Raw genomic sequence first — 230,686 nt, 5'->3', positions numbered from 1 at the left:
CGAGGAACCAAGGAATCCACGCATGCTCCTGATCCTGGACATAGTCATACATATCTGTCCATCGCGGAATTGACGGACCGTCGGACGCGCTCCGCCGAACCGGTGGCGCGCTCGGGCCGTGCCGCGCGGCGTCCCCGCGTACGCTTGCGCGCGTGAAAGCCACCGACCGCACCCCTGCCGACCTGCTGCGATCCGCGCTCTCCGAGGACCCCGCCCGTCCTCTGGTGACCTTCTACGACGACGCGACGGGCGAACGGGTCGAACTGTCCGTGGCCACCTTCGCCAATTGGGTGGCCAAGACCGCCAATCTGCTCCAGGGCGAGATGTCCGCCAAGCCGGGCGAGCGGGTCGCGCTGCTGCTGCCCGCGCACTGGCAGACGGCGGTGTGGCTGCTCGCCTGCTCCTCGGTGGGCGTCGTCGCGGATCTCGGCGGTGACCCGGCGGCGGCCGACCACGTCGTCGCGGGGCCCGGCCGGTTCGAGGACGGGCTGGCCTGTTCCGGTGAGCGCATCGCCCTCTCGCTCGCCCCGCTCGGCCGCCGGTTCCCCGCGCCGCCCTCGGGATACGCCGACTACGCCGTCGAGGTGCCGAGCCAGGGCGACCGCTTCGCGCCGTACGCGCCGGTCGACCCGGAGGCGCGGGCGCTGATCGTCGCCGGGGCCGCGTACACGGGCGCGGAGGTGGTGGAGCAGGCCCGCTCCGACGCCCCCGGGCTGGATCTGACGGGCCCCGGCTCGCGCATCCTGTCGGGGCTCTCGTACGACACCTGGGAGGGCGTGGCCGCCGGTCTGTACGCCCCGCTCGCCTCCGGCGGGTCCGTGGTGCTGTGCCGCAACCTCGGCGACCTGGACGAGGACGCGCTCGCCCGGCGGATCGAGTCCGAGCGGGTGACGGCGACGGCGCGCTGACGGCCGCCCGCCGGGGCACCCTCACCGCCGCGGCGTCTCCCCCGTTCGGCCCATCACCGGCCCCCCTCGGCCGCCGCGCCGGGACATGGTCGTAGGAGCAGTCCCAGACGCTCGTACGCCATGAGGGGTGGTGGTCCCGACGTGAGCGACACCGCGGGCGCCCCCTCCGGTAGCCCCAAGGAGCCGGGGCGGGGCGCGTCACCCACGGGGGCCGGGCGGGTGCGCCGGCGGCGGCGGTGGCTGCGCTGGACGGCGACCGGGGTGAGCGTGCTGGTCCTGGGCGCCGTCGCGGCCGGCTGGGCCGCGTACGAGAAGCTGAACGGGAACATCACGGCCGACAACGACGCGGCGGCCGAGCTGGCCCGGTACGAACGGGAGCGGCCCACCGCGCTGGTGCGCGACGCGCAGAACATCCTGCTGATCGGTTCCGACTCGCGCTCGGGGGCCGGGAACCGGAAGTACGGCCGTGACTCGGGCACGGAGCGGTCCGACACCACGATTCTGCTGCACCTCTCGGCGAACCGGCGCAGCGCGACCGCGGTGTCGCTGCCCCGCGACCTGATGGTGCACGTGCCGGGCTGCCGGCGGCCGGACGGCAGCCGCACCGACCCGATGTTCGCGATGTTCAACTACGCCTTCGAGGTGGGCGGTTCGGCCTGCACGATCCGGACGGTCGAGAAGCTCACGGACATCCGCGTCGACCATCACATGGTGGTGGACTTCCACGGTTTCAAGGACATGGTCGACGCGGTGGACGGGGTCGAGGTGTGCCTGCCCCGGCCGATCGACGACAAGGCGGCGAAGCTGCGGCTACCCGCGGGCAAGGTCGTGCTCGACGGCGAGCAGGCGCTCGGCTACGTGCGCGCCCGCAAGAGCATCGGCAACGGCAGCGACACCGACCGGATGGACCGCCAGCAGAAGTTCCTCGGCGCCCTGATCGGCAAGGTGCGCAGCGACGACGTCCTGTTCAACCCGGCGAAGCTGTATCCGGTGCTGGACGCGGCCACCTCGTCGCTGACCACCGACCCGGGGCTGGCGAGCCTGCGCGGTCTGTACGACCTGGCCCGCGGCATGCGTGACATCCCCACGGAGAACATCCAGTTCCTGACGGTGCCCCGCAGGTCCTACGTCCTGAACGCCAACCGCGACCAGCTCGTGGAGCCCGCGGCGGCCCGGCTCTTCGCGCGGCTGCGCGCCGACAGACCGCTCGTGATCGCGAAGGAACCGCCGCAGGGGCCGGGCGGCCATCTGTCACCCCGTTCCGCGAGCCCGTACGGAAACTCCGCCCGCGACTACGAAGAGGAACCGGGCGGCGACGGAATGTCGACGTCAATCGGGGTGTCCCTTCTCTCGGGCACACCCGATCCGGATCCGACTTTCCGCGGCAGCACGGCGGCACAGGACGCCTGCGGGTAAAGCGTGCGCCAAGGCGGGGAACAGCCGAGCTAAGAAGTCTCTGAAAATAGGGCGGATTGCCCGGTTGTAGGAACGTCGAATTTGTCACGGCCGTCGCTGGACGCTGAACTGGGCGGATAGTGTGAGCGATCCGGTGCACCCGGCCACGAGGTCCGTCCTGGGGGTCGCGCACTGCATGACCGAGACCCGAGCGCCTTTTAGGGGGAAAGGGCGCCGCGTGGCCCCGACGGAGGATTCAGACAACCGTGGACGCGCAAGGCCGTGGGCGGGCGGACGACATCGACCCCGCAGACCAGTGGGTGCTCAACCCGAACACCGGTGAATACGAACTGCGACTGCCCCCTTCCGGAGCGCAATCGGGCGTGCCGCGACCGCGGAGGGGCGCACCCTCGACGGCGACGCGCACCCGCAGCGCGCCGGGCCGGGACCGCGCGGCACCGGGCCGGGACCGTGACGTGCCGGGCAGGGACCGTGACGCCGGCACCGATCTTCCTGGGCCGCGCCGCCGGCGCGCCGAGCCCCTTCCGGGGCGCAGGCGCGGGCGCACCAAGCCCCCGAAGAAGTCGAAGGCGAAGAAGGTCCTGCTGTGGACCGGCGGCACGATGGCGCTGGTCCTGGTGGCCGTCTCCGGCGCCGCGTACGCCTACCTCAAGCATCTCGAGGGCAACGTCCACACCGAGGACGTCGGCGGTTCCGCCAAGGACGGCTTCAGCAAGGACGAGGCCTTCAACATCCTCATCATCGGCACCGACAAGCGCACCGGTGCGGGCAACGCGGGCTACGGCGACAAGAACAGCGTCGGGCACGCGGACACGAACATCCTGCTGCACGTGTCGAAGGACCGGACGAACGCGACGGCGATGAGCATCCCGCGCGACCTGATCGTCGACATCCCCGAGTGCAGGTCCAAGCAGGACGACGGCACCGAGAAGATCATCCGACCCTCGCAGAACGTCCGGTTCAACACGAGCCTGGGCCAGGAGGGCCGCAACCCCGGCTGCACGATGGACACCGTCAAGGCGGTCACCGGCATCACGGTCGACCACTTCATGATGGCCGACTTCAACGCCGTCAAGACGCTGACCACCGCGGTCGGCGGGGTCGACGTGTGTCTCGCGAAGGACGTCAACGACGCCGACTCGCACCTCAAGCTCTCCGCCGGCAAGCACACCATCGAGGGCGAGCAGGCCCTCGCCTTCGTGCGCACCCGGCACAGCTTCGGCAACCAGGGCGACCTCGACCGCATCAAGGTGCAGCAGCAGTTCGTGGGCTCCCTGATGCGCAAGATGAGCTCCAGCGACACCCTCACCAGCCCCACCAAGCTGTACAAACTGGCTGAGGCCGCCACCAAGGCGCTCACCGTCGACACCGGCATCGGCAACGTCAGCACGCTCAAGGACATGGCCCTGGAGCTGAAGAAGGTGCCGCCGAAGAACATCACCTTCACCACCGTCCCGGTGATCGACAACCCGGCCGAGAAGGTCCACGCCACGGTCGTGGTGAACCCGAACACGGCTCCGGCGGTCTTCGAAGCGATCAAGGACGACGTCTCCTTCACCGCCGTGAAGCAGAAGGAGAAGAAGGAGAAGGCCGCGGTGGCCGCCCGGCTCAAGGGCTCCCGTTCCGCCGCGTCCGACATCCGCGTCGACATCTACAACGGCGGGGCCCAGGCCGGCTCCGCACAGGAAACTCTTAACTGGCTGCAGAATGATGAGGGCGTGCTCAAGTCCAGCCAGCTGGGCAACGCCGACGCACCGTTGAGCAGGACCACCCTGGAGTACTCTCCCGACCAGGCCGATCAGGCACGCAAGCTGGCGGATCTCATGGGGCTGTCCGGCTCGGCGATGAAGCCCGGCAAGAGCGAGAAGAACTCACAGGGGCTGCCCGCGATCGTGCTGACCCTGGGCAAGGACTTCAAGGGCGCCGGAGTGCCTTTGACCGCTCCGACGAAGGCGCCGGACGTGGAGAAGTCCACGGCGGACAAAACGGTGTGCGCGAAGTGATCTGACGGGTCCCTCAGGCGCCCTGCGGGGCGCGGGCGACGAGCGGCCGGGCGTGGATGCGCCCGGCCGCACGCTCGACGGACCCGTCTGTCGGCGCAGGGTGGGAAAGGCTGGGAGATGGCGCCAAGCAGTGTGCGCGGGGAGGGAGCACGGCCACGTGTCCCGCACGCCGGTGAACTGGGCTGGGACGACAGCATGTACGACGAGGGCGGCGAGTCCGTCCGGACCGCGGACGGCCCGCGCCCCCGGCCCGACGGCGACCGCGCGGACGGCACCGTGCCGCTCCGCACCCGGGAACAGGGCCCGCACGGCGGGGACGACGACGGACGGCACGGGACCACCGGCCGCCCGCGGCGCAGACGCCGGATACTGCGCTGGTCGGCGATGGTGCTGTCGGTCCTGATACTCGGCACCGCCGGCGCGGGCTATCTCTACTACCGGCATCTGAACAGCAACCTGAAGAAGGACGACCTCAACATCGGCGACGCGAAGGACCGCGCCGCGAAGTCGAAACCGAACGCGGCGGGCCAGACCCCGCTGAACATCCTGCTGATCGGCTCGGACGCCCGGAACTCCACGGCGAACCAGAAGCTCGGCGGCGCGAAGGACACCTTCGACACCCCGCCCCGCGCCGACGTCCAGATGCTGCTCCACCTGTCCGCGGACCGCACCAACATGTCCGTGGTGAGCATGCCGCGCGACACCCTGCTCCAGATACCCAAGTGCACCGACCCGAAGACCGGGAAGACCTACGCCGCGAGCACCTCGCTGACGATGACGAACGACTCCCTGGGCCGCGGCGGTCCCGGCTGCACGGTCGCCACCTGGGAGAAGCTGACCGACATCCACATCGACCACTTCGTCATGGTCGACTTCGCGGGCGTGGTGTCGATGGCCGACGCGATCGGCGGTGTCCCCGTCTGTGTGGACGCCAATATCTACTCGCACACCTCCACCGGTCACGGCTCCGGTCTGAAGCTGGAGAAGGGCACGACATCCGTCAAGGGCAAGCAGGCCCTGCAGTGGCTGCGCACCCGGTACGGCTTCGAGGACGGCAGCGACATCGGCCGGACCAAGGCCCAGCATCAGTACATGAACTCGATGGTGCGCCAGCTGCGGGAGAACGCCACGCTGAGCAACCCTGGCAAGCTGCGCGGGCTCGCGGAGACCGCCACCAGCGCCCTGACCGTCGACCAGAGCCTCGGCACCGTCGGCGATCTCTACGACCTGAGCAAAGAGCTCAAGAAGGTCCCCACCAAGCGCATCACCATGACGACCATGCCGTGGGTGTACTCCAGCGACGGCAACCGGGTGCTGCCCAAGCCGACGGACGCGGACAAGGTCTGGCGGCTGCTGCGCGAGGACATCGCGCTGGACGGCAAGGACAAGAAGAAGACCGCGGAGAAGACCTCCTCCGATCCGGCCGCCGCGGACGACAAGATCGCGGTGCAGGTGCAGAACGGGACGCGGACCAGCGCGCTGGCGCCGGTGCCCGGACGCGCGAGCGCGGTGACCGAGCTGCTCGTCGGCAAGGGATTCACCCGGGCGAAGGCCGACGCGTCGGCCGCGCCCGTCGAGGACACGACGCTGATCCGCTACCCGAGCGCCGACCTGGAGGGTGACGCCCTGCGGCTGGCCAAGGCCCTCGGGATCTCCTCCCACGCGGTGGAGAAGTCGACGGACGTCTCCGGGGTCACGCTCGTCGTCGGCGCCGACTGGCGGGAGGGCACGACCTACAAGGCCCCCGAGGACGACGACTCGACGCCCGCCTCCGCCAAGCTCGACAAGGGCTCGGACACCGGCGCCTGCATGCACGTCAACCCGGACTACACCTGGTAGGACCGGCCGGTGCCGCAACGCAGGTCGGGCCCCTCTCGATGTATCGAGAGGGGCCCGACCTGCGTTGCGGCTGAGATCAGTTGGCGCCGCTGAGGACCGCGGGACGCCGGGACGCGATGACCTTCCTGGCCAGCGCCTTCGGGCTGGTGAGGAAGCCCCAGCCCCACGACATGTGCATCGTCGCCAGGGCCACGGGGATCTGCAGCCGGGCCTTCGCCGGCAGCCCCTTGCCCGCGGGCAGCGAGCCGAGCCCGATGGCCGCGAGGTAGCCGGCCGGGACGACGAGACCCCAGGGCGTCAGCGCCGCGCCGACGACCAGGCCCGCCGCGATCGCGCAGACGGCGGTCGGCGGGGCGAGGTAGCGCAGGTTGATGGAGCCCTCGTGGTAGCGGGCGACGACGTGCCGCCAGCGGCCGTAGTCCTTGTACTGCTTGGCCAGCGCCCGGACGGACGGCCGCGGCCGGTACGACACCTTCAGCTCGGGCGAGAACCAGATCAGCCCGCCGGCCTCACGGATACGGAAGTTCAGCTCCCAGTCCTGGGCGCGGATGAACTCCTCGTTGTAGCCGCCCTGCTGCTCCAGCGCCTCGCGCCGGAACACGCCGAGGTACACGGTCTCGGCCGGGCCCGCCTCACCGCCGGTGTGGAAGGCCGCGTTGCCCACGCCGATCTTCGACGTCATGGCCGCCGCGACGGCGTGCTCCCAGTCGTTCTCGCCCTCGGCGTGCATGATGCCGCCGACGTTCTGCGCGCCGGTCTCCTCCAGGAGCCGCACCGCGGTGGCGATGTAGTTCGGGGAGAGCATGCCGTGCCCGTCGACGCGCACGACGACGGGATGCCGGGACGCCTTGATCGCGGCGTTCAGCGCCGCGGGCGTCCGGCCGGTGGGGTTCGGCACGGTGTGGACCCTCGGGTCCTCACGGACGAGTTCGGCGGCGATCTCGTCGGTCCGGTCCGTGGAGGGACCGATCGCGATCACGACCTCCATCTCGCCCTCGTACTCCTGCGCCAGGATCGCCTGGACGGCGCCGCGCAGATGCCGCTCCTCGTTGAGGACGGGCATGATCACAGATACGGCGGGGGACCGCACGTCAGGCTTCTCGCTCATCGGCGCTCACGTTACCGCGAACGGGGGACACGGTCGCGCGCCGCCCGGCGTAAGGGCCGGGGCCGCAGATCGTATGGGCCTACGGTGCTCACGGATCCCCCTGCCAGCGGAACGCGGCTCCGTCCGGCCCGCGGAACGCTTCCCTCCCCCGTCCAGCCTCGCGGAGGTGTTCCCCTTGCCCACGCCGCCCCGCTCCCCCGTCCGCCCTCAGCGCCCCCCGCAGCCGTCTCCCGCGCGGCGGCCCGCCCGGCGCTCCGGCGGACGGCCCGTGCGCCCCGTACGGCGCAGGAGGCCGCGCTGGGCCATGCGGGCACTGACCACCCTCTCCGTGGTGGTCCTCGCCTCGGCGGGCATCGGACACGCGGTGCTGAACAGCCTGGACGCGGACATCGCCCGGGTCGACCCGTTCAAGGACATGAAGAACCGGCCCGAGGCAGGTCACGGCATGAACCTGCTGCTGGTCGGCACCGACGGCCGGGAGAAGATCACCGAGGCCGAGCGGCGCAGGTACCGGCTCGGCGGCGCGCCCTGCCACTGCACCGACACGGTGATGATCGTGCACATCTCGGAGGACCGGGACCGCGCCAGCATCGTCAGCCTGCCGCGCGACTCCTACGCCGAGGTGCCCGAGCACACCGACGCCGTCACCGGCCGGCGGCACGCCCCCCATCCCCTCAAGCTGAACGCGGCGTACGCGGAGGGCGGCCCGACCCTGACCGTGCGGACGGTCGAGAACATGACCCATGTGAAGATCGACCACTATCTCGAGGTCGACTTCACCAGCTTCATGAAGACGGTCGACGTCCTCGGCGGGGTGCGCATCTGTACCGTCCAGCCGCTGAAGGACCGCTACACGGGCCTGGACCTGGCGGCCGGCACCCATGTGCTCGGCGGCGGGCAGGCGCTCCAGTACGTACGGTCCCGGCACACCGACGGCTCCTCCGACCTCGGCCGGATGAAGCGCCAGCAGCGCTTCCTGGCGGCGCTCGTCTCCCGGGCCACGTCCTCGGGGGTGCTGCTGAACCCGATGAAGTTCCGGGACGTGACCCGGGCGGTGCTCGGCTCGGTGCGGGCCGACAAGGAGTTCGGGACGGACGAGCTGCTGGACCTCGGCCGGGCGATGCGGAACTTCTCCCCGTCCTCGTCGGAGTTCACCACGGTGCCGATCGGACAGATGGCCTACGTGGTCAAGGGCGTCGGCTCGACCCTGAAGTGGGACGAGCCGAAGGCCCGGGCGCTGTTCGAGGCGCTGCGCGACGACAGGCCGCTCGCGGCGCCGCACGCCCCGCGCCCCCAGGCCGTCCGGGTCGCGGTGGCCCCGCAGCAGATCCGGGTCCAGATCGAGAACGGGACCGCCACGACGGGTCTCGGCAAGAAGGTCGACGGCGCGCTCGCGGCCACCGGGTTCCGGACGACGGGCCGGCCCACGACGGCCCCGGACTCCTCGGTCCGGCGCACCGTCGTCGCGTACGACCCCCGCTGGGACCGTTCGGCGAAGTCCCTCGCGGCCGCGCTGCCCGGTTCCGAGCTGCGCGCGGTCCCCGGGCAGGGTCCGCTGCTGAAGGTGATCGCCGGTGCCGACTTCCGGCAGGTGACCCGGGTGCGCGCGGACGATCCGGCCCAGGGCGAGAACGGCGTGGTGACCGGGGACCAGGTGGTGTGTCCCTGAGGGGGTGTGCCCCTGACTCCCGGTCCGGCGGACCAGGGCTCCCGGTCCGCTGCCGGTGCTCAGTCGTCGAGGCCCTCCGCCGCGCGCTTCTCGCGGAGTTCCATGATCGCGCGCCGACGGGCCAGGCGGTGGGTGCGGCGGATCTGCGCCTCCTGGAAACGGCGCTCGTCCCGCTCGGTCTCGGTGACGACCGGCGGCACCCGGCGCGGCTTGCCGTCGGCGTCGACGGCGGCGAAGACGAGGTAGGCCGAACCGACCTGCTGCGGCGGGGTGGACTCGTTCCAGCGCTCGGCCAGGACCCGCACGCCGACCTCCATCGAGGTCCGTCCGGTCCAGTTGACCTGTGCCTTCACATGCACCAGGTCACCGACGCGGACCGGTTCGAGGAAGGCCATCTCGTCCATCGAGGCGGTGACGGCGGGCCCGCCCGAGTGCCGTCCCGCCACCGCTCCCGCCGCGTCGTCGACGAGTTTCATGATCACGCCACCGTGCACCGACCCCAGAAGGTTCGTGTCGTTGTGGGTCATGATGTGACTGAGGGTGGTGCGGGACGCCGATGTCGGCTTGCCCGGGATGTCGTTTTCCGGGGTGGGGGCCTGGTCTGTCATGTCCTCCACCTTGTGCCGGGCGCGCGGCGGTCTCTTTGCATCAGCTCTGCAACAGGCGTGACCCAGATCTCCCCGCTGTCTTGTAAGACACCTGGTGGGGGGCGGCACACTGGTCCGCATGAATGATTGGCCCGACGGGTGGTCCGACGACAACCGCAGCAACCGCTACGGACGCGGCAGCGCAGGCGCGACGCCTGAGAGCGCCCGCGTCATGCGACAGGTCCGCCGCGGGCCGGCCGCTCCGGGCCAGGGCGCGCCGCCGTACGGCGCCGGGGTGCCCCGGCAGCCGTCGTACGTCGACGGCCAGGGCTACGACGAGGGCCAGGGTTACGACAACGGCTACGACTCGGGCTACAACACCGGCCAGGTCTACGGGAACGCGCCCGGCGGTCCGCAGGGCCCCGGCGGTGACGGCACGTACCCGCGGCGCCCCGCGCCGAACTGGCGGCGCCGGATCAAGTGGACCGCGATCACGCTGGTCACCACGCTGATCGTGGTCTCCGTCGGCACGTACTTCTGGGCGGACTCCAAGCTCCACCGTGACGTCGATCTCTCCAAGGTCATAGACCGGCCGGAGACCGGCGAGGGAACGAACTACCTGATCGTCGGTTCCGACAGCCGTGCCGGCATGTCCGCCGAGGAGAAGAAGAAGCTGCACACCGGCTCCGCCGAGGGCAAGCGGACCGACTCGATGATGATCCTGCACACCGGCAGCAACGGCTCCACGCTGCTGTCGCTGCCGCGTGACTCGGACGTCACGATCCCGAAGTTCCAGGGCTCCGAGTCCGGCAAGATCTACCCCGCCTCGAGCCAGCACGTGAAGCTGAACGCGGCGTACGCCAAGGACGGGCCGACCCTGCTGGTCCGCACGATCGAGGCCAAGACCGGTCTGCACATCGACCACTACGTGGAGATCGGCTTCGCCGGCTTCGCCGGCATCGTCGACGCGGTCGGCGGTGTCGAGATGACGCTCGACCAGGGCTTCAAGGACAAGTACTCGGGCGCCGACTTCAAGGCCGGCAAGCAGACGCTGAACGGCGAGCAGGCCCTCGCCTTCGTCCGTACCCGGCACGCGTTCGCGGCCTCGGACCTCCAGCGCACCAAGAACCAGCAGAAGTTCCTGTCCGCCCTGGCCCACCAGGTCGCGACCCCCTCGACGGTCCTGAACCCGTTCAAGCTCTACCCGACCCTGGGCGCGGGCCTGGACTCGCTGGTCGTCGACAAGGACATGAGCCTGTGGGACCTGGCCGACATGTTCTGGGCCATGAAGGGTGTCACCAGCGGTGACGGCAAGTCCATGAACATGCCGATCTCCGGTTCCTCCGGCGGCAACCTGGTCTGGGACGACGCCAAGATGAAAACGCTGGTGAACGAGCTCAAGAACGACGAGACGGTCACCGTCTCCGGCAATTAGCGCCGGCGGCGGCGCACGCGAGCAGTTCTCATGGGGAAGGGCCGGCGGCCCTTCCCCATCCGCGTTTTCCACCCCCGCCCGGGGCCCCTGCCCCGGCCCTCGCATGCCCCCGTCGGGCCCCCGCGGCGGTTCCCTCACCCCCCGCCAACCTCGCGCACAACCGTTCGGGCCTTTGGCTCGTCAGTACGACAGCCGGGTTTTCACGGCGGACGGTCGACGAGGTCCGTGCGTCCGGTGACCTCGGGGATCGAATCCGCGTCTCACTGGGCGGGGAAGCGCGGCCACGCCACACCTGACACGCCGTGGCCGGGACGTGAGAGAAAGCCGCGGTGGGCACGCCGGGGGCGGGAGGGGGCAGACACATGGCACGAAGCGGTGCGCGCGAAGACGAAGAGGTTCTGCCGCGCGATCGGACGGGCGGGGAGGCCGCGCCGGACGCGGAGCCGGCGCACGGCGTGGACGGCGGTCCGCGCGGGAAGGCCGCGCCGGAGCCCTCCGGCGGCCACGGGGACCACGGGAGCGACAGCGGCGGGCCCGGTCCGGCGCCGGGGCGCCGGCGCCCGAAGCGCCGCATACTGCGCTGGTCCGCACTGACGCTGGCCGTGGTGATACTGGGGACCGCCGGCGCGGGATACCTCTACTACGAGCACCTCAACAGCAACATCCGCAAGGACAAGCTGAACCTCGGCGACGACGCCGTGCCGAGGGCGACCGCGAACCCCGCGGGCCAGACGCCGCTGAACATCCTGATGATCGGCTCGGACAGCCGGAACACCGCCGAGGACCTCAAGCTGGGCGGGTCCAGGAGCGACGTGGGCCGGCCGCCGCTCGCCGACGTGCAGATGCTGGTGCACGTCTCGGCCGACCGCACCAACATGTCCGTGGTCAGCCTCCCGCGCGACACCATGATCCCGATCCCCCGGTGCACCGACGCGCACACCGGCAAGGTGTACGGGGCGCTGTCCCTGGCGATGGCGAACGAGTCGCTGGGCCGCGGCGGACCGGGCTGCACGGTCGCCACCTGGGAGAAGCTCACCCGCATCCACATCGACCACTTCATGGTGGTCGACTTCTCCGGTGTCGTGTCGATGGCGGACGCGATCGGCGGCGTCCCGGTCTGCGTACGGCAGAACGTCTACTCGCACACATACGACGGCCATGGATCCGGTCTGAAGCTGAAGGCGGGCACGACGCCGGTCAAGGGGCGGCAGGCCCTGCAGTGGCTGCGCACCCGCTACGGCTTCGAGGACGGCACCGACACCGGCCGCACCCACGCCCAGCACATGTACATGAACTCGATGGTGCGGCAGCTGCGGCAGAACGCGACGCTGAGCAACCCCGACGAGATGCGCAGACTCGCGGAGACCGCGACGAAGGCGCTCACCGTCGACGAGGACCTCGGCACCGTCAAGAAGCTGTACGACCTGTCCGAGGAGTTCAAGAAGGTGCCCACCAAGGGCATCACGATGACCACCCTGCCCACCGTGCAGTGGCCTCAGGACCGCAACCGGCTGGTGCCCCTGGACAAGGACGCCGACCAGCTCATCTCCATGGTCCGCGACGACACTCCGCTGGACGGGCACGGCGCGAAGAAGAAGGCCGAGCGTCCCTCCGACGACCCGGCCGCGCCGGACGCGCAGATCGCGGTGCTGGTCCGCAACGGCACCGGTATGGACGGCGGGGCGCCGGAGCCCCGGCGGGCCCTCACGGTCGCCCGGGTGCTGCGGGACAAGGGGTTCGCCCAGGCCGCCGAGGACACCACGCTCACCCCGCGGGCGAAGACCACCGTCCTCTACCCCAGCGCCGATCTGGAGGGTGACGCCCAGGCCGCCGCCAAGGCGCTCGGGGTGCCGTTCACGTCGGTGCTGAGGTCGACCGACGTCTCGGGGGTCACGCTGATCGTGGGCTCGGACTGGCGTACCGGGGACAGCTATCCGGGGTCCGCGAAGCCGACGAAGGCACCCGAGTCCTCGGCGGCGCTCAACGGCGACAAGGACGACGCGTGCATGGAGGTCCAGAAGGGCTTCACCTGGGGGTGAGCCGGGCCGGGCGGTGCGCCGCGGGGCCGGGCCGGGCGGTGCGCCGCGAGGCCGGGCCGGGCGGTGCGCCGCGAGGCCGGGCGGTGCGCCCTCCCTGTCTCCGTCCCCCCACGCACATCGCCCTCCGTCCACGGGGGACGGAGGGCGACAAGGTACGTCCGGAAGGCCGGCGCGCCGGGGCGCCGGCCTTCCGGCGGGGTTACGGCAGGTTCCGCGCCATGACGATGCGCTGGACCTGGTTCGTGCCCTCGTAGATCTGCGTGATCTTCGCGTCGCGCATCATGCGCTCGACCGGGTAGTCGCGGGTGTAGCCGTAGCCGCCGAGGAGCTGGACGGCGTCGGTGGTGACCTCCATGGCCACGTCCGAGGCGAAGCACTTGGCGGCGGCGCCCTGGAAGGTGAGGTCCTTGTCGCCGCGCTCCGACTTGGCGGCGGCCGCGTACGTGAGCTGGCGGGCGGCCTCGATCTTCATGGCCATGTCGGCGAGCATGAACTGGATGCCCTGGAAGTCGGCGATCGCCTTGCCGAACTGCTTGCGCTCCTGGACGTAGCCCTTGGCGTAGTCGAGGGCGCCCTGGGCGACACCGAGGGCCTGGGCCGCGATGGTGATGCGGGTGTGGTCCAGCGTCTTCATCGCCGTGGCGAAGCCGGTGCCCTCCTCGCCGATCATGCGGTCGGCGGGGATGCGGACGTTGTCGAGGTAGACCTCGCGCGTCGGGCTGCCCTTGATGCCGAGCTTCTTCTCGGGGGCGCCGAAGGACACGCCCTCGTCGGACTTCTCGACGACGAACGCGCTGATGCCCTTGGAGCGCTTCGTCGGGTCGGTCACCGCCATGACCGTGTAGTACTCGGAGACGCCCGCGTTGGTGATCCAGCGCTTCACGCCGTTGAGCACCCAGTGGTCGCCGTCGCGGACGGCGCGCGTCTTCATGCCGGCCGCGTCCGAACCGGCGTCCGGCTCGGAGAGGCAGTACGAGAACATGCCGTCGCCCTTGGCGAGCGGGCCCAGGTACTTCTTCTTCAGCTCCTCGGAGCCGGAGAGGATCACCGGGAGCGAGCCCAGCTTGTTCACCGCGGGGATCAGGGAGGAGGACACGCAGACGCGGGCCACCTCCTCGATCACGATGACCGTCGCGAGGGCGTCGGCGCCGGCGCCGCCGTACTCCTCGGGGACGTGCACGGCGTGCAGGTCGTTCGCGACCAGGGCGTCCAGCGCCTCCTGCGGGAAGCGGGCTTCCTCGTCCACCGCGGCGGCGTACGGCGCGATCTTCGCCTCGGCCAGCGAACGGATCGCGTCCCGGAGCATGTCGTGCTCCTCGGACGGGCGGTACAGGTCGAAATCAGCCGATCCGGCCAAGGTCTCTCACGCTCCAAGGGGTGCTGTGCTGGCGGCGCTAACTACCGTTAAGTAACACAATTTTAGAGTCCCTTCCCGCGGGACGGATACGTGAGCTTGGCGACAGGGGGAAAACTGCCCGTGAAAGCGCTCCCCGAAGCCCCGACTATGCTCAGGCGCGCACCTCCGCGCCGCACACCTCTGGAGCACCCATGGCCCTCAAGATCACCGTGATCGGCACCGGCTACCTCGGCGCCACCCACGCCGCGGCCATGGCCGAGCTCGGCTTCGAGGTCCTCGGGCTCGACGTGGTGCCGGAGAAGATCGAGATGCTCCAGCGGGGCGAGGTCCCGATGTTCGAGCCCGGTCTCGAGGAGCTGCTGCGCAAGCACGTGGCCGGGATCGAGGGCTCCACGGGCCGGCTCCGTTTCACCATGGACTGGGCCGAGGTCGGCGCCTTCGGAGACGTCCACTTCGTCTGTGTGAACACGCCGCAGAAGCACGGCGAGTACGCCTGCGACATGTCCTACGTCGACGCGGCCTTCGAGGCGCTGGCGCCCCATCTGCACGGCCCCGCCCTGGTCGTCGGCAAGTCCACCGTGCCGGTCGGCTCGGCGGAGCGGCTGGCCGCGCGGCTCGCCGAGCTGTCGCCCGCGGGCGCGGACGCAGAGCTGGCCTGGAACCCGGAGTTCCTGCGCGAGGGCTTCGCGGTGAACGACACCCTGCACCCCGACCGGATCGTGGTCGGCGTGCGCAGCGAGCGCTCCGAGAAGCTGCTGCGCGAGGTCTACCTGACGCCGGTCGCCGAGGGCACGCCGTTCGTCGTGACCGACTTCCCGACCGCCGAGCTGGTGAAGACGTCCGCGAACTCCTTCCTCGCCACCAAGATCTCCTTCATCAACGCGATGGCGGAGGTCTGCGAGGCCGCGGGCGGCGATGTCGCCATGCTGGCCGAGGCCATAGGACACGACGAGCGGATCGGGAAGAAGTTCCTGCGGGCCGGGATCGGCTTCGGCGGCGGCTGCCTGCCCAAGGACATCCGCGCCTTCATGGCGCGCGCGGGCGAGCTCGGCGCCGACCAGGCGCTGACCTTCCTGCGCGAGATCGACTCCATCAACATGCGGCGCCGCGGTCAGATGGTGGAGATGGCCCGCGACGCGCTCGGTGGCGGCTCGTTCCTCGGCAAGCGGGTGGCCGTGCTCGGCGCGACCTTCAAGCCGGACTCGGACGACGTGCGCGACTCCCCGGCACTGAACGTCGCCGGGCAGATCCACCTCCAGGGCGGCCAGGTCACCGTCTACGACCCCAAGGGCATGGAGAACGCCCGGCGGCTCTTCCCGACCCTCGGGTACGCCGGCTCGGCCGCGGAGGCAGTGCGGGGCGCCGACGTCGTCCTGCACCTGACGGAGTGGCGCGAGTTCCGCGAGCTGGACCCGGCGGTGCTGGGCGAGGCCGTCACGTCCCGGGTGCTGCTCGACGGGCGGAACGCCCTGGACCCGGAGCTGTGGCGCCGGGCGGGCTGGACGTACCGCGCGATGGGCCGCCCGACCGCCTGATCCCACCCCCGGCGGGGCCCGGAGCACCCTCTTCGCCCCGCCCCGGGTTCCGGCCGGAACGGCGGATCACGGCAGGGCGCGGCGGAGGACGCCGGTCCGGCCGAGGCTCAGTCGGCCGGACCGGCGCCGGTTGCATTCTGCACCACTTCGCTGTGCGGTGACCGGAGACCACCGGACTCCGTCCCGTCCCGGGCCCCGTCGCCCGCAGGATCTGCGGCGTCCGGGCGGCTACTTGGCGCGGTAGCGGCGCATCTTGGCGCGCGCCCCGCACACCGACATCGAGCACCAGCGGCCCCGGCCCGCGGGCGAGCGGTCGTAGTACGCCCAGTGGCAGGTCGGGGCCTCACAGGCCTTCAGCCGGGGCCAGGTGCCCTCGACCAGCGCCTCGGCGATCGCGGCGGCGACACGGAAGTCCAGCGGTGCGGGCGTCCCGACCGCGGGGACCAGGTGTGCGGTGCCTCCGGCCGGGTCGAGTGCCACCCGTAGGGGCGCGTGGGCGAGGAGGTCCCCGAGCGGGGTCACCTCCCGGTGCGCCGGATGGCCCGCGTGCGCCAGGCACACCGCCCGCAGCGACTCGCGCAGTTCGCGGGCCCCCTCCGCCCCGCCCGCCGCGAGGCCGAACCGCGCCAGCCCCTCGGGCGTGTCCAGCGCGTCGGCGCCCGACTCGATGTCCAGGGTGTTCACCAGCGCCTGGACCAGGGCCAGACCGCCGGGCGCGGGCGCTCTGTCATTCATGGTTGCGACGTTACCTCCGATGGGGGACCATGAGGTAACCGTTACTCCTTGAAGCGCCTTACCGGTAACCGGGACACCGACGGGCAGCCCGTCGGTGTCGCCGGAGATCCCACGGAGGAAGTCATGGCACTCGCCACCCTGGACGTCGTCGTCCTGGACTGTCCCGACCCGCGCGCGCTGGCCGAGTTCTACGCGGGGGTGCTGGGCGGCACGATCACGGAGGAGTCCGACTGGGTCGACCTGGACCTGCCCGGCGGCCGGAAGCTGGCCTTCCAGGCCTCGCCCGGGTACGTACCGCCGCGCTGGCCCTCGTCCGACGGCTCGCAGCAGCTGCACCTGGACCTGAACGTCGAGGACCTGGACGTGGCGGAGAAGGGCGTGCTGGAGCTCGGCGCGACCCCGCTGGACACCGAGGACAGGTCGCGTTCGTTCCGGGTGTACGCCGACCCGGCCGGGCATCCGTTCTGTCTCTGCGCCGGCTGACCGCACCCGGCCGGAACGCGTGAGCGGCTCATGACGAAGGCGCCCGGGCGATGTGCCCGGGCGCCTTCGCGCGCCCCGGAGTCCGGGGCCGGTGATTCGATGAGCCGTCGGCCGTCCGCCGTCAGTCGCCGGCGGTCGGCCGTCAGCCGTCCAGCTGCTCCAGCGTCGCGTTCGACGGCCCCCGGCGGGAGCGGAGGTCGCGGGACACGTCCTCCGCCGCGCCCAGCACGCGCACCGCGTTCTGCCAGGTCAGCTTGGTCACGTCCGAGGAGGACCAGCCGCGGTCGAGGAGCTCGGCGATCAGGTTCGGATAGCCGGAGACGTCGTCGAGGCCGGCCGGGGTGAACGCCGTGCCGTCGTAGTCGCCGCCGATGCCGAGGTGGTCGATGCCGGCGACCTCGCGCATGTGGTCGAGGTGGTCGGCGACCGTCGAGACCGTCGCGATCGGACGCGGGTTCTCCTCCTCGAAGGCGCGGTGCACCTTCATGGCCTCGGCCGTGGTGTCGAGGTGGTGGAAGCCGTTCGCGCGCATGTTCTCGTCGGCCGAGGCGGTCCAGTCGACCGCCGCCTGGAGGACGAACTTCGGCACGAACGTCACCATCGCCACACCGCCGTTGGCGGGCAGCCGCTCCAGCACGTCGTCCGGGATGTTGCGCGGGTGGTCGCACACGGCACGGGCCGAGGAGTGCGAGAAGATCACCGGCGCGACGGAGGTGTCGAGCGCGTCGCGCATGGTCGTCGCGGCCACGTGCGAGAGGTCGACGAGCATGCCCTCGCGGTTCATCTCCCGGACGACCTCGCGGCCGAACGCGGACAGGCCGCCCACCGCGGGGACGTCCGTCGCCGAGTCGGCCCAGGCGATGTTGTCGTTGTGGGTGAGGGTCATGTACCGGACGCCGAGCGCGTACAGCGCGCGCAGGGCGGCCAGGGAGCCGTCGATCGAGTGGCCGCCCTCGGCGCCCATGAGCGAGGCGATCCGGCCCTCGGCTCGGGCCGCCTCCATGTCGGCGGCGGTCAGCGCGGCCCGCAGGTCCGCCGGGTAGCGGTCGATCAGCTGCCGTACGCAGTCGATCTGCTCCAGCGTGGCCGTCAGCGCGCCCGGCAGGTCCGAGCGGACGTACACCGACCAGTACTGGGCGCCGACGCCGCCCGCGCGCAGCCGGGCCAGGTCCGTGTGCAGATGGGCGCTCTGGTCGGTGGCGATGTCACGGGCACCGAGGTCGTAGCGGACCTGCTCCCGCAGGGCGTACGGCAGGTCGTTGTGCCCGTCGACGACCGGGAACTCGTCGAGCAGGGCCCGGGCGCGGTCGATCGACGGCAGGGAGGACGACGTCATCCGCGTCACTTCCCGAAGCCGAAGCCGCCGGCGGCACCCTCGGCCTTGGCACGCAGCCGCTTGCCCTTCTCGGTGGCCTGGTCGTTCAGCTCCTGCTGGAACTCCCGCATCCGGCCGAGCAGTTCCTCGTCGTGGGCGGCGAGCATCCGGGCGGCCAGCAGACCGGCGTTGCGGGCGCCGCCCACGGAGACGGTCGCCACGGGCACACCGGCCGGCATCTGCACGATGGACAGCAGCGAGTCCATGCCGTCGAGGTACTTGAGCGGGACCGGCACACCGATGACGGGCAGCGGGGTGACGGACGCCAGCATCCCGGGCAGGTGGGCCGCGCCGCCGGCACCCGCGATGATCGCCTTGAGCCCGCGCTCCGCGGCCTGCTCGCCGTAAGCGATCATCTCGCGGGGCATGCGGTGCGCGGAGACGACGTCCACCTCGTAGGGGATCTCGAACTCGTCCAGCGCCTGGGCGGCGGCCTCCATGACGGGCCAGTCGGAGTCCGACCCCATGACGATGCCTACAACGGGGCTCATTCGGTGATCGTGCCTCTCAGGTAGCCGGCTGCGTGCCGGGCGCGCTCAAGGACGTCGTCCAGGTCGTCGCCGTAGGTGTTGACATGGCCGACCTTACGACCGGGCTTCACGTCCTTGCCGTACATGTGGATCTTCAGCTGCGGGTCGCGGGCCATGCAGTGCAGGTACGCGGAGTACATGTCGGGGAAGTCGCCGCCGAGGACGTTCGCCATGACCGTCCACCGGGCACGCGGGCGCGGGTCGCCGAGCGGGAGGTCGAGGACCGCGCGGACGTGGTTGGCGAACTGGGAGGTGACCGCGCCGTCCTGGGTCCAGTGGCCCGAGTTGTGCGGGCGCATGGCCAGTTCGTTGACGAGGATGCGTCCGTCGCGGGTCTCGAAGAGCTCGACCGCCAGGTGCCCGACGACACCGAGCTCCTTCGCGATGCGCAGCGCCAGTTCCTGGGCCTCCAGGGCCAGCTCCTCGGCGATGCCGGGCGCCGGGGCGATCACGGTGTCGCAGACGCCGCCGACCTGCTGGGACTCGACGACCGGGTAGGCGACGGCCTGGCCGTGCGGGGAGCGGACGACGTTCGCGGCGAGCTCGCGCGCGAAGTCGACCTTCTCCTCGGCGAGGACGGGAACGCCGGCGCGGAAGGGCTCGGCCGCCTCCTCGGGGGAACGGACGAACCACACCCCCTTGCCGTCGTAGCCGCCGCGGACGGTCTTGAGGATGACCGGGAAACCGTCACCCTCCTCCCCCGCGGCGAGTCCCTCCGCGGCGAACGCGGCCACGTCCGCCACGTCGGTCACGATGCGGTGCCGCGGGCACGGCACGCCGATCGCGTCGAGCTTGGCGCGCATCACACCCTTGTCCTGGGCGTGCACGAGCGCGTCGGGGCCCGGACGGACGGGGATGCCGTCCGCCTCCAGGGCCCGCAGGTGCTCGGTCGGGACGTGCTCGTGATCGAAGGTGATCACGTCGCAGCCCCGCGCGAAGTCACGCAGCGTGTCGAGGTCGCGATAGTCGCCGACGACGACCTCGCCGACGACCTGCGCCGCGGAATCCTGTGGGGTGTCACTGAGGAGCTTGAACTTGATGCCGAGCGGGATGCCCGCCTCGTGTGTCATACGAGCGAGCTGACCGCCGCCGACCATGCCGACTACCGGGAACGTCACGCTCCAAGAGTATCGGCCGCGCCACGGTGGCCGGTTTCCGCGGTGATACGCCCGATTTTCCCTGCCGGTGACCGCCTCTTTTCTTACCTGTGAGCACATGCACAGGCATCGCGAGAGGGCGCTGGTTAGCATGGGCTGGTTGGCGTATTCACGCTCGCGCTCACCCGCGCGGCAGACGACACGACCCACCGACAGGGGCTGGCGACACCATGGGCAGTGCCACACCGGGGCCTTCTACGAGGCCTCGCAGCGCGGTTCGGCGCCGCTTCGACCTGCTCTTCCGGGAGGTCGCCAAGTTCGGCGCGGTGGGCGGTGCGGGGCTGCTCGTCAATCTGCTCGTGTTCAACCTCGTACGCCACCTCACCGGCCTGCAGGTCGTACGGGCCAGCGTCATCGCCACGGTCGTGTCGATCGTCTTCAACTACATCGGGTTCCGCTACTTCACGTACCGGGACCGCGACAAGGGCGGGCGCACCAAGGAGCTGACGCTGTTCCTGCTGTTCAGCGCGGTGGGCCTGGTCATCGAGAACGGCGTGCTGTACGCGGCGACGTACGGCTTCGGCTGGGACAGCCCGCTGCAGAGCAACGTCTTCAAGTTCCTCGGCATCGGCGTCGCGACGCTCTTCCGCTTCTGGTCCTACCGCACCTGGGTGTTCCGGGCGCTCCCGGCCCGGGAGGCGGTGGCCAGCGCCGAGGCGTTCCTGGACGAGGTACCCGACGCCCGCCGCACGCGGGCCCGTGTGAACTAGGGCCTGTCCGGGCCCACGCCCCTCCGGCCGGTCCTCCCCGCCCGCTCTTTCCTCCCCCGCCCGGCCCGGGCGGCCCCCGCTACCTGACCGTGCGCTCCTCGTCGTCCTCCGGGAGCCGGGGCGGGCGCTTGAGCGGTGTGCGGGACAGGAACATGCCGAAGACCGGCGGCTGGGCCTGGAGCATCTCCAGACGGCCCCCGTCGGCCTCCGCGAGGTCGCGGGCGACGGCGAGGCCGATGCCGGTGGAGTTGCGGCCGCTGATGGTGCGCTCGAAGATGCGGGCGCCGAGGTCGGTGGGGACACCGGGGCCCTCGTCGGTGACCTCGATGACGGCCTGGTTGCCGGTCACCCGGGTGCGCAGCGCGACGGTGCCGCCGCCGTGCATGAGGGAGTTCTCGATCAGTGCCGCGAGGACCTGGGCGACCGCGCCCGGGGTGCCCACCGCCTGCAGATGGCGTTTGCCGGAGCTGACGATCGCGCGGCCGGCGCTGCGGTAGGCCGGGCGCCATTCCTCCAGCTGCTGCTTGATGACCTCGTCGAGGTCGAAGGAGACAGCGGAGCCGGTCCGCGGGTCGCGGGCGTTGGTCAGCAGGCGCTCGACCACGTCCGTGAGGCGCTCCACCTGCGTCAGCGCGATCGTCGCCTCCTCCTTCACCGTGTCGGGGTCGTCGGTGAGGGTGATCTCCTCCAGGCGCATGGAGAGCGCCGTCAGCGGGGTCCGCAGCTGGTGGGAGGCGTCGGCGGCGAGACGGCGCTCGGCGGTGAGCATCCGGCCGATCCGCTCGGCGCTGCCGTCCAGCACGTCGGCGACCCGGTCCAGCTCGGGCACGCCGTAGCGCTTGTGCCGGGGGCGGGGATCGCCCGAGCCCAGCCGCTCCGCCGTCTCGGCGAGGTCGGTGAGCGGGGAGGCGAGGCGGTTGGCCTGGCGTACGGCGAGGAGGACGGCGGCGATGATCGCCAGCAGCGCGACGGCGCCGATGACCAGGAGCGTGCGGCCGACCTCCTTGGTCACCGAGGAGCGCGGCTCCTGGACGGTGACGGTCTCGCCGGACTCGCCCTTGGCGGTGTACTGGATGACGTCGCCGGCGGGCTGGCTGCCGACCTCGATGGGATCGCGGCCCGGGATCCTGATCACGGCGTAGCGCCGGTCGGTGACCTGGTTCCGGAAGGTCTCGGCGCTGATGTTCTCGTCGCCGAGGATGCGGCTGTCCACGATGCTGGCCAGGCGCAGCGCCTCGGAGTCCACCCGTTCCTGGGCGCTGTTGCTGATCGTGCGGGTCTCGACGATGACGAGGGAGACGCCGAAGACGGCGATCACCACGAGGACGACGGCGAGGGTGGACTGGATCAGACGGCGACGCACGGGGCCCTCCGGGCAGATGGCTGTACGGGGACCAGTGTGCACGCTCGCCGCGCCGGCCCGGGCCGTGCGCGGTCCGGGCGGCGCGGGTTTCCCCCCGCCGCCCGGTCCGGACGGGCCTCAGGTGTTCCCGGAGGGCGTCAGCTCTTCTCGAAGCGGAAGCCGACGCCGCGGACCGTCGCGATGTAGCGGGGGTTCGCCGCGTCGTCGCCGAGCTTCTTGCGCAGCCAGGAGATGTGCATGTCGAGCGTCTTTGTGGAGGACCACCAGGTGGTGTCCCAGACCTCGCGCATGAGCTGGTCGCGGGTGACGACCCGGCCCGCGTCCCGGACGAGGACCCGCAGGAGGTCGAACTCCTTGGCCGTGAGCTGGAGTTCCTCGTCGCCCATCCAGGCGCGGTGCGACTCGACGTCGATGCGCACACCGTGGGTGGCGGGCGGCTGCTGGGGCTCGGCGGAACCGCGCCGGAGCAGCGCCCGTACCCGGGCGAGGAGTTCCGCGAGCCGGAACGGCTTGGTGACGTAGTCGTCGGCGCCGGCGTCGAGGCCGACGACGGTGTCCACCTCGTCGGCGCGCGCGGTGAGGATGAGGATGGGCACGGTGTGGCCCTCGGCGCGGAGCCTGCGGGCGACTTCCAGTCCGTCCATGCCGGGCAGTCCGAGGTCCAGGACGACCAGGTCGACGCCGCCCTGCATTCCGGCGTCGAGCGCGGTGGGTCCGTCCTCGCGGACTTCGACCTCGTAACCCTCCCGGCGCAGGGCACGGGCCAGCGGCTCCGAGATGGACGCGTCGTCCTCGGCGAGCAGTACACGGGTCATGGGGTGATGGTAGTCCGCCGCGCCGTACGCCCGGGCAGTGATCCGCCTTGGGGATTCACACCCTCCGTCCGGGTGTTTCTTACCTGTGTGTTCGGGATGAGATCATGGATAACACCTTCGAATGATCGTCCGCGGTTCCAGGATCGCCTGTGATCCATATCTCAAGTCCTTCCATATGGGGCATTGTGATGTCGTATGGTGACCGAACGCCTGATGCACCACCTCGGGACCTTTGGCTCGAACATGATGCTGAAGGTCTCTTCTGTGTGCGGGCTGGTGTCAGCCAGCCTTTGAAGGAAAGACCTGTGGCCGGGCCCGGACGCGCTGACGCGTGCCGGGCGTGGATCCCGGTGGTCGCCGTCCGCCCGTTCCGGCAATCCGGAGCGGACTCCCCGTGGGCGTGGGGACGGACGCCGGACCCCGCCGGTGCCGGCCGCCCCCCATGGGCGCGTAATTCCCCCGGGTTCTCGGTTCGCCGTGAACGCGGGGACCCCCCAACAGCGCGTCCCGACCAGCAAGGATCGACATGGCGTCCAGCCTGACGAAGGACTCGGTGTCGCCGGGAATCTCCGGCTCCGAGAAGACCTTCTTCGGCCACCCCCGCGGACTGGCCACTCTCTTCATGACCGAGATGTGGGAGCGTTTCTCCTACTACGGGATGAAGGCACTGCTCCCGCTGTACCTCGTGGCACCGGGCGGTCTCCACCTGAGCGCGGCCACCGCGACCGCCATCTACTCGGTGTACCTCTCCCTGGTGTACCTGCTCGCCCTGCCCGGCGGCTGGTTCGCCGACCGCGTTCTCGGCCCCCGCAAGACGGTCGCCGTCGCGGGTCTGATCATCATGCTGGGCCACCTCACGCTGGCTCTGCCCTCCTCCGGCACCTTCTTCGCCGGCCTCGGCCTCGTCGCGATCGGTTCCGGTCTGCTCAAGGCCAACATCTCCACGATGGTCGGCCACCTCTACGAGGGTCCGGACGACCCCCGCCGTGACGGTGGCTTCACGCTGTTCTACGTCGGCATCAACCTCGGTGCCTTCGCCGCCCCGCTGATCATCGGCACCGTCGGCGAGAACGTGAACTGGCACCTGGGCTTCGCCCTCGCCGCGCTCGGCATGGCGCTGGGTCTGGCCCAGTACCTGCTCGGCGGCCGCCACCTCAGCGCCCGCTCGCACGAGGTCCCCACGCCTCTGTCGGCCGAGGAGAAGTCCTCGACGCTGCGCAAGTCCGCGATGTGGGCCGCTGTCGCCGTCGTCTTCTACTCGATCGTCGGCTTCTCGGGCCACTACACCCTGAACTGGCTGCTGGTCCCGATCACGATCGCCGGTCTGGTCATTCCGGTCATGGTCATCGGGCGCATCAGGCGCGACAAGTCCCTGGACCGCGCCGACCAGTCGAAGATGTCCGCGTACGTCTGGTTCTTCGTGGCCGCTGCCGTCTTCTGGATGATCTACGACCAGGGCGGCTCGACGATGTCGATCTTCGCTGACGAGTCGGCGAAGAACACGATCTTCGGCTGGGAGTTCCCGGTCTCCTGGTACCAGTCGGTCAACCCGGTCATGATCATGGCGCTGGCCCCGGTCTTCGCCTGGGCGTGGCTGTGGCTGAACAAGCGCGGCAAGGAGCCGAGCACGGCGACGAAGTTCGCCTCGGGTCTCATCCTGATCGGCGCGTCGTTCTTCCTCTTCCTGGCCCCGCTGACGATCGCCGAGGGCGGTCACAAGGCGGCCGCGATGTGGCTGGTGGCGATCTACTTCGTCCAGACCGTCGGTGAGCTGCTGCTCTCCCCGGTCGGCCTCTCCGTCACCACGAAGATGGCCCCGGCGAAGTACGCCTCCCAGATGATGGGTGTCTGGTTCCTGGCCGTCACCGCCGGTGACGCCACGACCGGTCTGCTCTCCATCGCCAACGTCGACCTGAACAAGACGGGCATCGTCGCCCTGGAGGCCACGCTCGCCGTGGTCGCCGGTGTCGCGGTGTGGATGTACCGCAAGAAGGTCAAGGCGCTCATGGGCGACGTCCACTGACGTCGGCTCCGGCACCCGCGAAGGGCCGTCGCACCGTTCGGTGCGGCGGCCCTTCGCCGTTCCCGCGGCCGGCCGGGCCGGGGCGGGGACCTGATGGGGCGCCATGGCGGTCAGCGCGTGCCGGTCACCGGGTCCGGCGCCGTCCCGGCATGAAGGTGAAGACCGCGCCGCCCAGCAGGACGACCGTGCCCGCCACCAGTCCGAGCGCCTGAAGGGCCGCGTGGCTGCCGGAGCCCGTCTCCGCCAGACCGCCACTGGAGGACGTGCCGGCCGAACCGGAGCCGGACGAGGAGGATCCGCCGCCCGAGGCGCCGCTCGCCTGCTCCGAGGTGTCCAGGGTCAGCGAGACCACGGACTTGGCGGGGGTGCAGGTCGTCGTCGTGCCGAGGGCCATCACCGTCAGCACGCCCGGGGACAGGGTCGAACTGCCGGTCGCGCCCGGCTTGTAGGTGCCCTTCAGATCGGGGATCTCGATGGGGTCGCCCGACTTGATGGGCGCGGAGTTCGTGGGCCCCTCCACATGCACCGTGCCCTTGTCGGCGCCACCCAGGACGACCTCCATCGACGGCTTCACGGAGTCCGCGGGGATGTCCGCCGGACTGTCCATCACCGACGCCTTGAACTGCACGGTGAGGTCGAAACTCCCGCCGTTCTTCTTCGCGTTGATCTGGACGGCCGAGGTGGCGTTCTTGTCGCCGATCGGCGTCTTGCACGCGTAGGGGACGGAGACCTCCTTGCCCGTGAAATCGGTCTGCCCGCTCCCGGAGCCGCCGGTGTCGGTCCCGCTGCCGCTGGGCGACGGGGTGGCCGACCCGCTCGGCGTCGGGGTGGGAGTGGGCGTGGGGGTGGGAGTGGGCGTGGGGGTGGGCGTGCCGCCCGTCCCGCCGCTCGTCACCTTGATGGTCGCCGAGGGGTTCACCGCCTCCTTGGGGGTGCACTTGGTGTCGGTGGAGATCGGCTTGCTGACGTTGATGTTGTACGCGCCCGGCGTGAGCGTGACGTCCCCCGCCGTCGTCAGTTTCAGTTTGCCCGTCATGTCGGACAGCTTCATGTCGCTGTTCTTGGGGATGGCGGGGTTCTCGCGCGGTCCCTCCATCGCGATGTCCGCGCTCTGCGCGCCGCCCGCCTTCAGCGTCCCGGTGGGCTTGACGGTGTTCGCGTCGAGATCGAGGACGTCGGGGTTCTTCGAGGCGGCCTGGACGAACTTCCAGGTGATGGTGACCTCGTCGCCCACCTTCGCCTCGGCGGGCGCGGTGATCTCGACCTTCGTGGTGCCCTCCACGGCGGGCAGCCCGGAGATGGCGGGCGGAATGCACTCCGTGCTGTACGACACCTCGGCGGCCTGCGCCGGAACCGCGGCCACTCCCAGCAGGATGCCCGCACCGCCGAGCATCAGCGCGACCCCGGCCGCGCCCGCTCGGCGGCCTCCGGCCGGTACCACTCTCCGTAGCGTGCTCACGTGTGCCCCTTTCTCGTCTGCGTCGTCGGACCGTTCTCGTGCGGTGCGGAGAGCCGGCCGTGCACCCCGGCCCCCGGATCGCCGTCCGGGGTGAACCAGGGCAGGAGCGGGGAGGCCGGGGCGTCCGCCGGCGTCCGGGAGGCGGGGTCCGCCCGGGGCAGGCGGGGGGTGCGCGCGGCCGGCCACAGGGCCCGGTGGCGGCCGGCCCGTCCGGTGGACCTGCGGGGACGCACGCGGTCCACCACGGCCATGCCGATCCGGAACACCGCGGCCGGGACGACCACGCAGAGCAGGATCCAGAAGAGGGTGACGCCCCAGGGGCGGCCGACGCCCCAGGGCTGTTCGGCGAGCACCTTCCCGCCGTACTTCAGCGAGATCGTGTAGTCGCCGTGCGCCCCGGCCGACAGCTCGACCGGGATCCTGATCTGCGCCTTGCGGCCCGGCGCGACGGTGCCGCGCCACTGCTGCTCCTCCCACTGCGGGGCGAACACGCCGTGGGCGGTGCCGACCTGGAAGACCGGGTCCTTCACGGGGGCGGTGCCGACGTTGCCGACGGTGAGGACGAGGGTGCGCGAGGGGGGCGAGCCGAACCAGGTCAGCAGACCGCTCGACCCGTCGAGCCGGGTGTCGGTCAGCACCGCGATCCGGCCGCCGCCCTCCTCCTTGGGCAACGGCTCGACCGCGTGGCCCGCCACCATGAAGATCGCGTCGGCCTCGGCCTTCTCCCCGGTGACGGTGGCGACGTGCACCACGCAGGGGCACGGCTCGGGCGGCTCGGCCACCGGCAGCTTCTTGCTGAAACCGCCCTGCTCGTCGGTGGTGACGGCCCGCCCGTCGGCGTTGGCACAGGAGTTGGTGCCGCCGATCACCCCGCGCGAGGGCACGGACTGTCCGCAGATCAGCATCATCAGCAGCGTCCCGGGCCGCCATCCACGGCCGGTCACGACGACCGAACCGCCGGTCCCGGCCTCGGACTTGGACAGCGTGACGCTCGGCCTGCCCGCGGCGGAGGCCGGTGCCGCCGCGGAGGCCTGTGCCCCCGCGGAGACCGGTATCGCCGCGGAGGCCGGTATCGCCGCGGCCGCCGTCACCGCCGGGACCAGCACGAGGGCCAGCACCGCCCCCAGCGCCGCCGTCCGTATCCTGCCGCCCAGGACCCTCACACCACCGCTCCCGTCAACTCGACCTCTGTGCCGGGCCGTTCACCGGCCCCGCCGTCGGGCGCCCGGCCCGCGCCGCGTCCCGGCCCCCGCGTCCCGGCCCGCCGCCGTCGCCACAGGGCGAACACCGCGCCGAGCAGCGCCGCCAGGGCGCCTCCCGCCCCGGCCACCGCCGTCCAGGACACGAACCGGACCTCCGCGGTCGCCGTCGAGCGCACGCCGCCCGCCGCCGTCACCGTCAGCCGCACCCTGGCCGAATCGAGCGCCGGCGGGTCGGCCCACACCTCGTGGAGGGTGACCCGGCGGCCCGGCCGGAGCTCGACGGGCAGGGCCCGCGGGCCCCGGTCGAGGAGCGGGCCGAGGACCCCGTCGGCGTGCACGGCCAGGGACGGCCGAAGGACCGTGGTACCGCGGTTGACCAGCTCGTACGAGATCCGGCCCCCGCCCACCCGGACGTGCTCGACGGTCAGCGCCGGCAGCGCCGGTCCCGGCACCCGGAGCCGGACCCGGACCGCCTCGGTGCGGCCGCCGCCGCTGGCGAGGACCGCGCCGGGGTGATCGCCCGGCGCCGCCCCCGCCGGGACGGCGATCGTGAACGGCACGTCGGCCCGGGTGTGCGCCGGCACCCGCACCGACAGCTCGCGCACCGCCGTCCTGCGGCCGTCCGCGTGCCCGGCGAAGGCGATCCACGCACCCGCGTCCACGGGCCGGTCCCGCCCGGCGGGGGCGCTGCCCAAGGTGCCGTCCGCGGCGCCGCGCAGCCGGACGGTGAGGGGCCGGGCTCCCGGGTTGAGCAGGGACACCGCGTCCTGCAGGACCGTGCCGGGCGCGCCCTCCGCGTAGACGGCGGGCCGCCCGTCGGCCGCGCCGTCCGCGGCCGGCACGACGGACCAGCCCTCGGCGGCCCGGGCCGTCGGTGCCGCGCCCAGCAGCACCAGGGTCAGGCCCAGCGCGCGGGCGGCGGGGAGTGCGTACGGCATGCGGCGGCTCCAGGTCGTCGTGCGGGAAGGTCAGCGGCGTACCGCCTGGTGCCTGCGCGTCAGCCACAGCACGCCCGCCGCGCCCGCGAGCAGGACCGTGCCGCCGAGGGTGCCGAGCGCGATCACGGAGTCCTCGGGACCGGTCTGCGGCAGGGAGCCGCCGGAGTCGGAGCCGCTCTGGGACCCGCTGGAGCCGGAGGAACCCGAGGCCGACGAGCCCGACGTCGACGAGCCGGAGCCGCCGGCCGCCGTCACGTCGAGGGTCAGCGAGGGCCCCGGGTTGTTCGAGGGGGTGCAGGTGGTCGTGGTGCCGAGGGCCTTGATGGTGAGGACACCCGCGGTGAAGGTGACCTTGCCGGACTTCTTCGGCGTGTACGTCCCGCTCAAGTCACTGATCTTTATAGGGGTGTTGGCGGGGATGGCGGCCGCGTTGGCGGGACCGCTGACCGCGACCGTGCCGCTGTCCGCGCCGCCCACCTTGATGACGGCGCTCGGCGACATCGCGCCCTTGCCGAGTTCGACCGGGCTGGAGGAGACGCCCTTCTGCCAGGACATGGTGAGCTTGTAGGAGCCGCCGCTCTTGACGCCCTTGATGTCGATGGGCGAGACGGCGCTCTTGTCGCCGATCGGCGTCTTGCACTGGTAGTTGACGTCCACCACATTCGCCCGGGCAGCGGGGGCGGCCGTCAGCACCGCCGAGCCGGCCAGGGCCGCGGCGAACGCGAGCGCGGCGGTTCGTTTCTGGTACGTCCGGTACGACACGGGCCTGCCCCTCGTTTCTGACGGAACATCAGATCGGCCGTCAAGGTACGCCCGGGGACTTGAGGAGGGAAGACACAGCGCGCGCCGGATCCGTGAGGATCCGGCGCGCGCCGGGTGTTGCTCTTGAGTTGTCGGACGGCTCCTGCGGCCGGGCGGACGCGAATGGTCGGACAGACCCTAGGCCGGGGCTCCCAGTTCGGCCCAGACCGTCTTGCCCGCGACCCCGGGCGCGCGGACGACGCCCCAGTCCAGGCAGAGCCGCTGCACGATGAACATGCCGTGGCCGCCGGGACGGCCCGCGCGGTGCGGGGTCCGCGGGGCGGGCTGGCCCGCACCCCGGTCGGAGACCTCGATGCGCAGCACCTTGTTGTCGCAGGAGATCCGGAGCTCGTCCGGGCCCTCGGCGTGCAGGCAGGCGTTGGTGACCAGCTCGGAGACGACCAGCAGGACGTCCTCGGCGGCCGCGCGCCGGTCGGCGCTCGCCGCGGGCAGCCAGCCCCACGCGTACAGCGCCTGCCGGGCGAAGTCGCGGGCGAGCGGCACGACGCCGCTCTCGCCCTCGAGGCGCAGCGCCCGGATCTGACGGCCCACGGCCGCGGGGGCCGCGCCGGCCGGGGAGGCGACGTCCACGGGCGTCGCCCCGGCAGACGGGGCGACGTCGACGGGCGTCGCGCCGTCCACGGGCGCCACGCCGGGCGCGGACACCGCGGAAGCGCCGCCGTCGCCCGACTCGGGGCCGCGGTCGCCCGGCGAGCAAGGCCGGGTGGTGCTCATCAGCGCTTCACCTCACCGATTCACCGGTTCACGATTCAAGACTCAGTACGCAGTACTCAGTACGGATGGATCAACGGCTTTCGCCGCTGGTGGATCAACATCTTCCGCCACGCCCGCCGTCCGCCCCCGGACCACCGGCGCGTCCAGGATCTCTCCTGCCCGACGGAACGGCCCGAACACCCACTTATTCGGCACGGCCCCTGTGGCGACGGTGACACGCCGGTCACTCAGGGGTACCGGGGGTGCGTGAGGCGACATGGCGAGGGACCCCCGGATCAGGCGGACAGGGCCGCTTCGAGCGTGTCGTGGACGGTGAAGACGGCCTCCGCCCCGGTGATCTCGAAGACCCGGGCGACCACCGGCTGCATCGCGGCCAGATGTACCCCGCCGCCCGCGGCCTCGGCCTTCAGCCGGGCCCCGAGCAGCACGTTCAGCCCGGTGGAGTCACAGAACTCCAGCCGGGAACAGTCGATGACCAGTCGCGCGTACCCCTTTTCGAGGCATCCCTCGAGTGGTTCACGCAACAGATCAGCCGTGTGGTGATCGAGCTCACCCGCGGGGGTCACGACAGCACTCGTGCCCTCTTCCCGCACCTCGACAAGAAGCCGGCCAGACTGTGCGCTGCCGACCGTCCCGCGGTCCATGCCGTCTCTCTCCCGAGTGTCGCGACTACTGACGTACGCACTCGAACACTACGCCTTCTCTACGTCACCCGACACCCGAACAACCCCCCGAAAATGGACATTTCACCGCACATGACACTTGCGGTGAGTTCAGGAAAGCGGGTAGGGCTAGAAGAGACACCTATCCGACCCGGCCGGCTTTGGAGGCGCCGCACACCGCAGTGCACGTATGGGCATCGGCAGCCATATGCCGAGAACGATGGAGGGCACATGTCACCCCGGCTCGACGCATCGCAGAACCTGACGGCGACGTCGGCTCCTTCTCCGGATTCCCCGGAGCACGTCGACCACACCGGAACCGACGGAGTCGACGCACTCACCGGACTCGCCGGACTCCCGGAGATCCCCCCGTTCGACGAGGTGGGGCCGGTGGACGCACGGGCTCTGTCCAAGACACTCTTCGCACGGCTGCAGTCCCTCGAGGAGGGCACGCACGACCACGCGTACGTCCGCAACACGCTCGTCGAACTCAACCTCGCGCTGGTGAAGTTCGCCGCCTCCCGCTTCCGCTCCCGCAGCGAGCCGATGGAGGACATCATCCAGGTCGGCACCATCGGCCTGATCAAGGCGATCGACCGGTTCGAGCTGAGCCGCGGGGTCGAGTTCCCGACCTTCGCGATGCCGACCATCATCGGCGAGATCAAGCGCTTCTTCCGCGACACCTCCTGGTCCGTCCGGGTCCCGCGCAGGCTCCAGGAACTCCGGCTCGACCTGGCCAAGGCCGGTGACGAGCTGGCCCAGCGCCTGGACCGCGCCCCGACCGTGGACGAGCTCGCGGAGCGGCTCGGCATCACCCGCGAGGAAGTCGTCGAGGGCATGGCCGCGTCCAACGCGTACACGGCCAGCTCGCTGGACGCCCAGCCGGAGGAGGACGACTCCGAGGGCGCGCTCGCGGACCGCATCGGCTACGAGGACCACGGGCTCGAGGGCATCGAGTACGTCGAGTCGCTCAAGCCGCTGATCGCCGAACTCCCGCACCGCGACCGGCAGATCCTCTCGCTGCGGTTCGTGGCGAACATGACCCAGTCCGAGATCGGCGACGAACTCGGCATCTCCCAGATGCATGTCTCCCGGCTGCTGTCGCGCACCCTCGTGCGGCTGCGCAAGGGTCTGACCGTCGAGGAGTGACAGGCTTCGCGGTCCGCGAGACCGCGCGCACACGGAACGGCCCGGCGCGAAAGCGCCGGGCCGTTCCGTCTTTCCGGCTCCCGCCCGGGAACGGATCCGCGCAGCTCAGACAACTCACGCACCGCTCAGGGATGTTGAGAGCGCTCCCACGGAATCGTTGTCGAAACAACTCTTTTCCCGGGAGACCGATCCCGTCACTATGGGCATCCCAAACTGGCCGGTACGTCAGGACCGGACGAGCACGCACCAGGTGCGGGGAGGCGGACGAACATGGCACAGGGCGACCCGGCCGACAGAGACACCGCGGCCGAGGGCGACGGACAGGCCACGGGAGCGTCCGACGCCCGGCTGACCGAGCTGCTGCGCGGCGGCACCTCGACGGCGTACGCGGCCCTCCGGGAACTCCGCGGACGCCACCGCCCCTCGGTCCTCGCCTACGCCCGGCTGTGCACCACCGGCGAGTCCGGGGCCACACAGCTCACCGCCCAGACCTTCACCCTCGCGGCCCGCGAGACGGCCCGCGGCATCGACCCGAACGTCCCCTGGCGGCACCAGCTCCTGCTGCTGGCGGGACGCGTGGCCGCCTCCTGGGCCCGGGACCAGCGGGCGGCGGGCCTCGACCCGGGGCTGCTCCTCGTCCTCAGCACGGCGGGCCCCTCCGGGCCCGTCCCCTCCCTGCTCCCCGCCTTCCAGTCGCTCCCGTCCCGCACCCAGGGCCTCATCTGGTACGCGACCGTGGAGCGCGAACCCACGCCGCGGACGGCGGTCCTGCTCGGCCTCACCCCCGAGGACGTCACCTACGGCGGCGAGCAGGCGCTCCAGTCGCTGGCCCACGCCTGTCTGCGGTACCGGCTGGCCGCCTCGGACGATCCGCGCTGCGGGGACTTCCGCCGGCTGATCGAGGAGTCGGTGCGGCCCGACAACCCCCGCACCAGCACCGACCTCAACACCCACATGGCGCACTGCGCGCACTGCTCGGCCGCGTACGAGGAACTGTCCGCCCTGCGCGACCATCCGCGCTCCGCCCTGGCCGAGGGCCTGTTGCCGTGGGCGGGCACGGCGTACGTCACGAACGACGTGCCGCCGGGCCCCGTACCGCCCGTGCCGCCGGCCGGTCCGCGGGGGGCGGCACCGCCATGGCGGCCGTCCCGCCGGGTCGTGCTCACCTCGGCCGCGGCCCTCGGTGTGGCCCTGGCGCCGGTGCTCTACCTGCTGCTGGCCCCGGGCACCACGCCCGCCACGGACACGGCCGGCTCGGTCGCCGCGCCGTCCGGCCCGCCCGCGGTGACCGTCACGGCCACGGTCCCGGTCTCCCCGTCGGCCTCCGCCGCCTCGCCCTCGTCCTCGCCGTCCCCGTCGGCCACCTCCGCGTCGCCCTCCCCGTCCCGCACTTCGGCGCCGCCGAGGTCACCGAGCCCGAGGCCGAGCCCCACCGCCGTCCTCAGGCCGCCCGGCGGCTCCTTCACCCAGGTGGTGAACGTGGCCTCGGGGCTGTGCCTGGACATCCGCGACGGCGACATGGAGAAGGGCACAGACGTCGTCACGGCGCCCTGCTCGTCCTCCGACACCCAGCGCTGGCGGGTCTCCGACGGTTCCCTCCGGTCGGCCGCCGACGACGACTTCTGTCTGGACAGCCGCGGCTCCGTCGACCGCGGCGTGGGCATCTGGGAGTGCTCCTCGCTCGACGGCGACCACGGCGACAACCTCCGGTTCACCGTCGACGGGGACGGGGTGATCCGCCCGGCCGTCGCCATCGAGACGGCGGTGACGCCGGACGGCGACGGCGGGCTGTCCCTGGTGCCGCTGACCGGGGGCACGGGCCAGCGCTGGCGCGCGGGCAGCGCCTGAGGGCCCCCGCCGGGGCCCCGTCGGCGCTCAGATCTCGCGGACTCCACGCCGCCAGACGCCGGTGACCAGCGGGACGCCCGGGCGGTAGGCGAGGTGGACGTGGCTGGGAGCGTCCAGCAGGGTCAGGTCCGCGTAGGCACCCGGCGCGATGCGGCCGACGTCGTCCCGGCACAGGGCGCGCGCACCGCCCGCCGTCGCCGACCACACGGCCTCGTCCGGGGTCATCCGCATGTCCCGTACCGCGAGCGCGATGCAGAAGGGAACGGACGAGGTGAACGACGAACCGGGGTTGCAGTCGGTGGACAGCGCCACCGTGACACCGGCGTCGATCAGCCGGCGGGCGTTCGGCCACTCGGCGCGGGTGGAGAACTCCGCGCCGGGCAGCAGGGTCGCCACGGTGTCGCCGCTCGCGAGGGCGTCGACGTCGGCATCCGTCAGATGGGTGCAGTGGTCGGCGCTCGCCGCGTCCAGCTCGACGGCGAGCTGCACACCGGGCCCGTAGGAGAGCTGGTTGGCGTGCACGCGCGGGTGCAGGCCCCTGGCCTTGCCGGCCGTCAGGATCGCCCGCGCCTGGTCGCCGTCGAAGGCGCCCTTCTCGCAGAAGACGTCCACCCAACGGGCGTACGGGGCGCAGGCGTCGAGCATCTCGCCGGTGACCAGGGCGACATAGCCGGCCGGGTCGTCGGCGTAGTCCGGCGAGACGATGTGCGCGCCGAGGTAGGTGACCTCGTCCGTGTGCGAGGCGGCGATGCGCAGGGCGCGGGCCTCGTCGTGGACGGTCAGGCCGTAGCCCGACTTGGTCTCGAAGGTCGTGGTGCCCTGGCGGAGCGCCTCGCGCAGGTACCGCGTGAGGTTGCGCTCCAGTTCCTCGTCGGAGGCGGCGCGGGTGGCGGCGACGGTGGTGCGGATGCCGCCCGCGCTGTACGAGCGTCCGGACATGCGGGCGTTGAACTCCTGGGTGCGGTCGCCCGCGAAGACCAGGTGCGAGTGGGAGTCCACGAAGCCGGGGATCACCGCGCGCCCGCCGGCGTCGACCCGGTGGTCGGTGGCGGGTGCCTTGCCGGCCTCACCGGTCCACGCGACCCGGTCGCCCTCGATGACGACGGCCGCGTCCTGGATCAGACCGAGGGGGGAACCGTCGCCGAGGGAGGGGTCGTTGGTGACGAGGCCGGGCGGGCGGGTTCCCCCGCCCGCCCGGGGGTCAGGAGCGGAGCGCCTGGACGGCGTCCGCGAGCGCTGTCGCCACGTCCGGTACGAGCGTGTGCGCGCCGTCGCGCACGACGTGCCGGCCCGCCACGACCGTGTGCCGGACGTCGGCGGCCGTGGCCGCGAAGACGGCCGTCTCGGCGCCGAGGCGCGGCACCGGTCCCGCCGTCCTGACGGAGTCGAGGGCGATCGTCGTGAAGTCGGCGAGGGCGCCCGTCTCGATGCTGCCCGCGCCGTCCCAGCCGAGGGCCGCGTGGCCGTCGGCGGAGGCGGCGCGCAGCAGGGCGGCGGCCGTCCAGTGACCGCGGGTGCGGGTGCGCAGCCGTTCGTTCAGCTCCATGGCGCGGGCCTCTTCGAGCAGGTCGATGACGGCGTGGCTGTCGGAGCCGAGCGAGAGGGGCGAGCCGGCGGCCTGGAGGGCGACGGCGGGGCCGATGCCGTCGGCGAGGTCGCGTTCGGTGGTGGGGCACATGCAGGTGCCGGTGCCGGAGCCGCCGAGCAGGGCGATGTCCTCGTCGGTGAGGTGCGTGTTGTGGACGCCCGTGGTGCGCGGTCCGAGGACGCCGTGGTCGGCGAGCAGCCGGGTGGGGGTGCGTCCGTGGGCGGCGAGGCAGGCCTCGTTCTCCGCGGTCTGCTCGGACAGGTGCACATGGAGCGGGGCGCGCCGCTCCTCGGCCCAGCGCGCCACGGTGGCGAGTTCTCCGGCGGGCACGGCCCGTACGGAGTGGATCGCCGCGCCGATCCGTGCGTGGTCCCGGTCCTTGAGGAGGGAACAGCGTTCCGCCCAGGCCTCGGCGGTGCCGTCGGAGAAGCGCCGCTGGTGCTGGTTGGGCGGCTGTCCGAAACCGGAGGAGAGATAGGCGGTGTCGAGCAGGGTGATGCGGATGCCGGCGTCGGCCGCGGCGGCGATGAGCGCCTCGCCCATGGCGTTGGGGTCGGCGTAGGGGGTGCCGTCGTGGGCGTGGTGGACGTAGTGGAACTCGCCGACGGCGGTGACTCCGGCGAGGGCCATCTCCGCGTACGCCGCGCGGGCCAGCGCGTGGTAGGTCTCCGGGGTCAGCCGGTCCGCGAAGGAGTACATGATCTCGCGCCAGGTCCAGAAGGTGCCGGAGCCGACCTGGACGGTGCCCCGCAGGGCGCGGTGGAAGGCGTGGGAGTGGGCGTTGGCGAGGCCGGGGAGGGTGAGGCCGCGCAGGATCTCGGCGCCCGGCGGCGGGGTGTCGACTCCGGTGCGGACGTCGGTGACGCGGCCGTCGGCACCGGCTCCGGAGCCGCCGGCCGACACGGTCACGGCGACGCCCGGCTCGACGTGGGTGTCGAGCCAGGCGTGTTCCAGCCAGTACGTCTTGGTCACCTGCAGGCCAGCCCTTCGAGTACGTCGGCGAGTGCGGTCACCCCGGCCACGCAGTCGTCCTCGGCGGCGTACTCGGCCGGGGAGTGCGAGACGCCCGTGGGGTTGCGTACGAACAGCATGGCGGTCGGGACGGTGCCGGAGAGGATTCCGGCGTCGTGTCCGGCGCCGGTCCCGAGGACGGGCACGGTCAGGGCGGCGTCGCGTTCCTTGCCCAGGATGCGGGCGAGTTCCTCGCGCAGGGCGTGCCCGAACTCGACGACGGGGGTGAACGACTCGCGGACGACGTCGAGTTCGACGCCCTGGGCCTCGGCGTACTCGCGGGCCGCCTTCTCGACGCCGCCGACGACGGTGTCGAGGGTCGCCTGGTCGGCGGCGCGGGAGTCGAGCCAGCCGCGCACCAGGGAGGGGATGGCGTTCACGCCGTTGGGCTCGACGGCGATCTTGCCGAAGGTGGCGACGGCGCCCGCGAGCCGGGCCTCGCGGCGGGCGGCGAGGACGGTCTCGGCGTACGGCAGCATCGGGTCGTGGCGGTCCACGAGCCGGGTGGTGCCGGCGTGGTTGGCCTCGCCGCGGAAGTCGAAGCGCCAGCGGCCGTGCGGCCAGATGGCGCTGGCGATACCGACCTGGTCGCCGCTCAGGTCGAGGGCGCGGCCCTGCTCGACGTGGAGTTCGACGAACGCGCCGATCCGGCCGAGGCGTTCGGGGTCGGGTCCGATGGCGGCGGGGTCGTACCCGGCGCGCTCCATGGCCTGCGGCAGGGTGACGCCGTCGGCGTCGGTGAGCCGGTGCGCCTGTTCCACGGTGAGCTGTCCGGCGGCCAGCCGGGAGCCGACGCAGGCGAGGCCGAACCGGGCGCCCTCCTCGTCGCCGAAGTTGACGATGGCGAGGGGCTTGGTGAAGCGGACGCCCCGGGCGCGCAGTTCGTCGAGGGCGGCGAAGGAGGAGACGACGCCGAGGGGGCCGTCGAAGGCGCCGCCGTCGGGCACGGAGTCCAGGTGGGAACCGGTGACGACGGCGTCCCCCTCGGCGGGGTCGCCGAGCCAGGCCCACTGGTTGCCGTTGCGGTCGAGTTCGTAGGTGAGCCCGCGGGACTCGGCCTGCTGCCGGAACCAGGCGCGGCACTCGGTGTCGGCCCCGGTCCAGGCGAACCGGCGGTAGCCGCCGGAGGCGGAGCTGCGGCCGACCGGCAGCAGCTCCGCCCACATGCTGTGGAACGTCACGCGTCGCCGCCCTCGCGCATCGGGATGCGCACACCGCGCTCGTCCGCGACGGACTCGGCGATGTCGTAGCCGGCGTCGACGTGGCGGATGACGCCCATGCCGGGGTCGTTCGTCAGCACGCGGCGGATCTTCTCGCCCGCGAGCCTGGTGCCGTCGGCCACGGAGACCTGGCCCGCGTGGATGGAGCGGCCCATGCCGACGCCGCCGCCGTGGTGGATGGAGACCCAGGAGGCGCCGGAGGCGACGTTCACCATGGCGTTCAGCAGCGGCCAGTCGGCGATCGCGTCGGAGCCGTCGAGCATGGCCTCGGTCTCCCGGTACGGGGAGGCGACGGAGCCGCAGTCGAGGTGGTCGCGGCCGATGGCGAGCGGGGCGGCGAGCTCGCCGGAGGCCACCATGTCGTTGAAGCGCTCGCCGGCCTTGTCGCGCTCGCCGTAGCCGAGCCAGCAGATGCGGGCGGGCAGGCCCTGGAAGTGGACACGCTCGCCGGCCAGCTTGATCCAGCGGTGCAGGGACTCGTTCTCCGGGAAGAGGTCGAGGATCGCCTTGTCCGTCTTGTGGATGTCGGAGGCCTCGCCGGACAGGGCCGCCCAGCGGAAGGGGCCCTTGCCCTCGGAGAAGAGCGGGCGGATGTAGGCGGGGACGAAGCCGGGGAAGGCGAAGGCGCGGTCGTAGCCCGCGAGCTGGGCCTCGCCTCGGATGGAGTTGCCGTAGTCGAAGACCTCGGCACCGGCGTCCATGAAGCCGACCATCGCCTCGACGTGCTTGGCCATGGACTCACGGGCGCGGGTGGTGAAGCCGGCCGGGTCCTTGGCGGCCGCGTCGGCCATGTCGTCGAAGTCGACGCCGACGGGGAGGTAGGCGAGCGGGTCGTGGGCCGAGGTCTGGTCGGTCACGATGTCGATGGGCGCGCCCTCGGCGAGCATGCGCGGCAGCAGCTCCGCCGCGTTGCCGAGCAGGCCGATGGAGAGCGGCTTGCGCTGGTCACGGGCCTCGACGGCGAGCTGGAGGGCGTGCTCCAGGGAGTCGGCGCGTACGTCCAGGTAGCGGTGCTCGATGCGGCGCTCGATGGCGCGGGGGTCGACGTCGATGCAGATCGCGACGCCGTCGTTCATCGTGACGGCCAGCGGCTGGGCGCCGCCCATGCCGCCGAGGCCGGCGGTGAGGGTGATCGTGCCCGCGAGGGTGCCGCCGAACTTCTTCGCGGCGACGGCGGCGAAGGTCTCGTAGGTGCCCTGGAGGATGCCCTGGGTGCCGATGTAGATCCAGGAACCTGCGGTCATCTGGCCGTACATGGTCAGACCCAGCTGCTCCAGGCGCCGGAACTCCTCCCAGTTGGCCCAGTCGCCGACCAGGTTGGAGTTGGCGATGAGGACGCGCGGGGCCCACTCGTGGGTCTGCATGACACCGACGGGACGGCCGGACTGGACGAGCATCGTCTCGTCCTGCTTGAGGGTCCGCAGCGTGCGGACCATGGCGTCGTAGGAGCGCCAGTCACGGGCGGCCTTGCCGGTGCCGCCGTAGACGACGAGCTTGTCGGGGTGCTCGGCGACCTCGGGGTCCAGGTTGTTCTGCAGCATCCGCAGGGCGGCTTCCTGCTGCCATCCCAGGGCGCTCAGTTCCGTACCGCGCGGCGCTCGGACGGGGCGGGGTCCTGACATGGTCTGCCTCCTAGCGGACTGTTGCTGTAGATATTCACATCCTGACTTCTTGAATAGAGCTAGTCAATAGGCGCGCGGCCCGGCGCGCGCTCCGGCCGGATGTTTGGCTGGGACGCATGGGCGCAGACATGGACAGGGCAGGGGACCGGACGGACGGCGACGGGGCGGACGGGGCGGCGATGTCTTCGGCGGAGCACGCGGACACGGCACGGGTGGCACGGCGGGACGACGCCGTACGGGCCGCGGTGGAACAGGGGCTCGTCACCCCGGACCATCCCATCGCCGCGCTCCTCGACGTGCGGGGCATCCGGGCCTCGGCCGCCGCGCTGCACGCCGCGTTCGCCGCGGTGACCGCTCCCGGCACCCCGGTCCTGCACGCCTTCGCGGTGAAGGCGACACCCCTCGTGCCCGTCCTGCGGCTGCTGGGCGAGGAGGGCATCGGCGCGGAGGTGGCGAGCCCCGGGGAACTCGCGCTCGCCACGGCGGCCGGGATCCCGCCGGAGCGGACCGTGCTCGACTCCCCCGCCAAGACACCCGCCGAACTGCGCCAGGCCCTCGCCCTGGGCGTCGCGGTCAACGCGGACAGCCCGCAGGAACTGGAGCGCCTCGACGCGCAGGTCCGCTCCGCGCCCACCGGCTCGCCCCTCGGGATCCGGGTCAACCCGCAGATCGGCGGGGGGTCGATCGAGGCGCTGTCCACGGCCACGGCGACCTCCAAGTTCGGGGTCGCGCTCCGGGACGAGGGCGCCCGCGCCTGGATCGTACGGGCCTACGCCGACCGCCCCTGGCTGACCCGGCTGCACACGCACTCGGGTTCGCAGGGCATGCCGCTGGAGCTGATGGCGCGGGGCGTGGCGGAGACGTACGCGCTCGCGGAGGAGATCAACCGGCACGTCGGCAGGCATCAGGTCGACACGGTCGACATCGGCGGCGGACTGCCGGTCGACTTCGGCTCGGACTCCATGGCACCGACGTACGCGCAGTACGCGCGGCTGCTCCGGGAGGCGGCGCCGGGACTGTTCGACGGGCGGTACGGACTGGTCACCGAGTTCGGGCGGTCCCTGCTGGCCAAGCACGGCACGGTGCTGGCCCGGGTCGAGTACGCGAAGTCCGCCGGGGGCCGGGCGGTCGCGGTCACCCACGCCGGGGTGCAGATCGCGACCCGCACCGTCTACGCGCCGGGGTCGTGGCCGCTGCGGATCGCCGCGTACGACGCCAAGGGCCGGCCGAAGACGGGGCCGGACGTCGTCCAGGACGTCGCGGGCCCGGCCTGCTTCGCGGGCGACCTGCTCGCCGAGGGCCGCCCGCTGCCGCTGCTGGAACAGGGCGACCACGTGGCCGCGCTGGACACCGGCGCGTACTACTTCGCCCACCACTACGCGTACAACTCGCTGGCCCGCCCCGGCGTCTACGGCTTCGTGCCCGCCGGGGACACCCCCCGCTTCGCGGTCGTGCGGGAGCCGCAGACCCTGGCGGAGATCGTCGAGGAGTCGGGCGGCGCCCGGGCGGACTCCCTGACGGACCTGTAGCGACCCGGGGCGGCGGGACGTAACCGCGAGGGACCCGACAGGCTCACCGGCACCCCGGCGCGCCCTCGAACCGAGGAGCGCCCGCTCGCACCCATGTGCGCCCCCTCGGCCCCGTCCCGGGGCAGCACAAACCGACCCCAGGGGGTTTGGGCGCGCCCGAGAATGTGGTCAGCCGACCCACCTTAGTCACCGCAGGCATTTTCCACAGGAAAATGCCGGATCACTCCCTTCCCGTGGGCACAGTGCGTAACTTCTTCGTCACTCGGCCGAACCCTTTGGCGGGAGGGAGACACGGTGCCCGGTATCGACGAGTGCCTGCTGGAGGCCATGACACTGCCCGGGGCCCGGGGCGCCTCGGTGGTCGACTGGACCAGCGGTCTGGCCCTGGGCACGGTCGGCGACGCTCCGGGCGACGACCACGAGACGACCGCGGCGGAGGCCGCCGAGCTGGCCCGGCTCGCCGCGGAGAACCGCTCGTTCGCCCCCAAGGGCGGCTCCGACTGGTCGGAGTGGTCCGACCAGGAGACCCCGATCGAAGACCTGATCATCAGCAACCGCGACAGCTACCACGTGCTGCGGTTCGTCCGGACCGCCTTCGACAGCAGCGTGTTCCTGCATCTGTGGCTGGCCCGCTCGGACGGCAATCTCGCCCTGGCCCGCATCCGGCTGGGCGAGATGGCCGGACGGCTGGTGCTCGTATGACGACCGTCAGGACGCCTCCCCCGCCCCGGCTCCCGATACGGGACACGGCACCCGGCGCCGCCGGCGGCGCCTCTCCGATGCTCAGCCGGCTCGCCGACGAACGGGCCACCGGCGTCCTCATCCGCGAACGCGGCACCCTCTACCTCGCCGACGGCGAGGTGGTGCACGCCGAGAGCCCGGCCACCCCCGGTCTCGACGTGCTGTTCTCCGTCCACGGCGTCCTCGCCCCCGAGGTGTGGCGGGAGGCCGTCGCCACCGCCGGCGCGCGCCGCCGGGTCGGCCGCTTCCTGATCGACAGCGGCCGGATCGCCGAGGGCGCGCTGGAACTGTGCCACCTCGGCTCCCTGTACGACGCCGCGTACTTCGTCCTCGGCCCGAGCAGCACCCCGAGCCGCTTCCGGTACGGCGCCGCGCACTGGTTCGGCCCGCTGCGCCCCGTCCCGGTCGCCGCGGTCGAGCGCGAGACGGTGCGCCGGCGCGAACTCCTGCACCGGATCTGGCCGGACCCCGCCACCGACACCGCGCCGCTGCGGCGCGCCCCGCTCGCCGCGGGGCCGTCCGTGCCGCAGCGTCAGGAGGCCGTCCTCGGCCGGGTGGACGGCGTCCGCACGGCGGCGGACGTGTCCCTCGCGCTGGGGCGCCCCGCCTTCCACACGCTCGTCGACCTGCGCCGGCTCGCCGCCGCCGGGCTCGTGACGGCGGCGCCCGTACCGCAGCCGCTCCCCCCGCCCGGCGTGCTCACCCAGACCTCCGCCGATCCCGACGTCGCGCTGCTGCGACGGCTCAGAGACGCGCTGGAGGCCTTGTGAGTCCCAACCCCGCGGGAGGCCTTGTGATCCGCGCGCTACGACAGCGTGCCGAGAGGAGACTGCTGATGGCCGCGGAGGCCGAAGTCCTGGACGAACTCCATCGGCTCCGGGCCCGGGTCCCCCAGCTCACCGGAGCCCTCGCGGCCAGTGCCGACGGTCTCGTCCTCGCCCACGACACGCCCGGCGTCGAGCCGGACGGCCTGGCCGCCCTCACCGCGGCCGCCCTGGGAGTCGCCATCCGCATGGCCGAGTCCACCGGCCACGGCGACCTGCGCGAACTGCTGGTCCGCGGCGTGCACGGCTATGTCGCGACGTACGCGGCGGGCGGCTCCGCCGTGCTGACGCTGCTCGCCCAGGACCGGGTCAACGTCGGCCGGCTGCACCTGGAGGGGCGGCGCTCCGGCACCCGGATCGGCGAGCTCGTCGACGCCGCCACGGCGCGCGGCGAGCCGGCCGCCGAACCGCCGGCCAAGACCTCCGCGAAGGCCCCCCTGCGCACGCGCACCCCACGCGGGACCACCCCGCGTTCCACGTCCACTCCTGCCACCAACCACCCGAGAACATCAGAGAGCTGAAGGAGCACCACACCATGTCGAACACCGAGACCGCCCTCAAAGAAGCCCTGGCATCCATCGAGGGCGCGACCGGAGCCGCGCTCGTCGACTACACCAGCGGGATGGCGCTGGGCACCATCGGCGGCAGCAAGAGTTTCGACCTCACCGTCGCGGCCGCCGGCAACACCGACGTCGTCCGCGCCAAGCTGCGCACGATGGAACACCTGGGCCTGAAGGGCGACATCGAGGACATCCTGATCACGCTGTCCGACCAGTACCACCTGATCCGGCTGATGAAGGGCCGCGGCGGGAACGGTCTGTTCCTGTACCTGGTCCTCGACCAGAAGCGGGCCAACCTGGCGATGGCCCGGCACCAGTTGAAGCGGATCGAGGCCGATCTGGAGATCTAGTTCGCCACCGGGTCCGGTTCCCTTCCGGTCAGTGACGCCGCGCCCCACCGGGCGCGGCGTCACCCGCCGCCACCCCCGTGGCCCGGACGGCCCGGACCGGCTTCCCGACGGGGGCACCCGCGCGCGGGCCGAGCCAGTCGACGCGCACCCAGATCAGCGCCCCTCCGGCGCGCTCCAGCCGCCCGAGCCGGGCGGCCTTCCACCACAGCCCGACGCCCGCGCCGGCGAGCAGCATGCCGCCCGCGGCGGGCACGGCGAACCCGCTGCCGAACGCGACGGCGAAGGCGAGCAGCAGCCACCAGCGGTGTCCCCGGCGCCAGTTGCGCACGGTCACGGCGCGGTCCTGGAGCACGTCGTGCTTGCTCGCACGGGCGGCCGCGCGGACCAGGGAGTCGTACCGTTTCCTGCGCCAGTACGCCACCACGACCGCCGTGACGAGGAACAGCGCGGTCCCGGCCAGGACGCCGATCCTGCGCCCGGTCAGCCCGGGGAGCAGCAGCCCGATCCCGGCGGCCAGTACTCCGCACCACCACAGCGGCGCGGCTCCCGCCCGCACCACGACGGCCACCCGGGCCAGTCCCTGTCCTCCGCGCGCCACGATCCGCCTCCCGCCTCGACGCCTGCACGGCGCGGGCACACCGTCGTCCGCCGTCCCGCCCGTGCGTCTCTGGGCGCGCAGGCTAGCCAGGGAACGTGAGACGCGTCTGAGAAACGCCCGCATCGTCGCCGGGCACCGGAGAGAAGACCCGGTTCCCGGGAGCGGCCCACCCGACTCCGCCGACAGCCCGTGCAGGGCGGACCGCTCCACTCCCGCCGACAGCCCGTGCAGGGCGGACCGCTCTACTCCACGAACAGCCCGCGCGTGGCGGCCCGCGCGTCGAACTGCTCGAGGCGCGCCTGGGCGTCCGGCAGGTCGTCGCACATGGCCTCCAGCAGAACGCGGCCGAGCAGCATCGGGGCGCACGCCGTGTCGAACGCGAGGCCGGTGCCGACGGCGGCGGGGAGCAGCAGGTCGGACACCTTCGCCACCGGCGCGAACGCCGAGTCGGCGACCGTGACGACCGTCAGCCCGGCCTCCTTGGCGTAGCCGAGGGCGTCGACGACCTCGCGGGGGTGGCGGGGCAGCGCGAAGCACAGCAGTGCGGTGGCCCCGGCACGGACGGCCGCGTCGACGCGGTCCTGGAGCATCGTGCCGCCCTCGTGCAGCAGCCGGACGTCGGGGTGCACCTTGGCGGCGAAGTAGGCGAAGCCGTAGGCCTGGGAGGCGGCGGCGCGCAGGCCGAGGACGGGCAGCGGGCGGGACGCGGCGAGCAGCCGCCCCGCCCGGGCGACCGGACGCGGGTCGGCGAGCACGGCGGCGAGGTGCCGCAGGTTCTCGATCTCGGCCTCGACGGCCTGCTGGTACTCGTTGTACGAGGCCGTGTCGGCGGCCGGTTCGGCGGGCGTGACCTCGCGCAGGTGCCTGCGCAGCGCCGGGTATCCGTCGAAGCCGAGCGCGACCGCGAAGCGGGTGACGGAGGGTTGGCTGACCCCGGCGAGTTCGGCGAGCTCGACGCTGGACAGGAACGGCACGTCGGCGGCGCTGCGCACCATGCTGTGGGCGATGCGCCGCTGGGTCGGGGTGAGCCGGCGTCCCTCGAAGAGGGTCTGGAGCCGTCCGGCGGGGCTGTCGCTCACACTCGTGTCGCTCTCCACGCCGCTGTCACCCATCACCTTGCGGACCCCCATCGCCCTGCCGACCCCGGTCACCTTGCCGACCCCGCCCTCGTCGCCGCCGCCCTCGCCGCCGTCGTCGGACCTGTCGCCGCCCCGCGTGCCGGTACGGGCGATGACCGCCTGTACCCGGACGCCCCGGGAGAGTACAGCGTCGTGCCCGGGCGAGCCGGACGGGTCGACGGCCTGGGCATCACACGCACACCCTTCTATTCAGGTATCGACAACTCTGCATGACGATATGCAGACCGGGCAAGGGGTGCCGGACGCCTCCCGGGGGCCGGCCCGGCCGCAAGAGGGGGGCTATCCCCAGTGCCCCGAGCGGCCCGGCTGCCTACCGTGAGGGACATGACCGGTATGAACGCCCGCCATGACGACGCGGAGCTGAAGAAGGAACTCGACGCCACCCTGCACGCACGCAGGGAACTCGGCGAAGAGTACGAGTCCGCGCTGGTCGACTCCTTCCTGGAGAAGGTCGAGCAGCGCCTCGACGGGGCGGTCGACCGCCGGGTGCGCCGTCGGCTCGCGGAGCAGCAGATGTTGGTGGCGCGCGGGGCGCGGTCGCCGCAGTCGGCCGACTCCTGGGGTGAGCGTTTCGGTTTCGGGATCGTCTCGCTGGTCCTCGCGATCCCGCTGTCCGCGATCGGCGCGACACAGGCGAACCTGCCGGGGCTGCTGGTCGCCTGGGGCGGGATCGTCGGGGTGAACGTGGTCCAGGCGGCGCGCACGTCCCCCGGCCTCTTCGCCCGCCGCGGGAACCGGCAGGAGTCGGACTGGGAGGAGTAGCCCCCGGACGAGCGGCCCACGGGGACGGCCCCTCGCCCGGACGGTCCCTGGCCGTGACGGTCCGCCGCCGGGACGGTCCGCCGCCGGGACGGTGCGCCGCCGTGCGGGTGCGTCAGAGCACGGCGAGGCGGTCCACCAGCAGGTCCACCCGCTGCTCCGTGTCCTCCGGCAGCAGCCGCCCCGCCCGGGTCAGGGTCACGATCCCGTGCAGGGACGCCCAGAACACCTCGGTGAACATCCCCGGGGGAACAGCGTCCCCGGCGACCTCGCCGAGGCATTCCAGCAGGGCGGCGAAGGCGTCCTTGAGGGGCCCCGGGGTGTCCTCCCGTGCGTATCTCAGGCCCCCGTCGAGCTGGAACAGGGCGTCGTAGACCGCCGGATTGCGCTCGGCGAAGTCGAGATAGCCGTGGGCGAGGGCGGCGACCCGGGCACGGGGACCGTCCGCGGCGGCGGTCGCGGCCCGCAGCGCGACGGCCATCTCGGAGGCGCCCTGGAGGGCGACCGCGCCGATGATCTCGCGCTTGCCGCGGAAGTGGCTGTAGAGGACGGGCTGGCTGTACTCGATGCGCTCGGCGAGCCGGCGCGTGGTGACCGCGTCCCAGCCCTGCTGCTCCGCGAGTTCGCGGGCCGTCGCCACGATGAGGCGCTCGCGGCCCGCCCGCTCACGCTCCTTGCGTTCCTGTACCGACATACCTCGATGCTAGCACTGCTAGACAATAGAGCGGCAGCAGCGCTAGCGTGGCTTCAACAGCTAGCAGCGCTAGAAATCTGGAGGGACCGTCATGCTCAACGCACTCGAGGTCGTCACCACCGTGCTCGTCGGTCTGATGGTGGGGGTGGAGCTCTGCGTCGCCTTCGTCGTCAACCGGATCCTCGGCGCCCTCCCCGCCGACTACGACCAGCTCGGCCGGGCCCACGGCGGCCGGATGCTCGGCGCCCTGATGCCCTTCTGGTACATCGGCTCGCTCGTCCTCGCCGCGGTCTGGGCCGTCGCCGGATGGCACCACGACGGCACCGGGCTCGTCGTCACCGCCGCCGGACTGCTGATCCTCAGCGTGGTCATGTCGCTCCTGCTGCTGGTCCCGATCAACAACCAGGGCAAGACGTGGACCCCCGAGAACCGCCCGGAGGACTGGAAGGAGCAGATGAACCGCTGGGACCGCTGGCACTACGTCCGGGTCGCGGTCATCGTCGCCGCCTTCACCCTGCTCGTCACCGCGCTCGTCTGACACCGCCCCGTCCGACGCCGCCCCGCCGGCGAGGACCCGGAGGACGGCGGCCGCTCCGGCGGCACGCGCCCCGCGGCCGTGGGCCACGGCTGCATACGAAAGGGCCCGGCACTCGGAGCGAGTGCCGGGCCCTTCGACGTTATGCGCGGGGACCGCCGCACCCCCGGTGAAGGGGGGCGGGACGACGGCGGTCCCCGCGAGGGACGCGGGCCGGGTCAGGACCGGGCTGGCGCGTCCTAGGCGTCCATGGAGGTCCGGGAGCCGCTCCGGAGGTCCTTGGCGCCGTATGCCGCCGGCCTGGGCGGGGAGCCGCTCCCGCCCTGCCGACACCCCCTAATGTGCCGGACCCGTGTTAAGCGGGTGCTGCGCGGACGTGACGCGCTCGTACCACTTCCGCGAAGTTCGTCCCGGCCGGCGGCCCAAGATCCGCACGGATCCGGCACTTCGCACGAAATCCCTGCTCAGGCCACGGACGGTCAGGCCTTCGTGCCGCCCTTGGCCAGGAAGGACAGCAGGTCCTGGCGGCTGACGACGCCGGTGGGCTTGCCCTCGACGAGGACGATCGCCGCGTCGGCGCTGCCGAGCACCGTCATCAGGTCGCCGACCGGCTCGCCGGAACCGACCTGGGGCAGCGGCGCGGACATGTGCTTCTCCAGCGGGTCGCCCAGCGAGGCCCGCTGGGTGAACAGCGCGTCCAGCAGCTCGCGCTCCACGACCGAGCCGATGACCTCGGCAGCCATCACGTCGGGGTGACCGGCGCCCGGCTTGACGATCGGCATCTGCGAGACGCCGTACTCGCGCAGCACCTCGATGGCCTCGCCGACGGTCTCCTCCGGGTGCATGTGGACGAGGGACGGGATGGAGCCGCCCGCCTTGTCGTTCAGCACGTCGGCGACCCGGGCGCTGGGGCCCTCGTCCTCCAGGAAGCCGTAGTCGGCCATCCACTCGTCGTTGAAGATCTTGCTGAGGTAACCGCGGCCGCTGTCGGGGAGCAGCACGACCACGACGTCGTCCGGGCCGAGGCGCTCGGCGACGCGCAGCGCGGCGACGACGGCCATGCCGCAGGAGCCGCCGACGAGCAGCCCCTCCTCCTTGGCCAGCCGGCGCGTCATCTGGAAGGAGTCCTTGTCGGACACCGCGACGATCTCGTCGGCGACCGTACGGTCGTAGGCGGTCGGCCAGAAGTCCTCACCGACGCCCTCGACGAGGTAGGGCCGGCCGGAGCCGCCGGAGTACACGGACCCCTCGGGGTCGGCGCCCACGACCTGCACCTTGCCGTCGCTGGCGTCCTTCAGATAGCGGCCGGTGCCGGAGATCGTGCCGCCGGTGCCCACGCCCGCGACGAAGTGCGTGATCTTCCCCTCGGTCTGCTCCCACAGCTCGGGGCCGGTCGAGTGATAGTGCGAGAGGGGGTTGTTCGGGTTGGAGTACTGGTCCGGCTTCCAGGCGCCCGGGGTCTCGCGCACCAGCCGGTCGGAGACGTTGTAGTACGAGTCCGGGTGCTCCGGGTCGACCGCGGTGGGGCAGACCACGACCTCGGCCCCGTACGCGCGCAGCACGTTGATCTTGTCGGTGGAGACCTTGTCGGGGCACACGAAGATGCACTTGTACCCCTTCTGCTGCGCCACGATGGCGAGGCCCACACCGGTGTTTCCACTGGTCGGCTCGACGATCGTGCCGCCGGGCTTGAGCGCGCCGCTCTCCTCCGCGGCCTCGATCATGCGCAGGGCGATGCGGTCCTTCACGGATCCGCCGGGGTTGAAGTATTCGACCTTCGCCAGGACGGTCGCCTGGATGCCCGCGGTCACGTTGTTGAGTCTCACCAGCGGGGTGTTGCCGACGAGACTGATCATCGAGTCGTGGAATTGCACCGTTGTCTCCGGAGCTGCGTTTTCAACAGGAATGGTCTCGCCAGCCTACGGCCCTGGGCAGCCGTTCACCCGCGGTTGAGATTGACCCACCCGCCCTTCGGGGCAAGCAGTGGTTGTACGGCTACAGGAGGTGGCGGCGACGGATGTCGAGCATGTCGAGGGCGAGGGTGGCCCGGCGGATCGCCGCGGGCGCGGCGTACGGCGGGGGCGGGGTCGGCCTGGTGGGGGCGGCGGCCGTCGGTCTGGTGCTGGCCGAGGTCCAGCTGGCGAAGCGGCATTTGGGCAACGGACACGCTCCCTACGCCCCGCGCGCCGAGGGTCTCTACGGCTACGACTACACCGGCGCCCCGGTCGGCGAGCCCCCGCTGCGGCTGACGATGCTCGGTGACTCGACGGCGGCGGGCCAGGGGGTGCGCAGGGCCCGGCAGACTCCGGGCGCGCTGCTGTCCTCGGGGCTCGCGGCGGTGGCCGAGCGGCCGGTCGAGCTGTGCAACGTGGCCCTTCCCGGCGCCCAGTCGGACGACCTGGACCGCCAGGTCGCGCTCGCCCTCACGGACACCTCCCGGCTCCCGGACGTCTGCGTGATCATGATCGGCGCGAACGACGTGACGCACCGGATGCCGCCCACCCGCTCCGTGCGTCATCTGTCCGCGGCGGTACGGCGGCTGCGGACCGCCGGTGCGGAGGTGGTCGTCGGCACGTGTCCCGACCTGGGCACGGTCGAGCAGGTCCAGCAGCCGCTGCGGTGGCTGGCGCGGCGGGCGTCCCGCCAGCTGGCCGCCGCGCAGACGATCGGGACGGTCGAGCAGGGCGGGCGCACGGTGTCGCTGGGCGACCTGCTGGGCCCCGAGTTCGCGGCGAACCCGCGGGAGCTGTTCGGGCCGGACAACTACCACCCCTCGGCCGAGGGGTACGCCACCGCGGCCATGGCGATCCTGCCCACGGTGTGCGCGGCGCTGGGTCTGTGGCCGGCCGAGGAGGAGCGGCCGGACGTGTCGCGTCACGAGGGGTTCCTGCCGGTCGCCCGTGCGGCGGCGGAGGCGGCGTCCGAGCCGGGTACGGAGGTCACTGCCGCGATGCCCACCGGGCCCCGCGGACCCTGGGCCCTGCTCAAGCGGCGCCGCCGCCAACGCCTCCCTGCGACGGACCCGGCCCCGACCCCGTCGAACTGACCCCTCCGGGGGGAGACCCAGGCCCGTACCCGGCCGCGGGCCCGCCGTGGCCAATCGCGCAGTTCCCCGCGCCCCTGGGCCCTTCGCCCGACCCGGCAGCGAAAGCCCTGCCCGGGCCGGGCCTGCCCGTACTCGGCTGCGGGACCGCTGTGGCCGGTCGCGCAGTTCCCCGCGCCCCTGACCCCGTCACCCCCGACCGGCGCCAACGGTCCAGCCCCGACCGGACCCAGCCCGTACCCGGCCGCGGGCCCGCGCGGGCTGATCGCGCCGTTCCCCGCGCCCCTGACTCCGTCGCCCGACCCGGCGGCGAAAGCCCTGCCCGGGCCGGGCTTGCCCGTACTCGGCTGCGGGACCGCTGTGGCCGGTCGCGCAGTTCCTCGCGCCCCTGGGTTGCTCACCCGAGCGGGCGGAATCAGGTGGGCCCCGGGGAAATTCAGCCCCTCCGGCGTTTGAGGAGCGGGGTCCGGGGCGGAGCCCCGTGGGGGCGGCTGAGCAGCGGGGCCGGGGCGGAGCCTCGGGGGGCCGGCGGAGGGTTCCGGACAGCCTCGACGGGGGAAAACACCCCAAAAGGCGCCCCCGCCCGAAAAAAGCAAGCGCTTAGAAAAGTGCGGCCGGTGTCACACCTCCGCACCGGTGACCTCGACGGTACGTACGGGTAACTTCCCAATCAGCCCTGCACACTTCCCGTACGCCAATGGAGCCGTGATGCCCGAAGCCGTGATCGTCTCAGCCGCCCGCTCCCCGATCGGCCGCGCCTTCAAGGGCTCCCTGAAGGACGTGCGCCCCGACGACCTGACCGCCACGATCATCCAGGCCGCCCTCGCCAAGGTCCCCGAGCTGGACCCGAAGCTCATCGACGACCTGATGCTCGGCTGCGGCCTCCCCGGCGGCGAGCAGGGCCACAACCTCGCCCGCATCGTGTCCGTGCAGATGGGCATGGACCACCTCCCGGGCTGCACCATCACCCGTTACTGCTCCTCCTCGCTCCAGACCTCCCGCATGGCCCTGCACGCCATCAAGGCCGGCGAGGGCGACGTCTTCATCTCGGCCGGCGTCGAGATGGTGTCGCGCTCCGTCAAGGGCACCTCCGACGGGATCCCGGACACCCACAACCCGCTGTTCGCCGACGCCGAGGCCCGTACGGTCGACGTCGCGCAGTCGGAGGGCTCGACCTGGCACGACCCGCGCGAGGACGGCCTGGTCCCGGACGCGTACATCGCGATGGGCCAGACCGCCGAGAACCTGGCCCGCCTCAAGGGCGTCACCCGCCAGGACATGGACGAGTTCGGCGTCCGCTCGCAGAACCTCGCCGAGGAAGCCATCAAGAACGGCTTCTGGGAGCGCGAGATCACCCCGATCACCACCCCGGACGGCACGGTCGTCAGCAAGGACGACGGCCCCCGGGCGGGCGTGACGCTGGAGGCCGTCCAGGGCCTCAAGCCGGTCTTCCGCCCCGACGGCCTGGTCACCGCCGGCAACTGCTGCCCGCTGAACGACGGCGCCGCCGCCCTGGTGATCATGTCCGACACGAAGGCCCGCGAGCTCGGCCTGACCCCGCTCGCCCGCATCGTCTCGACCGGCGTCACCGGCCTGTCCCCCGAGATCATGGGCCTCGGCCCGGTGGAGGCCAGCAAGCAGGCGCTCGGCCGCGCCGGCCTCACCGTCGACGACATCGACCTGTTCGAGATCAACGAGGCCTTCGCCGCCCAGGTGATCCCGAGCGCCCGCGACCTGAACATCCCGCTGGACAAGCTGAACGTGAACGGCGGCGCCATCGCCATCGGCCACCCCTTCGGCATGACCGGCGCCCGCATCACCGGCACGCTGATCAACAGCCTCCAGTTCCACGACAAGCAGTTCGGCCTGGAGACGATGTGCGTCGGCGGCGGCCAGGGCATGGCGATGGTCATCGAGCGCCTCAGCTGACCACGCATACCCGTTCCCGTGACGGGTTTTGAACCCAGCGTGAACGAATCGGCCCAGAAGCCCGGAACCACCGGGCCTCTGGGCCGATTTGTGATCCAATCCCTTCCAAGATGTGACCTATGTCCCCTCGGACGGGTATTCCCGCAGGTCAGATGCGTGCGCGACTAAACCTGGGGCACAAAGTCCTGTCCTATTCGTGACGTTACGCACTGACAGTTTGATGGTTCGCCCTTCAAGCTGATGTAGGAAGTCGGGGGCCGACTTTGAACCGGGAGTACGTCAGTGAGCGCCATGCCGATTGCTCTGCTGCTCACCACCGCCGCCGGCGCGGCCGTGGGCGTCGCCGTTCTGCGCACCCTGCGGGGCGTGCGTCGGCAGGTCGCAGCCCTGCACAGCGAACTCGTCGCGAGCCGTATCAGTACGGCCCGGGCCCTCGTGCCCGCCGCCCGTGGATCCGCCGACGCGGACGAGATACGCACGGCCGTCGCCGAGGCGCTGGCCGAGGAACGGGAGCGGGAGCTCGCCGAGGCGCGGGCGTTCTGGGCCGCCCAGGAGGCGCGTGACGCCTCCGACGCGCCCTCGCTGCTCGGACTGCCGGACAGCGAACTGTTCCTGCCGCGTCACTCCGACTTCGCGGGCCTCGACCACCTGGAGCCGGTGGCCGAGACCAGCACGGACCTGGAGGAGTTCCTCCAGACCGGCACGGCGGGCGACTCCCCCGAACTCGCCGCGGCACGCCGCCGTCACCCCTCGCACCCGGACTTCGTCCCGGTGCAGTCGCCCGTGGTCAGCGACCACGAACGCACGGTGACCCGCCTCGAGGAGCTCGCCGCGTCCGGCACGGAGCTGACGGACGTCCGCCCCGGCCCGCTCGGCACCCTCGACGTCTACGTCTTCGCCGACGGCACGACGCTGTGCATGACCCCCGGTCACCGCGAGACCGCGCAGCGGCTCGCCGCCGCCCTGACGGCGGGCCAGAGTCCGGTCCTGCTCGGCGGTTCGGGCGTCTCGGGCGCGTACGCCCTGACCTTCTCCTTCGGCGAGGAGAACATCTACATCCTGGCGGACCGCGTCATAGCGTCCCTGTGAGGGTCCGCCCCCGGCAGGGGGCGGCCGCACCACCGCGCGCCGGAGTCGACCGAGAGGTCAGACCCCGGCGCGTTTCTGTGCCTCGGCCACGAGCGTGACGGCTTCGGCCACTTCCTCCTCGTTCTTCAGTACGAGGGCCAAGTCGTGCGCGGCGACCGTGATTTGGTCGGCGGCGGCGAACATCCCGGCGTCGGGCATCTCCCGGGGCTCGCCCGACGGGTCCTCGACCCGCTGGGCGCGCAGCGCGAACTCCCTGGCCAGGCCCAGTGCCTCGGCCGCGGCGCTGCGTTGCAGGCGGCTCTGCGGGGCGGCCCGCAACCGGTCGGCGAAGTGGTCCACGGCTCGGGTCAACGGCGTCGTATCCAGCACGCCGCGAGACTACGCGCAGCGGCGGGACTGTTGCCAACAACCCAACCCTCAGGCACGGTGGCGTGAAGGACCGGCTTACATCCCCTTTGCGTTCGGAGGCGCCGATGTCCCAAGTCTTCTCCGAGGAGACCCATCGCAACCTGCTCGCCCGCATCCCCCGCTGCACCGGTCGTGAGATCTCCGACTGGCTACGCACCGTCGACGAAGGACCTGCCCTCTTCCGCTTCGAGGAGAAGGTCAGCTGGCTCCGCGCCGAACACGACCTCGCGTACGGCCACGCCAAAGCGATCATTCACGAGTACGACCTGAGGAGGGCCGCGCGCAAACTGCTGTGAGCGCGCACCACCGAGAAGACAGGTGTCCGACGACCCGTACGTGACGACGCGCGCCCCGTGACGGAACGCGCATCCCATGACGAAGGGCCCGCGAACTGGTGGTTCGCGGGCCCTTCTCCGAGCTCGTCCGGCGGCCGGTGCGGCCGCCGGTGCCGGCTAGTCCCTGCCGCTGAAGATGGCGACCAGCCGCAGCATCTCGATGTAGATCCACACGAGGGTCATGGTCAGGCCGAACGCGGCCAGCCAGGCCTCTTCCTTCGGCGCACCGTAGGTGATGCCGTCCTCGATCTGCTTGAAGTCGAGGGTCAGGAAGAACGCGCCGATCAGGATCGCCAGGATGCCGACGACCGCGCCGAGCGGGCCGCTGCTGCGCAGTCCGCCGTCCGGCGCGATGCCGAAGGCGACCAGCAGCAGGTTCACCGCCATGACGGCGATGAACGCGATGGCGATGGTCAGACCGATGCGCGCGTACCGGGCGGTGACCCGGATCCAGCCCGCCTTGTAGACGAGCAGGGTGGCGCCGGTGACGGCCATCGTGCCGAGCACGGCCTGGAAGGGCGCGCCGTGCCACACCGAGTTGTACATCTCGCTGATGACACCGAGGAAGATGCCCTCGAAGGCGGCGTACCCGATGATCAGCGCGGGCGAGGCGGCGCGCTTGAAGGACTGCACCATGGCGAGCACGAAGGCGACCAGGCCGGAGCCGATGGCCAGGCCGTAGCTCGTGCTGGAGACCGGCAGCAGCGCCCAGGCCAGGATGGCGCCGACGACCACGGTGCCGAGCGTCATGGACGAGCGGACGACGACGTCGTCCATCGTCATGCGGCCGGTGGTGGCCGGGGCCTGCGGCGGGGCGCCGTAGGGAAGGCCCTGCTGTGCGTACGGGTTCTGCGCGTAGGGGTTGCCGCCCTGCTGGGCGTACGGGTTCCCCTGCGTGCCGACTGCGGGTCCCCCGGCCTGCGGCGCCGCGTTGAAGCCCGCGTAGCCGTTGTCGCGGCTGAACCCCCGTCGCGAGAAGACCGGGTTACTGCTCCTCATTTCACTCCTCCATGGCCACCTGCGTGGCCTTGGGCTCAAGAGTAATAGGTAGGCAAAGGAATGACCCTAGTGCTTGGGGAGGATCTTTCCCTCGTTGTGCCACCGTACGCGTGTGTGATCTCCCACGCCCGCACTGGTACTAAGCCGTGACACCGGCCCCCGGGGAATCGGTCCCGCCGCGCTCGCACGTCCTCTCCAGCCGCCCGCCGTCCCCCTCTATTCCCCCGGTCGCGGCCCCGGGCCGAGGGGGAAGCCCGTGTAGCCCTCCGCCAGGTCCGTCGCGGCCGCCCGCGAGGACGCGATCCGTTCCAGACGGGCCAGCTGGACCCGGTCCTCGAAGGGGGTCGCGGCGGGGTCGCGGTGCAGCAGGGTGGTCATGTCGTACGAGAACCGCTCGGCCTGCCAGACCCGGCTCAGACAGGTCCCGGAATAGGCGTCGAGCCGATCCGCCGATCCGGTGTCCCGGAAGTGGATCAGGGCGTCGGCGAAGGTGACGACGTCGCCGACGGCGAGGTTGAGGCCCTTGGCCCCGGTCGGCGGCACGATGTGGGCGGCGTCGCCGGCGAGGAAGAGCCGGCCGTGCCGCATCGGCTCGTGGACGTAACTCCTCATCGGGGTGACGGACTTGGAGGTGATGGGGCCGCGTTCGAGCTTCCAGTCGTCCGCGGTCTCCAGCCGGCGCTCCAGCTCGTCCCAGATCTCCTCGTCGCTCCACGCGCCGGCGTCCGTCCCCTCGGGCACCTGGAGGTAGAGGCGGGAGACGGTGGGCGAGCGCATGCTGAGCAGGGCGAAGCCGCGCTCGTGGCGGGCGTAGACGAGTTCGTCGTGCGAGGGCGGGACGTCGGCGAGGACGCCGAGCCAGCCGAAGGGGTACGAGCGCTCGAAGGTCCGGGAGAGCGCGGCGGGCACGGCCCGGCGGGCGACGCCCCAGAAGCCGTCGCACCCGACGACGTAGTCGCACTCCAGCACGTCCTCGCGCCCCTCGTGCCGGAACCGGACGCGGGGCCGGTCGCCCTCGGCCCCCTCGACGGCCAGCGCCTCGGCCTCGAACAGCAGGGGGCCGCCCTCCGCGAGCTGCAGCGCGATCAGGTCCTTGCACACCTCGGTCTGCGCGTACACCATCACCGAGCGCCCGCCGGTGAGCGCCGGGAAGTCGACGCGCCGCCGCTTCCCCTCGTACCGCAGCTCGATCCCCTCGTGCGGCAGGCCCTCCCGGTCCATGCGCTCCCCGGCCCCGGCGGCGCGCAGCACGTCCACGGTCCCCTGCTCCAGGATCCCGGCGCGCTGCCGCTGCTCCACATAGGCGCGGTCGCGGCTCTCCAGCACCACGGACGCGATCCCGGCGCGGTGCAGCAGCCGGGCCAGCAGCAACCCGGCGGGCCCGGCCCCCACGATCCCCACGGTGGTGCGCATCTGCCCACCCTCCCTCTCGCCTGTTCGCTCGTTCGTCCAGTGAAATTTCCTTCACCTGTTTCGGCGAGTCTCCGCCGCCGGGTTGAGGACTGTCAACGGGTGAAGGCGACGCACGCGGCACCGGGCCGCGGCGGGACTGCGAGGAGGATGCGGCCGGCGGGCCACCCCCGGAGTGTTCCGGCTGTGGCCCGCACCCTGCGCCGCAGGGGCGGGAAGTGCCCGGAACCGGACTTGAACCGGTACGCCCGCGAGGGGCAGCGAGGTTTAAGCTCGCCGTGTCTGCATTCCACCATCCGGGCAGACCATGGGCTCCGCATCGAGGTTCCGAGCCTATCGGGGCGCGTCCCCCGAACAGCGGGCGTGCGGACCGATGTTGTCTTATTTTATTGACGTCTGAGGGTGCATCAGCACGCCGCACAGGCCGTCAGCACTTGCCAACAGCCTCCCGGACGCGCCGGGCCCGCGTACGGGGATTGACGGAATTTCACCGTCCGAGCGCGATCACGGCGGGCCGCGCGGCGGACGCCCGGCTCCGGCGGGAACGCCGGGTGTCCTCGACGGCGCCCGACCCGGAGGGCTCTCGGGGAGTTCCGTCATCCCCAGGTATGACACGGCCGCTCCCCGTCCGACCCGAGGCTGCCCCCGGAACCGGAACAGCGGGTGACGACATCGCGCTCGCCGGCGCCGACGATGGAACACGTCGCCATCACCGTCGTCGTCCCGACAGGAGCACCCTTCCGTGACCACCACCCACCCCGCCGGCACAAGCACCGCGGTCGCAGCCCGCGCCACGGAACTGTCGAAGGTCTACGGGCAGGGCGAGACCCAGGTGGTCGCGCTCGACCGCGTCACCGTCGACTTCCGGGGGGCCGAGTTCACCGCGATCATGGGCCCCTCGGGGTCCGGCAAGTCCACGCTGATGCACTGCGTGGCGGGACTGGACACCTTCTCCTCCGGCTCGGTGCGCATCGGCGACACCGAACTGGGCTCCCTGAAGGACAAGCAGCTCACCAAGCTGCGCCGGGACAAGATCGGCTTCATCTTCCAGGCGTTCAACCTGCTGCCGACCCTGAGCGCCCTGGAGAACATCACGCTCCCCATGGACATCGCGGGCCGCAAGCCCGACAAGGAGTGGCTGGACCGCGTCATCAAGATGATCGGCCTCGCGGACCGGCTGAGCCACCGCCCCTCGCAGCTCTCCGGCGGCCAGCAGCAGCGCGTCGCCGTCGCCCGCGCCCTCGCCTCCCGGCCCGACATCATCTTCGGCGACGAGCCGACCGGAAACCTCGACTCGCGCTCGGGCGCCGAGGTCCTCGGCTTCCTGCGCAACTCGGTGCGGGAGCTGGGGCAGACGGTGGTGATGGTGACGCACGACCCGGTGGCCGCCGCCTACGCGGACCGGGTCGTCTTCCTCGCCGACGGACGGATCGTGGACGAGGTGTACGAGCCCACCGCCGACTCCGTCCTGGACCGGATGAAGCAGTTCGACGGCAAGGGCCGCACCAGCTGATCCGCCGCCGGACCGGCACCGCCCCCGGCACCTCGGCCACCGGCCGTCGAGCACCGAGCAACGAGCACCCCAAGCCACCGGCCGGACCGGCGAACCCCCGCACCGGGGTCACCATGCCGGCCGCCGCACCGGATCGTTCCCCGGCCCGCCCGGTGCTCCGGCCTCCCGCACCGCGGTGCCCGCTCCGGCGTGCCCGCCCGGCCGCCCGCGCTCTGCACGCGCCGGCCCACGGACCTCCGCGCCCTCCGCGCCCCTCCCGCGACCTCCTGGACTGAGAAGACCCATGTTCCGTACCGCCTTGCGCAACGTCTTCGCGCACAAGGCCAGGCTCCTGATGACCGTGCTCGCCGTCCTGCTCGGCGTCGCCTTCGTCTCGGGGACCCTGGTCTTCACCAACACCATCTCGGACGCCTACCAGAAGAGCTCCGCCAAGGGCTTCGACCAGGTCGACGTCGCCATCCGCGCGAAGAGCGCGGAGGACACCGGCGACACCGTCGGCCGGACGCACAAGCTGACCCGGCCCCTGCTCGACAAGGCGGCCGGCGTGCCCGGCGCCGCCTCCGCGATCGGCGTCGTCGACGGCTTCACCGCCATCGCCGACAAGCACGGCAAGCTCATCGGCGGCGGCTTCCAGTCGCAGGGCGGCAACTACTGGGGCGACAAGGACCCCCGTTACCCCCTGACGGCCGGCCACGCGCCGCACGGCGCCGGTGAGATCGCCATCGACGCCGAGACCGCGAAGCGGGCCGGATACAAGGTCGGCGACACCGTCCGCATGTCGGTCGACGGCCCCGTCCTGGAGCCCGTCGTCGCCGGCGTCTTCAGCACCGACGACGGCAACGTGGCCGCGGGCGGCAGCCTCGCCCTGTTCGACACGGCGACCGCGCAGCGGCTGTTCCACTCGGTCGGCGCGTACGACGAGATCGACGTGAAGGCCGCCCCCGGCACCAGCCAGAGCGCGCTGCGCGCGGCGATCGACGCCGCGCTGCCGAAGGACAGGGTCTCCACGACCACCGGCCAGAAGCTCGCCGACGACCAGGCCGAGCAGATCTCCGCCGCGATGAGCGGGATGAAGACGGGCCTGCTGGTCTTCGCCGGGATCGCGCTGTTCGTCGGCACGTTCATCATCGCCAACACCTTCACCATGCTGGTCGCCCAGCGCACCAAGGAACTGGCCCTGCTGCGCGCCGTCGGCGCCTCCCGCCGCCAGGTCACCCGGTCGGTGCTGATCGAGGCGTTCGTGGTCGGCGCCGTCGCGGCCGTCGGCGGGCTCGCCGCGGGCGTCGGCATCGGCGCCGCGATGCGCTCCCTGATGGGCACGCTCGGCGCCACGGTGCCCGACGGCCCGCTGGTCGTCTCCCCCGGCACCGTCGGCACGGCCCTGCTGGTCGGCGTCCTCGTCACGATGCTGGCCGCCTGGCTGCCCGGCCGCCGCGCCGCCAAGATCCCGCCGGTCGCCGCGATGAGCAGCGTCCACGCGAAGGCGACGACGAAGTCCCTGGTCCTGCGGAACACGATCGGCGCCCTGTTCGCGGCCGCGGGTGTCGCCGTGGTCCTCTACGCCACGACGATGGACGGCTCGGACGGCCAGGCCCCGATGGGGCTCGGCGCGGTGCTGCTCATCCTCGGCGTCTTCGTCCTCACCCCGCTGCTGTCCCGCCCGCTGATCGCCGCGGCGGCCCCCGTCCTGCGGGTCTTCGGGATCTCCGGCAAGCTGGCCCGGCAGAACTCGGTGCGCAACCCGCGCCGTACCGCCGCCACCGCCTCGGCGCTGATGATCGGCCTCACGCTGATCACCGGTATGACGGTGATGGCGGGCAGCCTGCAGAAGTCGATCGACAAGATGGCCACCTCGGCGATCCGGGCGGACTACCTGGTGTCGATGGCGAACGGCAACTCCCTCTCCCCGGACGTCGAGAAGAAGCTCGCCGCCGTCGACGGGGTCACCGGCATCAGCCCGCTGCGCAACGCCCCGTCCCGCATCGACCGGCAGACCGAGTTCCTGACCGGCGTCAACGGCGCGGCGATCGGCGAGCTCACCGACCTCCCCGTCACCGACGGCTCCTTCGAGGTCCGCGGCACCCGGGTCGTGGTGGACTCCGAGACCGCGAAGTCCCACGGCTGGAAGGCCGGTTCACGGTTCCGGGTCTCCTACGAGGACGGCGCCAGGCAGAACCTGACCGTCACCGGGGTGTACAAGGCCAACGAGGTGATGCGGGGCATCATGCTCGACAACGCGACGCTCGCCCCGCACCAGCGGGACGCCTCCGACATGCAGGTCATGGTGAAGACGGCCGGCGGGGCCTCGGACGGCACCAAGGACCGGCTGGAGAAGGCCCTCGGCGACAACCCGGCCATCAAGGTCCAGGACAAGCAGGACTTCTCCGACAGCATCGCGCAGATGTTCACGCTGATGCTGAACATGCTCTACGGCCTGCTGGCGATGGCGGTGATCGTCGCCGTCCTCGGTGTCATCAACACCCTCGCGATGTCGGTCTTCGAGCGCTCGCAGGAGATCGGGATGCTCCGCGCGATCGGCCTGGACCGCAAGGGCATCAAGCGGATGGTCCGCCTGGAGTCGCTGGTCATCTCGCTCTTCGGCGGCGTCCTCGGCATCGGTCTCGGCGTGTTCTTCGGCTGGGCGGCCGGTGAGCTGCTGGGCAGCAGGATGTCGACGTACGAACTGGTGCTGCCCTGGGGCCGGATGGCGCTCTTCCTGCTGCTCGCGGCGACGGTGGGCGTCCTGGCGGCGCTCTGGCCGGCCCGCCGGGCGGCGCGTCTGAACATGCTGACGGCGATCAAGTCCGAGTAGCCGCAGCACGGGGCCGGCCGACGGCCCCGAAGCCGGGAAGGGGTCCCGTTCCGTCCGGAACGGGACCCCTTCCCCGTGCGCCGCGCCGTCGCGTGCCCGTCAGTTCCAGGTTCTCGCCCGCAGCGGCATCCCGGAGGCGCCGCTGTCGTCCGGGGTCTTCACCGCCAGGACCTGGTTGACGCCGATCTGGTTGCGTTCGAAGGCGACCGCGCTGGCCGCCATGTACAGGCGCCAGACGCGCGCCCGGCCGCCGCCGGCGATGCGGACGGCCCGCGGCCATCCGGACTCCAGGTTGGCCACCCAGCGGCGCAGGGTGAGCGCGTAGTGCTCGCGCAGGACCTCGACGTCCCGCACCTCGAAACCGGCCCGCTCCAGCTGGGTCACGGTCGTCCCGATCGGCGCGAGTTCACCGTCGGGGAAGACGTAGGCGTCGATGAACGCGTCGACGGCGTAGGAGGACTCGTCGCGCTGCGGGCGCCGCCCGATCTGGTGGTTGAGCAGCCGTCCGCCGGGGGCGAGGAGGCGTCCGAGCACCTCGGCGTACTCCAGGTAGCGGTCGGCACCGACGTGTTCGGCCATCCCGATGGAGGAGATGGCGTCGTAGGGCCCGTCGGTGACGTCCCGGTAGTCCTGGACCCTGATCTCCACCCGGTCGGCCAGGCCCTCCTCCGCGACCCGTTTACGGGCGTACGTGGCCTGTTCCTGCGACAGCGTCACCCCGACCACGTACGCGCCGTGGTCGCGGGCGGCGTGCACGGCCATCGAGCCCCAGCCGCAGCCGACGTCCAGGAGCCGCTGACCCGGCTTCAGGTCGAGCTTGCGGCAGACGAGTTCGAGCTTGTCGCGCTGGGCCTCCTCCAGCGTGCCGCCCTCCTGCCAGTAGGCGCACGAGTAGACCATGGACGGGCCGAGGACGAGTTCGTAGAAGTCGTTGCCGACGTCGTAGTGGTGGCTGATGGCGCTGCGGTCGGTGCGCCGGGTGTGCAGATGGCGGTGGCGGCGCACCTCCTCGGGGGGCGGGGCGGGCGGCAGCGGCAGCCCGGACATCCGCACCAGCCCCCGGACCGCGGCCCGCACCTCGGGGTCGCGCAGCGCCGCCCCGAGTCCGCGCGCGTCCTGTCCGCGCTCCCAGATGAGCCCGGACAGCAGGTCCAGGGCGGCGTACAGGTCGCCCTCGATGGTCAGGTCCCCGGCGACCCAGGCGCGGGCGAGCCCCAACTCGCCCGGTTTCCACAGCAGACGGCGCAGGGCCCGCCGGTTGCGGACGACGAGCACCGGGGCGGCCGGCGGACCCGCCTCCGAACCGTCCCAGGCGCGGATGCGCAAGGGGAGCGGGGCTCCCAGCAACTGTTCGACAAGGCTCCTGAGCCGCGGCGCGGCGTCCTGCATGGCGTACACCTCCGAGACAGCACTCCCGAACGCTCCGACACCCGGTAAACATCTACCCGCTCGGCGCGCAGTCCCGCTCCCGCGACACAGATTCGCAAAATATGTGTACCCGCCAAGCTTTGGGGCGGGTGGTCCGCGGGGCCGCGGGAGGGGGCGGGAGAACGCCGAAGGGGCCGCCCGCACCACGGATGGCGGGCGGCCCCTTCGGGGCGTTCGGTGACCGGAGGGTCAGGAGGCCTTGGCCTTCTCCTCGGTCTTCACGGGCGCCGGGGCGGCCGGAGCCGGCTTGGCGGCCTCGTAGAACTCCTCGCGCGGAGTCTCCATGGCACCCAGGGAGACGACCTCGCGCTTGAGGAACATGCCGAGGGTCCAGTCCGCGAAGACGCGGATCTTGCGGTTCCAGGTCGGCATGGCCAGACCGTGGTAGCCACGGTGCATGTACCAGGCGAGACGGCCCTTGAGCTTGATCTTCATCTTGCCCATGACGATCATCGCGACGCCCTTGTGCAGACCGAGACCGGCCACGGCGCCCTTGTTGGCGTGCGCGTACTCCTTCTGCGGGAAGCCCCGCATGCCGGAGATCACGTTGTCGCCGAGGATCTTGGCCTGACGCAGCGCGTGCTGCGCGTTCGGCGGGCACCAGGCGTTCTCGACACCGGCCTTGCGGGCGGCGACGTCCGGCACCTGGGCGTTGTCGCCCGCGGCCCAGATGTAGTCCGTGCCCTGCACCTGGAGCGTGGTCTGGGTGTCCACGTGGCCACGCGGGCCGAGCGGCAGACCGAAGCGGGAGAGAACGGGGTTCGGCTTGACGCCGGCCGTCCAGACGATCGTGTTGGAATCGACCTCGAGGCCGTTCTTCAGCACGACGTGACCGTCGACGCAGGAGTCCATCGAGGTGGAGAGGTAGATCTCCACACCGCGGCTCTCCAGGTGCTCCTTGCCGTACTGGCCGAGCTTGGGGCCGACCTCGGGAAGGATCTTGTCCGCGGCGTCGACGAGGATGAAGCGCATGTCCTCGCGGGACACGCTGCTGTAGTACTTGGCCGCGTCGCGGGCCATGTCCTCGACTTCACCGATCGTCTCGGCGCCGGCGAAGCCGCCGCCCACGAAGACGAAGGTCAGCGCCTTGCGGCGGACCTCCTCGTCCGTGGTGGAGTCGGCCTTGTCCAGCTGCTCGAGGACGTGGTTGCGCAGGCCGATGGCCTCCTCGATGCCCTTCATGCCGATGCCCTGCTCGGCGAGGCCGGGGATCGGGAAGGTACGGGAGACCGCGCCCATCGCGATGACGAGGTAGTCGAAAGGCAGCTCGTACGCCTCGCCCACGAGGGGGGCGACCGTGGCGACCTTGCGGTCCTGGTCGATGGTGGTGACCCGGCCGGTGAGGACCTCCGCCTTGGGAAGTACACGCCGCAGCGGGACGACGACGTGCCGCGGGGAGATGCTGCCGGCGGCTGCTTCGGGGAGGAAGGGCTGGTAGGTCATGTACGACCGGGGGTCGACGACCGTGACGGTCGCCTCTCCGTAGCGCATCTGCTTGAGGATGCGCCGAGCTGCGTACAGGCCTACGTACCCACCGCCTACTACGAGGATCCTGGGACGCTCCGTGGTGCTCATGCCATCGAGTATCCACCTGCTTCAGGGGGGTCGCTCGTGCGCCCCTTCACAAGCTCGGGCAGGGGCTCTGCTACACTCCGCCGCCCCCTCGGCGGGGGCCATGGCGGCAGGGGTGGACCGCCGGGTGGTTCGTACCGTTGTCAACACCGTGTGAGCTGCGGCCCAACCCGTTCGGCCCAGCGGACCACACCCGCGTTTCACCGCCCCGAAACACGGTCGCAACGCTTCACCGAGCATGCTGCCGGACCGTCCGGGCCCCGCGAAAGGGCCCAACCGGCCCCTTCGTCGCCCAGCAGGGGCTTTTTCCTTGTGAAGAACTTCACGAAGTTTCTCGACGAGGTCGCTCCGGAGGGGTTCCGCACCCCCCTCCGGCACGCTCATACGCTATCCGCTCCGCTCAGCCGAGGCTACTGATCGGTAGCAAACGAGACCGGCGCCACGCACCTGCCGGGGCCCGGGAACGGGCGCCTCGGGCCGTGTCCGGGGGCCCGGGAGCGGCGAGGGCCCCGGCCCCCGGGAAAGGGGGGGCCGGGGCCCTCTCACGCCCGTTCTCGGCGCTTCGGCACGCCCGCCGACGGTCCCTGCCGGCCGGGTGCGGCCCTCCTGGCGGTGCGTGCCGACCGGAGCGGCGGTTCAGTCGCCCCGCTCGGCCGGGTGCGGCGGTTCAGGCGCCCCGCCGGGCGTCCTCGGCCTCCTCGGCCACCTTGAAGGCGATGCCGTCGAGGATGTCGTGCTCGCTGACCACGACCTCCTCCGCTCCGGTCCGCTCCATGATCGAGAGCAGCACGAGAGCCCCGGCCCCGATCACGTCGACCCGGCCCGGGTGCATCGAGCCGATCGCGGCCCGCTCGGCGTGGGTGGAGCGCAGCAGCCACTCGGTGATCTCGCGCACGCGCGCGAGGGAGACCCGGGAGTGGTGGATCCGCTCGGAGTCGTACTCCTCGAGGTCCAGCGCGATCGCCGCGATGGTGGTGACCGAGCCGGCCAGCCCCACCAGGGTGCGCGCCTCGCGCAGCGGGACGCTCTCCTCGGCAAGGTCGAGGGCGGCCTCGATGTCGGCGCGCATGGCCGCGACCTGCTCCGCGGTGGGCGGGTCGGTGACGACGCCGTCGCGCACGAGGTGACGTTCCGTCATCCGTACGCAGCCGATGTCCACGGAGCGTGCCGCGCGCACCCGGTCGGAGCCGACGACGAACTCGGTGGAACCGCCGCCGATGTCCACGACCAGGTAGGGCGTGGCCAGGTCGTCGCGGCCGGCCAGCTCCTTGGTCGCGCCGGTGAAGGAGAACTCGGCCTCCTGGTCGCCGGTGATGACCTCCGGCTCGACGCCGAGGATGTCGAGCACCCCGCGCACGAACTCGTCCCGGTTCTCCGCGTCACGGGAGGCGGAGGTGGCGACGAAGCGCAGCCGCTCGGCGCCGTGCTCCTTGATGGCCCCGGCGTAGGCGCGGCAGGCGTCGAAGGTCCGCTCCAGGGCCTCGGGGGCCAGCCGGCCGGTGCGGTCCACGCCCTGGCCCAGCCGGACGATGGTCATCCGCCGGTCCAGGTCGGTGAGTTCGCCGGTGTGCGGGTCCGCGTCGGCCACCAGGAGCCGGATGGAGTTGGTACCGCAGTCGACGGCGGCGACGCGGGTCACCGGCCGTCCTCGGCGGACTCCGCGGACGCGCCGGACTCGGCGCCCTCCTCGGACGTCACGGCGGCGGGCGCGTCAGGGGCCGGCGTTCCGGGCAGGGTCACGCAGGCGCCCTTGCGCCACCACTCGGGCAGCATCGCGATGGCCTCGTCGCCGAGCGGGTTGACGCCGGGACCGGCGGCCAGCGAGTGGGCCACCAGGACGTGCAGGCACTTCACCCGGTCCGGCATGCCGCCCGCACTCGGGAAGCCCTCCAGGACCTCGATGGCGTCACGGCGCGCGATGTAGTCCTCGTGGGCGGCGCGGTAGGCGGCCGCCAGCTCGGGGTCGGCGGCGAGCCGTTCGGTCATCTCCTTCATGACCCCGTTGGCCTCCAGCGTCCCGATCGCGGACGCGGCCCGCGGGCACGTCAGGTAGTACGTCGTCGGGAACGGCGTGCCGTCGGGGAGGCGGGGCGCCGTCTCCACCACGTCGGGCTGGCCGCAGGGGCAGCGGTGCACGATCGCGCGCAGTCCGCGCGGCGGCCGGCCGAGCTGCTGCTTGAAGGCCTCGACGTCAAGGTCGGTGGGCTCGGTGCGCGGGGTGGTGGGCGGTGGCGTTTCCATGCCGTGAGTCACGTGTCTTTCCGGTTCGGTTCATGGGTCGTCAGTGGTCGGCGGCGTCGGATCGGTCCACGCCGTCCCAGACGTTGGTGTACCAGGGGCGGTCGGAGGTGCCCCGTTCGGCGCGGGCCTGCTTCGCGGCGTCCGGGTCGATCACGACGTAGGCGGTCTCGCCCGGCATCACATAGTGCAGCCGCTGCCTGATCTGCTGCTTGGCGTACGCGTCGTCCTGCCAGCGCGCCTTGAGGTCGCGCAGCTGCTCGACCCGCTGCCGGGCCTGGTCCCGCTGCCGTTCCAGGTCGCTGATCTGGGCGCGCTGGGAGACGTACTGCCGCATCGGGTACGCGAGGGCGACGATCAGGGAGCACAGGACCATGGCCAGCAGCGCGGCCCGGCCGGTCAGCCGGGAGCGGCGCGCCTGCCGTTTGGTCTGGGAGCGGTAGACCCGGGCCGCCGTCTGCTCGCCGAGCAGCTTCAGCCTGGTCGAGGTGGAGAACCGGTCCCGGTCCTTCACGGCCATGAGTCCCGCCTCCCCAAACCGGGCCCGCCGCGCGGGCCCGTCACGTGCGTACGTCCCCGCACACGGTACGGGACCGGGTACGGGGACGTACGGAGGACGCTTCCTGAGCCGCGCGGGCTCAGCCCTGGAGCGGGAGCCGCGGGATCGGCCCTCGGGCGGGAGCCGCGTGGGCTCAGCCCTTGAAGCGGGGGAACGCCGAGCGGCCGGCGTAGACCGCGGCGTCGTCGAGGATCTCCTCGATGCGCAGCAGCTGGTTGTACTTGGCGACACGGTCCGAGCGGGCCGGGGCGCCGGTCTTGATCTGACCGCAGTTCACGGCGACCGCGAGGTCGGCGATGGTGACGTCCTCGGTCTCGCCGGAACGGTGGGACATCATGCACTTGAAGCCGTTGCGCTGGGCCAGCTCGACGGCGTCCAGGGTCTCGGTCAGCGAACCGATCTGGTTGACCTTCACGAGCAGGGCGTTGGCGGAGCCCTCCTCGATGCCGCGGGCCAGACGCTCCGGGTTGGTGACGAAGAGGTCGTCGCCGACGATCTGGACCTTGTCGCCCAGCTTGTCGGTGATGACCTTCCAGCCGGCCCAGTCGTCCTCGTACAGCGGGTCCTCGATGGAGACCAGCGGGTACGCGGAGACGAGCTCCTCGTAGTACTCGGTCATCTCGGCGGCCGAGCGGGACTTGCCCTCGAACTCGTACTTGCCGTCCTTGTAGAACTCGGACGCGGCGACGTCGAGCGCGAGCGCGATCTGCTCACCGGGGACATAACCGGCCTGCTTGATGGCCTCGACGATGAGGTCGAGGGCGGCGCGGTTGGACTCCAGGTTCGGGGCGAAGCCGCCCTCGTCGCCGAGGCCGGTGGACAGGCCCTTGGTCTTCAGCACCTTCTTGAGGGTGTGGTAGACCTCGGCGCCCCAGCGCAGGGCCTCGGAGAAGGACTCCGCGCCGATCGGCGCGATCATGAACTCCTGGATGTCCACGTTGGAGTCGGCGTGCGAGCCGCCGTTCAGGATGTTCATCATCGGAACGGGCAGCAGGTGCGCGTTCGGGCCGCCGAGGTAGCGGAAGAGCGGCAGGTCGGACGCCTCGGAGGCGGCGTGCGCGACGGCGAGCGAGACACCGAGGATGGCGTTGGCGCCGAGCGAGCCCTTGTTGTCGGTGGCGTCCAGGTCGAACATCGCCTGGTCGATCAGGCGCTGCTCGGTGGCGTCGTAGCCGACGAGCTCCGGGCCGATCTGCTCGATGACGGCGAGGACGGCCTTCTCGACACCCTTGCCCTGGTAGCGGTTGGGGTCACCGTCGCGGAGCTCGATGGCCTCGAAGGCTCCGGTGGAGGCGCCGGACGGAACGGCGGCACGACCCGTGCTGCCGTCGTCGAGGCCGACCTCGACCTCGACCGTGGGGTTGCCTCGGGAGTCCAGGATTTCCCGGGCTACGACGACGTCGATGGACGGCACGAGCATCTCCTTATGGGATGTGACGCGGTACGCGGGGCTCGGCAGCCCCGCGGGATGAGCCTAACCGGCTCACGGGGATCGGCCAGCGAGCGACCACCCCTTGAGCGGAACTGAGCGTACATATTGTTCCTGAACGGAACAAAAAAAGAAATGAAAAACCCCGCTCCGGCGCGTGCGGGGGAACACGCACCGGAGCGGGGAGCCCGTGGGGACGGGGGACCTCGGCGGGCCTCCGATCAGGGAGGCACCACGAGGGAGCTGCGCCGCGGCCGGGAAGACACCACGAGGGGACTTCGCCACGGCCGGGCGACGCGGCACGGCGCCGGGACCACGGCCGCCCTCCGCCGAAGGCGGCCGGTCCGGCCGGCGTGCCGCACCGCGTCAGCTCAGGTGCAGCTGCTGGCCCGGGTAGATGACGTCGGCGTCGGCGACGATGTCCTTGTTCAGCTTGAACAGCTTCTGCCAGCCGCCCTTGACGTGCTTCTTCTCGGCGATCGAGCTGAGGCTGTCACCCTTGACGACCTTGTACTCGCCGTCGCCCTTCTTGACCTTCTTGCCGGTCGGCGTGGTGACGGTCTTCTGCACGGCGGGGCGCTCCGCGGAACGGGCGGCGTGCTGCTCCGTCGTCCGGGTGGCGGGGGCGCTCTGCGAGGCGCTCGACGAGGACGACGAGGAGGAAGAGGAGGTGGACGGGGCCGCCGGGGCCGAGCCGCCGTTCGGGGTGCTCGACAGACCGACACCGCAGGTCGGCCAGGCGCCCTTGCCCTGCGCCGCGAGGACCTTCTCGCCGATGGCGATCTGCTGCGCCTTCGAGGCCTGGTCGGCGGTCGATGCGTAGGCGGTGCCGCCGTACGCGGCCCAGGTGGAGGACGAGAACTGCAGGCCGCCGTAGTAGCCGTTGCCGGTGTTGATCGACCAGTTGCCGCCGGACTCGCACTGGGCGACGGCGTCCCACTCGGAGGTGGTGGCGGCGGAGGCGTTGCCGGCCGCCATCAGCGGGGCGGCGATGGCGACACCGGTGACGCCGGCGAGCGTGGCGACGCGGGTGGCCTTGTTGGGACGGCGGTGCTTGCCCTTGCCGGAAAACAGCATGGAGTGATCCCCTCACCGACGCCTGCGAGGTGAGCTGTCGGGTTCGGGCCGGTTGAGTTGCCCGGCCGCGCGTCCTTGGTCCCGTCTCCGGGACGTCCGGTGCGCGGCTTCACCCCTAGCCGTTCCCGGGCTGTCTCTCGACTCCCGGTCCCGGCGCCTACCTTGGGTCCCCCGCTCCTGCCGACGGCGCATGACGCGACGACTGTTCCCGTACGGCCGTTGGCAGGATTCGGCGTTGCGACCGTCGGGGCCCGCTGTGGCGAGCGGTCACGACCGTAAGCAGTCGATCGACGGAAATTCAAAGACGATCAGGGCTTCTGAGACCCATCTCTCACTTGCGCCAAATGGGACATTCCACAGCGAACCGGGGCGCGAACTCCCCTTACTGCTGCGCCTCTTCGGCGACGACCACAATGCTCCGACCAGGCACGACGAGGCCCGGGCCGCTGTCCGCCTGCGGCGCCGTCGCGGTGTCGTCGTCGGAGTTGTCCCAGAGGCTGCCCAGGACCTGTGCGGCGTACGAGTCGTCGACGTCCGCGCTCGGGGTGCTCGCGGCGTGCCGGCCGGTGGAGTTGTCGACGCCGCCCTTGCCCGCGTTCTCCGTGGCCTCCCCGCCGCGGTGCCGCCCCGTACCGGAGCTCGGCGTGGCGGAAGGGCTCGAAGAGTCGTCCTTCTTGCCGGACTTGGCCGACTTGTCGCTCTTGTCCTTCGCCGCACCGGTGGCGTCCGAGCTCTGCGAGGGGCTGGGCGTCGCGCTGCTGCCGGCGTCCGAGGAATCGCTCGAAGCGCTCGAACCGGAGGAATCACTCGAAGCGGACGAACTGGGCGAAGTGGCCAGGCCGGAGGAGACGTAGGAATCGGAGTCGTCGGAGTTCGCGTCACCGGCCACGCCGGTGTCGACGCTGACCTCGCCGGAGCCCTTGCTGAGCCCGGAGAGCGGCCCGCAGGTCGGCCAGGCCTTGAGACCCTGGTCCGCGAGCACCTTCTCGGCGACGGCTATCTGCTGCGAGCGGCTGGCCTGGTCGGCGCTCGCGGCGTACTCCAGACCGCCGTGCGCCTCCCAGTTGTCCTGATCGAGCTGCAGGCCGCCGTAGTAGCCGTTGCCCTCGTTGGCGCTCCACGCGCCACCGCTCTCACACTGCGCCACCCGGTCCCAGGTGGTCCCGTCGGCCGCGCTGGCGCTCGCTGCGGCGAGCAACGGGATGGCGATCGCCGATCCGGTCACTCCTGCCGCGACGATGAGCGCCGGGGCCTGACGAGGGCGACGGTGACGGCCGTTCCCGGAGAGCATGCGAAAGCCTTTCGAGCGACAGCGGGGGAGCATCACGGCTCCCGCCAAGCGAGAGGCGGGGGTGCCGCGTTGATGGGTGAAGGTAGTCGCAGTCGATCGCTGGTTACAAGTCGATGCAGTACAGATCACGCGAAGATCACGGACTTGACGGACCGTCACGTTCCGGTGGTCGCGGAGGCGGCGTTTCCGGCATGCGGAAGGAGTCGTTCAGCCGGAGTGCCGAAGGGTCGCCGATGAACCGATCAAGGCCTATTTGACCGGGGTGAATTCGACCGGAAGCGTTCTCAATCCGCGCATAATGAGCCCTCCGCGCCATCGCAAATCGGCCGAATCCACGGCGAGTCGGAGGTCGGGGAGGCGCTGGAGGAGTGTGCCGAGCGCGGCCTGTCCCTCCAGCCGGGCGAGCGGTGCGCCCAGGCAGTAGTGGATGCCGTGGCCGTATCCCAAGTGCTGAAGGTCACGTCGCGAGAGGTCCAGGGTGTCCGGTTCCTCGAAGCGCTCGGGGTCACGGTCCGCGGCGGCGAGGACCACGAGGACCGGGTCGCCGGCCGCGATGTCCTGTCCGCCGATCCGTACGTCCTCGGTCGCGAAGCGCCAGGTGGCCAGTTCCACGGGCCCGTCGTAGCGCAGGAGTTCCTCGACCCCCGTCTCCAGCAGCCCGCTCTCCCCGGCCGCGAGGGAGTCCTGGAGAAGCGCCCGCTGCCCGGGGTGGGTGAGGAGGGCGTGCATGCCGTTCCCGATGAGGTTGACCGTCGTCTCGAAGCCGGCGAAGAGCAGGATGAAGGCCATCGCCGCGGCCTCGTTCTCGGTGAGGTGCTCGCCGTGGTCGGAGGCGCGGATGAGCCCGGAGATGAGGTCCTCGCCCGGTTCGGGCTCCGCGGTCAGCGCCTCGCGCTTGCGGTGGATGAGCTCGGCCAGATAGCCGCGCATCTTCTTCACGGACCGGGCGACCCCGCCCCGCGGCCCGCCGCCGTGCCGGATCATCATGCCCGCCCAGTCCCGGAAGTCGTCCTGGTCCTCGCGCGGGACGCCGAGCAGGTCGCAGATGGCGTAGATGGGGAGCGGGAAGGCGAACTCGTGGATGAGGTCGGCGGAACCCCGGTCCGCGAACCCGTCGATCAGCCGGTCCGTCAGCTCGTGTACCCGCGGGGCGAATTCGGCCACCCGCCGGGGGGTGAACGCCTTGCTGACGAGCCGCCGCAGCCGGGTGTGGTCCGGCGGGTCGATGTTCAGCAGATGCGTCATCAGGTCGGCCTTGCGCTCCCCGGGAATCCCGGTCCGGCCCTTCGCGTGCGCGGGTTCGTCGTGATGGGCCGGGTTCTTGGACAGCCGCTGGTCGGCGAGCGTCTGCCGGGCGTCGGCGTACCGCGTGACGAGCCAGGCCTCGACCCCGCTGGGCAGCCGGGTGCGGTGCACCGGCGCGTTCTCCCTGAGCCAGGCGTAGGCGGGGTAGGGGTCGGTGGCGAACTCCCAGGTGAAGAGCTCGGGTGCCTCGGCGGGGAGTGCGTGCCCGGTCACGGTGCTACGCCCTCCGCCCCGCGGATCGCGTCCCGGTAGGTGCGGGCCGCCGCGCGCAGGGCCGCCTCGGGATCGACGCCCTGGGCCTCGGCTCGGACGGCCAGCGCCAGCAGTTCGTACCCGACGCCCTCCCCCGTGGGCAGCGGGACGTCGAGTCCCGCCGTACGCGCCCGGGACGACAGCTTGGCCGACAGGGCGAGACCCGCCTGGCCGAGCGGGACGCCCTCGGTGACGGAGGTGCGCCGCTTCTCCTCGGCCTTGGTGCGCAGCCAGTGCTCCTTGACCTCCTCGGGCGTGGTGGCCGTCTCGTCGCCGAAGACATGGGGGTGCCGGTGGATCAGCTTGGCGACGATCCCGCCGGCCACGTCGTCGATGGAGAACGGGGCCTCGGGATCGTCCTCGGCGATCCGGGAGTGGAACACCACCTGGAGCAGGACGTCACCGAGCTCCTCCCGCAGCTCGTCCCGGTCCCCCTCCTCGATGGCCTCGACGAGTTCGTACGCCTCCTCCAGGCCGTACTTCGCGAGGCCCTCGTGCGTCTGCCGGGAGGACCAGGGGCACTCGGCACGGATGCGGTCCATCACCTGGACGAGGTCGAGCAGGCGGGCGCCCGGCAGGTCGTACGAGGCGGGGAGCAGCTCCAGGTCCGGCATCCGTATGCGGCCGGATCCCGCCAGGCGGGCCAGCCCGTCGGTGAGCAGCGGTTCGCCCTCGCCGGTGGCGACGACGACCACCGTGCGGCCGCCGGCGCAGGCGTCGACCAGCTCCCGCGCGCTCGGGGACTCCTCGTCGACCCGGACGCCGGCCTCGCGCAGATACGGCACCTGGGGGTGCGCGCCGTCCGAGCACAGCACCCGGTCGGCGCCGTGCAGCGCCTGCCACGCCCCCCAGGACAGCAGGCCGGGGGCGACGCGGTGGCTGGTGGTGAGCAGCACGATCCGGCCGGAACCGGCGTCGCCCGCGCCCTCGGCGGCGTCGGCACCGGCCCCTTCGACGGCCTGTCGGGCGGCGGTGCCGCTCTCCGCGGTCGGGTCGGCCACGGTCGGGTCGGCCGCGGTCACGTTGCCTGCGGTCACGTCGGCCGCGGTCCGCTCACGGTCCTGCCCGGACCCCGTCGGTTCACTGGTTGCGTTCACCCCTCGAACGTAACCCACGCGACCGACGCCCCCGGAGTTGTCCACAGGCCGGGGAAGAGGCCGGTCCGCCGCATTGTCCACAGGCTCCCGGGAGGCGGCCGGTGCGCCGCCCCCGCCGCCGGACTACGCGGGCTGCTGACCTGCCGCCGTGGAGACCTCGCGCACCCACGGCGTCTTCGCGTCGACCCGGCTGCTCTTCTGCACGTCCCAGGTGCCGTAGCGCGGGTTCAGGTCGACGTGCAGTTCCTTGGACGCGGCGGACATCGCCTTCCAGAAGGCGGCCTTGCCGGCGGTGGTGTTCATGTCGATGCCGAGCTCACTGGCGAGCTTGCGGGCCTCGATCTCGGTGCGCAGGCTGTCGTCGAGACGCTTGGGCGCCACGCCGTAGTTCGACAGCCAGGCCGTCTCCAGCGCCTTCGGGCCGCCCGCCTGCTGTTCGAGAGCCGCACGCATCTCCTGGGTGTCCTTGCGGGTGACCTTCACCCCGGCGTTCCTGGCCGCCCGGTCCAGGACCCGGTCCAGGACCAGACCGTGCAGCGTGTCCCGGGTGAGGGTGCCGGTGCTCGCGACCACCTGCGCGTACTGGGCGTCGTCCTTGGTGGCGGCCCGCTGCGCCGAGCGCACCTCGTCCACCCGGCCCTGGAGCTCCGCGACGGTGATCCGGCTGCCGCCGACGACGGCCGCCGCCCCCGGATGGGCATCGCTGCCACAGCCGGTGAGCAGGGGGGCCGCGGCGACGATCGCGGCGGAGAGGACGAGCGCGGTGCGACGACGGCGGTGCAAGGAAGCCTCCCGAGGAGATTGTGCGACGGTGCACAAAGTCTTGCGGTGATCGATGGTAGGCAGTGGCCCGCCTCTCGGCCAGCCATTCGACCAACGATTCACGACGACTTCGGGCACCGCCGGACGAGGTCCGCCTCGCACGACGGCCGCGGTCCGCCCTTACGGGTGACCCCGGCCGCTCGATCGTCCGCCGCTGCCGCTCCGGCGGCCGCCCGCGTCAGCCGGTGATCGCGACCGGGGCGTCCCAGGCGTCGCGGTCCACCGTGATGGTCACGCCGCCGATGGTCTCCTTGCTGTTGACCATGTACTGGTGGGCGCGGCTGTGGTCGGTGAACTGGGTGGCGCCCCAGGGCCAGTCGCCGGTCGTGGTGTTCGACTTGTCCCACAGGGCGTACCAGAGGTTGCCCGGCAGGTCGGTCTTGTCCGTCGCGGTCGCGACGGCCTTGGCGCTGGAGCTGGTGAAGCCGTAGTACCCGGAGCGGTACGTCTTGGCGCGCAGGGCCTTGTCGAAGGAGCGCACGTACGTGAGCACGGCGTCGTTGCACGCCTTGTTCGTGATGTCGTACGACTCCATGTCGAGATAGACCGGGCTGCCGGCCTTCATGCCGAGGGCGGAGGCCTTGGCGACCGCGTCCGCTCCGTCGGCCGCGCCGAGCGAGGCGGCGGTGGCGGCGGTGATCTTCTCGGGGCTGCTTCCGGTCTGGCACGAGGGCTGGGCGCCGACGTACAGGGGGATGAGCTTCCAGCCCAGCGTGCTGACGGACTTCACCCAGGACGCGGTGAGGTTGGGCTGGCTGCATCCGCGGTTCTTGCCGCCGATGTACACGGCCGCGGCGCCGTAGAAGCCGGTGTGCCAGGCCTTCATCGCGGTGAGCGAGGGCGCGGCGCAGGTGTCGAAGGCGCGGCCCGTGAAGGTCTTCTGGGCGGGCCAGGTCGTGGCGGCCATGGAGGTCTGCGCGGCGACACCGGCACCGGCGACGACGGCGACCCCGGCCACGCCCCACGTGATGTACCGGCGCTTCCTCGACTGACGATGGTCGGACATGTGAACCCACCCCTGGTTGTGCCGGTGGTACCGGCCGGTTGTGCGATGACGGCGCACGTGGCTCGCGGCGGGACGCGCACGGCACGAAACAGCGCAACTTAACCGACCGGGCATGCCTGTTCGGGAAAGAGGACCCCTGGAAAGGCACAAGATCCTCCCAGGGAACGGCAAAGACTAGCGGCGCACCTGCCCCAGCCATTGCAGTGTCCGCCGGAGCTCGTCCGCGAGCGGGTGTCCGGGGCCGTACAGCCGCTCCACCTCGTGCAGCAGCCGGACCAGCGTGTCGCCCGCGGCGGCGCGGTCGCCGAGTGCCAGCAGCAGGTGACCGATGCGGCGGCGGATGTCGAAGGCGACGTCCGGGTCGCCGGCCGCGTACTGGTTCTCGTAGTGCGGCAGCAGCGCGCGGTACTCGGCGAGCGCCGCCGACGGGTCGCCCAACTGCTCCAGGCACTGGGCGGATTCGTAGCGGTGGCGCAGGGACTGGGGGTCGGCGGTGCCGGCTTCGGCGGCGCGTTCCTCGGCGAGGCGGCGCAGTTCGGGCAGCGCGCGCCGGTACTGGCCGTCGTCCATGAGCGTGGCCGCGTACTGCTTGCGCAGGGTGCGTACGACCGGGGAGTGCTCGCCGTGCTGCTGTGCGGCGGCGGGCAGGATCGCGCCGAGGATGTCGACGGCCTGGGTGATGCGGCCCTCGCCGAGAAGGCGCTTCACCTCGTCGACGGCACCTGCGACATCGGCCGTCCCGGCGGCCGGCGCGACCGGGGCGGGCGGGGGCGCGGGCGGGCGCGCACGGTCGGGCCAGGGGGCGAACGGGCGTAGGAAGGGACGCGTGGGGTCGAGTGGCGCCCCGGTGGGGGTTCCGCGTGCGGGCAGGAGCGGCACCAGGTGCTCGTACACCTCCTGCGCGGAGGCGGGCCGGTGCTGTGGGTCCTTCGCGAGCAGGCGCAGGACCAGGCTCTCCAGCGCCTCCGGGATCTCGGGGCGGAGCCGGCGCACGGGCAGCGGCGGCTCGTACAGGTGCCGGTGCAGCACGCCGAGCGCCGTCGAGCCGGTGAACGGCACGTCGCCGCTGAGGAGTTCGTGCATCAGCACACCGAGCGCGTACAGGTCGGTGTAGGGACCGACCGCGCCGCCCATCGCCTGCTCGGGCGCCATGTAGGCGGGCGAGCCGATGGGAGAGCCGGTGTGCGTGAGGCGCGTCGTGTCGGTGTCCATGACGGAGGCGACGCCGAGGTCGAGGACGGTCACGGTGCCGTCCGGTCTCACCATCACGTTGCGCGGCTTGAGGTCGCGGTGGACGATCGGCACGGAGTGCACGGCGCTCAGCACGGCGCACAGCTGCGCCGCGACCGCGACCGCCCACTGCCACGGGTAGGGGTCGTGTTCGGCCAGGTGATCGGAGAGGTCGGCGCCGTCCACGTACTGCATCACGAGGAACAGCTCCTCGCCCTCGCTCCCCGCGTCGTGCACGGTGACCAGGCCGGGGTGGTCGACCTGGGCGGTCACCCTGCACTCGCGCGCGAAGCGGCGGCGCAGTTCGTCGGTCTCCTGGCCGGCGACCTTGTCGGGACGCAGCAGCTTCACCGCGACGCGCCGGTCGAGCCGCTGGTCGTAGGCCGTCCAGACCTGGCCCATGCCTCCCTGGCCTATGAGCGTGGCCAGTTCGTACCGTCCGGCGACGACGCGCCCGGCCTCCGCGCTCACCGTCCGCCCTCGCGGTCGCCGTCGTGCCGGTCCCCGTGCTGGCGCAGATAGTCGCTGAGCTCGTCGAGTTCGGCACGCACCTGGTCGATACGGCCGGCCGGTGCGACGCGCTGCGACGGCGGCCGGGGCACCGGCGCCCCCGGCAGGTACGCCTGCGGTACGGGCGGCTGGGGCTGCGGGTGCGGCGGCTGCTGGGCCTGCGGGTGCTGCGGCTGCGGGTGCTGCGGGTGCTGATGCTGCGGTGCGAGGACGCCCGGGTACGGCGCGGCGGGCGGCACGGGGTGCGGAGATCCGTAGGACCCCGGGGCGGTCTGCGCGTGGGGCGGTGCGTGGCCCGCGGACCGCCGCCCCGCCTCGTGGAGGCGGATGTCGTGGACGAGGTGGTACGCGACGCTGCCGACGCCGAGGATCAGTGCGACGGCCAGCGCGATGTCGCCCCTGCGGTCGTTCTCCGGCACCGTGCCGACGATCACGAGCGCGGCGACGGACACCGGCAGCGACACCCAGGCCGCCACCCAGTCGAACCACCGTCCGCGCTGGAGCGCGACCCGGAACAGCGGAGCACAGGCGAACAGACCGCACGTCAGGAGCGCGGCCGCGGCGAACAGCACGCGCAGCGTGATGACGGTTCCCGTGCTGCGGGAGGGCGGCGCCCCGTCGTGGCCGTACATGACTGCTCCCGGGCCTGGGTCTCGGTGTCGGAGTCCGAGCGTATAGGCCGACCCGGATGGCCGGTCCCGGGTTGTACGGAACGTTGTCCGGCCGGTCACCTCGTACGACGTCGCAGGTGGCGCCCGGGTCCGGGCCCCACGACGGCCGGGGTGACGGGCGCGGCGCACGGGGCGCGCGGGGCTCAGCCCGGGGGCACGGTCCCGTCCGTCAGACCGTCGTACATGCCGCGCACGAACAGGTCGCCCAGCCTGCCCGCGTGCCGCAGCGCTCGCTCGAACTCGTCGAGCGCGTGGAAACGGGCGCCGTAGCGCCGCTGTTCGTCCAGCGGGAGCCGGGGCAGTTGCAGCCGGCGCACGTCGAGGCGGGTGGCGGTGGATGCGTAGCTGCTGGCCTGGCGGTTGTTGGCGGAGCCCCGCAGGAACCCGGCGAGGAACCACGGGTCGAGCGCCGCGGGATCGGGACGCAGCAGGACGAGGTTGCGTCCGAGGACGGCGCCGGCCGTCGTGCCGTCGACCACCCGGACCACCGAGCCGCCGCCGAGCACCGGCACGACCACGTCGCCCGTCTCCGTCAGCACGGCCTCCTCGTCGCTCTCGGGCAGGGTCCCGGTGGGACCGGTGCCGGCGAGCACGTCGTGGTCGGTGAGGACGGGTGCCCGCGTAGGGCCGCCGTTCCCGCCCGTACGCATCACCAGGGCGCTGCCGCGGGCGAGTTCGCCGACGGTGGTGAACGTCCAGCGGCCGGGCTGCGCCGTGACGGCGGGAGCGGGGGTGAGACCGGCGGTCAGGCGCAGCGTCCCGTCGAGGCACGCGCGCACGGCCGCGAGCTGCTCGGCGCCGTCGACCGCCGCCGGGGGCGGGAGGTGACGGGCCGGGGCGAGGTCGACGTCGTCGTCGAGGAGTTCGATGACGGGCAGGGAGCGCGCCAGACCGGGCCGCTCCTGGATCGTGCCGTCCCGGTCGTGGGCCCGCCAGGCGTCGAGCACGACGTCCCTGACGGCGCCCCAGTCCGGACCGCCGCGCCCCTCGCCGGCGAACTGCCCGGCGTCGGCGAGCAGTACCTCGGGCCGGCCGGGCGCCTTCTCCGGCCGGCGCAGCACCCACAGGTGCAGGGGGATGTTGTACGGGGCCGCGGCGCCGACCGGCAGCGCGACGACGGCCCGCAGCGCGCCGCGGCGCAGCAGGTCGGCGCGGATGCGGCGGCCGGAGCGGCGGGAGGCGGTGGCGGGCGGCATGAGCAGGACGGCGGTGCCGCCGTCCCGCAGCCGGGCCAACGCGTGCTGCACCCAGGCCAGTTCGGACTCGGCACGGGCCGGGAAGCCGTACTCCCAGCGGGGGTCGTAGGCCAGTTCGTCATGGCCCCAGTTGCGTTCGTTGAACGGGGGGTGGCACAGGACGGCGTCGGCGCGCAGGTGCGCAAACGCGTCGGCGCGCAGGGTGTCGCCGGTGGCCGCGCTCACGGTGGCCCTCCCGTGCAGGGCGAGCCGCAGCGCGGTGAGCACGGCGAGCTCGGGGGCGCTGTCCTGGGCGTGGAACTCCTGGCCCGGGCGGACGTCGCAGGCGAGCAGCAGGGCTCCGGTGCCGCAGGCCGGGTCGAGGACGGCGCGGGCGGGTCCGGCCACCTCGGCCATGAGGCGGGCGAGTTCGGCGGGGGTGGGCGTGTACTGGCGCGGGTTGGCGTCGAGGTGGCGCCCGAGCAGGAACTCGAAGGTCTGGGGGGCACCCGACTCGGCGGCGAGTTCGGCCACGCCGCGGAGGAGGGGAACGGAGGCGAGCAGCCGGGGCGTCCGGTCGAACGGCGGGGTGTCCGTCTGTTCCAGCGCGGTCGGCAGCAGGGCGGCGAGGCGCTCGTCGGAGCCTGCGCTCGCTTCCCGCCAGGCCGTCGGCCGGTCCTGGACGAGCAGCAGCACACGGCCGGCGTGGGCGAGTGCGGTGGCGGGACCTTCCGGGTGGCCGACGAGGTGCTGCCAGACGCGTTCCCGCAGGGGCACTTCGGCGAGTTTCCCCTGCCGGCGGAGCCATGCCTCGACCTCGGCGAGGGCGAACGACGGGCTGGTCTCGGTGCCTCCGACGGGCTTGGGGAAGTCGGCGTGCCGACGGCGCCAGTTGCTCACGGCCGCACGGCCGACGCCGGCCAGCCGTGCGATTCCGGCGGCGGTCACCTCGGTCGCGTTGTCCTGCACTCGCCCCGCTCCTCTTGTCGGCACCCGTGCCTGTGTGGCGTCGAGCATACCGACGCAGCCACGATTCGCCCGTTCACACCGTGCACTCAACTGAGTATGTGAACCGTGTTGACTCGATTCACAGGCTCTGCTGTGATGGACCCAGCCAAAGAGCGGCCGCCGTCGGGGCGTTCGCGGGAGGGGAAGAGTCGTGGGCATGATCGGCAGGGCCGCACTGAGTGCCACCGTGGGCCTCGTCGTCATCGGTGTCGTCTCGGCGAACGCCGACGGCCACGGCCGCGCGGGTGACGGCGGAGGCGGAGGCGGAGGCTCCTCGGCGTCCGCGGCTCCCCGGCCCGGCCCCCGGGAACACGCCGGCGGGGACGAGCGGGCGAAGGCCGCGTTCGCGGGGACCGGCGTCTTCCGGGTCCACCGGGACATCGCCCCCGGTACCTATCGCACCACCGGCAACACCGACGGCTCCTGCCACTGGGAACGCACCGGGGACACCGGCCCCGGCGCGGACCCGCGCATCGCGCGAGGCGACGTCACCGGCACGGCCGTCGTCACGATCGGCGCGAAGGACACCTACTTCAGGACGTCCGGCTGCACGGACTGGAAGAAGACCGGCTGACCGGCCGCCGCACACCCGGCCCGGCAGCACCGCCGCCGCACACCCGGCCCCGCGGCACCGCCGCCGCCGCTCCCGCAACCGAAAGCACCGCACGAACGGGCGTCCGGCCCGTTCCCACCTCACCTTCGAAGGACAGATCCAGATGCGTCATCCCTCCCGCGCGGCCAGGACACTTCTCGCCGCGGCCGTGCTCCCGCTGGCCCTGACGGCCTGTTCCTCGGCGACCGGCACCTCGTCCTCCTCCGCCACGGCGAGCAAGCCGTCCAAGGACCCCGACGCCGGCCTGCTGACCGGCGCGCAGCTCAAGAAGGCACTCGCGCCCGCCTCCTTCTTCGCCTCCGGCTTCGCGGTCGACCCGAAGGGCGAGCGGGACTCGGGCACCACGTACACCGAACAGAGCGCCGCCCCCGCGGCGAAGCCCGACTGCACCCTGCTCGGCGGCACCAGCTGGATAGCGATCACCGGCGACTCGGGCGTCTCCTTCGCCCAGAACGACTACGTCAGCAAGGACACGTCCGAGGACATCGCCCAGGAGATCGACACCTTCCGCGGCACGACGGCGGCGAAGGTGATGGCCGGCCTGAAGAAGGCCGTCGCCGCCTGCGCGTCCTACACGGACTCCGACACGCACACCAAGGTCAAGGTCACCGGTGCCGACACCACCGGTCTCGGCGACGCGGCCTACACCATCACGCTGACCGACAGCGCCTGGCAGAACGGCTCGACCCTGATCGCCGCGCAGTCCGGCACGGACGTCGTCACGGTCATGTCCACGGACGGCCACGACAACGGCGCGGCCACCGCGAAGAAGCTGGCCACCCGGATCGTGACCTCCCTGAAGGACGAACACGCGCACGCGTGAGCCGTCGAATGGGACCATGACGCCCCCGGGTGGTCTTCCTCGGGAACCCGGGGATGCTCCCGGGGGGTACATGGGGTCATCGGGGGTGTGATGGACAAGCGCTTGGAAGCCGGCTGGTTCCAGCGGCTGGTGTGGGCGGTCGTGGCGGTCGGATCGGTCGGTCTGCTGGTCTGGCTGCCGTTCCTCTACGTGGCGATCCGCCGCGGACGGGGGTCCGACTGGGGCGCGTTCATCGCGTTCGCGCTGTACGAGGTGGGGTCGGTGTCGTTGGCGAACGTCCCGGCCGACAAGGGGAACGCGGCCCTGGGCCTCGTCGCCATCGCCACCCTGGGCATCGCCGTGTGGCTGCTGGTGGGCCCGCTGTTCGACAAGCCCACGCCGCGCACCGGCGCGGGCCGGCTGCCCGGCGACCCCTGGGGGGCCGCCCAGACGCCCGGCAACCCGTACCTGCGCTGACGCCCGGGGCCGTCGCCCGCGGGCTCTCATCCCTTCCGGGTGCCGCGCGCGACCCTGACGGCGGGCCAGGCCAGCAGCCCGCCGACGCACCACAGGAAGAGGGCGAGCGCCGCCCACTCCCCCGTGGTGGTCTCCGGGTCGGAGAAGCCGAAGACGGTGTACATCAGGGCCAGCAGCGACCAGAGCCCGGCGAGGGTCCCGAAGATGACGAGGACGGCCTTCTGGCCCACGGTCCGCCGCGTCCGCTCGTCCGGCCGGCGGCCGGCGGCGGACCCGGGACCTCGGCCCTCGCCCGGGCCCGCGCTCTCCCGGGCGACGGGCTCGGGCCGCCGCTGTCTGGGCGGCAGCTGCACGGCCGTGCCCGCGGGCAGCGCCGCGTCGATCGTCGCCATGGTGTGCGCGTCGATCCCGTACTCCCCGGGCTCCACCTCCACGCAGATCCCGTCGGTGCCGATGAGCCGGCGTCCGCCGTCGGGGAAGCTCAGCACGGCCGCGCAGGCGCGGTAGGGAACGGTGACCGCGTCGCCGCCCGCCGTGAGGCTCACTCCCTCCGAGCCGACGACCAGGGCCGTCCCGTCCTTGCGGACGGACGCGAACCGCTTGCCCGTTACGGCGTACGACGACTTGGTGGGAGCGGCCGTGTAGCCGGCCCAGTCGGCCGTGTGTCCCGCGGGCGCCTGGAGCAGCGCGGTCCCTTCGGCCTCCAGCGCGACGGCGTGCACCTGCCCCGGGGTCACCGCCCACAGTTCGCCGCGCAGTTCGTCGAGCGTGCGTGGCCGCCGGTGGGCGAGCAGGTCCTCGGCCGCGCCGGGCAGCCGTCGTACGGCCGCGTCGGGCGCGGTCAGCGTCGCGTCGCTGCGTCCGCGTACGGCGTCGAGGTCGGCCTGGGCGATCCGGCCGGCCCGGAGCCCGGCGAGGACGTCGACGAATCCGCCGAGGACCGCGTCCTGCTTGGCGGGCAGGGCGTCCGCGAAGGCGGTGACGGTCGCGAAGCCGTCCCGCCGGGGGGCGTAGTCGCTCGCCGCCGTGTACGAGTAGCCGCCCTCCTGGCGCAGCGAGCGGGAGAGCTCGCGCTCCAGGACGCCCGCGTACAGCCGGGCGGCGGTGGTGTCGGCGACGACGGCGTCGAGCAGGACTCCGCCCGTGCCGTCGGAGAAGTAGGCGGGAGCGGCCGGAAGGGCGGAGGTGACCTGCGGCATCGGACGGCGCCGGCCGCCGGGCAGTGTCAGCGAGAGCCCGGCGGGCAGCCGCTCCCCCGCGACCCACAGCACGGCGTTGTCCCGGGTGAACCACGTCTGCGCCCAGCGCCGTACGTCCTCCGGCCGCGCCTGCCGCACGCCCCACTCGGGATAGCTGCTCAGGCCGTAGCCCTGTGCCCCGTACCGCCACAGCGGGAGCCGGCCCGTCTCGCGCCGGGCCTCCTCGGTCCGCAGGATCTCCTTCTCGGTCTCCAGCCGCTCCATGGGCAGGTCGGCGAGGGAGGCGCACACGCCGTGCAGGTAGGCGACGACCTCGTGCTCGGCGCCCTCCACATGGAAGTGGGTGAACGCCGCCTTGGTCGCCCCGTTGAAGTGATAGTCCGCCAGACCCTGGCGGTGCAGTGCCAGATGCTCGACGAGATGCGTGATCCCCGCCCCGGCGAGGGTCTCGTCGGCGACACCGACGCGGAAGACGAGTCCGGCCCGCACGGGCCCGGTGGCGTACGCGAAGAGGGTCGGTATGCCGTCGGTCTCGGTGTGATGGATGGCCTGGCTCATCGTCCGTCTCTGTCTCTGTCGCTGCCCGTGCGTCTGCCGCTGTCCGTGTCCGTGTGTGTGCCCGTGGCCGCCGTGTCCGGCATCGGCTCAGCCCCTTCCGGAGCGGCCGAGGGCGGCGGCGCGGTGGCGTACGTACTGCTCCCTGGCGTCGCCGAGATAGCCCCACGGGTACTCGGAGGCCAGATTGCCGAGCGCGCGGAAGTGCGGGGCCGCCCGGGCGGTGTCCCCGACGAGTGAGAAGAAGGCGGCGAACTCGCCCTGCACGCTGACCCAGCCGTAGCCCGGCCGGTGGTCCGGGTGCAGGACGGACCGTTCGGCGGCCTCGACGACCTCGGCGTGGACGTGGGGCTGCCGCAGGTACGCGGCGCGCGCGTTGCCGTCCGCGGGCAGGTCGAGCCAGTGCTCCATGTGCGCCTCGGCCACCAGTCCCCCGCTCAGCGCCCCCGCGGGCGCCGAGAGCAGGCACGCGCGGGCGAAGCCGTGCGCCGCCTCCCAGCTTCCGCCCCATTTCGGGCACAGCTGCTGGAGGAGCCGGGCCTGGCCGGTGAAGTGGTGCGGATGATGGGCGGCCAGCCGGTCGTACCTGCGCCGGGCCTCGTTCTGCCCGAGCTGGAGGCCCCGGGCCGTGTTCAGGCGCTCGGCCCAGGCCGAGTGGAAGGACGGGTCCAGGGCCGTCGCACGGATCAGCGCCTGTTCGCCCACCCGCAGGTGTTCGTGCATCTGCCGGAACTGGTCCCGGCTGACGTGCTCGGCCCGCGCGGCCGTGCGGATCGACCAGCCGATCGCCACTTCCCGGCTTCCGAGCATCGTCAGGGCCAGTACGTCGTCGGGTACGGCGGCGACGACCTCCCGCAGGAAGTCCTCGACGCCGGGCACGTCGGCGACCGCGCGGATCAGGACGGACCGGTCGGTCTCGTAGGGCAGCTTGTCGAAGTACGTCCGGATCGCCGCCCAGTCCCGTGCTTCGGCGGCCTGCCGCAGCCAGCCCGTCTCGGGGTAGGCGGAGGCGAGCTCGAAGTCGGGTGGCAAAAGGGTGGCGTCGGTCGGCATGGAGCGGATGGTAGGCCGAGGATCAGGTGCGATTTCCGCCGAGGCCGGAGGCACCCGAGGGGACAGAAAACTCAAATGCTGCATACAGGCTTCTGCTTGACCTCCCCATGAATGATCTTGACTTTCCCATGGGCCGAACTTGATGTCGTCTTGCGGGAAGTGACCGTTCGGCCTTTCCCTGGCTTGAAACACTCCTCGGGCAAGTGAGGGGAGTCGGGCCAGGACCGACGGGCGGGGGACCGAAGGCGGCCATGACGGCGGCCGGCGCGACCGGACCCGACGCCCCGCTCGTCCCCACCCGTCATCAGGAGTCCCTCCATGGCCATGAGCGCCCGCCGCAACAGACAACTGCTGGAGACCACCGCCCCCTTGCTCCTCCCGGGCGAGCAGGTCGAACTCACCAGCCTCGCCTCCATCGGCACGGTCTCGGTGCGCAAGCAGGCGCTGACCACGATCGTGGTCGCCGTGCTCACCCTGGGCATGGTGATGGCGACGGTCCGGCCGCGCGCGGCCTACGTCGTCCTGACGAACCAGCGGATCCTGTTCTTCGACGCCAACCAGGGCGGCAGGCCGGGCAAGCTGCTGATGAACATGGCCCGCCCGTACGTCACCGCGACCGCGGCCAGGAAGGCGTTCCTCGGCCTGAAGACGGTCACCCACCTGAGCGTCGAGGGCCAGGAGGGCACGCTGAAGGTCGACTTCCCGGTCCAGACCCGCGCGGACGGCCATGTCTTCGCGGGGGCGCTGCCGGTCACGCGCTGACGCGGCCGGCCGGGGTCGCCGCGGGCGGCGGCCCCAGCTCGCACCACAGCACCTTGCCGTTCCGGCCGAACAGGTCGTCGCCGAGCGGGTGGCCGCCCCAGGCGTCCGCGTAGTGACGCACGAGGAAGAGGCCGCGCCCGCCGGCCGCACCGGCCGGCACGGGACCGAGCACGCCGTACCGCCGGTCGAACGGGGGCGGGATGTGCGGGTCGGTGTCCCAGACGCTGATCCGCAGCCGGCTCCAGCCGAGGGCCCGGAGCCGCAGCGTCGCGGGCCCGCCGGAGTGCCGGTAGGCGTTGGTGACGAGCTCCGAGGCGAGCAGTTCGGCGGCGTCGACGATGCCGGACATCCCGTGCCCGCGGAGAACCGTCCTGAGGGTGACCCGGGCGACGCGGGGCGCGAGCGGATCGTACGGAAGCTGGAGGGCGTACGCCCAAGAGGGGGACGCATCGGACTTCTGCGGGGATACGGTGACCATGAACGCCTCCTGCGGTGGGGGTATTCGGGTTCGCTCTACCGGCCCGGCCGGGCGGTGGCATGCCGCGGGGGGTACGCCGCTGCGCGCATGACGTCGTACGGGGGTGCGGGGCACTTCCGGCTTATGGGCGGGGCGAGTTGAGCGACTCGGACTCCATGACCGTAGGGCCAATAGTGATAGCCCTGCTACCTTCCCAGTGATAATCCAGGCGGATTCACTCGTGCGAGGGACCGCAGCCGATCCGTCGTGCGACGAGAGGAACGGCAGTGCCGCCCACCAACACCCCGACCCTGCGGCAACGCCGTCTCGGCATCGAACTGCGCAAACTCCGCGAGAACGCCGGCCTCACCTCCACCGAGGCGGCGAGCAGCCTCGGCTTGCAGCAGTCGCGGCTGAGCATGATCGAGGCAGGCCGCTACCCGGTCGGCGCGGACCGCGTCCGCGCCATCGCGCGTACCTACGACTGCGCAAACGAATCCCTGCTCGACGCCCTCACGTCGATGACCGGCCGACGCACCCGCGGATGGTGGGACGAGTACCGGGACCAGCTTCCCGCGGATCTGGTCGACCTCGCCGAACTCGAGCACCACTCGTCCGAGTTGAGGGTGTCGCTCACCATCCACATTCCGGCCCTGCTGCAGACTCCCGATCACACGCGGGCCATGCTTCGAGAAGCCGTCCCCGCCTTCCGCGCCTACGAGATCGAGCACCGGCTCTCGCACCGCATCAAGCGTCAGACCGTCCTGCACCGCACCAGTCCCCCGCCGTACACCGCGCTGCTCCACGAGGCGGCCCTGCGTATCCGGTACGGCGGGACGGCCACCTCCCGGGCCCAGTTGGCCCACCTGCTCACACTCAGCGAGGAGGACCACATCACGCTCCGGGTGATCCCCTACGCCTGCGGCGGCTTCCCCGGAAACGGGCAGTCGATCAACTACGTGCACGGCTCCGATCCGCACCTCGACACCGTGCAGCTGGACACCCACCACGGCTGCGACTTCCTCGACGCACAAGCCCAGTTGGAGAAGTACCGAACTATCCTCGACCGCATGGAAACCGTCGCGCTCAAGCCCGCCCCCACCCGCGACCTCGTCAACGACATCCTCCGGAGCCTGTGAGCGGTGCCCCCCATAACCCCGTACGCCTGGCAGAAGTCCTCGTTCAGCCCGGATGGTTCGGACTGCGTCTACGTCGCCACCACCCCCACCGGAACGATCCTCCTCCGCGAGAGCGACGAGCCGGAGACCGTCCTCGCCACCGGGCCGCGCCAGCTCGGTGCGCTGATAGCCGCCCTGCGTGACTAGAGCAAGTGCTCTTGTGCGTCGCGGCCGAGGTGGCGCCGCAGATCACGTGAATGCGCTGCACACACGTGCCGTGCCTCACTATCGAGGCCGCGGGACAACCTTTCCGGCGCTGAACTCTTCTCTTCGGGATGAAGATCTTGAAGAGGCGACCTCGCCTACTCATACTCCTGACCCTGGCCGTCGTGGCGGCCGTGACAGCAACTGTCGTCATGGTCATCCAGGCGAACAGGATGCCGACGCTCTCCCCGCGCGAGGAACGTGACCGGGCCGCGTCCGGAGCGAGCGTCCCCAAGGGGCAGGCGGACTGCCGGAAGGCCAAGTGCATTGCGCTCACCTTCGACGGAAATCCGGGCGAACCCACCGACCGGCTGATGGACATCCTGAGGGAGTACGGGGCGCCGTCGACGTTCTTCCTCGAGGGCCGACGCATCCACAAGTTCCCGGATGTGGTGCGACGGATCGCCGAGGAAGGCCACGAGATCGGCGACCACACCTGGACGCACGCGGTGCTGACCGATGTCTCCGATGCACAGATCCGTGACGAGCTGCGCCGCACGGCACGTGCCGTCGCCGGCATCACCGGCACTGAGCCGACGCTGATGCGCCCGCCCCAGGGCCGCACCGACGACCGCGTCTCCAAGGTCTCGAAAGAACTGGGGATGGCGCAGGTGTTATGGACGGTGACCGCGAAGGACTACGAGACGGACGACACCGCGCTCATCACCAGGCGCGTGCTCGCGGGCGCCGGCCGCGACGGGATCATCCTGCTCCACCCGCTGCACAAGGGCACCGTGCCGGCCATGCCTTCCATCCTGAAGACGCTCAGCGAACAGGGCTACACCTTCGTGACCGTCTCCCAACTGCTCGCTCCGGCCAAGGCGGAGCCCGGCAAGATCTACAGGTGACCGACGCGCGAAGCGTCCGCGTCCTGGCCCCTCGGGCGTTGTCGGAGGCGGTCGGTAGGGTCGGCGCAGCCGATCAGCGGAGGAGCGTGCGCATGAGATCTCCGGCCGAGCTGGACGACGTCCGGTGGTCCCGGCTGGGCAACGCCCTCGGCCCCGCCGAGGACGTACCGAAGCTGATCAGGGTGCTCTACGGGGACGACGAGGAAGCCGCCGACGAGGCGCTCCACGATCTGTTCGACTACCTCCACCACCAGGGCGCGATCAGCCGGGCGTCGGGCCCCGCCGTCCCCTTCCTCGCGCACGCCGCCCTGCACGCGCCGGGCAGGCGGGACAAGGTGCTGGTGCTGCTCGCGGTCCTCGCCGGCCACGACCCCGGCGCCCTCGCACCGCCGCGCCGGCCCCGAATCGGCAGCGCCGCGGCCTTCGCGGAACTCCGCGCGGAACTCCGAGCCGTGCTGCCGGAGTTGCTGCCCTGCCTCGGGGATCCCGACCGTGGGGTGCGCAGGGCCGCGCTCCGGACCGTGGCGGCCGTGGCCGACCTGGTCCGGGACGAGCTGCGGAGCCTGGTCGTCGAGCGGGTGGAGGCGCTGTACGCCGACGACCCCGTCCCGGCGGTACGGGCGGACGCGCTGGTGCTCCTGGACCGGTTCGGTCGGGCGCCGGAGTCCCTGGACAGCCCGCTGCCTCAGGTGCGGCTCGCCGCCGCCCAGCTGGCCGCCGAACGGTCCGGACCCCCGTACGCGGCCGAACTCGTCGCGGTCTTCACCGAGGACGGTGCCGAACCCGACTTCGGCGAGGACGACCACCCGTGGTCGGGCACCGCCACCCAGGAGCAGCGGATCACCGCCCTGCTCGCCGGGGACCCGGACGCCGGCCTCGGCGTGGCGTCCCGCTGGATAGCGGCCGGGGACATCGGCTCCCGCGGCTCCCGGCTGGCCGGAAAGGTCGCCGAGAAGTGGCGCGACCGCGAACGTGAGGTCCTGGAGCTGTCGCTGGCCGCGCTGCCGCACACGAGCCAGCCGGCCTCCCTGCTCCGTACGATCGCCTACTGGGTCGAGTGCCTGCCCGAGCTGGACGCGACCCTCCGGGACGGACTCCACCGGTACGCCACCACCGCCGACGACAAGACGGCCGAACACGCGCTCCACGCCCTGGTGAACGCGCGCGACCCCCGTGCTCTGGACCTGGTGCTGAGCCGGCCCGCCGCCCGCCTGATCGCGGCGGCGGCCCGGTGCTTCCCCGAGGCGGGTGACCGGCTCGTCCCGCTGATCCGCCGCAAGCTGGCCGCGGGCGCCGGCGACGGCACGGCCCTGATCCAGGCCCTGGCGCCGCTCGGCGCGGCGGCCCGCGCGGCCCTGCCCGAAGTGGTCGACTGCCTCAGGACCGGCCGCGCGGCCGTCGCCGCCGCCCGCCGGCTCGGCGTCGACGGCGAGAACACCCCGGAGATCACCGGCCTGCTGCTCGACGCCACGCGCAGCGGCAGAGCCCTGCCGAGGACGGTCGCGGCCGTGGCCCACTTCCGGCTGACCGGTGACCCGGAGGCGGCACTGCTCACCTACCAGGACGTGCTGTCGTCCGGAGGCAGCCAGCCCTACCACCACCTGATCGATCTAGAGCCGATGGGCGCGTACGCCGCTCCGCTGCTGCCCCTTGTCGAGTTCCTGCTGGAGAGGGGCGGCCGCGCGACGCGCGAGGGCGCCGCCGAGGCACACCTCTGGATCACCGGTTCCCCGGACCGCGCGGTCCCCGCCCTCACCGCCCTGGCCGACACCACCGGGGTCGGCCTGAACGCACTGAAGGCCCTGGCGGCGGTGGGCTGTTCGCCGAAGGAACTCCACCCCGCCCTGCGCTCCTACGCGTCCTCCCCGGAACGCCTCATGCCGGACTCCCCGCGCACGGGCCTGAAGCACGGCGACGACGAACTCCGCACGGTGTCCCGCCGGCTGCTGGCGATGGGCTGACGCCGATGACCTCGGCTCCGGGCGGCGCCCCTCCCGCGACCCGGCTCGAACGCACACTCGCCCATGGGAACACTCCGTAACAGCTCGGCCACACAGGCACACCACGGTCCTCTGGGCACCAGCATCGCGGACATGTACAGAACCACCTCTGCCGCCGCCTCGGCCGTCGCGCCCGTCGTCGCGCTCCTGACCCTCCTGACCGCATGCGGGAACGCGCCCGCGAAGACATCGGCCGACGCGCACGAACCCGCGAAGGCGAGCACCCGCGCGGCCGGCCCGGTCACCGCGCGAGACGCGTTCCGGGTCATGTCCGCGCGGGTGCGGACGGCGACGCTCACCGGAACCGTCACGGCGGAGAACGACCCGAACCATCTGCTCGGCCGCCCGGGCGAGTACACGTCCAAGGTCACCTTCTCGGACAGCTGGGTGCAGGCGTCCCAGGTGACGGGCGCGGACCCGGGAGCCGTCGAACGCGGTGGCGCGGTCGAGGCGTTCGCGAGCGCGTCGGACGCCGAGGCGCGCGCCGTGTACATCCGCGACATCGCCAAGTCCTCACCGGCCCTGACCGAGTACGACTACGTCCGCGGCTCGGTCCTCGTACGCGTCTCCCGCTACCTCACCCCGAAGCAGGCGGCGGCGTACGCCACGGCCGCGGAGCAGCTGGGCTGAGGGGCCGGGCGGTCATCGGGGCCCGGCGCCCGAACGGCGGCGGACCCACCGGGCAGAACAACGCCCCGCGCGCCTCGGCCACTTGGCACATGGCCCCCGGAACCCGGTGTTCGCCCGATGGGCGCGGACCCGTCGGCGCACCGGCCTTGGGGTCCGCTCCTGTCACTTCGCGTGGAACCTGCCCGGCGCCTGGGTCGGGTTGCCGCCCGACGGGAGCTTCTGGCCGGGGCAACTGCCCAGGACCTTCTTCATCGCGGCCTTCTCGGCACCGGTGACCCAGAGTCCGTACTTCTTCTTCACCGCCACCTGCGCGGCCACGTACGTGCAGCGGTACGCCTTGTTCGGCGGGAGCCAGGTCGCGGTGTCTCCGTCGCCCTTGCTGCGGTTGGCGCTCGCGCCGACGGCCCGGAGGTTGAGCGGGTCGTTGGCCAGCGCTATCCGCTTGCTCGCGTCCCAGTACTTGGCACCCGTCTGCCAGGCGTCGGAGAGCGCGACGAGGTGATCGATGTCGACCAGGCTGCGCCCGCGGACGAACGTGACGTCCTTGCCGCCGTAGGGGTCGGGTTCGAGGACACCGCCGGACACCCTGCACTTGCCGTCGCTGAACTTCACGTTCTTCAGGTCCCGCTTGAGGATGTCGTCGCGGGTGTCGCACCGGTTGGCGTCGGTGTCCGCCCAGGCCGTGCCGAACCGCTCCCTGCTGTACCCGGTCTTGGGCGCGCGCCCCTTCACGGCCAGCGAGTCCACGGCGGAGAGCGCGGGCCCGCCGCCACCGCCGGCGGCCGTCTCCTGCGGCCCCTCCGAGCCCAGCGCGTCCTTCTTGCAGCCGCTGAGTCCGGCACCCATGACCAGCACCACCAGCGCGGCGGCAGCCGCCCCACCCCTCACACGCAGCACGACGCCCCTCCCCTTCGCCTCCCCGGACCCGTCCCGATCGGACGTGATTCCCGTCTGCCCAAGGTAATGGGCGCCATGCCCCTGCCATACCGGGCATCAATGGGCAAGAGGCGCACGCCGGGCGTATCGTCGGTCGTGAGTCACCCCGGAAGGAGCTCTGGATGGGCATCTTCGACAAGTTCAAGCACAACAAGGCGGCGCAGGACAAGGCAGCTGACATGTCCGATGCCGCTGAGAAGCAGGTCAACCAGAGGACCGGCGACAAGTACACGGACAAGGTCGACGAAGCACAGCAGAAGGCCGAGGGCGCGATGGGCATGGACCGTAATCGCGACCGGCCCCCACAGTCGTAACCGGAGAGATTCGGAAAATCACCCCCTCGAGCCCCACCACGGCATGCCCGCCGGGTGGGGCCGCGGCTGTCGCCCCGCCCCACACCTCGCCCGCATTCCGCCGGGTGCCCCCACATTCCGCCGGACCGCACATCCCCGGCTTCGCGCCCGACCCTCCGGACGAGGCCGCACCGCCGACCCGTTTCAGACCTTCCCGATCCCCAGGGTCGTCTCCGACGGGAGCAGTCCCGAGCCCAGTACCGCGACCCAGAACTCGCCGAGCAGATCGGCGAGGCGGCCCGTCGCGTCCGGGCCGAGCGCCCGCCAGGGGGCCGCGGCCAGACGGTCGGTGTGCTCCTCGACCCGGCGCCGCAGTTCCCGTCCGGCCTCCGTGGCGGTGCCGTCGGCGCCGATCAGCCCCCGCGCGGCCAGGCGGTCCCCGGCTGCGGCCCACTCCCCGGGGGTCCAGCCGCGGCTCTCGAAACGCTCCACGGAGGCCGCGCCTATCGCCGCGAAGGACACCAGCGATTCGACCGGGTCCAGCCCCTCGACCAGCAGCGCGGCGATATGGCCGTCCCCGCGGTGCTCGCGCAGGATCGTCGCCGCGTGCCAGAGCCGGAGGTGCTGGGCCTCGGGCCAGGGCAACTCCGCGTTGGCCGCGGCGAGCTGACGGCCGGCGGTGTCCGCCGCCTCGGCGGCCCTGCGGGCCAGGGTCGCCGCCTCGGCCAGCTCGGGACTGTCGATCCGGTCGCCGAGGATCGCGCGGTAGGCCCGGTCCACGGCCCGCTCCCGCGCCGCGAGCACCTGCCCCGGACTCGCCGTCCGCCAGGCCGTGCCGATGTGTTCGTCCACCATGCGCGGGCTGAAGCTGTGGAAGGCCGAGGCCACCCGCCTGCCGCCGGCCGCACCCAGTGGCGCCGCGCGACAGGGGAAGTAGCTGGGCCAGCGCTCCTCGATTCCGTACCCGAGCGCGGCCGCCTCCTCGAAGGCCTCCGGCGCGTAGTACAGCACGGCATGCAGGGGCTCCAGCAGATGCCAGAGCTGGCGCACCTTCCCGAGATCGACGTCCGCCGCCTCGACGGTCCCGCTCGTCCCGCTCACGTTCCCGGACATGACTCCACCCCTCGTCACGTATCGACACGCTCCACAACTTGACACTGACAAGATTGCCCCAGTCGCCCGAACTTGTCAACGACTAGATTCGGCGTAGGCTGCTGTCATGCAACCCGCGAAGGCCGACCCGGCTCCCGCCAAGGCCGACGGTGCGGCTCCCGAGAAGACCGGCGACCCGGCTCCCGCACGGACCGACGGACCGGTTTCCGAGAAAGCCGACAGCCCCGCTCCCGTACGGACCGGCAAAGGCGCTTCCGAGAAGGCCGACCGTCCGGCTCCCGCCGAAACCGGCGGCCCGGCTCCCGCCAAGGCCGGCGCTCCCGCCCCCGAGAAGACCGGCACCCCGGCCCGCCCGTACCACCACGGCGATCTGCGCCGCGCGATCCTCGGCGCCGCCCTCGACGTCATCGCCGCCGAGGGACCCGCCGCCGTGAGCCTGCGCGACCTGGCCCGCCGTGCGGGCGTCTCGCACGCCGCCCCGGCCCATCACTTCAAGGACCGCGTCGGTCTGCTCACGGCCATCGCGGCGGAGGGCTTCGGCCTGCTGGCCACCGCGCTCGACGACGCCGGGGACCTGCGCGAAGCGGGCGTCCGCTACGTGCGCTTCGCGCGCGAGCACCCCGCCCACTTCCAGGTCATGTTCGCCCCGGAACTGCTCCGCTCGGACGACCTGGAGCTGACGACGGCCCGGACGCTCGCCGGAGCACGGCTTCGGGCCGCGGTGTCAGCGCTCCCCGCGGAGGGCCGGGGCGCCGACACCCGCCTCGCGGGCATCGCGGCCTGGTCCCTCGCCCACGGCTTCGCGACCCTCGTGATCAGCCACAACCTGGACGGCCCGCTGGGCGACCAGGACCCCGACGAGGCCTTCCACGCCCTGACGGGCATGCTGTTCCGCCCCCAGGAGCCCTGACCGGCCCCTCCCGAACGCGCGAGGGGAGCCGGGCCGCCGCACCATCCGGCGGCCCGGCTCCCCACCACACCACGCACCAGGCGCCGCGCACCAGGCGAGGCGCAGCGCCCCGCGTCCGCACCCTGCGCTGCGGCGTCCGACGTCCGAGGTCCGACATCCGGCGCCCGCACCCTGCGCTGCGGCGCCCGCACCCCGGCTCCCAGCGCCAAGGCGCCCCGCGCTAGGACCCCAGCACCGAAGCCAGGAACTCCCCCGTCCAGCCCAGCAGTTCGCGTCCCACCAGCGGCCTTCCGCCGACCTTCGCGGTCTTCGGGCGCGGGACCAGAATCTGGTGGGCCGTCGGCTTGATGACGGTGCCCGGGTACAGGCGCTTGAGGCGCAGCTCCTGGGACTCCCTCAACTCCACCGGCGCGAAGCGGACGTTGTTGCCCTGGAGGACGATCTCACCGACCCCGCAGGCACGCGCCAGCATCCGCAGCCCCGCCACCAGGAGCAGGTTCTCGACCGGCTCCGGAAGCTTGCCGTAGCGGTCGACGAGTTCCTCGCGGACCGCCTTGACGTCCTCCTCCGTGTTCGCGGAGGCGATGGACCGGTACGCCTGGAGGCGCAGCCGCTCGCCCGGCGCGTACTCGTGCGGGACGTGCGCGTCGACCGGAAGCTCGATCTTGACCTCCAGCGGCGGCTCCTCCTCCACACCGCCCTCCAGGGAGGCGCGGTAGTCCGCGACCGCCTCGCCCACCATGCGCACGTACAGGTCGAAGCCGACGCCCGCGATGTGGCCCGACTGCTCGCCGCCGAGCAGGTTGCCCGCACCGCGGATCTCCAGGTCCTTCATCGCCACGTACATGCCCGCGCCCATCTCGGTGTGCTGGGCGATCGTCGCGAGGCGTTCGTGGGCCGTCTCCGTGAGGGGCTTCTCCGGCGGGTACAGGAAGTAGGCGTAGCCGCGTTCCCGGCCGCGGCCGACCCGGCCGCGCAGCTGGTGCAGCTGCGACAGGCCGAAGTTGTCGCCGCGCTCCACGATCAGCGTGTTGGCGTTCGAGATGTCGATGCCCGACTCGACGATCGTCGTGGAGACCAGCACGTCGAACTTCTTCTCCCAGAAGTCGACGACCACCTGCTCCAGCGCCTGCTCCGACATCTGGCCGTGGGCCGTGGCGATCCGCGCCTCCGGGACGATCTCGCGGAGGCGGGCGGCCGCCCGGTCGATGGACTCGACCCGGTTGTGGATGTAGAAGACCTGGCCCTCGCGCAGCAGTTCGCGGCGGATGGCCGCACCGATCTGCTTCTCCTCGTACGGGCCGACGAAGGTCAGCACGGGGTGCCGCTCCTCCGGCGGGGTGGTGATCGTGGACATCTCACGGATGCCCGTCACCGCCATTTCGAGCGTACGGGGGATGGGGGTGGCGGACATCGTCAGGACGTCGACGTTGGCGCGGAGCTTCTTCAGCTGCTCCTTGTGCTCGACGCCGAAGCGCTGCTCCTCGTCGACGATGACCAGGCCGAGGTCCTTGAACTTCGTCTCCGAGGAGAACAGCCGGTGGGTGCCGATGACGAGGTCGACCGCTCCGTCGCGCAGCCCCTCCAGGACCGCCTTGGCCTCGGTCTCCGTCTGGAAGCGGGACAGGGCACGGACGTTCACCGGGAACTGCGAGTAGCGCTCGGAGAACGTGCCGAAGTGCTGCTGCACGAGCAGGGTCGTCGGGACCAGGACCGCGACCTGCTTGCCGTCCTGGACCGCCTTGAACGCGGCCCGGACCGCGATCTCCGTCTTGCCGTAGCCGACGTCGCCGCAGATCAGACGGTCCATCGGAACCGTCTTCTCCATGTCCTCCTTGACCTCGGCGATCGTCGTCAGCTGGTCGGGGGTCTCCGCGTAGGGGAACGCGTCCTCCAGCTCGCGCTGCCAGGGCGTGTCCGCCCCGAAGGCGTGGCCGGGGGCCGCCATGCGCGCCGAGTACAGCTTGATGAGGTCAGCGGCGATCTCCTTGACCGCCTTCTTGGCGCGCGCCTTGGTCTTGGTCCAGTCGGCTCCGCCGAGGCGGTGCAGCGTGGGCGCCTCGCCGCCGACGTACTTGGTGATCTGCTCCAGCTGGTCGGTGGGGATGTAGAGGCGGTCCCCGGGCTGGCCTCGCTTGGCGGGGGCGTACTCGACGACGAGGTACTCGCGGGTCGCGGACTGGACGGTGCGCTGCACCATCTCGATGTAGCGGCCGACACCGTGCTGCTCGTGCACGATGTAGTCGCCGGTCTCCAGGGTCAGCGGGTCGATCGTCTTGCGACGGCGGGCCGGCATCCGGGCGCCGTCCTTGCCGGCCGCCTTCTGGCCGGAGAGGTCGGTCTCGGTCAGGACGGCCAGCCGGAGTGCCGGGTCGACGAAGCCGTAGTCGATGGAGCCGCAGGCCACGTGGACGACGGAGGGGCCGATCTCGGTGAGGTCGGTGTCCAGGCGGGCGGCGATGCCCTCGCCGCCGAGCACCTCGACGGTGCGGGCGGCGGGACCGTGCGCCTCGGTGACGAAGACGGTGTGCCAGCCGTCGGCCAGCCAGCCCTTGGTGTCGGCGAGGGCGCGGGCGGTGTCGCCGCGGTAGGTCTCGGGGGCGTGCATGCCCAGCTTGAGGGTGTCCCCCACCCCTCCGGCGAAGGAGTCGGTGAGTTCCCCGTCGGCGGCGAACGGCGACACCGACCACCACATCATGTCCAGCTCGCGCGCCCGGTCCCGTACGTCCGCGATGGACCACAGGGAGGCCGCGCCGACGTCGATGGGTGCCTCGCCGCCCCCGGCGGTCGCCGCCCAGGACGCCTGGAGGAACTCCTGCGAGGTGGCGACGAGGTCGGCGGCCCGGGTCCGTACCCGCTCGGGGTCGCACACGACCGTCATCGCGCCCTCGGGCAGGACGTCCAGAAGGAGCTCCATGTCGTCGACGAGGACCGGGGCGAGGGACTCCATGCCCTCGACGGCGATGCCCTCGGCGATCTTGCCGAGGAGTTCGGCCAGCTCCGGATGGGCCTCGGCGAGGGCCTCGGCCCGGGCCCGTACGTCCTCGGTGAGCAGCAGTTCGCGGCAGGGCGGGGCCCACAGGCCGTGCTCGGCGACCTCCAGCGAGCGCTGGTCGGCGATCTTGAAGTAGCGGATCTCCTCGACGTCGTCGCCCCAGAACTCCACCCGCAGCGGGTGCTCCTCGGTGGGCGGGAAGACGTCCAGGATGCCGCCGCGGACGGCGAACTCGCCGCGCTTCTCGACGAGTTCGACGCGGGAGTACGCGGCTGCCGCGAGCGCCTCGACGGTCTCCCCGAGATCGGCGCTCACGCCGGTGCGCAGGACGACGGGCTCCAGGTCGCCCAGGCCCTTGACCTGCGGCTGCAGGACCGAGCGGATGGGGGCGACGACGACGGACACGGGGCCGGTCTCGGGGTCGTCGGGGCGAGGGTGGGCCAGACGCCGCAGGACCGCGAGGCGGCGGCCGACGGTGTCGGAGCGGGGCGAGAGCCGCTCGTGGGGCAGCGTCTCCCACGAGGGGTACTCGGCGACGCCGTCCGGCGGGAGCAGGGAACGCAGGGCGGCGGCCAGGTCCTCGGCCTCACGGCCGGTGGCGGTCACCGCGAGCACCGTGCGGCCGGTCTGACGGGCGAGCGCGGCGACGGCGAAGGGGCGGGCGGCCGGGGGGCCGACCAGGTCGACATGCCTCCGGTTGCCGTCGGCGGCGGCCTTCACCGCCTCCGTGAGGGCGGCGTCCTTGACGACGGCGTCGAGCAGACCGTGCAGGCTCATGAAGGGCTTCCATCCCGGGGAGTGGGCAACGCGAGACGCCCGACACGTGGGACGGGCCGGGGGCATCCAGCCTACGACTCCGCGCCTGTCCGCGCGTGACCATAACCGGGGGCCGGGCCCCCGGGGCCCGAGCGCCCGGCCCGCCACCAGCCCCCACGCGCCGAAGGCCCGGGACCGGGCCGGCCCCGCCCGCGCCACGGATCGAGGACGACGACGGACCCGCCCACTCCCCGGGCCCGAACGCACCGCGGCCCGCACCCGCCACCCCCACTCCCCTCCCCTCCCGCACCACTGCCAGGACCCGCCCCCACCCACTCCCCGCACAAACCGGCCCCCTCCCACGCCAAAGACCCGGCCCCGAGGAATGACTCCTCGGGGCCGGGCCCGTCCCCCGCAACCCCCGTACGCGGTGGCTCGGTCCGACCGTCCGCCGGGTGCGGCGGGCGGCGGCTGGTCTAGTCGGTGGCGATCGCGTTCAGCACGTTCATCCGGCCCGCCCGGAACGCCGGGATCAGGGCGGCGAACAGGCCCACGAAGGCCGAGCCGACGAAGACCGCGATGATGGTCGGCCAGGGGATCTCCAGGACGTTCAGTCCCTCCAGGGCGAGGAGCTGCTGGGCGGTGGCGCCCCAGCCCATGCCCAGGCCGAGGCCGAGCAGCGCGCCGAAGAGGGCGATGACCACCGACTCCATCCGGATCATGCGGCGCAGCTGGCGGCGCGAGAGGCCGATGGCCCGCATGAGGCCGATCTCCCGGGTGCGCTCGACCACCGACAGGGCCAGGGTGTTCACCACACCGAGCACCGCGACGATGATCGCGAGGGCCAGCAGGCCGTAGATCAGGTTCAGGAGCTGCCCGATCTGGTCCTTCATGGCCTTCTTGTAGTCGGTCTGGTCACGGACCTGGTACTGCGGGTAGTCGTGCAGGGAGGACTTCAGGGCCTTGTACGCGCTGTCCTGCTGCCCGTCCTTCGCCGAGGCGAAGACCATCTCGTCCAGCGGCATCTTGTCGGCCGGCACGTACTTGGCGAGCGTGGCGATGGAGGTGTACTTCGAGCCCTTGTCGATGACGGCGTCGCTGCTGGTGATGGCGCGGACCGTCAGGTTCGCGGTGGCACCGCCCTTGAAGGCGACCTTGATCTTGGACCCGAGGTGGATGCCGTGGTCCTTGGCGAACTTGTCGTGCACGGACATCGAGTCGGGCCGGTAGGCGTCCTTCAGGTCGCCGGCGACGGTCTTGGTCCGCAGGTCGGTGGCGTACGTCGGGTCGGCCGCGGTGATGTCCGTGTTCTTGAGCGTCTTGCCGTCGGGGGTGGTGTAGTCGGCCTCCGCGATCCGGTACTCGGTGACCCGGGCCAGCCCCGGGGTCTTCTTCACGGCCTGCACGGCCTGCGGGGTGATCTGCTGGCCACCGTCGTTCTGGATGATGAAGTCGGTGCCGACGGTCTTGTCGAGCTCGTCGGTCGCGGAGGCGACCATGGAGGAGCCGACGACCGACAGGCAGGCGACCAGCGCGAGGCCGATCATGAGGGCGGCGCCGGTGGCGCCGGTGCGGCGCGGGTTGCGCAGGGCGTTGCGCTCGGCCATGCGTCCCACCGGACCGAACATCCGCAGCAGGACCGCGCCGAGGACGCGCACCACACCGCTCGCGAGCAGCGGGCCGATCACCACGAACCCGAGCAGGCTGAGCACCACGCCGAGCCCGAGCCACAGCGAGCCCTCGCTCGCCTTGCTCGCGTCGGCGGCGAGGTAGAGGCCGAGGCCTCCGGCTCCGGTGAGGGCCAGGCCGAGCACGGCCCGTACGACTCCGGCCTTGGCGTCGGCGGGAGCGCCGGCGTCGCGCAGGGCGGCCATCGGGGAGACCTTGCCGGCGCGGCGGGCGGGCAGGTAGGCCGCCAGGACCGTGACGACGATGCCCAGCACCATGCCGACCACCGGCGTCGTCCAGGCCACCGTCAGATCGTCGGTGGACAGGTTCATGCCGGTCATGCTCATGAGCTTCATCAGGCCGACGGCGATGCCGATGCCCGCGCCGACGCCGAGGACGGAGCCGAACGTGCCGAGGAGCAGTGCCTCGACCAGGACCGAGCGGTTGACCTGCTTGCGGCTGGAGCCGATGGCCCGCATCAGACCGATCTCGCGGGTGCGCTGGGCGACCAGCATCGAGAAGGTGTTGATGATCAGGAAGATGCCGACCAGGAAGGCGATCCCGGCGAAGCCGAGCATCGCGTACTTCATGACGTCCAGGAAGCTGCCCACGTCCTTGCGGTTGGCGTCGGCGGTCTCCTTGGCGGTCTGCACCTTGTAGTGGCCGCCGGTGGCGGCCTTCACGTCCTGCTTGAGCCGGGCGTCGCTGACGCCGGCCGCGGCGGTGACGTTGACGTTGGTGTAGACGCCGCTCTGCCCGACGAGCGTCTTCTGGGCGGTCGGCGTGTCCAGGTAGAAGATGGCCGCGCCGGGGTTGGTGACGGTGAAGGTGGCGATCCCGGAGATCTTCGCGGTGTGGGTGCCGACCGCGCTGATCACGCCGATCTCGTCGCCGAGCTTGAGGTGGTGCTTGTCGGCGGTGTCCGCGTCGACCATCACCTGGCCGGAGCCCTTGGGCGCCGCGCCGGAGGTCACCTTCATGGTGCGGGCCTCGTTGGCGTTCCAGCTGCCGACGATGGTGGGCGCGCCGCTGGAGGGCGACAGGCTGTCCTTGTCCGCGTCGACGACGGTGACGGCGCTGGAGAAGACGGCGCCCTCGGCCGACTTCACGCCGGGCGTGGACCGCACCTGGGCGAGGACGGAGGCGGGCATGACCGGGGGCTTGCCGTTGCCGGACGTCGTCTCGCCGGTGTCCGAGGCGCTCTTGGCGCTCACGGTCACGTCGGAGGAGGTCGCCGCGAACAGCTTGTCGAACGTCGTGTTCATCGTGTCGCTGAACACGAGCGTCCCGCAGACGAAGGCCACCGACAGCAGGACGGCGACGGCCGACAGGGCCATGCGTCCCTTGTGCGCGAAGAAGTTGCGCATCGAGGTCTTGAGGACGGTCATGACGTCCGCCCGCGGGAGTCGAAGTCCTTCATGCGGTCGAGGACCTGATCGGCCGTCGGCTGGTGCATCTCGTCGACGATCCTGCCGTCCGCGAGGTACAGCACGCGGTCCGCGTACGAGGCGGCGACCGGGTCGTGGGTGACCATCACGATGGTCTGGCCGAGCTCGTCCACCGAGCGCCGCAGGAAGCCCAGCACCTCGGCGCCGGCCCGGGAGTCGAGGTTTCCGGTCGGCTCGTCACCGAAGATGATCTCGGGTCGGGCCGCGAGCGCCCGGGCCACGGCGACACGCTGCTGCTGGCCGCCGGAGAGCTGGGTCGGGCGGTGCTTGAGGCGGTCCTTGAGTCCGACGGTCTCCACGACCTGGTTCAGCCAGGCCCGGTCGGGCTTGCGGCCCGCGATGTCCATCGGGAGCGTGATGTTCTCGAGGGCGTTGAGCGTCGGCAGCAGGTTGAAAGCCTGGAAGATGAAGCCGATCCGGTCCCGGCGCAGCTGCGTCAGCTTCTTGTCCTTGAGGCCGGTGATCTCGGTCTCGTCGAGGAAGATCTGGCCGGAGGTGACGGTGTCGAGCCCGGCGAGGCAGTGCATCAGGGTGGACTTGCCGGACCCGGAGGGGCCCATGATCGCGGTGAACCGGCCCCGCGCGATGTCCACGTCGACCTGGTCGAGGGCGACGACGCGGGTCTCCCCGGACCCGTACGCCTTGACGACCTGTCGCGCCCGCGCGGCGACGGCCGTACGCCCTCCAGTGCCCTCGTGCCTGGGAATGCTTACAGCCGATGTCACGGTATGTCTCCTAAGTCGGCCGGCAGGGGGACCTGCCGGGCTGCGAAAGTCTGCGAGCGGGTGCGACGGACCACGAGGTCCACGCCGTTGCGGCGCGGTGTCCCGGCCACGTCCTCAAGTCTTGTGCCGCGAGGGGGTGGGACGCGCTGGTGCACGGCCCCGTCTTCTGCTGGGGAAAACCCCACCCCCGTGGGTGCGGTCCGTACGACCCGAACGCGCTCCCGACGACGTAAGACCAGGTTAAGAACGGCTTCGGCCCGTCTCCTCCTCCGACGGGACGAACCCTCCCCGACCCCTGGTGCGGAGATCCCCCTAGGGGTTCTCCACCCACCGGTGGACCGGCACTCGGGGTCGAGTCCACCCCCAGGCCCGCTCAGCCTGCGCCCTCCCCCCACGTGAGGCTCAAGTGGGAAGCTGGTCCCGGCGGATAGGTGCAGGGGGAAGGAATTCCGTGGGCGAGGGGGACACCGGGACTCCGGTCGTACAGCAGCACGCCGTCCGCCCGGACCGGGCCGAGACCCGGCGGCGGCGCGCGGTCGTGGCCTCGCTGATGCTGGCGATGGCGCTCGCCGCGCTCGACTCCACCGTCGTGTCCACCGCGGTCCCGCAGATCGTCGGCGACCTGGGCGGGTTCTCCGTCTTCTCCTGGCTGTTCTCGGGCTATCTGCTGGCCGTCACGGTCACGCTCCCCGTGTACGGCAAGCTCTCCGACACCTTCGGCCGCAAGCCGGTCCTCGTGGCGGGCGCCGCGCTCTTCCTCCTCGGCTCGCTGCTCTGCGCCACCGCCTGGAACATGGCCGCGCTCATCGCCTTCCGCGTCGTCCAGGGCCTGGGCGGCGGCGCGCTCCAGGGCACCGTGCAGACCCTGGCCGCCGATCTGTACCCGCTCAGGGAACGCCCGAAGATCCAGGCCAAGCTGTCCACCGTGTGGGCGACCTCGGCCGTCGCGGGTCCCGCTCTGGGCGGAGTCCTCGCGGCGTACGCGAACTGGCGGTGGATCTTCCTCGTCAACCTTCCGGTGGGCGCCCTCGCGCTGTGGCTGATCGCCCGTCATCTGCGCGAGCCCGAGCGGGCCGCACCGGACCGGCGGCCCCGGATCGACTGGGCGGGCGCCCTCGCGATCTTCGCCTGCGGCGGTGTCCTGCTGACCGCGCTGGTGCAGGGCGGTGTGGCCTGGGACTGGCTCTCGGCCCCCTCGGTCGCCCTGTTCGCCACGGGGGCGTGCCTGGTCGCGGTCGTCATAGCCGTGGAGCGGCGGGCGGCCGAACCGGTCATCCCGGGCTGGGTGTGGCGCCGCCGGACCATCGCCGCGGTGAACCTGGCGCTCGGGGCCCTCGGGCTGCTCATGGTCGCGCCGACGGTCTTCCTGCCCACCTACGCACAGGCGGTCCTGGGCCTCGCCCCGGTCGCCGCCGGATTCGTGCTCTCCGTCTGGACGTTGAGCTGGCCGCTGTCCGCGGCCCTCAGCCAGCACGTCTACCGCCGCATCGGCTTCCGGAACACCGCCCTGCTCGGCATCGGCACCGCGGCCCTGCTCCTGCTCGCCTTCCCGTTCCTGCCCGTCCCGGGCCAAGCGTGGCAGCCCGCCCTCCTCATGCTGCTGCTGGGCGGCGCGCTCGGACTGTTCCAGCTCCCCCTGATCATCGGCGTGCAGTCCACGGTCGGCTGGGCCGAGCGCGGGACGACCACCGCCTCCGTCCTGTTCTGCCGCCAGACCGGCCAGACCCTGGGAGCCGCCCTGTTCGGCGCGGTCGCCAACGGGGTGCTGGCGGCTCGCCTGGGCGGAGCCGGGGACCTCGACGCGGTGACCCGCGCCCTGAACTCGGGCGCTCCGGCCGGCCAGTTGCGAGGCGCGGTGGCCGACGCGGTACACGCCGTCTACCTGGGCGCCTCCTTCGCGGCAGCCCTGGCCTTCCTGGTCCTGCTGTTCCTCGCCCCGCGCCGCTTCCCGGTACTGGAGGACCGCACCGACTGAGTCACGCGCGTGACGGACCCCGAACCACGCGCGGGCCGGACCGCACCCAAGCGACCGGGCACCCGCACCCGGGATCCAACGTGAGGGGGTGGGACCCAGCAACCACGATTCACCGGCACCCGGCGACGCACGCGAGGGGCTGACCCTCAGCCACGATCTACCGGCACCCGGGATCCGGCGCGAGGGGCCGTGCCGGTACATCGATGCCCGTCGCCACCAACGTCCACATCTCCGTCCAACGGCGACGGGCTGATGCACCGGCACGGCCCCGACCCACCACCGACCCCGCCCGGCCCTCCGACGGGCACCCGCACCCCACGCGAAATCCGAAGAACCTTCAGGGCTGCTCCAGGGAAACTCCACAGGTAAACGCGGGTAACACCCCAGGTCACAGAAGTAAGCGCATACCGACCGCCCAGTTCGGCGAAACGGTCGCGCGAGCCCGCTACCTACGAGTAGCGTGCGCGCTGCTCACCCCCCGCTCCCTGCGGTCCCGCCCCGGACCCGAGCCACGCAAGGAGAACCGGGATGCCCGACGCGTTCTCGTCCCCCGAGCACCCCCGGCCACGCCGGCAACAACCGCCCCAACATCCGTACGCACCGCCTCCGTACACCCCGCCCTCGTCCCCCCGGGCCCCGCTCCCCCAGCCGTACCCGCCCCACCAGAACGACCCCGACGACTACGACGACCACGACCCCACCCACTACGCCCCCGACCCCACCCAGCTGACCTATCCCTGGCAGCCCCGCCCCCGCCCCGCAGAGCCCCCGCAGCCTCGGATGCCGCGCCACCGGCCCCTGGGGCAGCACAGCGACATCAGGCTCCTGCGCGGCGCCTACCGCCGCCAGCGCCGGGTGGCGACCCTCACCGCCCTCGGCTACTTCACCCTGTTCCTGCTCCTGTCGGCGTTCGCCCCCTCACTGATGACGGGCACGGTGTCCGGCGGCCTGTCGACCGGCCTGCTGCTCGGCCTGCTCCAGGTCCCCGTCACCTGCCTCGCCATCGCCGTGTACGAGTACTCCGCGCGCAGGCGCCTCGACCCGATCGCGGACCGCATCCGCAGACAGAGCGAACTCGACGCCCGACGGGAGGCGGCACGATGACGGGGTTCACCAGTTCCGCGCAGACCATGTCGCTCGTGGCGTTCACCGCCGTCGCCACGATCACCCTGCTGCTGTGCGTGATGACCGGCCCGGACCGCGACGACCTCGACGAGTTCTACACCGGGTACGGCTCGCTCTCCCCGATGCGCAACGGCCTCGCCATCGCGGGGGACTACATCTCCGCGGCGAGCGTGCTCGGCACCGGCGGGGTCATCGCCCTGGCCGGCTACGACGGCGTGGTCCTCGCCCTGAGCACCGCCCTGTCGCTGATGCTGCTGATGTTCCTGCTGGCCGAACCGCTGCGCAACGCGGGCCGGTTCACCATGGGCGACGCGCTGGCCCGCCGAACACCGGGCCGCGCCGTCCGCAACACGGCCTGCGCGGTGACCATCGTGGCGCTGCTGCCTCTGATGCTGGTCCAGCTCGCGGGCGCGGGCGACCTCCTGGCGTTCATCCTCGGCTTCTCCAACGACTCCCTCAAGACCGGCTGCGTCATCGGCCTCGGCGGGCTGATGATCAGCTACGCGGCGATCGGCGGCATGAAGGGAACCGCCCTCATCCAGATCCTGAAGATCGTGATGCTGCTCGGCTCGGGCCTGGTGGTCGCGATCCTCGTGCTCCACCGCTTCGACTGGAACCCCGGCACCCTGCTGACCGCCGCGGCCGGCAACAGCGGGGTGGGCGACGCGTTCCTGCGCTCCGGACTCCAGTTCGCGGGCGGCGCCAGCCCCCGCCTGGACATGATCACCTCGGAGCTCACGGTCGTCCTCGGCGGCGCCTGCCTCCCCCACATCACCATGCGCATGTACACCGCCGACAGCGCCCGCCAGGTGCGCAGGTCGCTGTCCTGGGCGGTGCCGTGCGTGGCCCTGTTCGTGCTGATCGTCGGCGTCATCGGCTTCGGCGCCACGGCCCTCGTCGGCCGTGAGGCGATCGCCGCCGCCGACCCGCAGGGCAACACGGCCTATCTGCTGGGCTCCCGGGCGGCCTTCGGCACCTCCGTCTCCACCGCCGAGACCCTCCTGTTCACCACCGTGACGACGGCGATCTTCCTGACGCTGCTCGCCTCCGTCGCCGGGATGATCCTGGCCTGCGCCAACTCCCTCGCCCACGACGTGTTCGCGCACAGCCGCCTCTTCCGCGGCCGGCGCCGGGGCGACGAACTCTCCCCGCGCCGCGAGATGCTGCTCGCCCGCATCTCCGCGCTGGCGGTGGGGATCCCGGCCATCCTGCTGTCCACCCTCGCCCAGCACCACAGCCTGCAGCCGCTGGTCACCCTGTCGTTCTGCATCGGCGCCTCCGCGATCGCGCCCGCGCTGGTCTACAGCCTGTTCTGGCGCCGCTACACCCGCGCGGGACTGCTCGCCACCCTGATCGGAGGCACCCTCACCGTCCTGCTCCTCATGCCCGGCACCAACCTCGTCTCCGGCTCCCCCGCCGCCGCGTTCCCGGACGCGGACTTCAACTGGTTCCCGTTCACCACGACCGGCATCGTGTCGATCCCGCTGGGGTTCGTCTACGGCTGGCTGGGCACGGTCGCCTCGGGCCGGCGCAAGGCGGAGGAACAGCGCCGGCAGTACGAGGCGGTGGAGGGCTGGATCCTGGCGGGGGCGATCCGCAAGGGGCGCTGAGGACGAGGCGGGCGCCAGGGAGACCCCCGCGGGACGGCGGAGCGGCTACTCCGCAGGGGCCCGCCCGGTGAGCGAGGTGAGACTGCTGCGTACGTGGTCCATGTGGGCCCGTACGTCGTCCCACCGCTCCCCGTGCTCCCGCAGCACCCGGTCCGTCTCCCGGGCGATCCGCTCCTCGCTGATCCGCGCCTCCGCGACCAGCCCGGCCGCTCGCGCCGCCGCGTCCTCCTGCTGGTGCCGGTCCCACTCCCTCGCCTCCGCGAGGGCCCGCTCGGCCCGGGCCAGCGTCTCCCCGGCGCCCGCCTCGCGTTCGAGCGAGACCGCCTCGGCCGCGGCCGCGCGCTCGGCGACGGTGTGCTCGAACTCCGCCTCCCCGGCGGCCTGCTCGGCCTCCTGGGCGGCGGTCAGGGCCTCCGCCCGCCCCCGTACCTCACGCAGCGCCGCCAGCACCTCGCCGCGGCTCTCCTTCACCTCGCGCCGGGCGGAGACACGTACCTCGTCCGCCTCGGCGCGCGCCTCCCGCAGCCGCCGCAGGGCCCATTCCTCCGCCTCCTCGCGGACCTCGACGGCGTACGCCTGCGCGGCCTCCCGCACGTCACGGCCCACCGCCTCGGCGGCCTCGGCCTCCGCCCGGGCCTCCCCGCGGGCCTCCCCGCGCAGGAACTCGGCCTCCTCCCGCCCGAGCTCGAAGATCCGCCGCGCCCGTTCGCCGAGCTCCTCGTACGTCTGCGGGGCGAGCCGGGTGACCGCGTCCCGCAGCCGTTCCGCCTCGGCCTCCATGTCCTTCGCCAGCACGGTGAGCCGGGCCGCCCGTTCCCAGGCCGCGTCACGGTCCCGGGAGAGCGCCGCGGCGTACGCGTCGACCTGTTCGGGACGGTAGCCGCGCCCCCGTACGGCCACGAAGCCGTGCGGCGACACCGGTGTGCTGCTCATCCTTGGACCCCTCTCCGCCCGACACACACGAAAAGACGATTTCGCGCACATCTTGATGGATCACGCGGAAGTGTTCATAACGCGACACTCCGCCCGTCCAATCGGCCGCGGAAAGGTCACAGGCGTGACATTCCGGGTCAGTGGCGCCGCTGCGAAAGCACGAGGCGCCCGGCCCGTGATCCGGGCCGAGCGCCTCATCCGTACCGCCGTCGTACCACTCGTACGGCCGTCGTCCGGCTCTCACCGCCGCCTCAGCGGGCCGCAGTCCCAGCGGGCCGCCGTCTCAGCCGGCCGCCGCCGTCGCTAGAGCAACCCGTCCCACATCTCCTCCAGCAGGACCGACCACCAGCTCTCCGGCGAGGCCAGGGCCGCCGGGTCGAGGGAGGCGAGCTGGGCCTGGAAGTCGACGGTCCAGCGGCCCGCCTGCTCCTGGTTGAGCCCGAACCGCAGCCGCCACATCCGGCCGAGCAGCGCCAGGCAGCGCGCGAACTCGGGCAGACCCGTGTTCACGAACTGCGGCGGCACCGGAGCACCGCCGGGACCGGCCTCCACCGGCACGGCGACGATGTTGGCGGTGCCGTACTGGACACAGATCGCCTTGCCGAAGTCGCTGCCCATGACGAGGTACGAACCCGCGTCCGAGGACGCCGCCACCCCGCGCTCCTGCGCCAGTTCGGCGAGTGTGGGCACCGGACGGCCCGGCTGGGCCTGCGCCCAGAAGAACGGGCCCATGTCGACCGGCAGTCCGGCCACGACCAGCGTGTGCGCCACGATCGGCGGGACGCCCTGCCGCGACACGGCCGCCTGGTCGAACCGGAACAGCCCCGGCCCGAACGCCGCCGCCAGCTCCTGCGCGATCGCCTCCGGCGGGATCGGCGGCGCGGGCTGCACCGGGGGAATCGGCGCCCGCACCGGGGCCGGACGCGCCGGCCCGTCCGCGACCTGGTGCAACTCACCCTGGTGCGCGAGCAGTTGGTGCATGCCCTGCTGCCGGCTCGCGTGGTCCGTGCCGTACGGCGCGATGCTCGTGATCCGCGCCTGCGGGAAGGTCTCCCGGATCATCCGCGCGCAGTAGGCGCCCGGCAGCTCACAGGACTCCAACTCCGTGTGCAGCTCCAGCACTTGCTGCGGCGGCACGTTCATCGCCCGCAGCTCGTGCAGGATCTGCCACTCCGGGTGCGGGGTGCCCGGCGCGGAACGCCGGATCAGCTGCTGCTCCGAGCCGTCCTGGGCCCGGTAGCGCAGCACGGCCTGATAGCCGGGCCCCACGGTGGGAAGTCCCGTCTGCGGATAGCCGTACGCGGGCTGCTGACCGGGCAACGGCTGCGGGGCGCCCTGCGGCACACCGGGAGCCTGCGGGGGCGGCGGTACGCCGAGGCCACCGGCCGGAGGGGCGAACATCGTCGCCGCGTGGTGCACCTCACCCGAGGGCGCGCCTCCGGGAGCACCGGGCGCGCCGGGAGCACCCGGCGGCTGCGGCGCGCCGGGACCGCCGACAGCGGGGCCCGCCAGCATCGTCGCGGCATGGTGCGCACCGCCGGGAGGAGGCGTCGCGCCCGGCGGCGGAACCGGAGCACCCTGCTGCCAGGGAGCGCCCGGAGCTCCGGGGGCACCGGGCGGCTGCGGCGCGCCGGGGCCGCCCACGGCGGGGCCCGCAAGCATCGTCGCGGCATGGTGGACACCGCCCGGAGGTGGCGTGGCACCCGGAGGAGGGGTCGCGCCGGACGGCGGGGGCGGGCCGGGCACGCCCTCGGGCCCGTCCGGCCCGAGCTGCGAGACGAGCTGCGTCGGGATGTAGCCGCCCGCGGGCGCGGCGGGCGCCGGCGGGGGCGTGGCGCCCGGCCGTGCGCCCGGAACGCCCGGAGCGCTCGGCGGATGCGGGGTACCGGCCGTGCCGCCGCGCGCCGCACGGGGCGGCATCGCCTTGCTGGTCGCGGCGTCGGCGATGTCCCCCGCGTTCGGGGACAGCGGCCGTGCGGGCGTGGCCGACGGTGCACCGGGAGCACCCGGGGCCGACGGGGCGCCGGGCGGCGGAGTGCCCGGACCGTGCGGGAAGCCGTACGCGGGCGCGCCGGGAGGCGGCGTTCCCTGGGGGCCGCCGGGCGGCGGGGTGTGCTGCCCCGGGCCCTGCGGATAGCCGTAGGAGGACGCGTCCGGAGCGCCGTGCCCCTGCGACGGGGCCCCGGCCGGACCGGCCACCGGCGACACGGTCGTGCGCGGGAGCTGGCTGCCGCCGGACATCATGGCGGTCTGGTCGTGCGCGGCGACGGGCGGCGGAGTGCGTCCGTCGTCGGGGTCCGTCAGCGGCGGGGCGAACACGGTCGCGGGCAGCGGTACGGAACGGTCGTCCCCGGGATCGGCGTTGGTGTCCGTCCCGGCCCACGGGGTCGCGTCGGCCGGCATGTCCGCCCGGGCGCCCTGCGGGACCTCGTCGTCGGTCGCGGCGTCCGGCCACGGCGTGGCCCCGGCCGGGACCGGCGCGGTCGCCGGGGACCCGTGCTCGCCGGAGTCCCCCGGCGCACCCGGAAGCGAACTCCCGCCCCCGGAGGCCCCGTTGACGGACGAACCCGCCCCGTCCGATCCGGACGATCCCGACCCCGAACCGGCACCCGCACCCGCACCCGCACCCGCACCCGCACGACGGTCCGGGATCCCCATCTTGTCCGCGGCCTCCTGAAGCCACTCCGGGGGACTCAGCAGGAACGACGTCTGGTTCAGGTCGACGCGCGCCGGGGGCGCCGGCGCGGGTTCGGGGGAGCCTGCCGGCACCCCGTACTCCTCCTCGTACCGGCGGATCACCTCGCCCACCGGCAGCGCGGGCCACAGCGTGGCCTCCCCGCTGTCCCGGGCGATGACGAGCCGCTGCGCGCCCCCGTCGGACCGCGGCCCCTCGGCCCGGTCCTCCGCCCATACGACGAAGCCGAGTTCGAACTCGCGCACCCGCACCTCACGGTGCTGGTACCCGGCCACGTCCCCGTTGATCCACTCTTCGGCGCGCTCCTGCGCCTGTGCGAAGGTCACCATCGCAGTCTCACTCCCCCACCGAAGACACCGAGGAGACGGGCACGGCGTGCGCGAAGCCGCCGTCCACCATCAGATTCGCCACCGTCTCCAACTCCGGCGGATTTCCCGCCAGCCGGGACAGGAACGCGTCGAAGTCGTCGCCGCAGGGCAGCAGCAGCCGCTGCACCCGCTCGGCCGGCGGCCACGCGTCCTGGTCACGGGCGTCGTCGAACGCGCAGAACCAGACCGAGCCGATCCGGTCGCCCTTGACCTTCACGGCCAGCAGACCGCCCTGGACGAACCCGACGCCCAGGTAGTCCTTGGTCAGATGGTCGCGCAGGCACTTGTTGACGTACACGAGGTCGTTGACCGCGGCCTCGTCGCGCACCGTGAACAGCGGCTGGTCCACCAGCAGTCCGAGCTCGGCGTCGAGCGCGGCACCGACCGGCGCGCAGCCGCCCGCGGCCTTCAGGAACGACCGGTAGGCACCGGGGAGCCGGTAGCCGAGGTCCTCCTCGACGGCCAGCACCTGCTGCTCCGTCACCGCGACCGACGACTTCGGCAGTCCGAAGTGCGCGGGCCGGGTCTCCTGCAACGGCCGCGTGCCCCGCTTGGAGTGGTCGACGGCCGCGGTCGCGACACCGCCGTGGTGCCGCAGCAGCGCCTTCACCTCGACCGGCACCAACTCCAGCCGCCGGGTGCCCGCCACGTGGTGCCACGTCCAGCCGTGCGGGGTCGCCACCGAGGGGATCGTGTCCCACAGGTCGTGACCGGACGCGGCGAGCGCGGCGTTCGCGGAGACATAGTCCGTCAGCCTCAACTCGTCGACGCCGAAGCCCTCCGGGGGCTCGGCGATCTCCGCCGCGGCACGCGCGTAGAGCGAGAAGTCCGGGTAACCGCGCTCGTCGATCCGCACGCCTCTGGGATGGCGCGCCGCCCGGACCGGATCCGGGAAGTGCACGACCTGCCCGGCGTAGGCCGCGTTCGGCGGCGCGGCTTGCTGCCCGAGCCGACCTGTCGTCATGGCGGTTTCCCCCTGCGGCGTCTTCAGTAGCTTGATGGAGCGCGGATGTCGACAGCCTATTCGGTTGTACGACACCGGTCACCGGGCCTCCGGTTCCGTGACCAGCCGTCACCCCGTAGTGACCGTATGCCGAAGACCTGGCGTGTCGCGGCGCCCCAGCTACCGCTCGCGCCACCCGGTTTGGCAGTCTGTCTCCGCACCGGGGGATGCACGGGAGGGAAAGACGATCATGAACGCGACGCATACGGGCACGTCCGGGGACCCCCGGGTCGGCTGGAGCAGCGCCGAGGCGCTGCACGCGCCCGCCCTGCTGTACCGCCGTGACGGCATACTCCCCACCGTCGCCGCCGCTCTCTCCGTCCGCGGCACCACTCTCACCGGCACGGCCGCCCGGGGGGACCAGCCACCCGCTCTTCACCCGCTGGTCCAGGACTTCCTCGACACCCTCACGAACATCCAGCGCGACCGCTTCACCGGCCGCTGCGCCGAGGCCATCCTGATCTCCCGCCAGATCGCCTCCGCCGACGCCGAGCGCAGCAAGCGCGCGGGCCGCAGGCCGATGACCAACGGCGAGGCCCGCAAGGCCCTCAAGGGCGCCAAGCTCACCGCACGCCGCATCCGTGAGGACGGCGACCCGCTGCACGGCAGCTTCGCCGCACCCTGCCGCTCCTGCACCGCGCTCAGCGGTCACTTCGGCGTCCGCATCGTCGACCCGGCGGCACCGGACGCCTGAACTCCCCCTCCCCCGTATCCGTACGTATGACGGCGTCCCGCGACGCCGGGTCCCATCCCTCGACGAACGAAGGGCAGATGCACTCCGAACGCTCCTCCTCCAGCCTCTTCTCGCCTCCCGGGCAGGGGGGACCCTCGTCACGGTTCCCCGAGCCCGTGGACGCCGTGCTGCGCTCCGCGGGGTGGCAGCCGGGACGCTGGGACATAAAGCAGGCCGAGTACTGGGCCGACGAACTGCGCGGACACGAGTCACCCGCCGGGCACCGGCACGCCGTGTTCCCCGCCGCGGTCGAGGCCTGGGCGGAGTTCGGGGGGCTGCGGGTCGCTTCCGCGGGGCCCGGGCGCCGGCCGGCGCCGGCCGCGCTCGATCTCGACCCGCTGCACGGGCTGCACATGGCCCGGACGCTCGGGGACCTCGGGCGCGCGCTCGACACCGAGGTGTGCCCCCTCGGCGAGGAGCCCGACTCGCGCGCGCTGCTCGCCATCGACGCGGAGGGGCGGGTCTACACCCTGGACCACACAGGTGACTGGTACCTGGGCCCCCACATCGACGCAGCCCTCACCACCCTCCTCACGGGCGCCCCTCCGGCCCGCCTGACCACAACCTGACGGCCACCCCCACCCCCGACCAGCCTTCTCTCGCCCCCTCCACCCCTACCCAACCCGCACCCACGGGCTCCGCCCCCGTCCCCCCGCTCCTCAAACCCCGGAGGGGCTGAATTCTCCCCGGCCGGGACTGGAACGTTGCGGGCCGGGAGCTGGGAGGTCGCCGGGCCGGGACAGGAACGGCCCCGGGTCGGAGCCGGAACGTTGCTGAGCCGGCGCTGGAAGGTTGCCGGGGCGGGGCAGGAACGGCCCCGGGCCAGTGTCGGAACGCCGCTGAGCCGGAACTAGAAGATTGCCGGGGCGGAAACGGTCAGGCAGGCCCCATGACCTCACCCGCGGTCGGGATCCGACGGGAGGGGCTGGAACTCGGCCACGATGCGCGGGCACCCGGCGACACGCGTGAGGGGGGGCCGTGCCGGTACATCGATGCCCGTCGCCACTAACGTCCACATCTCCGTCCGACGGCGACGGGCTGATGCACCGGCACGGCCCCGACCCACCACCGGACCGCACCCGCGACCGCGAAGCGCCCGGCAGGGCTATGCCGGGATGACCGCCGACACCCGGAACCCGCCCGCGTCCGTCGGCCCCGACACGAACACACCCCCCAGAGCGGCCACCCGCTCCTTCATCCCCAGCAACCCGTTCCCCCCACTGGGCAGCCCCACCGACGACCCCGCCCCCACCTCCGGCGGACAATCGTTCTCCACCTGCATCGCGATCTCGGACACCCGATGCGCCAGCCGGACGTACGTCTTCGCCCCCGCCGCGTGCTTGTGGACGTTGGTCAGCGCCTCCTGCACCACCCGATAGGCGGTCTGCTCGATCTCCCGGGCATACCCCCGCAGATCCCCCTCGACGGACAGCGCCACGACCATCCCGGCCGCCGCCGACTGCCCGACCAGCTCGTCGATCTCGGCCAGACTCGGCCCCTCACCACCACCCGAGTCGTCCGCGGCCCGCGACGCGGCGGCCGCCGCGGCAGCCCCTACCGCGGCCAACGGCACCGCCGGCCCCCGCACGTCCGAACCGCCCCCCGTGCGAAGCACCCCCAACATCTCCCGCAACTCGGTAAGCGCCTGCCGCCCCATGTCCCCCACCAGCGCCGCGTTCTTCACGGCCTTCTCGGGATCCTTCCGGGCGACCGCCTGAAGCGCCGCCGCGTGCACCACCATCAGCGACACCCGATGCGCGACGACGTCGTGCATCTCCCGCGCGATCCGGGTCCGCTCCTCGTTGCGGGCCCACTCGGCCCGCTCCTCCGCCCGCTCAGCGAGCAGCTGCAGCTCCCGCTCCAGCGAGTCGGCCCGCTCCCGCAGGCTCTCCATGAGCCGCCGCCTGGCCCCCATGTAGAGACCGAGCAGCACGGGCGGCGCGGTCATCCCGATCGCCGTGGTGAGGGAGGCGAAGGGGACGAGCCAGTTCCCCATCGGCACGTCCCCGTGGGCCACGCTCTGGTGGGCCCGGACGAACGTGACGATCAGCATGCCGGCGAAGGACATCCCGGCCAGCGCGGCGGTGATGCGCCGGGGCAGCTCGGACGCGGCGAGGGTGTAGAGCCCGACGAGTCCCATCAGGAACCCCATCTGGGCGGGCGTGATCGCGATGGACACCAGGACGACCGCGATGGGCCACTTGCGCCGGACCAGGAGCACGGACCCGGCGACCGCTCCGAAGGCGACCCCCACGGGGGCCGGCAGCCCCGCGTCGTGCGCGAAGCGGACCCCCTCGCTGCCGCACTCGAACGCGGACACCAGGGCGAGCCCCGCGTCCAGCAGTGCACTGCGCCATCCGACCCACCACCACGGCCCGTTCCCGGCCCCGGTGTGCTCTTCCCCCGTCGTGGTCATGCCTCCAGCCTACGGTTGCACCCCGAACCATTTCCGGTGAGTTTCTCCGACTGGCCTACACCACACGCGACCATCGGGCAGAGGCAAAACCTACCGATATCGCTCGAACTATTGAATCGATCACCGTTCGACCCTGGAAGCCCGCATTCCGGCAGGACGGTTTGCCCATGGCACATTCACAGAACAAGCACCGGGACTTCGACTCCTTGCGCGAACAAGCGGTAGCGCTGCGCCGAGCAGGACTCAGCCGCCGCCAGATCCGCGACCGGCTGCACATCCACAACAACGACATCCTCAACCGCCTCCTCGAAGGCGAGCCTCCACCGGACTGGACCCGGCGCCCGCTCGCGAAGGACGACCTCCGCGCCAAGGCCCGCGAGCTACGCCTCCAGGGCTGGACCTACGACCGGATCCAGCTCGAACTCGGCTGCTCGAAGAGCTCGATCTCCCTGTGGGTCCGGGATCTGCCACAACCGGAACGCCGGACACGGACACGCGAGGAGGCTTCGGCGATCGCCCGGCGCGGCTGGGAGGCGACACTGCGAAAGAGGGAGGACGAACGCCGACAGACCAAGCATCTGGCGGCCGAAGAGATCGGTGCCATGACGGACCGGGAGCTCTTCCTCGTGGGCGTGGGTCTGTACTGGGCGGAGGGATCCAAGAGCAAGCCCTACAGGCGGCAGGAGCGCATCGTCTTCGTGAACAGCGATCCAGACATGATCACCGTCTTCCTGGCCTGGCTGGGCCTGCTCGGAGTCGAGCGAAAACACCTCCGGTTCGCGGTACACATCCACGAGACCGCCGACGTGTCAGCCGCCGAGATGTTCTGGGCGAAACACGTCGGCATCGAAACGGCCGACCTCCTCAAGACCTCTCTCAAGAAGCACAATCCGCGCACCAACCGCAAGAACACCGACGAGGGTTACCGCGGCTGTCTTCGGGTCGGCGTGCGCGGCGGCGCCGACTTGTACCGTCGCATCGAAGGCTGGTGGTACGGCATAGTGTTGTCCGCACGCGAAGCCGAGGAATCGAATCGGACATAGCGCGCATGCCATCCCGGGTCGTCTAATGGCAGGACAAATGGTTTTGGTCCATTGAATGAGGGTTCGATTCCTTCCCCGGGAGCCCCAGCGAGAGGGTCGTGACGAGGTCTGTCAGGGCCCTCTCCCACATGCCTCCTGATTCGCCCCGGTATCCTGCGGATGTCCCACCCCCCGTTCATCCGAAGCCGAAGGGCAGTCCCGTGAGCTCCAGTCGCCCGGCAGCCGTCGTCGTACTCGCAGCGGGTGAGGGCACCCGTATGAAATCGGCCACACCCAAGGTTCTGCACGACATCTGCGGACGCTCGCTCGTCGGCCATGTTCTGGCCGCCGCGCGCGAGTTGGACCCCGAGAACCTGGTCGTCGTGGTGGGGCACGCGCGCGAGAAGGTCGTCGGGCACCTCGCGGAGATCGACCCGGGTGTGCGGACGGCGGTGCAGGCCGAGCAGAACGGCACCGGGCACGCGGTCCGGATGGCCCTGGAGGAGCTCGGCGGCGGCCTGGACGGCACGGTCGTCGTGGTCTGCGGCGACACCCCCCTGCTCAGCGGCGACACCCTGCGCGCGCTGGCCTCGGCCCACGGCACCGACGGCAACGCCGTCACCGTGCTGACCGCCGAGGTCCCCGACGCCACCGGCTACGGCCGCATCGTGCGCGACGCCAGCGGCGCGGTCACCGCGATCGTCGAGCACAAGGACGCGAGCGACTCGCAGCGCGCGATCCGCGAGATCAACTCGGGCGTCTTCGCCTTCGACGGCCGGCTGCTCGCCGACGCGCTCGGCAAGGTGCGCACGGACAACAGCCAGGGCGAGGAGTACCTGACGGACGTCCTCGGCATCCTGCGCGAGGCCGGGCACCGGGTGGGCGCGGCCGTGGCCGCCGACCACCGCGAGATCGCCGGCATCAACAACCGCGTCCAGCTCGCCGAGGCCCGCCGCATCCTGAACGACCGGCTGCTCACGCGGGCCATGCTGGCCGGCGTCAGCGTCGTCGACCCCGCGACGACCTGGGTCGACGTGACGGTCACCTTCGAGCAGGACGCGATCGTGCTCCCCGGGACGCAGCTCCAGGGCGCCACCCATGTGGCGGAGGGCGCCGAGGTCGGCCCCAACTGCCGCCTGAAGGACACCCGGGTGGGCGCCGGAGCCCGCGTCGACAACACCGTGGCCGACACCGCCGAGGTGGGCCCCGAGGCCAAGGTGGGCCCCTTCGCGTATCTGCGCCCGGGCACCCGGATCGGCGTCAAGGCCAAGGTCGGCACATACGTCGAGACGAAGAACGCGACGATCGGCGAGGGGACGAAGATCCCGCACCTGTCGTACGTGGGCGACGCGACGATCGGCGAGTACTCGAACATCGGCGCCGCGAGTGTGTTCGTGAACTACGACGGGCAGGACAAGCACCACACGACGATCGGCTCGCACTGCCGTACGGGTTCGGACAACATGTTTGTGGCTCCTGTCACGGTCGGGGACGGCGCGTACACCGCGGCGGGCTCCGTGATCACCAAGGACGTGCCGCCCGGTTCGCTGGCCGTGGCCCGTGGCCAGCAGCGCAATATCGAGGGCTGGGTGGCTCGCAAGCGTCCCGGAAGCGCCGCCGCGAAGGCCGCGGAGACCGCTTCCCGGGAACCGGACGGCGAAGGCTGACCGGAAAACGGCACGTCCGGGACGGCGTACCGTGATAAGTGCACACCCGCACCCCTGCTGAGAAGCCTCTCGCAACCCAGCTGAGACGGCTGCTCACGCCCACTGAGATGACCTCTGAGGAGACAGTGCTGTGACCGGGACCAAGACGACGACCGGCGAGAAGAAGATGATGTTCTTCTCCGGCCGCGCCCACCCCGAGCTTGCCGAGGAGGTCGCCCACAAGCTGGGTGTCGGGGTCGTCCCGACGAAGGCCTTCGACTTCGCCAACGGCGAGATCTACATCCGCTACCAGGAGTCCGCGCGCGGCGCCGACTGCTTCCTGATGCAGAGCCACACGGCTCCCATCAACAAGTGGATCATGGAACAGCTGATCATGATCGATGCTCTCAAGCGGGCCTCCGCCCGGAGCATCACCGTGATCGTGCCCTTCTACGGTTACGCCCGTCAGGACAAGAAGCACCGTGGACGTGAACCGATCTCGGCGCGTCTGATCGCGGACCTGATGAAGACGGCCGGCGCGGACCGCATCCTCACGGTCGATCTGCACACGGACCAGATCCAGGGCTTCTTCGACGGACCGGTGGACCACCTGTTCGCGCTGCCGATCCTCGCCGACTACGTGGGCGCCAAGGTCGACCGCTCCAAGCTCACCGTCGTCTCCCCGGACGCCGGCCGTGTGCGCGTCGCCGACCGCTGGTGCGACCGTCTGGACGCTCCGCTGGCCATCGTGCACAAGCGCCGCGACAAGGACGTCGCCAACCAGGTCACCGTCCACGAGGTGGTCGGTGACGTGAAGGGCCGTGTCTGCGTCCTCGTCGACGACATGATCGACACCGGTGGCACCATCTGCGCCGCCGCCGACGCGCTGTTCACGCACGGCGCGGAGGACGTCATCGTGACGGCCACGCACGGTGTGCTCTCCGGCCCGGCGGCCGACCGTCTGAAGAACTCCAAGGTCAGCGAGTTCATCTTCACCGACACCCTGCCGACCCCGGGCGAGCTGGAGCTCGACAAGATCACGGTGCTCTCGATCGCGCCGACGATCGCGGACGCGGTGCGCGAGGTCTTCCTGGACGGCTCGGTGACGAGCCTGTTCGAGGAGCAGTAGGCCTCACCCCGACGACCCGCGGCGGACCCCTCCGCCGGCCGGTCGCCTAGATCGATTTCTTGTACGGCCTCCCCGCCCCGTAAGCTGTCACAGTTGCTCGGCGAGGGAGGCCGCACTTGTGTGCGGCGGTCCGTTATCGACGCGCTCTTCGTAGCAGGCCGATGGTTTGGCCGGGTGACCTTCTTCCCCAAGTTCTACGAGGAGTGAACATGTCCGAGGTCAAGCTCGCCGCCGAGTCCCGCACCGAGTTCGGCAAGGGTGCCGCCCGCCGCGTCCGTCGCGAGGGCAGGGTCCCCGGTGTCGTCTACGGTCACGGCACGGACCCGGTCCACATCACGCTTCCGGGCCACGACCTGCTCCTCGCCCTGCGTACGCCGAACGTCCTGCTCGCCCTGGACCTGGACGGCAAGACCGAGCTCGCGATCCCGAAGGCCGTCCAGCGCGACGCCATCAAGGGCTTCCTGGAGCACGTCGACCTGCTCCTCGTGAAGCGCGGCGAGAAGGTCACCGTCGAGGTCTTCGTGCAGACCGAGGGCGAGCTGGCCCCGGGCAGCTTCCTCGTCGAGAACGTGCTGAACACCCTGACGGTCGAGGCCGAGGCCACCCACATCCCGGAGTCGGTCACCGTCTCCATCGAGGGCCTGGAGGCCGGTGCCTCCATCCACGCCAAGGACATCAAGCTCCCCAAGGGCACCACGCTGGCGATCGACGAGGACGCGGTCGTCATCCAGATCCTGGCCGCCCAGGCCGAGGAGCCGGCCGCCGAGGGCGAGGCCGAGGGCGACGCGGCCGCCGAGGCCTGATCCTCCGGAATTTCAGCTGTGTCAGCCGCCGCTCCTTCACGGGAGCGGCGGCTGCCGCGTATCACGGACACATGGGAGACACGGACGTGACGACCGACGCCAACGCGCCCTGGCTGATCGTGGGCCTCGGCAATCCGGGCCCCGAGTACGCCATGAACCGGCACAACGTGGGCTTCATGGTGGCCGATCTGCTGGCGGAGCGGATCGGCGGGAAGTTCAAGCGGGCGGGCAAGGCGCAGGCCCAGGTGATCGAGGGCCGGATCGGCCCGCCCGGGCCGGCGAACCGCCGGGTGATCCTGGCCAAGCCGATGTCGTACATGAACCTGTCGGGCGGTCCGGTGACGGCGCTGCGGGACTTCTACAAGGTGCCGACGGCGAACATCGTGGCGGTCCACGACGAGCTCGACATCGACTACGGCGTGTTGCGGCTGAAGCTGGGCGGTGGCGACAACGGCCACAACGGTCTGAAGTCGATGACGAAGGCGATGGGCGCGGACTACCACCGGGTGCGGTTCGGCATCGGCCGCCCGCCGGGCCGGATGCAGGTCGCGGACTTCGTGCTGAAGGACTTCGCCTCCGCCGAGCGCAAGGAACTGGACTACTTCGTGGACCGGGCGGCGGACGCGGTGGAGTGCCTGGTGATCGAGGGCCTGGAGCGGGCACAGGGCACGTACAACTCCTGAGGGACGCCCGGGCCGCCAGGTCCGAGCAGCAACTCCTGAGGGACGCCCCGGGGCGGTGGGGTCCGGGCACGACCCCGGACTCCCGGCACCCGACATGGCCGCACAAGGGACGACTTGTCCCCCACCGGGGTTGACCGAGCGCTTGGCCATGGCCAATGATCCCGGCCATGCGTGCTGCCGTCACCTCCAGCCAGAGCGCGTACGCGGCGCTGCGTTACGCCCAGCTCGCGGTGATGGGCGTGGTCGCCGGACTCATCCTGATCGCGGGAGTGTGGGCCTCCTGGGGCACCGCCCAGCACGTGATGCTGAGCAAGGGCCGGGAGCAGGGCACGATCGACGTGCGGTCGTGCTCGGGGGACGTCTGCACCGGGCCGTACACACCGGTGTCACCCGGTTCACGGGCCCGCGCCCGGGTCGTCATCGACCAGTCGGTGGCGGTGGAGAAGGGCCGGACGTACACGGTCACGGTGAAGCCGGGCAGCGACCAGGTCGTCCGCAGCGGCCCTGCCGGTCTGCTCTACGCCTGGGTGCCGCTCGCGGGCGCCCTGCTGCTGGCCTCGGTGGTGGTCGCGGGCGGTCTGCGGCTGACCCGGGTCGCCTGGGCGATGGCGGGCGCGGGGATCGCCCTGCTGACGGCGACGATCCTGGTCGTCTGAGACCCGTCCCGTGCCTCCGGGGCCGGGCCGCGACAACACGAAGGCGCCCTCGGCGCTCGTCCTGGGACGAGCGCCGAGGGCGCCTTGTCGTGCGTCAGCCGGTGTTGCGCAGACCCGCCGCCACACCGTTGACGGTCAGGAGCAGGGCCCGCGAGAGCAGCGGGTCCGCCGCCTGGCCGGCCTCGGCCTCCTCGCGCTGGCGCTTGAGGAGGGCGACCTGGAGGTAGGAGATCGGGTCGAGGTAGGCGTCCCGGATGGCGAAGGTCTGCTGGAGCACCGGGTTGGTGTCGAGCAGCTGCTCGCCGCCGGTGATGCGCAGCACCTCGCGCACGGTGAGCTCGTGTTCGGCCTCGATGACGGCGAACACGTGCTGGAGCTCCTCGGGGACGAGGGTGTCGACGTAGTGCCGCGCGATCCGCAGGTCCGTCTTCGCGAGGGTCATCTCGACGTTCGAGAGGAAGTTCCGGAAGAAGTGCCACTGCTCGTGCATCTCGTCGAGCACGGTGTCGAGGCCCGCCTCGCGCAGTGCCTTGAGGCCGGAGCCGACGCCGAACCAGCCGGGCACGATCTGCCGGGACTGGGTCCAGCCGAAGACCCACGGGATGGCGCGCAGTCCGTCGAGCGAGACGCCCGAGCCGGGGCGGCGGGAGGGCCGCGAGCCCAGGTGCAGGTCGGCGAGCTGGTCGACGGGCGTGGAGGCCAGGAAGTACGTCGGCAGGTCGGGGTCCTCGACGAACCGGCGGTAGGCGGAGTGGGCGGCGTCCGAGACGACGTCCATCGCCGCGTCCCAGCGGGCCAGCGCCTCGTCGGACTGGCGGGGCGCGGTGTGCAGGGCGGACGCCTGCAGGGTCGCGGCGACCGTCAGTTCGAGGTTCTCGCGGGCGAGCGAGGGGACCAGGTACTTGTCGGAGATGACCTCGCCCTGCTCGGTCACCTTGATCTCGCCCTCCAGGGTGCCCCAGGGCTGCGCGAGGATCGCGTCGTGCGAGGGGCCGCCGCCGCGGCCGACGGTGCCACCGCGGCCGTGGAAGAGGCGCAGGCGCACGCCGTAGCGGTGGGCGACGTCGCGGAGCCGGCGCTGGGCGCGGTGGATCTCCCACTGGGAGGTGGTGATGCCGCCGAACTTGGAGGAGTCGGAGTAGCCGAGCATGACCTCCTGGACGTCCCCGCGCAGTGCCACCAGACGGCGGTACGAGGGGTCGGAGAGCATGTCCTCCAGGATCGTGTCCGCGGCCTTGAGCTCGTCGGTGGTCTCCAGGAGGGGCACGATGCCGATCTTGGCCCAGCCGGCGTGCAGGTCGAGGAGCCCGGCCTCGCGGGCGAGGACGGCGGCGGCGAAGACGTCGTCGGCGCCCTGGCACATCGAGATGATGTACGACTCGATGACCTCGGGCCCGAAGATCTTCAGGGCCTTCTTGACGGTCTCGAAGACGCCGAGGGTCTTGGCGCCGTCGGCGTCGAGCGGCGCGGGGGTCGGGGCGAGCGGACGGCGGGAGCGCAGTTCCTTGGCGAGGAGCTTGGCCCGGTAGTCGCGCGGCATGTCCACATAGCGCCAGGACTCCTCGCCGAGGCGGTCGAAGAGCTGGCCGAGCGCGTGGTGGTGGGCGTCCGCGTGCTCGCGCACGTCCATGGTGGCGAGCTGGAGGCCGAACGCGGCCAGCGTGCGGATCGTCCGGTTCATGCGGCCGTCGGCGAAGAGGCCGCCGCGGTGCTCGCGCAGCGAGGTCTGGATGAGCGTGAGGTCGCGCAGCAGTTCGGCGGTGCCGAGGTAGTCGCGGCCGTCCTCGTGGGGGGTGCCCTTGGCGAGGCGGAGCTTGGTGTTCTCCAGCTTCTGCCGGATGCAGGTGGCCTTGAGCCGGTAGGGCTCCTCGGCGTTGAGGCGCTTGTAACGGGGGCTGATCTCCGGCAGGAGTTCGAGGTCGCACTGGAGGGATTCCAGGAGTTCCTCGGTGGCGCCCGTGTAGCGGATGGAGTTCGACAGGAAGCCGCGGAGCTCGTCGATGAGTTCGAGCGCGTCGTTGATGCCGTGCTCGTGCTGGAGGATCAGGACGTCCCAGGTGACGGCGGGGGTGACGTTCGGGTTGCCGTCGCGGTCGCCGCCGATCCAGGTGCCGAAGGTGAGCGGGCGGGTGTCGTCCGGAAGGGCGACGCCGACACGCTCGAGTTCGGCGGTGAGGTCCTCCAGGACGTCGCCGACGGCGCCCGCGTGGAGCTCGTCGAGGTAGTAGATCGCGTTGCGCGCCTCGTCGGCGGGCTCGGGGCGTACGACCCGGAGCTCGTCCGTCTGCCATACGAGGTCGATGTTCTCGGCCAGACGGGTGTCGTAGCGGCGGCGGTCGGCCTCGATGACCGGGGTCTCCAGGAGCGCGGCGATGCGCCGCAGCTTGTTGAGGACGGAGCGCCGGGCCGCCTCGGTGGGGTGGGCCGTGAAGACGGGGCGGACGTTGAGGTTCTTGACCGTCTGGCGCAGGTGCTCGGGGTCGGCGTCCTTGAGCCGGTCGGCCGTCCGGGCGAGGAGGCCGCCCTCGGCGGCGCGCTTGGCGCGCAGCTCGCGGCCGCGGTGCACCTGCTCGGTGACGTTGGCCAGGTGGAAGTAGGTCGAGAAGGCGCGGACCAGCTTGGCCGCGGTCTCCAGTTCGGTGCCGCGCAGCAGCTCGGCGGCGGCCTCGCCGTCCTCGCGGGTCAGGCGGCGGACCTTCTCGACCAGTTCCAGGAGCTCGGGGCCCTCCTGGCGTACGAGGGTCTCGCCGAGGAGGTCGCCCAGGCGGCGGATGTCGGCGCGCAGTTCGCTGCTGGTCGTCGTGGTCTGGTCGTCGGCACTGCTCACAGGTGCGGCTCCTTGCAGTGGTGAAGCTCGTCTGAAGAGTGGGGAATCTCGTTCGAAGCTCGTCCGGTAGGGAACCCGGGTGACGACCGCGCGCGGCGGGTGCCGCTCTGGGAGGTGGCATCCGGGAAGAAATCAGAACGGACCGCGCTGTCCGACCGACTCCAAGGATAGGTGTCCCCAAGGACGCGCAGGCTCTCGGGCTCTTGCCGCGGGGCCACGCGCTGACATACTTACGTCGCCGTAGGTTACGGACCCGTAGGTATTCCTGTCGGACGACGGGAGGACCGTGAGGTTCGCACCCGGACACTCTCTTCCCCGCCGTTCCTCACCCTCGAACCCTCCAGGGGACGCCCACATGACCACGAGTTCCGATGTGATCGACGACGCCCCACGGGCGGACGACGACGCGACCGCGCTCCCCGCCGCGACCCTCGGCGGCGAGAAAAAGGGATCGCTCGAGCAGATCACCCTTCTTCTCTTCATCGCCGTCCCCTTCCTGGCGCTGCTCGCGGCGGTGCCGCTGGCCTGGGGACGGGGGCTGAGCTGGCTGGACGTCGGCCTGCTGGTCTTCTTCTACTACCTGGGCTGCCACGGTGTGACGATCGGCTACCACCGCTACTTCACCCATGGCTCGTTCAAGGCGAAGCGTCCGCTGCGGATCGCGATCGCCATCGCCGGCTCGATGGCGGTCGAGGGTCCCCTCGTGCGCTGGGTGGCCGACCACCGCAGGCACCACAGGTTCTCCGACGCGGAGGGCGACCCGCACTCCCCGTGGCGGTACGGCGAGACGGTTCCGGCGCTGATGAAGGGCCTGTGGTGGGCCCACATCGGCTGGATGTTCGACGAGGAGCGGACCTCGCAGGAGAAGTACGCGCCCGATCTGGTCAAGGACCCGGTGATCCGGGCGATCTCGCGCCAGTTCATCCTGTGGACGCTGCTGTCGCTGGCGCTGCCGCCGCTGATCGGCGGTCTGGTGACGATGTCGTGGTGGGGCGCGTTCACCGGGTTCTTCTGGGGGTCACTCGTCCGGGTGGCGCTGCTGCACCATGTGACCTGGTCGATCAACTCGATCTGCCACGCGGTCGGCAAGCGGCCCTTCAGGTCGCGGGACCGTTCGGGGAACGTGTGGTGGCTGGCGGTGCTCTCGTGCGGCGAGTCCTGGCACAACCTCCACCACTCCGACCCGACGTCCGCCCGGCACGGGGTGGACCGCGGCCAGATCGACTCGTCGGCGCGGATCATCCGCTGGTGCGAGCAGCTCGGCTGGGCCTACGACGTGCGCTGGCCGTCACGCTCACGTCTCGATTCACGGCGCAGCGAGGGCGGGAACGGCTCCCGGCGCAAGACGGAAGCCGCCGAAGCGGCATGATTGACGGCGTGGCGACCGACTCCAGCAGCACCCCGAGCACCGAAAAGCCGCGGCGCGCGCGCCGCACCCGCATGACCGGCGCCGAGCGCCGGCAGCAGCTGCTGGAGATCGGCCGCACCCTGTTCGCGGCCAAGGGGTTCGAGGGCACGTCGGTGGAGGAGATCGCGGCGAAGGCCGGCGTCTCGAAGCCGGTGGTCTACGAGCACTTCGGCGGCAAGGAGGGCCTGTACGCGGTGGTGGTCGACCGTGAGATGCGGCGGCTGCTGGACATGGTGACCGGTTCGCTGACGGCGGGCCATCCGCGGGAGCTGTGCGAGCAGGCGGCGTTCGCCCTGCTGGACTACATCGAGGAGTACACGGACGGGTTCCGCATCCTGGTCCGTGACTCGCCGATCCCGCAGTCGACGGGTTCGTTCGCGTCGCTGATCTCGGACATCGCCACCCAGGTGGAGGACATCCTGGGCCGGGAGTTCAAGAGCCGCGGCTTCGACTCGAAGCTGGCGCCGCTGTACGCCCAGGCGCTGGTGGGCATGGTGGCGCTGACGGGCCAGTGGTGGCTGGACGTCCGCAAGCCGCGCAAGGCGGAGGTGGCCGCGCATCTGGTGAACCTGGCGTGGCACGGGCTGGACGGTCTGGAGCCGAAGCCGCGGCTGATAGGGCATCGCAAGGCCTGAGGGCGCGGCGCGCGCCCCCGGTTCAGTCCGGGGGCGGGAGCGGCTCCAGGAACTCCAGGCGGTTGCCGACGGGGTCCTCGGAGAAGAAGCGCCGGTGGCCGGGCAGGTCCTCGTCCCAGCTGACGGGGGCTCCGGCGGCGGCGATCCGGGCGGCGAGGGCGTCGATGCCGGTGACGCGCAGTCCCGGGTGGGCCTTCCGCGCGGGACGGAAGTCGGCCTCGATCCCGAGGTGCAGCCGGACGGACCCGGTCTCGAACCAGCAGCCCCCGCGTCCGGCGAGGACGGGCGGCTTGGGGGTCTCGGCCAGGCCGAGGGCGCCGGTGTAGAAGGCGCGCAGCCGGTCCTCGGATCCGGGCGGGGCGGCGAGCTGGACATGGTCGAGCGCGGTGATCATCAGGCCTCCTTCCGGGCGACGGCGAACAGCCGGCGGAACGGCAGCACGGTGCCGTAGGGCCGGGCGGGGTAGGCCTCGCGCAGCAGGTCCCGGTAGGCGGTGAGGAAGGCGTCGGCGGCCTCGGGGTCGTCGGCGAGGGCGGTCAGCACGGGCCGCAGCGCGGTCCCCTTCGCCCAGTCGAGCACGGGGTCCTTCCCGGTCAGCAGCTGCATGTACGTGGTCTCCCAGACGTTCGTACGGCAGCCGGCGCTCTCCAGGCGGTCCAGGTAGACGACCGGGTCGTGGACGGAGTCCGCGGCGCGCGGGGCGTCTTTGACGAGGCCCTTCCAGCGGGGGGAGCCGGTGAGTTCGCGCAGCAGGACGTGCAGCGGGGCGTCGGTGTTGTGGGGCATCTGGAAGGCGAGCGTGCCGCCGGGCGCGAGGGCGTCGAGCCAGCCGGGGAGCGCGTCCAGGTGTCCGGGCACCCACTGGAGGGCGGCGTTCGAGGTGATCAGGTCGTAGGTCTCCGCGGGCGTCCAGTCGGTGAGGTCGGCGTGGGCGAAGTCGAGCCGTCCGCCGCCGGCCGTGGGACCGGCGTACTCCTCGGTGCGGGCCAGCATGTCGGCGGAGTTGTCGTAGCCGGTGATGCGGGCGGCGGGCCAGCGGCCGGCGAGGTGGGCCGTGACGTTGCCGGGGCCGCAGCCGAGGTCGGCGATGCGGGCGGGGTCGCCGGGCAGGTCGCCCACCTGGGCGAGGAGGTCGGCGTAGGGGCGGGCCCGGTGCCGGGCGTGGCGCAGGTACTGGCCCGGGTCCCAGGTGGGGCTGGGGGCGGCGGTCATGGGTGGCCTCCTCGGATGTCGGCGCGGGGGTCGCGCACCGCGGCGGGGCGGCGGCGACCGGACCGTTCGTATCTCCAGACTCACAGGAAAACTATCTCGACGTCAAGAGACTTGGTTTCGAGAAACTCCATCTCAAGAGACTTCACGTCGACACAACCACTACACTGATCGTCATGGAGGACGAGGTCGATCGGCTGGTCGCTGCGTGGCGCCGGGAGCGCCCGGACCTCGACGTGGAACCGCTCGAGGTGCTCAGCCGGGTGAGCAGGCTGGCCCGGCACCTGGACCGGGCGCGCCGGCTCGCTTTCGCCGAGCACAGCCTGGAGCCCTGGGAGTTCGACGTCCTGACGGCGCTGCGGCGCGCGGGATCCCCGTACCAGCTCTCACCCGGACAGCTGCTGACGCAGACGCTCGTCACGTCGGGCACGATGACCAACCGCATCGACCGGCTGACCAAGAAGGGTCTCGTGGAACGCCTCCCGGACCCGAGCGACCGCAGGGGCGTGCTCGTGCGCCTCACGGACGAGGGCTGCGACCGCGCCGACCAGGCGCTGGCCGGACTGCTCGACCAGGAGCGGGCGATCCTCGCCGAGCTGAGCCGGGGCCAGCGCGGCGAACTGGCCGGACTGCTACGCCAGTTGACCGCCCCGTTCGACAACATCCCCGGCTAGGTCGACCGGTCCGACACCCGCCCGCCGGGCCAGTGCCACGGCGGCGAGGGTGGAGTGCACCCCGAGCTTCCCGAGGACGTTCTGCATATGGGTGCGCACCGTGTGCGGCGACAGGAACAGCCGCTCCGCCACCGCCTTGCGCCCGAGTCCGGCGACCATGCAGCGCAGGACCTCGCGCTCCCGGGGTGTCAGCGACTCGACGAGCCGTTCGCTCTCGGTGCGGTGCTTGCGCGCGGCGGTCAGCTCCCGGAGCACCCCGGTCAGCAGCGCGGGCGGCAGATGGGTCTCGTCGCGCAGGACACCCCGGATGACGGTGAGCAGCCGCGACAGCGAGCAGTCCTTGGCGACCCAGCCCGAGGCACCGGCCTGGAGGGCGAGCGCGGCCCGGCGCGGGTCGTCCTTCTCGGCCAGCACGACGGTCCGTACGCCGGGCTGTCCCGAACGCACTCCGGCCACCAGCGATATGCCGTCGACCAGGCCGTCCTCGTTGCTCTCCTGGACGGGCACCGCCGGACGCGTCCCGGGCACGTTCCCGCCCAGGTCGGCGTCGACGAGGAGCACGTCGAAGCGGCGGCCCTCGGCCGCCGCGCGTTCGAGGCAGCGCAGCGCGGCCGGACCGCTGCCGGCGGCGGACACGTCGACGTCGGGCTCGGCCGCGAGCGCGGCGGCGAGCGACTCGGCGAAGATGCGATGGTCGTCGACGACCAGTACTCGGATGCGAACCACAGAAACCCCCACTGTCGGGGGACGATCCGTACGGGTACGGCGCCCGAGGTGATCCCGGACCCGCTTGCGACCCCGGAAAACGAGGTGCCGCCGCCGCACGGCCGCCGCCGTGCTGGAAGTGCTACCCCCACTTCGGGCGTCGTACCCGACTGTCTCGCCCCCTGATCGGCACCGGCCCCCACCGGCACCGTTCATCAGAGTACGGCCGGGGGCGGGGAGCGGAAGGCAATTTGCAGAACTGGTTGGCCAGCGCGTTTATGGTGAGCCGTATGTTTCGTATCGAGACAGGAGACGACAAGGAGCGTCGGGATCTGCTCCGCAGACGGCTGCTGGAGACGAACACGGCCGCGTCCCCCGTGCTGCGCGCGCTGCGCGGGACCCCCGGTGAGCGCGAAGTCCCGCTCCATGTCTGGGCCCTGGCGGAGGACGGCACCCTGGCCGGCGGACTCGCGGGCCACACCTGGACGACCTGGCTGCACGTCACCTATCTGTGGGTCGACGGCCTCCACCGCGGTACGGGCCTGGGGAGCCGGCTGCTCACCGAGGCCGAGCGGGCCGCCGGAACCCGCGGCTGTACCGCCGCCCGCGTGGAGACCTGGGACTTCCAGGCCCCCGACTTCTACCGCAAACAGGGCTACGAGGTGGTCTCCGTGATCCCCGACTACCCCCCGGGAATCACGGAGTACACCCTGACGAAAAGCTGGCCTCCCAGCACCTGAGGCCCGGCCCCGACCGGGGCGAGTTCCAGCCCCTCCGGCACACGTTCCAGCCCCTCCGGCGTTTGAGGAGCGGGGGTCCGGGGGCAGCGCCCCCGGGTACGGGACGGGTAGGGGCGGAGGGGGCGAAGAACTCCTGCCTCAGCCGATCCGCCGGGCCCCCGCGGAGGGCACCGCCGGAAACACCCGCGGAGCGGTGAACCCCGCCTCGGCGAAGGCCTCCACCACCGCCTTGGTGACCCCGTCGGCATCGGCCGCCTCCACCAGCACGACCGCCGACCCCCCGAACCCACCCCCCGTCATCCGCGCACCGAGCGCCCCCGCGGAGTTCGCCGCCGAAACGGCGAGATCCAGCTCGGGACACGAGATCCGCAGATCGTCCCGCAGCGACGCGTGACCGTCCGTCAGGACCGGCCCGATCGCCCGGACGTCACCCGCGTCGAGCAGGGTGATGACCCGCTCCACCCGGTGGTCGTCGGAGACGACGTGCCGGACGTAGCGCCGCACCCGCTCGTCGGACAGCCGCGCGAGAGCGGCGTCGAGCTCCTCGTACGCGACGTCGCGCAGATGGGACACGCCCAGCTGCCGCGCCCCCTCCTCGCACCCCGCGCGCCGCTCGGCGTACGCCCCGTCGCCGAGCGCGTGCTTCACCCGGGTGTCGACGACCAGCAGTTCGAGCCCCTGGGCGGCGAGGTCGAAGGGGACCTGGCGGATGGACAGGTCCCGGCAGTCCAGGTGCAGGGCGTGGCCCTCGGTGCAGCACGCCGACGCGGTCTGGTCCATGACACCGCAGGGCACGCCGACGAAGTCGTTCTCGGCGCGCTGGGCGAGCCGTGCCAGCTCCGGCCGGGTGAGCCCGAGCCCGTACAGCTCGTCGAGGGCGAGGGCGGTGACGACCTCCAGGGCCGCGGAGGAGGAGAGCCCCGCGCCGGTGGGGACGGTGGACGACAGATGGAGGTCCGCGCCGCCGATGGCGTGGCCGGCCTCGCGCAGCGCCCAGACCACGCCCGCCGGATAGGCGGCCCAGCCGGTGTCCGACCGGGGCGTCAGTTCGTCGACGCGCAGTTCGACGACGGGCCCCTCGATGTCCGCCGAGTGCAGCCGCAGCACCCCGTCGGACCGGCGGGACACCGCCGCGACCGCCGTGTGCGGCAGCGCGAGCGGCATCACGAACCCCTCGTTGAAGTCCGTGTACTCGCCGATCAGGTTGACCCGGCCGGGCGCCGCCCAGACGCCCTCCGGCGCGGCGCCGTACAGCTCCTCGAAGCCCTCACGTACCCCCACCTGCTCCACCCGCTACCCCTTCGCCGTGTTCTTCTGTGCGAACTCCCACGCGTCCGCGACGATCCCCGCGAGATCCGCGCGGGACGGGTTCCAGCCGAGCCGCTCCCGGGCGGTGTCGGCCGAGGCGACCAGGACCGCCGGGTCCCCGCCGCGGCGCGGGGCCACGACCTCGGGGATCGGGTGTCCGGTCACCTGGCGCACCGTCTCCACGACCTCGCGGACGGAGAAACCGTTGCCGTTGCCGAGGTTGCAGATCAGGTGCTCGCCGGGGGCCGCGGCCGCGAGGGCCAGCAGGTGCGCCTCGGCGAGGTCCGCGACGTGGATGTAGTCGCGGATGCAGGTGCCGTCGGGCGTCGGGTAGTCGTCGCCGAAGACGGAGATCGCGTCGCGGCGGCCCTGCGCGACCTGGAGGACCAGCGGGATGAGGTGCGACTCGGGGTCGTGCCGCTCGCCGCTGTCGCCGTAGGCGCCGGCCACGTTGAAGTAGCGCAGGGAGACCGCGCCGAGGCCGTGCGCCGCCGCCTCGCCGGTGATCATGTGGTCGACGGCGAGCTTGGAGGCGCCGTAGGGGTTGGTGGGCCGGGTCGGCGCGGACTCCCTGATCGGGGTGGTCTCGGGCTCGCCGTAGGTGGCGGCGGTGGAGGAGAAGACCAGGGTGCGCACCCCGGCGTCGCGCATCGCGGCGAGCAGGGCCATGGTGCCGCCGACGTTGTTGTCCCAGTACTTCTCGGGCTTCACCACGGACTCGCCGACCTGCGAGAACGCGGCGAAGTGCAGGACGGCGTCGTAGGAGGGGTCCAGCCACTTGGCGGCGTCGCGGATGTCGCCCTCGATGAACGCGGCGCCCGAGGGCACGCCCTCGCGGAAGCCCGTCGAGAGGTTGTCGAGGACCGTGACCTCGTGGCCCGCCTCGATCAGATGGCGCGCGACCACGCTGCCCACGTAGCCGGCCCCGCCCGTCACCAGGTACTTCCCACTCATGAACTCGCTACCTCTCGCAGTCGCTGAGCCGCGGTCTCCGGCGGCACGTCGTTGATGAACACGTTCATGCCGGACTCGGAACCCGCGAGGAACTTCAGCTTGCCGGAAGTGCGGCGAATGGTGAAAAGCTCGAGGTGGAGCGCGAAATCGTCGCGGTTGACGCCCTCGAACTCCTCCAGCGGGCCGAAGGGAGCCTGGTGCCACGCCGCGATGTACGGCGTCGGCGGCTCCGCGGCCCCGTCCTTCCCGCCGTTCCCTTCGTCGAAGATCCGGTCGAAGCGTCTCAAGAGTTCCAGATACACCTGGGGAAACTCTGTGCGCGCGCCCTCGTCGAGGCCGAGCAGGTCGGGCACCCGGCGGCGGGGATAGAGGTGGACCTCGTAGGGCCAGTGGGCGGCGTAGGGGACGAAGGCGACCCAGTGCTCGCTCGACAGGACGACGCGCGAGCCGTCCGCGATCTCCCGTGCGAGGACGTCGTCGAACAGATTCGCCCCTCCGGTGGCCTCCTTGTGGGCGGCGAGCGAACGCAGCATCAGTGCGGTACGGGGGGTGGTGAAGGGGTAGCCGTAGATCTGCCCGTGCGGGTGACCGAGCGTCACGCCGATCTCGGCGCCACGGTTCTCGAAGCAGAAGACCTGCCGGACGGAGGGCAGATGGGACAGCTCGGCGGTGCGGTCCGTCCACGCCTCCAGCACGAGGGCGGCCTGTGCCTCCGTCAGATCCGCGAAGGACGCGTCGTGGTCGGAGGTGAAGCAGACGACCTCGCAGCGGCCGGAGTCGCCGGCCAGCGAGGGGAAACGGTTCTCGAACACGACGACGTCGTAGGAGGATTCCGGGATCTCGCTCAGCCGGTCGCCCGAGGACGGGCACAGCGGGCACTCGTCCGCCGGCGGGTGGTAGATGCGCCCCTGGCGGTGCGAGGCGATCGCGACCGAGTCGCCGAGCAGCGGGTCGCGGCGCACCTCCGAGGTGGTGACGGTCGGATCGAGCGGGCGCCGGTCCACCGCGTCGCGCACCCGGTCGTCGCCCGCGTCGTAGTAGATGAGCTCACGACCGTCGGCGAGCCGGGTCGAGGTCTTCTTCACAGTCGGACTCCCCATCAGCACCCGATCAAACCTTCAAACATAACCCAACACAACAAACCACAAGCCACCACGACAGTCAACGTCACAATCCAACAAAGAGCACCACTCGAAGGGTGCATCTCCTGAATGCGGAGGCATAAGTTCCGGTCCGATAGGTTCATGAGACGAAGCGAGTTCTGATGCAGTCCCCCACACATCCGCTCCAAACGGGCACCCTGCTCGCCGCCGAGCTGCGACTCCCCACGAACGCACTCGACTACACAATCCTCGGCATCTACTTCGCGGTGGTCCTCGGCATCGGCTTCGCGGCCCGGCGCTCGGTCAGGACCAGCCTCGACTTCTTCCTGTCCGGGCGCTCACTGCCCGCCTGGATCACCGGTCTGGCCTTCATCTCGGCCAACCTGGGCGCCACCGAGATCCTCGGCATGGCCGCCAACAGCGCCCAGTACGGCGTCTACACCGTCCACTGGTACTGGATCGGCGCCATCCCGGCGATGGTCTTCCTCGGCCTGGTGATGATGCCGTTCTACTACGGCTCCAAGGTTCGCTCGGTGCCCGAGTTCCTGCTCCTGCGCTTCGACAAATGGGCGCATCTGCTGAGTTCGGTCCTGTTCGCCTTCGCCGCCGTCCTCATCGCCGGCGTCAACCTCTACTCGCTCGCGATCGTGGTCGAGGCGCTGCTCGGCTGGCCGCAGTGGGTGGCGATCGTGGTCGCCGGGTTCTTCGTCCTCGCCTACATCACCCTGGGCGGGCTCTCCTCCGCGATCTACAACGAGGTGCTGCAGTTCTTCGTGATCCTGGCGGCGCTGATCCCGATCGCAGCGCTCGGCCTGCACCGGGTGGGCGGCTGGGACGGCCTGACGGACTCCCTCGACAAGACCCACGGCGCCGACTTCACGACGGCCTGGGGCGGCACCGGCATCGGCAGCGCCAACCCGCTCGGCGCCAACTGGCTGACCATCGTGCTCGGCCTCGGTTTCGTGCTGTCCTTCGGCTACTGGACGACGAACTTCGCCGAGGTGCAGCGCGCGCTGTCGGCCAAGAACCTCTCGGCGGCGCAGCGCACCCCGCTCATCGCGGCCTACCCGAAGATCTTCATCGTCTTCCTGGTGATGATCCCGGGTCTGGTGGCGGCCGTCCTGGTCCCGAAGATCGGCACCCCCGGCTCGGGGCTCCAGTACAACGACGCGATCCCGTATCTGATGCAGGAACTGCTGCCCAACGGGGTCCTCGGCATCGCGGTGACCGGTCTGCTGGCCGCGTTCATGGCCGGCATGGCGGCCAACGTCTCGTCGTTCAACACGGTCTTCACCACCGACATCTGGGCGAAGTACGTGGTCAGGGGCCGGGAGGACGGCTACTACGTCCGCTTCGGCCGGCTGATCACGGTGATCGGCGTCCTGGCGTCGATCGGCACGGCCTTCCTGGCCTCGTCCTTCTCCAACATCATGAGCTACCTCCAGACGCTCTTCTCCTTCTTCAACGTGCCGATGTTCGCGGTCTTCATCGTCGGCATGTTCTGGAAGCGGGCGTCGGTGAAGTCCGGCTTCTGGGGCCTGCTGGCCGGTACGACGGCCGCGATGGTGAACTACTTCGTCTTCTACAAGCAGGGCATCATCGGCTTCCCCTCCGACCAGGGCGCCAATTTCGTGTCCGCCATCGCCGGTTTCGTGGCCGGCGGCGTGGTGATGCTCGGGGTCTCGCTGTTCACCGCCCCCAAGCCCGCGCACGAACTCCAGGGCCTGGTCTACGGCACGGTCTCCCCCGGCATGGCGGAGCCGCCGGCCGCCGGTGACGACGCCTGGTACCGCAGGCCCGCCCTGCTGGGCTGGGGCGCGGTGATCCTGGCCGCCGCCTGCTACGTCCCGTTCTCGTTCTGACGAGTCCCGGCCCGCTACGACGAGAGAGAATCGAATCACCATGTCCGACTATTCGGAAGAAAACCTCCAGCGCGAGGTCTCGGAACTGGAGAAACAGTCCACGACCGCGGCCCGGCTGTTCGACATCCGCCGCATCATCGGCGGTCTGTTCGTGATCTACGGCGTCATCGTCACCATCGCCGGCATCACGGCCTCCGACGCCGACCTCGCCAAGGCCGGCGGCGTCAACATCAACCTCTGGACCGGCCTCGGCATGCTCGCCCTCGGCCTGTTCTTCCTGACCTGGCTGTGGCTGCGCCCCCTCCCGCCCCCACTGCCACAGTCCACGACCGAGGAGCAGGCTCCCCCTCGGCCCTGACCCCCTTGACCGGGGCCGGAGTTCGCACGAACTCCGGCCCCGGCCCCGGAACACCACCCGGACCTGGCCCTTTACGCCGCCCCGCCACTGTGATCTCCTTCGCCGGAACAGGTACGGACGGCCTCTGGGGAGGGGCCGTGGGGCAGGGGAGATCCAGCGATGCACACCGCCACGGCGGAAACAGTTCAGCCATGCCCGGACTGCGGGGCGGAGGTCCGCGGGGACAGACGGTTCCCCGTGTGGTGCGCCGCCTGCGACTGGAACGTCGATCCGCAGCCTCCGAAGGAGAAGCGGGGCCGGCTCGCCAGGGCCCGGCACGCCCAGGCGCAGCGGCACGGTGAGCGGCTGCTGGCCGAGCTGGGCGCCGGCGGGGACCTGCGGGCCCGGCGGGACTCCGCAGCCGTCCTCGCGGTCGCGGTCGCGCTCGTCGTCCACGCCCTGACTCTGGTCCTGGCCGCCGGGGGCCTGTGGTTCCTCGTCGGAGGATGGGGCGGCTGGGGCATGGTTCCGGGGCTCTTCCTCCTCGCCCTGGGGTGGTCGCTGCGGCCCCGGTTCGGCCGGCTGCCGGAGAACACCCCCGTCCTGCGCCGTGCCGACGCCCCCGAACTCTTCGCGCTCGTCGACGAGGTCGCCCGCGTCGCCGGCACCCGCGGTGTCGACGCGATCGCCGTCGACGGCGAGATCAACGCGAGCGTGGAGGGCTACGGAGTGCGCGGGCGCCGGCTCCTCACCCTGGGGCTGCCTCTGTGGGAGGTCCTCACCCCGCAGCAGCGGATCGCCCTGCTCGGCCACGAGATGGGCCACTACGTCAACGGGGACACCGGGCACGGCCTCGTCGTCTGGACCGCCGGCCGTTCGCTGAGCACCTGGTACTACTACTTCCTGCCCATCGCCGATCCGAGCGGCCTCGACCGGATCGTCAACCTGCTCTACATCCCGCCCCGGCTGATCGTGCGAGGGCTGATGACGCTCCTGTCGGGACTGACCCTGCGGGCAGCCCGGCGCGCCGAGTACCTCGCCGACCGCGTCGGCGCCCGCGCGGGGTCCACCGAGGCCGCGCTGGGGCTGCTGGACCGGCTGCTGATCTCGGACTCCGCGGCCGTGACGCTCCAGCGGGAGGTCAACCTGTCCGCGCTCAAGGCCCCGCGCGGCAGGGCGGCGGCCGACGCCCTCGCGGACGGGCTGTGGGAGCGGCTCGCCGCGGATCTGGCGTCCGTGCCGGAACACGAGCGCGCCCGGCTGCGGCGGGTCGCCGTCCTGCGCGGCCACAGCGTGGACGACTCCCACCCGCCGACCCATCTGCGTCACGCCTGCCTGCTGATCGGCGAACCACTGCCGGCTGCCGTCGTGAGCGACCCCGAGCGCGAGCTCCGGATCGCCGGGGAACTGGCCGACGTCCGGGCGAAGGTGGCCCGCCGGATCATCCGGGACGGCTCGTAGGAGGTACGAAGGACCTTCCCCCCGGATCCTTCGCACCCCGGGCGGGAGAAGCGCGGGCGAGGGGGAAGGCTGGGGAGCATGACCGACAAACTCACCGTCACTGTTCTCGGCACCGGGATCATGGGGGCCGCGATGGCCCGTAACCTCGCCCGGGCCGGGCTCGGCGTCCGGGTCTGGAACCGCTCCCGCGACAAGGCCGAGCCGCTGGCCGCCGACGGGGCGCACGTCGCGGACACCCCGGAGGAGGCCGTGCGGGGCGCCGACGTCGTCCTGACGATGCTGCACGACGGCCCGGCCGCGCTCGACGTGATGCGCCGGGCGGAACCCGGGCTCGGGAGCGGGGCCGTCTGGGTGCAGTCCACCACCGCCGGGACCGAGGCGATCGGCGAGCTCGCCGCGTTCGCCTCGGCCCACGGGCTCGTCTTCTTCGACGCGCCCGTCCTCGGGACGCGCGCGCCCGCCGAGGCCGGGCAGCTGACCGTGCTCGCCGCCGGCCCGAGCGCCGCTCGCGACACCGTCACGCCCGTCTTCGACGCCGTCGGCGCCCGTACGGTGTGGACCGGCGAGGACGGCGCGGCGGGCAGCGCCACCCGGCTCAAGCTCGTCGCCAACAGCTGGGTGCTCGCCGCGACCGCCGCGACCGGCGAGGTGCTCGCCCTGGCCAGGGGCCTCGGCGTGGACCCCGAGGACTTCTTCGGACTCATCGCGGACGGGCCGCTCGACATGGGCTATCTGCGCGCCAAGTCCGCGCTCGTCCTGGAGGACCGGCTGTCCCCGGCCAGTTTCGCCGTCGGGACCGCGGAGAAGGACGCCCGGCTGATCGTGGACGCGGGGCGGCGGAACGGGGTGCGCCTAGACGTCGCCGAGGCCGCCGCCGAACGCTTCGGCCGCGCCGGCGCCCTCGGCCACGGCGACGAGGACATGGCCGCGGCCTACTTCGCGAGCTTCGAGGAGGGAAAGCCGCCCTCCCCGTGAGCCCGGGCCCCGCGAGCCCGTCGACCGGAGAGCCGGCGGTCGGGGAGCCGGCGGTCGGGGAGCCGGCGGTCGGGGAGCCGGCGGTTCAAAGGCCCCTGAGCCCGCCGGCCCCGAGTCGGTGTGCGCCGGGCCTCCGCCGAGTTCGCCCGGCGCGCGCCGGGTGCGGACGGCCGGGACTCGGCCCGTCGGTGCACGAGCCGGCAGCCCGTGAGCCCGGTGGTCCGCGTCCGGTCGGCTCAGCGGGTGGTGTCCGGGTCGGGGTGGCGGGACTGGGGCGGGATCGGGCCCGCGCGGTCCAGGAGGCCCGTGCGGGCCGCGAGGGCCGCCGCCTCCAGGCGGGAGCCCACGCCCAGTTTCATCAGGACCCGCTGGACATGGGTGCGGGCCGTGGACGGGGCGATGCCCATGCCGGCCGCGATCAGCCGGGTGTCCTCGCCGTCGGCGACCCGCACCAGGACCTCCACCTCGCGGGGGGTCAGCATCTGGAGCAGCCGCTGCCCCTCGTCGTCGGGCTGGGCGGCGGGATTGAGCAGCTCGCTGAAGGCGCCCTGGAGCAGTTGCGGGGCCACGGCCGCCTCGCCCGCCCGCGCCTTCATGATCGCGCGCTCGACCCCCTCGATGCGCTCGTCATGACGTACGTAGCCGGAGGCGCCGGCGGCGAACGCGGCGGCGATCCCGCGCGGGTTCGGCACCGGGCCGAGCACCAGGACCGCCACCTGCGGACGCTCCCGTTTGATCCGCACGACCGGGTCGAAGATCCCCGGCTCGGCCGGTGTCGCCGTGCCGATCAGGCACACCTCGGGCGCCCTGGTGATCACCAGGTCCGCCGCCCCCGCGGCGGGCGCGGCCGCGGCGAGCACCCTGTGCCCGCGCAGTTTCAGTGCCGAGGCCAACGCCTCGGCGAGCAGTCGGTGGTCGTCGACCACCATGAGCCGGACTCCCATCAGGCAACCCCCCAGTCCCCCCGAGCATCCCCACTGGTTCCCCGTGGATTAGGAGCCCCCCGGCTCTCCATCCCCCGGAAGCTACACGCTTGTTCGACGTTGCGCTTCCCCTACTGGAGAGAAGTGACCCGGAATATCGAAATCCCACCCAATAGGGAGTGATGCGGGGTACGCGTACGGCCCCGGCCCTGAACAGGGACGGAGCCGCACACGGTGTTTCGGCCCGGACGAATTGGTCCGGAGAAACGATCACCTATTTCTTTCGAAGGTGATCACTTCGGTTCACTCGAAAGGGAGACTCACTTCGTTCCGAAGGCGATCGCCAGGTATGCCTTGTCCGTCGCGGAGGTCGGCTTGTCCGCGTAGACCTGGGACATGTAGAGGCGGCCCTCGTCGTAGAGGATCTCGGCGTAGTCCGGCAGCATGCTCGACTCCGCGTCCCGGGTCGACTGGGTCGCCGGGTTCTCCATCAGCTTGGTCTCCTTGAAGGAGGTCCCGTCGATGGAGACGATCTGCCCGCCCTTGTCGTACGGCGGTCGCTTGTAGGCGAGGATGCTGGTGCCGTCCATGCGCAGCGGGGTGATGTCGTAGCCGTCGCCGGCGTCCGCGCGCTGACCGGTCTGCTTGCCGGTGGCCAGGTCGAAGGCGACGATCTCGTTGGTCCGGCTGTAGTCGCCGGAGCCGTCGTGCTCCTCCGTCGGGACGTAGAGCTTGTCGTTGCCGACGGCCAGCGACTTGCAGAACTCGATCCGGGTGATGCCGTCGCACTTGGCGGCGTAGGTCTTGCCGGGTGCCGAGATCTTCGCCCGCAGCTTGCCGGTCTTGTTGTCGATGGAGAAGAAGTCCGAGATGCCGCTGCCGTCACCGGCGGAGTCGCCGACGTCGGCGGCCACGACCAGCGGGTCGGTGGAGACGATGCTGGCGTACTCGATGCCGGGCGACATCTTGTACTCGGAGATCACCTTCCCGGACTTCGGGTCGATGGTCTGGATGTGCAGCTGGCGCGTACTGCCGTACTCACCGCACTTGCGGACCGCGACCAGCTTCTCGCCGCCGCCGTAGCCGGCGTCGTAGCAGCTGTCGCCCGTCTTCGGCGCCCACAGCGCCTTGCCGGTGGAGATGTCGAACGCTCCGCCGCCGCCCGTGCTGCCGGCGGCGACCGTGTTGCCGCTGATCGTCACGTTGTCGAGGTTGATCTGCTGGTCACCGGACTTGATCGTCCGGGTCCAGAGCTTCGCGCCCGCGTCGAGGTCGATGGCGGCGAGCTGGGTGCATCCGTGCGAGGGCTGCGCCTTGGTGGGCATGGCCGGCTCGTAGATGATCGCCGAGCGGTCCGAGTCCGTGGTGTGCCGGCTGGCCTGGCACACCGGGCCGGGCAGCTTGATCGTCCAGGTCTTGGCGCCGGTGTCCCGGTCGTAGCCGTTGATCTCGGCGTTGCCGGTCTTGGCGTACACCTTGTCGGTGAGCCAGGAGCCGTTGGTGGCCACGCTCGTGATGCCCTTGGGCACGGCCGGCGCGGGGAGCTGGAACAGCAGCGAGGAGGCCGTGTTCGCGGGCGCCTTCTCCTTGCCGCCGTTCTTCTTGTCGCCGTCCTTGCCGTCGTTGCCGCCGGGGCCGCCGGTCGGCCCCGCGGTGCTCACGTTGTTGTCACCGCCGCCGGAGCGCTGCGAGTACAGGACACCGCCGCCGACGATCAGCGCGACGGCCACCACGGCCGCGACGATGATGAGCAGCTGGCTGTTGACCTTGCGGCCGCCGCCCGGCTGCGGGGGCTGCGGCTGCATCGGCATGGTCTGCGGCTGCGGGTAGCCGTAGGGGCTCGGCTGGCCCGCGGGGTTGTACGGGGCCTGCGGCTGGCCCGGGTAGCCGTAGCCCGGCTGGGCCGGGGGCGGCGTCTGCGGGTAGCCGTAGGGCTGCTGCGGGGACGCCGGCGGGGGTGTCTGCGGGTAGCCGTAACCGGGGCCCGCGGCGGCGGGCGGAGGGGTCGGCGGACCGAACCCGCCGGCCGACGGCTCCTGGGGAGCACCGAAGCCCTGGGGGGCCGGGTCCTGGGGAGCGCCGAAGCCCGGCGGCGGGCCCTGCGGTGCCCCGAAGCCCGGCGGCGGCGGGTCCTGCGGTGCGCCGGGACCGCCCGGCGCGGGGGTCTCGGCCGGGTTCTGCTCGGCGCCCTGGGCGGGGTCCTGGGGGGCGCCGAAGCCCTTCGGGGGCTCGTTCGGCGGCGGGGGCGGCTGACTCATGACGTGACTACCTCGGAATGCGAAGGGGACGGCGGGCCCGTGCGCACGGCGGCGCGACGGAACGGGGCGGGGGCGTCGGTCACTTGCCGTAGGCCAGCATCAGCTTCTCCTTCGTCTGGTCATTGCCCGTCAGCCGGGTGGTGGAGATGTAGAACCGCCCGTCCACGTAGTCGACGGCCTTCGAGTAGAAGCCGGACTCGATGGCCGCGGTGCCCGCCGGGTTCTGGAGCAGCTTCACGGGGGTGTGGGCGGTGCCGCCGGTCGGGATCGACACGACCCGGCCGCCGCCGTCGTAGGACGCCTCGACGTAGGCGAGGAGCTGCGTGCCCTCGGTCCGCATCGGCATCATCGTCGCGTCCGTCGGGGACTTGACGCGCCACTTCTCCTTGCCGGTCGCGAGGTTGAACGCGACGATCTCGTTGGGGCCGCTCTTGGCCTCGGTCGGCAGGTAGAGCGTGTTCGCGTCGGAGGCGGTGCCGAAGCAGCCCGTCAGATCGCGGTCGAGGATCGCGAAGCCGCACTCGGGCGCGAAGCCGTCGTCGCTCTTGAGCTGCGAGCGCAGGCTGCCGTCGTTCTTCAGGGCGGTGATGTTCACCGTCTTCTTGGCGTCGTTGGTCAGCGAGAGCACGACCGGGTCGACGGAGTAGGCGTGCCCGACCCGCCAGCCCTTGGGGATCTTCGTCGTCCACCGGGCCTTGCCGGTGGCCGGGTCCAGTTCCTGCACCTCGTCGTGCTCGGTGCTGCTGCCGGCCCCGCAGGACGAGACGGCCAGCAGCTTGGAGCCGCCCGCGAATCCGGCCGGGTAGCAGTTCGCGCCGTACTTCTCCTTGTCCCACAGCTTCTTGCCGCTGGTGACGTCGTAGGCCGTTCCCGACATCGAGCGGCCGACCGTCAGCGTCTTGCCGGTAAGGGACAGTTCGACGGAGAGCGTGCTGTCGAACAGGGTGCCGTCGGCGACCTTCGCGCTCCAGCCCTTGGCGCCGGTGTTCAGGTCGATCTGCTGGAGCTGGTTGCACTTGGCGCTGCTGGCGGCGCTGCTCATGTACGCGATGACGATCTTGTCGTCGGCCGTCTTCTGCTGGGTGGCCGCGCAGATCTTCTGCGGGAACTCCAGTGCGTCCCAGGCGGGCTTGCCGTCCTGGACGCCGAACGCGAACAGCTGCTTGTACGCGGCCTTCACCGCGGTCTTGCCGGTGATCCACATCCCGGGGGCGTCGGCGCCCGAACCGGGCGCGTCGGGCGCCGACTTGTACCAGAGGACCTTCGCCTCGCCCGCCTTGCGGCCGGCGTTCAGGTCGTCGTTCTCCTCGCCGCCGTCACCGCTGCCGTCACCGGGGTTGGCCGAGGCCTGGGAGGCGGGCGCGGACACGGACGGGCTGCTGCTCGGGCTCTCCTTGGCGACGGGCTTCTTGTCGTCACCGCCGGAGGTGACGGCCCAGACGGTGCCGCCGACGACGAGCAGTCCGGCCACCGCGGCCGCGATCACGAGCGCGGGCTTGCCCTTGAACGGGTTCTTCGAGCCCCCGCCGGGACCGCCCGGCTGCGGGCCGCCGGGTGCGCCCGGGTAGGGCGTCTGGGGCGGATAGCCGTATCCCGGCTGCTGCCCGTATCCGTAGGGACCCGGCTGGCCGTAGGGACCCGGCTGCTGCGGCTGTCCGTACGGGCCCGGCTGGGCGTAGGGGCCGGGCTGCTGCGGGTATCCGTAGCCGGGCTGCGGAGGTCCGGCGGGCGGCTGGGCCGGAGGAGGGGGCGTGCCCTGGGGCGCGGCGGGCGGGTTCGCGGGCGCGCCCTGCGAACGCGGGTCCTGCCCGGCGCCCTGCGGCGCGCTCGGAGGTGCGCCGAATCCTCCCTGCGACCGCGGGTCCGGCGAGGCGCCGGCACCGCCCGTCGGCGGCTGGTCCTGCGGTGCTCCGAATCCGCCCTGCGACGGCCCACTCGGCGGCTGACTCATCAGCGCGTCCCCCTCTTCACTGATGTGACCCCCCACCGGCGGCGCCCGATTCGCGCCTCGCCCGATGGGTCTCAGACTGTTCTCAGAACGCTCTTTCTATCACTCCGGGGGGCGCGGGCAGGGGGCCGGTGCGCGCCCTGTTCCCAAGGGAGGACCGGGCTGTGATGCCGTCGTTACGCGCCTTCACGGGCCCTTCACGCCGGGCGCGCGGGGCGAGTTCGGCGCCGCCGGAACGCGCTCACGCGGGGCGCCACGGACAACTCACGGGCGCGCGGAGGAACTTGTGCGCCCTGCACGTGGGCCGCACACGCCCGAGGGACGCGCCGGGCGCGCGGCGCCTTTGCGTACCGAAAGGCACCGCACGTACACCAGGGGAAGAATCGCCCCCTCCGTGACGCAGAGGGGGCCCGCGTCGGTCACGCGTCCTCGGCCAGCTCCAGCCAGCGCATTTCCAGATCCTCCCGCTCGCCGGCCAACTCGCGCAGCTCCGCGTCGAGTTGGGCCACCTTTCCGAAGTCGGTGGCGTTGTCGGCGATCTGGGCGTGCAGCTTGGTCTCCTTCTCGGAGATCTTGTCCAGCTGCCGCTCGATCTTCTGGAGTTCCTTCTTCGCGGCACGGGCGTCGGCGGCCGAGGCGGCCTTCGCGGGAGCGGGGGCGGCGGCGAGCACGGAGGCCGCGGCCGCCTCCTCCATCTTCCTGCGCCGCTCCAGGTACTCGTCGATACCGCGCGGAAGCATCCGCAGGGTGCCGTCGCCGAGGAGGGCGAACACGTTGTCCGTGGTGCGCTCGATGAAGAAGCGGTCGTGGGAGATCACGATCATGGAGCCGGGCCAGCCGTCGAGGAGGTCCTCGAGCTGGGTGAGGGTCTCGATGTCGAGGTCGTTGGTGGGCTCGTCGAGGAAGAGGACGTTGGGCTCGTCCATCAGCAGGCGCAGGATCTGGAGCCGCCTGCGCTCACCGCCGCTGAGGTCGCCGACCGGCGTCCACTGCTTCTCCTTGTTGAAGCCGAACGTCTCGCACAACTGCCCCGCGGTCAGCTCGCGGCCCTTGCCGAGGTCGACGCGGTCGCGGACGGACTGGACGGCCTGGAGCACCCGCCAGGTGGGGTCGAGTTCGCCGACCTCCTGGGAGAGGTAGGCGAGTTTGACGGTCTTGCCGGTGACGATCCGGCCGGCGGCGGGCTGCTTCTCGCCCTCGGTACGAGCGGCCTCGGCCAGGGCGCGCAGCAGCGAGGTCTTGCCCGCGCCGTTGACGCCGACCAGGCCGATCCGGTCGCCGGGGCCGAGCTGCCAGGTGAGGTGCTTGAGCAGGACCTTGGGCCCGGCCTGCACGGTCACGTCCTCCAGCTCGAAGACAGTCTTGCCGAGCCGGGAGTTGGCGAACCGCATCAGCTCGCTCTTGTCGCGCGGCGGCGGCACGTCGGCGATCAGCTCGTTGGCCGCCTCGACGCGGAAGCGCGGCTTGGAGGTGCGGGCGGGCGCGCCGCGGCGCAGCCAGGCCAGCTCCTTGCGGACCAGGTTCTGCCGCTTGACCTCCTCGGTCGCGGCGATGCGCTCACGCTCGGCGCGGGCGAACACGTAGTCGCTGTAGCCGCCCTCGTACTCGTAGACGGCGCCCTTCTGCACGTCCCACATCCGGGTGCAGACCTGGTCGAGGAACCACCGGTCGTGCGTCACGCAGACCAGGGCGGAGCGGCGTTCGCGCAGGTGCTGGGCGAGCCAGGCGATGCCCTCGACGTCCAGGTGGTTGGTGGGCTCGTCGAGGATGATCAGGTCCTGCTCCTCGATGAGCAGCTTGGCCAGCGCGATCCTGCGGCGCTCGCCGCCGGAGAGCGGGCCGATCACGGTGTCGAGGCCCTGCGGGAAGCCGGGCAGGTCGAGGCCGCCGAACAGTCCGGTCAGGACGTCCCGGATCTTGGCGTTGCCCGCCCACTCGTGGTCGGCCATGTCCCGGATGACCTCGTGGCGCACGGTGGCCGTCGGGTCGAGCGAGTCGTGCTGGGTGAGCACGCCGAGGTGCAGGCCGCCGGAGTGGGTGACCCGGCCGGTGTCGGCCTCCTCCAGCTTGGCGAGCATGCGGATCAGGGTGGTCTTGCCGTCGCCGTTGCGGCCGACGACGCCGATGCGGTCCCCCTCGCTGACGCCGAGGGAGACTCCGTCGAGCAGTGCACGGGTGCCGTACACCTTGCTGACGGACTCGACATTGACCAGGTTGACGGCCATTTCTCTCCTGAACAAGGGGGACGATCGACCCTCAAGGGTAGTCCGCGCGGCGGATGTCCCCCGCCGCGCGTTCCCCGCCCCTCAGCCGAGGACGGTCGCGCCCGGCGCCGGGGACCGCGTGACGCGGACCGTCCGGCAGGTGCCCGAGGCCAGGAGCTCCCGGCCGATGGTCCGCGCGGTCTCCTCGTCGGGCGCGAGGTGGGCCGTGGTCGGGCCGGAGCCGGAGACGAGTGCGGCGAGCGCGCCGGCCGCGCGGCCCGCGGCGAGGGTGCCGGCGAGTTCCGGGAAGAGGGAGAGGGCCGCGGGCTGGAGGTCGTTGGAGACGGTCCGCGCGAGGGCGCCCGCGTCGCCCTTCGCCAGCGCGTCCAGCAGGTCCTGCGAGGCGACCGGCTCAGGAACCCGTAGGCCCTCGTTCATCCGGTCGAACTCACGGAAGACGGCCGGGGTCGACAGCCCGCGCTCGGCCATCGCGAAGACCCAGTGGAAGGTCCCGCCGACCTCCAGCGGGCGCAGCATCTCGCCCCGTCCGGTACCGAGCGCCGCCCCGCCCACCAGGGAGAACGGCACGTCGCTGCCCAGCTCGGCGCAGATGTCGAGGAGTTCCTCGCGGGAGGCGTTCGTGCCCCACAGGGTGTCGCAGGCGAGCAGCGCGCCGGCGCCGTCCGCGCTTCCCCCGGCCATGCCGCCCGCGACGGGGATGTCCTTGGTGATGTGGAGGTGCACGGCGGGGTCGAGGCCGTAGCGGCGGGCGAGCTCCAGGGCGGCGCGGGCCGCGAGGTTCGTCCGGTCGAGGGGCACCTGGGCGGCGTCGGGGCCCTCGCAGGTGACGCGCAGCTCGTCGGCCGGGGTGACGCTCACCTCGTCGTACAGGCCGACCGCGAGAAAGACGTTGGCCAGGTCGTGGAAGCCGTCGGGGCGGGCGCCGCCGACCGCGAGCTGGACGTTGACCTTGGCAGGGACGCGTACCGTCACCGTCTGCGTCACGGCTGGGTCGACTCCTCGTTCTCGGGGGCGGGCTCCGGGGCGGGTTCAGGGGCGTACCTCCGGCCGGCGGCGGTGTTGCCGGTGGGGTCGCCGTGGTCCGGGGCCACGCGGTTCTCCGCGATCCGGACGAACTCCTCGACGGTCAGGGACTCCCCGCGGGCCTGCGGCGAGATCCCTGCGGCGACGAGCGCGGCCTCGGCGGCGGGGGCGGAGCCGGCCCAGCCGGCGAGGGCGGCGCGCAGCGTCTTGCGGCGCTGCGCGAAGGCCGCGTCCACCGCGGAGAACACGTCGGCCTTGGTGGCCGTCGTGCTGATCGGCTCGGCGCGCCGGGTGAGCGCCACGAGACCGCTGTCCACGTTGGGCGCCGGCCAGAAGACGTTGCGGCCGATGGCGCCGGCCCGCTTCACGTCGGCGTACCAGTTCGCCTTCACCGACGGCACGCCGTACACCTTCGAGCCGGGCGGGGCGGCGAGCCGGTCGGCGACCTCGGACTGCACCATCACGAGGGTGCGCTCGATGGTCGGGAAGGTGTCGAGCATGTGCAGCAGGACGGGCACGGCGACGTTGTACGGGAGGTTCGCGACCAGCGCGGTCGGGGGCGGGCCGGGCAGCTCCCGTACGTGCATGGCGTCCGAGTGGACCAGCGCGAACCGGTCGGCCCGCTCCGGCATGCGGGCCGCGACCGTGGCGGGCAGGGCGCTCGCGAGGACGTCGTCGATCTCGACGGCGACGACCCGGTCCGCCGTCTCCAGCAGGCCGAGCGTCAGCGAGCCGAGGCCGGGACCCACCTCCACGACCACGTCGTCGGGCCGCACCTCCGCGGTCCGCACGATGCGGCGCACCGTGTTCGCGTCGATCACAAAGTTCTGGCCGCGCTGCTTGGTGGGCCGTACGCCGAGGACGGCCGCGAGTTCGCGGATCTCGGCGGGACCCAGGAGGGCGTCGGAGGTCGGGCTGGTCACGAGCCAAGGGTACGGGGACCCGAACCCGGCCCGCGCAGGCGCGGCCCCACGGGGTGGGACCGCCGCCTCCGGCGGGGTGGCGCAGACGCCTCCGGCGGGGGTGGTACCGACGCCTCCGGCGGGGTGGCGCAGGCCCCTCCGGCGGGGTGGCGCAGGCGGCACAGCCCCGGCCCCGACGAGGTGGTGCCTGCGACACCTGCCCGGCCCGCGGGGGCGGAGGTCAGCGGCGCCGGCCCGGCCCGCGGGGGCGGAGGCCAGCGGTGCAGGCGCGGCCTCGCAGGACTGGTCCCGGCGATGCCGCCTCGGTCCCGGCCGGGTGGCGCCGGCGATGCGGAGGGGGCGGCCCCGAGTCGTGCCGACGACACCTGCCCGGCCCGCGGGGGCGGGGCAACCGTGCAGGCGTGGCCTGGCGGGGCTGGTGCCGGCGGCGTTGCCCGGCCCCGCCCCGACCGGGTGGTGTCAGCGGTGCCGACCCGCGACCCACAGGGGTGCAGGTCAGCCGTGCAGCCGCGGCCTCACAGGACTGGTGCCGGCGACGCCGCCCCCGCCCCGACCCGACCCGACCCGACCCGACCAGGTGGTACCAGCGGCACAGTGGCAGCCCCGCGGGAGGTGTCGGCGGCGCCGACCCGGCCCACGGGGGTGCAGGTCGGCAATGGCGGCGCGGCCTCGCAGGACTGGTGCCGGCGATGCCGTCTCGGCCCCGGTCGGTGGTGCCGGCGGTGCGGGCCCGGCCCGCGGAGGCGGGGGTCAGTGGTGCAGGCGGGGGCCGCAGTGGGGCCAGGGGGTTGTCCCTCGGCGTACGTACAGCGTCTTCGCCCTGCGGGTCTGTTCCGCTGCCGGGGCGTCCTGCGGGCGCCCGCTGCCGCCGAGGGCGTGCCAGGTGCGGGTGTCGAACTGGTACAGGCCGCCGTAGGTGCCGGACGGGTCCACGGCGCCGGGCCGGCCGCCCGACTCGCAGGCGGCGAGGCCCTCCCAGTTCAGATGGTCGGCGCCACCGCGGGACGGCGGGTGCGGCCGGGTGCCGACCCGGACCGTCCGGGCCTGCGGCTGCCGCACCACCTCGGACCCGACCAGCCGGGGCCGCTGCTTGACGCCGTTGACGGTCCGCAGGGTGTACGTCGTCCGCCGCGCCCCGTACTCCCCCGGGTGCTCGACGACCTCGACGCCCCGGAACAGCGACGCGTCCTCGGCCCGCCGCACCTCGAACGGGATCCGCTCCTCGCGCACCTCCCGGCCCCCGGTGACCCGCAGGACGGTGACCGTCTGCCCGTCGCGCGGGAAGCTCCCGGCCGGCACGGACGTCGTGTCCTGCCCGTGCAGGGTGATCCCGGCCTCCCGGACGGCCTCGGCGACGCTCGCGGCGTTCGTGCGGATCGTCCGCGCCCGGCCGTCGGCCATGATCGTGACCGCCCGCTCGGTCCGCACGTCGATCTCCAGTCCCTCGCGCCCGATCCGCTGGGAGCGCGAGGCCGACAGATAGGCGCCCTCGGCGCGCACCCCCAGCTGGCCGAGCGCCCCTTCCACCGTGTGCGCCGTCGTCCACACCCGGCGCCGCTCCCCGTCGATGGTCAGGTGCACCGGACGCCCGTAGCGCACCGCGACCTCGTCCCCGCCGGCCAGGGCGGTGCCGGGGGCCGGGGCGACCATGTCGTGCGGGCCCACCTTGACGCCCTCGTCGGCGAGCAGTTCCGACACGTCGTCCGCGAAGGTGTGCAGGGTGCGCGGTCTGCCGTCGACGGTGAGCTCGACCGCCTTGTCGCTGGCGACGAACGCCGAGGTGCCGCCGGCCAGGAAGGCCACGACCAGGGCCTGCGGGAGCAGCCGCCGCAGGGACTCCGGGCGCTCGCCGGCACGTCTGCGCCGGCCCGACCGACCCGACCGGCCCGCCCGGTCCGCCCGGCGCGCCGCGGCCCTGCCGCCGGGGGCCTCTCCCCCCTCTCGCCCCTCACCGGGCTCCTCCGTGGCCGGGCGGTCCGGCCACGGACGGGACAGGTCGGGCAGCCGGGGTTCCGTCGGCGCGTCGGGCGCCACCGGCGCGGGGCGCGCACCCCGGGCGCCGCGGACGCCGGGCACGCTGTTCAGGGGAGCCCGGGGCACGTCCGGTGCCACCGGCACGGCGGCACCCGGGCGGCGGTCGCCCGAATGTGCGAACTCCCGGGGGACACCCCCGTACGGCCCGTGCGTCCGGTACTCCCCGTGACCGGGGCGGGGCGGGGAGCCGGGATGCGGCCGGACCGGACGGTCCTCCCGGTACGGCCCGCCGCCCGGGTACTCCCCGTGACCGCCGTAAGCCGAGTGGTCCACCTGGGTCGCCTCGGCGGACCAGGGGCGGCCGAAGGGCCCGGGGCCGGCGGAGACACCCGGGGAACCGAAAGGCGCAGACATGCCGGAGGCGCCCGGAGAGCCGAAGACCGCATCCCCGGCGGCGGCACCCGGCGAGCCGAAGTCCGCGGGGCCGCCCGGTACTCCGGGAGGACCGCCCGGCGTTCCGGGCAAACCGGCCGACGCCGCGGAAGGGCCGGTCAGGCCGTCCGGCGCACCGGAGGGACCGGGTGGGCCGGCCGGGTGCGCCGGGGCGGGCGCACCGGCCACGGCGGCGCCGGTGACGCCGATGACGACGGTGGCGGCCTCGGCGCCACCTGTCGGTCCGTACGCCGGGTGGGGTTCGTACGGCTCGTACCGCGGGCTGCTCACGAAGACACGCTCCAGGGTCCGGATCGGGCGACCAGAACCTAGCGGAGCGGTCGTCACTCTCCCAAGCAACGCGGCTACGCTGTGTCGCGACACTCCCTCGCCGAAGAGCCCGTCCGGAGCAGGGGAACCCCCGGAACCGTTATGGGTCAGTAATCGAACGCCCGCCCCGTGTTGGCGGAGATCGAGGCCGCGAGGGTGTCCTCGTCGATCCCCCGTACCGCGGCCATGGCCCGGACCGTGACCGGAACGAGATACGGGGCGTTGGGCCGTCCGCGGTACGGCGCGGGGGTCAGGAACGGCGCGTCGGTCTCGACGAGGACGAGTTCGAGCGGGGCCACGGCCAACGCGTCGCGCAGCGGCTGGGCGTTCTTGAAGGTCATGTTGCCGGCGAAGGACATGAAGTACCCGGCGCGGGCGCAGACCTCGGCCATCTCGGCGTCGCCGGAGTAGCAGTGGAAGACGGTCCGCTCGGGGGCGCCCTCCTCGGCGAGGACCCGCAGGACGTCTGCGTGGGCGTCGCGGTCGTGGATGACCAGGGCCTTGCCGTGCCGCTTGGCGATCTCGATGTGGGCGCGGAAGGAGCGCTCCTGCGCCTCCTTGCCCTCGGGCCCGGTGCGGAAGTAGTCGAGTCCCGTCTCGCCGACGCCCTTGACGTGGGGAAGCGCGGCGAGGCGGTCGATCTCCGCGAGCGCCTCGTCCAGCGCCGCGTCGCCGCCCGGGTGCCGGGCGCCTTGCCGGGACCAGCCGTCGGGGTCGCCGAGCACGATGCGGGGCGCCTCGTTGGGGTGCAGGGCGACGGTGGCGTGGACGGCGTCGTGGGTGGCGGCCGTCTCGGCGGCCCAGCGCGAGCCCTTCACGTCGCAGCCGACCTGGACGACCGTGGTCACACCGACCGACGCGGCCTTGGCGAGGGCCTCCTCGACCGTGCCGGACTGCATGTCGAGATGGGTGTGCGAATCGGCCACCGGGACGCGCAGGGGCTCGGGGAGCGGCGGGGCGGCGTTCTTGGCGGCGGCGGAGGCGGAGGAAGGCATGCCCCGATCCTACGAAGGGGGCATGCCCGGCCTCACCTCGCGGGGAGCCGGGAGGCCGTCCCGTGGGTCCCGTCCGGCGGGGTCAGCCCGCCCGGCGGTGCTGGAAGGGGTGCAGCAGGTCCGACAGATGCCAGTGGTGCTGCTCCTTCGGGGCGTCGTCCGGCGCCTCCCCCTCCGGACCCTCCTCGGGCTGCCGCGGCACCGGACGGCGACCGCGCTGCGTCGTGGAGTGCATGGACTCACGGACGGAGGACACCCGGCCGGCGCGCATGATGCGCACCACATGACCGCCGCAGTTCAGGCAGGTGGGCCGGCTGAGCGGCGACGGAACGGCCTCGCCGTCCGCCACGTAGACCACGTATTCGACGCCTTCGGTGTCGCGGTGGTGCTCGATCTCGTAGGACTGTTCCCAGCCGTGCCCGCAGCGCATGCAGGCGAAGGAATACGATTCGTGGACGACGGCCGTCGCCGTGCCGCGGTGCCTGGTCTGTCCGGTGACCTGACCTGCGGGGATCCCGCCGGTCCGTCCTGTGGTCTCACTCATGCCAGCTCCTCTTGTCCGCTGGACAAGCGCCTCCGTCGGCGGAGTTCCCCCGGAATTCCGCCGATCCGCCGGTGGCGAGGGACGGGTGCGTCCCTTCGTCCAGTGGACGCTTCTCCCGGCGCGAACGCATCCGGCCTGTCGAGTGTTGGAGTCGTTTTGGTCTTTCCTTGTCGGAAAGCTCCTGTCACACGGCCTGATCTTTGCTTTCCACGGTAGTCCTTTGCCCTTCTATGGGCCGCTTCGTTCGGCGTTCTTGGCCGCCACGACCGCGTCGAAGACGTCCCGCTTGGGCAGACCCGCCTCGACGGCGACGGCCGCGATGGCCTCCTTGCGCCGCTCCCCCGCCTCCTCGCGCACCCGCACCCTGCGCACCAGCTCGGCGGCGTCCAGTTCCTCGGCGCCCTGCTCGGGCGCGCCCTCGACGACGACGGTGATCTCGCCGCGGACGCCCTCGGCGGCCCATTCGGCCAGCTCGCCCAGCGGGCCCCGCTTGACCTCCTCGTAGGTCTTGGTCAGCTCGCGGCAGACGGCCGCGCGCCGCTGGGTGCCGAAGACCTCCGCCATCGCGGCGAGGGTGTCGTCCAGCCGGTGCGGGGCCTCGAAGTAGACCAGCGTCCGGCGCTCCCCGGCGACCTCCCGCAGCCGCGACAGGCGCTCGCCGGCCTTCCTCGGCAGGAAGCCCTCGAAGCAGAAGCGGTCGACCGGCAGACCGGACAGCGCGAGCGCGGTGAGCACGGCGGAGGGGCCGGGGACCGCGGTGACCTTGATGTCCTTCTCCACCGCGGCCGCGACCAGCCGGTAGCCGGGGTCCGACACGGACGGCATCCCGGCGTCGGTCACGAGCAGCACCCGCGCCCCGCCGGCCAGCGCCTCGACCAGTTCCGGGGTCCGGGCGGCCTCGTTCCCCTCGAAGTACGACACGATCCGCCCCGTCGGCTGGACCCCGAGGGCCTGCGTGAGCCGGCGCAGTCTGCGGGTGTCCTCGGCCGCGATCACATCGGCCCCGGCCAGTTCCGTCGCGAGCCGCGGCGGCGCGTCGGAGATGTCGCCGATGGGAGTGCCTGCCAACACAAGGATTCCTGTCACGGTCCCATCCTCGCAGGGGCTCGGTCCGGCAAGCTCATCCGATCCGAAGGGGCCATGCACGGGACTCCCACAGACCTGTTCCCTACGATGGCGCGGTGACCAGTACCGCGTCCTCCACGGACACCCGGCAGGGGCAGGGCCAGGCCGCCGACGATCGGCGGCCGTCGTGGCAGCAGCGGCTGCGCCGATTCGGCTACACGGCGCCGCCCCGAAGTGATGTGCGCGACCGGCTCGTACCGCCGTATGCCAAGCCAGGCCCCGGGATCTGGGCCGCGCTGGGGCTGCGTCAGGAGGTCGCCGACCGTTTCAACCGCTGGTCGGGCTGGGTGGGCCCGCTCCTGGTGACCCTGTTCGCCGGGTTGCTGCGGTTCTGGAACCTGGGCAGCCCGAAGGCGGTGATATTCGACGAGACGTACTACGCCAAGGACGCCTGGGCGCTGTTCCACCGCGGCTACGAGGTCAACTGGGCCAAGGACGCCAACGACCTGATCCTGCAGAACAACGGGAACGTACGGGTCCCCACCGACGCCGCCTATGTCGTGCACCCGCCGGTGGGCAAGTACGTCATCGGGCTCGGCGAGTGGATGTTCGGCTTCAACCCCTTCGGCTGGCGCTTCATGACGGCGCTGCTCGGCACGCTGTCGGTGCTGCTGCTGTGCCGGATCGGGCGCCGGCTGTTCCGTTCGACGTTCCTCGGCTGTCTCGCGGGCACGCTGATGGCGGTGGACGGGCTGCACTTCGTGATGAGCCGCACCTCGCTGCTCGACGGTGTGCTGATGTTCTTCGTGCTGGCGGCCTTCGGCTGCCTGGTCGTCGACCGGGACAGGGCGCGGGCCCGGCTGGCGGCGGCGCTGCCGGCGGACGAGAACGGACGCGTCCGCCCCGACGCGCACATCGCCGAGACGACCCGGCTGGGCTGGCGCCCCTGGCGCTGGGGGGCGGGCCTGATGCTGGGCCTGGCCATCGGCACCAAGTGGAACGGCCTGTACGTCCTCGCCGCGTTCTGTGTGATGGCGGTCCTGTGGGACGGGGCCTCGCGCCGGGTCGCGGGCGCCCGGCAGCCCTACCTGACCTGGGCCCTGTGGCGTGACGCGGTGATCACGTTCCTGGCCACGGTCCCGGTCGCCCTGTCGGTGTACCTGGTCTCCTGGACCGGCTGGATCCTCTCGCCGGACAACGGCAAGGGCGGCTACTTCCGCAACTGGGCCGTGACCGACGGCAGGGGCGGCAACTGGACCTTCCTGCCGGACTGGCTGCGCAGCCTGTGGCACTACGAGCACGAGGTCTACAAGTTCCACGTCGGACTGACGTCGCCGCACACCTACCAGTCCAACCCGTGGAGCTGGCTCGTCGTCGGCCGCCCGGTCTCGTACTTCTACGAGTCCCCGCTGCCCGGCAAGGACGGCTGCCCCTCGGACGCGGGCGACAAGTGCGCGCGCGAGGTGCTCGCGCTCGGCACACCGCTGCTGTGGTGGGCCGCCTGCTTCGCGCTGCTGTACGTGCTGTGGCGGTGGGCGTTCCGCCGCGACTGGCGGGCGGGCGCCATCGTCTGCGGCATCGCGGCCGGCTACCTGCCCTGGTTCATGTACCAGGAGCGCACGATCTTCTTCTTCTACGCCGTCGTCTTCGTGCCGTTCCTGTGCCTGGCCGTCGCGATGATGATCGGCGCGATCCTCGGGCCACCCGGCGCCGGGGAACGCCGCCGGGTCGTCGGCGCGGCGGGGGCGGGCGTCCTGGTCCTGCTGATCCTGTGGAACTTCATCTACTTCTGGCCCCTGTACACGGGCACCGCGATCCCGATCGACCAGTGGCGGTCGCGTATGTGGCTGGATACTTGGGTGTAGGCCGGCCGGGCCGGCCGAAAAGGAGTGCCGGGGCACATCCGTGAACGATGTTCGCGGATGTGCCCCTGGCTTTGGGCAACAATTCGGCGAAGGTCTGCACCACGAGCCCCGTCCGCACCTACAGTGCGGGAGTACCGACTTTTCTGAACGCGTTCAGAAGTTCGGAGGAGGGGTTCGCGGGGAGGGGTTCGCGCGATGCGCAAGGGGGCCAGGGCTGCCGTCATAGGCAGCGTGTTGGCGGTGGTGATCGGCGGCGCCGGGTACGGCGCCTACAACGTGGTGACCGCGATCAGCGGGAGCGGGGGGACGGAGGGCGGCGGGCCCGCCCCGGTGAGGACGGGGCCGCCGAGCGGCGCCGAGGTCAAGGAGGCCAGCCGCGCCTTCTTCTCGGCCTGGGAGAAGGGCGACGCGGCCAAGGCGGCCGGGTACACGAACTACGCGTCGGCGGCCGAGGGACTGCTCGCCGGCTACCGCTCCGACGCGCACCTGACCGGTGTGCGGATCACCCCGGGCGCCGCGTCCGGGGCGAGGGTGCCGTTCTCGGTGAAGGCCACGGTGTCCTACGACGGGAAGACCAAGCCGTTCGCGTACGACTCCGAGCTGACCGTCGTCCGCGGCGAGACCACCGGCAAGGCGCTGGTGGACTGGAAGCCGTCCGTGGTCCACCCGGATCTCAAGGACGGGGACACCCTGGTCACGGGCGAGTCGGCGAGCCCGGCGATCGAGGCCGTGGACCGGAACAACGTTGTCCTGACGAAGGAGAAGTACCCGTCCCTGGGCCCGATCCTGGACGCGCTCCGGGAGAAGTACGGCGACGATGCCGGCGGCACCCCCGGCATCGAGCTGTCGATCCGCCGCGGGGGCGAGAACAGCGGCGACACGACCCTGGTCACCCTCGCCAAGGGGCGCGCGGGCAAGGTCCGTACGACCCTCAGCGCGAGCGCCCAGGACGCCGCGGAGAAGGCCGTCACCCGGTTCGCGGAGTCCTCCGTGGTGGCGGTGAAGCCCAGCACCGGAGAGGTGCTCGCCGTCGCCAACCACCGCGCGGACGGCTTCAACGCGGCCTTCCTCGGCAAGCTCGCGCCCGGCTCCACGATGAAGATCATCAGCGCGGCGACCCTCATCGACAACGGCATCACCTCGGCCACCGGCCCCGCGCCCTGCCCGGACACCGCCGTCTGGCAGAGCCAGACCTTCCACAACCTCACCGGCATGCAGCCCCAGCCGAACGCCACGCTCTCCGACAGCTTCGCGCGCTCGTGCAACACCGCCTTCGTGAAGTACGCGGACGAGGTGAAGGTCGACTCCCTGACCAACGAGGCCCAGCAGCGCTTCGGACTCGGGCAGAACAACTGGAAGACCGGCATCGAGTCGTTCGACGGCGCGGTGCCCGCCTCGGGCGGCCCGGACACGGCGGCCAACATGATCGGCCAGGGCCAGGTCCAGATGAGCCCGCTGAACATGGCGTCGGTGACCGCCACCGCGATGACGGGCGTCTTCCGCCAGCCGGTCATCGTGCCGCGCTCCCTGGACGACCGTGAACTGGCCACCGCGAAGGGACTGCCCGCCGGTACGGTCGCCCAGCTGCGCGCGATGATGAACCGCACGGCCGTCAGCGGCACCGCGGCCCAGGCGATGGCGGGGCTCGGCGGCAGCATCGGGGCCAAGACCGGCTCCGCCGAGGTCGACGGGCAGGCGAAGTCCAACAGCTGGTTCACCGGGTACCGCAACGACATGGCGGTCGCCGCCATGACCCAGGAGGGCGGGCACGGAGGACAGGCGGCGGGCCCGATCGTCGCAGCTGTGCTACGAACGGGCGGCTGACGTCCCCGCGCACAGGACGGGACCCTAAGGTGGTGCCTCTCGTCGAGGTGCGAGGGGCACGGGGGAAGCACAGGGCACCACGGGGCACAGGGGACGGCGGAGGACACAGGGCTGTGGGCAAGAGAAGGCGCGTCGCCGAGCGACAGAGGACGAAGCGGCCCGCCGTGCTCGGCGGGGTGATCGCCGTCGCCGTCGTCGGCGGGGCGCTGGGCGCCTACGGCCTGTACGGGAGCGGGGCGGCCGCCGACGACGGGACCACCGCCACCACCCGCAAGGCGGTCAAGAAGGGCCCGGTGACCGCGGCCGAGATCAGGATGGCGTCCACCGCCTTCCTGAACGCCTGGCAGGGCGGCGACGTCACCGCGGCGGCCGGCTCGACGGACTCTCCGTCCGCGGCCACGACCGTGCTGACCGGCTTCGCCAAGGACGCCCACATCAGCGGCCTGACCCTGACCCCGGGCACGTGGTCGGGCGCCGACGTCCCCTTCACCGTCAAGGCCACCGTCACCTACAAGGGCGTCACCAAGCCCCTGTCGTACACATCGAAGCTGACCGTGGTGCGCCGGGCCAAGGACGGTGCGGCGCTGGTCGGCTGGAAGCCCTCCGTCGTCCACCCGGACCTCCAGGACGGCGACCGGCTGGTGACCGGCGCGTCCGGGACGCCGCCGGTCACCGCCCTCGACCGGCACGGCGGCGAGCTGACCGCCGCCAAGTACCCCTCCCTCGGCACGGTCCTCGACGGACTGCGCGAGAAGTTCGGCAAGACGGCCGGCGGCAAGGCGGGCGTCGAACTGCGCGTGGTCCGCAAGGCCGCGGCCAAGGGGGCCCAGAAGACCCCGGACAAGACCCTGCTGACGCTCAGCGCGGGCACGCCGGGCAAGGTGCGGACGACCCTCAGCCCCACGCTCCAGGCGGAGGCCGAACGCCTGGTCGCCGCCAAGCCCAAGGCGTCGGTGGTGCTGATGCGCCCCTCCACGGGTGAGATCCTCGCCGTGGCGAACACCAGTCACGGCTTCAACACCGCCTTCCAGGGCTCGCTGGCGCCCGGCTCGACGATGAAGGTCATCACGGCGTCGATGCTCTTCGAGAAGGGCCTCGCCTCCCCCGACAAGAAGCACCCCTGCCCGAAGACGGCGACGTACGGCGGGTGGAAGTTCCACAACGACGACGACTTCGAGATCAAGAACGGCACGTTCAAGGCGAGCTTCGCGCGGTCCTGCAACACGGCCTTCATCACGCAGGCCAAGAAGCTGAAGGACGACGACCTGACCAAGCAGGCCCAGCAGGTCTTCGGTCTGGGCATGAACAACTGGGCCATCGGCGTGCCCTCGGCGGACGGCTCCGTGCCGGTGCAGAGCGCCGCGCAGATGGCCGCCTCCCTGATGGGCCAGGGCGGGGTCCGCATGAACCCGCTGAACATGGCGTCCGTCGCCTCCACGGTCCAGTCGGGCACCTTCCACCAGCCCTACCTGGTCGCCGCGTCGGTCGACCACCGCACCCTCGCCACCGCCTCCCGCACGATGTCCGCGACCACGCTCGCCCAGCTGCGCGAAGTCATGCAGTACACGGCCGCCGCCGGCACCGCCGCCGAGGCCATGGCCGGGCTCGGCCCCGACTACGGCGCCAAGACCGGCTCCGCCGAGGTCGACAACCAGAAGCAGCCCAACGGCTGGTTCACCGCCTGGAAGGGCGACCTCGCGGGAGCCGGCGTCGTCCAGCAGGGCGGCCACGGCGGCAGCACGGCGGGCCCGATCGTGGCGGCCCTCCTGAAGGCGGGCTCCGCCGGCTGACCCACGGGCCACCCACCGGAGCCCAACTGCCCCCGGAAAGTGGGGAGTCGGGGGCGCGGGCGATGTCAGTGGGGCCTCATAGTCTCCGCGCATGACGCTCTCGCTCCCCGGGGACCTGCCGCCCGGACGCGGCGTGCCCGCCGGCGCACCGGTCCTGTGGTACGCCGACAAGATGCCGTACGCCCCGCTGCTGGACGCGTGGACCCGCGCCCAGCGACAGCAGGACGCCACCGGCCTGCGCCCGGTCCTCTGCTACGCGGACGACGACCACCCCCGGTCCCTCGACCTCGCCGAGGTGGCCGCGGTCGACCTGGAGGCCGAACTGGAACAGGAGTGGCGCGAGCACCGCCGACGCCAACTCGCCTGGCTGACGGAGCCCCCGGCCGCACCGGAGATCCCCGAGGATCTCGTGGACTTCATCGAGCCCTGGGAGGACGACCCGGGCCCGCCGTTCGACCGGTGGCCGGGCCTTGCCCCCGCCGACCTCCCCGCCCCGGGCGTCGACCCCGACGAGGCCGCCCGGGCGGCGATCTTCGCCCACCTCTGGCACGAGGGAGAGCCCGGAATCTCGCTCGGCCTCGTGAAGGCCGCGCGGAGCGCCGACATCCCGGCTGTCATCGGCTGGCGGGCCGAGGCACACCTCCCCCTGCTCTGCGCGCTGCTGCGGAGCTGGGAGGACCGCTTCGGGGCGCGCGTCGTCGCTGCGATCGGCTCGACGCTGTACGTCTCCGTCGCGAGCCCCCCGCGCGACGAGCAACAGGCGAACCACGTCGCCCTCGAACACCTGCTGACCACGGCCGACAACATCGTGAACGACCCGCCGACCCCGTTCCCCCGGTACGCGGCCTCCCTGGTCGGCGCCCCGCTCTGGCGATTCTGGTGGGACTGAGGCGGGCGGCACCGCGGTGGCCCGGGGCCCGGTCGCGTGGGCCGTGCGCCGGCCGCTAGCGTGCCGTGCATGAACGCCACCGACGACACCGCCGGCGAGGGTCCCTCCTCCGCCGTGGACGACACCGACCCCCGCTTCGCGCAGGCCCTGCGGGAGCTGGGCCTCGGCGAGGTGATCGGACGGGTCCGGCGGCTGCCCGCCACGGCCCGCACCACCGCCGAGGCCGCCGCGTCGATCGGCTGCGAGCCGGGCCAGATCTGCACGTCCCTGTGCTTCGCGGCGGACGGCGTCCCGGTGCTCGTCCTGCTGGACGGCTCGGCGCACGTCGGCATGGAGCTCGTACGGCAGGAGCTCGGCGCCGGGAAGCTCACCCGGGCCGGCGCCCACCTCGTCCGGGAGTACACCGGCTACGGGCCCGGCGCCGTCCCGCCCTTCGGGCACCGCACGAAGACCCGCGTCCTGGTGGACCGTTCACTGCTCGGCCACGACCTCGTGTGGGCGTCGGCGGGCACCCCGTTCACCCTCTTCCCGATGGACCCGAGGACCCTGATCGCCCACGCGGACGCGACCCTGGCGGACGTACGCGAGCCGTTGGCGTGACACCGCCCTGCCGCGGTCCGGAGCGTCGAAACCGTCACTCGGCGCCCCGGCTGTCTCGCCGGGCCGGAGGAGGCGGGCCGGACGGTCAGGACGTGGTCGCTGTGCGGAGTGCGCGGATCAGGGCCTGGGCCCGGGGGTCCGCCGTCACGCTCTTGCGGAAGCCGTTGGTGACGTAGCCGAAGGCGATGCCCGACTCGGGGTCGGCGAAGCCGAGGGCGCCGCCGCGGCCGGGGTGGCCGAAGGAGCCCGGGGAGAGCAACGGCGAGGCTCCCCCGTGGAGCATGTAGCCGAGGCCGAACCGGGTGTTGACCACCAGGACCCGGTCGGGGCCGGCCGACTGTTCCGTCCGCGCGGCCGCCAGCGTCCCGGGGGTGAACAGCCGGGCGCCGTCCACCTCTCCGATCAGGGCGGCGTAGAAGCGGGCGAGGCCGTCGGCGGTGGCGATGCCGTTCGAGGCGGGCAGCACGGCGGCGCGGTAGGCGGCGTCGTTCTCGTCGGGCAGCGGGGTGATCGCGGCGAAGGCGCGCCGGGTCAGGCTCTCCGGGTCGGCGTAGGCATCGGAGACCGCCCGCTTGGGTCGGGTCTTGAGACCGCCGGCCGTGGACGGCGCCTCGACCTGGGCGACCCGGCCCACCCGGCCGGCCTCGCTCTCCGGCAGCCCGACCCACAGGTCGAGGCCGAGCGGACCGGCCACTTCCTCGGCGATCCACCGGCCGATCGTGCGCCCGGTCACGCGCCGGACCAGCTCGCCGGTCAGCCAGCTGTACGTCTGGGCGTGGTAGCCGTGCTCGGCTCCGGGCTCCCACGCGGGCCTCTGGGCCGCCACCGCGGCCGCGGCGAGGTCGGGGTCGGCGGCCTCGGCGGGGGTGAGCGGCCGGTCGAGGACGGGGACCCCGGCCCGGTGCGCGAGCAGATGCCGTACGCGCGTGTGCTCCTTGCCGTGCTCCTTGTACTCGGGCCAGTAGGCGCCGACCGGCGCGTCCAGGTCGAGCTGTCCCCGCTGGGCGAGCAGCAGGAGCACGGCGGCGGCGACGCCCTTCGTCGCGGAGCGGACGATCTGCGCGGTGCCGTGCTGCCAGGGCTCGGTGCCGTCGACGTCCCGGGTGCCGCCCCACAGGTCGACGACCTTGCGCCCGTCGCGGTACACGGTGACGGCGGCGCCCCGGTCCCCGAGCGTCGCGAAGTTGGCCGCGAACGCCTCCCTGACCGGTTCGAAGCCCTCCGCCACTGTGCCGTTCACGTCCACGTCCGCGCTCCCTGTCGCCTCACACTGCCGATAGTGAGTGGAACATGGTTCCTCGGCCTTCGATTCCCAGGGCGGCTAGCCCAGCAGGATCGTGACCTCGATGTTGCCGCGGGTGGCGTTCGAGTACGGGCAGACCTCGTGCGCCGCGTCCACGAGCCGTGCCGCCACGTCCGCGTCGAGGACGGGGAGCGAGACGCTCAGGGCGACCGCCAGTCCGTAGCCGCGCTGCTTGTTGGGGCCGATCCCGACCTTGGCCGCCACTGTGGAGCCGGTGAGGTCGAGGCCGGCGCGGCGGCCGACCAGGACCAGCGCGTTGTGGAAGCAGGCGCTGAACCCGGCCGCGAACAGCTGCTCGGGGTTCGTGCCGTTGCCGTCCCCGCCGAGCGCCGGCGGCATCGCGACCCTCAGTTCGAGCTGCCCGTCCTGACTGGTCACGAAGCCGTTCCGGCCGCCGTGTGCGGTCGCCTCGGCCACGTACATGATCTTCGTCGGACGGGTGTCGACCGCGGTGCCGTCGATCACGGCAGTACCTCCCCCGGAGTGGGCAACAGAAGCTCGTGCACAAGTGCATCGTGCACAAGGTACTGGCCGGTATGGAGCGGGGTAAGCCCCGGGTGGCCATCGGTTCGATCTCCAGGGTCTCCAGGGTCGCCAGGGTCTCCGGGATCACCGGGCCGCGCCTCGGTCGGCTCCGTCGGCGCGATCACCGTCATCGCCCCGATCGCCGGCCGAACCGGACCCGTTCCGGCCGGCGCCCGAGCGGCTCCGCTCCGGCCCGCGCCTCAGCGCCTCCGTCCCGCCGCCCCCTGCGCGCGTTCCGTCAGCCGTCGCAGGTCCCCACGCAGGCGCGTGACGTCGGACTCGCTCAGACCGGTCGCCGTCAGCAGCGCCTGCGGGACCTCCTCCGCGCGCTCCCGGAGCAGTTCCCCGCGCCCGGTGAGGGCGACCCGCACCGAGCGCTCGTCCTCGGCCGAGCGCTCGCGGCGCACCAGCCCGGCCGACTCCAGCCGCTTGAGCAGCGGCGACATCGTGCCGTAGTCGAGGTGCAGGGCGGCGCCCAGCTCCTTGACCGTGGTCTCGCCGCGCTCCCACAGGACCAGCAGCACGAGGTACTGCGGGTAGGTGAGGCCGAGCTCCTCCAGCAGCGGGCGGTACGCGGCGGTCACGGCCCGCTGGGCGGCGTACAGCGCGAAGCACAGCTGGTCGTCGAGCAGCAGCGACCCGGCCGGCGGCGCGGCGTCCTCTTGTTTGGTCACGCCCCCATTGTCACGGAGCGCGGGTCGAACCCGAAGGGCAGCTCCAGACGATGGGTGCGCATGAGCTCCTCGTCCGAGAGGACATCGGCCGTCCCGCCGTCGGCGGCGATCACTCCGTCACTGAGGACCAGGGAGCGCGGGCACAGTTCGAGGGCGTACGGCAGGTCGTGGGTGACCATCAGGACGGTGACGTCCAACGAGCGCAGGATGTCGGCGAGTTCACGCCGGGAGGCGGGGTCGAGGTTGGAGGAGGGCTCGTCGAGGACGAGGATCTCCGGCTCCATCGCCAGCACCGTCGCCACCGCGACCCGGCGCCGCTGCCCGAAGGACAGATGGTGCGGCGGACGGTCGGCGAAGGCCTCCATGCCGACGCGCTCCAGCGCCGTGGCGACGCGTTCCTCCAGTTCGGCGCCCTTCATGCCCGCGGCGGCCGGGCCGAAGGCCACGTCCTCGCGCACGGTCGGCATGAACAGCTGGTCGTCCGGGTCCTGGAAGACGATGCCGACCCGGCGCCGGATCTCCGCCATGTGCCGTTTGCCGACCGGGAGTCCGGCGACCGTCACCGTTCCGGCGCCGCCGGTCAGGATGCCGTTGAGGTGCAGGACGAGGGTCGTCTTGCCGGCGCCGTTCGGGCCGAGCAGGGCGACGCGCTCGCCGCGCCCGATGCTGAAGTCCACACCGAACAGGGCCTGATGCCCGTCGGGGTAGGCGAACGCGAGGCCGGAGACCTCCAGCGAAGGTGCGGAAGGGGTCACAGCGTCCATCCCAACAGACATACGGCGAGGGCGGCGAACGGCAGGGCGAGGGCGTACGACCACTGCGCCCGGGACGCGGTCACCTCGTCGATCACGGGCATGGAACCGGCGTACCCCCGGCTCACCATGGCCAGGTGCACGCGCTCCCCGCGTTCGTAGGAGCGGATGAACAGCGCGCCCGCCGATTTGGCGAGCACGCCCCAGTGGCGCACCCCGGCGGCCTCGAAGCCGCGCGACTCCCGCGCGATCCGCATGCGCCGCATCTCGTCGGTGATGACGTCCCCGTAGCGGATCATGAAGGAGGCGATCTGCACGAGCAGCGGCGGGAGCTTCAGCCGCTGGAGGCCGAGGAGCAGTTCCCGCAGTCCGGTGGTGGAGGCCAGCAGGACGGAGGCGGCGACGCCGAGGGTGCCCTTGGCGAGGACGTTCCAGGCGCCCCACAGGCCGTCGACGCTCAGGGACAGCCCGAACACGTCCACCCGTTCCCCCTCGGCCACGAACGGCATGAGCACCGCGAACGCGACGAACGGGATCTCGATCAGGAGCCGCCGGAGCAGCACGCCGGCCGGTACGCGGGCCTGCCGGGCGACCGTCGCGAGCAGCACGGCGTACAGCGCGAACGCCCACATCGCCTCGCGCGGGGTGGAGACGACCACGACCACGAAGGCGAGGGTCGCGGCGAGCTTGGTGTGCGGCGGCAGCGCGTGCACCGGCGAGTCCGCGTGCCGGTACAGCCGGTGGGCATGACCGGCCCCCACCTCAGACGCCTTCCGGCACGGAGGCGGGCGAGGTGTCGGCACTGCGGCGCCTGCGGAGCGCCCAGAAGACACCGCTGCCCGCGACGATCGTGACGCCGACGCCGATGACCCCGGCGAGACCGCCGGACAGCCGGGCGTCGGACACGTCCTTGACCCCGTAGCCGGCGAGCGGCGAGTCCTCGGAGGCGTGCGCCTTCGTCCGGGTGTCGATGCCCTTGTCCTTGGCGACCTTCTCCAGGCCGTCGGGGCTCGCGGAGGCATAGAAGCTGACAAACCCGGCGAGGACCAGGGAGGTGACCAGGCCGGTGATCCACACCTTGCGGTGCGAGGTGCGGGCCGGGGCGGGGGCGGCGCCGGGGGCGTCGACGAGTTCGCCGTTCACCCGCAGCTTGAGCCGCTGCTGGAGGCCGCGGGCGCCGTGCACGAGGTCGGGCCGTACGGCGATGACGGCACCGACGGTGAGCGCGGTGATCACGGCCTCGCCGATGCCGATGAGGACGTGGACGCCGACCATGGCGGTGGCGACCTTGGAGAGCGCGACGTCGGTGGTGCCGCCGACCGCGTAGATGAGGGTGAAGGCGACGGCGGCGGCCGGCACCGAGAGCAGCGCGGCGGCGAAGGAGGCCACGGTGACCGAGCGACGCCCCCGGGGCAGCACCTTCACCAGTGTCCGGAAGACGGCGTAGGAGACGACCGTGGTGACGATCGCCATGTCGGTGATGTTCACGCCGAGCGCGGTGAGGCCGCCGTCCGCGAAGAGGATGCCCTGCATGAGCAGGACGACGGAGACGCACAGGACGCCGGTGAAGGGGCCGACGAGGATCGCGGCCAGCGCGCCGCCGAGCAGATGTCCGCTGGTCCCGGCGGCGACCGGGAAGTTCAGCATCTGCACGGCGAAGATGAAGGCGGCGACCAGGCCGGCGAGCGGCGCGGTCCGTTCGTCGAGTTCGCGGCGGGCACCGCGCAGGCTCAGCGCGAGGGCGCCGGCCGCGACGACGCCGGTGGCCGCGGAGACCGGGGCGTTGATGAATCCGTCAGGAACATGCACTGTCCGATGATAGTGCCTTGTTGCGAATGACTTGCAAGAGCGTGCATACGCGAACAGCGTCCGACCAGCAGGCGTACGGGAGCAGTTCGGGCGCGAGGGGAGTCCGCGGCGCGCGGGCGGCGGGCCCCGGGGGTGCCCATGGCGGGCGTGTGACGGTCGTCGCAGACATACACCGCGCCCGCCCGGGCAGGCGTTCCCTGAGGGAGGGTCACGGACGACCGGAGAGCGGTTTCCGCGAGATGTGCGACATTGGAATGGTGACGGGATTCACATATTCCGCATAGGTGACGCAGCGTAAGGAGTCGGTTCATGCACGCCGTCGAACAGTACGCCCGCGCTCATATCGTCACGGACACCGCCGACTCCCTCGATGACGAACACCGGGCCGTCCCGGTGGCCCTGCGGTACGACCCGGAGGCGGATCCCGGCCGGGTGTGCGTCACGCTGCCCGGCCCGCACGAGTGGACGTTCGAACGCGAACTCCTGGAGCGGGGTCTGCGTGTCCCCGTCGACAGCGGCGAGGTCCGCATCTGGCCGTGCGGCCGCGTCCAGGCCGTCCTGGAGTTCCACTCGGCGCAGGGGGTGGCGGTCGTTCAGCTCGACACGAAGGCGCTCATGCGGTTCCTCCGCCGTACGTACATGGCCGCCACCCCGGTGGCCCACTGACGCAAGCCGAGGGGCCGGCCGCGGACCAGGAGGGTCCGCGGCCGGCCCCGGCGACCGCCGCGAGCGGCGTCGGTCAGACGCCGACCAGCTTCCGGTCCTGGTTCCCGTCGCGCTGCCTGCCGTCGTCGATCCCGCGCAGGCCCTCGCCCTCGACGTCGACGTTCGGCAGGACGCGGTCCAGCCACTTCGGCAGCCACCAGGCCCGCTTGCCGAGCAGCGCGAGCACCGCCGGGACGAGGGCCATCCGGACGATGAACGCGTCGAAGAAGACGGCGATGGCGAGCCCGAAGCCGATCATCTTGATCATCGACTCGCTGGAGCCGATGAACCCGGAGAACACGGCGATCATGATGACGGCGGCGGCCGTGACGACCCGCGCGCCGTGCTTGAACCCGGTGACGATCGCCTGGCCGGGCTTCTCGCCGTGGACGAAGGCCTCCCGCATACGGGTCACGAGGAACACCTCGTAGTCCATGGCGAGACCGAAGACCACGCCCACCATGAAGATCGGCATCATCGACATGATCGGGCCGGTCTCCTCGACGCCCATCAGACCGGACAGCCAGCCCCACTGGAAGACCGCGACGACCGCGCCGAGGGCCGCCATGACGCTGAGCAGGAAGCCGAGGGCCGCCTTCAGCGGGACGAGGATCGAGCGGAACACCACGATCAGCAGCAGGAACGCGAGACCGACCACGAGCGCGAGGTACGGGATCAGCGCGTCGTTGAGCTTCTGCGAGAAGTCGATGTTCATGGCCGTGGAGCCGGTGACGAGCACGTTCGCGTCGGTGTCGGCCTTGATGCCGGCGCCCGCGCCGCGGATCGTGTGGACCAGGTCCTCGGTCGTGACGGAGGACGGCTTCGAGTCCGGGATGACCGTGATCATCGCGGTGTCCCCGGACTTGTTGGGGGACGCCGGGCTCACGCTCACGACACCCTTCATGTCCGCGATCCTGTCGTGCACCGTGCTGAACGCCGTCTTGGGCGCGTCGCTGGCCTTGGCGTCGACGACGACCATCAGCGGACCGTTGAACCCGGGGCCGAAGCCGTCGGAGAGCAGGTCGTAGGCGCGGCGCTGGGTGGTGGACACCGACTGGGAGCCGTCGTCGGGCAGGCCGAGCTGGAGCGAGGCGGCCGGGACCGCGGCCGCGCCGAGGCCGATCACGCCGAGCAGCAGCACCGCGAGCGGGCGGCGGACGACGAAGCTCGCCCAGCGCGTGCCCATGTTGGGACGGCCCGGCTTCTTCGCCGCGCGGCCGCCGCCGAGGAGCCTGCTCTTCCGGCCGGCCGGCTGGACCCGGCGGCCCGCGTAGCCGAGCAGCGCGGGGACCAGCGTCAGGGCGATGAGGACGGCGATGGCGACCGTGCCCGCCGCGGCGACACCCATCTTCGTGAGCATCGGGATGTTGACGACCGACAGTCCGACCAGCGCGATCACGACGGTCAGACCCGCGAAGACCACGGCCGAGCCGGCCGTGCCGACGGCCCGTCCGGCCGCCTCCTCGCGTTCGCGGCCCTCCGCGAGTTCGGCCCGGTAGCGGGAGACGATGAACAGGGCGTAGTCGATGCCGACCGCGAGGCCGATCATCATCGCGAGGGTGGAGGTGGTGGAGCCGAGGTCCAGGGCGCTGGCGAGCGCGGTGATCGTCGAGACGCCGATGCCGACGCCGATCAGCGCGGTCAGCAGCGGCAGTCCGGCCGCGATCAGGGACCCGAAGGTGATCACGAGGACGACCGCGGCGATCGCGATGCCGATGACCTCGCTGGAGCCGGTCTCGGGCGTCGCCTGGAGCGCGTCACCGCCGACCTCGACGGTCAGGCCCGAGTGCCGCGCGTCCTCGGCGGCCGCCTTCAGGGCGTCCTTCGAGGCGTCCTTGAGCTCCATGCCGGAGACCTCGTAGCGCACCGAGGCGTAGGCGATCGTCCCGTCCTTGCTCACGGCGTGGACCTTGAACGGGTCGGTGACGTCGGTGACCTCGGAACCGGTGCCGAGCACCTTGACGGCCTTCTCGACCGCCGCCTTGTTGTCCTTGTCCGCCATCTTCTCGCCGGCGGGGGCCTTGAAGACGACCCGCGCGGTCGCTCCGTCGGCGCTCGTTCCGGGGAAGCGGCTCTCCAGCAGGTCGAAGGCCTTCTGCGCCTCGGTGCCCGGGATCGAGAAGGAGGACGATCCCGCGACGGGCGCGGAGGCGGCGCCGACGCCCGCGAGCGTCAGCAGCGCCACCCATATCAGGGCGGCGAAGTGCCGTCGCCGGAAGGCGAGTCGGCCGAGTTTGTAGAGGAACGTGGCCACGAGGGCGTACTCCCGGTCAGGTCGTGGAAGGGCAGGGGCTGGTGTGATCACCCGAGTGGGGGCAGGGGGGATCAGCCCGACGACGTGAGCGGCGCGTCAGGTGCGAGGGCGGGGGTCCGCGTCACGCCGGGCGCGACCACGGGGACCCGCGGGGTGGGGCAGGGAAAGGGGTGGGACGTCAGGCGCCGAGAGCGGGGAGGACCACGGCGTCGACATACGAATGCAGGAAGGCCTGGGTCGGCGGGAGTTCGTCGATCATGGTGCGGGCGGCGAACGCGCCGATGAGCATGTGCATCACGTACTCGATCGCCGGGTTGTCCGCACGGATCTCACCTCGGTCGACACCGCGCTGGAGCACCCGGCGCAGCTCTTCCATCTCCGGTTCGATCAGCCATTCCCGGAACGCCTTCAGCAGATCCGGGTTCCCGTGCGCCGCCATGGCCAGACCTCGCATCAGCGCGGAGTCCTGCTCCATCTGGCAGTCGTCCTGGCGCAGGGCCAGTGCGTGGAAGTCGCCCCGCAGGCTCCCGGTGTCCATGTCGGAGAACTTCAGCGGCTTCTGGTGCCGCAGGGCTTTCACGACGAGCTCGGCCTTCCCGCCCCACTGGCGGTAGAGGGTGGCCTTGCTGGAACGGGTGCGGGCGGCGACGGCGTCCATCGTCAGGGCGTCGTAGCCGACCTCCCGAAGCAGGTCGAGCACGGCCGTGTACAGCTCGGCCTCACGCTCGGGCGTGATCCGACTGCGTCGCGCCGTTGCGGCTTCAGTCATCCCACTCACCTCTCCCGCTTCGACGACACGGATTCGTATGTCCCTGAAGATACCCTCCTCCATCAACGAAACGAAACCGTTTCGTACGTGTGCTGGGTCACGCCGGCCGCGCACGCGTTCCGCACCGCGCGCGCCCCATGCGCACCTCCTGCCCCCTCGTGCGCGCCCACGTCCCACAACGCGCCCCCGGTTCCACGAGTTGCCGGGGTCACTCCCGCGGAAAAGCATGGGGAGGTGAGCCACGAGTACGAGAACGCGACGACGGACGAGAACTCCCCCGGCTATCTGCGCTTCCCGCATCTGAGCGGCGACCGGCTGTGCTTCGTCACCGAGGACGACCTGTGGCTGGCTCCGCTCGACGGCCGCGGACGCGCCTGGCGGCTCACCGTCGACCGCACCAAGGCCGGCCACCCCCGCTTCTCCCCCGACGGCCGGCGGATCGCGTACACGAGCTGGCGCAGCCTCGTCCCGGAGATCCATCTGGCGCCGGTCGACGGCGGACCGGGCCGCAGGCTCACCTACTGGGGCAGCGCCGACACCCAGGTGTGCGGCTGGTCCCCCGAGGGCGACATCCTCGCCGTCGCCTCGCACGGCCAGCCCTTCTCCTACTTCACCTGGGCCTACTCCGTCCCCACCGACGGCGACCCCGGCCGCAAGCAGCCCTGGGGACCGGTCTCGGACATCGGCGTCGCCGACATCGGGGGCGAACGCAAGACACTGCTGCTCACCGGCACGCCCCCGCACGAACCGGCCGCCTGGAAGCGCTACCGGGGCGGGGCCATGGGCCGTATCTGGCTGCACGGCCGGCAACTGGTCGCCGAGCTCGGCGGCCATCTCGCCTGCCCGATGTTCGCGGGCGGCCGGATCGCGTTCCTCTCCGACCACGAGGGCGTCGGCAACCTCTACTCGTGCTCGTACGACGGCTCCGACCTGCGCCGCCACACCGACCACGACGCCTTCTACGCCCGGCACGCCTCCTCGGACGGCACCCGGGTCGTCTACCAGTGCGCGGGCGACCTGTGGATCGTCGACAACCTCTCCCCCGAGTCCGTCCCCCGCCGCCTGAACGTCCAGCTGGGCGGTCCGCGCGCGGGACGGCGCACCTATCCGGTGCCGGCCGCCCAGCACGTGGACAGCATCTCCGTCGACGACACGGGCCGGGCCAGCGCGGTCGTCGTCCGCGGCAGCCTGTACTGGCTCACCCATCGCGACGGACCCGCGCGCACCATCGCGGACACCCCGGGCGTACGGGTCCGGCTCCCGGAGATGCTCGGCTCGGGCGGCCAGGTCGCCTACGTCACCGACGCGGACGGCGAGGACGCCGTCGAGATCGCCTACCTCCCGCGCGCGAGCGGCGCCCGCGAACCCCGACGCCTCGCCTCCGGCCGGCTGGGCCGGGTCCAGGAACTGGTCTCCGACCCCCAGGGCGAGCGGCTCGCCATCGCCTCGAACGACGGCCGGCTGCTCCTGCTCGACGCCACCGAGGAGCCGGGGGAGGCGGCCGGGCTCGAACTCGGCGGGTCCGAGGAGGACTCCGAGGACGGCCCCGAGGAGGGCGACGACAGCCGGGAGGCCGGTGCGGCGGAAGCCGCCGCCGAAGCCGGCGTCCCCGGCGACTCAGGCGGAACCTCGTCGGCCGCGTCCGGGGACGGGGACGGCGCCGAGGGCGAGGACGGGAGCGAGGCCGGGACGGACGAGGGAGGCGGTGCGGGGACGCGGTCCGGGGACACCGCCCGGACGGAGCCGGGCGAGGTCGTCGAGCTCATCCGGTCCATCAACGGACCGGTCACGGACCTCGCCTTCTCCCCGGACGGCGCCTGGCTGACCTGGTCGCACCCCGGGATCGGGCGCTCCCTGCGCCAGATCAAGATGGCGCGCATAAAGGACCGGCTGATCGTCGACGTCACCAACGGCCGCTTCGAGGACGAGAATCCGGTGTTCACCCGGGACGGCCGCTATCTCGCCTTCCTGTCCTGGCGCGGCTTCGACCCGGTGTACGACGTGCACACCGGGGACCTGTCCTTCCCCCTCGGCTGCCGCCCCTACCTGGTCCCCCTGTCCTCGGCCACCCCCTCCCCGTTCGCGCTGAACCCCGACGGGCGGCCGGTCGCCGGAGGCCTCGACCCCCTGGAGGACGGGGCCGGGGACGGCAGCGCGACCACCGTCGAACTCGAAGGCCTGGAGAGCCGGGTGACCCCCTTCCCGGTCACCGCCTCCAAGTACTCCGCGCTCCAGCCGGTCTCGGGCGGCGGCCTGGTCTGGCTGCGCTGGCCGATCTCCGGCGCGCTGGGCGAGACGTTCGCCAACCCGGACGACACGACCGGCCGCCCCACCCTGGAGTACTTCAACATCACCAAGGCGAAGAAGTCCGAACTCGTCGACCATCTCGACTGGTTCGCCGTCAGCGGCGACGGCTCCCGGCTGGTCGTCGTCGACGAGGGCGACCTGCGCGCCGTGCCGTCGACCGAGTCCGGCGACGGCGACTCCACCGTCTGGATCGATCTGCGCCGCGTCCTGCACGAGGTGGACCCGTGCGCCGAGTGGCGCCAGGCGTACGCGGAGGCCGGCCGCATCATCCGCGCCTACTACTGGGACCCGGACATGTGCGGCATCGACTGGGACGCGATCCTGGAGCAGTACCGCCCGCTGGTCGAACGGGTCTCCTCCCCGGACGAGTTCGCCGACCTGCTGCGCGAGGTGCTCGGCGAACTGGGCACCTCCCACGCGTACGTCAGCCCGGCCCGCCGCAACGAGGGTCCGCCGCACTACCAGCGCTGGCAGGGCCTGCTGGGCGCCAACTTCGTCTGCCGCGACGAAAGCTGGATGCTCAAGCGGATCCTCCCCGGCGACTCGTCCGACTCCAAGGCCCGCTCACCGCTGGCCGGCACCGGCATCCGCGAGGGCGCCGTCCTCACCCATGTCGACGGGCGCCCGGTGGACCCGGTCACCGGGCCGTACCCGCTGCTCGCGGGCGCGGGCGGCACCACGGTGGAGCTGACCTTCACCCCCGCCGAGGGAGAGGGCCGCCCCCGCCGGGTGGCCGTGGTCCCGCTGATCGACGAACGCCCGCTGCGCTACCAGGACTGGGTGGCCAAACGCCGCCAGGTGGTGCGGGAGCTGAGCGGCGGCCACTGCGGCTATCTGCACATCCCGGACATGGGCGGCTCGGGCTGGGCCCAGTTCAACCGCGACCTGCGGATGGAGGTCTCCCGCCCGGCCCTCATCGTCGACGTACGGGGCAACGCGGGCGGCCACATCAGCGAACTGGTCGTCGAGAAGCTCACCCGCACGATCCTCGGCTGGGACCTCACCCGGGACGCCCAGCCGGTGTCGTACGCCTCCAACGCCCCGCGCGGTCCGGTGGTGGCCCTGGCCGACGAGGCGACCTCCTCCGACGGCGACATGATCACCGCCGCCTTCAAGCTGCTGAAGCTCGGTCCGGTCGTGGGGCAGCGCACCTGGGGCGGTGTCGTCGGCATGACCGGCCGCCACCGCCTCGGCGACGGCACGGTCATCACGGTGCCCATGAACGCCGCCTGGTTCGACAGCTACGGCTGGTCCGTGGAGAACTACGGTGTCGCCCCGGACCTGGAGATCCTGCGCACCCCGCTGGACTGGGCCGAGGGCCGGCACGCCCAGCTCGACGACGCCATCCAGCTCTCCCTCGACCTGCTGCGCGCCCACCCCGCGGCCTCCCCGCCGGACCACTCGGACGTGCCCGACAGAAGACGGCCGAAGCTCCCCCCGCGGCCGGACTGACGGATCGACGAACCGACTCCACCCCGCCCCGGGCAGACCACCGGCCCGGGGCGGAGTCGTTCGCGGCCCGGGCCGGTGGTCGGCCGGACACGGAAGGGGAGTTCGCCGGGGCCAAGGAGGGCGTTCGCGGCCTCGGCCTCGGCCTCGGGCCCAACCGCCTTGGACGGCAAGGGAATCCGCACCAGGCCCGGGCGGGCGCGCGAAAAGGGCGCCCTCCGAAGAGGGCGCCCCTTTCAGGACGATCAGGCCGTTCGATCAGGCGTCGTAGTCCTGGTCGAAGCGGTCCTGGGCCTCACGCTGAGCGCGCTCCGCCTCCGGCATCGCGCTGTCGCGGCCGGCCGGAGCGCGGCGGCTCGCCTCGTCCTGGCGGCCTTCGGGGCGCGTCTTCTTCTTGCCGGCCTGCTGCTTCATCCGCTCGGCCTTGTCCTTGAACTGGTCCTGCATGCTCATGAGATTCACTCCTGTTGCGGGTGAGAGATGCGGCCCTCGGCCCCTCCCGATCGGGGGGCCGTCCGGGCCTCGACCAGACTGACACGCAGGAACACAGCACGCATTTCGGTCGGTCACTCACCGTGAGACGCGCCGGTGGGAAGGCTCCGGGGAGCCCTCGGGGCACCCCGGAACACCTCCTCCGCGCCTCCCGCCGCCTCAGGGAGCCGGGGACTTCCGCTCCTGTTCGTCGGCCGCTCCGCCCGCTCCCACCAGCCCCGTCCGCACGGCGCCCAGGCGCGGTTCGAACCGTCGCATCTCACGCTGTCCCACCGACCCGATCACGCCCGGCAGGTACCCGCGGATCCCCTGCATCCCGCGCAGCCACCACTGCGCGTACACATGGCTGGAGCGGCGCTCGATGCCGGCCACGATCCGGTCGACGGCCGGACCGAGCGGATACGTCTTGTTGGACGGCCACGGCAGCCGCTGCCTCAACTCCCGCATCACGTCGTCCTGATCGGCGCCCCGCACCATGTCGGTGTCGGTCCAGGACAGATAACCGACGCCGACGCGCACGCCCTTGTGGCCTACCTCGGCCCGCAGACTGTGCGCGTACGCCTCCACACCGGACTTGGAGGCGCAGTACGCCGACATCATGGGGGCGGGGGTCATCGCGGCCAGCGACGCGATCTGGAGCAGATAGCCCCGGCTCTCCATCAGCGCCGGCAGGAACGCCCGCGCGGTGACCGCCGATCCGATCAGGTTCACCTCGATCACCCGCCGCCAGGCGACCGGGTCGGAGTCCAGGAAGGGCCCGCCGCTCGCCACACCGGCGTTCGCGACGACGACGTCCACCTTCCCGAACCGCTCCTTCACCTCCCTGGCCACCCGCGTCATCGCCTCGTGATCGGTGACGTCGGCGTACCAGTGGTCGCTCTCGCCGCGCAGCCGCTCCGAGACCTGCTTCAGCTCCTCGGCCTCCAGGCCGACCAGCGCGACCTTCGCCCCGCGCGCGGAGAGCTTGCGCGCGAGGAGTTCACCGACACCCCGCGCGGCCCCCGTGACGACGGCGACCTGCCCTTCCAGGCTCACCCTGCTCATGCGCCCTCCTTGATCCCTGCGGTCTCTGCGGTCTTCTCGCCGGCCTCGACGGTCACCGCGGCGGTCTCCCCCGCGGCCCGTCCGGCCGTGTCCACGGCGGTCCCGGCGTCCTTGGCCGGGCCGTGCGCCCCGGCGGGACCCGCGTACGCGCTCACGAGTTCGCGGATGCGGGCCGTCACCAGCTCCGGCGCCTCCACCGGTGTCATGTGCCCGAGCCCGGGCAGCTCGGTGCTGCCGACACAGTTCGGCAGCGCCGCCACCAGCGCCCGCGCGTGCACGACCGGCGTCATCCGGTCCACCGTTCCCGAGATCACCGCCGTCGGCACCCTCAACTCCCGCACCCCCGCGTCGAGATCGAGCGTGGAGAGCACGACGGACCAGGCGTGGCGCACGGTCCGCGGACAGGCGTGCACGATCCGCGCGCACGCGTCCACCATCGCGGGGGACGAACCGGGGCCCATGGTCGCGTACTTGAGGATCCGCCGGGCGACCGGAGTGACGGGCCCGAGCGGCGCGCGCGAGCCGAGCACGGCGCCGGTGACGCGCGTGCGGAACCGTCCGGCCCGCCCGGGCACCACCCGCGCCTCCTCGACGAGCCGCGTGCTGCCCGTGCTGCACAGCAGGGCCGCCGCCGCGTGCTCCCGGAACCGCGGTCGCGCCGAGGCCGCCATCAGCGTCATGCCGCCCATGGAGTGGCCCGCGAGCACGGCCTTCTCGCCCGGCGCGAGCGTGGCCGCGAGCACCGCCTCCAGGTCGTCGGCCAGCGCCTCGGTGCTGCACGCGTCGCTCGCGGGGCTGCGCCCGTGCCCGCGCTGGTCGTAGGCGATGACCCGGTGGTCGGCGGCGAGGTCGCGGATCTGCGCCGCCCAGAAGGCGGTCGAGCAGGTCCAGCCGTGCGCGAGGACGACCGGCGGGGCGTCCTCGGGTCCGTGCACCTCGACGTGCAGCCGCGCGCCGTCCGCGGAGTGCGCGATCAGTTCCCGTGCGGGCACCGGAGGCGCGTACGCCTCACGGGCCTCGTCCGTCGGTCGGCTCACGCTCCTGCCTCCACCTTCTTGGTGCGGGTGCCCTTCGTACGCGGCGCGGGTGCGGCCGCGGACGTCTCTCCCGGGGCGGGGTCCGCCGCGCGCAGCACGTCGTACTCCCCCAGGTCGACGCGGCGCGTGGCGCCCCGGAACTCGGTCGTCGTGCCGGGCCACACGGTCGTGTTGACGCCGTTGGCGTCCAGGTACCAGCTGGTGCAGCCGCCGGTGCTCCACACCGTGCGCTTCATGCGTTCCTGGACCCGGTGGTTCCAGGCGTCCACCGCGCCGGGGCGGGCGTCGAGCGCCACGCGTCCGCCGAGGACGCCCAGCTGGCGCACGAAGTCCGCCATGTAGTTCAGCTGGGACTCGATCATCAGGATCATCGAGGAGTTCCCGAGTCCGGTGTTGGGACCGATGATCGTCATCCAGTTGGGGAAGCCGGCCGCGGTGGCACCGCGCAGCGACTTCATACCGGTCTCCCAGGCCTGCGCAAGCGTCCGGCCGTCCGCGCCCACGACACGCTCGGCGATCGGCATGTCGGTGACGTGGAAGCCGGTGCCGAAGACGATCGCGTCCACCTCCGCCCGGGTGCCGTCCGCGGCGATCACGGTGGAGCCCTCGATCCGCTCGAGCCCGGAGGCGACCACGTCCACGTTGGGCCGGGTGAGCGCCGGGTAGTAGGTGTTGGACAGCAGGATGCGCTTGCAGCCGATCCGGTAGTCGGGCGTCAGCTTCCGGCGCAGTTCGGGGTCCTTCACGGCCCGCCCGAGGTTCCGCTTGGCCAGCCGCTCGACCAGGCCGAGTTCGTTCGGCCGCTTGGTGAAGGCCTGCACCTGGAGTTCGCGGATGCCCCAGAGGAGTCCCCGCCGGGCCTGGGCGGTGAACGGCAGCTGCCGGTGCAGCCACCGCTCCGCTCCGGTGATGGCCCGGTCGACCCGGGGCATCACCCACGGCGGGGTCCGCTGGAACAGGGTCAGCCTGGCGACGTCCGGCTGGATCGCGGGCACGATCTGGATGGCCGAGGCCCCGGTGCCGATCATGGCCACCCGCTTGCCGCGCAGGTCGTAGTCGTGGTCCCAGCGGGCCGAGTGGAACACCTTTCCGGTGAACGTCTCGATCCCCGGGACCGAGGGGATCTTCGGGTCGGAGAGCGGCCCGGTCGCGGACACCACCACGTCCGCGGTCAGGAACCCGGCGCTCGTCTCGATGCGCCAGTGGAGCCGTTCCGTGTCCCAGGTCATCATCTTGACCTCGGAGTCGAACCGCAGGTGCGGCCGCAGTCCGAAGACGTCCGCCACGTGCTCCAGGTAGGCGCGGATGTGCTCCTGGCCGGAGAAGGTGCGCGGCCACTCGGGGTTGGGCGCGAACGAGAACGAGTACAGGTGCGAGGGGACATCGCAGGCGCACCCGGGATAGCTGTTGTCGCGCCAGGTGCCGCCGACGCCGCCGGCCCGCTCCAGGACCACGAAGTCGGTGATCCCTTCGCGTCGCAGCCGTACGGCGGCACCCAGCCCGCCGAACCCGGATCCGATCACCGCCACCCGTACATGCTCGTGCTCGGTCATCCCGACGCCTCCCTGGCCCGTACGATCCCGCCAGTGAACACTGGCACAATCGGGAGGGTAGAGCAGCTTCGTACTCATGGGTAGGGGTCGCGGCCGGGAAAGTTACCGGGGGTACGACGTAGGGTGCGGACGTGGCCGAGGGATCAGGAAAGCGCGGCGCGCGGACGCGCGAAGGAGGCGCGGAGACGCGGAAGTCCGGCGAACGCCGGCCGGACGCGCCGCCGCGCACGACACCGGACCCCGCCTCCGGCCCGCCCCCGGGTGCCACCGGCTCCCCGCACCCCACCGGCACCGCCCGCTCCACCCGGCCGCCCACCGGCACCCCGGCTCCCGCCCCGGAGCCCGGCCGCCGCCCCCGCGAGTACCGCATGGAGGAGCTGGCCGAGGAGGCCGGCATCACCGTGCGCACCCTGCGCTTCTACCGGGAACGCAAGCTCATACCGCCGCCGCGGCGCGAGGGCCGCATCGCCTGGTACGACGACACCCACCTGGCCCGGCTGCGCACCATCTCGGCGCTGCTGGAACGCGGTCACACCCTGAACGGCATCGCGGAACTCGCCGAGGCCTTCGACCACGGCCGTGACGTCGGCGAACTGCTCGGCCTCGGCGAGCCGACCGAGGAGACCCCGGTCCGTCTCTCCCCCGAGGAACTGGCCGACGTCTTCGTGGGCCAGGCGACCGGCGAGAACCTCGCCGCGGCACTCGACCTCGGCTACCTGGGCACGGACGGCGGCGAGATCGTGCACATCAGCCGCCGCCTGCTGGACGTCTCGGCCGCCCTGGTCCGCGAGGGCATCCCGCTCGCCGACGTCCTGACGGCGGCCCGCCGCGTCCGCGAGCACACCGAGGCCCTGGCCGAGCTCTTCACCAGCCTCGTCCTCACCGAGGACCGCACCCCCGACGACCTCCAGCGCCTGCGCCCCCTGGCCAAGAGCGTGGTGGAGGCGGAACTGTCGATGGCGATGGACCGCCGCCTGCGCAAGCACCTGCCCTGAAACGCTTCCGCGGGCGAGGGCTTCGGCCCTATCGTCTGAGCCCGTGATCGACAACGGCACTCCGCGGCACCCGACGGTCTTCCCCCTCGCCAAAGGACGGACGTGGGCCATGCTGGCCGGCGCCCTGGCCTTCGTCGCCGTGGGCATCGCCCTCCTGGTCGCCCACAGCACCCTGAAGATGACGGCCGCGGGGGCGGTGACCGTGCCGTTCTTCGGACTGTGCGCGGTGCTCCTCGCCCGGCGCCTGCTGGACGACCGGCCGGAACTGGTGCTGGACGACACGGGAGTGGAGCACGTACGGCTGGGCCGGTTCGGCTGGGACGAGATAGCCGCCGTGCGGATACGCGAGCAGCAGGTGCGCACCACCTCGCAGCGGTTCATCGAACTGGTGCTGCACGATCCTGATGCCTATCTGACCCGGGCACCCCGGCTGGTCCGCAGCACCGCCGCCATGAACGCCCGCCTGGGCTTCGGCCCGGCCACCCTGGCCACGAACACCCTGCCCGCATCCCCCGAGGCGGTCCTCGCGGCCATGCTCCACCACCGCCCCGGCCTGCCCGTACACCACTGAGCACACCCGCGGGCCGTGCGCGGGCCCGGCCGGATCAGATGTCGTAGACCACCGTGACGGGAGCATGGTCCGACCAGCGCTCCCCATGGCTGGCGGCCCGCTCCACGTAGCCCTTGAGGGCCTTGCCCGCGAGCCGCGGGGTGGTGATCTGAAGGTCGATCCTCCAACCCGAATCGTTGTCGAAAGCGCGCCCCCGGTACGACCACCACGTGTACGGGCCCTCGGTGTCCGGGTGCAGGGCGCGTACGACGTCGACGTAGCCGCCGTCCTCGGTGTCGAGGACGCGGCCGAGCCACTCCCGTTCCTCGGGCAGGAAGCCGGAGTTCTTGCGGTTGGCGCGCCAGTTCTTGAGGTCGGCCTCCTGGTGGGCGATGTTCCAGTCCCCGCAGACGACGACCTCGCGCCCGTCGGCGGCGGCCCGCTCCCGCAGCCCCTTCAGGTACGTGAGGAACGCGTCCATGAACCGGACCTTCTCGTCCTGCCGCTCGGTGCCGACCTCGCCCGAGGGCAGGTAGAGGCTCGCGACGGTGACACCGGGCAGGTCCGCCTCGACGTAGCGCCCGGTGGAGTCGAACTCCTCGGACCCGAAGCCGATCCGGACCCGGTCGGGCTCGCGGCGTGTGTAAAGGGACACACCCGCGCGGCCCTTGGCGGCGGCCGGGGCGTGCACGACGTGCCAGCCCTCCGGCGCCCGTACCTCCTCAGGAAGCTGCCCGGGCTCCGCTCGCACCTCCTGGAGGCACAGCACGTCCGCGGAGGTCTCCGCGAGCCACTCCACGAAACCCTTCTTCGCGGCGGCACGGAGCCCGTTCACATTCACAGAGGTCACAGTCAGCACCCGGGCACGATACTTAATCCGCGGGGCCGTCAAGAACTCGATCTACGGCGGCCCGGCCGGCCGGCGGAATCGGCCGGGCCCCCTTTCGGCAATCGCATAGATGTACGGTATTACGCATGAATTTCCGCCCGGTCACCTTCGACCACCCCGACGCCGTGAAGCTCAACGACCAGGTCCAGGCCGAATACGCCGAGCGCTACGGCGACGGCGGCGACGCCACGCATCTGGACGCGCGGATGTTCGTCCCGCCGTTCGGGCTCTACCTGATCGCCTACGACGAGCGGGAGCGCCCGGTGGCCACGGGCGGCTGGCGCACCCAGGACGAGAACGACGAGGGCTACGCGGACGGCGACGCCGAGCTCAAGCGCATGTACGTGGTCCCCGAGGCCCGCGGCCTCGGACTCGCCCGGCGCATACTGGCCGCGCTGGAGGAGGACGCCCGCGCCGCCGGCCGCACCCGGATGGTCCTGGAGACGGGCTCCAAGCAGCCCGAGGCGGTCGCCCTGTACGCGTCGAGCGGCTACGAGCCGTGCGCCAAGTTCGGCTACTACCGCTTCCACGAACTGAGCCTCTGCTACGCCAAGGCCCTCTAGGCGCCGGGGCGGTGCCCCTTCCGGCCGCGCCCCGGCGGTCCGAGCGCGTCCCGGCGTCCTCCGGGCCCTCGCCGTCGGGCGGCGGCCGAGGGACCGCCAGTTCCGGGGCCACCGGCGGGAGTTGCCGCCACCGTTTCCGGACATGGCAAGAGGCCCGCTCCCACTGGGTGGGAACGGGCCTCTTTGCTGCGGTGGACCTGTGGGGATTTGAACCCCAGACCCCCTCGATGCGAACGAGGTGCGCTACCAGACTGCGCCACAGGCCCTTGCAACGAGTGAAACTCTAGCACCCCGATCGAGGTGCTTGGTAATCCGTTCCCGCCTGGTCAGCCGGACGGCCCCGGACCCCGGTCGTCCCACCCGTCACTCGTTGGCCGCGCGCGGCCGTTCGCCGTCCTCGTACTGGTCGAACAGGGGCGTCCGGCCGCGCTCGCGGGCGCGGCGCGCGGAGGCGGCCCGCCGTGCGTCGCTGCGGCTGTCGTCCGCCGCCTCGGCGCCTCCGGGCCCCTCGGGAAGATCCTCTTCGACGGCCGGCTCCGCCTCGTGCGCGCTCGGCTCGGCCGCGCTGGAGCGCGCGGAGCTCCACGCGTCCGGCGCGCCCAGGTCCACGCTGGACGTCGCCCGGGGCGCGACCGGCGCGGTCACGTAGGTGGGCAGGGGAACCGGCACCGGGTCCCAGCTGTCCCCCTGGGCGGGCGCGCACTGCCGTTCGCGCTGCTGGTCGACCCACTCGGCGTGGTCGGTCTGCTCGACGAGGGCGCGGCGGTCGGCGGCGAGCGCCAGGAGACCGGGGTCGGTGTCGGGGGCGGTGACTTCCTCCGGTTCGTCGGCCACGGGGTCGACGGAGGCCCGGCGGCGGGGCCCCCGCTCCCGGAGCCGCTGCGCCGCGGCCTCGGCCCGGCGGCGGTCCATGGTGTACGTGAAGCGCCGCCGCTCCTGGACCCGCAGGTGCACGATGTACGAGCTCAGCATCACGGCGGGCACGCCGGGCGCCCACAGGAACGCGAGTCCGCCCACGGCCGCCACGATCGCGCCGAGGGTGAAGGCGAGGAACAGCAGGACGGTCGTCCGCCGGCGGCGCGCGAGGACCTTCGTGCGCCGGGCCCGCGCCGCGGCCTCCGCCGAGTTCGCCCGGCGCGCGGCTGCGGACGGCGTGGACTGCTGGGGCATGGACTTCGCCGGAGGTCTGGGTGCGGAGGCGGGGGGTCCGGGCTGGTGCGGTACGGACCGGGCGCCGCCCGAGGTGTCGTACGCGCCGCTCTCCCGTCCGGCCGTGCGTGCGCCCGGTTCCTGTTCCGCCTGGACCGGCTCCGGCGTCTGCACCCGCTCCTGTACGTGCGGGCGGTGCCGGTCGGTCGCCTGGGGCCGGGTCGGGGGTACGGCGAAGGCCCGGACGTCCACCGAATCGGTGACGCCGTCCGGGTCGGCGCTGGGCTCCTCCTCCTCGGCGGAGCGTGCGCGCAGGTCCTTGGCGTATCGACGCTCCATGCCCGCCCGTCCGGACAGCAGCCGGATGGCGGTGCTGAAGCGTTCCGTCGGACGGGCCTCGTTCAGCTCGTCCTGCCTACGGAGCCACATCGGCACCAAGTAGGCGGCCCAGGCCCCGACAATGACTGCGTAGATGAGGCCGCTGCTGCTCACGCCTCACACGGTAGAGGGGTTTGTGTGAGGCCATCTGCCAATTGAGCCGGTGTGTCGCACGATCCGGCTGATATTTCGAGCTTTTTTGGTGACCGATGCGATCAGCAGGCCGCCGCGAGCGTGAATTTAATGCCCGGACGCGATCGACCGCCGATCATTATCGAACACCTGTTTCATTTTCCGGTGTTGCCCGGTGTGCCGGGCTTCTGCGAACCGGCCTGTTCCGATCCCACCTGATCCGGCCGGTTCTGCGCCGCGCGCCTGCGCCGCCAGCGTCCGAGGAGTCCCTCGGGCACTTCCTCCGCGGTGAGCGCGAACACGAGATGGTCGCGCCAGGCGCCGTCGATGTGGAGATAGCGCGGGCGCAGCCCTTCCTCGCGGAATCCGAGTTTCTCCACGACCCGGCGGCTGGGCCCGTTCTCGGGGCGAATACAGACTTCGATGCGGTGCAGTCCGACGGTGCGGAAGCAGTGGTCGCTCACCAGCGCCACGGCCGTCGGCATCACCCCGCGGCCGGCGACCGACTGGTCCACCCAGTAGCCGATGTGGCCGGAGCACATCGAGCCCCAGGTGATCCCGGCGACGGTGAGCTGGCCGACCAGCCGCCCCTGGTACTCGATCACGAAGGGCAGCATGCGGCCGGCATTGGCCTCGGCGCGCAGATGGCGGACCATCTGCCGGTACGTCGGCCGGTGCGCGATCGGACCGCTCGGGGTGGGGGGCGGGATGGTCGCCTCCCAGGGGCGCAGCCAGTCGCGGTTGCGCCGGTTCACCTCGCGCCAGGCACGCTGGTCGCGCAGCCTTATCGGCCGGAGGACGACGTCGCCGTCCACCAGCTCGACCGGCCAGGACGGGCTGTTCAGCTCGCACCCCCACTGCCGCCGGGTCTCGGGTGGTCGCCGCCGCGGATCTGGTCGACGGCGTGCTTGAGGAGGGGCTCCAGCACGGTCAGTCCGTCCTTCACGCCGCCGCCGGAGCCGGGCAGGTTGACGATCAGCGTGCCGCGGGCGACTCCGGCCAGTCCCCGCGAGAGCGCCGCGGTGGGCACCTTGTCCCTGCCGAAGGCCCTGATGGCCTCCGGGATGCCGGGGATCTCGCGGTCGAGCACCCGCAGGGTCGCCTCGGGGGTGCGGTCGGTGGGCGAGATGCCCGTGCCGCCGGTGGTGACGATGACGTCGTAGCCCGCCTCGATCCCGGAGCGCAGCGCTTGCTCCACGGGGTCGCCGTCGGGCACGACCCAGGGACCGTCGACCGCGAAGCCGCACTCCGCGAGGCCCGCGACGACCAGGGGGCCGCCCTTGTCCTCGTAGACACCGGCGGCGGCGCGGTTGGAGGCCGTGACGACCAGGGCGCTGTAGCGCGCGGACAGGGCCTCTGGGGTGACGGTGCCGCTCATGCCCGGCTCCAGTCGCCCGACTTCCCGCCGGTCTTCTCTTCCACCCGTACGTCCGTGATGACCGCCCCCTTGTCGACAGCCTTGACCATGTCGATCACGGTGAGGGCCGCCACGCTGACCGCGGTGAGGGCTTCCATCTCGACGCCCGTGCGGTCGGTGGTCTTCACGGTGGCGAGGATCTCGACGGCGTCGTCCGCGACCGACAGATCAATTTTGACACCGGCCACCGACAACGGGTGGCACAGCGGGATCAGGTCCGGGGTGCGCTTGGCTCCCATGATCCCGGCGATGCGGGCGGTGGCGAGCGCGTCACCCTTGGGGACGCCCTCGCCGCGCAGCAGCTCGACGACCCGCGGGGAGACCAGGACCCGACCGCTCGCCCGCGCGGTGCGGGCGGTCACGTCCTTGCCGGAGACGTCGACCATCCGGGCGGCGCCGGCCTCGTCGAGGTGCGTCAGCCGGTTCTGCACGGGCGGTCCGGAGGTCTCCCCCCGGGACGGAACAGTCATGTGCGTGGGCGCTCCCGCGTCGGGGCCCGTCGCGGTGCGGCGCGTGGGCCTGGTGTGCGCGACACGTTACCGCCCGTCCGCCACCGCGCAGCCCGTGAGGTGCGGCGGGAGCCCTGCCCGGCCCGGGTGCCCCGCGCCGGGGTGCCCGCGGGCGCCCGCGCGGTCCGGCCGGTCAGCCGAGGAGCACCACCTCGACATCGGCCCCGGGTTCGAGGGAGGTGTCGTTCTCGGGGACGACGATCAGGGCGTCGGCGTGCGCGAGGGCCGCGACCAGGTGGGATCCGGCGCCGCCGACGGGCGTGACGGTGCCGTCCGTGTAGGTGCCGCGCAGGAACTGGCGCCGCCCCTTCGGCGAGGTCAGCGCCTTGTCCGCGGAGAGCTTCGCCCTGGTCGTGGGCCGGTGGACGTCCGGCAGTCCCATCAGGGCGCGGATCGCGGGGCGCACGAAGAGCTCGAAGGAGACGTAGGAGGAGACGGGGTTGCCGGGGAGGGCCAGCAGCGGTGTGTGGTCGGGTCCGATGGAGCCGAAGCCCTGGGGTTTGCCGGGCTGCATGGCGAGGGTGCGGAAGTCGACGCCGCCGCCCTCCTCGTCCTCGTCGCCGACCGACGACAGCGCCTCCTTGACGACGTCGTAGGCGCCGACGCTCACCCCGCCGGTGGTGACCAGCAGGTCCGCGCGGACGAGCTGGTCCTCGATGGTGGAGCGCAGGGTCTCGGCGTCGTCCGCGACGGCACCGACCCGGTAGGCGATGGCGCCCGCGTCCCGGGCGGCCGCGCACAGGGCGAAGCTGTTGGAGTCGTAGATCTGCCCGGTGCCCAACGCCTCGTCGGGCTGGACGAGTTCGCTGCCGGTGGACAGGACGACCACGCGCGGCCTGGGGCGCACCCGCACGGTGCCGCGGCCGATCGCGGCGAGCAGGCCGATCTGCGGCGGGCCGAGGATCGTGCCGGCTTCGAGGGCGCGGTCGCCCGCCTTCACGTCGCTGCCCTTGGCGCGCACGTGCGCGCGTGCCTCGGCCGGGCGGTGCACCTGGACCTGTCCGCGGGCGCCCTCGGGGGACGCGCTGTGCGCGCGCATCCGGGAGACCGGTCCCTCGCCCAGGCCCCCGTCCGTCCACTCGACGGGGACGACGGCCTCGGATCCGGGCGGCAGCGGCGCTCCGGTCATGATGCGGGCGGCCTGGCCGGGGCCCACGTAGGGCTGGTCGGCCTGGCCGGCCGCGACATCCCCGACGACCGTCAGGACCGCCGGGAATTCCTCGCTCGCGCCCGCGACGTCCGCGACCCGCACCGCGTACCCGTCCATGGAGCTGTTGTCGAACGGCGGCAGCGAGACCGGCACCGTGACGTCCTCGAGCAGGACGCAGCCCTGGGCGTCGAGGAGTTGGAGCTCGATGGGTTCGAGGGGGCGGACGGTCGTGAGGATGTCCTCCAGGTGGTCGTCCACCGACCAGAGGGGTTCCTGGCCGGTGGTGCGGGTCGCGGCGCTGCTCAAAGTTCCTGCATCTCCTCGGCTACGTAACTGCGGAGCCAGGTCCGGAAGTCCGGTCCCAGGTCTTCACGTTCGCATGCGAGTCTGACAATGGCACGCAGGTAGTCGCCACGGTCCCCGGTGTCATAGCGGCGGCCCTTGAAGACGACGCCGTGCACGGGGCCGCCGACCTTCTCGTCCGCGGCGAGCTGCTGGAGTGCGTCGGTGAGCTGGATCTCGCCGCCGCGGCCCGGCTCGGTCTTGTGCAGTATGTCGAAGATGTGCGGGTCGAGGACGTAGCGGCCGATGACGGCGTAACTGCTGGGCGCGTCCGCCGTGTCCGGCTTCTCCACGAGGCCGGTCACCTTGACCAGGTCGCCCTCGTCGGTGGCCTCGACGGCGGCGCAGCCGTAGAGGTGGATCTGCTCGGGCGCGACCTCCATGAGCGCGATGACGCTGCCGCCGTACTGCTCCTGGACCTCGACCATGCGGGCCAGGAGGGGGTCGCGGGGGTCGATCAGGTCGTCGCCGAGGAGGACGGCGAAGGGCTCGCGGCCGACGTGCGGGGCGGCGCACAGGACGGCGTGGCCGAGGCCCCTGGGGTCGCCCTGGCGTACGTAGTGCATGGTCGCGAGGTCGCTGGACTCCTGGACCTTGGCGAGCCGGCTCGCGTCGCCCTTCTTCTGGAGGGCGGATTCCAGCTCGTAGTTGCGGTCGAAGTGGTCCTCGAGGGGGCGCTTGTTGCGGCCTGTGATCATCAGGACGTCGTCCAGACCCGCCGACACGGCCTCTTCGACCACGTACTGGATCGCCGGCTTGTCGACGACCGGCAGCATCTCCTTGGGAGTGGCCTTGGTGGCCGGCAGGAACCGGGTGCCGAGGCCTGCCGCGGGAATGACAGCCTTGGTGATCCTGGGGTGCGACTCAGTCATGTCCGCAACCATAACCGGTGGCTATGTGCAGAATCTGTGGCTCCGGTTAATTCACTATCATTTGAACGGATTAAGAGAACAACAGGAGTCACCTGTGAGAAACACCGGATCCGGACCGGAGCCTGACAAGCGAACGTTGCGACGGGAACTCCTGCGGGTGAGAAACGGGTTGACGGCCGATGACGTGCGGGAGACCGCCGGGGGACTCGCCGCCCGCGCCCTGGAGCTGCCCGAACTGGCCGGGGCCCGCACGGTGGCGGCGTACGTGTCCGTGGGCAGCGAACCGGGCACGCGCACCCTGCTAGACGCGCTTCACGCGCGCGGGGTTCGCGTCCTGCTGCCTGTTCTTCTGCCGGACAACGACCTCGACTGGGGGGCGTACACCGGGCCGGACTCCCTCACGGAGGTCCGGCACGGCGGGAAGATGGCCCTCCTGGAGCCCGCGGGCGAGCGGCTGGGGCCCGAGGCCGTCGGCGAGGCCGACGTCGTTCTGCTGCCCGGCCTGGCCGTGGACGCGCGCGGCATGCGGCTGGGCCGCGGCGGAGGCTCCTACGACCGCGTGCTGGCCCGTCTGGAGCGTGCGGGCGCCGATCCCGCACTGGTGGTGCTCCTGTACGGCACGGAGGTCCTCGACCGCGTGCCCGAGGAGGCGCACGACCGGCCCGTCCACGCGGTGGTGACCCCCGCGGGCCCACACCGCTTCCGATGACGGCCGACGACCGACGCCGACAGACCGGCGGCCGACCGCCGACCGCCGCCGACGCGAAACGGCCCTCCACGCACGCGTGGAGGGCCGTTTCGTCGTTCGCCCGGTGTCAGGGCTTCAGGACCAGCGTGTCGCTCGTCTTCCCGTCGACGGCCTTCTTGCTGAAGGCCCACGGCAGGAGTTCGCCCTTGGCCCACAGCTCCGTCTGGTCGGTGTAGTGCGCGCTGTACGCGTGCCCCGAGGCGCCCGTGAGGTTGATCCACTTGGACTTGTCGAGGTCGCCGAGGTTCACGACCATCCGCATCGAGGGGACCCAGACGACGCCGTAGCCGCCCGCCGCGTTCCAGCCGGTCGCGTTGACCGTCGCCTCGCCGCCGCTGAGGTTCCAGGGGCCGCGGTTGAGCATGTACTGCAGGAAGCCGGGGCCCGCGGTGCCGAGCGTCTGGTTCTTCAGGAACAGGCGGTGCAGCCGGCCCCAGCTCCAGGTGTCGATGTCCTTGCCGAGCTTGGCGGTCAGCTCCCAGCGGGCGTCCGACATGGCCCGGCCGAACAGGGCGTCCCGGCTGGTGGAGGCGTCCTCGGTACGCGTCCGGGGCAGCTTCCACCAGTCATTGTGCTCGTCGTCGATGATCTTGCGGATCACCTCGAACCAGCGGTCGCCGCCGTCCGGCTGCGCCTGGTCCGGCTCGCGCTCGCCGCACTCGCGGACCGTCTGGTCCTCGTCCGCGGGACCGGTGTTGTCGGCCCGCTCGACCCACAGGCACTGGCCCTTGACCCGCAGCTCCTTGGGCAGCTTGTTGCCGAAGGCGAGCTTGAGGATGTTGCGCCAGGTGGCGTTGAAGTAGGCGGCCGCGGCGGAGTCGGCGTCCTGGGTGTAGTCCCAGCCCTCCAAGAGCTTCTGCGCGTCGCGGACGTCCTTGTCGGCCACGTTGATCTTCAGCAGCTTGGGCACGATCAGCCTGGCGATCTCGCTGCTGTTGTCGAGCTGCATCTGACGCATGTCGTCGGTCGAGATCTTGGCGCCGCCCTTGGTCTTCGCCTCGATCAGATCGGTGATGCGCTGGCTGCGGGTGCCGTAGCCCCAGTCCGTGGTGAGCGTGTAGGGGTACTTGTCCGGGTCCACGACCGCCTGGTTGGCGGTCACGATGTAGCCGCGCTTGGGGTTGTACTCGTAGGGCAGCGCGGACTGCTTGATGTAGCCGGTCCAGCGGTACTTGGAGTCCCAGCCGGGCGAAGGCAGCGAGCCGTCGTCGCCCTTGGCGCGCGTGGGGATCTTGCCGGGCAGCTGGTAGCCGATGTTGCCGCTCGCGCCGGCGCCGTCGGCGTAGACCAGGTTCTGGGACGGCACCTCGAAGGAGGCGGCCGCCTTGCGGAACTCGTTCCAGTTCGACGCCTTGTCCATCCGGAAGACGGCGTCCATGGTCCGGCCGGGGTCCAGCGCGGTCCAGCGCAGTGCTATCGCGTAACCGTCGCCGCGGTCGGGCGCCCCGGAGTCGACCGTGGCCTTCTTGCCGACCTGGACGAGCTCGTCGTCACGGTCGGAGAGCAGCGGCATCCCGTCCTGGGTCTGCCGGACGACGATCGTCTTGGCCTCGCCGCCCGCGACCTTGATGGTCTCCTTGCGGGTCGTGAAGGGCAGCACCTTGCCGTCGTACTCGTAGCCCTCGCCGGTGATCTTCTCCAGGTAGAGGTCCGTGACGTCGACGCCGGAGTTCGTCATGCCCCAGGCCATGTCCGCGTTGTGACCGATGACCACGCCGGGCATGCCCGCGAAGGTGTAGCCGGTGACGTCGTACTGGCACGAGGCGGAGATCGCCGTGCAGTGCAGGCCCATCTGGTACCAGACCGAGGGCAGCGACGCCGACAGGTGCGGGTCGTTCGCCAGCAGCGGCTTGCCGGTGATGGTGTGGCTGCCGGCGACGACCCAGGAGTTCGACCCGATGCCGTTGCCGTTCACGCCGACGGCGGTCGGCAGGTCGTCCAGGACCTTGTAGAGCCCGGAGAGCTGGCTCTGGAACCCGGAGGGCGCGGCGGTGTTGCCGGTGAGCCCGGTGCCCGCCGTCGTCGTCGTCGTCGAGGTGGAGGTGTCCGTGGGTCCGTACGTCCCGGTGACGCTGTCGTACGAGCCCTCGCGGACGATCGTCTTGTGCCGGCTGTAGGGGTACTCCGGGTAGAGGTCCGCGATCTGCTTCGGGCCGAGGCGGCTCGTCATCAGGGAGCGGTCGATCTCCTCCTGCATGTTGCCGCGCAGGTCCCAGGCCATCGCCTTGAGCCAGGACACCGAGTCGACCGGCGTCCACGAGGTGGGCTTGTAGTCGTTGGTGAAGCCGAGGGCGGCGTACTCCAGGGAGATGTCCTCGCCGCTCTTGCCCTTGAGGTAGGCGTTGACACCCTCGGAGTACGCGTCGAGGTACTTCTTGGTGGAGGCCGACAGCTTGGTGTCGTACTCCTTCTTCGCGATGCGGTCCCAGCCCAGCGTGCGCAGGAACTCGTCGTTCTTGACCTGGCCCGAGCCGAACATCTCCGACAGCCGGCCCGAGGTCATGTGCCGGCGCACGTCCATCTCGTAGAACCGGTCCTGCGCCTGGACGAAGCCCTGGGCCATGAACAGGTCCTCGTCGGAGGACGCGTAGATCTGCGGGATGCCGTTGCCGTCGCGCTGGACGGTCACGGGCCCGGACAGGCCGTCGAGCCGGATGGATCCCTTGGTCTGCGGGAACGAGGCGCGCACCGTGCTGACGCTCCAGTACGCGCCGAAGGCGATGCCTCCGATGATGGCGAGAACCAGGACAATCAAGAACAGTCGGGCTTTGCGCCCCTTCTTCCTGCCGGACTTGCCGGGCTGCTGGCCGGAAGAGGCGGTGGTGTTGGGGGGCATCGCTGTCCTTGCTGTCCTAACGCGAGCGGCAGGCGGTCCTGGAGTGCTGGGGCAACCATAGGCGCAGGGCCCACCGCGCCTTGACGCGGAGTAGGAAACCGGGAAGCACGACTGTTCGATCTTGCCTCCGCGAACGTCAAGAAAACGTCAAGAGTTAGGTAAGGTAACGAAGTACTTGCACTGAAGTGGCCGGCTTCCGGTGCTCGGATCCGGACACCGTCCACGACGGACCGGATCGGCGAGAAAGGAACAGCCCCTGACTGTCCACCACCTCAACCAGCTCCTGCTCATGTGCTCGCTCGTCCTGCTCCTCGCGGTGGCGGCGGTCCGGATCTCCTCGCGCAGCGGGCTGCCCACGCTGCTCGTCTACCTGGGGATCGGCGTCGCGATCGGCCAGGACGGAGTCGGCGACGTCCAGTTCAGCAACGCCGAGCTCACCCAGGTCATCGGGTACGCGGCCCTGGTCGTGATCCTGGCCGAGGGCGGCCTCGGCACGAAGTGGAGGGAGATCAGACCGGCCCTGCCGGCTGCCTCCGCGCTGGCGACGGTGGGCGTCGCGGTGAGCGTCGGCATCACGGCCGCGGCCGCGCACTACCTGATCGGGCTCGAGTGGCACCAGGCCCTCATCATCGGGGCGGTCGTCTCGTCGACGGACGCGGCGGCGGTCTTCTCCGTCCTGCGCAAGATCCCCCTCCCCTCACGGGTGACGGGCATCCTGGAGGCCGAGTCGGGCTTCAACGACGCCCCGGTCGTCATCCTGGTCGTCGCGTTCTCCACCGCGGGTCCCGTGGAGCACTGGTACCGGCTGATCGGCGAGATCGCGCTGGAGCTGACCATCGGCGCCGCCATCGGTCTCGCGGTCGGCTGGCTGGGCGCCTACGGGCTGCGGCACGTGGCACTGCCGGCCTCCGGCCTCTACCCGATCGCCGTCATGGCCATCGCCGTCGCCGCCTACGCGGCCGGCGCGCTCGCCCACGGCAGCGGCTTCCTCGCGGTCTACCTCGCCTCCATGGTGCTCGGCAACGCCAAGCTGCCCCACTGGCCCGCCACCCGCGGCTTCGCCGAGGGGCTCGGCTGGATCGCCCAGATCGGCATGTTCGTCCTGCTCGGCCTTCTGGTCACCCCGCACGAGATGGGCGACGACATCGTGCCCGCGCTCCTCATCGGCCTGGTGCTGACCATGGTGGCGCGGCCGCTGAGCGTGATCGCCAGCCTGCTGCCCTTCCGCATCCCCTGGCAGGAGCAGGCACTGCTGTCCTGGGCGGGCCTGCGCGGCGCCGTGCCCATCATCCTGGCGACCATCCCGATGGTGAGCGGCATCGCGGAGAGCAAGCGGATCTTCAACATCGTCTTCGTGCTGGTCGTCGTCTACACCCTCGTCCAGGGCCCGACCCTGCCCTGGCTCGCCCGCAAGCTCCGGCTCGGAGAGTCGGCGGGAGCCGCCGACCTCGGCATCGAGTCGGCACCCCTGGAGCGGCTGCGCGGCCATCTGCTGTCGGTCGCGATCCCCAAGGGCTCGCGGATGCACGGCGTCGAGGTGGGCGAGCTGCGGCTGCCCCCGGGCGCCGCGGTCACCCTCGTCGTCCGTGAGTCGAAGTCCTTCGTACCGATGCCGACGACGGTGCTGCGGCTCGGCGACGAACTGCTCGTCGTGGCGACGGACCCGGTCCGGGACGCCACAGAACGGCGCCTGCGTGCCGTGGGCCAGGGCGGCAAGCTCGCGGACTGGCTGGGAGTCGGCGACGGCGGGACGGAGCACCGGACCCAGCACCGGACGGGTCTGTGACCGGTCCGCGGGGGCGGGGCGGGGGCTGACTGCCTGGGGCCGGGACCGACGTGCCGGAGCCTGGGCCGGGACGGACCCGCCGGGGCCGGGACCGACCTGCCGGAGCCTGGGCCGGGACGGACCCGCCGGGGCCGGGGCCGGACCCGCCTGGCTGGGCCGGGGCGGAGCTGCCGGAGCTGGGACTGACCTGCCGGGGTCGGGATCGATGGCTCCGGCTCGGGTGCCGGGTTCCGGCCGGAATCTTTCGCCGGGCCGGGTGCGTTCCTTAAGGATGAGCGGTCGGAGCCCTTACGGATCGTCGAACACAGTGCCGGGAACGGACGGTTTCACAGGCCCTCGACCGCACAGTGCTCTTTTTCACAGGCCCGGCACGGGACCGGCCCCCTGTACGATGAACGCACACCTTGATCGAACCAACTCTGCCTGACGCAGAGCTGGCGCGACCGTATGGCGGCCGTGACGTCCTTCCGCAGTGGACGCCGGTATCTACCGCAGATCCGCGCAAGAGGACAGCTCTCGGCGCCCCCGCACGGGCGCGCTACCAGGCGGCAGAAAGGCACGGGCCGTGGCATCCACGGTCACCTCCCGCCCCGGGTACGGACAACTGCTGCGCACCCGCGGCGCCTGGACGTTCCTGCTCCCCGGCTTCGCCGCCCGTCAGCCGTTCGCGATGCTGACGATCTCCATCGTGCTGCTCGTGCAGCACACCACCGGTTCCTACGGGGCGGCCGGCGCGGTCGCGGCCGTCACCGGTGTCTCCATGGCGCTGTTCGCGCCCTTCACCGGACGTCTGGCCGACCGGCACGGACAGCGGGCGGTCCTGCTGCCCGGTGTCCTCGTGCACGCCGTGGCCGGCTTCTCCCTGACGGCTCTCGCGCTGGCGGACGCCCCCCTGTGGGTGCTGTTCGCCGCCGCCGTGCCCACCGGCGCCTCGGTGCCGCAGATCAGCCCCATGGTGCGGGCCCGCTGGGGCGTGAAGCTCCAGGACTCGCCCCTGATGCCGACCGCGGCCGCCTTCGAGTCCGTCACCGACGAGCTGACCTTCGTCTTCGGCCCGCTGCTCGCCACCGCGCTGTGCACGGCCGTCACGCCCGCCGCGGGCCTGCTGACCGAGGCGTCGCTGACCCTGGTCGGCGGTCTGCTGTTCGCCGCGCAGAAGAGCACCCAGCCCGCGGTCACCCCCGCCGGGCACGCACGCGTGGAGCACGGTTCCGCGCTGCGGATCCCCGGGGTGCGCGTTCTGATCATGACCTTCCTGGGCATCGGATCGGTCTTCGGCGGCATGCAGGTCTCGCTGGCCGCGTACAGCGAGTCGATCGGCGAGCCCGGCCTGAACGGTGTCCTGTACGGCGTCTTCGCGGCGGGCAACATGCTCTCGGGCATCGTCTGCGGCGCCGTCGCCTGGAAGGTGGCCCCGCAGCGACGGCTCGTCGTCGGATACGCGGCCCTCGCGGTCGCCGCCTCCGGACTGTGGGCCGCGAACTCGGTCGTCGTGCTCGCCGGGCTCGGCCTCGTGGTCGGCATGTGCATCGCCCCGAGCCTGATCACCGGCTACACCCTGGTCGAGAGCCTCGTTCCGCAGGGCGCCCGCACCGAGGCGTTCACCTGGCTCACCGGAGCCGTCGCGCTCGGCCAGGCGGCCGCCGTCACCGTCGCCGGCCAGCTGGAGGACAGGCTCTGGGACGGCGCCGGGTTCCTGGTGCCGATGGCCGGTACGGCACTGGCCCTGGCGACCCTCGTGACCCTGCGGTCGCGTCTGGTCGCAGGGGCCCCGAGCCGCGCCGTGGCGCGTGGCGTCGGTCACCGCGTGCCGGTGACAGTGGACTGATCTCGCGGAATACGTCAGTATGGATCGTCGTTAGCACTCACTGAGTGAGAGTGCCAGGAGGAAGACAAGTGCCGACCTACCAGTACCAGTGCACCGAGTGCGGCGAGGGCCTCGAGGCGGTGCAGAAGTTCACCGATGACGCCCTGACCGAATGCCCGAACTGCAACGGCCGCCTGAAGAAGGTGTTCTCGGCCGTCGGCATTGTCTTCAAGGGCTCCGGCTTCTACCGCAACGACAGCCGCGGCTCGTCGTCGAGCAGCTCGCCCGCCACGAAGTCGTCGACGTCCACGTCCTCGGCCTCGGACACGAAGTCCTCGTCGTCGGCGTCCACGTCGTCGTCCTCGGACTCGAAGTCGTCGGGCAGCAGCTCGGCCGGCAGCTCCGCCGCCTAAGGACTCCCCTGCCGGCCGGGACTCCCGTCCCGGCCCCCGCGGCCACCCGGCCGCCGGGCGCCACAGGGTTCGTTCGCACGGGACCCCGTCGTCGTACGACGACGGGGTCTTCGGCGTTCCTGCGACCCGGGCTCGCCACCCCTTCCCGTAGCGGGGCCTCCGTACCTCCCGTGGGAGGATCTCCAGCCCTCCCGTGGCGGGATCTGCATGCCTCTCGTGGCGGGGAGTCGGCAGCTCCGCGGCGGGGAGCCGGTGCCTCCGTGGCGTGTAGTCGTACCTCTCGTGGCCTGGAGTCGCGGGCCTCCCCAGGCCGCCGGCCTCGCCCCTCTTCCGGCCGGAGGCCTTCGGCGTCCCTCCGTCCGGGACAGCCCGTAGGGTGCCGTTCATGGCGAACACGGAGAACTCTCAGACCCCGGCCGGGGAGCGGACGACGGCCCTGGCCGAGATCGGCGTCATCGGCGGCTCGGGCTTCTACTCCTTCCTCGACGATGTGACCGAGCTGCGCGTCGACACCCCTTACGGACCCCCGAGCGACTCCCTGTTCCTCGGCGAGATCGCCGGCCGGCGGGTGGCCTTCCTGCCCCGCCACGGCCGCGGCCACCATCTGCCGCCGCACCGCATCAACTACCGGGCCAACCTGTGGGCGCTGCGCTCCGTGGGCGCCCGGCAGATCCTCGGCCCCTGCGCCGTGGGCGGACTGCGCCCCGAGTACGGGCCCGGGACCCTGCTCGTCCCGGACCAGTTCGTGGACCGTACGAAGTCGCGGTCGCAGTCCTACTTCGACGGGCTGCCGCTGGCCGACGGCACGGTGCCGAACGTGGTGCACGTGTCGCTGGCCGACCCCTACTGCCCCGTCGGCCGCGCGGCAGCGCTGGAGGCGGCGCGCGGACGGGACTGGGAGCCGGTGGACGGCGGCACGCTCGTGGTCATAGAGGGGCCGCGGTTCTCGACCCGGGCCGAATCGCTCTGGCACCAGGCGCAGGGCTGGTCGGTGGTCGGCATGACCGGACATCCCGAGGCCGCGCTCGCCCGCGAACTGGAGCTCTGCTACACGTCGTTGACGCTGGTCACCGACCTGGACGCGGGCGCGGAGAGCGGCGAGGGCGTCTCGCACGACGAGGTGCTGAAGGTGTTCGCGGCGAACGTGGACCGGTTGCGCGGGGTGCTCTTCGACGCGGTCGCGGGCCTGCCGTCGAACGCGTCGCGCGACTGCCTGTGCACGAGCGCGCTGGGCGGGATGGACCCGGGCTTCGAACTGCCGTGATGGGGTCTGCCCTACGTGGCGGGGTCCGCCGTCCGTGACGGGGTCCGCCGTACGTGACGGGGTCCGCCGTCCGTGACGGGGTCGGCCACCGGTGAGGGGCCTGTCGCTCGGTGAGGGGCCTGTCGCTTGGTAAGAGGCCTGGCGCTCGGTGAGAGGCCGCCCCTCGGCGAAGGGGTCGTCCCGGACTCCCCGTTCGGGTGAGGGAGTTGTCCACAATCCACGGGTGATCCACGGGCCCCTGCGGGCTTCGCCGCGAGACCTCATCGTGGGAGCGCAAGCCGGTCCCTCGTCGCAGGTGGTGGTCACCATGGCACAGCTCTCTCAGCACTTCCGCCCGCCGGGCGCGGACACTCCTCCCACGTGCGAGGTGCCGCAGTTCGCGCCCGTCCGGGTGCGGGGCGGGCGCGGGCGGCTGCCGTTCACTCGGCACAGGCGGCGGGCGGTCGCCGCCGGACTGGCGATGACGGCGGCCGCGCTGGTCGCGGCCGGACCGGGTGACGCCGGATCGGCGCGCGGACATCCGGCGGCCGGCCCCGCCACGGCCCCAGCGTCCGCCTCCACCCCGGCTTCCCCGCCGCCTCGCGGACCGGCCACGGCCAGGACCGGGGCCGGGACGGTGCGGGCGCCGGTCCGGATCGCGGACGGTGCCACGGTGGGCCTGCTGCGTCCCGGGGACCGGGTCGACGTGGTCGCGGCGGACGGCGGCGGCCCGGCGCGGCTGGTCGCGTCCGGCGCGCGGGTCACCGGGGTTCCGGACGTCGGCGTGACCGGCAGCGGGGCGCTGGTCGTCCTGTCCGTCCCGCGCGCCACGGCCGTGCGGCTGGCCGGCGCCGGCACCACGTCACGGCTGGCGGTGACGCTGCGATGAGGGCCGAAACCGTGGCAAGTCCCTCCTTCGAGCTACCCAGTTGGATCTGCTCGGCGCACGCTGCCGTAGGTTGCGGAGCTGTTTGTTCCACAACCTGCGCGGAGGGGCCTCCTAGTGAGCGACAACAACCAGCCCAGCATTTGGGAGGGCTTCAAGGCCTTCATCATGCGGGGCAACGTCATCGACCTGGCCGTCGCGGTCGTCATCGGTGCGGCCTTCACCAATATCGTCAACTCCGTGGTGAAGGGCATCATCAACCCGCTCGTCGGCGCTGTCGGCACGAAGAACCTCGACAGCTACAGCTCCTGCCTGGAGGCTCCCTGCACGGGCAGCGGGGCAAACGCCGAAGGCATCCGCCTCATGTGGGGCTCGGTGCTGGGTGCCACGCTCCAGTTCCTGATCACCGCCACCGTCGTCTACTTCCTGATGGTGCTGCCGATGGCCAAGTTCCTGGCCCGGCAGGCCGCCCGCCAGAAGGCGCGGGAGGGCACGAAGGAGGTCATCGAGGTGACCGAGCTGGAGGTGCTGAAGGAGATCCGCAACGAGCTGGTCGCCCAGCGCGGTCAGGGCCGGCGCGACTACTGAGGACGGATCCCCCGGCACACGCCCGGGAACACGGCGGGCGCCGGCCGCGGGAGACCCGGGGCCCGGCGTCCCGGCTTCGGGAATCACCGCGCCGGGACTCCCGGGACCTGGAATCACGGGGCCGGGGGTCGCAGAGCCGGGTGCCGGGCCGGGAGCCGCGGGGTCGGGCGCAGGGCCAGGAGCCGCGGGGTCGGGCTCAGAGCCGGGAGCCGTGGGGCCGGGCTCAGAGGTGGTGGGGTGGCTTCTCGTCGAGGAAGCGCTTCAGGTCCGCGGCACTGTCACCGGTGCTGTCGGCCCGCTCGCCCCACCCGCGATCCGTATCGTCCGAGGACTGCTGGTCCAGCGGATCGTCGAAGACCAGGGCCGGCTTCGGATCACGCGGTTCGGGGGCGGGGGCGGGACTCATGCTCCCAGCGTACGCCGGGCGGCTCCCCCTCGGCGCCGCCGCAGCGGGTGACGCCGGGCGCGAGAATTTCCGGGGCTTTTCTGCTGTGCTTGGCCCCATGACCTCCCGTTCCGCTCCGGAGTCCCCCTCGGCGCCACGGCCCGAGGGCCGCCGGACACTGCGCAGAATGACCGCCCGCGGCCGCGACGAGGCGCACCGCGTGGCGTCACCACTGGAGCTCCTGTTCGACCTGTGCTTCGTGGTGGCCATCGCCCAGGCGGGGGCCGAGCTGGTGCACGCCGTGGCCGCCGGTCACGCGGGGCAGGGCATCCTCAATTACGCGATGATCTTCTTCGCCATCTGGTGGGCGTGGATGAACTTCAGCTGGTTCGCCTCGGCCTACGACAACGACGACGTGCTCTACCGGGTCGTCACGCTGGTGCAGATCGCCGGCGTCCTGGTCCTCGCGGCCGGGGTGTCCAAGGCGTTCGAGAGCCATGACTTCCTGGTCGTCTGGCTGGGTTACGCGATCATGCGGTTCGCGATGATCGCCCAGTGGCTGCGGGTGGCCCGCTCCACCGAGGGCACCGAGAGAACGATGGCGCTGCGGTACGCGGGCGGCGTACTGCTGTGCCAGATCGCCTGGCTCGGCCTGCTGTTCGCGCCGGAGGCGGCCCGGCCCTGGGTCTTCCTGGCGGCGGCCGTCGCGGAGCTGTGCGTCCCGCTGTTCGCGGAGAAGGACTTCACCACGTCCTGGCATCCGCACCACATCTCCGAGCGGTACGGACTGTTCACGATCATCGTGCTGGGCGAGACGATCGCCGCCGCCACCGTCGCGGTGAAGTCCGCCGTCGACGAGCACGACGCGCTGAACGAACTGCTGCCCATCGCCGCCGGCGGGCTGCTGATCGTGTTCTCCGCCTGGTGGATCTACTTCGCGGTACCGATCCACGGCCATCTGCGGTCCAGCGGACAGGCCTTCCTGTGGGGGTACGGCCACTATCTGATCTTCTCGTCGGCCGCCGCGATCGGCGCGGGCCTGGAGGTCGCGGTGGAGCAGACGGTCGGCACGGCGCACATCTCGACGCTCTCGGCCTCCGCGGCGGTGACCCTGCCGACCGCTCTGTACCTCCTCGCCGTCTGGGCGTTGCACTCCCGGCATTTCAAGGTGGGCATCGGCCAGCAGATCGTCCTGCCGAGCGCCGCGCTGCTGGTCATCCTGTGCACCTTCCTGGGCGAGGGCGCGGTCCTCGCCGCCGGGATCGTCTCCGCGCTGGCCGTGGCGGCGGGGGTGGTGATGAAGTCCAGGGAACACTGGGCGTATGACAGTTGACGCTCTGACGGATGTAGCGGGTCTGCGGGTGGGGCACGCGACGCGCAGCGGGGACGGTTGGCTCACGGGCACCACGGTGGTGCTCGCTCCCGAGGGAGGCGTGATCGCCGCCGTGGACGTGCGCGGCGGCGGCCCCGGCACCAAGGAGACGGACGCCCTCGATCCGCGCAACCTCGTGCAGAAGGTCGAGGCGCTCGTTCTCACCGGCGGCAGCGCCTACGGGCTGGACGCGGCGTCGGGGGTGATGGCCTGGCTGGAGGAGCATGGACGCGGGGTGCGCGTGGGGCCGGATCCCACGCACGTCGTGCCCGTAGTCCCCGCCGCCTGTGTCTTCGATCTCGGGCGCGGCGGCGACTTCCGGGCGCGGCCGGACGCGTCCACCGGGAGGGCGGCCGTCGAGGCGGCCGACGCGAGCGTACCGGGAGCGCCGGTGTCCGAGGGCGGTGTGGGTGCCGGCACCGGGGCGGTGGCCGGGCAGCTGAAGGGCGGCGTCGGGACGGCGAGCACCGTGCTGGAATCCGGTGTCACGGTGGCCGCGCTGGTGGTGGCCAACGCGGTGGGTTCGGTGGTGGAGCCGGAAACGGGGGTGTTGTACGGGGAGTTGGTGCGGGGGCGCACGGCGGGACCGTCCGCCGCGGTGCGCGAGGCCGCCCGGCTGCGGCTGGCGGAGGCCGCCGCGAGGAACGCGCCGCCGCCGCTGAACACCACGCTCGCGGTCGTGGCCACCGATGCCGCCCTGACCCGGGCGCAGGCGCAGAAGCTCGCCGGGACGGCGCACGACGGCATCGCGCGAGCCGTGCGGCCGGTACATCTGCTGAACGACGGGGACACCGTGTTCGCGCTGGCCACGGGCGCACGGCAGCTCGACGCCGAGGCTCCGCCGGCGCTCAACGAGATCCTCGCTGCGGGCGCCGACCTGGTGACGCGCGCGATCGTGCGGGCGGTGCGGGCGGCGGAGCCGGTGACCGGCCCGGGCGGGACGTGGCCGTCGTACACGGAGCTGTACGGGGAGGGTGGGGTGGGCGGGGAGGGGGAGGGGGGAGGCCCCCCGGAGGCTTCGTAGCCGCCGGTCGCCGCCGCGGCAAGGGCGCTCCGCCGGACAAGGGGGCCCAACGGCCGGAACCTTTCGCGGGTCGGGTGCGTCACCGTAAGTGCCGTCTGACGAGGGCCTTTTGAGGTTGTCGTGGGCGGTGGGGGAGCGTGCCCCGCGGCCCGTCCGTTTTCCGTCCGCACGTTTTCTCGGTTCGAGGACATGATGTCCGACCGAGGGGCTACGGTATGCACCCACAAGGTGACATGCAGCAACGCCGGGAGAAACCTTGAGCGTTCCGTACGAGACAGCAGCGTACGAACCACCCGAGTCGCCCGAGTCTCCGGAGGAGCATCTCGCACGACTTCTGGGCCGCGCCCTGAACTCGTTCGAGCTGCCCGACGAGGCGATACGGCGGCTCGACTGCGCGTTGGCGCACGACAGTTCGCTGCACTCCGCGCACCACAGCGCGGGGCTGCACCGGGAGACGTACCGGCACACCTGGCTGCTCGCCGACGGTTCCGCGGTCACGCTATGGGAGCTGGTGCACAACACGGCGGCCGGCCGTGACGCGCAGCACGAGGTCTACGCCGACGAGGAGGAGTTGCGCGCGGCCACGGCCCGGCTTCCCCTGCCGCCGGACGCTCCGGACTTCGAGCTGCCGGTGTTCGTGCAGCTGTCGGCGATCCCCGAGCCGCGTCACACGTACCTGCCCGACGACTCCGCCGATCACGCGCGCCGGCTTCTGCGCCGTGCGGAGAACGCGGACCGGCCGGGTGCGGAGCTGACGTCGCTGCTGCTCCGGGAGGCGTTCGCGCACCAGATCACGCAGGCGTTCGGGCGTCCTTGCCGCGCGGGGCAGGCGGGGCTGTGCTTCTCGCTCTACGAGCACGCGTTCCTGCTGGGTGACGGGCAGGAGATCTCCTTGTGGGAGGTCGAGCACACGGCGACGCCGGACCGGCGGCACATGTGCGAGGTGTACGCGTCGGAGGACGCGGCCCGGGACGCGATGGAGCGCCGGGCGGCGCGGCTGGGCTGACGGCCCCTGAGCCTCCTCGAGCCCGAAGGGGCCCGGCACTCGAGGTGCCGGGCCCCTTCTGTTCGGACCTCCGCGTCCCGCGGGTGCGGGCGGACCGGTGGGGGGATCAGCCGACGAACTCCGGCTTCCGGTCCTGCTCCTCGCCCTCGTCTTCACCTTCGGCACGGCCTTCACCCTGGGCACGGCCTTCACTCTGGGCGCGGTCTTCACCCTCGGCGTGGTCCTCGCCCTGAACCCGCTCCGGGCCGTCGTCTCGTCGCCCGCGCCCTCCACGTGCTGGGCCGGCTTCTTGGGCAGGGCGAACATCAGCAGGAAGATGACGACCAGCACGGCGGCGACCCAGCCGAGCGCGTGCTGGAAGGCGTGCACGAAGGCCGGGCCGACCTGGTCCCGGGTCAGCCGGTCGCCGATCTCTCCGAAGAAGAGGACCGAGACCAGGCCGAGGCCGAGCGCGTTGCCCATCTGCTGCACGGTGTTGATCAGGCCCGAGGCCGAACCCGAGTGCTCGCGCGGGACCTCCGAGAGCACCGCGTCGGTCAGCGGGGCGACGATGAAGCCCATGCCGGCGCCCATGACCACCAGCGGGAGGGCCATCTGCCAGGAGTGGATGTGCATGCCGTAGCGGTCGGCCTCCCAGATGTAAATGAGCACGCCGAGCGCCAGGGTCAGGGCGCCCGCCTGGAGCACCTTGCGCCCGAAGCGCGGGACGAGCAGCTGCACGGACATGCCCGCGGCGGCCGAGACCGCGATCGAGAACGGCACTCCGGTCAGGCCCGCGTGCAGCGGGCGCCAGCCCAGTCCGATCTGCATGTACAGCGTCCAGACCAGGAAGAAGATGCCGAGCGCGACGCCGAAGACGGTCTGCACGGCGATGCCCGCCGCGAAGCTCTTGACCTTGAACAGCGACAGCTCGATCAGCGGCGAACCGTCCCGTGCCGTCTTCCGCTTCTCGTACGCCACCAGTGCCGCGAAGACGGCGAGGGAGCCGGCCATCGACAGGTAGCCCCACAGCGGCCAGCCCAGCTCGCGGCCGCGGGTCAGCGGGTAGAGGAGCATCAGCAGGCCGAGCGTGACGAGGGCGACGCCGACGAGGTCGAGCTTGAGGGCCCGCGGGGCCTTGGACTCGCTGATGAAGCGGCGGCCCAGGACCAGCGCGACCACGCCGACCGGCAGGTTGATGAGGAAGATCGGCCGCCATTCCAGACCGAACAGGTTCCACTCGGTGAGCAGCGCGCCGAGGAGGGGGCCCGAGACCGCGCCCAGTCCGACGATCGCGCCGAAGAGTCCGAAGACCTTGCCGCGCTCGTGGGCCGGGAAGGTCGCGTGGACGATCGACAGGACCTGCGGCACCATCATCGCGGCCATGGCGCCCTGGAGGATGCGCGAGGCGACGAGCATCTCCGGGTTCACGGCGAAGCCGCACAGCGCGGAGGCGACCGTGAAGCCGGCCACGCCGATGAGGAAGAGCCGCTTGCGGCCGTGGATGTCGCCGAGCCGGCCGCCGGTGACGAGTCCCGCGGCGAAGGCAAGCGCGTAGCCCGCGGTGATCCACTGGATCTGGCTGAACGTGGCGCCCGCGTCCCGCTCGATCGACGGGATCGCGATGTTGACGATCGTGACGTCGACCAGGTCCATGAAGGCCGCGGTCATCACGATGGCGAGGGCGAGCCAGCGCCGCCGGTCGGCCACGGCGCCGGGCGTCGGGCTGCCGGGTGCGGTGTCGCCGCCGAGAGCTGTTTCGGGGAGGTCGGTGGAGGTCATGCGACAAACCTAAGGGCCTATTAGGTCAGATCGTGTCCTAGTTCCCGGGCATCCTGGAGGACATGACGACGGATACTCCGGCTCGGCTTCTCCAGCTCCTCTCCCTCCTCCAGACGCCCCGCGAGTGGCCCGGCGGCGAGCTGTCCGAGCGGCTCGGGGTGTCCCGGCGCACGGTCCGCCGTGACATCGACCGGCTCCGCGAGCTGGGCTATCCGGTGCAGGCGACCAAGGGCGCGGACGGCGGCTACCGGCTGGTCGCGGGCACGGCGCTGCCCCCGCTCGTCCTCGACGACGAGGAGGCCGTGGCCATCGCGGTGGGTCTGCGGGCCGGCGCCGGGCACGCGGTCGCGGGCGTCGACGAGGCCTCGGTGCGGGCGCTCGCCAAGCTGGAGCAGGTGCTGCCGTCCCGGCTGCGCCACCGCGTGTCCACGCTCCAGGCCGCGACCACTCCGCTGACGAGCGGCGACGGGGCGAGCATCGCGCCGGAGACCCTGACCGTGATGGCGTCGAGCATCGCCGGGCGGGAGCGGCTGCGGTTCGCCTACCGTTCCGGGGACGGAACGCCGTCGCGGCGCCTGACGGAGCCGTACCGGCTGGTCTCCACGGGCCGCCGCTGGTATCTCGTCGCGTACGACCTCGACCGCGAGGACTGGCGGACGTTCCGGGTCGACCGGGTGGCCGAACCCTTCGCCACGGGGGCCCGGTTCGCGCACCGCGAGCTGCCGACCGGGAACGCCGCGGAATTCCTGCGGCAGTCGATGTACCGGCGGCAGGAGACCTATACGTACGACGTCACGTTCGCCGCCCCGGCCGCGTTCGTCGCGGCGCGTGTGCCCGCGTGGGTCGGCGCTCCCGAGCCGGTCGACGAGCACAGCTGCCGGCTACGGGCCTCCTCCGGTGACGCGGTGGACTGGCTGGCGATTCGGATCGCCATGGTCGGCTGCGACTTCACGGTGCACGAGCCGAGAGAACTTGTGGATTACGTAAGGGAGTTGGGTGCACGACTGAGTCGGGCGGGGGAGGTGCCGGAGACTGACGGCACCTGACGGTCCGCGCCGGTGCGCGCGACGGGGGTGGTGACACCCGGTGGACCGTCGACGACGGCAGGTTATGTCGCTGTGGCAGAATCTGCCGTCCGGGTCACCCCGGGGTTCAGGTCCGGGGTGGCCCGTCGGCCTGCCCGGAACCCACCACAGGCCAGTCGCCAGTCACCACCGGACACCGGCACCCAACACCCGCCCCTACACAGCAAAGGAGCCGAGCTTCGGCGCCGGGGGGGGAGGCGCCAAAGCTCGGCTCTGGAGGAGTCCCGGCGCGGGGGGGGTGTGCGTCGGGACTCGGTTCTCGGGGGCGGAGTGCTTCCGCCCGGTGATCACGCTGGGTGCCGCTGGGGACTTCCGCTCGCGTCTTCGACTCTGTGAGGACCCGAAGCGCGGGCCCTGAAGTCTTGTTCCCAGGGCCCGGCGGGTTGAAGCGGCCTTACATGGCCATGTCTGGTCGACTTGTGGCCATCGTGGCGGGCCGGGCCGTGCGGGGACAGGGCGGACGGGCTCCGTCGCCCGTCCGGCGAATCGACCCGTACGGCCCACTCGCCTCGCCCGTCCGGCCCACCCCACTGACCTCGGGCCTCACCCGTCCCGCCGTCCCCCATGAACACCCCCGCGCTCCGCCGCCGTTACGCGGCCGCGTCGAATCCGGTGTCGCGCGCCAGCTTCTTCAGCTCGAGCAGGGCGTGCTTCTCGATCTGGCGGATGCGCTCGCGGGTGAGCCCGTGCTCCTTGCCGACCTCCGTGAGCGTCCGCTCCCGGCCGTCGACGATGCCGTACCGCATCTTGATGATGGAGGCGGTGCGCTGGTCGAGGTGGCCGATCAGGTCGTCCAGTTCCTCGCTGCGCAGCAGGGTGAGGACCGACTGCTCGGGCGACACCGCGGAGGTGTCCTCCAGCAGGTCGCCGAACTGGGTCTCGCCCTCGTCGTCCACCGACATGTTCAGGGAGACCGGGTCGCGGGCCCAGTCCAGCACGTCGCCCACCCGCTCCGGCGTCGTGCCGAGCTCGGCGGCTATCTCCGCGTGCTCCGGCTCGCGTCCGTTCTCGCGGTTGAACTCCCGCTGCACACGGCGGATCCGGCCCAGTTCCTCGACCAGGTGGACGGGGAGGCGGATCGTGCGCGACTGGTCGGCGATGGAACGGGTGATGGCCTGCCGGATCCACCAGGTGGCGTACGTCGAGAACTTGAAGCCCTTGCGGTAGTCGAACTTCTCTACCGCGCGCACCAGACCGGCGTTCCCCTCCTGGATCAGGTCGAGCAGGGGCAGGCCGCTGCGCGGGTATCGGCGCGCCACGGCCACGACCAGCCTGAGGTTCGAGCGGATGAAGACGTCCTTCGCCCGCTCGCTGTCGGCGACCAGCGCCTCCAGTTCCTCGCGGGACGCGTCCGCCTTGGCCTCCGCCTCACCGTCGAGGATCTGCCGCGCGAACACACCCGCCTCGATGACCTGGGACAACTCGACTTCCTTGGCGGCGTCGAGCAGCGGTGTTCGCGCGATCTCGTCGAGGTACATGCCGACCAGGTCGCGGTCGGCGATTTCGCCGCCTCCGGCGCGAACACTGCGTGCCGCGTCGGCGGTCCCGCCGGTGGCGGACTGACGACGGGCGACGGCACGGGTTGCCATGCGTGCTCCCTTGCGTGGTGGGCTTGCGGGTGGTCCTGGACACCGGTTTTCACCCTTGCGGGTGCCCGGTATCTGCTGGAATCAACGACTGGAATCAGGACAGAATTCCCAACCCGCGCCTGGATTTTTCTGATCATGCAGTACCCTGTCGCACCACACGGGAGGGCTGATGCGGTCAGAACGTACAGATGTGCAGGTCAGGCCTGGAGTGGCGGCCGATCTCGATGCACTCACGGACCTCTACAACCACTACGTACGTGAGACGCCGATCACATTCGACACCGATGTGTTCACCTCCGGACAACGCCGTCCGTGGCTGCTCTCCCACCCTGAAGACGGACCGCACCGTCTGATGGTTGCCACGGACACGGATTCACAGGTGATTCTGGGGTACGCCACGTCCAGCGCCTTCCGGGCGAAGCCCGCCTACGCGACCTCCGTGGAGGTGACGGTCTACGTCGCTCCGGACGCGGGGCGACGGGGCATCGGCACACTCCTCTACGAAGCGCTGTTCTCGGCGCTCGCCGGCGAGGACCTGCACCGGGCCTACGCGGGCATCGCGCTGCCGAACGAGGGGTCGGTGCGCCTGCACGAACGCTTCGGGTTCCGGCACGTCGGCACCTACCGCGAGGTCGGCCGCAAGTTCGGCCGCTACTGGGACGTCGCCTGGTACGAGAAGGAACTCCCCCACTAGCGAACGCCCCCACCCGGGGCTCGCACGGGTCGGCACCGCGCACCCGAGAGCACCGCACACGCGGCCGGCACCGCGCGCACGACGACACCGCACACCGCACGGCACCCGCACGCGCGACGGCACCCCGCACGGGAACCGCCCCGCACGAGGTGCCGTCGGAAGCCGCTTCGCGAGCCGCCCCGGTTGGGGGGCGCCGCGCACTCAGCCGAACTGCACCGACCGCTTCGCCATCCCCAGCCAGAAGCCGTCGATGACGGACCGCTGCCCGTCCAGCTCGCCGGAGGCGTCCGCCGCGCCCATGGTCACGAACAGCGGGGCGAAGTGCTCGGTGCGCGGGTGGGCGAGCCGGCCTGCCGGGGACTTGCGCTCGAAGTCGAGCAGCGCGTCCACGTCACCCGCCTCCAGCGCGCGGTGCCCCCAGTCGTCGAACTCGCTCGACCAGGTGGGGACTCCCCCGCCGGTGTGCCGCAGGGCCGCGAGGTTGTGGGTGAAGAAGCCGGAACCGACGATCAGCACGCCGTCGTCGCGCAGCGGGGCCAGCTTCCGTCCGATCTCGAACAGCCGGACCGGGTCGAGCGTCGGCATGGAGATCTGGAGGACCGGGATGTCGGCCTCGGGGAACATCTCCTTGAGCGGGACGTACGCGCCGTGGTCGAGGCCGCGGTCCGGGATGTCCTGCACCGGCGTACCGGGCGCGCGCAGCAGCTTGCGTACGGACTCGGCGAGCTGCGGGGCTCCGGGGGCGGCGTAGGTCACCTGGTAGTAGTGCTCGGGGAAGCCCCAGAAGTCGTACACGAGCGGGATCGTCTCGGTCGCGCCGAGGGCCAGCGGGGCCTCCTCCCAGTGCGCGGAGACCATCAGGATCGCCTTGGGGCGGGGCAGGTCGGCGGACCAGGCGGCGAGCTGGCCCGGCCAGACGGGGTCGTCGGCGAGCGGCGGTGCACCGTGGCTGAGGTAGAGGGCGGGCATGCGCTCCGGCGCGGGGCGCTCCTCGGTGGCGGCGGACATGACGGCTCCCTCCGGAGATTTCCATCGTACGGCGGTGGTGTTTGACCTTTGAAGCAGTTGGACCAGTGAGCGGTGGACCAGTTGCTTAAAGTCTCAAGTTCTCTCAGGGTCGAGAGTACGGGGAGTTTGTTTAAGTTTCAAGGAGGGACTCGTACAGTGGAGTACATGAACACGGCACCCGCTCCCGCTGAAGAGCCGCGCTGGCTGACCGACGAGGAACAGCGCATCTGGCGCGCGTACATGCACGCCACGACCCTCCTGGAGGACCACCTCGACCGCCAGCTCCAGCGTGACGCGGGGATGCCGCACATCTACTACGGCCTGCTCGTGCAGCTCGGCGAGGCGCCGGACCGCCGGCTGCGCATGACGGAGCTGGCCATGAACGCGAAGATCACCCGCTCCCGGCTCTCGCACGCCGTCGCGCGGCTGGAGAAGAACGGCTGGGTGCGGCGCGAGGAGTGCCCGTCCGACAAGCGGGGCCAGTTCGCGGTCCTGACCGACGACGGCTACGAGGTCCTGCGGCGCACCGCGCCCGGCCATGTCGCCGCCGTGCGCCAGGCCCTGTTCGACCGGCTCGGCCCCGAACAGCGGAAGGCCTTCGGCGAGGCCATGCGGATCATCGCCGAGGGCCTCCAGCCGAAGGACGCGAGCGCGGATCTGCCCTGGTTGCGCTAGTTCCGCCCGGCGGTTCACCTGAGTCCGTCCGGGCCGGCGTGAGGCCGCCCAGGTCCACCCGGGTCTGCCCAAACCCACTCGGGTCCATCGCGGTCCGCCCGGTCAGTCGGGCCCGCCCGGGTTCGCCCAGGTCCGCACGAGCCCCCTCGGGTCCGCCCGGATCCACCCCGCTCACCAGGTCCCGCCCGGGTCCGGACACGGGACTGCCCCGGTTCCCACTGGAGGAACCGGGGCAGTCCCGGGTGTCGTACGGGCGGGTCGTCCCCAGCCCCGTCCGTACGCACGGCGCGGTCGCGGTGACCGCGGAAGTACCGGAGTGCGGGCCGGGCCGCGGGGTCAGTGCGCGACGACCGGCACCAGCACCTCGTCCTCCGCGCCCTCGCCCGCGCCCGAGCCGGTGATCGCCGAGGCGTCCGGACGGCCCGTGTTGATCAGGGTGAAGGCGATTCCGGCGGCGACCACGAGGATGCCGACGGCGAACCAGATCGCGTTGCTGTAGCCGTGCACCATGCCCTCGGCCTGGACCAGCTGCTGCTGCGCCTTGGTGCCGGCGCCCGCCATGTGGTCCTTGATGTAGGCGGTGGTCGCGGAGGCCGCGATCGTGTTCAGCAGGGCCGTGCCGATCGCACCGCCGACCTGCTGCGAGGTGTTGACCATCGCCGAGGCGACACCGGCGTCACGCGGCTGGATGCCGAGCGTGGCCAGCGACATGGCGGGCATGAACGCCGTACCCATGCCGAGGCCGAGCAGCAGCATCGCCGGCAGCACCAGGGACGCGTACGACGAGCCGATCTCCAGCTGCGCCAGCAGCAGCATGCCGACCGCGGCGACCAGGAAGCCGGGGCCCATCAGCAGGCGCGGTGCGACCCGGGTCATCAGCCGGGCGCCGATCTGGGTGGAGCCCGTGATCATGCCCGCGATCATCGGCAGGAAGGCGAAGCCGGTCGAGATCGGCGAGTAGCCCTTCACGATCTGCAGGTAGTAGGTGAGGAAGAGGAACGTGCCGAACATGGCGATGATCGCCAGGCCCAGGGAGAGGTAGACACCGCCGCGGTTGCGGTCGAGGACGACGCGCAGGGGCAGCAGCGGGGCCTTGACCTTGGACTCGGTGAAGACGAACGCGGCCAGCAGCAGGGCGGAGGCCACGAACAGGCCGACGGTCAGGGAGTCGCTCCAGCCGTCCGACTCGGCGCGGGTGAACCCGTAGACGAGGGAGACCAGACCGAGGGTGGACAGGACGACACCCGGGATGTCGAGCGGCGAGCGGTTGCGGCCGCCCTTCGGCTCACGGATGACGAAGTAGGCACCTGCGGCCGCGACGATCGCGAACGGGATGTTGACGAAGAAGGTCCAGCGCCAGTTCATGTACTCGGTGAGGACGCCGCCGAGGATGAAGCCGACGGCGCCGCCGCCACCGGCGATCGCGCCGTAGATGCCGAAGGCCTTGGCGCGCTCCTTGGCGTCGGTGAACATGACGGCGAGCAGCGAGAGGGCCGCGGGGGCCAGCAGTGCGCCGAACACACCCTGGAGGGCGCGGGCACCGAACATCATGGCGCCGCTCTGGGCCGCGCCGCCGAGCGCGGAGGCCGCGGCGAAGCCGATCAGGCCCACGACGAAGGCGCGCTTGCGGCCCCAGATGTCGGCGATACGGCCGCCGAACAGGAGCAGACCGCCGAAGGCGAGGGCGTAGGCCGTGACGACCCACTGCCGGTTGCCGTCGGAGATGCCCAGGTCCTGCTGGGCCGAGGGAAGCGCGATGTTCACGATCGTGGCGTCGAGCACCACCATCAGCTGGGCGAGCGCGATGAAGACGAGCGCCTTCCAGCGGTTGCTGTGCGCGTCGGACACGGGGTCCGCGACTGCTTTGGACGTGCCTGTTTCAGACATGGGGGTACCCACTCCGGGACTTCGTGACGAAAAAAGGAAAGGAAAGGGGACGGCCGGTCGACGGTGACGGCCGGATGTTCTACGAGCTCTGTGGACCGAACGGTGTGTAGGGGCTCCACGAGGTGTGGGAGCCGTGCATGCGGTGGATGAGCGCAGGAGTCACGAGGTGTGACCGCTGTCGTGCGCCGGACTCATCGGTTGTCGGCCGATCGGTCACGGCGCCGGCGGGCGGTCATACTCGCCGCAGTCCCTCCAGGTTGGCGGCCACTCCGGGCAGTTCGGAGCGGGCCGGGGCCCGCATGCCGTCCAGGAGCAGCTGCAGATGGCGGTGTACGAAGCGGTCGATGCCCTGGCACGCGGTGCCCGGGAGCGGCCTGGTGAGCTGACTGACGGCGATCATCAGATCGCCCAGCTCGACGTCGGGGCGCAGCTGTCCGGCCTCGCGGGCGCGGGCCATCAGCCGCTGTATCAGGTCGGTGATCCGGTCGCGCGCGGCGACCAGGTCGGGGTGGTTCTGGTCGAAGTTCGCGGAGAGCATCGGGCACAGGGCGCCGATCCGCTCGTCGGCGGCGAAGTGCACGAAGCCGCTCAGCGCCTCGAACGCGTCGCCGTCCGCGGCGAGCGCCTCCTCGACCCACTCCGAGGTGCGGTCCATGACCGAGCACACGACCTCGCGGGCGAGGGCGTCGCGGTCGGGGAAGTTGCGGTACACCGTGGCGTTGCCGACACCGGCCCGGCGGGCGATGTCGTCGAACGGCACCTCGGCGCCGAACTCGACGAACATCTCGCGGGCGGCGGCGACGATCCGCTCCCGGTTGCGCAGGGCGTCGGCACGGGGCCGGGCCACTCGACGCTGCACGGGGGTTGCGGTCTCCACGGCGCACTCCTCGGATCTCGGAGCTGGAACGCGATCCGGGGATTCGCTCCCCGTTTCGCTCGGACGTATGGCTAAACGGGGAAACGATCCCCGGTTATTTCCCTGATCCGGAACTGATGAGTGTGACCTGCGTCACATCCATCGTCCTCTCTCGACTCCTCCCTCAACTCCCCCTCTCGACCCCTCCCGTGGATGAACCCGATCGGGCTCATCCAGCGAGCGCCCGGCGTGTCGGCGACGGAGGGTGATCGAAAGGGTGCAGTCGGACACCGGTGGCTGCCGTGGAGCGAAGGGCCCCCCGCATGCAGCCGTCCAGCCGCCGCATACGCCCGCGCCGTGTGGCCGCGCTGGCCACGGTGTCCGTTCTGACGCTGGCGGTCAGCACCTCCGCCGGCACCGGGCACCTGACGGCCGGCTCCGCCACGGCGGGTTCCTCCGCCCTGGCCCGCTCCACGGCGCTCGGCCCCTGCATGATCAACGGCCCGTCGGACGTCCAGATGGGGGAAGGGATTCCCACCTCCCCCGGCTACGCCCGCTCCACCGGGACCCTGCGGGCCCTGACCCTGATGGTCGACTTCTCCGACGCGCCCGGCAAGGGCAGCGCGCTCGACCGGTACGACGAGTTCTTCCCCAAGACACAGGACTGGTTCCGCACCGCCTCCTACGGCCGCCTCGACTACCGCCCCGAGGCCCCCGTCAAGCACTGGCTGCGCATGCCCAAGCCCTTCAGGGCGTACGGGATAGAACGCGGGGCACCCTTCGACCCCGGGTACCGCGAAATGGTCCAGGACATCGTCGCCACGGCCGATCCCGAGGTCGACTTCCGGTCGTACGACATCCTGAACGTGCTGGTCACCCCGAACGCGGGGCCCTCCGCGCTGGACACCGTGCTGTCCGTGACGTTCGCCGGGAACACCGAGGCGCCGGTGGCGGACGGCGTCCCCGTCGCCAACGCGTCCTTCGTCTACAGCCGCCAGGACGACGGCTCGGGCTCCTACGCCGACACCGGCTACCGCGTCCTGCCCCACGAGAACGGCCACACCTTCGGCCTGCCCGACCTCTACACCCAGGACGGCGGGGGCGCGGTCGGGCACTGGGACATCATGAGCGAGGACTGGGGGGCCGACAACGATCTGCTCGGCTGGCACAAGTGGAAGCTCGGCTGGCTCGACGCGTCCCAGGTCGGCTGCGCGGCGGGGCGCGGCACCAGCGAGTACACGCTGACCCCGCTGGCCCGGCGGGGCGGCGCCAAGCTCGTGGTCATACCCGTCGGCGCCCGCAGCGGGTACGTCCTCGAGGTGCGCACCCACGCGGGCAACGACTCCGCCGTCTGCCGCCCCGGGGTCCTGGTCTACCGGGTCGACGCGGACGTGGACACCGGGAACGGGCCCATCACCGTCTACGACTCCCACCCCGACAGCGGCGGGTGCACCCGCTCCCCCAACGTCCAGGCGGAACTCTCCGACGCGCCCTACTCCCCCGGCGAGACCTTCAGGGCCGCGAAGGCGGGGATCACCGTGCAGGTCGCGTCGGGGGACACCGCGGGGACGTACCGGGTGTACGTGACGCGCCACTGACCGGCGGGGCCGCGCCACTGACCGGCGGGGCCTCCGCGGGGCCGACCGGCGGGGCCTCCGTGGGGCCGCCGGACGGAAAGGGTGCATCCGGCGGACCGGCGCGCGGGCCGCCGCGGCGGCCGGACGGCCCGGCGGGCGGACACGCATTACCGTGGCCCTTCTGAGATCCGCCACACGGTGGCTCGTCCCGGATCCGCCGCACGGCGGCTCCTCCGAGATCTGCCGCACGGTGACGCTTCCGAGAGCCCCACCGGAGAGTCCATGCCAGCTAGCCCCAGGTCATCGAGCAGCGGGCCGTCCCGGCCGGCGCCTTCGCAGGGCGTGCCGTCGCGCGCGGGGGCGTCCGGGTCCGGGCCCGAGATGTCCGGCTCTGGCCCCGAAGCGTCCGGCCCCCGGTCCGAAGCGTCCGGCCCCCGGTCCGAGGCGTCCGGCACCGGTCCCAAGGCGTCCGGGTCGGGTCCTGAGGTGTCCGGCTCCCTTCCCGATGCCTCTGGCTCCGGCTCCGGGTCCGCGCGCGGCGGGGCCGAGGTGCCCGACGAGGCGGTCACCCCGCTCATCCGCGGGATCGCCGTGCTGCGGAGGCTGACCGAGGCGGACGGCGCGGCCAGTCTGAGCGGGCTCGAACGGGCCACCGGGCTCGCGCGGTCCACCGTCGACCGGATCACGGCGACCCTCGCCCGCATGGGATACGTACGTCTCGACGGCCGGGACGCCGTGCTCGCCCCCCGGCTGATGGAGCTCGGCAACGCCTATCTCGCCGCTCTCCGGCTCCCCCGCGTCCTGGACCCGTACGCCGACGCGCTCGCCGACGAACTCGACGAGTCGGTGTCCCTGGCCGTCTGCGACCGCGACGGCATCCGCTTCATCCATCAGGCGACCCGGCGCCGCGCGATGTCCCTGAGCTTCCGCATCGGCGACCTGCTCCCCGCCGAACGCACCGCGCCCGGGCCGCTGTTCGCGTCCGAGTGGGGCGAGGAGGAGTGGAACCGCTGGCGCGAGCGCCGGGCGGCGGACCCGGAGGACCGCGGCTTCCCGGCGGTGCCGGCGCGCAGCAGACCGTACGGGGGAGGTACGGACACCTCCGCTCTTCCGGCCGCCCAACGCCCCACCGTCGGGGACGACTTCGAGGAGCGGGCGGCGGAAGCGGGCCGGTCGGGCTGGGCGTTGGACGACCAGCTGATCGAACCGGGCCTGGTCGCCGTCTCGATGCCCGTACGGGAGGCGGGGCGGATCGCCTGCGTGGTGAACGTGGTGAGCCACACGAGCCGGCACAGCGCCGCCGACCTGCGCGAGACGCTGCTGCCGCGCCTGCGGGCGGCTGTCGCCGCGATGGAGCGGGCGCTGGAGCTGGACGCGCAGGGCGCACCGGACGCCCCGGACGCACCCGAACCACTGGGTCATGGCCCGAAGCCGACGCGGAGCGCCTTCCCGGCCCGGGCCACCGGGATGACCGGGGTGACCGGGGTGATCGAACCGGGCTACGCGGAAGGCACGGCGGGCGCGGGTGGCACGGGAGCACCGGCGGGTCCGGGCGACATCGCGGACTCGACGCGTCCGGGCGACGCCGCAGGTCCGCCGAGTCCGGGCGACGCCGCAGGTCCGCCGAGTCCAGGCGACGCCGCAGGTCCGCCGAGTCCAGGCGACGCCGCAGGTCCGCCGAGTCCGGGCGGCGACACCGGAGACCCGGCAGCCGCGGGGCGAGCCACAGAACGCCCCGCTGGACGGCCCCCCACCCCCTCCGGACTCGCCGACTGGACCGCCGCCTCCAAGCAGGAGCTGGGGCGGGAGTTCGTCGAGTCGCTGGCGCGGGGCCTGACGGTGATCACGGCCTTCGGCGAGGGCCGGGCCGAACTGAGCCTCACCGCGGTGGCCCAGGCGACCGGACTGGCCCGCGCGACCGCCCGTCGCGCCCTGATCACACTGGAACACCTCGGATACGTCATCGCGCACGACCGCGTCTTCCGGCTCACCCCGCGCGTCCTCGGGCTCGGCTTCCCGCCACTCTCGCGGACCACGCTCCCCGAGATCGCGGCCCCGCATCTGACCGAGCTGTCCCAGCGGCTGGGCGACTCGGTGTCGCTCGCGGTGCTGACGGGCGCCGAGGTCCAGTACACCGGGCACGTCTCGACCCGCGGCATCATGAGCGTCAACCTGACGGTCGGCACCCGGCTGCCCGCGTACGCCACCTCGCTGGGCCGGGCGATCCTGGCCGATCTGCCGGAGGCGCGCGCGCTGGAGGTCCTGGCCGACGGGGCGCCCGAGGCGGTCACCGCGGAAACCATGACGGACCCGGACGTCTTCAGGGCCGAACTGGACAAGATCCGCAGGTCCGGATACGCGCTGGTCGAGGGCGAGTTGGAGCAGGGGCTGCGGTCCATCGCCGTTCCGGTGCGCGAACGGGGCGGGCGGGTGGTGGCCGCGGTGAACGTCGCCATGCACAGCAGCCGCCGCACGGCCGAGGCCTGCGTGAGCGACGTACTGCCCGAGCTCCACGCGACGGCGACCCGGATCGAGGCGGACCTGCGCATCGCGGGCCGCTTCCGCCGGGTGCAGTTGAGCTGAGCGCGAGGGGGCCGGACGCTCCTTGAGCCGTCAACCTGCGGCGCCCGCACGGGAGTCACCGCCGTGGCGCGAAGATGATCTGTGTGGGGAGGCCCCGTTGACAGATGCAAAAGCGGGTTCCTAGCGTCGCTCGCGGCAGGACAAACAGCAGCCGAACGACAAGGAGCGTCCGGGTGGTCGCGACGTGGTGAGCCAGGAGAGGTCCGAGCGAACCAGGCGCACATTGATCGGGGCCGCCTCGACCGTGTTCGACCAGGCCGGTTACGAACGGGCCACCCTGTCGGCGATCAGTGAGCACGCGCAGGTCACCAAGGGCGCCCTGTTCTTCCACTTCGCGGCCAAGGCGGATCTGGCCCGGGCGGTGCAGGCGGAGGCGTGCGCCACGTCGGGCGCCGCACTCGCGAAGCTGGCGCGGCGCGAGACGCCGGCGTTCGAGACGGCGACCGCCATGGCGCACGCCCTCGTGGGCCTGCTGGAGACCGACCTGACCGTCCGCGCGGGCGCCCGGCTGGCCCAGGAGATCAGAACCCCGGACGACCCGTCGCTGCACTGCCACTCCAACTGGCTGGGCGCGCTGCACGGCATCCTGGGCCGGGCCCGCAGCGACGGCTCGCTGCTGCCCGAGGTCGATGTGCGGACCGCCGCCGTGCTGATGCTGTCCATGATCACCGGCACGACGGCCCTCCCCCGCCTCCCCGCACCCCGCTCCCCACGGGAACCGGCCGGCATCTGGCTGACGCGCATGCTCCAGCTGACCCGCCCGTCCCTCTCGGCCCTCCCACCGGGCTGACGGACGGGAGGAGGGCGCCCGCGCCGTCCCGACCACCGAAGAGCCCCCGACGAGACCCCGCGCAAGCCACCCGAAGACGCCGGCACCCGCCCACCGCCGGTACGCCTGAAGAAGATCGCCGAAGCACGTGAGCAACACCCGCCGAAAGGCTCCGCCAGGCCACGCCCCTCTCGACCGCACCCCAGGAAGCCTTGGCGCCCTGTCGGCACCCGCTAGACTGTGGGCGGTGTCCCGCTTCGGCGAGGCACCACTGTGGATGTCCGGGCCCCAGGGCAACGGAGATCGCCCCACTTGGGACGAATCTCCCACCCCTTGACCCACACATCCCCGCCTTCGTAGCTCAGGGGATAGAGCACCGCTCTCCTAAAGCGGGTGTCGCAGGTTCGAATCCTGCCGGGGGCACCAGGGAAAAGGCCACCTAGGAACGTTCCTAGGTGGCCTTTGACATCCACTTCTGACATCAACGAGCACGGTCACTTACGACCGGGGGAATCGCCCTTCGGCCCCCGTGCTCATCACATGCGCCGGGCACTCCTGCGCGCCAGGAATTCGGCGGCGACCCCGGCCAGCAGAGCGAGGCTCAAGCCCAGGACCCCCGCGTTGACGACCGAGGGACCCTGGGACCAGGCCCAGGCGCAGCCGATCGCGAAGGCCACGGCCACGGCGATGCGCCCGGGAGTTCCGCTGGCCGCAAGCAGGGGAGTCCCCCCAGCCGTGCGCCGACGGTACTTGAGTACGACGATCACCGCGGCGACCAGCACCAGGATGGTCGGTCCTGCAAAGCTGTCCATAACGTACGTGTGCCCTCTCTGATTCTCCGCAGCGTACGGCGGACCTACTTGCAGTATCCGCCCTTGTACTCGTACGGGAGGAAGGTCGGTACCTTCACCTCAACGCACTTGCCGTCGGAGCCCGCGTTCCAAGCCACCCGGGATATGTTCGCCGCGTTCAGGATTCCGTACGCGTCGAACGGCGGCGGAGCAGCCGCGAACAACACGGCCACGAAACCGGCATTGGAGGCGAGGTGGGCTGTCTCCTTCTTGTTGAAGTAGACCGTTCCGCTGATGATTCCCCACGTCCACTTCGGGTCGGCGACGATGGGGTACGCGGCGTTCGCCCCGGGTTCCACGACCTGGGTGACGGTGTCTCCCTCGACCCGGTAGGACGTGGGCACCGGAGCGCCGTTCGCGTCCTTCGCCCAAGGCGTCTCCAGCCCGCCGGTGATCTTTCCGGAGGCGTCGAAGACGACCAAGCCGCCCTCGGCGGTCTGCCGTGTCGTGGCGCCCTCCGGCAGAGTCAGCTTGAACGACTGCTGTCGCGGAGCGTTGGCGTCTTCCAGAGTGAAGAGCGCACGGAAGCCGCCGTCCGTCGTCGCCTGCGCGGCGGTGGAGACCGAGTCGTCGCGGCCCGCGAAGACGGCAGTACCGCTGGTACTCGAGGCTTCCTTCTCACCAACTCCGGGAAGGGCGAGCTTGATGGTGTCCTCTCCCTTGGTCGCGCTGATCGGATCGTCCGCGCGGGTCGGAAGTGTTACCTGAGCGCCTCCTGCGGCAAGAGTGCCCGAGCCCTTGAGGATCTCCTGCGTGCCCGTCGCCTCCTCGATCACCGTCGACGGTGTCGCAGTGTGCGACGGCGTGTCAGCCATGGCGCCGGGCGCGGTGAACATGGTCAGTGCCGCCGCCCCGGCAACGAGCGCCAGGTTCCTAACTCTCGCTCTGTACAAAGCAGTTCCCCCAGTTTTTGGTCTGAGCCGACCTCGTCGGCCGGGGGATCCTCACACAGTTGATCAGGGGCTCACAAGATCATCAATTCTCGGCCGCCGCCTTCGTACCGGCGGCATACATGACTCATTACCTGCATATGACACGCTCATGGTGAACCTCGGGTAATTTGCCCCACATTGCCGGGCACCTCTGCACGTCCGAACAACCTTTGTGAAGTCGGCCACTTGGCCGGAATTACGTGCCCGGCGTCAGTGGGAGCTCCGCCAACCTTCGCCGGCCCGACGTCGGGGATACCCGACCTCCACGTCTGACCTCGCGACGCGAGCGGTGCGCGGTCAGCAGGGCAGTTGTGACAGCGAAGGGCCCCGGACCAGGTGTGGTCCGGGGCCCTTTGGGGGTTGCCCTGTGCGCGGGGGTCAGCGGCCTCTGCGGCCCTTTGCCCGGCGGGGGTACGGGAACAGGCGGGGGCGGCGTTTGGCGGCGACGTCCTCGATCCAGCCGAAGAGCAGGATCGCCAGGCAGATCAGCGGGACCGCGAGCACCAGCGGGGTCCACTGGCTCGCCAGGACCCACTGCAGGTGGTCGTAGAAGAAGCTGTTGCTCCACAGCGGGTCGATCAGCGGCTCGGTCAGCACCAGGGCGAAGGAGTGCCACAGGTACACGGTGACCGCGCGGGAGTTGAGCAGGCTGATCACACCGTTGAACCGCTCCAGCGGCTTGGGCCACTGTTCCCAGGACGGGCTCAGGTGGAGCAGCAGCATCACCGCGCCGAACGACCAGATCGCCTGGGCGACCGGCACCGCCTCCAGGTCGTGCCCGATCCGCGGGTTGTCCACCGGCGACCGCATCAGCCACCAGTAGCCGAAGGCCAGCACCAGCGGGGCGACGGACGGCACGATGTACTGCGGGATCCTGCGGAGCAGCCCCTCCTGGTGGGCCATGCCGAGCAGCCAGCAGGAGCCGAAGGTGGTGAAGTCGGTGGCGGCCTCCATCAGCCGGCCGGACTGGTCGACCAGCCCGGAGTTGATGAAGAACGCGAGCGCCAGCGGCACCAGCAGGGTGACCCAGGGCAGCTTGCGCATCGCCTTGAGCAGGAGCGGCGACAGCAGGACGTACCAGAGGTAGGCGCGCAGGTACCACAGCGGGACGGAGATCTGCTCGGCCCAGGAGGCCGGCAGATGGCCGCCGAAGGTGTGCAGCGAGTCCCCGAACGGCGGCTCGCTGAGCGGCAGGATCCAGTAGGCCAGCTCGCCCCACCACCAGTTGGGGTGGTGGTCGTAGTTCGGCCCCCAGCCCTGGAGGAGCATCAGCGGCACCACGACCGCGCCGAACAGCCACATCGGCGGCAGCAGACGGCGCAGCCGGCCGCGGATCACGCTCAGCGCCGGGCGCTTGAGGGAACGCGCCATCAGCGACCCGGCCAGGGCGAACATGACGCCCATGGAGGGGAAGACGATGGGAAGCCAGGTCCAGCTGAAGTTGTGGTAGATCACCACGCGGATCAGGGCGAGCGCCCGCAGCAGGTCGAGGTAGCGGTCACGGCCGGGCTTGCGTGCGAGCTCCGGGGCGGCCGCCACGGGCTCCGCGGGTTCCGTGTCGCGCTGCGAGGGGAACGCGGCCGGGTCCATCACCCGCAGGGCCATGGTCTCGGACGAGTCCTGGATGCCGTAGGCACCTCTTTCGGCGGTACTCATGACGTCGTTCCCCCCGTTGCGAACTCCAGCCCGACCTCACCGGTGCGCCGCAGTTTCTGCCAGCGCAGCCGGCCGCCGGTGAGAGCGGTGATGGCGGACTGCAGCAGCACCATGTACATGAGCACCCGGTAGACCACCTGCTGGGCCGGCAGCGTGATGAGATGCCAGGCCGGTTCCTTGTCCAGGCGGAAGGACCACCAGGCGCACACGGCCTGGAGGGCCATGACGGCGAACCAGGCGGCCAGGGTCTTGTACGCGTCGACGAAGACCACGCCGTAGACCATGCCGATGTCGATGGCGGGCGCGAGCAGCGGCGTGACCACCATGAACAGAGCGACGAACGGAAGGCCCACCCGGCCGAAGTGGCCGGCCTCGCCGCGCTCCAGCACCGAGTGCCGGTGCTTCCACATCGCCTGCATGGTGCCGTAGCTCCAGCGGTAGCGCTGCGACCAGAGCTGCTTCATGCTGACGGGCGCCTCGGTCCAGGCCCGGGCGTTCTCGGCGTAGACGACCTTCCAGCCGGCCCGGTGCAGGGCCATCGTCACGTCGGTGTCCTCGGCGAGCGTGTCGTCGCTCATGCCGCCCGCCTGGTCCAGCGCCGAACGGCGGAAGCCGCCGACGGCGCCGGGGATGGTCGGCATGCAGTTGAGCACGTCGTACATGCGGCGGTCGAGGTTGAAGCCCATCACGTACTCGATGTGCTGCCAGGCGCCGATGAGGGTGTCGCGGTTGCCGACCTTGGCGTTGCCGGCGACCGCGCCGACGCGCGGGTCGCCGAAGGGCTGCACCAGCTCGCGCACGGTGGACGGTTCGAAGACGGTGTCACCGTCCATCATCACGATCAGGTCGTACGAGGCGGCGGCCACACCGGTGTTGAGGGCGGTCGGCTTGCCGCTGTTGGGCTGCTGGATGAGCCGGACCATCGGCAGGTCGAGCTCCCGCACGATGGCGGCGGTGTCGTCGCTGGACCCGTCGTCGACCACGATCACCTCGATGGGGTGGTCGCTCGCGGCCAGCGAGAGCAGGGTGTTGGTGATGCACTCCTGCTCGTTGTACGCGGGGACGACCACGGTGACCGGTTCGGTGACCGGATCGCCCCAGGAGAAGCCCTTCCTGCGGACGCGCCGGACGTGGACGGCCGAGAGCACGAGCATCAGCGCGAAGCGGGCCATGACGAGCACGCCGACGACGGCGAGCAGGGCGACGAGCCACGGCAGCAGCCACACCGAGAAGGTGGTGCACCACAGGAACGCCTTGCCGACCCACAGGTTGTAGCTGGTGACCTTGGTGTTGGCGGTGCCGGTGCCGAGCGCCTGGGCGGTGGTCTTGAAGGTGTAGCCCTGGGCCTTGAGCTTGTCGATGATGATCGGCAGCGCGGCCAGCGTCTGGGAGCGGTTGCCGCCCGCGTCGTGCATCAGGATCATCTCGCCCTGGCCGGGGAGGTCGGGCATGGCGGACCTGACGATGGCGTCGACGCCGGGGCGCTTCCAGTCGTCGGTGTCCTTGTTGATGAAGGCGGTCAGGTACCCCTCTGACCCGGCCTGCTTGGTCACCGGCCAGGACCAGTCGTCCAGCGCGTCCACGGTGGAGGAGTAGGGCGGGCGGAACAGGCTGGAGTGGATGCCGGCGACACCGGCCAGCGCGAGCTGGGTCTCGCCGAGCTCCCAGGTGAGCCGGCTGCCGGTGTGCAGCGCGAGGTCGGGGTGGGTGAAGGTGTGCAGGCCGATCTCGTGGCCCTCGGCCACGATCTGCCGGATCAGCTCCGGGTTGCGGGCGACCATCGAGCCGGTGACGAAGAAGTCCGCGCGGACGTTCTCCCGCTTCAGCACCTTGAGGATCTTCGGTGTCCACTCGGGGGACGGTCCGTCGTCGAAGCTGAGGACGACGGTCTTGTCCGGGACGGTGTAGCTGACCGGCTTGCCGTTCTTGTCGCCGCGCGCGTCGACGACCGGGCCGCCCTCCAGCACGCTGGTCGGGACGGTGGCCTTGTCCACGGAGACGGCGATCTTGTCGTCGTGGAAGACCTCGTTGTTGGCCATGCCCCGGAGCACCATGAGCGCCAGCAGGGTCGCCAGGACGGTCACCGGCAGGAAGAAGCGCAGGGGAGGTGCGACGAGTCGGCGCGGCCGCGCGATGGACTGCCGGGGACGTTGATGGCGGGAGCGGGACATGGACTTCCTGGTCGGTCGCGTCGGGACTACTGCGCGGCGGCGGTCACGGAGCTGGTCGCTCCCGTGCCGCCGACGGTCGCCGCGGTGTCCGGCGCGGTGGCGTCGGGCGTGGTGGCGGTGGTCACGGTGGTGACCGGCGTCGTGGCGCCGGACGTGGCCGCCGGGTTCGCCGTGGTGACGGGCGCGGTGGCGCCGAGGGTGGCCGTGGGCGTGACGGACGCGGTGGCGTCGGGGAGGGTCACGCCGGCGGTGATGCTCGCCGTGGGCCTGGCGGCGCCGGGGGCCGCGGGCAGCGGAGCGTTCAGGTACTGGCTGGGCGGTGTGGTGTCCGCGGTGCCGGGGACGCTGAGCGCGGGGGCCTGGGACTGGGTTCCGACCAGGCCGGAGATCATCGCGGCCACGCATCCGGTGCAGAGGATGCCCACCAGCCAGCCGAGACCGCGCAGCCGACGGCCGCGCTGACCTGTCTGGTCCACGAAGACAGGGGTGGGCTCGACCTCCGTGGAGGTACTGGTCATCGGGGGCCTCGGGCCTTCCTCGCTACGGCTGCCGGCTCGGCGCCGCCGAAGACAGTGAGTGGTGCAAAAGAGTGATGATGCGTAAGGAAACGGAGATTATCCGACCCCTCTTGATCGCGTCGCAAGATTAATATGAAGATTCGGTGAATGTCACGCGGGTCTCGTAGAGTTGCTGCGACCTCGCCTGCCCCTCTGCTTGATCGGACCTTCACGCATGGTCATAGCCCGCCGCCGCGGCCGCCTGACGGCCGCCGTGATCCTGATGGTGGCCATCGCGTTCCTGGCGGACGCCTGCGGCGGGGCGGGAAGCGGCGGCGACGGCAAGGCGGGCAGAGCCGCCTCCTCCGGCACCCGGTCCGAGGTCGCGTCCCTGCTGCACCCGACCGGCCGCGCGCTGGGCGTCGTCGACGACAAGACGCCCTGGCAGTACGGCATCGTCACCACCTTCGCCAAGGAGGCGGGGCGGACACCGGACATCCGGGAGTACTACAGCTCCTGGGGCGAGGACTTCGACGCGGAGGGCAACGCCTTCCTGTGGAAGCACGGTCAGCTGCCGATGATGGCGCTGGTCCCCACCGACACCTCGCTCGCCCGCATCGCCCGGGGCGAGGACGACGCCTACATCCGCAGGCTCGCGGCCCAGATCGCCTCCTACGACGGCCCGCTGGCCCTGTCCTTCGCCGGCGAGATGAACGGCCCGTGGAACTCCTGGGGTCCCCCGCACACCAAGCCCGCGGACTTCGTCGCGGCCTGGAAGCGGCTGCACGACACGTTCGCCGAGCGGGGCGTCACCAACGTGGTCTGGGTGTGGACCCCGCACGTGGTCGACTCGGGCACCACCGCCAAGCTGCGCCCGTACTACCCGGGCGACGCCTACGTCGACTGGGCCGGGCTCATCGGCTACTACGGGCCGATCGACGGCGTCGCCTTCTCCAGCCTGTTCACGCCCACCATGCGCGAGATCGCGGGCTTCTCCGACAAGCCCGTGCTGATCGCGGAGACCGGAGTGGCGGAGAGCGGCGAGAAGGAGGCCCACATCCGCGACCTGATGCAGGGCGCCGCGAAGGCCGGTGTCATCGGGCTCGTCTGGTACGACCAGCGCAAGGACTGGCCGGGCAGCAAGCAGCTCATGGACTGGCGGATCAGCACCTCCGAGGGCGCGCTGGCCGCGTTCCAAGTGGAGTCCGCCCGCAACAAATTCGGGCATTCCTTCATCAAGCGCTGATCCCGCGCAGTCGGGGGAAGCCGGGCACGAGCCCGCCAGGAACGACCTTTACCATGGCGCATCACCGCGGCTGGCGCATGCGGATGCCGACGAGGAAGAGATCACGGAGATGACGACGGAATCGTCGCCGGGCCAGGGGGCTCCGCAGCAGGACGAGGGCTGGGCCTTCCGCCCCCGCACACCGGCCGACCGGCAGCCGCACCGCGAACCCGCCACCGACCGGGGGCCCTACCGCGACCCGGCCGCCGACCGGCAGCCGCACCACGAACCGGCCACCGACGGACGGTTCTATCGCGAGCCGGCCACCGACGCGCAGTCCTACCGTGAGCCGGCCGACGACCGGCCGCTCTACCGCGATCCCGCCGGCCGCCGCCCCTACCGCGCCCCCTCCGCCGACCGGCAGCCGCAGCAAGGACCCGCCTCCGGCCGGCAGCCCCGTCAGGAGCAGCGGCGGGCCGAGCCGGGCTCGTCCTTCGACGGCCGGCCGCCGGCCGGGCCGTACCGCGCTCCCGCCGGCACCCGGTGGGAGAGCACCGTGCCGCTGCGGGTCTCCGAGCCGGGCGCCGACGTCCACGAACCCGTGCGCGAGCCGGGCCGCCGCACGCCTCCGCCCCCGCACACCCGCCACGGCGACGCACCGGGCGACTCCCGGTACGCCTCCGGGCAGGACCCCGTCGCCGACCGGGCGGCCGTGCGCCGCCCCGAGCCGGCCGCCGCGCAGCCGCCGCAGCCCGCGGCCACGGACGGCGAGCGGCCCGGGAAGTCCCGGGGGCTGGGCAGGATCGCGCTCGTCCTCGTCGTGCTCCTCGCCGCCGGCGGGGCCGGCGCCGTCCTGTTCAAGCAGGAGGACGCCGCCGCTGTGGCCTCGCGGAACCTGACGCAGGCGTGGGAGATACCGGCGGCCGCCGCCGACGACGCGCTGGTCGGCAGCTGGGTCACCGACAAGGTGCTCGTCCGGGCGAGCAGCCGGGGCGGTCTGCGGGCCTACGACCTCGCCGACGGCAAGCAGGTGTGGGGCGCCCCGTCCTCCGCCGCCTCCCTCAAGGGGGCCACGGTTCCCTGCGCGATGTCGCCGACGCTCGGCGCGAAGGGCATCGGCACGGTCGCCTTCGGCACGGACGGCAGCACCTGCACCCGGCTGGCCGGGGTGAAGGCGTCCACCGGCAAGATCCTCTGGTCGATACCGCTGACGAACGCCAAGCACCGCACCGCGGCGACCGCCGCGACCTACCTCCAGGGCGAGGTCGCGACCGTCGTCGGCCAGAACGTGCTCGGCGGTGTCGACCTGCGCACGGGCAGCCGCGTGTGGGGCTACAAGGCGCGCGGCCACTACTGCAACGCCTACAACTGGGGCACGACCGGCGTCGTGATGGTGGCCGACTTCTGCCTCGACAAGAAGACCCGGTCCACCCTGACCGCGTACGACGGGAAGACCGGCAAGGCGATCTGGCGGAAGGCCGAGAAGGCCCACTCGGACGTGACGCACATCCTGTCCGGCTCTCCGCTGGTCGCCGCCGTCCACACGGCCCGCCAGGACGCCGTACGGGTCTTCGACGCCACCGGGAACGGCCGCAAGCTGGCCGTCGGCAACGACGAGCTCACGGCCGGGAACGACACCGGTGCCGACCACTCGGCCCGGCTCTACGGCAAGGTCCTGGTCGCCCCGGCCACGTCCGCCGGCGCCATGAAGATCGACGGCTTCGACACGGTCACGGGCGCCAAGCTCTGGAGCCACGGCTCCGCCGCGCTCGCCGTCCCCGCGTCCGGATCGGACGGCAAGGTGTACGCCGTCACCACGTCCGGCTCCCCGCAGCTCGTCACCATCGACCCGCGCACGGGCCGCAGCGCCCCGGTCGCCGGCCTGCCGAAGGGCGCCGGCAAGTGGAACTTCACCGCCGGCACGGTGTACGTCACTCCGGACGGCGGCGTGCTGGAGCTCAACGCCCTCGGCTCGAACGGCGGCGTACGGCTGTACCAGTAGGGGCCGCGCGGAGCGGGCGCCGGACCGGCGGAGGAAGCGCCGGACCGGCCGAGGGGATGCCGGACCGGCCGCGATGGTGCAGGACCGGCCGAGGGGATCCGACCCGGCCGCGAGGGCGCCCGACCGGCGGGGGAAGCTCCGGGCGGCGGTCCGGTTCGTCCCGTTCGTCATGACAAGGCTGTGACGATGAGCGGACGGGTCCGTCACCCTGGAGGGGCAGACTCCTGTCATCGCGGAGCGCGGCCGGCCGAGCGGACCGGCTCGGTCCCGGGGACGGCGGGCCGTTCCCGCGAGACAGGCCGCAGCGCCCTTCGCACCCCTGGGGGAACCTCGATGTCCGCTCGTCACCGCCGGAAGACCACAGCCGTCCTCACCGCGGGCGCCGCCGCGCTGCTCGCCCTGTGCGGCGCGGCCTCCGCCGCGATCGCCGCCCCGTCCTCGGGCGGCTCCCGGGGCAGCGCCGCGATGGTCGCCGCCGCCGCGTCCGCCCACTCCCTCACCGTGCCCAGGGGACTGACCGTCAGCGACGGCACGCGTCACGTCCTGGTCGGCGGCAGGTCCCTCGACTTCGGGACCGCCGTCCGTGACCTGGCGTGGAACCCCACCGGCAGCAAGGCCGCCTTCATCGACGGCCACGGGAACCTCGTCGTCTCCGACCCGGACGGCGGCCACCGCGTCACCGTCGCGGTCAACCCGGGCGGGCAGACCTGGTCCCACCCCACCTGGCAGGTGTCGGCCGCCGACCGGACGAACCAGATCCCGGCGAAGAACAACCTCGTCTTCTCGGCGAAGATCCACGGCAGCACCGTCCTGGAGGGCGTCAAGGCGACCGGCAACCACGCCCGGCCGGCCCGGATCAGCCTCAACGGCGAAGCGGGCGAGGCCGGCCTCCCGCAGACGAAGAACACCTGGCCGAACGCCGGCGGCGACTACGGCACGATCGTCTACGGGAACACCGGCACCGGCGAGGTCTACATCCGCGACGACTACCTGCGGCAGCAGGGCGGCGCGCTGGCCAAGGGGTCCGAGCCGGCGCTCTCCCCCGACGGCGACGAAGTCGTCTTCGTCCGCTCCGTCCACGGACACGACCACCTCTTCGTCGAGGACTTCGGCGGATCCGCGCCGGTCGTCAAGGACATCACCCCGAGCGCCGCCACCGACTGCACCGAGCCCGCGTGGTCGCCGAGCGGCAAGACCATCGCCTTCCGTGCGCCGACCGGCACCTACACCGTCACGAAGACCGCCCACGGCTTCGGCCGGCCCGTCAAGGCCACCTCGCACACCGGCCTGCCCGCCTACCGCGGCTGACCACCTACCGCGGCCGGCCGCCGCCCGGCCGGCCCTCGGAGCGGGCGAGTTCGGCCCGCAGCTCCGGCAGGTGCTGGTCGGCCGTGTCGTGCGGCAGGTACTCGACCACGTCGAGGAAACGGAACAGGACCTGGGACCGGGTGACGGCGAACTCGTAGTCCCCGTACCCCACCACGGCACCGCTCTCGCCGCGGACGGCACCCCGGACGACATGCGCGGTCATGTCGTCCGGGGTCTGGGCGCCGAGCCCCCGGCGGGCGTTGGGGCGTGCCAGGTACGGGCACACCATCGAGGCGTAGAGCATGCACACGCGGTGCCCCGGACCCTCCGGGGTGGGTGCCATGTTGCGGTACGGGCGCCCGGCGGCGCGGGCGTCGCGGATGGCGGCGCTCTCCGCGGCGCCGACCACCCGCCACACCGGGCCTCTGGGCATCAGGGTGCCGCACACCGAGCACAGCCGCTCCCGCGCGCAGGCGGCGCTGCGGTCGTAGTCGGTGAGGGCGAACCGGGGCTCGTCCCCCTCCCACGGGGTGATCGCGGGCACGGGGTAGCCGCGGGTGTCACGAGGCCGGGCCTCGACGGTCGCCGGCATGGGCACGGAGTCGAATCGCACACTCCATGGTGAACCAGCCCGCGGGTCCGGGGAACGGGGTCCGGCCCTCTCCTACGCGGCGCCGCTGACGCCCGGGGCGACGTAGCGCCGGTGCAGCGGGTGGAACGCCGTGTCGGGTTTGCCGGTGATGCCGGCCTTCTGGATCGCGGGCGCGAGACGTTCGGCCATGAAGGTCTCGAAGGCCTCCTGGGACTCCCAGACGTCGGTGACGTGCAGTCCCTGCGCGTCGAACCAGGCCACGTGCATCTGGCCGCCGGCCCCCGGGATCTCCTCCCACTGGACCGCGTCCCGCACGGTGTCGTACTGCTCCGGTGTCGCTTCCGCCCAGTGCATCGACATCACGATCGCCATCGTCCGGCCCCTTGCTGTTCGTAGTGGTGACGCCGTTTCTCGGACCAGCAAACATCCATGCGCCGCCGCCCACATCCCCACGGCGGCCAATGGCGTACCCCCTGCCGGTACCGAGCACCGCGATGGTTCCACCGGCCGGGCCGGGCCGGACAGAGCGTGCGGAGGCACACCGGCGCCCGCCCCCGGCCTCGTACGCGGGGAGACCCCGGCGGGAGCCTCCCCGTGTGCTTCCCGGGGCTCCCTCAGTGCGCACTCGGGGAACGGGAGTTGTCGCCTCTTCCCTGCAACTGCCTTCATTTCAAGCAGATTTCACCTCCGCTTGTCGTCCCTGCGGTGCGGAAGGCTCCGGGTGTTGGCCCGTCGAGGTCGTGCCGCGGTGCCGGAGCAGCGCGGGGGTCCCTGCCAGTGTCACGGCGACCGAGGCCCCGGCCATCACCGTCATCGCCGTTGCGGGAGAGGAGAGTTGGGCGATCACGCCCGCGAGCGCCGCGCCCGTTCCCTGCATCGTGAGCATGCCCGCCGTGTGGAGCCCGAGGGCGTGGCCGCTCAGCTCGTCCGGGACGATCGCGACCAATCGCTCCTGCTGGATGAGGCTCGCCCCGAAGCCGACCGAGGCGAGGGCGACGAGGGCGGCGGCCACGGCGAGGGGCGGACGCAGGACGAAGAAGAGGTACGGCGTCGCGAGGAGCAGCAGGAAGGGGATGCCCAGCCGGGCCCGGACCCGGGGCGGCAGCAGCCGTCCGGTGGTCACGTCCCCGGCGAACATGCCGAGGGCCGCGAAGGCGAACAGGGCGCCGGCCCGGCTCGGCGCGTAGGACACGTACAGCGACTCGCAGCCGACGACCAGGCCGTTCGGCACCCAGAGCAGGAGGTACAGGGTGCGGCGCTCGGGCGAGGCGAGGAGGCGGGCGTTGGTGCGCCAGGTCCGGGCGACGGACGGGCGGCCGAGGGCGCGGGGCGCCCGGGGTGTCAGACCGGAGCGGGCGGTCAGGGCGGCCCCGAGGTAGAGCCCCGCCGCCAGCAGGAGCGTGACGCGCGGGGACAGCAGGGTCACGAGGACGCCACCGGTCGCGTACCCGGTGATCTGGGCGATCCCGCTCATCATGTTGAACACCGAACGCCCCAGCAGATAGCCCTCCTTGGCGAGGATCTCGGTCAGCAGGCCCCACAGGACCCCGCCGCCGAGGGACTGGACCAGGCCGAGGAGGAGGAGCAGGGCGAAGACCGACCACACGGGGAGTCCGGGGATCGCCATGGCGGCGGTGCCGAGCCCGAAGACGAACGCGGTTCCCGCCAGCGTGGCCCGCGGGGGCAGCCGGTCGGCGGCCGAGAGCAGGGTGACCGCGCCGATCATCTGGACGAGCGAGGGTCCGAACATGCTCAGCGCGGTCAGCAGCGGCGAGCCGGTCGCGCGGTACACGAGGGTGCCCAGGGCCAGACCGCTCACCGTCGAGGCGGCGGTCCGAAGAGAGGAGGACAGGAAGAGCGGGGTGAACTCCGGTGTGCGGAAGAGCTCCGAGTAGCTGCGCATGCCGGGAGTCTGTGGGGCCCCTTGTGCGGTCGATACTGTTTCGCGCACACGCGAAAGGTCGGACGCGAGGGAGCCGGGGGGGACATGGGCTGGTGGCAGGTGAACGCGGACACGCTCGCCGGAAGCCGGTTCGTGCTGTCGCCGCTCGCCGAGACGTTCGCCTGTCTGAAGCTGCTGCACACGGACACCGCCGCGCACCCCGGCGAGCGCGCCTGGCTGGACGCGCACCTGCCGGCGTACCGGGGCCGGCTGGCCGCCGACCCGGTCACCGCGCTGCTCGTGCGCTGCGGACTCGGCCGGGAGTGGATCGCCGACTTCCTCACCCCCACCCCGTACGGCGACGAGACCTTCGAGGCCGAGGTCGCCCGGGTGCGGGAGGTTCCGCCCGCCGACGCCCGCGCCCATCTGCTGCGCTCGGCGGGCGGTCCGCTGCCCGCCGCGCTCACCGGCCGCGACGATCTGCCCGGGCGGGCCGCCGCCCTGCTCGCCGCCGTGTGGGAGGAGTCCGTACGTCCCGACTGGAACCGCCGCCGGCGGGTGCTGGAGGCCGACGTGGTGGCCCGGACCGCGCGGCTCGGCCAGGGCGGCTGGGCGGCCGCGCTGGACGGGCTGCGGCCCGGGACCCGCTGGCTCGGCGGCAACCGCCTCCAGGTCAACCTGCACGAGTACCCGCCGCGAGAGATATCCGGCGCCCGGCTGGTCTTCGTGCCCGTCACGCCGAGCGCCGGCTGGGTGTCGTGGGAGGACACCCGCCGCTACGCCGTGGTCTACCCGTGCTCCGGGGCGCTGGCCGACGCCGGGGCCACGGCGGTGCCGGAGAGCCTCGGAGCGCTGCTCGGAACGGCCCGCGCCGGTGTCCTCGTCCGCCTCGACTCGCCCCTTTCCACCAGCCAGCTGGTCGCCGTGACCGGGCAGGGTCTGGGGTCGGTCGGCCGTCATCTGCGGGTGCTGCTGGACGCGCGGCTCGTGGAGCGGCGGCGGGCGGGACGGTCGGTGCTGTACTCGCGGACGGCCGCGGGTGAGGTGCTCGTCACGGCGCAGCGGGACCGCCGGGCCGGCGGGAGCGGCGGCTAGCGGAGTTAGCATCCGCTTATGACTACTGACAACACCGGTACCTCCGTGCTCGACGTCGAGATCGACGCCCTCCAGGGCGGTTCCGCCGACCTGTCCCAGTACGCGGGCCAGGCCGTCCTCATCGTGAACGTGGCCTCCAAGTGCGGGCTGACCCCGCAGTACGCCGGCCTGGAGCGGCTGCACGCGCGCTACGCCGACAAGGGCTTCACCGTCCTCGGCGTGCCCTGCAACCAGTTCCTCGGCCAGGAGCCCGGCAGCTCCGAGGAGATCGCCGAGTTCTGCTCCGCCACCTACGGCGTGACCTTCCCGATGACCGAGAAGGTCGAGGTGAACGGCGACGCGCGGCACGGGCTGTACGGACGCCTCGTGGACACCGCCGACGCCGAGGGGCACACCGGCGACATCCGCTGGAACTTCGAGAAGTTCCTGATCGGGCGCGACGGCTCGGTCGTCGGCCGCTTCTCCCCGCAGACCGAGCCGGAGTCGGCCGAGCTCGTCGCCGCCGTCGAGAAGGCCATCGGCTGACGGTCCCGCCGTCGGCGTTGACCTTGCCCCTGGGGCAAGGGGGAGCGTCCCTGTCACCGGGCGGAAGGCGCCCGGTGACGGAGGATGACAGGGTGGACAAGGACCTGCTCACCATCGGCGCGTTCGCCTCGCGGGCGCGGCTCTCGGCGAAGGCGCTGCGGCTCTACGACCGGCTGGGGCTGCTGGCCCCGGCGTACGTCGACGAGGCCAGCGGCTACCGCTACTACCGTGCCGACCAGGCCGAACGGGCCCGGCTCGTCGCGCTGCTGCGCCAGCTGGACATGCCGCTGGCGCTGGTCGCGGACGTGGTGGGGGCACGCGGCACGGAAGCCGCCGCGCTGCTCGCCGGGTACTGGGACGGTGCCGAGGCGCGGTTCGCCTCGCAGCGGGCGCTCGCCGACTACCTCCGTGGACGTCTTTCCGGGAGGAGTTCCGAGATGTACGAGAAGTTCGCCGTCGAAACGGCCGAGGTGCCCGAGCAGGTCGTGCTGACCGAGAAGCGGCACGTCCTGGCGCCCGAGCTGCCGGTGTGGATCCCCGGCTCCCTGGGCCGGCTGGAGGGGGGCGCCCGGGAGGCCGGGGGTGTCGCCGGGCCGCCGTTCGTCACGTACCACGCCGAGGTCAGCGTGGAGAGCGACGGTCCCGCGGAGGCGTGCGTGCCGGTCGTCGACGAGGCCGCGGCGCGTGCCTGGGCGGAGCGGCAGGGCCGGGCCACCGGGGCCGCGGTCCGTGTCGAACCGGCCCACCGGATCGCCTTCGTCCGCATCACCAAGGCCCAGGTCGCCCACCCGCAGATCCTCGCCGCCTTCGAGGCGGTCGAGCACTGGGTCGCCGAGCGCGGTCTGTCCGTCGACGGCCCGTGCCGGGAGATCTACTTCGCCGACTGGGACGCGGCGGGCCCCGAGGACGCGGTGTGCGACGTGGCGTTCCCGGTGAGGTGAGCGGGGCCCGTGGGGCGGGGTGCGTGAAGTGAGGTGCCTGAAGTGAGGCGCCTCGGGCGATGCACATGAGGTGAGGCGCGCGGGGCGGGGCCTGCGAGGCGGGGCGCATGACGTGAGGCGAGCCCGCCTCCGGGTCCCTCCGGGTCGCGCCGTGGTGCGCCGTGGTGCGCCGCGGTCAGCCCCGGGGCTGCACCGCCCACCTTCGTGTGACATTGCGGCCGGCACACCCGGGAGCCGTGTACGAGTGGGGAGTTTCGGTGTCTCGTCCCCTCCCGGGAGTCAGCTGTGCCTTCTGTCGCTTCCTCGGTCCCTGTTCCCGTCGCGGTGCCGGGAGGCGGGGCGCCCACGGAAGTGGCGGAACACCGGCTCGTGTGGCAGGGCTACGCGTACACCGCGCGGATCGCCACGCACGGCGTCCCCGTCACCGAGCCGCTGCTCGTGCTCGGCGGGTCCGACCAGACGCGCCACTCGTGGACACGGCACGAGCGGTGGCTCGGGGAGCTCGGGACCGTCGTCACCGTGGACCTGCCCGGGTTCGGGGACGCCGACTTCCTGCCCGTCGAGCACGGGATCGACTTCCTGGCGGAGTCCGCGGGCCACATGCTGCGCGAACTCGGGCTCGGCCCGGTCAACCTGTACGCGGGCTGCTACGGCGCGGCGGTCGGCCTCCGGCTCGCCCAGCGATATCCGCACCTGCTGCGCCGGATCGCCGTGCAGGGGATGTCGGACCACATCCCGCGCTGGTTCGCCGAGGCGCTGGTGGGCTGGGTCCGGCTGCTGGAGGAGGGGCGCGTCGAGGAGACCGCGGAGGAGTTCGTCCGCTGCTTCGTGCCGCCGCCCGGCGACCGCACCGTACGCAAGCACGCCGCGCTGACCCGGCTGATGTACCGGCAGTTCGCCGCGCAGGGCCCGCGCGAGGTCGCCGTGACCGTCGAGCGGAACCGGCGGCTGCTGGCCCACGAGTGGTACCGGCGGGCGGCCGTCCCCGCCGTCCCGTACCTGGTGTTCACCGGCGAGCACGACACCCTCACCACGCCCGACATGGTCCGCTCGGTGGCGGCGGACCTGCCGGGCGCGCGCTTCACGACGATCGCGGAGTGCGGTCACCTGGCCCATCTCCAGCGCCCCCAGGACTTCTGCGACCTGCTCGTGCGCTTCTTCCGCGACGGTCTGCCGGAGGACGCGGGCCTGCCGTACTGCACGCCCTTCGAGCGGTACTAGGGCCCCACGGGACGGGACGGGCAGGTCCCGCGGAGCCCGGGGGTCAGCGCAGTTCCTCCGGGCAGGGGGTGCCCCGGGGGAGCTGGTAGGGCGCCGCGAGGCGGTAGGTGCCCGGCTTCGGCGCGAGCAGCTCCGTCCAGATGTCGCCCGCCGGGGTCTCGTCCGTCGGCATCAGACAGCCGTTGACGTTGGCGTACGTCTTCGGGCCGCCGTCCGTGCGGCGCTTCGAGGCCTTCGTCTCCTCGGGTGCCTTCAGGCTCTTGCCGTCCTGGTCGACGATGCTCAGCCAGGGCGAGTACGGGATGCGGATGAGGATGCGGCCCGCCTCCTTCACCTCGATGGTCATCTCGCCCTGGTCGGCCAGGTCGACGACGGCGTGCGGCTCGGCGAGCGGGGTCGGGTCGGTGACGGTGAACAGCTGCCAGTTGGCGTCGCCCCAGATCTGCCGGAGATAGGGCATGCCCCGCTGGACGAGCTGGCGCTCGCGCTGGCCGCCGTCGCCGTCCGGTTCGCCCTTGGGCAGCACCACGTAGTGGATGGCCCAGCGCTGGAGCCACTCGTGGTAGTTCGCGGAGTTGAGCGTGTCGTCGTAGAAGAGCGGGTTGCGCTTCATGTCGGCCTGGCGGTTCCAGCCGCGGGCCAGGTTCACGTACGGGGCGAGGGCGGAGGCCTCGCGGTGCGAGCGGGCCGGGACCACCTCGACGCGGCCCTTCTCGGCGTCCGCGAGCTGGAGCTGGTGGACGAGCGGGGCCAGCTCGCGCGCCCAGGACGCCTCCGGGGTCGTGTGCAGGATGTCGTCGCCCGTCTTGACGCCGATCCATCCGGTGAACACGGCGAAGGAGAGGACGATGCCGTACCACTTGCGCGACTTCGGCTCGGCGAACGGCAGGGCGGCGACCAGCGCGACGCCCGCGAACAGCATCGCCAGACGGGTGATGTTCGAACCGATCTGGGAGCTGATCAGCCAGACGAGGACCACCGAGAGGCCGTACACCGCGGCGGTGATCCGTACCGTCGTCCACTCCTTGGGCACCAGGTAGTAGACCGAGGCGGCGGAGGCGAACGGCAGGATGACCGAGAAGAACGTCATCGGCTGGGTGCCGGAGAAGGGGAACAGCAGGGCCGAGAGCCCGACCACGACGGTCGGGGCGATGCCCAGCGCGTAGGCGCCGGGTCGGCGCTTCTGGAGGAACAGGGCCACGGCCAGCAGGCCCACGAACAGTCCGGCCACCGGTGAGGCGGCGGTCGCGAGCGCGGCGAGCGGCGCCGCGCACAGGGCCTTCGCCCAGCGCTTGTAGCGCCAGCGGTGCGGCCAGCAGAAGACGACGGCGACCGCGCCGAGCGCGAACGCGGTGCCGAGCCCGTAGGTCACCCGGCCCGAGATGGCGTTGCACAGCAGCGCGAAGACGCCGGCGAGCGAGGTGGCGACCGGGTTCCGCACGGCCCGGCTGCGGACGAGGATCATCGTCAGCAGCCCGGCCGAGATGGTCCCGGCGATCATCATCGTCGTCCGGACGCCGAGGACCGACATGAGATACGGCGAGACCACGCTGTAGGAGACCGGATGCATGCCGCCGTACCAGGCGAGGTTGTACGCCGAGTCCGGGTGCCGGCCGACGAACTCCGCCCAGGCGTCCTGCGCCGCCAGGTCGCCCCCACTGTTCGCGAACGTGAAGAACCACACGATGTGGAGGACGCCGGCGAAGGCCGTGAACAGGAGCGCGGGATACCGCCGGTAGAGGTCACGGACCAGGTCCGCGGTGCGCGCGGCCAACCCGGTCCCGCCGGGCTCCCCGGGGGCGTCGCCGCCCGGCTCGAGGTCCCCGGCCGGTTCGCGGACCGCCTCGCGGATGCCTGTGCTCAGCGGTATTCGCGGGCCCGTTCCCTGGCCCGCTTCGGCGTCGTCGGCTCGTGTCGGCTCCGCTGTCGCCACTGCAAGGTTCTCCCCGTGTCCCGTGGGTCCGTTCTGGGCCGGGACCCGCGGCTCGCGAGCAGCCCCGATGAGCGCGACGCTAGCACGCGCCCCGCCGGAAGGGCCCCGAGCGGGGCGCCGTCCGGCGGAGCGCGGTGCGTGTGCCGCTCCCCGTCGTACGTCACCGGCGCGTAC

193 protein-coding genes, 4 tRNA genes, 2 pseudogenes and 1 riboswitch (1 of these 200 only partly in view) are annotated in these 230,686 nt (G+C 72.1%); of the genes and pseudogenes, 91 read left to right on the top strand and 108 right to left on the bottom strand.

Features of this window, described 5'->3' with window-relative positions; genetic code table 11:
- Positions 1–24, bottom strand: the 5' end (the start) of a protein-coding gene (locus tag IO36_RS41025) for a peptidoglycan recognition protein family protein (RefSeq protein WP_037628259.1). Its footprint begins 1,407 nt before the window's first position; the window shows 24 of its 1,431 coding nt (coding positions 1–24); its start codon is at positions 22–24; the stop codon falls past the left edge of the window.
- Between the two features lie 128 nt (positions 25–152).
- On the opposite strand from IO36_RS41025, the gene IO36_RS41020 reads away from it, so the two are divergent.
- The 4 genes from IO36_RS41020 to IO36_RS41005 all read left to right on the top strand — a co-directional run bounded on the left by IO36_RS41020 (position 153) and on the right by IO36_RS41005 (position 6,166).
- On the top strand, positions 153–908 hold the full coding sequence (locus tag IO36_RS41020; protein ID WP_037628258.1) for a TIGR03089 family protein: 756 nt from the start codon (positions 153–155) through the stop codon (positions 906–908).
- Between the two features lie 120 nt (positions 909–1,028).
- On the top strand, positions 1,029–2,324 hold the full coding sequence (locus IO36_RS41015; protein ID WP_078943761.1) for an LCP family protein: 1,296 nt from the start codon (positions 1,029–1,031) through the stop codon (positions 2,322–2,324).
- A gap of 245 nt (positions 2,325–2,569) precedes the next feature.
- The gene (locus tag IO36_RS41010; RefSeq protein ID WP_037628257.1) at positions 2,570–4,327 is read left to right on the top strand and encodes an LCP family protein; all 1,758 of its coding nucleotides are present in this window, start codon (positions 2,570–2,572) and stop codon (positions 4,325–4,327) included.
- Positions 4,328–4,444: 117 nt separating this feature from the next.
- Complete coding sequence (locus tag IO36_RS41005) at positions 4,445–6,166, top strand: LCP family protein (RefSeq protein ID WP_037628256.1); 1,722 nt, start codon at positions 4,445–4,447, stop codon at positions 6,164–6,166.
- A gap of 76 nt (positions 6,167–6,242) precedes the next feature.
- On the opposite strand, the gene IO36_RS41000 is transcribed toward IO36_RS41005, so the two are convergent.
- A complete protein-coding gene (locus IO36_RS41000; RefSeq protein ID WP_037628255.1) occupies positions 6,243–7,274 on the bottom strand; it encodes a glycosyltransferase family 2 protein in 1,032 nt (343 codons plus the stop codon).
- 304 nt (positions 7,275–7,578) lie between these two features.
- Between IO36_RS41000 and IO36_RS40995 the strand changes: the two genes are divergently transcribed.
- A complete protein-coding gene (locus tag IO36_RS40995) occupies positions 7,579–8,943 on the top strand; it encodes an LCP family protein (protein ID WP_037628254.1) in 1,365 nt (454 codons plus the stop codon).
- A gap of 59 nt (positions 8,944–9,002) precedes the next feature.
- Here the strand turns inward: IO36_RS40995 and IO36_RS40990 are convergent, their stop codons facing one another.
- On the bottom strand, positions 9,003–9,551 hold the full coding sequence (locus IO36_RS40990) for an acyl-CoA thioesterase (RefSeq protein ID WP_037628252.1): 549 nt from the start codon (positions 9,549–9,551) through the stop codon (positions 9,003–9,005).
- Positions 9,552–9,669: 118 nt separating this feature from the next.
- Between IO36_RS40990 and IO36_RS40985 the strand changes: the two genes are divergently transcribed.
- Together IO36_RS40985 and IO36_RS40980 are read left to right on the top strand one after the other, a co-directional pair.
- Positions 9,670–10,965: an LCP family protein gene (locus IO36_RS40985; RefSeq protein WP_078943774.1), complete on the top strand. Its 1,296-nt coding sequence runs from the start codon at positions 9,670–9,672 to the stop codon at positions 10,963–10,965.
- Between the two features lie 362 nt (positions 10,966–11,327).
- Positions 11,328–13,004 (top strand): LCP family protein, encoded by a 1,677-nt coding sequence (locus tag IO36_RS40980; RefSeq protein ID WP_078943759.1) that lies wholly within the window; start codon positions 11,328–11,330, stop codon positions 13,002–13,004.
- Positions 13,005–13,203: 199 nt separating this feature from the next.
- Here the strand turns inward: IO36_RS40980 and IO36_RS40975 are convergent, their stop codons facing one another.
- Positions 13,204–14,361, bottom strand: coding sequence for an acyl-CoA dehydrogenase (locus tag IO36_RS40975; protein ID WP_037628250.1), 1,158 nt, complete (start codon positions 14,359–14,361; stop codon positions 13,204–13,206).
- A gap of 191 nt (positions 14,362–14,552) precedes the next feature.
- On the opposite strand from IO36_RS40975, the gene IO36_RS40970 reads away from it, so the two are divergent.
- Positions 14,553–15,896 (top strand): UDP-glucose dehydrogenase family protein, encoded by a 1,344-nt coding sequence (locus tag IO36_RS40970; RefSeq protein ID WP_037628249.1) that lies wholly within the window; start codon positions 14,553–14,555, stop codon positions 15,894–15,896.
- 228 nt (positions 15,897–16,124) lie between these two features.
- Here IO36_RS40970 and IO36_RS40965 read toward each other — a convergent pair whose 3' ends face one another.
- Positions 16,125–16,631 carry a CGNR zinc finger domain-containing protein gene (locus IO36_RS40965; protein WP_037628248.1) on the bottom strand — a complete coding sequence of 169 codons (507 nt, stop codon included), beginning with the start codon at positions 16,629–16,631 and terminating at the stop codon, positions 16,125–16,127.
- A gap of 123 nt (positions 16,632–16,754) precedes the next feature.
- On the opposite strand from IO36_RS40965, the gene IO36_RS40960 reads away from it, so the two are divergent.
- On the top strand, positions 16,755–17,114 hold the full coding sequence (locus IO36_RS40960) for a VOC family protein (protein WP_037628246.1): 360 nt from the start codon (positions 16,755–16,757) through the stop codon (positions 17,112–17,114).
- A gap of 142 nt (positions 17,115–17,256) precedes the next feature.
- Here IO36_RS40960 and IO36_RS40955 read toward each other — a convergent pair whose 3' ends face one another.
- The 3 genes from IO36_RS40955 to IO36_RS40945 are packed head-to-tail and all read right to left on the bottom strand — an operon-like array spanning position 17,257 to position 20,137.
- Positions 17,257–18,450, bottom strand: coding sequence for a dipeptidase (locus tag IO36_RS40955; protein WP_037628245.1), 1,194 nt, complete (start codon positions 18,448–18,450; stop codon positions 17,257–17,259).
- 5 nt (positions 18,451–18,455) lie between these two features.
- Positions 18,456–18,980: a 5-(carboxyamino)imidazole ribonucleotide mutase gene (gene purE / locus IO36_RS40950; protein WP_078943758.1), complete on the bottom strand. Its 525-nt coding sequence runs from the start codon at positions 18,978–18,980 to the stop codon at positions 18,456–18,458.
- Positions 18,977–20,137: a 5-(carboxyamino)imidazole ribonucleotide synthase gene (locus IO36_RS40945; RefSeq protein ID WP_078943757.1), complete on the bottom strand. Its 1,161-nt coding sequence runs from the start codon at positions 20,135–20,137 to the stop codon at positions 18,977–18,979. Before IO36_RS40945 ends, purE begins: the two co-directional genes overlap by 4 nt.
- A 209-nt stretch (positions 20,138–20,346) precedes the next feature.
- Between IO36_RS40945 and IO36_RS40940 the strand changes: the two genes are divergently transcribed.
- Complete coding sequence (locus tag IO36_RS40940) at positions 20,347–20,886, top strand: GtrA family protein (RefSeq protein ID WP_037628242.1); 540 nt, start codon at positions 20,347–20,349, stop codon at positions 20,884–20,886.
- Between the two features lie 79 nt (positions 20,887–20,965).
- On the opposite strand, the gene IO36_RS40935 is transcribed toward IO36_RS40940, so the two are convergent.
- Complete coding sequence (locus tag IO36_RS40935; RefSeq protein WP_037628241.1) at positions 20,966–22,249, bottom strand: ATP-binding protein; 1,284 nt, start codon at positions 22,247–22,249, stop codon at positions 20,966–20,968.
- Between the two features lie 137 nt (positions 22,250–22,386).
- On the bottom strand, positions 22,387–23,064 hold the full coding sequence (locus IO36_RS40930; protein WP_037628240.1) for a response regulator transcription factor: 678 nt from the start codon (positions 23,062–23,064) through the stop codon (positions 22,387–22,389).
- 526 nt (positions 23,065–23,590) lie between these two features.
- Between IO36_RS40930 and IO36_RS40925 the strand changes: the two genes are divergently transcribed.
- Entirely contained in the window at positions 23,591–25,087 is a 1,497-nt protein-coding gene (locus IO36_RS40925) for an oligopeptide:H+ symporter (RefSeq protein WP_037628239.1), read from the top strand.
- A 124-nt stretch (positions 25,088–25,211) separates the two neighbouring features.
- Here IO36_RS40925 and IO36_RS40920 read toward each other — a convergent pair whose 3' ends face one another.
- The 6 genes from IO36_RS40920 to IO36_RS40895 form a co-directional block, all read right to left on the bottom strand.
- A complete protein-coding gene (locus tag IO36_RS40920; protein WP_037628238.1) occupies positions 25,212–26,480 on the bottom strand; it encodes a hypothetical protein in 1,269 nt (422 codons plus the stop codon).
- A gap of 62 nt (positions 26,481–26,542) precedes the next feature.
- Complete coding sequence (locus IO36_RS40915) at positions 26,543–27,700, bottom strand: hypothetical protein (protein WP_037628328.1); 1,158 nt, start codon at positions 27,698–27,700, stop codon at positions 26,543–26,545.
- A gap of 5 nt (positions 27,701–27,705) precedes the next feature.
- Positions 27,706–28,686 carry a COG1470 family protein gene (locus IO36_RS40910; protein WP_037628237.1) on the bottom strand — a complete coding sequence of 327 codons (981 nt, stop codon included), beginning with the start codon at positions 28,684–28,686 and terminating at the stop codon, positions 27,706–27,708.
- Between the two features lie 30 nt (positions 28,687–28,716).
- A complete protein-coding gene (locus IO36_RS40905) occupies positions 28,717–29,448 on the bottom strand; it encodes an LPXTG cell wall anchor domain-containing protein (RefSeq protein ID WP_037628236.1) in 732 nt (243 codons plus the stop codon).
- 177 nt (positions 29,449–29,625) lie between these two features.
- A complete protein-coding gene (locus IO36_RS40900) occupies positions 29,626–30,222 on the bottom strand; it encodes an ATP-binding protein (protein ID WP_037628235.1) in 597 nt (198 codons plus the stop codon).
- A 275-nt stretch (positions 30,223–30,497) separates the two neighbouring features.
- Positions 30,498–30,866, bottom strand: a complete 369-nt coding sequence (locus IO36_RS40895; RefSeq protein ID WP_037628234.1) for an STAS domain-containing protein — start codon at positions 30,864–30,866, stop codon at positions 30,498–30,500.
- 249 nt (positions 30,867–31,115) lie between these two features.
- Here IO36_RS40895 and IO36_RS40890 point away from each other — a divergent pair, with 249 nt between their 5' ends.
- Positions 31,116–32,033 carry an RNA polymerase sigma factor SigF gene (locus tag IO36_RS40890; RefSeq protein ID WP_037628233.1) on the top strand — a complete coding sequence of 306 codons (918 nt, stop codon included), beginning with the start codon at positions 31,116–31,118 and terminating at the stop codon, positions 32,031–32,033.
- Between the two features lie 270 nt (positions 32,034–32,303).
- Positions 32,304–33,881, top strand: a complete 1,578-nt coding sequence (locus IO36_RS40885; protein ID WP_037628232.1) for an RICIN domain-containing protein — start codon at positions 32,304–32,306, stop codon at positions 33,879–33,881.
- 27 nt (positions 33,882–33,908) lie between these two features.
- Here the strand turns inward: IO36_RS40885 and hutI are convergent.
- The 4 genes and pseudogenes from hutI to hutU all read right to left on the bottom strand — a co-directional run.
- A pseudogene (hutI, locus tag IO36_RS40880) lies at positions 33,909–35,054 on the bottom strand (imidazolonepropionase); the annotation flags it as partial.
- A 28-nt stretch (positions 35,055–35,082) separates the two neighbouring features.
- On the bottom strand, positions 35,083–36,441 hold the full coding sequence (locus tag IO36_RS40875; RefSeq protein WP_037628230.1) for a formimidoylglutamate deiminase: 1,359 nt from the start codon (positions 36,439–36,441) through the stop codon (positions 35,083–35,085).
- Positions 36,438–37,661 (bottom strand): allantoate amidohydrolase, encoded by a 1,224-nt coding sequence (locus IO36_RS40870; RefSeq protein WP_037628229.1) that lies wholly within the window; start codon positions 37,659–37,661, stop codon positions 36,438–36,440. Before IO36_RS40870 ends, IO36_RS40875 begins: the two co-directional genes overlap by 4 nt.
- Positions 37,658–39,322, bottom strand: a complete 1,665-nt coding sequence (gene hutU / locus IO36_RS40865) for a urocanate hydratase (protein ID WP_037628228.1) — start codon at positions 39,320–39,322, stop codon at positions 37,658–37,660. The genes IO36_RS40870 and hutU overlap by 4 nt, the downstream gene beginning before the upstream one ends.
- A 116-nt stretch (positions 39,323–39,438) precedes the next feature.
- Here hutU and IO36_RS40860 point away from each other — a divergent pair, with 116 nt between their 5' ends.
- From IO36_RS40860 to IO36_RS40840, 5 genes are all read left to right on the top strand, one after another.
- Positions 39,439–40,851: a type III PLP-dependent enzyme domain-containing protein gene (locus IO36_RS40860; RefSeq protein ID WP_078943755.1), complete on the top strand. Its 1,413-nt coding sequence runs from the start codon at positions 39,439–39,441 to the stop codon at positions 40,849–40,851.
- 294 nt (positions 40,852–41,145) lie between these two features.
- Positions 41,146–41,553, top strand: a complete 408-nt coding sequence (locus IO36_RS40855) for a hypothetical protein (RefSeq protein WP_037628227.1) — start codon at positions 41,146–41,148, stop codon at positions 41,551–41,553.
- A complete protein-coding gene (locus tag IO36_RS40850; RefSeq protein WP_037628226.1) occupies positions 41,550–42,362 on the top strand; it encodes a hypothetical protein in 813 nt (270 codons plus the stop codon). The genes IO36_RS40855 and IO36_RS40850 overlap by 4 nt, the downstream gene beginning before the upstream one ends.
- 65 nt (positions 42,363–42,427) lie before the next feature.
- Entirely contained in the window at positions 42,428–42,937 is a 510-nt protein-coding gene (locus IO36_RS40845) for a roadblock/LC7 domain-containing protein (protein WP_037628225.1), read from the top strand.
- A 14-nt stretch (positions 42,938–42,951) separates the two neighbouring features.
- The gene (locus IO36_RS40840) at positions 42,952–43,326 is read left to right on the top strand and encodes a roadblock/LC7 domain-containing protein (RefSeq protein WP_037628224.1); all 375 of its coding nucleotides are present in this window, start codon (positions 42,952–42,954) and stop codon (positions 43,324–43,326) included.
- A 28-nt stretch (positions 43,327–43,354) separates the two neighbouring features.
- On the opposite strand, the gene IO36_RS40835 is transcribed toward IO36_RS40840, so the two are convergent.
- Complete coding sequence (locus IO36_RS40835; protein WP_037628223.1) at positions 43,355–43,924, bottom strand: hypothetical protein; 570 nt, start codon at positions 43,922–43,924, stop codon at positions 43,355–43,357.
- A gap of 242 nt (positions 43,925–44,166) precedes the next feature.
- Positions 44,167–45,036 (bottom strand): MurR/RpiR family transcriptional regulator, encoded by an 870-nt coding sequence (locus tag IO36_RS40830; protein WP_037628325.1) that lies wholly within the window; start codon positions 45,034–45,036, stop codon positions 44,167–44,169.
- 351 nt (positions 45,037–45,387) lie between these two features.
- On the opposite strand from IO36_RS40830, the gene IO36_RS40825 reads away from it, so the two are divergent.
- Positions 45,388–45,825, top strand: a complete 438-nt coding sequence (locus IO36_RS40825; protein ID WP_078943754.1) for a hypothetical protein — start codon at positions 45,388–45,390, stop codon at positions 45,823–45,825.
- A gap of 112 nt (positions 45,826–45,937) precedes the next feature.
- Here IO36_RS40825 and IO36_RS40820 read toward each other — a convergent pair whose 3' ends face one another.
- Entirely contained in the window at positions 45,938–46,516 is a 579-nt protein-coding gene (locus tag IO36_RS40820) for a TetR/AcrR family transcriptional regulator (RefSeq protein WP_037628221.1), read from the bottom strand.
- A 91-nt stretch (positions 46,517–46,607) separates the two neighbouring features.
- Between IO36_RS40820 and IO36_RS40815 the strand changes: the two genes are divergently transcribed.
- The gene (locus tag IO36_RS40815; protein ID WP_037628220.1) at positions 46,608–47,054 is read left to right on the top strand and encodes an anthrone oxygenase family protein; all 447 of its coding nucleotides are present in this window, start codon (positions 46,608–46,610) and stop codon (positions 47,052–47,054) included.
- 476 nt (positions 47,055–47,530) lie between these two features.
- On the opposite strand, the gene IO36_RS40810 is transcribed toward IO36_RS40815, so the two are convergent.
- Positions 47,531–48,925 (bottom strand): cystathionine beta-synthase, encoded by a 1,395-nt coding sequence (locus IO36_RS40810; RefSeq protein ID WP_037628218.1) that lies wholly within the window; start codon positions 48,923–48,925, stop codon positions 47,531–47,533.
- Between the two features lie 143 nt (positions 48,926–49,068).
- On the opposite strand from IO36_RS40810, the gene IO36_RS40805 reads away from it, so the two are divergent.
- From IO36_RS40805 to IO36_RS40795, 3 genes are all read left to right on the top strand, one after another.
- Positions 49,069–50,097 (top strand): SGNH/GDSL hydrolase family protein, encoded by a 1,029-nt coding sequence (locus tag IO36_RS40805; protein WP_078943753.1) that lies wholly within the window; start codon positions 49,069–49,071, stop codon positions 50,095–50,097.
- 705 nt (positions 50,098–50,802) lie between these two features.
- Positions 50,803–52,023 (top strand): acetyl-CoA C-acetyltransferase, encoded by a 1,221-nt coding sequence (locus IO36_RS40800; protein ID WP_037628216.1) that lies wholly within the window; start codon positions 50,803–50,805, stop codon positions 52,021–52,023.
- A gap of 282 nt (positions 52,024–52,305) precedes the next feature.
- Positions 52,306–53,112 carry a hypothetical protein gene (locus IO36_RS40795; protein ID WP_037628214.1) on the top strand — a complete coding sequence of 269 codons (807 nt, stop codon included), beginning with the start codon at positions 52,306–52,308 and terminating at the stop codon, positions 53,110–53,112.
- A 57-nt stretch (positions 53,113–53,169) separates the two neighbouring features.
- Here IO36_RS40795 and IO36_RS40790 read toward each other — a convergent pair whose 3' ends face one another.
- Complete coding sequence (locus tag IO36_RS40790; protein WP_209441345.1) at positions 53,170–53,481, bottom strand: hypothetical protein; 312 nt, start codon at positions 53,479–53,481, stop codon at positions 53,170–53,172.
- 104 nt (positions 53,482–53,585) lie between these two features.
- On the opposite strand from IO36_RS40790, the gene IO36_RS40785 reads away from it, so the two are divergent.
- Positions 53,586–53,816, top strand: a complete 231-nt coding sequence (locus IO36_RS40785) for a DUF4287 domain-containing protein (protein ID WP_037628212.1) — start codon at positions 53,586–53,588, stop codon at positions 53,814–53,816.
- A 156-nt stretch (positions 53,817–53,972) separates the two neighbouring features.
- Here the strand turns inward: IO36_RS40785 and IO36_RS40780 are convergent, their stop codons facing one another.
- The 3 genes from IO36_RS40780 to IO36_RS40770 form a co-directional block, all read right to left on the bottom strand.
- A complete protein-coding gene (locus IO36_RS40780; RefSeq protein ID WP_037628211.1) occupies positions 53,973–54,854 on the bottom strand; it encodes a Bax inhibitor-1/YccA family protein in 882 nt (293 codons plus the stop codon).
- 216 nt (positions 54,855–55,070) lie between these two features.
- Positions 55,071–56,267 carry a 4-hydroxybenzoate 3-monooxygenase gene (locus IO36_RS40775; RefSeq protein WP_037628210.1) on the bottom strand — a complete coding sequence of 399 codons (1,197 nt, stop codon included), beginning with the start codon at positions 56,265–56,267 and terminating at the stop codon, positions 55,071–55,073.
- Between the two features lie 216 nt (positions 56,268–56,483).
- Positions 56,484–56,566, bottom strand: a tRNA-Leu gene (locus tag IO36_RS40770).
- A gap of 440 nt (positions 56,567–57,006) precedes the next feature.
- Between IO36_RS40770 and IO36_RS40765 the strand changes: the two genes are divergently transcribed.
- The gene (locus tag IO36_RS40765; protein ID WP_037628209.1) at positions 57,007–57,777 is read left to right on the top strand and encodes an ABC transporter ATP-binding protein; all 771 of its coding nucleotides are present in this window, start codon (positions 57,007–57,009) and stop codon (positions 57,775–57,777) included.
- A gap of 283 nt (positions 57,778–58,060) precedes the next feature.
- Entirely contained in the window at positions 58,061–60,589 is a 2,529-nt protein-coding gene (locus tag IO36_RS40760; protein WP_037628208.1) for an ABC transporter permease, read from the top strand.
- A 99-nt stretch (positions 60,590–60,688) separates the two neighbouring features.
- Here IO36_RS40760 and IO36_RS40755 read toward each other — a convergent pair whose 3' ends face one another.
- From IO36_RS40755 to IO36_RS40685, 15 genes are all read right to left on the bottom strand, one after another.
- The gene (locus tag IO36_RS40755) at positions 60,689–61,978 is read right to left on the bottom strand and encodes an SAM-dependent methyltransferase (RefSeq protein ID WP_037628323.1); all 1,290 of its coding nucleotides are present in this window, start codon (positions 61,976–61,978) and stop codon (positions 60,689–60,691) included.
- A gap of 228 nt (positions 61,979–62,206) precedes the next feature.
- On the bottom strand, positions 62,207–63,592 hold the full coding sequence (locus tag IO36_RS40750; protein ID WP_037628207.1) for an NAD(P)/FAD-dependent oxidoreductase: 1,386 nt from the start codon (positions 63,590–63,592) through the stop codon (positions 62,207–62,209).
- A gap of 664 nt (positions 63,593–64,256) precedes the next feature.
- Positions 64,257–65,228: a Ppx/GppA phosphatase family protein gene (locus tag IO36_RS40745; RefSeq protein WP_037628206.1), complete on the bottom strand. Its 972-nt coding sequence runs from the start codon at positions 65,226–65,228 to the stop codon at positions 64,257–64,259.
- Entirely contained in the window at positions 65,225–65,830 is a 606-nt protein-coding gene (locus tag IO36_RS40740) for a DUF501 domain-containing protein (protein ID WP_037628204.1), read from the bottom strand. Before IO36_RS40740 ends, IO36_RS40745 begins: the two co-directional genes overlap by 4 nt.
- A gap of 40 nt (positions 65,831–65,870) precedes the next feature.
- A complete protein-coding gene (locus IO36_RS40735) occupies positions 65,871–66,347 on the bottom strand; it encodes an FtsB family cell division protein (protein ID WP_037628202.1) in 477 nt (158 codons plus the stop codon).
- 172 nt (positions 66,348–66,519) lie between these two features.
- Complete coding sequence (gene eno, locus IO36_RS40730; RefSeq protein WP_037628200.1) at positions 66,520–67,806, bottom strand: phosphopyruvate hydratase; 1,287 nt, start codon at positions 67,804–67,806, stop codon at positions 66,520–66,522.
- A 375-nt stretch (positions 67,807–68,181) separates the two neighbouring features.
- On the bottom strand, positions 68,182–68,892 hold the full coding sequence (locus IO36_RS40725; RefSeq protein ID WP_037628199.1) for a LysM peptidoglycan-binding domain-containing protein: 711 nt from the start codon (positions 68,890–68,892) through the stop codon (positions 68,182–68,184).
- A gap of 4 nt (positions 68,893–68,896) precedes the next feature.
- Positions 68,897–69,091, bottom strand: a riboswitch (cyclic di-AMP (ydaO/yuaA leader).
- Positions 69,092–69,274: 183 nt separating this feature from the next.
- Positions 69,275–70,183, bottom strand: a complete 909-nt coding sequence (locus tag IO36_RS40720) for a transglycosylase family protein (RefSeq protein ID WP_037628198.1) — start codon at positions 70,181–70,183, stop codon at positions 69,275–69,277.
- A 249-nt stretch (positions 70,184–70,432) separates the two neighbouring features.
- Positions 70,433–71,701, bottom strand: coding sequence for a cytochrome P450 family protein (locus IO36_RS40715; RefSeq protein ID WP_037628197.1), 1,269 nt, complete (start codon positions 71,699–71,701; stop codon positions 70,433–70,435).
- Positions 71,698–72,639 (bottom strand): nucleoside triphosphate pyrophosphohydrolase, encoded by a 942-nt coding sequence (locus IO36_RS40710; RefSeq protein WP_051901329.1) that lies wholly within the window; start codon positions 72,637–72,639, stop codon positions 71,698–71,700. Before IO36_RS40710 ends, IO36_RS40715 begins: the two co-directional genes overlap by 4 nt.
- 321 nt (positions 72,640–72,960) lie before the next feature.
- The gene (locus tag IO36_RS40705; RefSeq protein ID WP_037628196.1) at positions 72,961–73,620 is read right to left on the bottom strand and encodes a SurA N-terminal domain-containing protein; all 660 of its coding nucleotides are present in this window, start codon (positions 73,618–73,620) and stop codon (positions 72,961–72,963) included.
- A 217-nt stretch (positions 73,621–73,837) separates the two neighbouring features.
- Positions 73,838–74,665: a glycoside hydrolase domain-containing protein gene (locus IO36_RS40700; protein ID WP_037628195.1), complete on the bottom strand. Its 828-nt coding sequence runs from the start codon at positions 74,663–74,665 to the stop codon at positions 73,838–73,840.
- A gap of 174 nt (positions 74,666–74,839) precedes the next feature.
- The gene (locus tag IO36_RS40695; RefSeq protein WP_280923781.1) at positions 74,840–76,324 is read right to left on the bottom strand and encodes a serine/threonine-protein kinase; all 1,485 of its coding nucleotides are present in this window, start codon (positions 76,322–76,324) and stop codon (positions 74,840–74,842) included.
- A gap of 38 nt (positions 76,325–76,362) precedes the next feature.
- On the bottom strand, positions 76,363–77,037 hold the full coding sequence (locus tag IO36_RS40690) for a hypothetical protein (RefSeq protein WP_037628193.1): 675 nt from the start codon (positions 77,035–77,037) through the stop codon (positions 76,363–76,365).
- Between the two features lie 182 nt (positions 77,038–77,219).
- Positions 77,220–79,220, bottom strand: coding sequence for an N-6 DNA methylase (locus tag IO36_RS40685; protein WP_037628192.1), 2,001 nt, complete (start codon positions 79,218–79,220; stop codon positions 77,220–77,222).
- Between the two features lie 196 nt (positions 79,221–79,416).
- On the opposite strand from IO36_RS40685, the gene IO36_RS40680 reads away from it, so the two are divergent.
- From IO36_RS40680 to IO36_RS40670, 3 genes are all read left to right on the top strand, one after another.
- On the top strand, positions 79,417–79,833 hold the full coding sequence (locus IO36_RS40680; RefSeq protein ID WP_158997767.1) for a hypothetical protein: 417 nt from the start codon (positions 79,417–79,419) through the stop codon (positions 79,831–79,833).
- Positions 79,834–79,975: 142 nt separating this feature from the next.
- Positions 79,976–80,695, top strand: a complete 720-nt coding sequence (locus tag IO36_RS40675; protein ID WP_037628190.1) for a hypothetical protein — start codon at positions 79,976–79,978, stop codon at positions 80,693–80,695.
- Between the two features lie 90 nt (positions 80,696–80,785).
- Positions 80,786–81,151, top strand: a complete 366-nt coding sequence (locus IO36_RS40670; protein WP_037628320.1) for a hypothetical protein — start codon at positions 80,786–80,788, stop codon at positions 81,149–81,151.
- Positions 81,152–81,177: 26 nt separating this feature from the next.
- Here the strand turns inward: IO36_RS40670 and IO36_RS40665 are convergent, their stop codons facing one another.
- Both IO36_RS40665 and IO36_RS40660 read right to left on the bottom strand, forming a co-directional pair.
- Complete coding sequence (locus tag IO36_RS40665; protein ID WP_037628189.1) at positions 81,178–82,908, bottom strand: peptidase M16 family protein; 1,731 nt, start codon at positions 82,906–82,908, stop codon at positions 81,178–81,180.
- An 87-nt stretch (positions 82,909–82,995) separates the two neighbouring features.
- Complete coding sequence (locus IO36_RS40660; RefSeq protein WP_051901323.1) at positions 82,996–83,958, bottom strand: hypothetical protein; 963 nt, start codon at positions 83,956–83,958, stop codon at positions 82,996–82,998.
- A gap of 318 nt (positions 83,959–84,276) precedes the next feature.
- Between IO36_RS40660 and IO36_RS40655 the strand changes: the two genes are divergently transcribed.
- Positions 84,277–84,720, top strand: coding sequence for a hypothetical protein (locus IO36_RS40655; protein WP_037628188.1), 444 nt, complete (start codon positions 84,277–84,279; stop codon positions 84,718–84,720).
- On the opposite strand, the gene IO36_RS40650 is transcribed toward IO36_RS40655, so the two are convergent.
- On the bottom strand, positions 84,710–85,198 hold the full coding sequence (locus IO36_RS40650) for an ATP-binding protein (RefSeq protein ID WP_037628187.1): 489 nt from the start codon (positions 85,196–85,198) through the stop codon (positions 84,710–84,712). The genes IO36_RS40655 and IO36_RS40650 overlap by 11 nt on opposite strands.
- Before the next feature lie 266 nt (positions 85,199–85,464).
- Between IO36_RS40650 and IO36_RS40645 the strand changes: the two genes are divergently transcribed.
- The 5 genes from IO36_RS40645 (at position 85,465) to IO36_RS40625 (ending at position 90,037) form a co-directional block, all read left to right on the top strand.
- Positions 85,465–86,316 carry a helix-turn-helix domain-containing protein gene (locus IO36_RS40645; protein ID WP_037628186.1) on the top strand — a complete coding sequence of 284 codons (852 nt, stop codon included), beginning with the start codon at positions 85,465–85,467 and terminating at the stop codon, positions 86,314–86,316.
- Between the two features lie 3 nt (positions 86,317–86,319).
- A complete protein-coding gene (locus IO36_RS40640) occupies positions 86,320–86,502 on the top strand; it encodes a DUF397 domain-containing protein (protein WP_037628185.1) in 183 nt (60 codons plus the stop codon).
- 128 nt (positions 86,503–86,630) lie between these two features.
- Complete coding sequence (locus IO36_RS40635; protein ID WP_037628184.1) at positions 86,631–87,407, top strand: polysaccharide deacetylase family protein; 777 nt, start codon at positions 86,631–86,633, stop codon at positions 87,405–87,407.
- Between the two features lie 92 nt (positions 87,408–87,499).
- Entirely contained in the window at positions 87,500–89,368 is a 1,869-nt protein-coding gene (locus IO36_RS40630; protein WP_037628183.1) for a hypothetical protein, read from the top strand.
- A gap of 132 nt (positions 89,369–89,500) precedes the next feature.
- Positions 89,501–90,037, top strand: a complete 537-nt coding sequence (locus IO36_RS40625) for a hypothetical protein (protein WP_037628318.1) — start codon at positions 89,501–89,503, stop codon at positions 90,035–90,037.
- A 162-nt stretch (positions 90,038–90,199) separates the two neighbouring features.
- Here the strand turns inward: IO36_RS40625 and IO36_RS40620 are convergent, their stop codons facing one another.
- Entirely contained in the window at positions 90,200–90,934 is a 735-nt protein-coding gene (locus IO36_RS40620; RefSeq protein ID WP_037628182.1) for an HNH endonuclease family protein, read from the bottom strand.
- A gap of 161 nt (positions 90,935–91,095) precedes the next feature.
- Between IO36_RS40620 and IO36_RS40615 the strand changes: the two genes are divergently transcribed.
- Complete coding sequence (locus tag IO36_RS40615; RefSeq protein ID WP_037628181.1) at positions 91,096–91,287, top strand: antitoxin; 192 nt, start codon at positions 91,096–91,098, stop codon at positions 91,285–91,287.
- 183 nt (positions 91,288–91,470) lie between these two features.
- Here IO36_RS40615 and IO36_RS40610 read toward each other — a convergent pair whose 3' ends face one another.
- The gene (locus tag IO36_RS40610) at positions 91,471–92,379 is read right to left on the bottom strand and encodes an SCO6745 family protein (RefSeq protein ID WP_037628180.1); all 909 of its coding nucleotides are present in this window, start codon (positions 92,377–92,379) and stop codon (positions 91,471–91,473) included.
- A 370-nt stretch (positions 92,380–92,749) separates the two neighbouring features.
- Between IO36_RS40610 and IO36_RS40605 the strand changes: the two genes are divergently transcribed.
- Positions 92,750–93,289 carry a TetR/AcrR family transcriptional regulator gene (locus tag IO36_RS40605; RefSeq protein ID WP_037628317.1) on the top strand — a complete coding sequence of 180 codons (540 nt, stop codon included), beginning with the start codon at positions 92,750–92,752 and terminating at the stop codon, positions 93,287–93,289.
- A 220-nt stretch (positions 93,290–93,509) separates the two neighbouring features.
- Here IO36_RS40605 and mfd read toward each other — a convergent pair whose 3' ends face one another.
- From mfd to IO36_RS40590, 3 genes are all read right to left on the bottom strand, one after another.
- Positions 93,510–97,061: a transcription-repair coupling factor gene (mfd, locus tag IO36_RS40600; protein WP_037628179.1), complete on the bottom strand. Its 3,552-nt coding sequence runs from the start codon at positions 97,059–97,061 to the stop codon at positions 93,510–93,512.
- A gap of 455 nt (positions 97,062–97,516) precedes the next feature.
- Positions 97,517–100,096 carry an ABC transporter permease gene (locus tag IO36_RS40595; RefSeq protein WP_037628178.1) on the bottom strand — a complete coding sequence of 860 codons (2,580 nt, stop codon included), beginning with the start codon at positions 100,094–100,096 and terminating at the stop codon, positions 97,517–97,519.
- Positions 100,093–100,881: an ABC transporter ATP-binding protein gene (locus IO36_RS40590; protein WP_037628177.1), complete on the bottom strand. Its 789-nt coding sequence runs from the start codon at positions 100,879–100,881 to the stop codon at positions 100,093–100,095. The genes IO36_RS40595 and IO36_RS40590 overlap by 4 nt, the downstream gene beginning before the upstream one ends.
- A gap of 451 nt (positions 100,882–101,332) precedes the next feature.
- Between IO36_RS40590 and IO36_RS40585 the strand changes: the two genes are divergently transcribed.
- The 3 genes from IO36_RS40585 to IO36_RS40575 all read left to right on the top strand — a co-directional run bounded on the left by IO36_RS40585 (position 101,333) and on the right by IO36_RS40575 (position 105,591).
- Positions 101,333–102,856, top strand: coding sequence for an MFS transporter (locus IO36_RS40585; protein ID WP_037628176.1), 1,524 nt, complete (start codon positions 101,333–101,335; stop codon positions 102,854–102,856).
- A 528-nt stretch (positions 102,857–103,384) separates the two neighbouring features.
- A complete protein-coding gene (locus IO36_RS46570) occupies positions 103,385–103,960 on the top strand; it encodes a DUF485 domain-containing protein (protein WP_078943752.1) in 576 nt (191 codons plus the stop codon).
- Positions 103,957–105,591, top strand: a complete 1,635-nt coding sequence (locus tag IO36_RS40575; protein WP_037628175.1) for a sodium/solute symporter — start codon at positions 103,957–103,959, stop codon at positions 105,589–105,591. The genes IO36_RS46570 and IO36_RS40575 overlap by 4 nt, the downstream gene beginning before the upstream one ends.
- A 45-nt stretch (positions 105,592–105,636) precedes the next feature.
- Here the strand turns inward: IO36_RS40575 and IO36_RS40570 are convergent, their stop codons facing one another.
- From IO36_RS40570 to IO36_RS40560, 3 genes are all read right to left on the bottom strand, one after another.
- Complete coding sequence (locus IO36_RS40570) at positions 105,637–106,524, bottom strand: hypothetical protein (protein ID WP_037628174.1); 888 nt, start codon at positions 106,522–106,524, stop codon at positions 105,637–105,639.
- A gap of 303 nt (positions 106,525–106,827) precedes the next feature.
- Positions 106,828–109,548, bottom strand: coding sequence for an SUKH-4 family immunity protein (locus tag IO36_RS40565; protein WP_037628173.1), 2,721 nt, complete (start codon positions 109,546–109,548; stop codon positions 106,828–106,830).
- A gap of 7 nt (positions 109,549–109,555) precedes the next feature.
- A complete protein-coding gene (locus tag IO36_RS40560) occupies positions 109,556–110,551 on the bottom strand; it encodes an SMI1/KNR4 family protein (RefSeq protein ID WP_037628172.1) in 996 nt (331 codons plus the stop codon).
- A gap of 229 nt (positions 110,552–110,780) precedes the next feature.
- Between IO36_RS40560 and IO36_RS40555 the strand changes: the two genes are divergently transcribed.
- Together IO36_RS40555 and IO36_RS40550 are read left to right on the top strand one after the other, a co-directional pair.
- Positions 110,781–111,284 carry a YwqJ-related putative deaminase gene (locus IO36_RS40555; protein ID WP_037628171.1) on the top strand — a complete coding sequence of 168 codons (504 nt, stop codon included), beginning with the start codon at positions 110,781–110,783 and terminating at the stop codon, positions 111,282–111,284.
- A 77-nt stretch (positions 111,285–111,361) separates the two neighbouring features.
- Positions 111,362–111,892 (top strand): SUKH-3 domain-containing protein, encoded by a 531-nt coding sequence (locus tag IO36_RS40550; protein ID WP_037628315.1) that lies wholly within the window; start codon positions 111,362–111,364, stop codon positions 111,890–111,892.
- Between the two features lie 536 nt (positions 111,893–112,428).
- On the opposite strand, the gene IO36_RS40545 is transcribed toward IO36_RS40550, so the two are convergent.
- Positions 112,429–113,739 (bottom strand): sensor histidine kinase, encoded by a 1,311-nt coding sequence (locus IO36_RS40545; protein ID WP_037628169.1) that lies wholly within the window; start codon positions 113,737–113,739, stop codon positions 112,429–112,431.
- 167 nt (positions 113,740–113,906) lie between these two features.
- Here IO36_RS40545 and IO36_RS40540 point away from each other — a divergent pair, with 167 nt between their 5' ends.
- The 7 genes from IO36_RS40540 to IO36_RS40510 all read left to right on the top strand — a co-directional run bounded on the left by IO36_RS40540 (position 113,907) and on the right by IO36_RS40510 (position 119,678).
- Entirely contained in the window at positions 113,907–114,782 is an 876-nt protein-coding gene (locus IO36_RS40540; protein WP_037628168.1) for a hypothetical protein, read from the top strand.
- Positions 114,783–114,793: 11 nt separating this feature from the next.
- A tRNA-Gln gene (locus IO36_RS40535) sits at positions 114,794–114,864 on the top strand.
- A 118-nt stretch (positions 114,865–114,982) separates the two neighbouring features.
- Positions 114,983–116,428, top strand: coding sequence for a bifunctional UDP-N-acetylglucosamine diphosphorylase/glucosamine-1-phosphate N-acetyltransferase GlmU (gene glmU, locus IO36_RS40530; protein WP_078943751.1), 1,446 nt, complete (start codon positions 114,983–114,985; stop codon positions 116,426–116,428).
- Between the two features lie 130 nt (positions 116,429–116,558).
- Complete coding sequence (locus IO36_RS40525; RefSeq protein ID WP_037628166.1) at positions 116,559–117,536, top strand: ribose-phosphate diphosphokinase; 978 nt, start codon at positions 116,559–116,561, stop codon at positions 117,534–117,536.
- 209 nt (positions 117,537–117,745) lie between these two features.
- Positions 117,746–118,339, top strand: a complete 594-nt coding sequence (locus IO36_RS40520; protein WP_037628165.1) for a 50S ribosomal protein L25/general stress protein Ctc — start codon at positions 117,746–117,748, stop codon at positions 118,337–118,339.
- A gap of 71 nt (positions 118,340–118,410) precedes the next feature.
- Complete coding sequence (gene pth, locus IO36_RS40515) at positions 118,411–119,022, top strand: aminoacyl-tRNA hydrolase (protein ID WP_037628164.1); 612 nt, start codon at positions 118,411–118,413, stop codon at positions 119,020–119,022.
- A 167-nt stretch (positions 119,023–119,189) separates the two neighbouring features.
- Positions 119,190–119,678, top strand: coding sequence for a hypothetical protein (locus tag IO36_RS40510; RefSeq protein ID WP_387707185.1), 489 nt, complete (start codon positions 119,190–119,192; stop codon positions 119,676–119,678).
- Positions 119,679–119,772: 94 nt separating this feature from the next.
- Here IO36_RS40510 and ppc read toward each other — a convergent pair whose 3' ends face one another.
- On the bottom strand, positions 119,773–122,505 hold the full coding sequence (gene ppc / locus IO36_RS40505) for a phosphoenolpyruvate carboxylase (protein WP_037628163.1): 2,733 nt from the start codon (positions 122,503–122,505) through the stop codon (positions 119,773–119,775).
- 355 nt (positions 122,506–122,860) lie between these two features.
- On the opposite strand from ppc, the gene IO36_RS40500 reads away from it, so the two are divergent.
- Positions 122,861–123,874 carry an acyl-CoA desaturase gene (locus IO36_RS40500; RefSeq protein ID WP_037628162.1) on the top strand — a complete coding sequence of 338 codons (1,014 nt, stop codon included), beginning with the start codon at positions 122,861–122,863 and terminating at the stop codon, positions 123,872–123,874.
- Positions 123,871–124,548, top strand: a complete 678-nt coding sequence (locus tag IO36_RS40495) for a TetR/AcrR family transcriptional regulator (protein ID WP_037628161.1) — start codon at positions 123,871–123,873, stop codon at positions 124,546–124,548. Before IO36_RS40500 ends, IO36_RS40495 begins: the two co-directional genes overlap by 4 nt.
- Positions 124,549–124,570: 22 nt before the next feature.
- Here the strand turns inward: IO36_RS40495 and IO36_RS40490 are convergent, their stop codons facing one another.
- Both IO36_RS40490 and IO36_RS40485 read right to left on the bottom strand, forming a co-directional pair.
- Entirely contained in the window at positions 124,571–124,942 is a 372-nt protein-coding gene (locus tag IO36_RS40490) for a VOC family protein (protein WP_037628160.1), read from the bottom strand.
- Entirely contained in the window at positions 124,942–125,760 is an 819-nt protein-coding gene (locus IO36_RS40485; protein ID WP_037628158.1) for a trans-aconitate 2-methyltransferase, read from the bottom strand. The genes IO36_RS40490 and IO36_RS40485 overlap by 1 nt, the downstream gene beginning before the upstream one ends.
- Before the next feature lie 173 nt (positions 125,761–125,933).
- Between IO36_RS40485 and IO36_RS40480 the strand changes: the two genes are divergently transcribed.
- Positions 125,934–126,431, top strand: a complete 498-nt coding sequence (locus tag IO36_RS40480; protein WP_037628157.1) for a MarR family winged helix-turn-helix transcriptional regulator — start codon at positions 125,934–125,936, stop codon at positions 126,429–126,431.
- On the opposite strand, the gene IO36_RS40475 is transcribed toward IO36_RS40480, so the two are convergent.
- Positions 126,390–127,157: a LuxR C-terminal-related transcriptional regulator gene (locus IO36_RS40475; RefSeq protein ID WP_037628156.1), complete on the bottom strand. Its 768-nt coding sequence runs from the start codon at positions 127,155–127,157 to the stop codon at positions 126,390–126,392. The two genes, IO36_RS40480 and IO36_RS40475, sit on opposite strands and share 42 nt — an antisense overlap.
- A gap of 257 nt (positions 127,158–127,414) precedes the next feature.
- On the opposite strand from IO36_RS40475, the gene IO36_RS40470 reads away from it, so the two are divergent.
- On the top strand, positions 127,415–127,876 hold the full coding sequence (locus IO36_RS40470; protein WP_209441348.1) for a GNAT family N-acetyltransferase: 462 nt from the start codon (positions 127,415–127,417) through the stop codon (positions 127,874–127,876).
- A 138-nt stretch (positions 127,877–128,014) separates the two neighbouring features.
- Here IO36_RS40470 and galK read toward each other — a convergent pair whose 3' ends face one another.
- Genes galK through galT form a run of 3 tightly spaced genes read right to left on the bottom strand, consistent with a single transcriptional unit; the run spans position 128,015 to position 131,223 of the window.
- Positions 128,015–129,157: a galactokinase gene (galK, locus tag IO36_RS40465; RefSeq protein ID WP_037628312.1), complete on the bottom strand. Its 1,143-nt coding sequence runs from the start codon at positions 129,155–129,157 to the stop codon at positions 128,015–128,017.
- 12 nt (positions 129,158–129,169) lie between these two features.
- Positions 129,170–130,138 carry a UDP-glucose 4-epimerase GalE gene (galE, locus tag IO36_RS40460; RefSeq protein WP_037628154.1) on the bottom strand — a complete coding sequence of 323 codons (969 nt, stop codon included), beginning with the start codon at positions 130,136–130,138 and terminating at the stop codon, positions 129,170–129,172.
- Positions 130,135–131,223 (bottom strand): galactose-1-phosphate uridylyltransferase, encoded by a 1,089-nt coding sequence (gene galT / locus IO36_RS40455; protein ID WP_037628153.1) that lies wholly within the window; start codon positions 131,221–131,223, stop codon positions 130,135–130,137. The genes galE and galT overlap by 4 nt, the downstream gene beginning before the upstream one ends.
- 179 nt (positions 131,224–131,402) lie before the next feature.
- Here galT and IO36_RS40450 point away from each other — a divergent pair, with 179 nt between their 5' ends.
- From IO36_RS40450 to IO36_RS40435, 4 genes are all read left to right on the top strand, one after another.
- On the top strand, positions 131,403–133,103 hold the full coding sequence (locus IO36_RS40450) for a sodium:solute symporter family protein (RefSeq protein ID WP_037628152.1): 1,701 nt from the start codon (positions 131,403–131,405) through the stop codon (positions 133,101–133,103).
- Positions 133,104–133,143: 40 nt separating this feature from the next.
- A complete protein-coding gene (locus IO36_RS40445) occupies positions 133,144–133,461 on the top strand; it encodes a hypothetical protein (RefSeq protein ID WP_037628151.1) in 318 nt (105 codons plus the stop codon).
- 159 nt (positions 133,462–133,620) lie between these two features.
- Positions 133,621–134,901, top strand: a complete 1,281-nt coding sequence (locus tag IO36_RS40440) for a M48 family metallopeptidase (protein WP_037628149.1) — start codon at positions 133,621–133,623, stop codon at positions 134,899–134,901.
- A gap of 78 nt (positions 134,902–134,979) precedes the next feature.
- Positions 134,980–135,876 carry an NAD(P)-dependent oxidoreductase gene (locus IO36_RS40435; protein ID WP_037628148.1) on the top strand — a complete coding sequence of 299 codons (897 nt, stop codon included), beginning with the start codon at positions 134,980–134,982 and terminating at the stop codon, positions 135,874–135,876.
- A gap of 236 nt (positions 135,877–136,112) precedes the next feature.
- On the opposite strand, the gene IO36_RS40430 is transcribed toward IO36_RS40435, so the two are convergent.
- From IO36_RS40430 to rsmI, 10 genes are all read right to left on the bottom strand, one after another.
- Complete coding sequence (locus tag IO36_RS40430; protein ID WP_037628147.1) at positions 136,113–136,820, bottom strand: helix-turn-helix transcriptional regulator; 708 nt, start codon at positions 136,818–136,820, stop codon at positions 136,113–136,115.
- A gap of 299 nt (positions 136,821–137,119) precedes the next feature.
- Entirely contained in the window at positions 137,120–139,057 is a 1,938-nt protein-coding gene (locus IO36_RS40425) for an outer membrane protein assembly factor BamB family protein (protein WP_037628146.1), read from the bottom strand.
- A 79-nt stretch (positions 139,058–139,136) separates the two neighbouring features.
- Positions 139,137–141,008 (bottom strand): outer membrane protein assembly factor BamB family protein, encoded by a 1,872-nt coding sequence (locus tag IO36_RS40420; RefSeq protein WP_037628145.1) that lies wholly within the window; start codon positions 141,006–141,008, stop codon positions 139,137–139,139.
- Between the two features lie 416 nt (positions 141,009–141,424).
- Entirely contained in the window at positions 141,425–143,230 is a 1,806-nt protein-coding gene (locus IO36_RS40415) for an ABC-F family ATP-binding cassette domain-containing protein (protein WP_037628144.1), read from the bottom strand.
- An 81-nt stretch (positions 143,231–143,311) separates the two neighbouring features.
- Complete coding sequence (locus IO36_RS40410) at positions 143,312–144,214, bottom strand: 4-(cytidine 5'-diphospho)-2-C-methyl-D-erythritol kinase (RefSeq protein ID WP_037628143.1); 903 nt, start codon at positions 144,212–144,214, stop codon at positions 143,312–143,314.
- Positions 144,211–145,176 (bottom strand): 16S rRNA (adenine(1518)-N(6)/adenine(1519)-N(6))-dimethyltransferase RsmA, encoded by a 966-nt coding sequence (rsmA, locus tag IO36_RS40405; protein ID WP_078943750.1) that lies wholly within the window; start codon positions 145,174–145,176, stop codon positions 144,211–144,213. The genes IO36_RS40410 and rsmA overlap by 4 nt, the downstream gene beginning before the upstream one ends.
- Positions 145,177–145,926: 750 nt before the next feature.
- Entirely contained in the window at positions 145,927–147,564 is a 1,638-nt protein-coding gene (locus tag IO36_RS40400; protein WP_078943772.1) for a resuscitation-promoting factor, read from the bottom strand.
- Positions 147,565–148,019: 455 nt separating this feature from the next.
- Complete coding sequence (locus tag IO36_RS40395) at positions 148,020–148,907, bottom strand: TatD family hydrolase (RefSeq protein ID WP_037628142.1); 888 nt, start codon at positions 148,905–148,907, stop codon at positions 148,020–148,022.
- Positions 148,908–148,989: 82 nt separating this feature from the next.
- A complete protein-coding gene (locus IO36_RS40390) occupies positions 148,990–149,451 on the bottom strand; it encodes a hypothetical protein (RefSeq protein ID WP_051901322.1) in 462 nt (153 codons plus the stop codon).
- 228 nt (positions 149,452–149,679) lie between these two features.
- The gene (gene rsmI / locus IO36_RS40385) at positions 149,680–150,537 is read right to left on the bottom strand and encodes a 16S rRNA (cytidine(1402)-2'-O)-methyltransferase (RefSeq protein WP_037628141.1); all 858 of its coding nucleotides are present in this window, start codon (positions 150,535–150,537) and stop codon (positions 149,680–149,682) included.
- A gap of 95 nt (positions 150,538–150,632) precedes the next feature.
- Here rsmI and IO36_RS40380 point away from each other — a divergent pair, with 95 nt between their 5' ends.
- The 5 genes from IO36_RS40380 to IO36_RS40360 all read left to right on the top strand — a co-directional run bounded on the left by IO36_RS40380 (position 150,633) and on the right by IO36_RS40360 (position 157,484).
- The gene (locus IO36_RS40380; protein ID WP_037628140.1) at positions 150,633–152,381 is read left to right on the top strand and encodes a dolichyl-phosphate-mannose--protein mannosyltransferase; all 1,749 of its coding nucleotides are present in this window, start codon (positions 150,633–150,635) and stop codon (positions 152,379–152,381) included.
- Between the two features lie 195 nt (positions 152,382–152,576).
- A complete protein-coding gene (locus IO36_RS40375) occupies positions 152,577–154,205 on the top strand; it encodes a penicillin-binding transpeptidase domain-containing protein (protein WP_037628139.1) in 1,629 nt (542 codons plus the stop codon).
- 113 nt (positions 154,206–154,318) lie between these two features.
- Positions 154,319–155,995, top strand: a complete 1,677-nt coding sequence (locus IO36_RS40370; RefSeq protein ID WP_037628138.1) for a penicillin-binding transpeptidase domain-containing protein — start codon at positions 154,319–154,321, stop codon at positions 155,993–155,995.
- A 91-nt stretch (positions 155,996–156,086) separates the two neighbouring features.
- Positions 156,087–156,884: a DUF4253 domain-containing protein gene (locus IO36_RS40365; RefSeq protein ID WP_078943749.1), complete on the top strand. Its 798-nt coding sequence runs from the start codon at positions 156,087–156,089 to the stop codon at positions 156,882–156,884.
- 69 nt (positions 156,885–156,953) lie between these two features.
- Complete coding sequence (locus IO36_RS40360; RefSeq protein WP_051901321.1) at positions 156,954–157,484, top strand: YbaK/EbsC family protein; 531 nt, start codon at positions 156,954–156,956, stop codon at positions 157,482–157,484.
- Positions 157,485–157,569: 85 nt separating this feature from the next.
- Here IO36_RS40360 and IO36_RS40355 read toward each other — a convergent pair whose 3' ends face one another.
- From IO36_RS40355 to IO36_RS40330, 6 genes are all read right to left on the bottom strand, one after another.
- A complete protein-coding gene (locus IO36_RS40355) occupies positions 157,570–158,730 on the bottom strand; it encodes a serine hydrolase domain-containing protein (protein ID WP_037628136.1) in 1,161 nt (386 codons plus the stop codon).
- A 75-nt stretch (positions 158,731–158,805) separates the two neighbouring features.
- Entirely contained in the window at positions 158,806–159,252 is a 447-nt protein-coding gene (locus IO36_RS40350) for an organic hydroperoxide resistance protein (RefSeq protein WP_037628135.1), read from the bottom strand.
- A gap of 260 nt (positions 159,253–159,512) precedes the next feature.
- Positions 159,513–159,986: a MarR family winged helix-turn-helix transcriptional regulator gene (locus tag IO36_RS40345; RefSeq protein ID WP_037628134.1), complete on the bottom strand. Its 474-nt coding sequence runs from the start codon at positions 159,984–159,986 to the stop codon at positions 159,513–159,515.
- On the bottom strand, positions 159,983–160,762 hold the full coding sequence (locus IO36_RS40340; protein ID WP_209441344.1) for an energy-coupling factor ABC transporter ATP-binding protein: 780 nt from the start codon (positions 160,760–160,762) through the stop codon (positions 159,983–159,985). Before IO36_RS40340 ends, IO36_RS40345 begins: the two co-directional genes overlap by 4 nt.
- Entirely contained in the window at positions 160,738–161,499 is a 762-nt protein-coding gene (gene cbiQ, locus IO36_RS40335) for a cobalt ECF transporter T component CbiQ (protein ID WP_037628132.1), read from the bottom strand. The genes IO36_RS40340 and cbiQ overlap by 25 nt, the downstream gene beginning before the upstream one ends.
- Before the next feature lies 1 nt (position 161,500).
- Positions 161,501–162,547 (bottom strand): energy-coupling factor ABC transporter permease, encoded by a 1,047-nt coding sequence (locus IO36_RS40330; RefSeq protein ID WP_037628131.1) that lies wholly within the window; start codon positions 162,545–162,547, stop codon positions 161,501–161,503.
- Between the two features lie 309 nt (positions 162,548–162,856).
- Between IO36_RS40330 and IO36_RS40325 the strand changes: the two genes are divergently transcribed.
- Positions 162,857–163,213 carry an SsgA family sporulation/cell division regulator gene (locus IO36_RS40325; protein ID WP_037628130.1) on the top strand — a complete coding sequence of 119 codons (357 nt, stop codon included), beginning with the start codon at positions 162,857–162,859 and terminating at the stop codon, positions 163,211–163,213.
- Between the two features lie 73 nt (positions 163,214–163,286).
- Here IO36_RS40325 and IO36_RS40320 read toward each other — a convergent pair whose 3' ends face one another.
- Both IO36_RS40320 and IO36_RS40315 read right to left on the bottom strand, forming a co-directional pair.
- Entirely contained in the window at positions 163,287–165,506 is a 2,220-nt protein-coding gene (locus tag IO36_RS40320) for an MMPL family transporter (RefSeq protein ID WP_037628129.1), read from the bottom strand.
- A gap of 178 nt (positions 165,507–165,684) precedes the next feature.
- On the bottom strand, positions 165,685–166,275 hold the full coding sequence (locus tag IO36_RS40315; protein ID WP_037628127.1) for a TetR/AcrR family transcriptional regulator: 591 nt from the start codon (positions 166,273–166,275) through the stop codon (positions 165,685–165,687).
- 234 nt (positions 166,276–166,509) lie between these two features.
- Here IO36_RS40315 and IO36_RS40310 point away from each other — a divergent pair, with 234 nt between their 5' ends.
- The gene (locus tag IO36_RS40310) at positions 166,510–170,034 is read left to right on the top strand and encodes a S41 family peptidase (protein WP_051901320.1); all 3,525 of its coding nucleotides are present in this window, start codon (positions 166,510–166,512) and stop codon (positions 170,032–170,034) included.
- Positions 170,035–170,289: 255 nt separating this feature from the next.
- Here the strand turns inward: IO36_RS40310 and IO36_RS40305 are convergent, their stop codons facing one another.
- The 4 genes from IO36_RS40305 to IO36_RS40290 form a co-directional block, all read right to left on the bottom strand.
- Positions 170,290–170,484: a hypothetical protein gene (locus tag IO36_RS40305; RefSeq protein ID WP_037628126.1), complete on the bottom strand. Its 195-nt coding sequence runs from the start codon at positions 170,482–170,484 to the stop codon at positions 170,290–170,292.
- Positions 170,485–170,682: 198 nt separating this feature from the next.
- Positions 170,683–171,567: an SDR family oxidoreductase gene (locus IO36_RS40300; RefSeq protein WP_037628125.1), complete on the bottom strand. Its 885-nt coding sequence runs from the start codon at positions 171,565–171,567 to the stop codon at positions 170,683–170,685.
- Positions 171,564–172,604: an alpha/beta fold hydrolase gene (locus IO36_RS40295; RefSeq protein WP_078943748.1), complete on the bottom strand. Its 1,041-nt coding sequence runs from the start codon at positions 172,602–172,604 to the stop codon at positions 171,564–171,566. The genes IO36_RS40300 and IO36_RS40295 overlap by 4 nt, the downstream gene beginning before the upstream one ends.
- Positions 172,601–174,157, bottom strand: a complete 1,557-nt coding sequence (locus IO36_RS40290) for a flavin-containing monooxygenase (protein WP_078943747.1) — start codon at positions 174,155–174,157, stop codon at positions 172,601–172,603. Before IO36_RS40290 ends, IO36_RS40295 begins: the two co-directional genes overlap by 4 nt.
- 368 nt (positions 174,158–174,525) lie before the next feature.
- Between IO36_RS40290 and IO36_RS40285 the strand changes: the two genes are divergently transcribed.
- Both IO36_RS40285 and IO36_RS40280 read left to right on the top strand, forming a co-directional pair.
- Complete coding sequence (locus IO36_RS40285; RefSeq protein WP_037628301.1) at positions 174,526–175,152, top strand: MerR family transcriptional regulator; 627 nt, start codon at positions 174,526–174,528, stop codon at positions 175,150–175,152.
- Between the two features lie 43 nt (positions 175,153–175,195).
- On the top strand, positions 175,196–175,723 hold the full coding sequence (locus tag IO36_RS40280; protein ID WP_245173665.1) for an STM3941 family protein: 528 nt from the start codon (positions 175,196–175,198) through the stop codon (positions 175,721–175,723).
- Between the two features lie 34 nt (positions 175,724–175,757).
- Here IO36_RS40280 and IO36_RS40275 read toward each other — a convergent pair whose 3' ends face one another.
- Positions 175,758–176,561 carry an exodeoxyribonuclease III gene (locus IO36_RS40275; protein ID WP_037628123.1) on the bottom strand — a complete coding sequence of 268 codons (804 nt, stop codon included), beginning with the start codon at positions 176,559–176,561 and terminating at the stop codon, positions 175,758–175,760.
- A 116-nt stretch (positions 176,562–176,677) separates the two neighbouring features.
- Here IO36_RS40275 and IO36_RS40270 point away from each other — a divergent pair, with 116 nt between their 5' ends.
- Complete coding sequence (locus IO36_RS40270; RefSeq protein WP_037628122.1) at positions 176,678–177,154, top strand: GNAT family N-acetyltransferase; 477 nt, start codon at positions 176,678–176,680, stop codon at positions 177,152–177,154.
- Positions 177,155–177,346: 192 nt separating this feature from the next.
- On the opposite strand, the gene IO36_RS40265 is transcribed toward IO36_RS40270, so the two are convergent.
- From IO36_RS40265 to galU, 7 genes are all read right to left on the bottom strand, one after another.
- Positions 177,347–177,420: transfer RNA gene (locus IO36_RS40265), tRNA-Ala, on the bottom strand.
- A gap of 97 nt (positions 177,421–177,517) precedes the next feature.
- Positions 177,518–178,795 (bottom strand): divisome protein SepX/GlpR, encoded by a 1,278-nt coding sequence (sepX, locus tag IO36_RS40260; protein WP_037628121.1) that lies wholly within the window; start codon positions 178,793–178,795, stop codon positions 177,518–177,520.
- 173 nt (positions 178,796–178,968) lie between these two features.
- A complete protein-coding gene (locus IO36_RS40255; protein ID WP_245173667.1) occupies positions 178,969–179,631 on the bottom strand; it encodes a GNAT family N-acetyltransferase in 663 nt (220 codons plus the stop codon).
- Between the two features lie 23 nt (positions 179,632–179,654).
- Complete coding sequence (locus tag IO36_RS40250) at positions 179,655–180,191, bottom strand: MogA/MoaB family molybdenum cofactor biosynthesis protein (RefSeq protein WP_051901319.1); 537 nt, start codon at positions 180,189–180,191, stop codon at positions 179,655–179,657.
- On the bottom strand, positions 180,188–180,700 hold the full coding sequence (gene moaC, locus IO36_RS40245; protein ID WP_051901318.1) for a cyclic pyranopterin monophosphate synthase MoaC: 513 nt from the start codon (positions 180,698–180,700) through the stop codon (positions 180,188–180,190). The genes IO36_RS40250 and moaC overlap by 4 nt, the downstream gene beginning before the upstream one ends.
- Before the next feature lie 172 nt (positions 180,701–180,872).
- Positions 180,873–182,195 (bottom strand): molybdotransferase-like divisome protein Glp, encoded by a 1,323-nt coding sequence (glp, locus tag IO36_RS40240; protein WP_037628119.1) that lies wholly within the window; start codon positions 182,193–182,195, stop codon positions 180,873–180,875.
- The gene (gene galU, locus IO36_RS40235) at positions 182,192–183,103 is read right to left on the bottom strand and encodes a UTP--glucose-1-phosphate uridylyltransferase GalU (RefSeq protein WP_037628298.1); all 912 of its coding nucleotides are present in this window, start codon (positions 183,101–183,103) and stop codon (positions 182,192–182,194) included. Before galU ends, glp begins: the two co-directional genes overlap by 4 nt.
- A 94-nt stretch (positions 183,104–183,197) precedes the next feature.
- On the opposite strand from galU, the gene IO36_RS40230 reads away from it, so the two are divergent.
- The gene (locus tag IO36_RS40230; protein ID WP_280923779.1) at positions 183,198–183,812 is read left to right on the top strand and encodes a 5-formyltetrahydrofolate cyclo-ligase; all 615 of its coding nucleotides are present in this window, start codon (positions 183,198–183,200) and stop codon (positions 183,810–183,812) included.
- Positions 183,813–183,918: 106 nt separating this feature from the next.
- On the opposite strand, the gene IO36_RS40225 is transcribed toward IO36_RS40230, so the two are convergent.
- Positions 183,919–186,687: a penicillin acylase family protein gene (locus IO36_RS40225; RefSeq protein ID WP_037628117.1), complete on the bottom strand. Its 2,769-nt coding sequence runs from the start codon at positions 186,685–186,687 to the stop codon at positions 183,919–183,921.
- 289 nt (positions 186,688–186,976) lie between these two features.
- On the opposite strand from IO36_RS40225, the gene IO36_RS40220 reads away from it, so the two are divergent.
- The 6 genes from IO36_RS40220 (at position 186,977) to mscL (ending at position 193,410) form a co-directional block, all read left to right on the top strand.
- Positions 186,977–188,473 carry a potassium/proton antiporter gene (locus tag IO36_RS40220; RefSeq protein WP_107065929.1) on the top strand — a complete coding sequence of 499 codons (1,497 nt, stop codon included), beginning with the start codon at positions 186,977–186,979 and terminating at the stop codon, positions 188,471–188,473.
- Positions 188,474–189,038: 565 nt separating this feature from the next.
- A complete protein-coding gene (locus IO36_RS40215) occupies positions 189,039–190,301 on the top strand; it encodes an MFS transporter (protein ID WP_037628116.1) in 1,263 nt (420 codons plus the stop codon).
- A 68-nt stretch (positions 190,302–190,369) separates the two neighbouring features.
- Positions 190,370–190,693, top strand: coding sequence for an FmdB family zinc ribbon protein (locus IO36_RS40210; RefSeq protein ID WP_037628115.1), 324 nt, complete (start codon positions 190,370–190,372; stop codon positions 190,691–190,693).
- A gap of 385 nt (positions 190,694–191,078) precedes the next feature.
- On the top strand, positions 191,079–191,957 hold the full coding sequence (locus IO36_RS40205) for an S-methyl-5'-thioadenosine phosphorylase (protein ID WP_051901326.1): 879 nt from the start codon (positions 191,079–191,081) through the stop codon (positions 191,955–191,957).
- Between the two features lie 307 nt (positions 191,958–192,264).
- Positions 192,265–192,825: a CpaB family protein gene (locus tag IO36_RS47240; protein ID WP_037628295.1), complete on the top strand. Its 561-nt coding sequence runs from the start codon at positions 192,265–192,267 to the stop codon at positions 192,823–192,825.
- A 114-nt stretch (positions 192,826–192,939) separates the two neighbouring features.
- Positions 192,940–193,410 carry a large conductance mechanosensitive channel protein MscL gene (gene mscL / locus IO36_RS40195; RefSeq protein WP_037628114.1) on the top strand — a complete coding sequence of 157 codons (471 nt, stop codon included), beginning with the start codon at positions 192,940–192,942 and terminating at the stop codon, positions 193,408–193,410.
- 223 nt (positions 193,411–193,633) lie between these two features.
- Here the strand turns inward: mscL and IO36_RS40190 are convergent, their stop codons facing one another.
- The gene (locus tag IO36_RS40190) at positions 193,634–193,816 is read right to left on the bottom strand and encodes a hypothetical protein (protein ID WP_037628113.1); all 183 of its coding nucleotides are present in this window, start codon (positions 193,814–193,816) and stop codon (positions 193,634–193,636) included.
- A gap of 97 nt (positions 193,817–193,913) precedes the next feature.
- Here IO36_RS40190 and IO36_RS40185 point away from each other — a divergent pair, with 97 nt between their 5' ends.
- The 3 genes from IO36_RS40185 to IO36_RS48805 all read left to right on the top strand — a co-directional run bounded on the left by IO36_RS40185 (position 193,914) and on the right by IO36_RS48805 (position 197,197).
- Entirely contained in the window at positions 193,914–195,128 is a 1,215-nt protein-coding gene (locus tag IO36_RS40185; RefSeq protein WP_037628112.1) for a low temperature requirement protein A, read from the top strand.
- Complete coding sequence (locus IO36_RS40180) at positions 195,118–196,191, top strand: P1 family peptidase (RefSeq protein ID WP_037628111.1); 1,074 nt, start codon at positions 195,118–195,120, stop codon at positions 196,189–196,191. The genes IO36_RS40185 and IO36_RS40180 overlap by 11 nt, the downstream gene beginning before the upstream one ends.
- Before the next feature lie 256 nt (positions 196,192–196,447).
- Complete coding sequence (locus tag IO36_RS48805) at positions 196,448–197,197, top strand: DUF6227 family protein (RefSeq protein WP_078943769.1); 750 nt, start codon at positions 196,448–196,450, stop codon at positions 197,195–197,197.
- 246 nt (positions 197,198–197,443) lie between these two features.
- On the opposite strand, the pseudogene IO36_RS40175 reads toward IO36_RS48805, so the two are convergent.
- Positions 197,444–198,958: pseudogene (locus IO36_RS40175) on the bottom strand (MFS transporter); the annotation flags it as partial.
- A gap of 62 nt (positions 198,959–199,020) precedes the next feature.
- Between IO36_RS40175 and IO36_RS40170 the strand changes: the two are divergent.
- Positions 199,021–200,004, top strand: a complete 984-nt coding sequence (locus tag IO36_RS40170; protein ID WP_037628110.1) for a helix-turn-helix transcriptional regulator — start codon at positions 199,021–199,023, stop codon at positions 200,002–200,004.
- Between the two features lie 629 nt (positions 200,005–200,633).
- On the opposite strand, the gene IO36_RS40165 is transcribed toward IO36_RS40170, so the two are convergent.
- Entirely contained in the window at positions 200,634–201,632 is a 999-nt protein-coding gene (locus tag IO36_RS40165) for a sigma-70 family RNA polymerase sigma factor (RefSeq protein ID WP_037628109.1), read from the bottom strand.
- A gap of 169 nt (positions 201,633–201,801) precedes the next feature.
- Between IO36_RS40165 and IO36_RS40160 the strand changes: the two genes are divergently transcribed.
- Positions 201,802–202,326, top strand: a complete 525-nt coding sequence (locus IO36_RS40160; protein WP_037628108.1) for a GNAT family N-acetyltransferase — start codon at positions 201,802–201,804, stop codon at positions 202,324–202,326.
- Between the two features lie 201 nt (positions 202,327–202,527).
- Here the strand turns inward: IO36_RS40160 and IO36_RS40155 are convergent, their stop codons facing one another.
- Positions 202,528–203,334, bottom strand: a complete 807-nt coding sequence (locus IO36_RS40155; RefSeq protein ID WP_037628107.1) for a dioxygenase family protein — start codon at positions 203,332–203,334, stop codon at positions 202,528–202,530.
- A 165-nt stretch (positions 203,335–203,499) separates the two neighbouring features.
- Between IO36_RS40155 and IO36_RS40150 the strand changes: the two genes are divergently transcribed.
- A complete protein-coding gene (locus IO36_RS40150; protein WP_037628293.1) occupies positions 203,500–204,009 on the top strand; it encodes a MarR family winged helix-turn-helix transcriptional regulator in 510 nt (169 codons plus the stop codon).
- A gap of 336 nt (positions 204,010–204,345) precedes the next feature.
- Here IO36_RS40150 and IO36_RS40145 read toward each other — a convergent pair whose 3' ends face one another.
- Entirely contained in the window at positions 204,346–205,896 is a 1,551-nt protein-coding gene (locus tag IO36_RS40145; protein ID WP_037628106.1) for an MFS transporter, read from the bottom strand.
- Positions 205,897–206,128: 232 nt separating this feature from the next.
- Complete coding sequence (locus IO36_RS40140) at positions 206,129–206,773, bottom strand: TetR/AcrR family transcriptional regulator (RefSeq protein WP_037628105.1); 645 nt, start codon at positions 206,771–206,773, stop codon at positions 206,129–206,131.
- A gap of 302 nt (positions 206,774–207,075) precedes the next feature.
- Between IO36_RS40140 and IO36_RS40135 the strand changes: the two genes are divergently transcribed.
- The 4 genes from IO36_RS40135 to IO36_RS40115 all read left to right on the top strand — a co-directional run bounded on the left by IO36_RS40135 (position 207,076) and on the right by IO36_RS40115 (position 212,107).
- A complete protein-coding gene (locus IO36_RS40135; protein ID WP_051901316.1) occupies positions 207,076–208,350 on the top strand; it encodes a M6 family metalloprotease domain-containing protein in 1,275 nt (424 codons plus the stop codon).
- A gap of 528 nt (positions 208,351–208,878) precedes the next feature.
- Positions 208,879–210,912: an IclR family transcriptional regulator domain-containing protein gene (locus IO36_RS48800; protein ID WP_245173666.1), complete on the top strand. Its 2,034-nt coding sequence runs from the start codon at positions 208,879–208,881 to the stop codon at positions 210,910–210,912.
- A 223-nt stretch (positions 210,913–211,135) separates the two neighbouring features.
- Positions 211,136–211,702, top strand: coding sequence for a TetR family transcriptional regulator (locus tag IO36_RS49085; RefSeq protein ID WP_051901315.1), 567 nt, complete (start codon positions 211,136–211,138; stop codon positions 211,700–211,702).
- A gap of 329 nt (positions 211,703–212,031) precedes the next feature.
- Positions 212,032–212,107: transfer RNA gene (locus IO36_RS40115), tRNA-Arg, on the top strand.
- A gap of 110 nt (positions 212,108–212,217) precedes the next feature.
- Here the strand turns inward: IO36_RS40115 and IO36_RS40110 are convergent.
- The 5 genes from IO36_RS40110 to IO36_RS40090 all read right to left on the bottom strand — a co-directional run bounded on the left by IO36_RS40110 (position 212,218) and on the right by IO36_RS40090 (position 217,809).
- Positions 212,218–212,493, bottom strand: a complete 276-nt coding sequence (locus tag IO36_RS40110; protein WP_037628104.1) for a hypothetical protein — start codon at positions 212,491–212,493, stop codon at positions 212,218–212,220.
- Positions 212,494–212,537: 44 nt separating this feature from the next.
- Entirely contained in the window at positions 212,538–213,347 is an 810-nt protein-coding gene (locus IO36_RS43595) for a hypothetical protein (RefSeq protein ID WP_158997765.1), read from the bottom strand.
- Between the two features lie 495 nt (positions 213,348–213,842).
- Complete coding sequence (locus tag IO36_RS40100) at positions 213,843–215,069, bottom strand: acyltransferase family protein (protein WP_425535576.1); 1,227 nt, start codon at positions 215,067–215,069, stop codon at positions 213,843–213,845.
- 47 nt (positions 215,070–215,116) lie between these two features.
- Positions 215,117–217,291, bottom strand: a complete 2,175-nt coding sequence (locus tag IO36_RS40095) for a bifunctional polysaccharide deacetylase/glycosyltransferase family 2 protein (protein WP_037628103.1) — start codon at positions 217,289–217,291, stop codon at positions 215,117–215,119.
- A gap of 26 nt (positions 217,292–217,317) precedes the next feature.
- A complete protein-coding gene (locus IO36_RS40090) occupies positions 217,318–217,809 on the bottom strand; it encodes a hypothetical protein (RefSeq protein WP_037628102.1) in 492 nt (163 codons plus the stop codon).
- A gap of 214 nt (positions 217,810–218,023) precedes the next feature.
- On the opposite strand from IO36_RS40090, the gene IO36_RS40085 reads away from it, so the two are divergent.
- The 3 genes from IO36_RS40085 to IO36_RS40075 all read left to right on the top strand — a co-directional run bounded on the left by IO36_RS40085 (position 218,024) and on the right by IO36_RS40075 (position 222,323).
- On the top strand, positions 218,024–219,034 hold the full coding sequence (locus IO36_RS40085) for a glycoside hydrolase family 26 protein (RefSeq protein ID WP_051901313.1): 1,011 nt from the start codon (positions 218,024–218,026) through the stop codon (positions 219,032–219,034).
- Positions 219,035–219,143: 109 nt separating this feature from the next.
- Positions 219,144–221,015 (top strand): outer membrane protein assembly factor BamB family protein, encoded by a 1,872-nt coding sequence (locus IO36_RS40080; RefSeq protein ID WP_037628101.1) that lies wholly within the window; start codon positions 219,144–219,146, stop codon positions 221,013–221,015.
- Positions 221,016–221,348: 333 nt separating this feature from the next.
- Positions 221,349–222,323 carry a TolB family protein gene (locus IO36_RS40075; protein WP_037628100.1) on the top strand — a complete coding sequence of 325 codons (975 nt, stop codon included), beginning with the start codon at positions 221,349–221,351 and terminating at the stop codon, positions 222,321–222,323.
- A 4-nt stretch (positions 222,324–222,327) separates the two neighbouring features.
- Here IO36_RS40075 and IO36_RS40070 read toward each other — a convergent pair whose 3' ends face one another.
- The 3 genes from IO36_RS40070 to IO36_RS40060 all read right to left on the bottom strand — a co-directional run bounded on the left by IO36_RS40070 (position 222,328) and on the right by IO36_RS40060 (position 224,818).
- Complete coding sequence (locus tag IO36_RS40070) at positions 222,328–222,936, bottom strand: hypothetical protein (RefSeq protein ID WP_245173664.1); 609 nt, start codon at positions 222,934–222,936, stop codon at positions 222,328–222,330.
- 51 nt (positions 222,937–222,987) lie between these two features.
- Positions 222,988–223,287 carry a hypothetical protein gene (locus IO36_RS40065; RefSeq protein ID WP_037628098.1) on the bottom strand — a complete coding sequence of 100 codons (300 nt, stop codon included), beginning with the start codon at positions 223,285–223,287 and terminating at the stop codon, positions 222,988–222,990.
- 298 nt (positions 223,288–223,585) lie between these two features.
- Positions 223,586–224,818, bottom strand: coding sequence for an MFS transporter (locus tag IO36_RS40060; RefSeq protein WP_037628097.1), 1,233 nt, complete (start codon positions 224,816–224,818; stop codon positions 223,586–223,588).
- Positions 224,819–224,902: 84 nt separating this feature from the next.
- On the opposite strand from IO36_RS40060, the gene IO36_RS40055 reads away from it, so the two are divergent.
- The 4 genes from IO36_RS40055 (at position 224,903) to IO36_RS40040 (ending at position 228,579) form a co-directional block, all read left to right on the top strand.
- Positions 224,903–225,892: an ArsR/SmtB family transcription factor gene (locus IO36_RS40055; RefSeq protein ID WP_051901312.1), complete on the top strand. Its 990-nt coding sequence runs from the start codon at positions 224,903–224,905 to the stop codon at positions 225,890–225,892.
- An 18-nt stretch (positions 225,893–225,910) separates the two neighbouring features.
- Positions 225,911–226,417, top strand: a complete 507-nt coding sequence (locus tag IO36_RS40050; protein WP_037628096.1) for a glutathione peroxidase — start codon at positions 225,911–225,913, stop codon at positions 226,415–226,417.
- Between the two features lie 74 nt (positions 226,418–226,491).
- On the top strand, positions 226,492–227,358 hold the full coding sequence (locus IO36_RS40045) for a MerR family transcriptional regulator (RefSeq protein WP_037628095.1): 867 nt from the start codon (positions 226,492–226,494) through the stop codon (positions 227,356–227,358).
- A 285-nt stretch (positions 227,359–227,643) separates the two neighbouring features.
- Positions 227,644–228,579, top strand: a complete 936-nt coding sequence (locus IO36_RS40040; RefSeq protein WP_078943745.1) for an alpha/beta fold hydrolase — start codon at positions 227,644–227,646, stop codon at positions 228,577–228,579.
- 43 nt (positions 228,580–228,622) lie between these two features.
- Here IO36_RS40040 and IO36_RS40035 read toward each other — a convergent pair whose 3' ends face one another.
- Entirely contained in the window at positions 228,623–230,512 is a 1,890-nt protein-coding gene (locus tag IO36_RS40035) for a hypothetical protein (RefSeq protein ID WP_037628093.1), read from the bottom strand.
- Between the last annotated feature and the right edge of the window lie 174 nt (positions 230,513–230,686).

The organism is Streptomyces aureus, from assembly GCF_000725495.1.
GTDB classification, from domain to species: domain Bacteria; phylum Actinomycetota; class Actinomycetes; order Streptomycetales; family Streptomycetaceae; genus Streptomyces; species Streptomyces aureus_B.
The sequence above is the reverse complement of the archived record's forward strand: the minus strand, read 5'-3'. Positions and strand labels throughout refer to the sequence as shown.

What these genes read in the sequence shown, in the direction of transcription:
- IO36_RS41015 (WP_078943761.1), top strand. Translation starts at nt 1,029, where the DNA reads ATGAGGGGTGGTGGTCCCGACGTGAGCGACACCGCGGGCGCCCCCTCC.
- IO36_RS41005 (WP_037628256.1), top strand. Translation starts at nt 4,445, where the DNA reads ATGGCGCCAAGCAGTGTGCGCGGGGAGGGAGCACGGCCACGTGTCCCG.
- IO36_RS41000 (WP_037628255.1), bottom strand. Translation starts at nt 7,274, where the DNA reads ATGAGCGAGAAGCCTGACGTGCGGTCCCCCGCCGTATCTGTGATCATG.
- IO36_RS40995 (WP_037628254.1), top strand. Translation starts at nt 7,579, where the DNA reads ATGCGGGCACTGACCACCCTCTCCGTGGTGGTCCTCGCCTCGGCGGGC.
- IO36_RS40990 (WP_037628252.1), bottom strand. Translation starts at nt 9,551, where the DNA reads ATGACAGACCAGGCCCCCACCCCGGAAAACGACATCCCGGGCAAGCCG.
- IO36_RS40985 (WP_078943774.1), top strand. Translation starts at nt 9,670, where the DNA reads ATGAATGATTGGCCCGACGGGTGGTCCGACGACAACCGCAGCAACCGC.
- IO36_RS40980 (WP_078943759.1), top strand. Translation starts at nt 11,328, where the DNA reads ATGGCACGAAGCGGTGCGCGCGAAGACGAAGAGGTTCTGCCGCGCGAT.
- IO36_RS40970 (WP_037628249.1), top strand. Translation starts at nt 14,553, where the DNA reads ATGGCCCTCAAGATCACCGTGATCGGCACCGGCTACCTCGGCGCCACC.
- IO36_RS40965 (WP_037628248.1), bottom strand. Translation starts at nt 16,631, where the DNA reads ATGAATGACAGAGCGCCCGCGCCCGGCGGTCTGGCCCTGGTCCAGGCG.
- IO36_RS40960 (WP_037628246.1), top strand. Translation starts at nt 16,755, where the DNA reads ATGGCACTCGCCACCCTGGACGTCGTCGTCCTGGACTGTCCCGACCCG.
- IO36_RS40955 (WP_037628245.1), bottom strand. Translation starts at nt 18,450, where the DNA reads ATGACGTCGTCCTCCCTGCCGTCGATCGACCGCGCCCGGGCCCTGCTC.
- purE (WP_078943758.1), bottom strand. Translation starts at nt 18,980, where the DNA reads ATGAGCCCCGTTGTAGGCATCGTCATGGGGTCGGACTCCGACTGGCCC.
- IO36_RS40940 (WP_037628242.1), top strand. Translation starts at nt 20,347, where the DNA reads ATGGGCAGTGCCACACCGGGGCCTTCTACGAGGCCTCGCAGCGCGGTT.
- IO36_RS40930 (WP_037628240.1), bottom strand. Translation starts at nt 23,064, where the DNA reads ATGACCCGTGTACTGCTCGCCGAGGACGACGCGTCCATCTCGGAGCCG.
- IO36_RS40925 (WP_037628239.1), top strand. Translation starts at nt 23,591, where the DNA reads ATGGCGTCCAGCCTGACGAAGGACTCGGTGTCGCCGGGAATCTCCGGC.
- IO36_RS40920 (WP_037628238.1), bottom strand. Translation starts at nt 26,480, where the DNA reads ATGCTCGGCGGTGCGGGCATCCTGCTGGGAGTGGCCGCGGTTCCGGCG.
- IO36_RS40910 (WP_037628237.1), bottom strand. Translation starts at nt 28,686, where the DNA reads ATGCCGTACGCACTCCCCGCCGCCCGCGCGCTGGGCCTGACCCTGGTG.
- IO36_RS40900 (WP_037628235.1), bottom strand. Translation starts at nt 30,222, where the DNA reads ATGAGCACCACCCGGCCTTGCTCGCCGGGCGACCGCGGCCCCGAGTCG.
- IO36_RS40895 (WP_037628234.1), bottom strand. Translation starts at nt 30,866, where the DNA reads ATGGACCGCGGGACGGTCGGCAGCGCACAGTCTGGCCGGCTTCTTGTC.
- IO36_RS40890 (WP_037628233.1), top strand. Translation starts at nt 31,116, where the DNA reads ATGTCACCCCGGCTCGACGCATCGCAGAACCTGACGGCGACGTCGGCT.
- IO36_RS40885 (WP_037628232.1), top strand. Translation starts at nt 32,304, where the DNA reads ATGGCACAGGGCGACCCGGCCGACAGAGACACCGCGGCCGAGGGCGAC.
- hutU (WP_037628228.1), bottom strand. Translation starts at nt 39,322, where the DNA reads ATGTCAGGACCCCGCCCCGTCCGAGCGCCGCGCGGTACGGAACTGAGC.
- IO36_RS40860 (WP_078943755.1), top strand. Translation starts at nt 39,439, where the DNA reads ATGGGCGCAGACATGGACAGGGCAGGGGACCGGACGGACGGCGACGGG.
- IO36_RS40850 (WP_037628226.1), top strand. Translation starts at nt 41,550, where the DNA reads ATGACGACCGTCAGGACGCCTCCCCCGCCCCGGCTCCCGATACGGGAC.
- IO36_RS40845 (WP_037628225.1), top strand. Translation starts at nt 42,428, where the DNA reads ATGGCCGCGGAGGCCGAAGTCCTGGACGAACTCCATCGGCTCCGGGCC.
- IO36_RS40840 (WP_037628224.1), top strand. Translation starts at nt 42,952, where the DNA reads ATGTCGAACACCGAGACCGCCCTCAAAGAAGCCCTGGCATCCATCGAG.
- IO36_RS40830 (WP_037628325.1), bottom strand. Translation starts at nt 45,036, where the DNA reads ATGGGTGACAGCGGCGTGGAGAGCGACACGAGTGTGAGCGACAGCCCC.
- IO36_RS40825 (WP_078943754.1), top strand. Translation starts at nt 45,388, where the DNA reads ATGACCGGTATGAACGCCCGCCATGACGACGCGGAGCTGAAGAAGGAA.
- IO36_RS40820 (WP_037628221.1), bottom strand. Translation starts at nt 46,516, where the DNA reads ATGTCGGTACAGGAACGCAAGGAGCGTGAGCGGGCGGGCCGCGAGCGC.
- IO36_RS40815 (WP_037628220.1), top strand. Translation starts at nt 46,608, where the DNA reads ATGCTCAACGCACTCGAGGTCGTCACCACCGTGCTCGTCGGTCTGATG.
- IO36_RS40805 (WP_078943753.1), top strand. Translation starts at nt 49,069, where the DNA reads ATGTCGAGCATGTCGAGGGCGAGGGTGGCCCGGCGGATCGCCGCGGGC.
- IO36_RS40800 (WP_037628216.1), top strand. Translation starts at nt 50,803, where the DNA reads ATGCCCGAAGCCGTGATCGTCTCAGCCGCCCGCTCCCCGATCGGCCGC.
- IO36_RS40785 (WP_037628212.1), top strand. Translation starts at nt 53,586, where the DNA reads ATGTCCCAAGTCTTCTCCGAGGAGACCCATCGCAACCTGCTCGCCCGC.
- IO36_RS40780 (WP_037628211.1), bottom strand. Translation starts at nt 54,854, where the DNA reads ATGAGGAGCAGTAACCCGGTCTTCTCGCGACGGGGGTTCAGCCGCGAC.
- IO36_RS40775 (WP_037628210.1), bottom strand. Translation starts at nt 56,267, where the DNA reads ATGCGCACCACCGTGGGGATCGTGGGGGCCGGGCCCGCCGGGTTGCTG.
- IO36_RS40760 (WP_037628208.1), top strand. Translation starts at nt 58,061, where the DNA reads ATGTTCCGTACCGCCTTGCGCAACGTCTTCGCGCACAAGGCCAGGCTC.
- IO36_RS40755 (WP_037628323.1), bottom strand. Translation starts at nt 61,978, where the DNA reads ATGCAGGACGCCGCGCCGCGGCTCAGGAGCCTTGTCGAACAGTTGCTG.
- IO36_RS40750 (WP_037628207.1), bottom strand. Translation starts at nt 63,592, where the DNA reads ATGAGCACCACGGAGCGTCCCAGGATCCTCGTAGTAGGCGGTGGGTAC.
- IO36_RS40740 (WP_037628204.1), bottom strand. Translation starts at nt 65,830, where the DNA reads ATGGAAACGCCACCGCCCACCACCCCGCGCACCGAGCCCACCGACCTT.
- IO36_RS40735 (WP_037628202.1), bottom strand. Translation starts at nt 66,347, where the DNA reads ATGGCCGTGAAGGACCGGGACCGGTTCTCCACCTCGACCAGGCTGAAG.
- eno (WP_037628200.1), bottom strand. Translation starts at nt 67,806, where the DNA reads ATGCTCGTGCCGTCCATCGACGTCGTCGTAGCCCGGGAAATCCTGGAC.
- IO36_RS40725 (WP_037628199.1), bottom strand. Translation starts at nt 68,892, where the DNA reads ATGCTGTTTTCCGGCAAGGGCAAGCACCGCCGTCCCAACAAGGCCACC.
- IO36_RS40720 (WP_037628198.1), bottom strand. Translation starts at nt 70,183, where the DNA reads ATGCTCTCCGGGAACGGCCGTCACCGTCGCCCTCGTCAGGCCCCGGCG.
- IO36_RS40700 (WP_037628195.1), bottom strand. Translation starts at nt 74,665, where the DNA reads ATGTCCGACCATCGTCAGTCGAGGAAGCGCCGGTACATCACGTGGGGC.
- IO36_RS40690 (WP_037628193.1), bottom strand. Translation starts at nt 77,037, where the DNA reads ATGTACGGCCACGACGGGGCGCCGCCCTCCCGCAGCACGGGAACCGTC.
- IO36_RS40680 (WP_158997767.1), top strand. Translation starts at nt 79,417, where the DNA reads ATGATCGGCAGGGCCGCACTGAGTGCCACCGTGGGCCTCGTCGTCATC.
- IO36_RS40675 (WP_037628190.1), top strand. Translation starts at nt 79,976, where the DNA reads ATGCGTCATCCCTCCCGCGCGGCCAGGACACTTCTCGCCGCGGCCGTG.
- IO36_RS40670 (WP_037628320.1), top strand. Translation starts at nt 80,786, where the DNA reads ATGGACAAGCGCTTGGAAGCCGGCTGGTTCCAGCGGCTGGTGTGGGCG.
- IO36_RS40665 (WP_037628189.1), bottom strand. Translation starts at nt 82,908, where the DNA reads ATGAGCCAGGCCATCCATCACACCGAGACCGACGGCATACCGACCCTC.
- IO36_RS40660 (WP_051901323.1), bottom strand. Translation starts at nt 83,958, where the DNA reads ATGCCGACCGACGCCACCCTTTTGCCACCCGACTTCGAGCTCGCCTCC.
- IO36_RS40655 (WP_037628188.1), top strand. Translation starts at nt 84,277, where the DNA reads ATGGCCATGAGCGCCCGCCGCAACAGACAACTGCTGGAGACCACCGCC.
- IO36_RS40650 (WP_037628187.1), bottom strand. Translation starts at nt 85,198, where the DNA reads ATGGTCACCGTATCCCCGCAGAAGTCCGATGCGTCCCCCTCTTGGGCG.
- IO36_RS40635 (WP_037628184.1), top strand. Translation starts at nt 86,631, where the DNA reads ATGAAGATCTTGAAGAGGCGACCTCGCCTACTCATACTCCTGACCCTG.
- IO36_RS40630 (WP_037628183.1), top strand. Translation starts at nt 87,500, where the DNA reads ATGAGATCTCCGGCCGAGCTGGACGACGTCCGGTGGTCCCGGCTGGGC.
- IO36_RS40625 (WP_037628318.1), top strand. Translation starts at nt 89,501, where the DNA reads ATGTACAGAACCACCTCTGCCGCCGCCTCGGCCGTCGCGCCCGTCGTC.
- IO36_RS40615 (WP_037628181.1), top strand. Translation starts at nt 91,096, where the DNA reads ATGGGCATCTTCGACAAGTTCAAGCACAACAAGGCGGCGCAGGACAAG.
- IO36_RS40610 (WP_037628180.1), bottom strand. Translation starts at nt 92,379, where the DNA reads ATGTCCGGGAACGTGAGCGGGACGAGCGGGACCGTCGAGGCGGCGGAC.
- mfd (WP_037628179.1), bottom strand. Translation starts at nt 97,061, where the DNA reads ATGAGCCTGCACGGTCTGCTCGACGCCGTCGTCAAGGACGCCGCCCTC.
- IO36_RS40595 (WP_037628178.1), bottom strand. Translation starts at nt 100,096, where the DNA reads ATGACCGTCCTCAAGACCTCGATGCGCAACTTCTTCGCGCACAAGGGA.
- IO36_RS46570 (WP_078943752.1), top strand. Translation starts at nt 103,385, where the DNA reads ATGCCCGACGCGTTCTCGTCCCCCGAGCACCCCCGGCCACGCCGGCAA.
- IO36_RS40575 (WP_037628175.1), top strand. Translation starts at nt 103,957, where the DNA reads ATGACGGGGTTCACCAGTTCCGCGCAGACCATGTCGCTCGTGGCGTTC.
- IO36_RS40570 (WP_037628174.1), bottom strand. Translation starts at nt 106,524, where the DNA reads ATGAGCAGCACACCGGTGTCGCCGCACGGCTTCGTGGCCGTACGGGGG.
- IO36_RS40565 (WP_037628173.1), bottom strand. Translation starts at nt 109,548, where the DNA reads ATGGTGACCTTCGCACAGGCGCAGGAGCGCGCCGAAGAGTGGATCAAC.
- IO36_RS40560 (WP_037628172.1), bottom strand. Translation starts at nt 110,551, where the DNA reads ATGACGACAGGTCGGCTCGGGCAGCAAGCCGCGCCGCCGAACGCGGCC.
- IO36_RS40555 (WP_037628171.1), top strand. Translation starts at nt 110,781, where the DNA reads ATGAACGCGACGCATACGGGCACGTCCGGGGACCCCCGGGTCGGCTGG.
- IO36_RS40550 (WP_037628315.1), top strand. Translation starts at nt 111,362, where the DNA reads ATGCACTCCGAACGCTCCTCCTCCAGCCTCTTCTCGCCTCCCGGGCAG.
- IO36_RS40545 (WP_037628169.1), bottom strand. Translation starts at nt 113,739, where the DNA reads ATGACCACGACGGGGGAAGAGCACACCGGGGCCGGGAACGGGCCGTGG.
- IO36_RS40540 (WP_037628168.1), top strand. Translation starts at nt 113,907, where the DNA reads ATGGCACATTCACAGAACAAGCACCGGGACTTCGACTCCTTGCGCGAA.
- IO36_RS40520 (WP_037628165.1), top strand. Translation starts at nt 117,746, where the DNA reads ATGTCCGAGGTCAAGCTCGCCGCCGAGTCCCGCACCGAGTTCGGCAAG.
- pth (WP_037628164.1), top strand. Translation starts at nt 118,411, where the DNA reads ATGGGAGACACGGACGTGACGACCGACGCCAACGCGCCCTGGCTGATC.
- IO36_RS40510 (WP_387707185.1), top strand. Translation starts at nt 119,190, where the DNA reads ATGCGTGCTGCCGTCACCTCCAGCCAGAGCGCGTACGCGGCGCTGCGT.
- IO36_RS40500 (WP_037628162.1), top strand. Translation starts at nt 122,861, where the DNA reads ATGACCACGAGTTCCGATGTGATCGACGACGCCCCACGGGCGGACGAC.
- IO36_RS40495 (WP_037628161.1), top strand. Translation starts at nt 123,871, where the DNA reads ATGATTGACGGCGTGGCGACCGACTCCAGCAGCACCCCGAGCACCGAA.
- IO36_RS40490 (WP_037628160.1), bottom strand. Translation starts at nt 124,942, where the DNA reads ATGATCACCGCGCTCGACCATGTCCAGCTCGCCGCCCCGCCCGGATCC.
- IO36_RS40485 (WP_037628158.1), bottom strand. Translation starts at nt 125,760, where the DNA reads ATGACCGCCGCCCCCAGCCCCACCTGGGACCCGGGCCAGTACCTGCGC.
- IO36_RS40480 (WP_037628157.1), top strand. Translation starts at nt 125,934, where the DNA reads ATGGAGGACGAGGTCGATCGGCTGGTCGCTGCGTGGCGCCGGGAGCGC.
- IO36_RS40470 (WP_209441348.1), top strand. Translation starts at nt 127,415, where the DNA reads ATGGTGAGCCGTATGTTTCGTATCGAGACAGGAGACGACAAGGAGCGT.
- galE (WP_037628154.1), bottom strand. Translation starts at nt 130,138, where the DNA reads ATGAGTGGGAAGTACCTGGTGACGGGCGGGGCCGGCTACGTGGGCAGC.
- IO36_RS40450 (WP_037628152.1), top strand. Translation starts at nt 131,403, where the DNA reads ATGCAGTCCCCCACACATCCGCTCCAAACGGGCACCCTGCTCGCCGCC.
- IO36_RS40445 (WP_037628151.1), top strand. Translation starts at nt 133,144, where the DNA reads ATGTCCGACTATTCGGAAGAAAACCTCCAGCGCGAGGTCTCGGAACTG.
- IO36_RS40440 (WP_037628149.1), top strand. Translation starts at nt 133,621, where the DNA reads ATGCACACCGCCACGGCGGAAACAGTTCAGCCATGCCCGGACTGCGGG.
- IO36_RS40435 (WP_037628148.1), top strand. Translation starts at nt 134,980, where the DNA reads ATGACCGACAAACTCACCGTCACTGTTCTCGGCACCGGGATCATGGGG.
- IO36_RS40430 (WP_037628147.1), bottom strand. Translation starts at nt 136,820, where the DNA reads ATGGGAGTCCGGCTCATGGTGGTCGACGACCACCGACTGCTCGCCGAG.
- IO36_RS40425 (WP_037628146.1), bottom strand. Translation starts at nt 139,057, where the DNA reads ATGAGTCAGCCGCCCCCGCCGCCGAACGAGCCCCCGAAGGGCTTCGGC.
- IO36_RS40420 (WP_037628145.1), bottom strand. Translation starts at nt 141,008, where the DNA reads ATGAGTCAGCCGCCGAGTGGGCCGTCGCAGGGCGGATTCGGAGCACCG.
- IO36_RS40415 (WP_037628144.1), bottom strand. Translation starts at nt 143,230, where the DNA reads ATGGCCGTCAACCTGGTCAATGTCGAGTCCGTCAGCAAGGTGTACGGC.
- IO36_RS40400 (WP_078943772.1), bottom strand. Translation starts at nt 147,564, where the DNA reads ATGTCTGCGCCTTTCGGTTCCCCGGGTGTCTCCGCCGGCCCCGGGCCC.
- IO36_RS40395 (WP_037628142.1), bottom strand. Translation starts at nt 148,907, where the DNA reads ATGCCTTCCTCCGCCTCCGCCGCCGCCAAGAACGCCGCCCCGCCGCTC.
- IO36_RS40390 (WP_051901322.1), bottom strand. Translation starts at nt 149,451, where the DNA reads ATGAGTGAGACCACAGGACGGACCGGCGGGATCCCCGCAGGTCAGGTC.
- IO36_RS40375 (WP_037628139.1), top strand. Translation starts at nt 152,577, where the DNA reads ATGCGCAAGGGGGCCAGGGCTGCCGTCATAGGCAGCGTGTTGGCGGTG.
- IO36_RS40365 (WP_078943749.1), top strand. Translation starts at nt 156,087, where the DNA reads ATGACGCTCTCGCTCCCCGGGGACCTGCCGCCCGGACGCGGCGTGCCC.
- IO36_RS40360 (WP_051901321.1), top strand. Translation starts at nt 156,954, where the DNA reads ATGAACGCCACCGACGACACCGCCGGCGAGGGTCCCTCCTCCGCCGTG.
- IO36_RS40340 (WP_209441344.1), bottom strand. Translation starts at nt 160,762, where the DNA reads ATGTCTGTTGGGATGGACGCTGTGACCCCTTCCGCACCTTCGCTGGAG.
- IO36_RS40325 (WP_037628130.1), top strand. Translation starts at nt 162,857, where the DNA reads ATGCACGCCGTCGAACAGTACGCCCGCGCTCATATCGTCACGGACACC.
- IO36_RS40315 (WP_037628127.1), bottom strand. Translation starts at nt 166,275, where the DNA reads ATGACTGAAGCCGCAACGGCGCGACGCAGTCGGATCACGCCCGAGCGT.
- IO36_RS40305 (WP_037628126.1), bottom strand. Translation starts at nt 170,484, where the DNA reads ATGAGCATGCAGGACCAGTTCAAGGACAAGGCCGAGCGGATGAAGCAG.
- IO36_RS40300 (WP_037628125.1), bottom strand. Translation starts at nt 171,567, where the DNA reads ATGAGCAGGGTGAGCCTGGAAGGGCAGGTCGCCGTCGTCACGGGGGCC.
- IO36_RS40290 (WP_078943747.1), bottom strand. Translation starts at nt 174,157, where the DNA reads ATGACCGAGCACGAGCATGTACGGGTGGCGGTGATCGGATCCGGGTTC.
- IO36_RS40285 (WP_037628301.1), top strand. Translation starts at nt 174,526, where the DNA reads ATGGAGGAGCTGGCCGAGGAGGCCGGCATCACCGTGCGCACCCTGCGC.
- IO36_RS40270 (WP_037628122.1), top strand. Translation starts at nt 176,678, where the DNA reads ATGAATTTCCGCCCGGTCACCTTCGACCACCCCGACGCCGTGAAGCTC.
- IO36_RS40250 (WP_051901319.1), bottom strand. Translation starts at nt 180,191, where the DNA reads ATGAGCGGCACCGTCACCCCAGAGGCCCTGTCCGCGCGCTACAGCGCC.
- moaC (WP_051901318.1), bottom strand. Translation starts at nt 180,700, where the DNA reads ATGACTGTTCCGTCCCGGGGGGAGACCTCCGGACCGCCCGTGCAGAAC.
- galU (WP_037628298.1), bottom strand. Translation starts at nt 183,103, where the DNA reads ATGACTGAGTCGCACCCCAGGATCACCAAGGCTGTCATTCCCGCGGCA.
- IO36_RS40225 (WP_037628117.1), bottom strand. Translation starts at nt 186,687, where the DNA reads ATGCCCCCCAACACCACCGCCTCTTCCGGCCAGCAGCCCGGCAAGTCC.
- IO36_RS40220 (WP_107065929.1), top strand. Translation starts at nt 186,977, where the DNA reads ATGTGCTCGCTCGTCCTGCTCCTCGCGGTGGCGGCGGTCCGGATCTCC.
- IO36_RS40205 (WP_051901326.1), top strand. Translation starts at nt 191,079, where the DNA reads ATGGCGAACACGGAGAACTCTCAGACCCCGGCCGGGGAGCGGACGACG.
- IO36_RS47240 (WP_037628295.1), top strand. Translation starts at nt 192,265, where the DNA reads ATGGCACAGCTCTCTCAGCACTTCCGCCCGCCGGGCGCGGACACTCCT.
- IO36_RS40190 (WP_037628113.1), bottom strand. Translation starts at nt 193,816, where the DNA reads ATGAGTCCCGCCCCCGCCCCCGAACCGCGTGATCCGAAGCCGGCCCTG.
- IO36_RS40185 (WP_037628112.1), top strand. Translation starts at nt 193,914, where the DNA reads ATGACCTCCCGTTCCGCTCCGGAGTCCCCCTCGGCGCCACGGCCCGAG.
- IO36_RS40180 (WP_037628111.1), top strand. Translation starts at nt 195,118, where the DNA reads ATGACAGTTGACGCTCTGACGGATGTAGCGGGTCTGCGGGTGGGGCAC.
- IO36_RS40170 (WP_037628110.1), top strand. Translation starts at nt 199,021, where the DNA reads ATGACGACGGATACTCCGGCTCGGCTTCTCCAGCTCCTCTCCCTCCTC.
- IO36_RS40165 (WP_037628109.1), bottom strand. Translation starts at nt 201,632, where the DNA reads ATGGCAACCCGTGCCGTCGCCCGTCGTCAGTCCGCCACCGGCGGGACC.
- IO36_RS40160 (WP_037628108.1), top strand. Translation starts at nt 201,802, where the DNA reads ATGCGGTCAGAACGTACAGATGTGCAGGTCAGGCCTGGAGTGGCGGCC.
- IO36_RS40155 (WP_037628107.1), bottom strand. Translation starts at nt 203,334, where the DNA reads ATGTCCGCCGCCACCGAGGAGCGCCCCGCGCCGGAGCGCATGCCCGCC.
- IO36_RS40150 (WP_037628293.1), top strand. Translation starts at nt 203,500, where the DNA reads ATGAACACGGCACCCGCTCCCGCTGAAGAGCCGCGCTGGCTGACCGAC.
- IO36_RS40145 (WP_037628106.1), bottom strand. Translation starts at nt 205,896, where the DNA reads ATGTCTGAAACAGGCACGTCCAAAGCAGTCGCGGACCCCGTGTCCGAC.
- IO36_RS40135 (WP_051901316.1), top strand. Translation starts at nt 207,076, where the DNA reads ATGCAGCCGTCCAGCCGCCGCATACGCCCGCGCCGTGTGGCCGCGCTG.
- IO36_RS40110 (WP_037628104.1), bottom strand. Translation starts at nt 212,493, where the DNA reads ATGGACAGCTTTGCAGGACCGACCATCCTGGTGCTGGTCGCCGCGGTG.
- IO36_RS43595 (WP_158997765.1), bottom strand. Translation starts at nt 213,347, where the DNA reads ATGGCTGACACGCCGTCGCACACTGCGACACCGTCGACGGTGATCGAG.
- IO36_RS40100 (WP_425535576.1), bottom strand. Translation starts at nt 215,069, where the DNA reads ATGGCCCTGCGGGTGATGGACCCGGCCGCGTTCCCCTCGCAGCGCGAC.
- IO36_RS40095 (WP_037628103.1), bottom strand. Translation starts at nt 217,291, where the DNA reads ATGTCCCGCTCCCGCCATCAACGTCCCCGGCAGTCCATCGCGCGGCCG.
- IO36_RS40090 (WP_037628102.1), bottom strand. Translation starts at nt 217,809, where the DNA reads ATGACCAGTACCTCCACGGAGGTCGAGCCCACCCCTGTCTTCGTGGAC.
- IO36_RS40085 (WP_051901313.1), top strand. Translation starts at nt 218,024, where the DNA reads ATGGTCATAGCCCGCCGCCGCGGCCGCCTGACGGCCGCCGTGATCCTG.
- IO36_RS40080 (WP_037628101.1), top strand. Translation starts at nt 219,144, where the DNA reads ATGACGACGGAATCGTCGCCGGGCCAGGGGGCTCCGCAGCAGGACGAG.
- IO36_RS40075 (WP_037628100.1), top strand. Translation starts at nt 221,349, where the DNA reads ATGTCCGCTCGTCACCGCCGGAAGACCACAGCCGTCCTCACCGCGGGC.
- IO36_RS40065 (WP_037628098.1), bottom strand. Translation starts at nt 223,287, where the DNA reads ATGGCGATCGTGATGTCGATGCACTGGGCGGAAGCGACACCGGAGCAG.
- IO36_RS40060 (WP_037628097.1), bottom strand. Translation starts at nt 224,818, where the DNA reads ATGCGCAGCTACTCGGAGCTCTTCCGCACACCGGAGTTCACCCCGCTC.
- IO36_RS40055 (WP_051901312.1), top strand. Translation starts at nt 224,903, where the DNA reads ATGGGCTGGTGGCAGGTGAACGCGGACACGCTCGCCGGAAGCCGGTTC.
- IO36_RS40050 (WP_037628096.1), top strand. Translation starts at nt 225,911, where the DNA reads ATGACTACTGACAACACCGGTACCTCCGTGCTCGACGTCGAGATCGAC.